The 230,686-nt window shown below is 27.0% G+C and carries 195 protein-coding genes, 3 pseudogenes, 1 riboswitch and 1 other annotated feature (1 of these 200 cut by a window edge); of the genes and pseudogenes, 28 read left to right on the forward strand and 170 right to left on the reverse strand.

Annotation, left to right across the window (positions count from 1 at the left end; translation table 11 throughout):
- Positions 1-304: 304 nt before the first annotated feature.
- On the forward strand, positions 305-1,771 hold the full coding sequence (locus J2Z25_RS03075) for an SPFH domain-containing protein (protein ID WP_209738269.1): 1,467 nt from the start codon (positions 305-307) through the stop codon (positions 1,769-1,771).
- A gap of 147 nt (positions 1,772-1,918) precedes the next feature.
- Here J2Z25_RS03075 and pepT read toward each other — a convergent pair whose 3' ends face one another.
- The 3 genes from pepT to J2Z25_RS03090 all read right to left on the reverse strand — a co-directional run bounded on the left by pepT (position 1,919) and on the right by J2Z25_RS03090 (position 5,567).
- On the reverse strand, positions 1,919-3,151 hold the full coding sequence (gene pepT, locus J2Z25_RS03080; RefSeq protein ID WP_280915508.1) for a peptidase T: 1,233 nt from the start codon (positions 3,149-3,151) through the stop codon (positions 1,919-1,921).
- A gap of 252 nt (positions 3,152-3,403) precedes the next feature.
- Entirely contained in the window at positions 3,404-5,104 is a 1,701-nt protein-coding gene (locus J2Z25_RS03085; protein WP_209738273.1) for an FAD-dependent oxidoreductase, read from the reverse strand.
- A 142-nt stretch (positions 5,105-5,246) separates the two neighbouring features.
- Positions 5,247-5,567, reverse strand: a complete 321-nt coding sequence (locus tag J2Z25_RS03090; protein WP_008679726.1) for a rhodanese-like domain-containing protein — start codon at positions 5,565-5,567, stop codon at positions 5,247-5,249.
- 266 nt (positions 5,568-5,833) lie between these two features.
- Between J2Z25_RS03090 and mnmH the strand changes: the two genes are divergently transcribed.
- Positions 5,834-6,931: a tRNA 2-selenouridine(34) synthase MnmH gene (gene mnmH / locus J2Z25_RS03095; RefSeq protein WP_245173065.1), complete on the forward strand. Its 1,098-nt coding sequence runs from the start codon at positions 5,834-5,836 to the stop codon at positions 6,929-6,931.
- Positions 6,932-7,014: 83 nt separating this feature from the next.
- On the opposite strand, the gene J2Z25_RS03100 is transcribed toward mnmH, so the two are convergent.
- The 6 genes from J2Z25_RS03100 to J2Z25_RS03125 all read right to left on the reverse strand — a co-directional run bounded on the left by J2Z25_RS03100 (position 7,015) and on the right by J2Z25_RS03125 (position 14,540).
- The gene (locus tag J2Z25_RS03100) at positions 7,015-7,884 is read right to left on the reverse strand and encodes a 2-oxoacid:ferredoxin oxidoreductase subunit beta (protein WP_097034144.1); all 870 of its coding nucleotides are present in this window, start codon (positions 7,882-7,884) and stop codon (positions 7,015-7,017) included.
- Positions 7,884-9,563: a 2-oxoacid:acceptor oxidoreductase subunit alpha gene (locus J2Z25_RS03105; protein WP_209738277.1), complete on the reverse strand. Its 1,680-nt coding sequence runs from the start codon at positions 9,561-9,563 to the stop codon at positions 7,884-7,886. The genes J2Z25_RS03100 and J2Z25_RS03105 overlap by 1 nt, the downstream gene beginning before the upstream one ends.
- Positions 9,564-9,636: 73 nt before the next feature.
- Entirely contained in the window at positions 9,637-10,827 is a 1,191-nt protein-coding gene (locus J2Z25_RS03110; protein ID WP_209738279.1) for a hypothetical protein, read from the reverse strand.
- Positions 10,820-12,313: a YncE family protein gene (locus J2Z25_RS18540; RefSeq protein ID WP_342451336.1), complete on the reverse strand. Its 1,494-nt coding sequence runs from the start codon at positions 12,311-12,313 to the stop codon at positions 10,820-10,822. Before J2Z25_RS18540 ends, J2Z25_RS03110 begins: the two co-directional genes overlap by 8 nt.
- A 60-nt stretch (positions 12,314-12,373) precedes the next feature.
- Entirely contained in the window at positions 12,374-12,643 is a 270-nt protein-coding gene (locus J2Z25_RS03120; protein ID WP_097034141.1) for a putative Se/S carrier protein, read from the reverse strand.
- Positions 12,644-12,740: 97 nt separating this feature from the next.
- Positions 12,741-14,540, reverse strand: coding sequence for a synaptonemal complex protein 1 (locus tag J2Z25_RS03125; protein WP_209738281.1), 1,800 nt, complete (start codon positions 14,538-14,540; stop codon positions 12,741-12,743).
- Positions 14,541-14,836: 296 nt separating this feature from the next.
- On the opposite strand from J2Z25_RS03125, the gene J2Z25_RS03130 reads away from it, so the two are divergent.
- A complete protein-coding gene (locus tag J2Z25_RS03130) occupies positions 14,837-15,598 on the forward strand; it encodes a hypothetical protein (RefSeq protein WP_008679739.1) in 762 nt (253 codons plus the stop codon).
- A gap of 260 nt (positions 15,599-15,858) precedes the next feature.
- Here the strand turns inward: J2Z25_RS03130 and J2Z25_RS03135 are convergent, their stop codons facing one another.
- The 10 genes from J2Z25_RS03135 to J2Z25_RS03180 all read right to left on the reverse strand — a co-directional run bounded on the left by J2Z25_RS03135 (position 15,859) and on the right by J2Z25_RS03180 (position 25,230).
- Positions 15,859-17,586 (reverse strand): flavin monoamine oxidase family protein, encoded by a 1,728-nt coding sequence (locus J2Z25_RS03135; RefSeq protein WP_209738283.1) that lies wholly within the window; start codon positions 17,584-17,586, stop codon positions 15,859-15,861.
- A gap of 56 nt (positions 17,587-17,642) precedes the next feature.
- The gene (locus tag J2Z25_RS03140) at positions 17,643-18,782 is read right to left on the reverse strand and encodes an aminotransferase class V-fold PLP-dependent enzyme (protein ID WP_099346423.1); all 1,140 of its coding nucleotides are present in this window, start codon (positions 18,780-18,782) and stop codon (positions 17,643-17,645) included.
- 299 nt (positions 18,783-19,081) lie between these two features.
- Positions 19,082-19,684, reverse strand: a complete 603-nt coding sequence (locus J2Z25_RS03145; RefSeq protein ID WP_209738285.1) for a DUF4489 domain-containing protein — start codon at positions 19,682-19,684, stop codon at positions 19,082-19,084.
- 356 nt (positions 19,685-20,040) lie between these two features.
- Positions 20,041-20,628, reverse strand: a complete 588-nt coding sequence (locus J2Z25_RS03150) for a DUF4489 domain-containing protein (protein WP_209738287.1) — start codon at positions 20,626-20,628, stop codon at positions 20,041-20,043.
- A 225-nt stretch (positions 20,629-20,853) separates the two neighbouring features.
- Positions 20,854-21,609 carry a hypothetical protein gene (locus tag J2Z25_RS03155; protein WP_209738289.1) on the reverse strand — a complete coding sequence of 252 codons (756 nt, stop codon included), beginning with the start codon at positions 21,607-21,609 and terminating at the stop codon, positions 20,854-20,856.
- A gap of 247 nt (positions 21,610-21,856) precedes the next feature.
- Positions 21,857-22,039 (reverse strand): DUF1858 domain-containing protein, encoded by a 183-nt coding sequence (locus J2Z25_RS03160; RefSeq protein ID WP_008679751.1) that lies wholly within the window; start codon positions 22,037-22,039, stop codon positions 21,857-21,859.
- A 63-nt stretch (positions 22,040-22,102) separates the two neighbouring features.
- Entirely contained in the window at positions 22,103-22,654 is a 552-nt protein-coding gene (locus J2Z25_RS03165; protein ID WP_209738291.1) for a hemerythrin domain-containing protein, read from the reverse strand.
- Positions 22,655-22,665: 11 nt separating this feature from the next.
- Positions 22,666-23,301, reverse strand: a complete 636-nt coding sequence (locus J2Z25_RS03170; RefSeq protein ID WP_097034136.1) for a hypothetical protein — start codon at positions 23,299-23,301, stop codon at positions 22,666-22,668.
- Between the two features lie 94 nt (positions 23,302-23,395).
- Positions 23,396-24,169 (reverse strand): histidinol-phosphatase, encoded by a 774-nt coding sequence (locus J2Z25_RS03175; protein ID WP_111927897.1) that lies wholly within the window; start codon positions 24,167-24,169, stop codon positions 23,396-23,398.
- 164 nt (positions 24,170-24,333) lie between these two features.
- Positions 24,334-25,230: a hypothetical protein gene (locus J2Z25_RS03180; protein ID WP_209738293.1), complete on the reverse strand. Its 897-nt coding sequence runs from the start codon at positions 25,228-25,230 to the stop codon at positions 24,334-24,336.
- 126 nt (positions 25,231-25,356) lie between these two features.
- Here J2Z25_RS03180 and ltaE point away from each other — a divergent pair, with 126 nt between their 5' ends.
- Positions 25,357-26,403 (forward strand): low-specificity L-threonine aldolase, encoded by a 1,047-nt coding sequence (gene ltaE, locus J2Z25_RS03185; RefSeq protein WP_209738294.1) that lies wholly within the window; start codon positions 25,357-25,359, stop codon positions 26,401-26,403.
- 219 nt (positions 26,404-26,622) lie between these two features.
- On the opposite strand, the gene J2Z25_RS03190 is transcribed toward ltaE, so the two are convergent.
- The 23 genes from J2Z25_RS03190 to J2Z25_RS03300 all read right to left on the reverse strand — a co-directional run bounded on the left by J2Z25_RS03190 (position 26,623) and on the right by J2Z25_RS03300 (position 55,350).
- Complete coding sequence (locus tag J2Z25_RS03190) at positions 26,623-27,264, reverse strand: hypothetical protein (protein ID WP_209738297.1); 642 nt, start codon at positions 27,262-27,264, stop codon at positions 26,623-26,625.
- 10 nt (positions 27,265-27,274) lie between these two features.
- Entirely contained in the window at positions 27,275-29,422 is a 2,148-nt protein-coding gene (locus J2Z25_RS03195) for a hydantoinase/oxoprolinase family protein (RefSeq protein ID WP_209738299.1), read from the reverse strand.
- An 87-nt stretch (positions 29,423-29,509) separates the two neighbouring features.
- The gene (locus J2Z25_RS03200; RefSeq protein ID WP_008679765.1) at positions 29,510-30,811 is read right to left on the reverse strand and encodes a hypothetical protein; all 1,302 of its coding nucleotides are present in this window, start codon (positions 30,809-30,811) and stop codon (positions 29,510-29,512) included.
- Between the two features lie 166 nt (positions 30,812-30,977).
- Positions 30,978-32,336, reverse strand: coding sequence for an FAD-dependent oxidoreductase (locus J2Z25_RS03205; RefSeq protein ID WP_209738300.1), 1,359 nt, complete (start codon positions 32,334-32,336; stop codon positions 30,978-30,980).
- Positions 32,326-33,888 (reverse strand): DUF4127 family protein, encoded by a 1,563-nt coding sequence (locus J2Z25_RS03210; RefSeq protein WP_209738302.1) that lies wholly within the window; start codon positions 33,886-33,888, stop codon positions 32,326-32,328. The genes J2Z25_RS03205 and J2Z25_RS03210 overlap by 11 nt, the downstream gene beginning before the upstream one ends.
- Complete coding sequence (locus tag J2Z25_RS03215) at positions 33,881-34,594, reverse strand: hypothetical protein (protein ID WP_008679770.1); 714 nt, start codon at positions 34,592-34,594, stop codon at positions 33,881-33,883. Before J2Z25_RS03215 ends, J2Z25_RS03210 begins: the two co-directional genes overlap by 8 nt.
- Before the next feature lie 140 nt (positions 34,595-34,734).
- Positions 34,735-36,633, reverse strand: a complete 1,899-nt coding sequence (locus J2Z25_RS03220; RefSeq protein ID WP_209738304.1) for a leucine-rich repeat domain-containing protein — start codon at positions 36,631-36,633, stop codon at positions 34,735-34,737.
- A gap of 22 nt (positions 36,634-36,655) precedes the next feature.
- A complete protein-coding gene (locus J2Z25_RS03225; RefSeq protein ID WP_209738306.1) occupies positions 36,656-38,110 on the reverse strand; it encodes a hypothetical protein in 1,455 nt (484 codons plus the stop codon).
- 281 nt (positions 38,111-38,391) lie between these two features.
- Positions 38,392-39,246, reverse strand: a complete 855-nt coding sequence (locus J2Z25_RS03230; protein WP_209738314.1) for a MurR/RpiR family transcriptional regulator — start codon at positions 39,244-39,246, stop codon at positions 38,392-38,394.
- Positions 39,247-39,378: 132 nt separating this feature from the next.
- Positions 39,379-40,440, reverse strand: coding sequence for a sensor histidine kinase (locus J2Z25_RS03235; protein ID WP_209738316.1), 1,062 nt, complete (start codon positions 40,438-40,440; stop codon positions 39,379-39,381).
- Complete coding sequence (locus tag J2Z25_RS03240) at positions 40,437-41,111, reverse strand: response regulator transcription factor (protein WP_008679780.1); 675 nt, start codon at positions 41,109-41,111, stop codon at positions 40,437-40,439. Before J2Z25_RS03240 ends, J2Z25_RS03235 begins: the two co-directional genes overlap by 4 nt.
- Before the next feature lie 117 nt (positions 41,112-41,228).
- Positions 41,229-43,580, reverse strand: coding sequence for an ABC transporter ATP-binding protein/permease (locus J2Z25_RS03245; protein ID WP_209738318.1), 2,352 nt, complete (start codon positions 43,578-43,580; stop codon positions 41,229-41,231).
- 449 nt (positions 43,581-44,029) lie between these two features.
- A complete protein-coding gene (locus J2Z25_RS03250; protein ID WP_209738320.1) occupies positions 44,030-44,548 on the reverse strand; it encodes a hypothetical protein in 519 nt (172 codons plus the stop codon).
- A 20-nt stretch (positions 44,549-44,568) separates the two neighbouring features.
- The gene (locus J2Z25_RS03255) at positions 44,569-45,288 is read right to left on the reverse strand and encodes an ABC transporter ATP-binding protein (RefSeq protein ID WP_209738327.1); all 720 of its coding nucleotides are present in this window, start codon (positions 45,286-45,288) and stop codon (positions 44,569-44,571) included.
- A 5-nt stretch (positions 45,289-45,293) separates the two neighbouring features.
- On the reverse strand, positions 45,294-45,668 hold the full coding sequence (locus tag J2Z25_RS03260) for a GntR family transcriptional regulator (protein WP_209738329.1): 375 nt from the start codon (positions 45,666-45,668) through the stop codon (positions 45,294-45,296).
- Positions 45,669-45,670: 2 nt separating this feature from the next.
- The gene (locus J2Z25_RS03265) at positions 45,671-46,444 is read right to left on the reverse strand and encodes a hypothetical protein (protein ID WP_209738331.1); all 774 of its coding nucleotides are present in this window, start codon (positions 46,442-46,444) and stop codon (positions 45,671-45,673) included.
- Positions 46,438-47,298: an ABC transporter ATP-binding protein gene (locus tag J2Z25_RS03270; protein WP_209738333.1), complete on the reverse strand. Its 861-nt coding sequence runs from the start codon at positions 47,296-47,298 to the stop codon at positions 46,438-46,440. The genes J2Z25_RS03265 and J2Z25_RS03270 overlap by 7 nt, the downstream gene beginning before the upstream one ends.
- A 488-nt stretch (positions 47,299-47,786) precedes the next feature.
- Complete coding sequence (gene dpaL, locus J2Z25_RS03275) at positions 47,787-49,001, reverse strand: diaminopropionate ammonia-lyase (RefSeq protein ID WP_209738335.1); 1,215 nt, start codon at positions 48,999-49,001, stop codon at positions 47,787-47,789.
- 14 nt (positions 49,002-49,015) lie between these two features.
- Positions 49,016-49,948, reverse strand: a complete 933-nt coding sequence (gene arcC, locus J2Z25_RS03280) for a carbamate kinase (RefSeq protein ID WP_209738337.1) — start codon at positions 49,946-49,948, stop codon at positions 49,016-49,018.
- Positions 49,949-50,056: 108 nt separating this feature from the next.
- Positions 50,057-51,250 (reverse strand): knotted carbamoyltransferase YgeW, encoded by a 1,194-nt coding sequence (gene ygeW / locus J2Z25_RS03285; RefSeq protein ID WP_209738339.1) that lies wholly within the window; start codon positions 51,248-51,250, stop codon positions 50,057-50,059.
- Between the two features lie 64 nt (positions 51,251-51,314).
- Positions 51,315-52,631, reverse strand: coding sequence for a YgeY family selenium metabolism-linked hydrolase (locus tag J2Z25_RS03290; protein WP_209738341.1), 1,317 nt, complete (start codon positions 52,629-52,631; stop codon positions 51,315-51,317).
- A 318-nt stretch (positions 52,632-52,949) separates the two neighbouring features.
- Positions 52,950-54,284: an FAD-dependent oxidoreductase gene (locus J2Z25_RS03295; protein ID WP_209738343.1), complete on the reverse strand. Its 1,335-nt coding sequence runs from the start codon at positions 54,282-54,284 to the stop codon at positions 52,950-52,952.
- Between the two features lie 85 nt (positions 54,285-54,369).
- Positions 54,370-55,350, reverse strand: a complete 981-nt coding sequence (locus tag J2Z25_RS03300; protein WP_209738345.1) for an alpha/beta hydrolase — start codon at positions 55,348-55,350, stop codon at positions 54,370-54,372.
- Positions 55,351-55,577: 227 nt separating this feature from the next.
- Here J2Z25_RS03300 and J2Z25_RS03305 point away from each other — a divergent pair, with 227 nt between their 5' ends.
- Positions 55,578-56,681 (forward strand): GerMN domain-containing protein, encoded by a 1,104-nt coding sequence (locus tag J2Z25_RS03305; protein WP_209738347.1) that lies wholly within the window; start codon positions 55,578-55,580, stop codon positions 56,679-56,681.
- Positions 56,682-56,944: 263 nt separating this feature from the next.
- Here the strand turns inward: J2Z25_RS03305 and J2Z25_RS03310 are convergent, their stop codons facing one another.
- The 9 genes from J2Z25_RS03310 to gloA all read right to left on the reverse strand — a co-directional run bounded on the left by J2Z25_RS03310 (position 56,945) and on the right by gloA (position 68,460).
- Positions 56,945-60,319, reverse strand: coding sequence for an AAA family ATPase (locus J2Z25_RS03310; protein WP_209738349.1), 3,375 nt, complete (start codon positions 60,317-60,319; stop codon positions 56,945-56,947).
- Between the two features lie 126 nt (positions 60,320-60,445).
- Positions 60,446-61,612, reverse strand: a complete 1,167-nt coding sequence (locus J2Z25_RS03315; RefSeq protein WP_209738351.1) for a class I SAM-dependent methyltransferase — start codon at positions 61,610-61,612, stop codon at positions 60,446-60,448.
- 264 nt (positions 61,613-61,876) lie between these two features.
- Positions 61,877-62,710: a deoxyribonuclease IV gene (locus J2Z25_RS03320; RefSeq protein WP_209738353.1), complete on the reverse strand. Its 834-nt coding sequence runs from the start codon at positions 62,708-62,710 to the stop codon at positions 61,877-61,879.
- A gap of 290 nt (positions 62,711-63,000) precedes the next feature.
- Complete coding sequence (locus tag J2Z25_RS03325) at positions 63,001-63,315, reverse strand: hypothetical protein (RefSeq protein WP_209738355.1); 315 nt, start codon at positions 63,313-63,315, stop codon at positions 63,001-63,003.
- A 96-nt stretch (positions 63,316-63,411) separates the two neighbouring features.
- Positions 63,412-63,783: a hypothetical protein gene (locus tag J2Z25_RS03330; protein WP_008679811.1), complete on the reverse strand. Its 372-nt coding sequence runs from the start codon at positions 63,781-63,783 to the stop codon at positions 63,412-63,414.
- A gap of 82 nt (positions 63,784-63,865) precedes the next feature.
- On the reverse strand, positions 63,866-64,654 hold the full coding sequence (hdhA, locus tag J2Z25_RS03335; protein ID WP_008679813.1) for a 7alpha-hydroxysteroid dehydrogenase: 789 nt from the start codon (positions 64,652-64,654) through the stop codon (positions 63,866-63,868).
- A 527-nt stretch (positions 64,655-65,181) separates the two neighbouring features.
- A complete protein-coding gene (locus J2Z25_RS03340; protein WP_209738358.1) occupies positions 65,182-66,576 on the reverse strand; it encodes a L,D-transpeptidase family protein in 1,395 nt (464 codons plus the stop codon).
- A gap of 285 nt (positions 66,577-66,861) precedes the next feature.
- Positions 66,862-67,800, reverse strand: a complete 939-nt coding sequence (locus J2Z25_RS03345) for an L-lactate dehydrogenase (RefSeq protein ID WP_008679818.1) — start codon at positions 67,798-67,800, stop codon at positions 66,862-66,864.
- Between the two features lie 276 nt (positions 67,801-68,076).
- Complete coding sequence (gloA, locus tag J2Z25_RS03350) at positions 68,077-68,460, reverse strand: lactoylglutathione lyase (protein WP_111927913.1); 384 nt, start codon at positions 68,458-68,460, stop codon at positions 68,077-68,079.
- Positions 68,461-68,669: 209 nt separating this feature from the next.
- Here gloA and J2Z25_RS03355 point away from each other — a divergent pair, with 209 nt between their 5' ends.
- On the forward strand, positions 68,670-69,317 hold the full coding sequence (locus J2Z25_RS03355) for a hypothetical protein (protein WP_209738360.1): 648 nt from the start codon (positions 68,670-68,672) through the stop codon (positions 69,315-69,317).
- Positions 69,318-69,403: 86 nt separating this feature from the next.
- On the opposite strand, the gene J2Z25_RS03360 is transcribed toward J2Z25_RS03355, so the two are convergent.
- Positions 69,404-69,940: a GNAT family N-acetyltransferase gene (locus J2Z25_RS03360; protein ID WP_209738362.1), complete on the reverse strand. Its 537-nt coding sequence runs from the start codon at positions 69,938-69,940 to the stop codon at positions 69,404-69,406.
- Between the two features lie 20 nt (positions 69,941-69,960).
- On the reverse strand, positions 69,961-71,913 hold the full coding sequence (locus J2Z25_RS03365) for an elongation factor G (protein WP_209738364.1): 1,953 nt from the start codon (positions 71,911-71,913) through the stop codon (positions 69,961-69,963).
- A 502-nt stretch (positions 71,914-72,415) separates the two neighbouring features.
- Between J2Z25_RS03365 and cplR the strand changes: the two genes are divergently transcribed.
- Complete coding sequence (gene cplR, locus J2Z25_RS03370; protein WP_209738366.1) at positions 72,416-74,065, forward strand: ABC-F type ribosomal protection protein CplR; 1,650 nt, start codon at positions 72,416-72,418, stop codon at positions 74,063-74,065.
- A 370-nt stretch (positions 74,066-74,435) separates the two neighbouring features.
- On the opposite strand, the gene J2Z25_RS03375 is transcribed toward cplR, so the two are convergent.
- From J2Z25_RS03375 to J2Z25_RS03505, 27 genes are all read right to left on the reverse strand, one after another.
- A complete protein-coding gene (locus tag J2Z25_RS03375; protein WP_008679829.1) occupies positions 74,436-74,933 on the reverse strand; it encodes a hypothetical protein in 498 nt (165 codons plus the stop codon).
- A 240-nt stretch (positions 74,934-75,173) separates the two neighbouring features.
- The gene (locus tag J2Z25_RS03380) at positions 75,174-75,698 is read right to left on the reverse strand and encodes a hypothetical protein (RefSeq protein ID WP_209738368.1); all 525 of its coding nucleotides are present in this window, start codon (positions 75,696-75,698) and stop codon (positions 75,174-75,176) included.
- Positions 75,699-75,720: 22 nt separating this feature from the next.
- A complete protein-coding gene (locus tag J2Z25_RS03385; protein WP_209738370.1) occupies positions 75,721-76,251 on the reverse strand; it encodes a M10 family metallopeptidase domain-containing protein in 531 nt (176 codons plus the stop codon).
- A 273-nt stretch (positions 76,252-76,524) separates the two neighbouring features.
- Positions 76,525-77,106: a hypothetical protein gene (locus J2Z25_RS03390; protein WP_008679835.1), complete on the reverse strand. Its 582-nt coding sequence runs from the start codon at positions 77,104-77,106 to the stop codon at positions 76,525-76,527.
- Positions 77,107-77,129: 23 nt separating this feature from the next.
- On the reverse strand, positions 77,130-77,657 hold the full coding sequence (locus J2Z25_RS03395; protein ID WP_209738371.1) for a GNAT family N-acetyltransferase: 528 nt from the start codon (positions 77,655-77,657) through the stop codon (positions 77,130-77,132).
- A 14-nt stretch (positions 77,658-77,671) separates the two neighbouring features.
- The gene (locus J2Z25_RS03400; RefSeq protein WP_008679838.1) at positions 77,672-78,055 is read right to left on the reverse strand and encodes a VOC family protein; all 384 of its coding nucleotides are present in this window, start codon (positions 78,053-78,055) and stop codon (positions 77,672-77,674) included.
- Positions 78,056-78,081: 26 nt separating this feature from the next.
- A complete protein-coding gene (locus J2Z25_RS03405) occupies positions 78,082-78,270 on the reverse strand; it encodes a hypothetical protein (RefSeq protein ID WP_008679840.1) in 189 nt (62 codons plus the stop codon).
- Between the two features lie 86 nt (positions 78,271-78,356).
- Positions 78,357-79,145: an EcsC family protein gene (locus tag J2Z25_RS03410; protein ID WP_209738373.1), complete on the reverse strand. Its 789-nt coding sequence runs from the start codon at positions 79,143-79,145 to the stop codon at positions 78,357-78,359.
- A 271-nt stretch (positions 79,146-79,416) separates the two neighbouring features.
- Positions 79,417-80,157, reverse strand: a complete 741-nt coding sequence (locus J2Z25_RS03415; RefSeq protein ID WP_209738378.1) for an SIS domain-containing protein — start codon at positions 80,155-80,157, stop codon at positions 79,417-79,419.
- A 56-nt stretch (positions 80,158-80,213) separates the two neighbouring features.
- Entirely contained in the window at positions 80,214-85,403 is a 5,190-nt protein-coding gene (locus J2Z25_RS03420) for an alkaline phosphatase family protein (RefSeq protein WP_209738379.1), read from the reverse strand.
- 97 nt (positions 85,404-85,500) lie between these two features.
- The gene (locus J2Z25_RS03425) at positions 85,501-87,525 is read right to left on the reverse strand and encodes a DUF6259 domain-containing protein (protein ID WP_209738380.1); all 2,025 of its coding nucleotides are present in this window, start codon (positions 87,523-87,525) and stop codon (positions 85,501-85,503) included.
- Between the two features lie 15 nt (positions 87,526-87,540).
- The gene (locus tag J2Z25_RS03430; protein WP_209738382.1) at positions 87,541-88,281 is read right to left on the reverse strand and encodes a sugar isomerase domain-containing protein; all 741 of its coding nucleotides are present in this window, start codon (positions 88,279-88,281) and stop codon (positions 87,541-87,543) included.
- Between the two features lie 4 nt (positions 88,282-88,285).
- The gene (locus J2Z25_RS03435) at positions 88,286-89,242 is read right to left on the reverse strand and encodes a BadF/BadG/BcrA/BcrD ATPase family protein (RefSeq protein WP_209738384.1); all 957 of its coding nucleotides are present in this window, start codon (positions 89,240-89,242) and stop codon (positions 88,286-88,288) included.
- Positions 89,243-89,305: 63 nt separating this feature from the next.
- Positions 89,306-90,583 (reverse strand): ABC transporter substrate-binding protein, encoded by a 1,278-nt coding sequence (locus J2Z25_RS03440; protein WP_209738385.1) that lies wholly within the window; start codon positions 90,581-90,583, stop codon positions 89,306-89,308.
- A gap of 74 nt (positions 90,584-90,657) precedes the next feature.
- Positions 90,658-91,509: a carbohydrate ABC transporter permease gene (locus tag J2Z25_RS03445; protein ID WP_209738386.1), complete on the reverse strand. Its 852-nt coding sequence runs from the start codon at positions 91,507-91,509 to the stop codon at positions 90,658-90,660.
- A gap of 1 nt (position 91,510) precedes the next feature.
- A complete protein-coding gene (locus J2Z25_RS03450) occupies positions 91,511-92,440 on the reverse strand; it encodes a carbohydrate ABC transporter permease (RefSeq protein WP_245173051.1) in 930 nt (309 codons plus the stop codon).
- 60 nt (positions 92,441-92,500) lie between these two features.
- A complete protein-coding gene (locus J2Z25_RS03455; protein ID WP_209738903.1) occupies positions 92,501-92,842 on the reverse strand; it encodes a DUF3307 domain-containing protein in 342 nt (113 codons plus the stop codon).
- Positions 92,843-92,845: 3 nt separating this feature from the next.
- Positions 92,846-93,994, reverse strand: coding sequence for a glycerate kinase family protein (locus J2Z25_RS03460; RefSeq protein ID WP_097034155.1), 1,149 nt, complete (start codon positions 93,992-93,994; stop codon positions 92,846-92,848).
- A 146-nt stretch (positions 93,995-94,140) separates the two neighbouring features.
- Entirely contained in the window at positions 94,141-95,289 is a 1,149-nt protein-coding gene (locus J2Z25_RS18880; protein ID WP_209738388.1) for a CdaR family transcriptional regulator, read from the reverse strand.
- 168 nt (positions 95,290-95,457) lie between these two features.
- Positions 95,458-97,347, reverse strand: coding sequence for an endonuclease MutS2 (locus tag J2Z25_RS03470; RefSeq protein ID WP_209738389.1), 1,890 nt, complete (start codon positions 97,345-97,347; stop codon positions 95,458-95,460).
- A 380-nt stretch (positions 97,348-97,727) separates the two neighbouring features.
- Positions 97,728-98,879 carry an MFS transporter gene (locus J2Z25_RS03475; protein WP_209738390.1) on the reverse strand — a complete coding sequence of 384 codons (1,152 nt, stop codon included), beginning with the start codon at positions 98,877-98,879 and terminating at the stop codon, positions 97,728-97,730.
- Positions 98,880-99,045: 166 nt separating this feature from the next.
- A complete protein-coding gene (locus tag J2Z25_RS03480; RefSeq protein WP_209738392.1) occupies positions 99,046-100,254 on the reverse strand; it encodes an ABC transporter permease in 1,209 nt (402 codons plus the stop codon).
- Entirely contained in the window at positions 100,244-100,924 is a 681-nt protein-coding gene (locus J2Z25_RS03485) for an ABC transporter ATP-binding protein (RefSeq protein WP_035285351.1), read from the reverse strand. The genes J2Z25_RS03480 and J2Z25_RS03485 overlap by 11 nt, the downstream gene beginning before the upstream one ends.
- A 1-nt stretch (position 100,925) precedes the next feature.
- A complete protein-coding gene (locus J2Z25_RS03490; protein WP_209738394.1) occupies positions 100,926-102,005 on the reverse strand; it encodes an efflux RND transporter periplasmic adaptor subunit in 1,080 nt (359 codons plus the stop codon).
- Between the two features lie 72 nt (positions 102,006-102,077).
- Complete coding sequence (locus J2Z25_RS03495) at positions 102,078-102,482, reverse strand: hypothetical protein (protein ID WP_008679871.1); 405 nt, start codon at positions 102,480-102,482, stop codon at positions 102,078-102,080.
- A gap of 281 nt (positions 102,483-102,763) precedes the next feature.
- Positions 102,764-104,035 (reverse strand): sensor histidine kinase, encoded by a 1,272-nt coding sequence (locus tag J2Z25_RS03500; protein WP_209738396.1) that lies wholly within the window; start codon positions 104,033-104,035, stop codon positions 102,764-102,766.
- Positions 104,036-104,156: 121 nt separating this feature from the next.
- Positions 104,157-104,846, reverse strand: coding sequence for a response regulator transcription factor (locus tag J2Z25_RS03505; RefSeq protein ID WP_209738398.1), 690 nt, complete (start codon positions 104,844-104,846; stop codon positions 104,157-104,159).
- A 375-nt stretch (positions 104,847-105,221) separates the two neighbouring features.
- On the opposite strand from J2Z25_RS03505, the gene J2Z25_RS03510 reads away from it, so the two are divergent.
- Positions 105,222-106,424, forward strand: coding sequence for a YibE/F family protein (locus J2Z25_RS03510; protein WP_209738400.1), 1,203 nt, complete (start codon positions 105,222-105,224; stop codon positions 106,422-106,424).
- Between the two features lie 107 nt (positions 106,425-106,531).
- Here J2Z25_RS03510 and J2Z25_RS03515 read toward each other — a convergent pair.
- From J2Z25_RS03515 to J2Z25_RS18740, 5 genes and pseudogenes are all read right to left on the reverse strand, one after another.
- Positions 106,532-107,212, reverse strand: a pseudogene (locus tag J2Z25_RS03515) (DUF5680 domain-containing protein).
- Positions 107,213-107,398: 186 nt separating this feature from the next.
- Positions 107,399-108,727 carry a 6-phospho-alpha-glucosidase gene (locus J2Z25_RS03520; RefSeq protein ID WP_008679880.1) on the reverse strand — a complete coding sequence of 443 codons (1,329 nt, stop codon included), beginning with the start codon at positions 108,725-108,727 and terminating at the stop codon, positions 107,399-107,401.
- A gap of 16 nt (positions 108,728-108,743) precedes the next feature.
- A complete protein-coding gene (locus tag J2Z25_RS03525; protein ID WP_209738402.1) occupies positions 108,744-110,339 on the reverse strand; it encodes a PTS transporter subunit EIIC in 1,596 nt (531 codons plus the stop codon).
- A gap of 192 nt (positions 110,340-110,531) precedes the next feature.
- Positions 110,532-111,257 (reverse strand): MurR/RpiR family transcriptional regulator, encoded by a 726-nt coding sequence (locus J2Z25_RS03530; RefSeq protein WP_142690442.1) that lies wholly within the window; start codon positions 111,255-111,257, stop codon positions 110,532-110,534.
- A gap of 366 nt (positions 111,258-111,623) precedes the next feature.
- The gene (locus J2Z25_RS18740) at positions 111,624-111,752 is read right to left on the reverse strand and encodes a hypothetical protein (protein WP_280915557.1); all 129 of its coding nucleotides are present in this window, start codon (positions 111,750-111,752) and stop codon (positions 111,624-111,626) included.
- A gap of 304 nt (positions 111,753-112,056) precedes the next feature.
- Between J2Z25_RS18740 and J2Z25_RS03535 the strand changes: the two genes are divergently transcribed.
- A complete protein-coding gene (locus tag J2Z25_RS03535) occupies positions 112,057-112,227 on the forward strand; it encodes a hypothetical protein (RefSeq protein ID WP_008679883.1) in 171 nt (56 codons plus the stop codon).
- Positions 112,228-112,384: 157 nt separating this feature from the next.
- Here J2Z25_RS03535 and tyrS read toward each other — a convergent pair whose 3' ends face one another.
- From tyrS to J2Z25_RS03575, 8 genes are all read right to left on the reverse strand, one after another.
- Entirely contained in the window at positions 112,385-113,593 is a 1,209-nt protein-coding gene (gene tyrS / locus J2Z25_RS03540; RefSeq protein WP_209738404.1) for a tyrosine--tRNA ligase, read from the reverse strand.
- 643 nt (positions 113,594-114,236) lie between these two features.
- Positions 114,237-115,625 (reverse strand): DUF4179 domain-containing protein, encoded by a 1,389-nt coding sequence (locus J2Z25_RS03545; protein ID WP_209738406.1) that lies wholly within the window; start codon positions 115,623-115,625, stop codon positions 114,237-114,239.
- A complete protein-coding gene (locus J2Z25_RS03550; protein WP_209738408.1) occupies positions 115,609-116,130 on the reverse strand; it encodes an RNA polymerase sigma factor in 522 nt (173 codons plus the stop codon). Before J2Z25_RS03550 ends, J2Z25_RS03545 begins: the two co-directional genes overlap by 17 nt.
- A gap of 87 nt (positions 116,131-116,217) precedes the next feature.
- On the reverse strand, positions 116,218-116,829 hold the full coding sequence (locus tag J2Z25_RS03555) for a C40 family peptidase (protein ID WP_209738410.1): 612 nt from the start codon (positions 116,827-116,829) through the stop codon (positions 116,218-116,220).
- Between the two features lie 158 nt (positions 116,830-116,987).
- Positions 116,988-117,464: a hypothetical protein gene (locus J2Z25_RS03560; protein WP_209738412.1), complete on the reverse strand. Its 477-nt coding sequence runs from the start codon at positions 117,462-117,464 to the stop codon at positions 116,988-116,990.
- Positions 117,465-117,674: 210 nt separating this feature from the next.
- Positions 117,675-118,193, reverse strand: coding sequence for a hypothetical protein (locus J2Z25_RS03565; protein ID WP_097034162.1), 519 nt, complete (start codon positions 118,191-118,193; stop codon positions 117,675-117,677).
- Between the two features lie 258 nt (positions 118,194-118,451).
- Complete coding sequence (locus tag J2Z25_RS03570) at positions 118,452-119,288, reverse strand: PhzF family phenazine biosynthesis protein (protein ID WP_209738413.1); 837 nt, start codon at positions 119,286-119,288, stop codon at positions 118,452-118,454.
- Between the two features lie 171 nt (positions 119,289-119,459).
- Positions 119,460-119,819, reverse strand: a complete 360-nt coding sequence (locus tag J2Z25_RS03575) for a DUF3221 domain-containing protein (RefSeq protein ID WP_209738415.1) — start codon at positions 119,817-119,819, stop codon at positions 119,460-119,462.
- 177 nt (positions 119,820-119,996) lie between these two features.
- On the opposite strand from J2Z25_RS03575, the gene J2Z25_RS03580 reads away from it, so the two are divergent.
- Positions 119,997-120,743 (forward strand): polyphosphate polymerase domain-containing protein, encoded by a 747-nt coding sequence (locus J2Z25_RS03580; protein WP_209738417.1) that lies wholly within the window; start codon positions 119,997-119,999, stop codon positions 120,741-120,743.
- On the forward strand, positions 120,737-121,426 hold the full coding sequence (locus J2Z25_RS03585; protein WP_209738419.1) for a DUF4956 domain-containing protein: 690 nt from the start codon (positions 120,737-120,739) through the stop codon (positions 121,424-121,426). The genes J2Z25_RS03580 and J2Z25_RS03585 overlap by 7 nt, the downstream gene beginning before the upstream one ends.
- A gap of 135 nt (positions 121,427-121,561) precedes the next feature.
- Here the strand turns inward: J2Z25_RS03585 and J2Z25_RS03590 are convergent, their stop codons facing one another.
- The 22 genes and pseudogenes from J2Z25_RS03590 to J2Z25_RS03690 all read right to left on the reverse strand — a co-directional run bounded on the left by J2Z25_RS03590 (position 121,562) and on the right by J2Z25_RS03690 (position 145,689).
- The gene (locus J2Z25_RS03590; protein WP_209738420.1) at positions 121,562-122,863 is read right to left on the reverse strand and encodes a DUF2812 domain-containing protein; all 1,302 of its coding nucleotides are present in this window, start codon (positions 122,861-122,863) and stop codon (positions 121,562-121,564) included.
- Positions 122,847-123,179 carry a PadR family transcriptional regulator gene (locus tag J2Z25_RS03595; protein WP_008679907.1) on the reverse strand — a complete coding sequence of 111 codons (333 nt, stop codon included), beginning with the start codon at positions 123,177-123,179 and terminating at the stop codon, positions 122,847-122,849. The genes J2Z25_RS03590 and J2Z25_RS03595 overlap by 17 nt, the downstream gene beginning before the upstream one ends.
- A 466-nt stretch (positions 123,180-123,645) precedes the next feature.
- Positions 123,646-124,068: a DUF2871 domain-containing protein gene (locus J2Z25_RS03600; RefSeq protein WP_209738421.1), complete on the reverse strand. Its 423-nt coding sequence runs from the start codon at positions 124,066-124,068 to the stop codon at positions 123,646-123,648.
- Between the two features lie 6 nt (positions 124,069-124,074).
- Positions 124,075-124,737 (reverse strand): hypothetical protein, encoded by a 663-nt coding sequence (locus J2Z25_RS03605; protein WP_209738422.1) that lies wholly within the window; start codon positions 124,735-124,737, stop codon positions 124,075-124,077.
- Positions 124,738-124,751: 14 nt separating this feature from the next.
- On the reverse strand, positions 124,752-125,177 hold the full coding sequence (locus tag J2Z25_RS03610; protein ID WP_097033724.1) for a hypothetical protein: 426 nt from the start codon (positions 125,175-125,177) through the stop codon (positions 124,752-124,754).
- Between the two features lie 416 nt (positions 125,178-125,593).
- Positions 125,594-127,459 carry a carbohydrate-binding domain-containing protein gene (locus tag J2Z25_RS03615; protein ID WP_209738423.1) on the reverse strand — a complete coding sequence of 622 codons (1,866 nt, stop codon included), beginning with the start codon at positions 127,457-127,459 and terminating at the stop codon, positions 125,594-125,596.
- Between the two features lie 271 nt (positions 127,460-127,730).
- Entirely contained in the window at positions 127,731-128,015 is a 285-nt protein-coding gene (locus J2Z25_RS03620) for a hypothetical protein (RefSeq protein ID WP_209738424.1), read from the reverse strand.
- A 52-nt stretch (positions 128,016-128,067) separates the two neighbouring features.
- Positions 128,068-128,625 (reverse strand): hypothetical protein, encoded by a 558-nt coding sequence (locus J2Z25_RS03625; RefSeq protein WP_195624108.1) that lies wholly within the window; start codon positions 128,623-128,625, stop codon positions 128,068-128,070.
- Positions 128,626-129,528 (reverse strand): hypothetical protein, encoded by a 903-nt coding sequence (locus J2Z25_RS03630; protein WP_209738425.1) that lies wholly within the window; start codon positions 129,526-129,528, stop codon positions 128,626-128,628. It lies immediately after the preceding gene.
- A gap of 217 nt (positions 129,529-129,745) precedes the next feature.
- Positions 129,746-131,095, reverse strand: a complete 1,350-nt coding sequence (locus J2Z25_RS03635) for a uracil-xanthine permease family protein (RefSeq protein WP_209738426.1) — start codon at positions 131,093-131,095, stop codon at positions 129,746-129,748.
- Between the two features lie 113 nt (positions 131,096-131,208).
- A riboswitch (purine riboswitch) is annotated at positions 131,209-131,310 on the reverse strand.
- A 62-nt stretch (positions 131,311-131,372) separates the two neighbouring features.
- Positions 131,373-132,116: a YoaK family protein gene (locus tag J2Z25_RS03640; protein WP_245173052.1), complete on the reverse strand. Its 744-nt coding sequence runs from the start codon at positions 132,114-132,116 to the stop codon at positions 131,373-131,375.
- Between the two features lie 70 nt (positions 132,117-132,186).
- Complete coding sequence (locus tag J2Z25_RS03645) at positions 132,187-133,557, reverse strand: MATE family efflux transporter (protein ID WP_097033730.1); 1,371 nt, start codon at positions 133,555-133,557, stop codon at positions 132,187-132,189.
- A 285-nt stretch (positions 133,558-133,842) separates the two neighbouring features.
- Positions 133,843-135,555 carry a methyl-accepting chemotaxis protein gene (locus J2Z25_RS03650; protein WP_008679921.1) on the reverse strand — a complete coding sequence of 571 codons (1,713 nt, stop codon included), beginning with the start codon at positions 135,553-135,555 and terminating at the stop codon, positions 133,843-133,845.
- A 307-nt stretch (positions 135,556-135,862) separates the two neighbouring features.
- On the reverse strand, positions 135,863-137,233 hold the full coding sequence (locus J2Z25_RS03655; protein WP_209738427.1) for a sensor histidine kinase: 1,371 nt from the start codon (positions 137,231-137,233) through the stop codon (positions 135,863-135,865).
- Entirely contained in the window at positions 137,223-137,921 is a 699-nt protein-coding gene (locus tag J2Z25_RS03660) for a response regulator transcription factor (protein ID WP_008679923.1), read from the reverse strand. The genes J2Z25_RS03655 and J2Z25_RS03660 overlap by 11 nt, the downstream gene beginning before the upstream one ends.
- 16 nt (positions 137,922-137,937) lie before the next feature.
- Positions 137,938-139,185: an ArnT family glycosyltransferase gene (locus J2Z25_RS03665; protein WP_209738428.1), complete on the reverse strand. Its 1,248-nt coding sequence runs from the start codon at positions 139,183-139,185 to the stop codon at positions 137,938-137,940.
- A 14-nt stretch (positions 139,186-139,199) separates the two neighbouring features.
- A complete protein-coding gene (locus tag J2Z25_RS03670) occupies positions 139,200-139,547 on the reverse strand; it encodes an EamA family transporter (protein WP_209738430.1) in 348 nt (115 codons plus the stop codon).
- On the reverse strand, positions 139,544-139,678 hold the full coding sequence (locus J2Z25_RS18745; protein ID WP_280915571.1) for a hypothetical protein: 135 nt from the start codon (positions 139,676-139,678) through the stop codon (positions 139,544-139,546). The genes J2Z25_RS03670 and J2Z25_RS18745 overlap by 4 nt, the downstream gene beginning before the upstream one ends.
- On the reverse strand, positions 139,675-140,415 hold the full coding sequence (locus tag J2Z25_RS03675) for a glycosyltransferase family 2 protein (RefSeq protein WP_097033733.1): 741 nt from the start codon (positions 140,413-140,415) through the stop codon (positions 139,675-139,677). Before J2Z25_RS03675 ends, J2Z25_RS18745 begins: the two co-directional genes overlap by 4 nt.
- A gap of 324 nt (positions 140,416-140,739) precedes the next feature.
- Positions 140,740-142,761, reverse strand: a complete 2,022-nt coding sequence (locus J2Z25_RS03680) for a molybdopterin-dependent oxidoreductase (protein WP_209738432.1) — start codon at positions 142,759-142,761, stop codon at positions 140,740-140,742.
- Positions 142,762-143,058: 297 nt separating this feature from the next.
- A pseudogene (locus tag J2Z25_RS03685) lies at positions 143,059-144,483 on the reverse strand (6-phospho-beta-glucosidase).
- Positions 144,484-144,930: 447 nt separating this feature from the next.
- Positions 144,931-145,689 (reverse strand): SDR family oxidoreductase, encoded by a 759-nt coding sequence (locus J2Z25_RS03690; protein ID WP_209738433.1) that lies wholly within the window; start codon positions 145,687-145,689, stop codon positions 144,931-144,933.
- Positions 145,690-146,032: 343 nt separating this feature from the next.
- On the opposite strand from J2Z25_RS03690, the gene J2Z25_RS03695 reads away from it, so the two are divergent.
- On the forward strand, positions 146,033-146,893 hold the full coding sequence (locus tag J2Z25_RS03695; protein ID WP_209738435.1) for a GNAT family N-acetyltransferase: 861 nt from the start codon (positions 146,033-146,035) through the stop codon (positions 146,891-146,893).
- A gap of 84 nt (positions 146,894-146,977) precedes the next feature.
- Positions 146,978-147,256, forward strand: coding sequence for a hypothetical protein (locus tag J2Z25_RS03700; RefSeq protein ID WP_142690469.1), 279 nt, complete (start codon positions 146,978-146,980; stop codon positions 147,254-147,256).
- A gap of 31 nt (positions 147,257-147,287) precedes the next feature.
- Here the strand turns inward: J2Z25_RS03700 and J2Z25_RS03705 are convergent, their stop codons facing one another.
- Positions 147,288-148,118, reverse strand: a complete 831-nt coding sequence (locus tag J2Z25_RS03705; RefSeq protein ID WP_245173053.1) for an MBL fold metallo-hydrolase — start codon at positions 148,116-148,118, stop codon at positions 147,288-147,290.
- A gap of 332 nt (positions 148,119-148,450) precedes the next feature.
- Here J2Z25_RS03705 and dusA point away from each other — a divergent pair, with 332 nt between their 5' ends.
- Together dusA and J2Z25_RS03715 are read left to right on the forward strand one after the other, a co-directional pair.
- Entirely contained in the window at positions 148,451-149,497 is a 1,047-nt protein-coding gene (gene dusA / locus J2Z25_RS03710; RefSeq protein ID WP_245173054.1) for a tRNA dihydrouridine(20/20a) synthase DusA, read from the forward strand.
- A 287-nt stretch (positions 149,498-149,784) separates the two neighbouring features.
- A complete protein-coding gene (locus J2Z25_RS03715; protein ID WP_209738439.1) occupies positions 149,785-150,294 on the forward strand; it encodes a flavin reductase in 510 nt (169 codons plus the stop codon).
- A gap of 115 nt (positions 150,295-150,409) precedes the next feature.
- Here the strand turns inward: J2Z25_RS03715 and J2Z25_RS03720 are convergent, their stop codons facing one another.
- Positions 150,410-151,600, reverse strand: coding sequence for a phosphopentomutase (locus J2Z25_RS03720; RefSeq protein ID WP_008679947.1), 1,191 nt, complete (start codon positions 151,598-151,600; stop codon positions 150,410-150,412).
- Between the two features lie 318 nt (positions 151,601-151,918).
- On the opposite strand from J2Z25_RS03720, the gene J2Z25_RS03725 reads away from it, so the two are divergent.
- Positions 151,919-152,653: a GntR family transcriptional regulator gene (locus J2Z25_RS03725; protein ID WP_209738441.1), complete on the forward strand. Its 735-nt coding sequence runs from the start codon at positions 151,919-151,921 to the stop codon at positions 152,651-152,653.
- A gap of 249 nt (positions 152,654-152,902) precedes the next feature.
- Here J2Z25_RS03725 and J2Z25_RS03730 read toward each other — a convergent pair whose 3' ends face one another.
- From J2Z25_RS03730 to J2Z25_RS03775, 10 genes are all read right to left on the reverse strand, one after another.
- Complete coding sequence (locus J2Z25_RS03730; RefSeq protein WP_008679948.1) at positions 152,903-153,322, reverse strand: flavodoxin; 420 nt, start codon at positions 153,320-153,322, stop codon at positions 152,903-152,905.
- Positions 153,323-153,495: 173 nt separating this feature from the next.
- A complete protein-coding gene (locus J2Z25_RS03735; RefSeq protein ID WP_209738443.1) occupies positions 153,496-154,971 on the reverse strand; it encodes a glycoside hydrolase family 1 protein in 1,476 nt (491 codons plus the stop codon).
- Positions 154,972-154,986: 15 nt separating this feature from the next.
- Positions 154,987-156,393 carry a glycoside hydrolase family 1 protein gene (locus tag J2Z25_RS03740; RefSeq protein ID WP_209738446.1) on the reverse strand — a complete coding sequence of 469 codons (1,407 nt, stop codon included), beginning with the start codon at positions 156,391-156,393 and terminating at the stop codon, positions 154,987-154,989.
- 4 nt (positions 156,394-156,397) lie between these two features.
- Entirely contained in the window at positions 156,398-158,248 is a 1,851-nt protein-coding gene (locus J2Z25_RS03745) for a beta-glucoside-specific PTS transporter subunit IIABC (protein ID WP_209738448.1), read from the reverse strand.
- 160 nt (positions 158,249-158,408) lie between these two features.
- Positions 158,409-159,218: a MurR/RpiR family transcriptional regulator gene (locus J2Z25_RS03750; protein WP_008679952.1), complete on the reverse strand. Its 810-nt coding sequence runs from the start codon at positions 159,216-159,218 to the stop codon at positions 158,409-158,411.
- Between the two features lie 89 nt (positions 159,219-159,307).
- Positions 159,308-159,727, reverse strand: coding sequence for a PPC domain-containing DNA-binding protein (locus J2Z25_RS03755; RefSeq protein WP_209738450.1), 420 nt, complete (start codon positions 159,725-159,727; stop codon positions 159,308-159,310).
- Between the two features lie 418 nt (positions 159,728-160,145).
- Positions 160,146-160,598 carry a GNAT family N-acetyltransferase gene (locus tag J2Z25_RS03760; RefSeq protein ID WP_209738909.1) on the reverse strand — a complete coding sequence of 151 codons (453 nt, stop codon included), beginning with the start codon at positions 160,596-160,598 and terminating at the stop codon, positions 160,146-160,148.
- Between the two features lie 434 nt (positions 160,599-161,032).
- On the reverse strand, positions 161,033-161,287 hold the full coding sequence (locus tag J2Z25_RS03765; protein ID WP_008679954.1) for a small acid-soluble spore protein Tlp: 255 nt from the start codon (positions 161,285-161,287) through the stop codon (positions 161,033-161,035).
- Between the two features lie 171 nt (positions 161,288-161,458).
- Entirely contained in the window at positions 161,459-162,805 is a 1,347-nt protein-coding gene (gene brnQ, locus J2Z25_RS03770) for a branched-chain amino acid transport system II carrier protein (RefSeq protein ID WP_209738452.1), read from the reverse strand.
- 112 nt (positions 162,806-162,917) lie between these two features.
- Positions 162,918-163,178: a binding site (T-box leader), on the reverse strand.
- A gap of 56 nt (positions 163,179-163,234) precedes the next feature.
- Positions 163,235-163,576: a zinc ribbon domain-containing protein YjdM gene (locus tag J2Z25_RS03775; protein ID WP_008679957.1), complete on the reverse strand. Its 342-nt coding sequence runs from the start codon at positions 163,574-163,576 to the stop codon at positions 163,235-163,237.
- A 454-nt stretch (positions 163,577-164,030) separates the two neighbouring features.
- Between J2Z25_RS03775 and J2Z25_RS03780 the strand changes: the two genes are divergently transcribed.
- A complete protein-coding gene (locus J2Z25_RS03780; RefSeq protein WP_209738454.1) occupies positions 164,031-164,681 on the forward strand; it encodes a glycosyltransferase in 651 nt (216 codons plus the stop codon).
- Positions 164,682-164,789: 108 nt separating this feature from the next.
- Here the strand turns inward: J2Z25_RS03780 and J2Z25_RS03785 are convergent, their stop codons facing one another.
- Both J2Z25_RS03785 and J2Z25_RS03790 read right to left on the reverse strand, forming a co-directional pair.
- Complete coding sequence (locus J2Z25_RS03785) at positions 164,790-169,436, reverse strand: phosphodiester glycosidase family protein (RefSeq protein WP_209738456.1); 4,647 nt, start codon at positions 169,434-169,436, stop codon at positions 164,790-164,792.
- A gap of 298 nt (positions 169,437-169,734) precedes the next feature.
- Entirely contained in the window at positions 169,735-172,617 is a 2,883-nt protein-coding gene (locus tag J2Z25_RS03790; RefSeq protein ID WP_209738458.1) for an ABC transporter substrate binding protein, read from the reverse strand.
- 258 nt (positions 172,618-172,875) lie between these two features.
- Here J2Z25_RS03790 and J2Z25_RS03795 point away from each other — a divergent pair, with 258 nt between their 5' ends.
- Positions 172,876-173,517 (forward strand): undecaprenyl diphosphate synthase family protein, encoded by a 642-nt coding sequence (locus tag J2Z25_RS03795; RefSeq protein ID WP_209738460.1) that lies wholly within the window; start codon positions 172,876-172,878, stop codon positions 173,515-173,517.
- Between the two features lie 104 nt (positions 173,518-173,621).
- Here the strand turns inward: J2Z25_RS03795 and J2Z25_RS03800 are convergent, their stop codons facing one another.
- The 10 genes from J2Z25_RS03800 to J2Z25_RS03845 form a co-directional block, all read right to left on the reverse strand.
- Complete coding sequence (locus tag J2Z25_RS03800; RefSeq protein ID WP_008679970.1) at positions 173,622-174,056, reverse strand: hypothetical protein; 435 nt, start codon at positions 174,054-174,056, stop codon at positions 173,622-173,624.
- Positions 174,057-174,257: 201 nt separating this feature from the next.
- On the reverse strand, positions 174,258-175,706 hold the full coding sequence (locus J2Z25_RS03805; RefSeq protein WP_209738462.1) for a TrkH family potassium uptake protein: 1,449 nt from the start codon (positions 175,704-175,706) through the stop codon (positions 174,258-174,260).
- Entirely contained in the window at positions 175,696-177,072 is a 1,377-nt protein-coding gene (gene trkA / locus J2Z25_RS03810; RefSeq protein WP_097033750.1) for a Trk system potassium transporter TrkA, read from the reverse strand. Before trkA ends, J2Z25_RS03805 begins: the two co-directional genes overlap by 11 nt.
- A 347-nt stretch (positions 177,073-177,419) precedes the next feature.
- The gene (locus tag J2Z25_RS03815) at positions 177,420-178,217 is read right to left on the reverse strand and encodes a Tim44 domain-containing protein (protein WP_209738464.1); all 798 of its coding nucleotides are present in this window, start codon (positions 178,215-178,217) and stop codon (positions 177,420-177,422) included.
- Between the two features lie 188 nt (positions 178,218-178,405).
- On the reverse strand, positions 178,406-179,515 hold the full coding sequence (locus J2Z25_RS03820) for a sensor histidine kinase (RefSeq protein ID WP_209738466.1): 1,110 nt from the start codon (positions 179,513-179,515) through the stop codon (positions 178,406-178,408).
- Positions 179,505-180,197: a response regulator transcription factor gene (locus tag J2Z25_RS03825; protein ID WP_209738468.1), complete on the reverse strand. Its 693-nt coding sequence runs from the start codon at positions 180,195-180,197 to the stop codon at positions 179,505-179,507. Before J2Z25_RS03825 ends, J2Z25_RS03820 begins: the two co-directional genes overlap by 11 nt.
- A gap of 19 nt (positions 180,198-180,216) precedes the next feature.
- Positions 180,217-180,945, reverse strand: a complete 729-nt coding sequence (locus tag J2Z25_RS03830; RefSeq protein ID WP_209738469.1) for a M15 family metallopeptidase — start codon at positions 180,943-180,945, stop codon at positions 180,217-180,219.
- Between the two features lie 149 nt (positions 180,946-181,094).
- Positions 181,095-181,733 carry a membrane protein insertase YidC gene (gene yidC / locus J2Z25_RS03835; RefSeq protein ID WP_209738471.1) on the reverse strand — a complete coding sequence of 213 codons (639 nt, stop codon included), beginning with the start codon at positions 181,731-181,733 and terminating at the stop codon, positions 181,095-181,097.
- A 563-nt stretch (positions 181,734-182,296) separates the two neighbouring features.
- Positions 182,297-182,668 (reverse strand): hypothetical protein, encoded by a 372-nt coding sequence (locus tag J2Z25_RS03840; RefSeq protein ID WP_316136668.1) that lies wholly within the window; start codon positions 182,666-182,668, stop codon positions 182,297-182,299.
- 58 nt (positions 182,669-182,726) lie between these two features.
- On the reverse strand, positions 182,727-183,275 hold the full coding sequence (locus tag J2Z25_RS03845) for a cysteine hydrolase family protein (protein ID WP_209738473.1): 549 nt from the start codon (positions 183,273-183,275) through the stop codon (positions 182,727-182,729).
- 233 nt (positions 183,276-183,508) lie between these two features.
- Here J2Z25_RS03845 and J2Z25_RS03850 point away from each other — a divergent pair, with 233 nt between their 5' ends.
- The gene (locus J2Z25_RS03850; RefSeq protein WP_209738475.1) at positions 183,509-183,832 is read left to right on the forward strand and encodes a hypothetical protein; all 324 of its coding nucleotides are present in this window, start codon (positions 183,509-183,511) and stop codon (positions 183,830-183,832) included.
- A gap of 70 nt (positions 183,833-183,902) precedes the next feature.
- On the opposite strand, the gene J2Z25_RS03855 is transcribed toward J2Z25_RS03850, so the two are convergent.
- Together J2Z25_RS03855 and J2Z25_RS03860 are read right to left on the reverse strand one after the other, a co-directional pair.
- Positions 183,903-184,670: an SDR family NAD(P)-dependent oxidoreductase gene (locus J2Z25_RS03855; RefSeq protein WP_209738477.1), complete on the reverse strand. Its 768-nt coding sequence runs from the start codon at positions 184,668-184,670 to the stop codon at positions 183,903-183,905.
- A gap of 156 nt (positions 184,671-184,826) precedes the next feature.
- Entirely contained in the window at positions 184,827-185,537 is a 711-nt protein-coding gene (locus J2Z25_RS03860) for a hypothetical protein (protein ID WP_209738479.1), read from the reverse strand.
- Positions 185,538-185,659: 122 nt separating this feature from the next.
- On the opposite strand from J2Z25_RS03860, the gene J2Z25_RS03865 reads away from it, so the two are divergent.
- Positions 185,660-186,124, forward strand: coding sequence for a GreA/GreB family elongation factor (locus tag J2Z25_RS03865; RefSeq protein WP_008679997.1), 465 nt, complete (start codon positions 185,660-185,662; stop codon positions 186,122-186,124).
- Between the two features lie 382 nt (positions 186,125-186,506).
- Here J2Z25_RS03865 and J2Z25_RS03870 read toward each other — a convergent pair whose 3' ends face one another.
- The 5 genes from J2Z25_RS03870 to J2Z25_RS03890 form a co-directional block, all read right to left on the reverse strand.
- A complete protein-coding gene (locus tag J2Z25_RS03870; protein ID WP_209738481.1) occupies positions 186,507-187,217 on the reverse strand; it encodes an SDR family oxidoreductase in 711 nt (236 codons plus the stop codon).
- Between the two features lie 148 nt (positions 187,218-187,365).
- Positions 187,366-188,382 carry an oxidoreductase gene (locus tag J2Z25_RS03875; RefSeq protein ID WP_209738483.1) on the reverse strand — a complete coding sequence of 339 codons (1,017 nt, stop codon included), beginning with the start codon at positions 188,380-188,382 and terminating at the stop codon, positions 187,366-187,368.
- Between the two features lie 74 nt (positions 188,383-188,456).
- Complete coding sequence (locus J2Z25_RS03880) at positions 188,457-189,989, reverse strand: WD40/YVTN/BNR-like repeat-containing protein (RefSeq protein ID WP_209738485.1); 1,533 nt, start codon at positions 189,987-189,989, stop codon at positions 188,457-188,459.
- Between the two features lie 304 nt (positions 189,990-190,293).
- Positions 190,294-190,464 (reverse strand): SHOCT domain-containing protein, encoded by a 171-nt coding sequence (locus J2Z25_RS03885; protein WP_245173055.1) that lies wholly within the window; start codon positions 190,462-190,464, stop codon positions 190,294-190,296.
- Between the two features lie 120 nt (positions 190,465-190,584).
- The gene (locus J2Z25_RS03890) at positions 190,585-190,926 is read right to left on the reverse strand and encodes a PH domain-containing protein (RefSeq protein ID WP_209738487.1); all 342 of its coding nucleotides are present in this window, start codon (positions 190,924-190,926) and stop codon (positions 190,585-190,587) included.
- A 289-nt stretch (positions 190,927-191,215) separates the two neighbouring features.
- On the opposite strand from J2Z25_RS03890, the gene J2Z25_RS03895 reads away from it, so the two are divergent.
- Complete coding sequence (locus J2Z25_RS03895; protein ID WP_209738489.1) at positions 191,216-191,869, forward strand: pentapeptide repeat-containing protein; 654 nt, start codon at positions 191,216-191,218, stop codon at positions 191,867-191,869.
- A 164-nt stretch (positions 191,870-192,033) separates the two neighbouring features.
- Here J2Z25_RS03895 and J2Z25_RS03900 read toward each other — a convergent pair whose 3' ends face one another.
- From J2Z25_RS03900 to J2Z25_RS03915, 4 genes are all read right to left on the reverse strand, one after another.
- Complete coding sequence (locus J2Z25_RS03900) at positions 192,034-193,029, reverse strand: ornithine cyclodeaminase family protein (RefSeq protein WP_245173056.1); 996 nt, start codon at positions 193,027-193,029, stop codon at positions 192,034-192,036.
- A 47-nt stretch (positions 193,030-193,076) separates the two neighbouring features.
- The gene (locus J2Z25_RS03905; RefSeq protein WP_209738491.1) at positions 193,077-193,970 is read right to left on the reverse strand and encodes a sulfite exporter TauE/SafE family protein; all 894 of its coding nucleotides are present in this window, start codon (positions 193,968-193,970) and stop codon (positions 193,077-193,079) included.
- Between the two features lie 5 nt (positions 193,971-193,975).
- Positions 193,976-194,791 carry a TrmB family transcriptional regulator gene (locus J2Z25_RS03910; protein WP_209738493.1) on the reverse strand — a complete coding sequence of 272 codons (816 nt, stop codon included), beginning with the start codon at positions 194,789-194,791 and terminating at the stop codon, positions 193,976-193,978.
- 311 nt (positions 194,792-195,102) lie between these two features.
- Positions 195,103-195,741 (reverse strand): nitroreductase family protein, encoded by a 639-nt coding sequence (locus J2Z25_RS03915; protein WP_209738495.1) that lies wholly within the window; start codon positions 195,739-195,741, stop codon positions 195,103-195,105.
- A gap of 497 nt (positions 195,742-196,238) precedes the next feature.
- Between J2Z25_RS03915 and J2Z25_RS03920 the strand changes: the two genes are divergently transcribed.
- Complete coding sequence (locus J2Z25_RS03920) at positions 196,239-196,688, forward strand: DUF2975 domain-containing protein (RefSeq protein ID WP_209738497.1); 450 nt, start codon at positions 196,239-196,241, stop codon at positions 196,686-196,688.
- A gap of 238 nt (positions 196,689-196,926) precedes the next feature.
- Here J2Z25_RS03920 and J2Z25_RS03925 read toward each other — a convergent pair whose 3' ends face one another.
- The 4 genes from J2Z25_RS03925 to J2Z25_RS03940 form a co-directional block, all read right to left on the reverse strand.
- On the reverse strand, positions 196,927-198,789 hold the full coding sequence (locus J2Z25_RS03925) for an ATP-binding cassette domain-containing protein (RefSeq protein ID WP_245173057.1): 1,863 nt from the start codon (positions 198,787-198,789) through the stop codon (positions 196,927-196,929).
- Between the two features lie 529 nt (positions 198,790-199,318).
- Entirely contained in the window at positions 199,319-200,338 is a 1,020-nt protein-coding gene (locus J2Z25_RS03930) for a glycoside hydrolase family 130 protein (RefSeq protein ID WP_209738499.1), read from the reverse strand.
- A gap of 200 nt (positions 200,339-200,538) precedes the next feature.
- Positions 200,539-201,621 carry an SGNH/GDSL hydrolase family protein gene (locus tag J2Z25_RS03935; protein ID WP_245173058.1) on the reverse strand — a complete coding sequence of 361 codons (1,083 nt, stop codon included), beginning with the start codon at positions 201,619-201,621 and terminating at the stop codon, positions 200,539-200,541.
- A 13-nt stretch (positions 201,622-201,634) separates the two neighbouring features.
- On the reverse strand, positions 201,635-202,756 hold the full coding sequence (locus J2Z25_RS03940; RefSeq protein ID WP_209738501.1) for an SGNH/GDSL hydrolase family protein: 1,122 nt from the start codon (positions 202,754-202,756) through the stop codon (positions 201,635-201,637).
- Between the two features lie 229 nt (positions 202,757-202,985).
- On the opposite strand from J2Z25_RS03940, the gene J2Z25_RS03945 reads away from it, so the two are divergent.
- Positions 202,986-203,612, forward strand: coding sequence for a hypothetical protein (locus tag J2Z25_RS03945; protein ID WP_209738502.1), 627 nt, complete (start codon positions 202,986-202,988; stop codon positions 203,610-203,612).
- Positions 203,613-204,225: 613 nt separating this feature from the next.
- Here the strand turns inward: J2Z25_RS03945 and J2Z25_RS03950 are convergent.
- The 4 genes from J2Z25_RS03950 to J2Z25_RS03965 form a co-directional block, all read right to left on the reverse strand.
- Complete coding sequence (locus J2Z25_RS03950; protein ID WP_209738504.1) at positions 204,226-204,759, reverse strand: hypothetical protein; 534 nt, start codon at positions 204,757-204,759, stop codon at positions 204,226-204,228.
- A gap of 284 nt (positions 204,760-205,043) precedes the next feature.
- Positions 205,044-206,294 carry a sensor histidine kinase gene (locus J2Z25_RS03955; protein WP_209738506.1) on the reverse strand — a complete coding sequence of 417 codons (1,251 nt, stop codon included), beginning with the start codon at positions 206,292-206,294 and terminating at the stop codon, positions 205,044-205,046.
- Positions 206,287-206,967, reverse strand: coding sequence for a response regulator transcription factor (locus J2Z25_RS03960; protein ID WP_209738508.1), 681 nt, complete (start codon positions 206,965-206,967; stop codon positions 206,287-206,289). The genes J2Z25_RS03955 and J2Z25_RS03960 overlap by 8 nt, the downstream gene beginning before the upstream one ends.
- Entirely contained in the window at positions 206,960-207,499 is a 540-nt protein-coding gene (locus J2Z25_RS03965; RefSeq protein WP_209738510.1) for a UBA domain-containing protein, read from the reverse strand. The genes J2Z25_RS03960 and J2Z25_RS03965 overlap by 8 nt, the downstream gene beginning before the upstream one ends.
- Before the next feature lie 153 nt (positions 207,500-207,652).
- On the opposite strand from J2Z25_RS03965, the pseudogene J2Z25_RS03970 reads away from it, so the two are divergent.
- Together J2Z25_RS03970 and J2Z25_RS03975 are read left to right on the forward strand one after the other, a co-directional pair.
- Positions 207,653-207,978: pseudogene (locus J2Z25_RS03970) on the forward strand (DUF3788 domain-containing protein).
- A gap of 242 nt (positions 207,979-208,220) precedes the next feature.
- Positions 208,221-208,568 carry a hypothetical protein gene (locus J2Z25_RS03975; RefSeq protein ID WP_209738512.1) on the forward strand — a complete coding sequence of 116 codons (348 nt, stop codon included), beginning with the start codon at positions 208,221-208,223 and terminating at the stop codon, positions 208,566-208,568.
- Between the two features lie 81 nt (positions 208,569-208,649).
- On the opposite strand, the gene J2Z25_RS03980 is transcribed toward J2Z25_RS03975, so the two are convergent.
- The 4 genes from J2Z25_RS03980 to J2Z25_RS03995 all read right to left on the reverse strand — a co-directional run bounded on the left by J2Z25_RS03980 (position 208,650) and on the right by J2Z25_RS03995 (position 214,435).
- Positions 208,650-209,192: a UBA domain-containing protein gene (locus J2Z25_RS03980; protein WP_209738514.1), complete on the reverse strand. Its 543-nt coding sequence runs from the start codon at positions 209,190-209,192 to the stop codon at positions 208,650-208,652.
- A gap of 251 nt (positions 209,193-209,443) precedes the next feature.
- Positions 209,444-209,986: a hypothetical protein gene (locus J2Z25_RS03985; protein WP_209738516.1), complete on the reverse strand. Its 543-nt coding sequence runs from the start codon at positions 209,984-209,986 to the stop codon at positions 209,444-209,446.
- A 330-nt stretch (positions 209,987-210,316) separates the two neighbouring features.
- Positions 210,317-213,724: an ABC transporter permease gene (locus J2Z25_RS03990; RefSeq protein ID WP_209738518.1), complete on the reverse strand. Its 3,408-nt coding sequence runs from the start codon at positions 213,722-213,724 to the stop codon at positions 210,317-210,319.
- 9 nt (positions 213,725-213,733) lie between these two features.
- Positions 213,734-214,435, reverse strand: a complete 702-nt coding sequence (locus J2Z25_RS03995; protein WP_008680044.1) for an ABC transporter ATP-binding protein — start codon at positions 214,433-214,435, stop codon at positions 213,734-213,736.
- Between the two features lie 215 nt (positions 214,436-214,650).
- On the opposite strand from J2Z25_RS03995, the gene J2Z25_RS04000 reads away from it, so the two are divergent.
- Positions 214,651-215,202, forward strand: coding sequence for a TetR/AcrR family transcriptional regulator (locus J2Z25_RS04000; protein WP_008680045.1), 552 nt, complete (start codon positions 214,651-214,653; stop codon positions 215,200-215,202).
- Between the two features lie 120 nt (positions 215,203-215,322).
- Here the strand turns inward: J2Z25_RS04000 and J2Z25_RS04005 are convergent, their stop codons facing one another.
- The 5 genes from J2Z25_RS04005 to J2Z25_RS04025 all read right to left on the reverse strand — a co-directional run bounded on the left by J2Z25_RS04005 (position 215,323) and on the right by J2Z25_RS04025 (position 227,156).
- Positions 215,323-217,545 carry a GGDEF domain-containing protein gene (locus J2Z25_RS04005; RefSeq protein ID WP_209738520.1) on the reverse strand — a complete coding sequence of 741 codons (2,223 nt, stop codon included), beginning with the start codon at positions 217,543-217,545 and terminating at the stop codon, positions 215,323-215,325.
- A gap of 336 nt (positions 217,546-217,881) precedes the next feature.
- Positions 217,882-221,175 carry a sensor histidine kinase gene (locus J2Z25_RS04010; RefSeq protein WP_209738522.1) on the reverse strand — a complete coding sequence of 1,098 codons (3,294 nt, stop codon included), beginning with the start codon at positions 221,173-221,175 and terminating at the stop codon, positions 217,882-217,884.
- Positions 221,176-221,624: 449 nt separating this feature from the next.
- Positions 221,625-222,419 (reverse strand): MurR/RpiR family transcriptional regulator, encoded by a 795-nt coding sequence (locus J2Z25_RS04015; RefSeq protein ID WP_209738524.1) that lies wholly within the window; start codon positions 222,417-222,419, stop codon positions 221,625-221,627.
- 61 nt (positions 222,420-222,480) lie between these two features.
- Positions 222,481-225,102 (reverse strand): glycoside hydrolase family 38 N-terminal domain-containing protein, encoded by a 2,622-nt coding sequence (locus J2Z25_RS04020; protein WP_209738525.1) that lies wholly within the window; start codon positions 225,100-225,102, stop codon positions 222,481-222,483.
- A gap of 83 nt (positions 225,103-225,185) precedes the next feature.
- On the reverse strand, positions 225,186-227,156 hold the full coding sequence (locus tag J2Z25_RS04025) for a fructose-specific PTS transporter subunit EIIC (RefSeq protein ID WP_209738527.1): 1,971 nt from the start codon (positions 227,154-227,156) through the stop codon (positions 225,186-225,188).
- A gap of 581 nt (positions 227,157-227,737) precedes the next feature.
- On the opposite strand from J2Z25_RS04025, the gene J2Z25_RS04030 reads away from it, so the two are divergent.
- Together J2Z25_RS04030 and J2Z25_RS04035 are read left to right on the forward strand one after the other, a co-directional pair.
- Positions 227,738-228,013 carry a CD3324 family protein gene (locus J2Z25_RS04030; protein ID WP_209738529.1) on the forward strand — a complete coding sequence of 92 codons (276 nt, stop codon included), beginning with the start codon at positions 227,738-227,740 and terminating at the stop codon, positions 228,011-228,013.
- 96 nt (positions 228,014-228,109) lie between these two features.
- Positions 228,110-228,763: a FusB/FusC family EF-G-binding protein gene (locus tag J2Z25_RS04035; protein WP_209738532.1), complete on the forward strand. Its 654-nt coding sequence runs from the start codon at positions 228,110-228,112 to the stop codon at positions 228,761-228,763.
- Between the two features lie 98 nt (positions 228,764-228,861).
- Here the strand turns inward: J2Z25_RS04035 and J2Z25_RS04040 are convergent, their stop codons facing one another.
- The 3 genes in view from J2Z25_RS04040 to J2Z25_RS04050 are tightly spaced (each overlapping or abutting the next) and all read right to left on the reverse strand, a layout consistent with a single transcriptional unit that may run on beyond the window.
- On the reverse strand, positions 228,862-229,608 hold the full coding sequence (locus J2Z25_RS04040; RefSeq protein WP_209738534.1) for an ABC transporter permease: 747 nt from the start codon (positions 229,606-229,608) through the stop codon (positions 228,862-228,864).
- Positions 229,595-230,323, reverse strand: a complete 729-nt coding sequence (locus J2Z25_RS04045; RefSeq protein WP_209738536.1) for an ABC transporter ATP-binding protein — start codon at positions 230,321-230,323, stop codon at positions 229,595-229,597. The genes J2Z25_RS04040 and J2Z25_RS04045 overlap by 14 nt, the downstream gene beginning before the upstream one ends.
- Positions 230,323-230,686, reverse strand: the final stretch of a protein-coding gene (locus J2Z25_RS04050; RefSeq protein ID WP_097033067.1) for an ABC transporter substrate-binding protein. 557 nt of this gene lie beyond the right edge of the window; the window shows 364 of its 921 coding nt (coding positions 558-921); its start codon lies beyond the right edge, outside the window; its stop codon occupies positions 230,323-230,325. Before J2Z25_RS04050 ends, J2Z25_RS04045 begins: the two co-directional genes overlap by 1 nt.

Consider the following 230,686-nt stretch of genomic DNA (forward strand, 5'->3'; position numbering starts at 1 on the left):
ACCCCAACCAACACACAAAGCAACACTAGCAACAACCAAAACAAAAATTCACATACAACTAAAAAATATCCCCTAACAAATAAAACACTTCAATTTAAATATATAGTCTTTATTACAATTAGAATATTTCATATTTTTTTATTTCACTATATAAATTTCAACATTTTATACATATTATATCATAATAAGTATTCATGCTATAAATAGTTTAACCTTATTTTTCTAAATATCTCATATTTTTTAAATTTTTATGATAAAATATGAGTGTAATATGAATTTAAATTTATAAAAGGGGGAAATAATAATGGATATTTTTCTTGAAAAACTATTAAACGTACTTCCAATAATAATTATTGTAATTATAGTTTTAATAGTATTTCTATCTTTCTGGAGAAGAGTACCTGCTGATAAAGCAATGGTAATTACAGGTCTTCGAAAAAGGGTTTTACTTGGAAGAGGGGGATTAATGATTCCCGTACTAGAAACATCTTCAACTATTTCACTAGAAAATATCTCAATGACAACAGATGTAAATGAAGCACCTGCTAAACAGGGTATATTTGTTAATATAGTTGGTACTGCAGTTGTAAAAGTTAAAAATGATAGCGAAAACGTATTAAAAGCAGTAGAGCAATTTTGTAGTGGTGGAGAGAAAAATACAGTAAATGTCATAAAAACTATAGTTGAGCAAATATTAGAAGGTAAACTAAGAGGTATTATCTCCACATTAACTGTTGAACAAATAAATGAAGATAGGGCTTCATTTGAACAAAGAATTGAAGATGATATAAGAAATGAATTAGGATCAATGGGTTTAGTCCTAATATCTTATACAATTTTAAAAATAAGTACTCAAGGTGGATACTTAGAAAATAGAGCTAAGCCTCAAATAGCTGCTGCTAAATCAGAAGCTGATATAGCTGAAGCTGAAAGAAAAAGAGATACAGAAATTAAAACTGCTAGTGCAACAAGAGAAGGACAAAAAGCAAAACTCGAAGCAGAAGCAGAAATTGCTCAAAGTGAAAGAGATAAAAAAATTAAACTTGAAGCATTTAGAGCTGAACAAGATAAAGCAAAAGCAAATGCCGACGTGGCATATAAATTACAAGAAGTTGAAAATAATTCTATTTTAGCTGAACAACAAGCTGAACTTGCAGAAAAAGAAGCTTTAGTTGTTGAAAAGAAATTAATCGCAGAAGTAAAAAAGCCTGCTGATGCTAAAAAATATGAAGTTGAAGTTGCTGCAGAAGCACATAAAATTCAAGCTATTAGACAGGCGGAGGCGGAAGCTGAAGCTATAAGAGTAAGAGCAATAGCTGAAGCTGATGCTAAAAAAATTCAAGCTCAAGCAGATGCAGAGGCTATAAGAGCTAAAGGTTTAGCTGAAGCTGATGCCATTAAAGCTAAAGGTATTGCAGAAGCTGAAGCAAAAGACAGATTGGCTGAGGCAATGGCTAAATACGGAGAAGCTGCAATAGTTGAAATGGTAGTAAATAGCCTACCAGATGTAATGAAAGAAGTTGCAAGTCCATTACAACAAATAGATAAATTAACTGTTATAGATAATGGTGGATCTCAAGGAGCATCAAAGGTTGCTAAAATTGTAACTGATGTTACTGCTAATGGTTTTGAAGTATTGAAAGATATAACAGGAGTAGATTTAGCTAATGTACTAAATAATTTTGTTAATAAAAAACCTACTAAAACATCTAATTCTTCAAATATTGAGCCAAAAGATACTGAAGAAAATATATCCGATATAATAGAGTAACTTATAAAAAATTACTACAAGAATTAAAAGCTTGTAGTAATTTTCATTTTTATTATAAAGTAATTAATACTATTAATTTATCATTAAAAACTTAATTATTATTTTTACATTTAAATAATAATTAAAAATTCAACTTCTAAATATTAATTATTTGCTATATCTTTTTATTATATTAATTATAACTTCTACAGCTTTTTCCATTGATTCTATTGGAACATACTCATACTTTCCATGGAAGTTTTCGCCACCTGCAAATATATTTGGAGTTGGTAAGCCCATAAATGAAAGTCTTGCCCCATCAGTTCCTCCTCTTATAGGTCTAACATTTGGAACAACATCAGCTTCTATCATTGCTTCTTTTGCATTTTTTACTATATGCATAACAGGCTCAATTTTTTCTTTCATATTTTTATATTGATCCTTTATACTTACAACTACAGTTCCTTCTCCATATTTAACATTTAGTTCTTTTTCTATAGATTTAAACTTTTCTTTTCTAGCTTCAAAAGAATCTTCAAAGAAATCTCTTACAATATAATTTAATGATGTATTTTCAACAGTTCCTTCTATATCTGTAAGATGAGAAAAGCCTTCGTATTTATCAGTTTTTTCTGGAACTTCATCTAAAGGAAGACTATTTATAAACTCATTAGCTACCATAATTGAATTCAACATCTTATTTTTAGCATAACCTGGATGAACATTAACTCCTTTTATTTGAACTTTTACGCCTGCAGCATTGAAGTTTTCATATTCAAGTTCTCCAATTCTTCCACCATCCATTGTATAAGCAAAATCTGCACCAAATTCTTCAACATCAAAGTGATCTGCACCTTCTCCAATTTCCTCATCAGGTGTAAAGCCTACTTTTATAGTTCCATGTTCAATTTCTGGATTATTTACTAAGTATTCCATTGCAGTCATAATTTCTGCAATCCCCGCTTTATCATCGGCACCTAAAAGTGTAGTTCCATCTGTAGTAATTAATGTTTTTCCTACATATTCCTTTAATTCAGGTGAAAACTTAGGAGATAATACTACTGAATCGTTTAGCTTAATGTCTTCACCATCATAGTTTTCTATAATTTTAGGATTTACATTTTCTCCACTATAATCTGGAGCTGTATCCATATGAGCTATAAAACCTATAACTGGTAAATCTTTATTACAATTTTTTTCTAGTGTTGCATAAACATATCCATGCTCACTTATCTTTGCATCCTTTAATCCTATTTCTTTTAACTCATTACATAACTTTTCTGCTAAATTTAATTGTCCCTTTGTACTTGGAGTTACTCTAGTTGTTTCATCTGATTTTGTATTTATTTTTACATATTCTAAAAATCTTTCTTCTACTTTTTTCATAGCTTCACTCTCCATTCTTATATTGTTTTTTTACTTATTTAAATAAAATATACTATTATAAAAGCAAATTGCAATAAATAATTTTTACATATTTTATCTCATACTCTATATTTTAACACATTTAAATAAAAACTTTATACAACTTTTAAATATTATATGTATAAGTTTATATTAAATACATAAAATAAACATGTGATTTATCCCTTTATCTACTAAAACCTACTAATAGAAAAAGACTTCAAGAAAACCTTCCTGAAGTCTTTTGAGCTATTTAAAATTATATTGTGTAACTATACTTTCTCTTTCAGTTGTCTTATCATTAAAATATTCATAAAATGATAGTCCAAGGAAGCTTCCTGTTACATTATAAACATTTCTATAACCTAAATTTTGTAATGCTAATGCTGCATTATAACTTCTTTGACCCGTCCTACAATGTAAGTAAACTGGAATATCCTTTGGTATTTCATTTATTCTTTCTCTAAGTTGACTAAGTGGAATATTCTTAGCACCTTTTATATGCCCATTTTCATACTCTCTAATTTCTCTTACATCTATTATATAAGCTCCACTTTCAACTAGCTTTCTTACCTTATCAACATTAACTTGCCTAAAATCTCCATTTAATAAATTTGATGCTATATAACCAGCATAGTTAACAACATCCTTTGCTGTACTATATGGTGGTGCATAACATAACTCTAGGTCTTTTAAGTCCTCAATAGTTCCACCAAGTTTTATAATAGTTGCTACTATATCAACTCTCTTAGCAACATCACCTTTTCCTATTGCTTGTGCTCCTAATACCTTACCTGTAGGAACTTCATATATAAGTTTAAAATGAACTGGTGATGCGTCAGGCATTATCCCAACTTTGTCATTAGTTATAAGTCTTACAATATCATACTTTATATTCATATTTAAAACTTTAATTAATGATTCATTTAACCCTGTTGCAGCAGCATTATAATCAAATACCTTTATTGCTGAAGATCCAATATAACCATTATTTATTCCTCTTTTACCATTTATGTGATCTGCTACTGATCTAGCTTCCTTTAGAGCTGGACCTGCAAGAGATAATTTTGTCATGGAATGTGTTAATGAATTATATACTTCAATTGCATCTCCTACTGCATAAATATCATCGTCATTAGTTTTATAATTTTTATCAACCTTAATAGCTCCTGTTTCACCAAGTTCTATGCCTGCTTCTTTTGCTAATGATACCTCTGGTGAAACACCTATTGCCATTACCACAGCCTTTGCATTAACCTTTTTACCTGATGATAATACTACTTTATCTTTTTCAAAGCTTGAAACCTTATCTCCAACAACTAAATTAACACCATTATCATAGATTTCCTTATGTAGTATTTGAACCATATCATAATCAAACGGCTTTAATATTTGATCCATAGCTTCTATTAAAGAAACTTCATATCCAGCTTCTTTTAAATTTTCAGCTGCTTCAACTCCTATATATCCACCACCAATTACTGCTACTTCCTTTATATTTAATTCCTTAACGAATTTATTTAATTTATCTATATCTACAACATTTCTTATAGTAAACATATTAACTTTTTCAATACCAGGAATATTAGGTACTATTGGCTTTGCTCCCGGTGATAAAATTAATTTATCATAATTTTCTCTATAAATTTCGCCTGTTTGAGTATTTTTTATTTCAAGCTCTTTATTTTTTCTATCTATTGATATTACTTCACTATTTACTCTAGCTTCTATATTATATTGAGCTTTAAACTTTTCAGGACTCATTAACACAAGCTTATCTGCTTCGTCAATAATTCCACTTAAGTGATATGGTAATGCACAATTTGAAAATGATACATGAGGACCTTTTTCAAACATTATTATTTCATCTTCTTCACTTAATCTTCTTAATCTTGCTGCAGCTGAAGCTCCTCCAGCTACTCCACCAACTATTAATATTTTTTTCTTCATACAGAACCCTCCTGCTAGCTACTACTAAGCCAAATTGATAATTAACAATTAATATTGTAACTTCAAAAACTCCTATAGGAGTTTTATCCATAATTTTTTAATTTTTTCACTCTTTCATTTTTTCACTATATGTTAGCATTTGCTATTTTCTTTTGCTTCCAACATATGACCCAACTCCACCAGCAACATTAACTACATCAAATCCAAGGCCTCTTAGCTTATTACATGCAGTTGAACTTCTTCCTCCTGATTGGCATACTATATGATATTCTTTGTCCTTATTTAAATATTTCTCTGGATCATTTAGAAGATCCCCCATTGGAATATTTTTTGCACTTTTTATGCTTCCAGTTTTATATTCGTATGGTTCTCTTATATCAATTAAATCTATCTTACCAATTAAATTATCAATATCATTTACATTTATAACTTTTCCTGAATTTTTATTAAATAAACCAAACATTCTACATTCACTCCTACCAATAAAATTAACTTTTTAATTATGTGACTATTCTACAATATAAAAAGTATTTTTTATGTGACTATGTCACACAACTTAATTTGTAAAGTAATCATACTATTTATTATTTTCACTTTAAACAATATTTATTAAATTTAAAATCTTTATTGCAACTTATACACATAAAATTTTATAATATTGAATAAAGCGTACAAAAAATAGTAATAATTAATAAATATCAAAAATAGAAGGAAAGAATTGTGATTAATATGAAATACCCAGTAATAAATGACTTAAAAAAAATAGTATTAGAAAATATACCACTTATAGATGTACGAGCACCTATAGAATATGAAAAAGGAGCATTTTTAAATTCTTTCAACTTACCAATTTTAGATAATGAAGAAAGGCATATTATAGGAATTTGTTATAAAGAAAAAGGAAATGAAGAAGCTACAAAGCTTGGATATAAATTAGTATCAGGTAAAGTAAAAGAGGATAGATTAAACTCTTGGATTGAATTTATAAAATCTAATCCCTCTACTATGTTATATTGCTTTAGAGGTGGATCACGTTCAAGGATTGCTCAAGAATGGATTACAGATGCTTTAGGCAGAGAGATTTATAGACTAGAAGGTGGATATAAAGCCTTTCGTAATTATCTTATTAGTTCATTATCTATAGAAAATCAAAATTATAAGCCTATTGTTTTAACAGGCTTCACAGGTTCTGGAAAGACTATAGTTTTGAAAAAAATAGAAAATTCAATAGACTTAGAAGGAATAGCTAATCATAGAGGATCATCATTTGGTGCCCATGCCAATCCTCAACCTACACAAATTAACTTTGAAAATAATTTAGCTTATTCTTTGATTAAGTGTAAAGAAAAGGGATTTAAACATATTATTTTTGAAGATGAAGGCAAAAACATCGGAAAGAATTTTATTCCTCAAGACTTTTTTAACTATTTTCACAGTGGAAACGTAGTGTTTTTAGAATGTTCCCTAGAAGAGCGTGTAGAAAATACATTAAAAGAATATGTTATAGATTCTCAAATAGAGTATATTAATAAATTTGGAGAAGAGCTGGGATTAAGTGAATGGTTTAATTACATATTTTCAAGCATGGATAGAGTTAAGAAAAAGCTTGGTGGAGATAGATTTAAAGTAGTTTTAGATGAACTTAATTTAGCCTATAAAAATCAATTATCTACTAATAGTGTTGATTTCCATAAAGGCTGGATAGAAGTATTCCTTAAAGAGTACTATGATCCTCTTTATAAATACTCTTTAGAAAAAATAGAAGATAAAATTATTTTTCGAGGAAGCTCTAAGGAAGTCACAGATTTTTTTAAAACCTTAAAATAATTTACATAAAAAATAGGCTGTCGAATAATTAAATCTTTTTCTACGACAGCCTATTTTTAAAATTAATTTATAACTCTTATCTTTTAATTATATAAAAATTCATCTATAAGCTTTTCTGTATCTTCAACAGCCCATTTTCTATCTATTAAATTAACTCCACTTTTTAATACTGGATGTACTTCATGATAGCTTTCTTTACTATCATCTTTGTATATTATACCTATTGGAATTCCCTCATCCCCAAATTCCTCTACTTTTTTAAGTGCTTCCATTTTATTAGTTGGGTCATAGCTATCATCTAATTTATATATTCTATCTTTATACCATTTAAAGGTATTTACTTTATTAAATACAACACATGGCTGCATTATATCTACTAATGCATATCCTTTATGATTCATTGCTGCTTTAATCATTGATTTTAAATGTTCCTTATCTGCTGAAAAGCTTCTAGCTACAAATGTTGCTCCAGCACTAATAGCTAACGCTAATGGATTTATTGGTTCTAAATATACTCCTTCAAATTGCATAGAAGTAATCTGACCTTTTGCAGTTGTTGGTGAACCCTGTCCCTTTGTTAATCCATAAATTTGATTATCGTGAACAAGATGTACCATATCTACATTTCTTCTTATATTATGAATAAAATGATTTCCACCTTCACCATATGAGTCCCCATCACCACTATTTATAATAACTTTAAGATTCTTATTTACCATTTTTATAGCTTGTGCTGGTGGTAATGCCCTACCATGAAGTCCATTAAACCCATTTACTTTTAAATAATGAGGAGTTTTAGCTGCTTGCCCAATTCCTGATACTATAACTACATCTTCTGGTTTTAATTCAAGTTCTGCTAAAGTTTCTTTCAAAGATGCTAATATACCAAAGTTTCCGCATCCTGGACACCAAGCAATTTCATCATTACTCTTATACAAATTTAAATCTAACATTAAAACTCCTCCTTTCTTAACCTAGCTACTATATCATTTCCACATATTTGTCTTCCATCATATTTTAGTATGCTATAATTCATTAATATTCCTGTTTCTTGAGTTATTAGCTTACCTAATTGCCCTGTAAAGTTTTGCTCAACATTTATTATTTTTTTAGCTTGCTTTGCATACTTTCTTAAACCTTCTTTTGGTAATGGATATATATCTCCAAAACTTAAAGCACCAACTTTTTCACCTTGATTATTTAATTCTTCAACTGCATCTTTTAATGCTCCATAAGTTGATCCAAATCCTAATAATAGAATTTCTAAATCTTCTTTGCCTATAAATTCTGGCTCTTCTATATCTTTTTTAATAAGCTCTAATTTTTTCATTCTTTTTTCCATTTGAGCATTTCTAACCTCTGCTTCTTCTGTTATATGTGATTCCTCAGTATGTTCATCACTATCCACTAAAACTACTTGATTCTTAGAATTACCTGGAATCATTCTAGGAGAAATTCCACTTTGAGTTACCTTATATCTCTTATATTCCTCATCTTCTTTTAGTTCTTCTCCATTTGAAATATATCTTTCTATTTCAATATTATTTAAATTATATTTCGGAATTGTTATATTTGAATCCGCTAAATATTGATCTGTTAATAAGATTACAACAGTTTGATATTTATCAGCTAAATTTAATGCCTTAACAGTTTTGTAAAATGCATCTTCAGCATTTCTAACGCTTATTAATATTCTTGGAAATTCACCTTGAGATGCTGTTAATAAAAAGCTTAAATCACTTTGTTCTGTTCTTGTTGGAAGTCCTGTTGCTGCTCCTGGCCTTTGTGAATCTACTATAACTATTGGTGTTTCTGTTATACCTGCAAGCCCAAATGCTTCAACCATTAATGAAACTCCACCACCAGAACTTCCTGTCATAGCTCTTGCTCCTGCATATGATGCTCCAATAGCAAAATTTATAGCAGCTATTTCATCTTCTGCTTGATCTACAACCATTCCTGTTTCTACTTGCTTTTTAGCTAAATAGGTCATTATACTAGTTGCTGGTGTCATTGGATATGCAGAATAAAAATCTAATCCTCCTGCAATAGCTCCTAATGCAATAGCATTATTACCATTTATTAATATATGATCACTTAAATCATTTCCTTTCATTTTATGCTTTGATTCAATTAAATCATATCCCAATTTAACTGCTTGTATATTTTTATTCCTTACATCTTCTGAAAGCTTACTACTAAAATATTTATCTATATTTTCTAAGTCTATTGAAAAATATTTTAATATTACTCCTGCTGCTACTGATGTAAATGCCTTTGATAAGCTTAATCCTTTAGCAGTTTCTATAAGAGGTAATTTTATATTTTTTTTATATTCATTCTTTATACTTTTATCTGATATTATAATCCCGTCATCCTTTAATCTATCTTTGTGATATGAAATTGTATTTTCATCTAAAGCAAGTATTAAATCTAATTCATTTTTATGTGAATATATTTCATTTTCTCCAAATCTTATTTGTATAAAGTTATGGCCTCCCCTAACTCTTGACATATAATCTTTATTTGAAAAAACATAGAATCCAAATTTCTTTATTGACCTTTCTAGAAAGTCACTTAATGTATCAAGACCTTGTCCAGCACTTCCACCAATTAAAATATTATATTCCACTTAATTCCCTCCTTTTTTATTTTCTATATTAAGTTATTCAATTTAATACTTTATTCATTAAGTATAAATATTGTTACAATTCCCTACTATTTATTGTCAAAAACCCATTTTTTATTGAGAACTTTTTCTCACTACTTTTATCTTCTATGTCCTTATGATTTATATTTATATTTTCATAAACTATATCTTTAAATTTCATATATTGCTTATTGCTATCTATATCTAAAGCTACCTGAGCTACTAAAAGTTCATGTAAAAATAAGTCTACTTCCATATTATTATTAATAATATATATTTCATTATCTATATATATTTTTTCTTCCTCTATAAACTCTTTATAATGCGCTTTTGTAGGTATTATATTATCAAAAATTTTATATACTATTGGATCACTAAAGTCTTGTCCATTGTTTCTAGAAAAACATCCGTACAACTTTTTATCACTTATCCATAATGCCCATAATACATTATCTAAAGTTAGCATTACACATGAATCAACTTCTTCATCTTCAAATAATATTAAGCTTTTTTGTAATTCTATTTGTTTATCAGTTAATATATCTCTATATTGATAAACTAGTACATTAATATTACTTTCCTCAGTAACAATAAGATAATGACTTCTATTTTCTACTACACAAAAAGAAAAATCTTTGTAAGGCATTCTAGATATATATATAACCATTTCCTTTTCCCAAAGATTTTTAGATATATTGAATGCTCTTGAACTCAATTTATATATACCGTATGCCATAGAATTTATTAGAATTACGCAAGAGTTATAGCTTTGAGAAATATAATAAGACAGACTTGAATAACAGTCTATATTGATAAGAACATCCAATGGCGACCAGTCACTTAATTCCTTATAAGACTGATGGATTATCATTTCTATAGTATTACTTTCATTTATTAGATTATATAAAAGATGTATATTATTTTTAGAACAAAAAATTTTTGCTTCTATAGGCATTATTTCATTATATTTCATATAAAAGAGAGTTTTATACTTCCACTCATATCCATCCAATATACATAATATAATATCTCCACTAACATCTTGGCACAATAAATTTATATTTTTATTAAAATCTTCAATAACATAAAAATTTTCAAAACTCTCTTTATAAATAACTTCTTTTTTTTGCCATTTTCCATTTATAAGCACTTCATAATATATCCCTAGTCTATGATCGTATGAAAATCTTAGTAAATTTTTCATTTTATTTCTTACTAAAAAATAATCGTATTTTTTGTCATTCATACATAATATCCTCCTTAAGTTCCATACACTGCTTACAAAATGGTATAAATACAAGATCCTCTATAATTGCATGGGTTGAAATTATAGAGCTAACATCAAACTTAATAACATTACCTTTATTTATTGGAGAACTTATTAGCTTAGTTAGCGATTTTACTACATATTCTACTCCATTACCTTCCTTATAATCTGAAATATATAATCTAGCTTTTTGTTTTCCTTTAAGTCTTCCTTCAATTATATATTTTTCTTCATTTTGGTTTTTGCATTTTATATAGTATGGAATATCAAAGTTATATTCTAGTATTAAATATTTATCTCTATTCTCAAAAATTTTTCTTCTTTTACTTTCTTCTATAACACTGCAATTTTCAAAAATTACTTCTTCTATACTTAAAATATCATCTTCTTTCAATGATATTTCCACTGACACTTGTGGAAAATTCATCTTTTCTTTATAAGTCGATAAAACTTTTTTTGCTAATATAGTATTTCCCTTTTCTTGCTTCCACTTATCATTTGCACTGGTAGAAATATAATATTTTTCTTCTATTTCTTTATTTTCTATAATAATTCCTATATCATATGGGACTATATTATTATCATCCAAAGTAAAAGTATCTAAAATAACATTATTAGAAACATCTATTCTATCAAGTACTCCTTTTCCTTCATTATCTTTACTTGTTACCAAGAGTACTTTTTTATCAGGAGATAATCTAATTCTCTGTAAGTCTGGCAAAGTAGTACTAATACTTGCTATATATTTTTTATTTATTGTATCTATAACTTCAATTCTATGTAATCCATTATTTGCTGCATATAAAAAATTTTCACTTCCATCTAAATCCGTAATACTTGATCCTTCTTGAAAATCTATATATGAAACACTTCCTGTTTCAAGATCTAATATAGATACATTTCCAGTATAAGTCCCTCTATTTGATCCTTTATTGGAAATATATAAATATCGTTCACTGTCCCCCATAAACATAAAATTTGGAGTATTTCCAACTTCTTTGTAAACCTTAATTAAATTAAACTCTGTAGTATCATAAGCTTTTATTTCATTTTGAAAAATATCAAGTACAAATAATCTTTTTCTACTCTTATTAAGTTCCATGCTATCTGCAGCAATAAATCCTGTTATTCTTCCAAGTATATCTCCATTACCTAGATTATAAATACATACCTCTTCTGTATTACAAACATAAATTTTTTGAGAAATGGAATCCACTTTTATATTTCCATTATTAGGCATATACCAAGTTTTATTAGTGTTATGCAAGTGGTCAATAAGTGTAACCTTACTATTTCTATCTGTTGCAATATAAACATTATTTTTTCCATCAACAACGATATCTTGCGGTCTAGGACCAACTTCAACCTCTTTTATAACACTATAACTATCTCCATCAATTATAGATACCTTGCCAGTACTTAAGTTAGATATATAATAGATAGTTTTTTTTCTTACATTAGCCACGGATTCTCATTCCCCCCTTTTAATTACTTAATACTATAGTTATATAAAGTTAATTTATCTTTATTCAATTAGCTCATAAGTTTCTTTTTTACCTTCTTTTATTATCTTAAATACTGCAGTTGGATATATATTATTTTTAGCCAATTCTTTTTGTATTTCTTCTTTATCTTTTTCTTTAAACTTTAATGCTTGTGTACAGCTAATATTAATCTTATTTGGTGCCGTAACTAATTTCACTTCTATTTTCTTTTGAGTTAATCTATCATACATATATACAGCTCTATAATGAGATGTAAATGCCATTACATAATCATAGTCTTCTGATCTCATAATATTCTCCTCTAAATTCCTAACTCTTAAGCAATTTTCCCCTCTATTGTATGCTCTAAAATACTGCAAGTTACTTTCCATTAATTTACACAATATATTAAAAATTATTTTGACTATTACTAGTTTTTCTTCTTAATAACCTTTCCATAACTGACTGATTTCTCTCTAAATCTAATTCTGCTTTTAATTTATTATTTTCCTCAGCTATTAACCTAACTTCTTCTTTTATTAATAGATTTTCTTCTTGCAGATATTTTGATTGATTTTCTACTTGCAGCTTATATTCTTTTTCTTCTATTAGCTGTTTATTTTTATCAACTAATTCAGAGACTAATTTTTTATTTTCTTCATTTAATAATGTTATTTCTATCATAAGTGAGGCATTTTCCTTTAGAATTTCTTTCATATTATTTTCTACTATTATCTTAGACTCTTTTTCTTCTTTATTCTTTTTATTTGCTTCATCTAACTCAAATGATAATTTACAAACCTTATCACTTGATATATCTAATTGATTTTTAAGTGATATAATTTCATCCCAATAATCTTTCACTCTATCCTCAAGTTTTTCTTTTGATTTTTTAATTTCTAATAATTGACCATTAGTATCCTCAAGGTCCTTTTGAATCTTTTTTTGTAGTTCTAAAAATACATTACAGTTTTCTTCCGCCTTCCTTTTCTGCTCTATTGTTCTAGTGATTTGTTGCTCATATTCATCCATAAACTTTTGATTTTTTTGTAACTTCAAATTTAAATGTGATATTCTATTTACTAAGTTATTATTTTCTACTTTTTCTCTAGATAATTCCGCCTTTAAGCTTTCAACTAATTCATTTTCGGAATAAGAATTTTCTTCATATTTACTTCTATCATATTTTAATGAATCTTTCATAGTAACTAAAAATTCACTTGGATCATATATCTTCATATCTAAGTTATCAGTTCCATAGACCCTTTTTTCTTTAATATAACTATCATTACCTGTACAAATAAAGGCATTATATTTTTCTAACTTATCATTATTTCCTCTATCAAAGTAAACAGGAAATTCCCATTTATCCTTATTGAAAATTGAATAAAAAATCTTATCATTTTCCAACCAACAAGAGCATAATTTATTACTTTCAATAAATAAAATAGTTTCTAATAAATTGTTTTTATTTTCATATATTTTAAAGTGCTTTACATTTCCTATAGAATCTATAAAAACATGATCCAAAGAATGTATTATACCTTCTCTAGATTTATTTAATATATGAATATCCTGCCTATCAATAGCAACTTCAAATTCTATATCCTCTCCTTGAATTCCATAAAGTCTTTTTGATTGTAGCCACCTCTGATTTTCAAAGTTACAATAATTTAAAGATATCTCATCGCCTTCATCTGAAAGGAAAAATACATAAATATCTCCTTTATAATTTACATTTACAGAGTAATATTCCTTTAAATTAGAAATTAAAATAATATCTGCTAATCTATTAATAGTGGTTTCTCGTCCATTCCAAGTACAATGCATTAATACTCCATGATCACTTCCATCATTACCAACTAACAAATAGAAAATATGCATATTAGATCCTATAATTTCAACTTTCAAGTTTTCTATCTCAAAATCTTTATTATCTAATTGATAAATAGGTTTCCCTACCCATAATTTATTCTTCATTGTACAATATCTTAGTTCATATTTAGAATTACTGTATAACAAATGTATTCCTTCATTTTCATCAATATAAGTAGAAAATCCAAGTACTTTTGTATCAATTATAATTTCCTTAGTCCACTTCCCTTCTTTATACATAATTCTGTAGCTCAATTCTTTATTATTATTTAATGAAAATTTCCATAAGTTTTCTTTATAATCTAAATATATCCACGGGCATACATCACTCATATTCACTCTCCCCTTTATAGAATTCTATTATAAAGTTATTTAGCCTATTATTTTCCTATATATTAATAGGCAAAAACCATTAATTATAAGATATAGCTACTCATTTCGTTTATTTTCTCTTTTAAATAAACCATTTATAAAATTATATTTAAAATAAGCAAATATTATGCAATTTTATGGAGTAAAAAATTTATTTTATATATATTTTTTAATATCACCTCTTTTATCTTCCTACATATCATGTAATGTGAGTAAATAAATTTTTGTTTTTTATTATTTTAAAAGGAGGATATTATATGTCCATTAACTTCAAAAAATTCGTACCACGTCCAGGTCTAGTAAATAAGCAAGGACGTCTACCTGATCCTGCGGAGTTAGTTTGTATTGAAGTACCTAAGGTGTTTGATCAATGTTTAATTAAAAGATGCCTAGTATATTGTGGAGGTCCAGACACAAATACAACTGATTGTGAATTAAGAAGCGATCCACTAGTCGATCCTAAGAGATATATTTCTAGTAGAGACTTCAATATAACACTTCTTTCAGTAGAAAAGATACCAATTAAAGGTAAACGCGGATTTAAAAAGGTAGTTCTTAATTACATGATTTCTTTCTATGCTGATTATCTTGATTGTGATGGTAAAACTAAGAGTGAATTTTATGAGATTAATAGAACTGATGTAATTGGAAAATTCTATTGCCCTGATTCAATTTCTCAAATTTCAGCTAGTACTGACCTAGAAGAAGATTCTAACATCATAAGACTTGAAATGGTTGCAGAAGCACTACACGGTGAAATACTTAAAGATAAAAATGGGGATGAAGTTTTAGATATCACTTTAGGATACTACATTGTAGTAAAATGTGAACTTCTTGTACAACTATTAATTCCTGCATATGATTATTGTCCTGTTCCTAAAGTTATTTGTGAGGATGAACCAGATGAAGATCCATGCGAAATCTTTGATAAGGCTCCAATTCCTAAGTTCTATCCAGATCAAAACTTAGAACCTTTATTCCCTGACTGTTATGATGATGACGATGATGATGTTGATTAATAAAATTTATTTTCTTAGCTATAACTAAAAGTGTTTAGTATTTCTACTAAATTTAGTAGTTATAAATGGTGATGACAGTTTAAGTGTTCCTATATATTTAATTGAATTTATCTATCATCACCTTTTAAAATATTTATATACTTTAATGAAAGTACTTAATAAATAAATTTAAATTGGATTTTTTATAATATAAATAATGACCTACAACTTTTGTGCAGGTCATTATTTTTTTATGATAAATATTAATTTCTATATTAAAGTTAAATTTTATTATTTATCATTATTCTTTCTGCAACTTCATTAGCTGCAATCATACCACTTTGAAGAGAACCTTGTTGAGTTCCATGTTTTTGAGATATATGCTCTCCTGCCAAAAACACTCTATTATTCATTTCTGGCATTTTTGCTCCATAAGAAAATAATATCTTATCTTCTGGTTTTGATAATGCCCCTGCCCCCCATATATATTGAACATCCGACCAAATTAATGACTTATAATCAATTAAATTATCATCAATATAATGCAGTGGAAGATTATGAATCTTTTCTATATATCTTATAGCATCACGAATTTGTAATTCTGCATTTTCATTTCCAAGTAACATTGCTTCATTACACCAACTATAACTTACTAGCAATACTCCTGACTCCTTGGGACTTGCACCTGGTTTTAATATATAACTACCTATCTTATCATTTAAAGCTTCTGAATGATCTGAAGGATAATAAATAGATACTAGTGGAATATCAGTAAAGGTTTTTCCCCCTACTATTCCTTTTGATTTGCCTCCCTTTTCCCAAAATCTTTCTTTAAGATAAAGATATATTTTCCCTGATGTCTCATAATTCATTTCATTTATTGCACGTATTTTTCTTGAATTAAAGTTAGGATCTATATCCATTCTTCTTAAACTTTGAAAAGGTATTGTGCATATTACATAATCAAATTTCTCCAGGACTTCTTTCTTCATTTCTCCTTCTGCATACTTAATAGTAATTCTATCCTCTGTTTCTGAACTATATATTCCTTCAACTGGTGTCCCCATTTTTACTTTTACATTTCCTAATTTTTCTTTATCGATGCCATTAAATATTTTCTCATTTTCATCGAATAAAGCTCCATATAATGAAAGAGGTAAATTTATCATTCCATCCTTAATATAATAATTAAATTCTGAATCTACTGTATAATATCTTTGTAGTATTTCCATAAGACCAATTTGATAAAATTGCTTACTTCCATCAAGATATCCCAACATTGATATTGCCTCTTCGCTAAATCCAGCATTTTCATATGCTTTTCTATAACTTAATTTATCTATTTGCTCTATTTTTTCTGAATATTTATCTTTGATCTCTAATAATTCTCTTCTTTCTTCGAGTGTAAGAAATTCTAAATACTTTTTATAAAATTTTTTATCTACTTGTTCTTTTAATTTCTTTTTATCACTATTTGATAAATCAAACTTTGGATGTATATTCTTTACTACTTGTTTTCCCTTTTGATCATTTACTGCCTTTGCCCCTCTAATATAAAGTAAAGAATTATTATTATTATTTACAAAAGGTCTAGTCTCAAGATTGAAAAGATTAATATAATGCCATGTGGTATAATGTGATACTGGTATGCTAATTTCTCCAAGCTCACCATACTTATTATTTTTTCTATCAAAATAATAAGTATAAACTTTTCCTCCTATTCTCTGGCTTGCTTCGAATAATGTAATATCGCATCCTATCTTCCTTAATTCAACTGCTGTAGCTAAACCTGCTTCTCCTGCACCAATTATTGCTACTTTTATATCTTTTGCATAACCACTTTGACATATATTAGTTATATCTGTAGGTGGGCTCATTAATTCAACTATATTATTTATATCATCTACTCTTTTTTGATCCTTTAGTATATATTCAAGCATATTATATCTTTCGTCATCACTAGGATTATCTACTTGATAAACATACTTTGAGTTATTCCAAGATTCCATAACTTTCACATCCTAATGTTTATTACATATATAATCATATATGTATTGGAGATTTTCTATCGTGAATTATATATTTTTCTAATAGATTCTAATAACTCATCTATATCTTGAAGAACATTAAAACACCCAGGACTTACTCTAACTGTACCTGCATATTCAGTTCCTATAATATCATGTATTAATGGAGTACAATGGTAACCTGTTCTAACAGCAATTCCATATTCATTTAATTCTTCACCAACAATAGATGCATCAACTCCATCAATATTAAATGAAACTACAGCACTTCTTTCATTCAAAGAATTATTCCCATATATCTTTATATAAGAAAGTTTTCTTATTTCATCTATAAAATATTTCATTAATTCATCTTCTACTTTTTTGATACTATCTATACCAACTCTTTTTATAAATTTTAATCCTTCACATAATCCTGCAATACCTGGAGTATTTAAAGTTCCACTTTCAAATTTATCTGGCATAAAATCTGGTTGAATCATAAAATGTGAGTTACTACCTGTTCCCCCTTCATTGAAATTACTTAAGTTTATTCCTTCTCTTATAAATAATCCACCTGTCCCTTGAGGGCCAAGCAATCCCTTATGTCCAGGAAATGCCAATAAATCTATATATGAACTTTCAACATCAATTGATATAACTCCAGCACTTTGAGATGCATCAACCATAAATATAATTTCTTTTTCTCTTGCTATCTTTCCTATAGCAGTAATATCTTGAATACTTCCTAATACATTAGAAATATGATTAATAATTATTATTTTAGTATTTTTTTTAATTTCATTTTTAATATCTAAAGGATTTACATATCCAGCTTTATCTATTCCTACTAAAGTTATTTCTACTCCCTGCTTTTCCATTGAATTAAGAGGTCTTAGAACAGAATTATGTTCTATAACTGTACTAATAACATGATCTCCATTTTTCAAAACTCCCTTAATAGCTATATTTAATGCTTCTGTTGCATTACTTGTAAAAACCAAATTAAACGGATTTTTTATATTGAATAGTTCACAGATTAAATTTCTGGTCTCCATAACTTTCATTGCTGATTTAATTGCCATATCATGAGAACCTCTTCCAGGGTTTGCACAATAATTTTTCATACAATTTAATACTTCTTCATAAACTTTAGACGGCTTTGGAAAAGATGTAGCTGCATTATCTAAATAAATCATTTTACCCTCCTTATAAATGTTTATTAATTTTATATATTTTAAAGCTTAATTATAGATATCTCTTTCATAAATAATATCTATTTAGATAACCAATATAGTTATAAAATCCTTACTATTTATTATATTAAAATTTATAAACTTTCGTGAATGTCTATATAAATATTAACTTAATCTAATTACTAAATAAATTATGAGCTATAATCAAATTATTTCAATATATAATTTAGACATAAATAAATCCCGGAATGGGAAATCCATATCCGGGATTTATTTAATTTTAATTAATTTACATTAATTAATTATTCTTTATTACATTTTTTCTTACATCTGTTTGATCTACATGTTGCTATTGCTCCAAGTGTAGCATTATTAATAGCTAAAGTCCCTACTGTATCTGCACCAACAACTGTTGCTACTACTGTATAAGTGCAACAGTCCTTGTCACAAGAATCTGAATCACAAATAAAGAATGAGAAAGTTCTAGCATCAGTTACTTTTATTTCTGGTATTGGTACTGGTGGCTTTTCTTCTTCTGCTACTCTTCCTCCTTGTGTGCCTAATTGTAATGTCCATGTAGCTCCTACAGGAATTGGTGTAACTTGACATTTACATTGCTTAAATACTCTTATACTTAATGTTCCTCTAAACTCTGTAGCAATAGTATTACTAGCAAACTGTAACATAATATCTGGATCGCATAAACAAGAAGTATCTAAAGTAAGTGATGCAAGTGTAAAAGTAGTTTGAGCTTTTGTACCTGCAGGAATTAAAAGTGAACTAGGACATCCACATTTTATAATAGTTGGACATTTTTTTTCTTCTTTTTCTTTGCTATAATTCTCATAATCATCTTTTTTTTCTCTTTTATAAGAATCACTATATTCTTTTGACATTGAATTCATAAATTTAACCTCCCTTTCATTGGCATTTTCAAACGAATTCAATTATTAATTTATTATTAATTAGCTTTTAACTTTTATATTATTTTTCAGTTAAAATTTTCATTATCATAAAATTTTTATATTAATTATCAAATCTTCTTTATTCATAATCTATATTTCTTAATTATATTATCCTTAATTACTCTATGATGATTAAAATTAAACTATAAAATAAATTTCATATAGGAGAATCCCAGATATGAAAACCCACACTCTGGGATTCAATTTATATTATTGGACTACTGTTTTTATTAAAATAATATTATCTAATTTATATTTTTAGCTTATATTTTATCTTAAATTATCTTTTTATTTAATTAGTCACAGTCACAATGACATTTTCTATGACATTTTCTACGACAGTCTTTTTCACATTCATTTGATCTACATGTTGCTATTGCTCCAAGTGTAGCATTGTTTATAGAAATACTTGTTCCTGCAGCAGGTGGATCTACAACTGTTGCAACTACAGTATAAGTGCAGCAATCTTTGTCACAAGAATCTGAATCACAGACAAAGAATGAAAAAGTAGTATTAAAAGGCCCATTTGCTAAGGTATAATTCCATGCAGGCCCAACTGGTACTGGAGTAAATTGATTTCTACATTGTTTAAATACTTGGAAATTTATATCAATTGTACCAATACCTGCAGGAGCAATAATATTGCTTGCAAATTCTAATTTAATACTTGGATCACATAAACAAGAAGTATCTAAAGTTAGTGATGCTACTGTAATATTAGTTCCTGCTGTAACAGCTCCAATTGAAGTTGAACTAGGACATCCACATTTTACAATCGTTGGGCATTTTTCTTTTCTTTCTTCTCTCTCTTCTCTTTCTTTTCTTTCTTCTCTTCTATAATCTTTTCTACATTCATCTTGATATCTTCTAGACATTGAATTCATAAATTGAATCCTCCCTTTTATCTATCTTTTATAAAATATCTTATTTTATTAATTTAGTATCCTTTAGTTTTTAGTTATTCTATTATTTTTCATCACAAATATTATGCTGAATTAATATATTATTACTATTAAAGCTTTATTAATGCTTATTCTATTGATAATATTTATGAAAATTGTTTTTTATACTGCTTTCGTAGTAATCTAAATTTTGTTAACTACTTATCTCTAAGCTTCATCATATTCTGGGAATAGTGGATCTAAATTTTGGTCAGGATAGAACTTAGGAACTGGTGCTCTCTCGAATCTTTCGCATGGATCTTCTTCAGGGTCTTCCTCACAGGCTTCCCTAGGAACTGGACAATAATCATAAGCTGGTATTAATAGTTGTACAATAAGTTCACATTTTACAACTATATAGTAACCTAAAGTTATATCTAGAACTTCGTCACCCTCTTCATCTTCAACTATTTGACCATCTAGTGCCTCTGCTACCATTTCAAGTTTTATAATATTACTATCCTCACCTTCACATTGTTCTGGTTCAGTGCTTGCTGAAATTTGAGCTATAGAATCAGGACAATAGAATTTTCCAATTATATCTGTTCTGTGTATTTCGTAGAATTCACTTCTATTTATACCATTATCATCAATATAATCAGAATAGAAAGAGATAACGTAATTAAGAACTATTTTTTTGAAATTAGAGCTTCCTTTTACAGGTATTTTATCTACTGAAGTTAATGTTACATTAAAGTCCCTACTAGAAATATATCTCTTAGGCTCAATTAGTGGATCACTTCTTAATTCACTATCTGTCGTATTTGTATCTGGACCTTCTCCATATACAAGACATCTTTTTATTAAGCATTGATCAAATACCTTAGGTACTTCTATGCATACTAACTCCGATGGATCTGGTAAACGCCCTTGTTTATTAACAAGACCTGGGCGTGGCTCGAATTTTTTGAAGTTAATGGACATAAATTCTCCTTTCCTTAAAACTACGATACTCTAAATTAATTTAATATTCATTTATAATACATGTTATGTTGAAATATAAAAGTGGTGCTATTAAAAAGTCGTATAATGTACCTTTTTTTTACCTAAAATTGTGTATAAAATAAAAAAAACACTGAATTTACTTAAGTATAAAGACTTATAAAGTCATTCCTTAAATAAATTCAGTGTATATTCATATTAATTCATTTATTATAATTATTTTAGCCATTTATCTATTTAGAGCTTCAAGTAATGCTTCTAGCTCTAATCCATGTACCATTGCTGCATCTTCTATTGTTTCTGCTTGTGATGATGGGCAACCTACACATCCCATTCCAAAGTCCATTAAAATTTGTGGTGCATTTTCCTTTACCTTTATAACTTCTCCAATAGTCATGTCCTTAGTTATCATAATATCACCTATCCTTAATATTTTTTGATTTAATATCATATTAATTTTAATTTATCTTAACTACTAAATGCAATATTTTTCCTTTAAATTTTTAAGTATATCTAGATTTTCATCTTTAACATTATTATTTTCCTCTTCAAAACTTACACATTCTTCATTAATTATATCTACAGTTTCCTTTTTTAATTCTCTTTGTGCAAATTTATAAATTACATTATCTTCTTTGTGAATATGTCTTTCTAGAAGGTTTGTATAAGAAACCGCATTAGCTATTACGTCTAATTTAGCTTCAGCATTTCCATTCTTTAAAGCTTCTAATGCTTCATTTAAATTTGTTACATATAGTCTGCCAAGATCATGCTCTACTAACATTCCATATCTAACTACTTTTTCAGCTGTTTCCCCAATTTCATCAACCATTCTATTAAATAACATTATTTCTTCTTTTTTATGATGATGAGAATCTGCATAGTTTCTTATAAAATGTATCATATTATAAAAATCTTCATAATTAACTTCTTCCCCTTCTAAGACAGAAAAACAAGCTTTTCTAACTACCTTTAGCATTTCTTTTATATTTTTATGCTCATCCATCATTAATTCTATCGCATTCATTTTCTCATCCCCTATACTCTTTCTATTGAAAATTCATCATTTTCATATACATTATATTTAAAATCTTTGTTTACTTCATTAACAAAAGATGTTATCCATAGATTTCTTAAAGTATAAAAATAATTTACATCTCCGTATGCAGCATCCCATATATCTTTATGAACACAAAGCCTTCTCTTCCAAACAACTTTATTTTCATCTTGTGAAATTACTTCATTTACTCTATCACAAGGCATTCCATCTAATATATAGTCATTTACTGCATTAAATATTTCAACAGCGTTGCTTACAGATTTTCCTTCTTCTTTTGCTTCCTTTGCAGCCTTTATACCTTGATTCATATATAACGACTCTAATTTAGAAGATACATTTTCTTTTTCTAACAGCTTTCCTGTCCATGTTGCAAGTCTTCCTTCAGCAGAATGAATCTTGTCTTGTAACCATCCATGAATATTTGATGTATCAATCATTTCTTCAAGAGGAAGATTAGGTAATTTTTCTCCATATTTATTATTTATTTCTTTTGATAAATTTTCTATATTTAATCCTTCATTTTTTGCTAAAGTAATTATTTCTTCTTCAAGTCCTTCAAACCAAACTATTTTATTAAATAACCAATAGTGAATTTTTCCTAAATATAAGCTCATCTTTTTCCCTCCAATATCTATCATTAATCTTATAATGATAGTGTAGCATAGGGTTACATCATTTTCAGTAACATTTGTTACCCCTTGATTTATTTTATATTCTATCTATAATTTCTAAATTCAATTTTTTTGCAAATTCTTCTCCCCTAAATCTAAGTCTTAAATCTTCAGGCTCATGTGCATCTACCCCAAGTATTCTTTTAACATTATATTCTTTTGATAAATTCCAAAATTCTTCAACCGGGTAAAAATATCTTTCACCTAAGTTATATTTAACTTTCCCTCTTTTGAATCCATTTATGTTAATTTCAAGTGGCATATTTAATTTTTCTGCTGCTTCTAAAATTCTTCTTGATGCTTTAATTGAATGTTCATCCCAATTTCTATATGATACAGCAAATAAATCTGGATGAGCTATATATGCAAAATATCCACTTTCCATAGACTCTATTACATAATCTATATAGCACTCTAAAATTTCTGGAGTTAATTTAACTCCACCTACATAAAGCCATTCACCTTTATAAGGGAAAAAATGCACTCCTAATAATAAATAGTCAACTTTATAAATTTTTTTAAATTCATCATATAACCAATGATAATCTTCAAAATATTCACATTCTATTGCTTTCTTTACTGATATCTTATCTCCATACTTTTCTTTAGCATCATCTATTTCCTTAAAATAAACTTTTAAATCCTCATATGCCATTCTATTTCTATTATCTATATTTTTACCTGGATGAGGTAGATGATCTGATATTCCGATTTCATCATAATCTTCTTTTATTGCTTCCTCTATATATTCTTCTACTGTTCCAACAGCATGGTTACATCTATAATTATGTGTATGATAATTAGTTTTCATTTTCTTCACCTATCCTTTTCCCTCATTTGAGTATTTATTACATACCTAATATAATAACATATATCTAAATTAACTTCTATTTTCAGACTTCGAATGAAAAGGCTATCATAAATTAATTTAAAAAAATACTTAATAATTAATTCACGACAGCCTATCTTATTATTTTATAAAAAATTCATTCTTATTCCTTGAATTTCTATTACTCTCTTAGTTATCATACTATGAACTACAACTACTTCATCCCTCTCAGCAATATAACAATAATCTCGTACACTAAATGCTATTTCATATTCATTTTCATAATCAGTAATATATATTTTATAAACTGGTACTTTAGTAGATCCTTTTGTAGCTTCTACTATACCTGTACATATTCCACTAGTTTTTGTGTATAGTCCAAACAATACTTCAAAAAAGTATATAAAATCTGGAATAAATATTATTAAAAATATATAAATTTCTTTATCAAAGTATCCTGATAATAAAAATATTATTAATAATAACTTTATCCACCTGATCCTATCAACTCTATCTTTCCATTTAACTTTTATATGAGGTGAAAACTTAGACTTCATTCTCCAAAATATATTACTTTCTTTGTTATAGCTTCCTGGATATTCATAATCTCTCTTCCACTTTAGTTGCCTATCAGTAACTTGCAATAATCTTATCTTTCTTTCTATTATATATATTAAAATTAAAATTATTTCAATCAGTATTTCTATTCTAACTAATACTAAATCCTTAGATATTAGAGCTACAATTACTGAATATATAGCAAATAATATACATAATATCTTGAAAATAATAGTTTTTCTTTTAACTTCTATAATTATATTCTCATCTATATTTAACCTAATATTGTTTATAGAAAAAATCCCTAATATAACTATAGAAAATATCATCATTATGCTTATAGAATCTATATCTATGCTATCAAGAAATGTAATACTAATTCCTCTATATTTAAAATAATAAGATATATTGCCTATGAATCCCAAAATTAATCCAAAAGCTCCAAAAACCCTCATGTTCTCTAAGCTTCTTCTTTCTGATCCCATAAAAACTACTCCCTTATTAATATAAATAATATACATATTTTTCAGAAATTTCTTTCACTAGTTACTTCTATTATATTATAATAGTGTTAATAATTGTTATAAATTTATGTAAACGAGGTGCTTTAATTGAAAAACTTTATAGATTTAAGAAGTGATACTGTAACTAAACAACCAGATTTTATGAAGGAAGCTATGTTTAATGCTGAAGTCGGTGATGACGTTTATGGAGATGATCCTACAGTTATAAAACTTGAAACTCTTGCTGCAGAAATAGTAGGTAAAGAAGCTGCTCTTTTTGTTCCAAGTGGTACTTTTGGCAATCAACTTGCTTTATTTACTCATTGCAAAAGAGGTAGTGAGGTAATTATAGCTGATTCTAATCATATAGTTGCTCATGAAGTTGGGGCAAGCTCTGTAATTGCTGGTGTACAATTAAGGACTATAGATTCCCCAAATGGTATTATAAGCTCAGATCAAATTGAAAAAAGAATTCGTTTTGAAGATGATGATATACACTTTCCTTCTACATCTTTAATTTGTATTGAAAATGCTCACTCAAGTGGTAATATATTAACTCTTGAAAATATGGAGGAGGTGTTTAATGCAGCCCAAAAATATAATCTTCCTATTCACCTAGATGGTGCAAGAATATTTAATGCATCTACATCCCTTGGAGTTGATGTAAAAGAAGTCACTAAATATTGTGATTCTGTTATGTTTTGCTTATCAAAAGGATTATGTGCCCCTGTTGGTTCAATTTTAGCTGGAAGTAAAGATTTTATAGCTAAAGCTAGAAAAAAGAGAAAGCTTATGGGTGGTGGTCTAAGACAAGCTGGTTTCCTTGCAGCTGCAGGAATTGTTGCACTAAATGATATGTCTAAAAGATTAGAAGAAGACCATGAAAATGCTAAATTGTTAGCTTATGAATTAAATAAAATACCAGAGCTTAATGTTAATTTAGATAATGTTAAGATAAATATGGTATTCTTCAGTTTTAAAGATTCTAATATAGACACTAAAGCGTTAGTAAAATACTTTTTAGATAATAATATTAAGATAAATGATGTTGAAAATGGTCAAATTAGATTTGTAACTCATTACTGGATTACTAAAGAAGACATATTAAAAATAGTTAATACATTAAAAGAATTTTTAAATAAATACAAAAATTAATATTATTATAAATATGACTTTCCTACAATAAAAAATGACAGTAGTTAGTTTTATGTAAATGAAAAACTAACTACTGTTTTTTATATTTACAGATTGTTGTTTTAAAATAGTTGATATTTTAAAATCATTTTTACTAAAGCTATAGTTCGTATATCTAATTTATTAAAAGCGTCCTTAAAATAATTTATTTCAATCTCAACATATTTGTAAAATATTTAATTATTTTATATATTTTAATTCTAATTCTTCTATATAATCTTTAAATTCTTTTAAGTTAATTTTCTTATTTTCTATTAAGTATATATAATCCAATATCTTTGGATGGAAGCTTAAATTTAATAACTCTTTACAAAAAGCATGTGCTGCTATTTCTCTTGTTTTTAGTATCGTCGCTTTTCTTTTAATTGGACCTAAAAAAATTACATCTATCTCATCTAATAAATAATTAGTATTTTCTTCATTTTTGAACTCTAAAAAATGATAGAATTCATGAGCTAAATGAATATTATATACTTCCTGCTTTGATATATTGAATCCATACTTTTTTAATGTTCCTATTATTTGATCCATAGAATTTTTATATATTATTATTTGTTTTTCCTTTTTATCAAAAGTTATTTCTCCTCTAATATCTAAACTTTTAGATTTAGAATTATCCTTTATTAATACATTCACTTTATTACTCTTTAAAAGTGATTCTATCTCTTCATCTTTATATTTACTTGCAATATTTTTTCCTATTCTATTAGCTTCATTAATATAGTACTTTATCTTTTCTTTAGGTATCTTATGAAACAAACTATCTTCTTTAAGTTCTAATAAAGCTAATATTTCATCAGTCAAAAAATATAAGTTTTTCATATAATCACTCCTAAATTTCTTGAGTTGCCAATATTCCAATCTTTGTATCTTCATCTAAAAGTTCTATTTCAAGATTTGTTAATGTCAATAGCTGCTCTTTACTAATAACTCCTGATAGATCAATAAGCTTTTGTTTAAATATTACATATATCTTTGGAAGTTGTGCCCCCGCATCTGTGAATAATGTATTTTCATCTATAAAATTATTGTAAGTTTTATATAGTTCTTTCTTTGTACAAAATAGTAATTTACCTTTATCTTTTTGTAATCTTATGACACCATCTTCATCAAGAATTCTTATTTTTTCTTTTTTGCTACATATTAATCCAAATAGCTTTTTTGTAGTTTCAATACACTTAAATATACTCCATCTTCCTGTTTCTCCAATAAGCTTAACATTTTCTTTAGATACTCCAGTTGAATTGCATACTACATTTATTAGTTCATCCGTTGACTTTTTTTCAGCACCAAGCTCTTTAGTCCTAAGCTCTGTTGCTCCTGTTGCTGATGCTCTTAAAATATTCTTTTTAGCATCAACATCTACAGTAATTTCTACTGTATCAGGGTTTGCCCCAGATTTCACAACTGCTTCAAATACATCCATTCTGATTTTTTTTATATCTTGCTCTGTAGGATTTATAACACTTCTCTCTATTTGCTCCCTAACTAATGCTAAAGCAACTCCTATTGTAGAAATATATGGTGCATTCTTAGCGATATTAAATTTCACACCCATAACTTCTGAAAGATATGGAGTTACTATAGATGCTGACCCTCCACCTCCAACAAGTCTTATTATAGCTTTGTTTAATTTATATTCTAAAATCAGCTCATCAACTACCTTCTTCACTTTTCCTATAGCTATATCCATAACAGTCTTTGCAGTTTCCTCTATAGACATATTAACTTCTTTAGCTAATACTTCCCAAGCTTTTCTTCCTTCTTCTATATTTCCTCTTGCATAGTCATCTTCATTTACATAACCTAAAATATTTGCTGCCCCTGCTAAAGTCAATGCAAAACTTTTCCCTTCATCACAATTAATAGCTACATAATTACATTTATCCTCGGGTCTTGGAGATATATAAATTAATTGTGGATTTGATATTTCATTTATACCTGCAAATATTTCATATTCTTTTTCTGCTATATGTGCACTTCTAGGTCCTACATCTACTATTTTATTATTTTCAACAACAATCATACTTCCACCTGCAACACCAAGTGTTCTAACATCTAAAGATTTCAAATAAAGTTTATGTCCTCCAACTTGAGAATTCTTAATCATTACTTTTCCATCTTTTATTACAGATATATCTGTAGAAGTACCTCCAACTTCAAAAAATATTCCATCTGAAACTTTTTCATACATCAATGCGCCTGCAACACCAGCTGCTAAACCTGATAGCATTGTTAAAATTGGTCTTTTTCTAACTTCATCAATGGTCATAACTCCGCCATCACATCTCATTATCATAAGTGGCTTTTTTATATTCGCATTTTTCACTGAAGTTTCTGTCATATTTGCAGTTTCCATCATTTTAGGAATTAATGCTCCATTTACCACTGCAGTTCTAGTTCTTGCTCTTAATCCATATAGCTGTGATATTTCATATCCCCCAGTAGCATATATACCATTATTTAATGATTGTTCTATAACAATTTTTTCATTTTCTGGATTATCAACTGAATAACTTTCTGATGCCACAATCACCTCTGATCCAGTATCTTTAAGCTGTCTTATAGCTTCTCCTATAGACTTTTGCGATATATTTCCAGAGTCTATATATCTATGTTCTGTATATAAATATTTTCCTGGTGATAGCTCTATATTATTAACTTTAGTTTCATTTTTAGCTCTTTCACCTTCTATTCCTTTTCCCATTCCAATTATACCAACCTTTGCAACATCACCTTCTAATAAGGCATTAGTTGCTTGAGTTGTTCCATGAGCTATAAAAACTACATCATTAGGAGAAATATTATTTTCTTCTAGTACCTTTTTTATAACTTCTATTACCCCTTTTGCAACTCCTTCTTTTTCATGATGAGTTGTAGGTATTTTAGCTTTGCCTATTACTTCATAACTATTATTATCTATTACTACAGCATCTGTGAATGTTCCACCAACATCTATTCCAATCCTTACCTTACCCATTATATTTCCCTCCTGATGCATTTATCATTAAAGGTGCACCTATACGCACCTTTATTTTCTAAAATAGTATTCTTTATTTACATAATATTAAAATATCACTAAAGCTGTATAAATTAATGATAAACATGTTATTATAACAGTATATGGAAGTGTAGATTTCAATACTGAGTTAACATCTACTTTCGCAAAATCTGCAACGATTACATTATGAGTATTCGTTGGATCTGATATTCCTTGTACTACTCCTGTAGCTCTTAAAGCCATACCTATAGCTGCTGGACTTAATGTTCCTGCTGCAACCATAACATTTCCAATACCTGAACCCAATCCATATAAATTAAGAGGTCCTCTATACAATGCAAGTGGTGATGCTATAGTAAATATTATAATATATGGTATTGGAGAAGTAGGTAATATAGCTCCTATAAGTGGTTGCATTAATGCTATTGTTGCATTTGCTGATACACCATTTAATAATATACCAATTCCAATCATCAATCCGATTACTCCTGCTACATCTTGTATACCTTCTACAAGTGAGCTTGTTGCTATTTGTATTATTTGCGATGGTTTAGTAACTAGAATTGTATATACTACTGAAATCAATAATGAAAGTTCCGCACTAAATTTAAAGAAGAATACTAATAATATTGGAAGTAATGGTGATATCAATGCAAATACATTTACATCATCATGAGTCTTTGTTTCAAAATTACTATTTGGCATTGCCCATGTACTTCTCACACTCTTGCTTCTTACATTAATTAATATATAAGCTGCTGTTACTACAATAGATATTAAACCTAAAACTAATGAAGTAGATTTTACAAGCTCCATATCCATCCCTATTACATCAACATAAAATTGATAATTGGCAACATTAAATAAACCTCCAAGTCCTAACCCCATAAGAAATGATCCTGCTGCAACCTTTGGTTTTATTCCTGCTGATAACATAAGCGGTATTACTATAGTTGCAACCATTATTACCGCTCCAGCTCCACCTAAAGCCGAAAACACTATTGCGCAAGCTGTTGTTAAAATAAATGCAATAGCTAAAGGCTTATCCCCTGCAAGCTCTGCTGCTTTTCTAATTATAGTATTCGATATACCTTGTTTTTGTATAACTTTTGCAAACATAGCTCCGAAAATAGCCGCCATCATAGTTCCTGCAAGCCTAGATGATCCTGCTCCTATTACGTGGGCCATCAGAGTTTGTCCACCTTCTTCTGTTGGAGTCATAAATGGAACTCCTGCAATAACCGCTATTATAATTCCTAGCAGTGGTAATGCTAAAAGCGTCGGCAACTTTTTAGCTATCATAAGTCCTGTAAACACAGCAAAAACTAATAATATAAGAATAACTTGAATATTTAAAACTTCTCCCATTTTCATTCCCCTTTTTAATATTATTTTTATAATTGCACTTTAATAATTTAGGTTTAGTAAATTTAAAGTTAAAATTTATGTCATGAGTTCTTATAAATTATTTTATATTAATTCATTTATCACATCCCTACAATTGATAATTTATTAAATAGTTTAGCAAATTATTTTATTCAATAACTTGATTACTTTTTAACAACTCTACTTTAAGCTCCTCATAACTTAATTCTCTAAAATCTTTTTTAAATTTAAAACAAATTTTAGCTGCTATTCCAGCTGCTTGCCCTAAAGCCATGCATATTGGAGAAACTCTCATGGATGCTAATGCTTCATGAGTTGTACTTATTGCTCTGCCTGTAACAATTAAATTGTTAATTTCTTTGGGCAATAATGCTCGATATGGTATTCCGTAATAGTCACCAATTTTCATTTCCATAAGATCTAATTCCTTACCATCTGGATCATGAATATCTATAGGCCAACTTCCAAGCGCTATTGTATCTTCAAACATCTTTTTTGTAACAATATCCTTTTCGGTTAATTGATACTCTCCAACTAATCTTCTTGACTCTCTAACACCAATTTCATCTCCAGATTGAACTAATATTGCTTTTTTAAATCCTGGTATATATTTTTTCAAAAAGTTATATATTTCAATTACCTGTCTTCTACCTTCTATAGTAGCTTCAGATAAATCAAAATCTCTGACTGAAATTTTATCTATAACTCTACTCATATTTATTGCAACTTCGCCTCTTCTATTTAGTTCAAAAAAAAGAACTCTATCTCTATTTACAGTAAAATCACCATTTTTTGCAGCTTCTTTTATCTTTGAAAAAAATCCTGAAATTGCAACTCTTTTTGTATCTAACAGGCTTTTTATATTTTTACCTAATACAAACTCATCCTTATTGTCTTCAACATATTTAACCAATTCATCTATATCTACATTGCTTACTTTAAACATCATAGTCATAGGTTGACACTTACCATCTTTTTCTCTACCTATATTCATTTCATTTCCAGAAAGATATGCTATTTCTCCATCACCGGTAGCATCAATATAGTATTTAGCATTTATCTCATATATCCCTGATCTAGTCTTTGCAAGTATTGAGTTTATATTTTTTTCATTAACTTCCACATCTAAGGCCTCTGTATGATATAAAACTTCTACTCCTGCTTCTAATAAATATTCTTGAGCTATATACTTATAAACTTCTGTTTCTATAGGTGTCACTGTTGCTGCTACGCCAAGTGGATCTTCTATATGCCCTATTGTTCCTCCATTTTGTTTGACTCTCTCAATAAGTTCATTTGCATATCCCATTACTATTTGCTTTTTACCAGCATGGAAAGTCATAAGAGGAATAACTAAGGATTTAGTAGCACACCCACCTAAGTATCCACCTCTTTCTATTAAAATTACTTTATTCCCATTAGCAGCTGCTGCTTTTGCAGCTATAATACCTGAAGGCCCTCCGCCAATAATCAAAATATCGCAACTTTTGCTTCCTTTAATCTTCATATCTTCCCTCCTTAAATTTGATATTAACCTCACATTCTACTTCAAATGTCCTATTCCATGGTAATTTAGCCTTTACTATTACCTCTTCTATTTCTCCTTTAGCTTCTAAATAGCTAACTTTACTTTTATAAAAATAATCATTAGTCATTCTATTTAATGACTTTTCAACAAAAGAATCTATTTTTTCAACTCTTTTATTCATGTTAAAAATACTTAATCCTTCTTTTAATACTTCTTTATTTGTTTCATTTCTAATACTACTTTGATATATATAATCATCGCAATATCTCTCTATTAAAAATTTTAGACTCTCTAATGATTTTTTAAAATTTAGATTATTATTTGAATTTATATTTGAAATAATATTTCCATGAGCTATAGACGTTCCCATTGCATTTCCAGCCGTATTCCAAGCTCCATATGCTATTACTTTTAATAGTAAATTTTCTTCTTTTAATCTTTTTATAAGATATTCATCCCCACCATTTGAAAAGGCTAAATCTGCAATTGATACTTTTTTACCTAAATTTATATAGTTCTTAATTCTACTTATAAAATTATCAATTACTATTTTCTTATTATAGTTTTCTATAGTATCAGAGGCCATATCTATATAAGGAATATTAGGAGTAGTTACAGCCAGTATATAATCACATTCATCATATTTATCCATAATCAAAGCATTAGTACTTTTTAAATGTTCATTTATATTAATTTTAAGTGATCTATCTTCAAACTTTGGAATACTATCTTCTGCTTCCTTGTCATCAAAATCCACATATACCTTAGGTCTAAATCCTCTTATATCGTTTACATAGCGACTAACAAGAATTTGTCCGATCTCATCAGCACCTGGATAAACATATATTCTATCTTCTAATTTATACTTATTTATTTTTTCATGGATTCTTTTGTGCTCTATTAAATGAAGTCCATATTTTGAGCAATCCTCTTGTGATAATATTAAAAAATCAATTATCCCCTCTTTAACAAGCTCTATTGATTCCATATTAACTTTATGATTTCTTTCTCGTGTTCTTAAATAAGTGTTTAAAACATCTTGTGGTATTTCTGATTCTATTTGATTCAACTTATTTTTTAGACTCACTTCATTTAATGATTCTACTCTATATCTTAATTCATTATATTCATTTATTTTGCCCCACCATATTTGACTTTCGTCATTTGAAACTGATATAGATAACCTCATAATATTTGAAAATGCATATATTTTTATTTCTTTATTTTCCTTTTTATAATCTTTTAAAAAGTTTAATATCTTTGTAGATTCTTCTAATGATTTTTTATCTGTTCTAGATGCTATTAGGCCTCCATAAATCAACATATCTAGAGATATTATTAAAGCATCACACTTTTCACTTTTAATCCACTCTTTTATTAATTCTACATTTCCTTCATTAAAAAAGCTCCCTAAGTTTTCTTTTTTGGGCACCTTAATCTCTAATTCTGCTAAATTGGCTAATTGAATAACTACTTCTAAATTAACCGGTCTATCATCTAATGGGATATATAAGATTTTATTATTATTCATTTATAACCCTCTCACTATTAAAGTTGTCTATCATATTTCTATATTTCAATGTACTTTCATAAATTGAATCTTTTGTTTTACCAGTTACTATTGCTCCAATCATTATTGCATTAATACCCATTTCTTGTAATATTAGAACTTGTTCTGGTGTTATATTTCTTTGTGTTGGTATAACCATCGGCTTTGAGGTTGTACTACGAATTGATTGATATTGTAATATTTCTCTTACTGTAAGCTCATCTCCATAAGTTTCTGGATCCATAATAGAGCATTCTAATACATCTATAGGTAATTCATCATAAGCTTTTACATATTCTAATTTATAATTATTATCTATTGCAACCATTCTATATATGTCTTTATTGAATATTAATGGATTCATATGCTTATCGTATAATGATATAAAACTAAACCCTTCATTCATTATACCTTCAATTTCTTTCATTGGTATCTTATCATGACCTCCAGCTACAATTCCTATTGGTTTATCATACTCATTGCAAAGTGATACAATTTTTTTAATTACTTCTAACTCTTCAGTTAAAGATCCAAATCTAGTTTTGCTAGCTCTATGTTCAACATTTATATGAATCTTTAACACATCTGCTCCTGCTAATAATGCTGCTTTTGCTAATTCTACATTATTTTCTGGAAGACTTACTATTAGTGATATTTCTTTTTCGTTCAAAATATTAATTAAATTCATACTATACCTTCCTTTCTAAATTTCCTTAATACAATTCTATCATTATAAAAATACCAATTCAATACTTTTTGAAATATTTTTTCATTTTTTCAGAAAATTTTTTTCAAAAAGAGCTTGATTTTCATCAAGCTCTTTCATTTTTATTTACTTTTAATTCTTACACCTAAGGTTTTACTAGAATTTTCTCCTACAGAATTTCTAATTTTTATTATTACTTTACCATTTCCCTTTTTCTCTCCTACTATGCTAGTAGAATTGCTTCCTGTTTTAAAGAACTCTTTATTAGACATATCTTCAATTTCCATTACTTCTACAGGTAATTCTCTATCCATACCTTTAACTTCTATATAATCTAATAAATTAATTTCTTCTCCTATTTTTAAATCTATTTTTTTATTTGATATATTTTCTAACCTTAATTGTCCTTCCATATTCTCAATAAAATTACCATCTGCTAAAACATTAGCTTTATCACTAAATTCTAACTTAGTTAAATAATTATTACTCAAATCAACTTTCTTTAACTTTTCAATAGTTCCTATTTCTTTTGGTATTATAGTTAATCTGTTATTATCTAAAGAAAGAAATCTTAATGCTGTGATGCTTCCCAATGTATTGGGTATTTCTAATAATTCATTATTACTAAGATATAGACCTTGTAAATTTACCAAGTTTCCAAATTCACTTGGTATTTCTACTAGCTTATTATTACTTAAATTTATTCCTGTTAAAGTTATCATATCTCCTATAGTTTTAGGTAGCGTTTTTATTAAATTTCCATTCAACCCCAAATATGAAATTGAATTCATACTTTTTATCCCTTCTTGAATATTCTCAATTTTATTAAAAGATAAATCTAAGTGTTTTATATTTTCTATTATCGGTACTGAAGTCAATAGATTTCTTGATAAATCTATATATTGTACTGATGTCGGTAAAAAATCTATTTGAAAATTAATTATATTATTGTTTGATATATATATTGTTTTTAAGTCAACTAAATTAGATAAATCCGGGAATATTTTTATATTATTATTATCTAAATTCAATTCTTTTACTGAAGTTAATCTTCCTATATTATCTGGTAATCTTTCTAATTTATTATTTGATAAATTTATTTCTGTTAATTTACTGAGATTTATTATGTTATCTGGAAGATTTATTAATTCATTATTATTTACAGATAAGGTGAATAGTTTTTCCAGTTCACCTATACTTTCTGGTAAAGATGTCAATTTATTTTCTCCTATTCTTAAATACATAAGTTCAGGAAAAGATCCTATATTATCAGGTAATTCCGTAATCATATTATTAAAAAGATTTAGTTCTCTTAAAACTGGTAATCCTACTATATCACTTGGAAAAGTTGTCAACTCATTCTCATAAGCAAGTAGTCTTATAAGTTTTTTTAAATTATTTATCTCAGATGGAATTTCCTTAATTTTATTTTGAGAAATATCTAATCTATCTAATGTTATAATATTACCAATTTCCTTTGGCAAAGATGTTAATGAATTCTTGGATACATCAAGCCAACGAAGCTTTTTCATAGCACCTATATATGTCGGAACTTTATTCAATCTATTTCTTGAAAGAATCAACTTATCCAAGCTTTCTAATTTAACTATCTCTTCTGGAATTTCATTTATGTGATTACCATCTAAGTTCATTTCTAATAAGTTTGGTAAATATGATATCCCTTGTAATGATTCTATTTTTTCTTCCATTGCTAATAAATACTTTATAGACTGAAGCTTTCTTAAAGTAATTTTATTAGATTCTATATCTGGTATCTTTTGAGGATTACTAAAACTAGTATGAGTAGCTGTCCTAACAATTACCTCTCTTAATTTCTTATCTGGAAACATTCCTTTTAGTTCATCATCATTTAGCTCTCTATCCAAATCTTCTTCATTAATATTGATAATTATATTTTCATCTGCATAAACTAATTTATTTGCTGAAAAAAATGATACTAACACAATTGATAATAGTAAAGCAGACACAGCCGCTACTTTAAATTTTAACCTTTTTCTCATATTATTCACCTCATTTAAATAATTAATATTCTAAAAGTATCTTTATGTTTGTCCAACTTGCAACCGGTGATTCTTCAAATGATGCTGAATGATTTTCAAAACCAGTTAACCCCATTATTGTCGGAGTTTCTTTCCAATTTACTCCAAAGTCTTCTGATATAACAAACATAGTACTACTTTCAATATCTCCATCTATATATTTAGGTTTTAAATATTGAGAATAAAGTGGTGCTACTGCTTCTAAAATAGGATCAAATGTAATCTCTCCATTAGGTGCATATTCTGGATTATAAAGATCTTCCTTATTTGATCCGATACTTGCTATTATTCCATAGTGAGGTTGCTGAGAGTAAGCTCCATCTATAAATGATTTTTGATCAACATTATAAGCTAAAAATTTGGCATGGTTAGCTGGTACTAGCTGAATTCCTCCAGAATAATCAATATAAGTTCCCCAATTTGACCTTCCCACCTTTGGAGATGTTGATAAACAAATAACCCCAGGATGACTTGCTCTAAAGGTTCCCACATGTGAATATTCACTTCCACCAAATCTACCTGTTCCTCTTACTCTTTGAATTATATCTGCTATATGTTTACTAGTTCCATCAGCATAATTCAATAATACTCTTCCGTTAGATTCTTTATATTCACCATTTACAGTATCTCCTGCTGCCCAGTTTTCAAATTCAATACTAACAGGTGAACCAATTGATATAGATGGTTTACTAACCACTATCCTTAAATCTTCAGGTATAGGCTTATCATAACTTCCATTATAGTAGTAATCTAGAGATTTCCATTCTTCATCGTTATCTAAAAACTGTACTGGATTCCCAACAAAGGCTCCGCTTTCTCCACCAAATATTTCATTTCCTCCAAGAATATCTGTATAAATTATGCTATCTGTAAATTTTGATGGATTATTTATTTCTGCATAAACATAATCATCCTCTGTTCCAATAGTAAATTGCTTAGGCATCCAAACTCCTGCTGCTTCAATATCAGATGGGGAAAGACTTGGTACTGATGCTTTTGTTATTTCTGCAGCTTTTATAGGATCGTAACTTTCATTAGGACCAACCCTAACATGTACGTTATTTGAAGCTGATGCAGTAATGCAGGAATGAGTTCCGTCATTTGCTGCATCATAGTGTGATGCCCAGAATCCTGCAGATGAATTTGTTGGATATTTACCTGATCTTATTACATTTCCTATACTTCTTTTTGATCCATCTGGAAATTCTTGATAAATACTTCCTCCATCCCTATTTTCAATATAAATCATATACATTAAATCTAAGTTAGGTGTATTTTCTTCTCTTACTTCTTCTGGAATTTTACTATTTATACTGTCTGCTACAATACTTCCCTTATATTTTTCTATGGAATTAGCAAATACATTTCTTGAAAAAACTCCTAATATAACTAATATCCCGACAAAAAAGCATATTATTTTTTTTGTAGACTTTCTCAATTTTCTCTCTCCTTTTTATACCATTTAATAATAATTTTACATCTTTTGTATTATGATGCATTTTATTATGTCTACTAAGAAAATATATAATTTTAGTCTGCAGTACTAAATTAAATAACTTATTTTTACTTAAATGTTAATATAACTATATTATTTATTTAATATTAACATTATAAAACCTTTTCATCAATAGATTTTTGAAATTTTTTTTCTTTTTAATTGAAAATATTTTTCTCAATTATTACTACAAAAAAATAAAAGCAATGAGATTTTTATAATTCTCATCGCTTTATATTTAACTTTTCAATTGCTTTTTCAGTTTTACTCTTAGATACTACTGCTATTTCTTTATTTTTTCTTATAACATTAGTACATATTAAATCTATAAGAAAATTTTGTGATATCCTTATTCCAAAAGACTCCATATCAATTTTTATTTCTTGGTCTGTATAATTTAAAACATAATCACTAACCCTTGCTAATTTAGATAACAAATTTTCTGTAATAGAAATTACTTTTACATTATTTTCTCTAGCTATTTCTGCTGCTATATTAATCTCCTCTGTATTACCACTATTCGAGATAATAAATAGAACATCTCCTTCTTTCATTAACGATGCCATCATTACTAGAGTATGACTATCTCTATAACAATTACAAATTAATCCTATTTTCATAAATTTATAATAAGCATCTTCTGCAATTATACCTGAATGGCCAACACCAGTGAAAGAAACTCTTTTTGCTTTAACTAAAATCTCTGATATTTCTTCAATCATTGAATAATCTATTTTCTTTAAGGTTTCTTCTAAAGAATTTACATTAATCTCATAGAATTTCTTTACAAATTCACCTAAAGAATCATTTTCAGATACTACTTCACTTTCAATAATATCTTCATTATCATATCCACTATTCTTAAACTCTTGAGCCATTGTCATTTTAAATTCTAGAAAACTTCTAAATCCTAATTTTCTACAAAATCTAGTAACCGTTGCTTCTCCTACCCCACAATTATTTGCTATCTCTGTAACTGTCATGTATATACTACTATTCATATACTCTTCTATATAATCACAAATCTTATTTTCTGCTTTAGTTAACTCACTTCTATCTTTTACTAATGAAGATTTCATTTATATCCCTCTTACTTTACTATTTTACTTTTGTAAGATAATTATATTATAAAATTAAATAAATAACTACTTTTAACTAATACAATATCTAATTTATTCTCAGACTACTTTATATTATTAGCAATTCTCCCCTTATCCTCTGCTTAAACTTATAATAAAAGTACTTCCTTTATTTAATTCACTTTTTACATAAATGCTTCCTTTTGAAAGTTCAACTATTCTTTTAACTATTGCAAGTCCTAATCCATATCCTGAAGCACTTCTAGAGTCATCTTTTTGATAAAATTTATCAAATATATGACTTACTACCTCTTCATTCATTCCAATCCCTTTATCTTCTATATAGACTTTTATAAAATCAAAATTTTTTTCTATTCCAATATTAATTTCTCCATTTTCACGTGAAAACTTAACTGCATTTTCTATAATGTTAGTCCAAACCTGTAAAAACAATTCTTCATTACCATAGTAATAAGTAGTTGGTAAATCTAAATTAAATTTAATATTCTTTTCTATCCATTTATTTTGTAATAAAAGTATAGCTCTTCTTATATTTTCGTCTAAGGCAAACTTGCTTTGATTTTCTAATACATCTTGATTTTCTAGTTTAGATATTTTTAATATATTACTTGATAAGTTTTCAAGTCTTTTTGATTCTTCAATTATAATATTTAAATACTCTTTTCTTTCTTCTTCTGTTAAATCTTTATTTTTAAGAACCTTAGCAAAACCTTGAATTGATGCAATTGGAGTCTTTAATTCATGAGATATATTATTTACAAAATCCTTTTGAATATATGCTGTATTTTTTAATTTCTTTGCCATATCATTAAAATGAAAAATCAATTGAGCTATTTCATCTTTTTCCTTTGTTTCTAATTTAACATCAAAATTCCCTTCTGCAACTTCATTTGTTGCCTTAGTTAATTTCTTTATTTGTTTAACAGCTAATGTAGAAATAAAACATAATAATGTTAAAGAAATTATAAAACTTATTCCTAAAATTACAAACTTTAATCCATGAAATTCTTTAAGTATAGGAATTAAATATTGTTCACTACCTGAAATTTTTCTATTTACTATTGGAGATACAATAAAAAATGTAACTATATTACTTAAAAGAACTGTTGTAAAAAAGTATACTATTATTTTTCCTTGCAAAGTGTGTCTAAAGTAATTATATATCTTTTTCATATATTTCTTTCCGCCTTATACCCAAGCCCTCTCACTGTAACAATTTTAAATTCATTAAAATCACTTAGCTTTTCTCTAATTCGTTTAATATGAACATCTACAGTTCTTTCGTCACTTTCAATATCCACACCCCAAATCTCCTCCATAAGCTGATTTCTAGTAAATATTTGTTTAGGATAGCTAAGTAGTTTAAATAGTAAATAAAATTCTTTTTTAGCTAATTCTATTATCTGTTCCCCTTTTGTTATTGTTAATGTATCATAATTTAAAACTGCATCTCCAATTATTAACTTATGTTCATTGGATATTCTAGATCTCCTTAAAAGTGCATTTATTCTAAGAAGCATTTCATCTAAATCAATTGGTTTTACCATATAATCATCTGCACCAACTAAAAATCCTTTTCTCTTATCTTCTATAGTTTCTTTTGCTGTAACCATTAAAATTGGTAGTTCATAATTGGAATTACGTAAATCTTTTACTAATTCATATCCACTTACTTTTGGCATCATAATATCACATATTACTAAATCAATATGCTTATCTTCAAATATTTCAATAGCTTTTTCTCCATCTTCTGCTAAATATACTTCATATCCATTTTGCTTTAAAAATACTTCCATTAATCTTCTTAAGCTTTTGTCATCTTCAACAATTAATATATTTATCATTATATTCTCCTCAAAATTTACCTCTTAACTAAAAAAATCATCTCTTAAATAAATATTATAGTACAGTTAAAAACATAGGCAAATACCTTAATAGATATTTGCCTATAACTTTTGAATTTATTCTGTTCTTAATGCTTCAACTGGATCTTTTTTAGATGCCATCTTAGCTGGTATAGATCCACCTAACATAGTTAAACATACGCTTATAACTATTAATATAATAGCATGAACTGGATCTAAAATTGCCACACCCTTTAAGTCAGTTATTTTATATAATATATTATTTGTTGGGAATGTTAAAAGCCAAGCAATTATTATTCCTAAAATACCAGAACAGCTTCCAACAATAAATGTTTCTGCATTAAATACACGAGTTATATCTTTTTTTCTAGCTCCTAATGCTCTTAAAACTCCTATTTCTTTTGTTCTTTCAAGAACTGAAATATAAGTTATAATTCCAACCATTATTAATGAAACTACTAAAGATATTGCTGCAAATGCTATTAAAACCATTGTTATAGCATCCATTATTCCACCTGATAAACTTACAAATGTACTTGCCATATCATTATATATTACTACATCTTCTTTTTCTTTTCCTTCATTCCAATCATCCAAATAGTCAGTTACAGCTTCTTTTGTTGTAAAATCTTTTGGATATAAAGTAATCATATATGGAGTACCAACTGCCCCTATTGAAGAAAGTATATTCTCCTTAGTATTTTGATTATTGCTATCTGGTCTATCACTTACTTTATCAAATCTTTCTCCTGTAAATACATTATAATCAGCAGCTTCTTGTGCCTTTGCTACTTCTGAATTTTTAGCATCTTCTATAAAGTGCTTACTTAATTCATCTGAATAAGCAAGTCCTGAAGATAAAACAGGAATTGTTACGTCTTTTTTTAATCTTAAGATTCCTGTGATCTTAAGTGGAATTGCTCTTTCATTATTATATATTTCACTCATATCACTAGGATTTCCTGCTAGTGTAAAGTAGTTTCCAACCTTAGTATAGTAATCATTATTTAATATAGCTCTTAATTCATGATTTATAATATCATTAAAGTTAATTTCTTCTTTATTGCTATCAATTCCAAGTGCATCCAAAATTGTTGTATCTATTTTATTATATTCATCTACAACTAAAACTAAATCTGTCATTTCTTTTGGATATTCACCTGAAAGTAAATCATATGATGTTTCTAAATATCCTTCTGTACTATTATCTAGCTTAATTGGATAAGATGATAAATTTAAATCTGAAACACTTACTGGAGTTGCAACCTTACCATCACTCTTTAAAAGATTCATGTTGACTAAGCGAGTATATGATACCCCTGAAAGTAAATTGCTATCAATTTTCTCAACATAATCTATATATTCTTCTGTTAGCTTATTAGTATGCATAAATGTATTTTCTTTCGTATTATATGGATAAATAACATCTGTATCTGGATATTTTCCCTCTGCCTCACTATCTCCAGACATCTCTTTTCTCATTTCTTTGCTATGTTCCATCATGCTATTTATATCAACTTCGGCAGCCTTTTGAGTTATCATAATTGGAAAGCCTGATAAGGTATCTGATTCAAAAATATCTATTTGCTTATCAAATCCATTTGAAAGTGATAAAATTAGAGCTATTCCTATAATACCTATACTTGATGCAAATGCTGTTAAAAAAGTTCTCCATTTTTTAGTTCTTATATTCATTCCTGATAACTTTAATGCTGTTAAAAAACTCATACTTGTCTTTTTAAGACTATATGAAGTATTATTCTTTTCAGACTCTAATGGATTAGTATCTGAAATAACATTACCATCTCTAAACTCAACTATTCTATCTGCATATTCCTTAGCAAGTTCTGGATTGTGAGTTACCATTATAACTAATTTATCTTTTGCTATATCTTTTATAAGGTCCATTATTTGAATACTAGTCTTAGTATCAAGAGCTCCTGTTGGCTCATCTGCCAATATTATATCTGGATCATTTGCAAGCGCTCTTGCAATAGCAACTCTTTGCATTTGTCCACCTGAAAGTTGATTTGGTCTTTTATGAACGTGATCTTTAAGCCCAACTCTTTCTAATGATTCTAATGCCTTCTTATGCTTTTCAGCAGATGAAACTCCACTTAATGTCATTCCCATTTCCACATTGTCTAAAATACTTAAATGGCTTATTAAATTATAACTTTGAAAAATAAATCCTATACTATTATTACGATAAGCATCCCAATCTGAATCCTTAAACTCTCTAGTGGATTTCCCGTTAATAATCAAGTCTCCACTATCATATTTATCTAATCCTCCAATGATATTTAGACAAGTAGTTTTTCCTGAACCACTTGGTCCAAGTATTGCTACAAATTCATTTTGTCTAAAGTTTAAGCTTACCCCACCTAAAGCAACTTGTTTAAATTCGCCTGTTACATATGATTTTTTTATATTTTTTAGCGATAACATACTTTCCCTCCTGCAATAAATTTTACTACGATAATTTAAATATATGTTTCAATTAATTATCTTCATCCCTATATTGTTATATGATTAAAGGTTAATAGGCTTATCTAAGTAAAATATCAAAATTGAAAGCATATATTATTTAAATTTTATATAAGCTGCTAAAATAATGACTTTACTTAAATATTATAAGTTATGAATATAATTAAGATAAACTTAGAATACTTACTATAACTTATATAATATTTTAGTTTTATGAACTAAATATGAACTTAGTAAAACTATTATATATATGATTATAGCTATATTTAATAAAACTTAATTTTAAAAATTTCCTATGAATTATGGTAGATAAAAATTTTTTTCTATCATAATTCATAGGAAATAACATTCTAATATTTTTTATTTTTAATTAATAAAATTATATCTTTATTAATTCATACTTATTTTACTTAAACTTCTCTTTTAGTTTTATTATCTTGGATAAGATTTATTATTAAAAGAAATCCTATTAAAATTACTGATACTAAAAAAACTTGCAATATCTCCACAATATTCATCAAAATATCAATTTCTAAATAAGAATTAAACATCATAGTTCCTATATAAATTATGATATCTCCTAATAAGAAAGTTAGTAAATTATTAATTATTATTTTAAATTTCGAACTATACATTTCCTTTTTACTTAATGGTATAGTATCATATTTCCTTAATATAAAAACTCGTTTTCCTTGTTCCTTTATCCAGAATAAATGATTGTTAAGATAAAGTGTCAATATAATTACTCCAAAAACTAATATAGGATTTATAAAAGAAATAGGTTTAGGATCTAATCCCTTTCCCCATATAACTTTATGAGAAGAAACATCTGATTGAATAACTACAAAGTAGAAAAATAATAATACGCCAATCAATAATTTTTGATAATGATACTTTATTCTTTCTTTTTCATTTTCCAAATAGTTCATTTTATTATACCTCCTTATTTTTAAAGTAAATCACTTATGTGAAATTTTTTATTTAAGGAATCTTCTAATTGCTTTCTTTTAAAATTATCTTCAAGGGCTTCTTTAGTATCATTTATTTTAATTTCACCATTATCAATTAAAATAATATAATCTGCAATCTTATCAAGATCGCTAGTTATATGAGTTGACATAAGAATACCTATATCTTGATTTAATATATCTTGTAGCATATTTAAAAAATCTTTTCTAAAAACAGGATCAAATCCAGCAGTAGGTTCATCTAAGAGAAGAAACTTTGGACTATACGCCATAGCAAAGCTTACTTGAAATTTCATTTTCATACCTTTAGAAAACTGATATAAGGGTTGCCCCTTAGGAATATTCATTTTATCTAGCCATATATAATAATCTTCCATACTCCAATTATTAAAATATTCTCCAAGGAGTACTCCATTTTCATATGCTGTCTTATCCATAAAAAATGAAAGTTTTTCAGAAATTAGACCAATTTCTTGTTTTGCTTCAGAAGTGTTCTTTTTTATATCAATTCCATTTATATTTACTTTTCCTTCAAAGTCAGTATCTAATCCAGATATAATATTAATAAGTGTAGTTTTCCCAGCTCCATTTACTCCAATAAGTCCTGTAAGATATCCTGGTTTAATTGTTAAAGAAACTGATTTAAGTGAAAACTCTTTATATTTTTTTACTATATTTTCACATTGTATACTATTTGTCATAAAGGCTATCTCCCTTCATATAAAGTCTTTAAAATATCTTGCATATCTTCAAGTGTAAGTTCTAATTTTTTACCCTCACTAATTAAACTTTCAAAATTATTTTCAAAATCCTTAAGCTGTTCCTCTCTAAGCTTTTGACGATTTGGCTCCTTTACGTAAAATCCCTTGCCTTGAACTGAATAAATTAATCCTTCCTTTTCTAGTTCTTCATATGCACGTTTTGTGGTGATTACACTTATTTGAAGATCTCTAGCAAGAGATCTAATAGATGGTAACAAATCTCCTGGCATTATCTCTTCTTGTATAATTGAATTTTTTATAGATTTAACTATTTGCTCATAAATTGAAATATTACTCTCTGTATCTAAAATAATATTCATTCTTAACCTTCTTTCGTATCTGGTATTTGTCTATAAACATCTTCATATGAAAGAGATTTCTTTAGAATTGGATTTATACAACGATAAGCAATGTACGCATTTACTATAAGAGCTACACTCCAACCTATTACACCTAAAAAATTCAATTGCACATTAAGAATAGACAATGAATAAAAAACTATAGCCTCCAGCATTAATAAACAAATCCAATAATAATTAACCATTTCTTCCTCTTTAGAATATATTATATATCCTTCTTTGTCTTTCTTTTTTAATCCTTGTTCACCTATACCTATTTTTAAATTAATATCTAATATAATAAAGAACCATAAAATAAGCTCTACTAAACTTAATATTATACCTCTGTTAAGAAAGATTCTTCCTATATAACTATAACTTGCTATAAAAATAAACATAAATCCCAAAATAATTTTTATAGCTAACTGTAAATACATATATTTCATTTTTTCCTTTTCACCTGCTGCACATACAAACATTGCTTTACTAAGCCTTAACGGGATTTTTTTGGTTATATCGAACATAGTAATAAATGCTACTCCGTAAATAGCAGGAATAATCGATTTTAATATATGCTCCTCTAAAAGTAATTTAATTATAGTATCATTTGTTCTCGGCATATCCATAGGTATTTGTGGAACAATTATAATAGTTAATATATAAGTAGTTAAGAAAATAAATAAAATAATGTTAAGTCCAACATTTACCCATGTCTTTTTTAAGTTTACTAATAAATCATTTATAATAATTTTTAGCATTTAGAGTACCCTCCTTTGTCTAAATAATACATGACCTCTTCTATTATTGGCACTTTAACTTCCATATCTAAATAATCTTCTCCTTCTACCTTTTCAATAAAAGCACAATTATGATATTCTCCATATTCTCTATAAATAATATTAGAGAATTTAAGATTTTCAATTTGTTCTTTAGTACCTTTAATGATTAGATATTTCTCCTGAAGCTCTTCTTTACTTAAATAGAAAAATATTTTTCCATTATGAAGTAATGCTATATAATCTCCAACTTGATCAAGATCTTCTGTAATATGAGTAGAAAATAACACGCTTCTAGTTCCATCTTCTACAATTTCCTGCATACAATTTATAAGCTCTTTTCTAAATAAAGGGTTTAATCCTGCTGCTGGTTCATCCATTATAAATAGTTTTGCATCATGAGATAAAGCAAAGGCTAACTGGAATCTAACCTTTAAACCTGCAGATAACTTACCTAATTTCTTCTTAAGAGGTACTTCAAAACGCTGACAAAATTTACGGAATAAATTTTCATCAAACTTACTATAAAGACTTCCATAAATTTTTCCATTACTTATTACACTCATGCTATCCTCAAACATATTTTCATCAAGAACAAAACCAATTTGATCTTTTGCATCTTTTTCATTAGCATCCATAGAAATGCCATTAATTTTTACACTTCCACTATCTTTCTTATATAAATTTAATATAGTATTAATAAGAGTTGTTTTACCTGAGCCATTTACCCCTACTAATCCAACTATATAACCAGGCTCTATTTTCAAATTAATCCCTCTTAAATGTAAGCTTCCTATTTTCTTTCCTAAGTTTTCTATTTCCATCAAAGTAATCATTAAAGTCCCTCCTTATAAACAACAGTATATATACTGTTTATATTTATATATACAGTATATATACTACTGGAAGCAATTTCAAGTATTTTTTCTCTTTTTGTTCTTAATATTTTATTTAAATAATTTTAAATAAAATAGGCCCAGTCTCAAAAATTTATTTAATATAGACTTTATTCAATTTTAGTAAGCTTTATTGCCTTTAAAAAGTTAATCTCTTATTTTATAAATGGCCTCACGAAACGACTCCCTTTTAATCAATTGATTTTACTTGCTTAAAGACCTTTTTAAACTTAAATAGAAATTTTTTCTGTTATTTATATATACGCAAAAAGGGAAGTTCTGATTAGATTCGAACTTCCCTTTTTATCGGCTAATATCAAAATTTATTTTGATACAGCCCCTTTTTACACATTTATACTATCTAAATTTCTAGACCTAAAATTCCTAAAAAGCTGCTTAATTATCAATTATGCACTATCCATTGTCAATTATCTATTATAGCTTCCTTCCCAAACAATTTCTCTATACTTAGCTGGATCGGTATCTCCTTCTGTGCTAAATAAAAGAACTCTTGAATTTTCATCTAAACCAATTGATTCTTTTAAATCCTTATACTCTGGATTTGTCATCAATTCATAAACTAATCCTAAAGTAACTGCTCCTGATTCTCCAGAAACAACTTTCTTATCTCCATTAAGTGGATTTCCAAGAACCCTCATACCATTTGCAGCAACATAATTTGGAGCTGAAACGAAAACTTTTGAATGATTCTTTAAAACTTCAAAGCCTGTTATATTAACTTCACCACATGCAAGTCCAGCCATTATTGTTGGCATATCTCCACCAACAGCTCTTGGTTTTCCATCATTTGCTATAGCTGATTCATAATAACATGCAGCTTCTTTAGCTTCAACTACAACAGTAGTTGGGCAATCTTCACCAAATACTGAAGCAAAGAATCCTTGTATTCCACCAGCTAGTGATCCAACCCCTGCTTGTAAGAAAATATGAGTTGGTCTTTCTACTTTATAATCATTTCTTAATTGCTCTAATGCTTCAAGTCCCATAGTTCCATATCCTTGCATTATCCATGCTGGGATTTCTTCATATCCGTCCCAAGCTGTATCTTGAACTACTACTCCATTATGCTCTTCAGCATATTTAGCTGCAAGTCTTACAGCATCATCATAATTCATATCTGTAATTGAAGCATCTGCTCCTTCTTTTCTGATATTTTCTAGTCTTATTAATGAAGAGCCCTTTGGCATATAAACTACTGATTTTTGTTTTAATCTATTAGCTGTCCATGCAACACCTCTACCATGATTCCCATCTGTTGCAGTTACAAAAGTTATATCTCCAAGCTTTTCTCTAACTTCATCTGAAGTTAACTTTTCATATGGTAATTCTGATATATCCATATTTAATCTTTGTGCCAAGTATTTTCCCATTGAATAAGATCCACCTAAAACTTTAAAAGCATTTAATCCAAATCTATATGATTCATCTTTTAAATAAACTCCGCCAAGTCCTAGTCTTTCACTTAAATTTTCTAAATTAACTAATGGTGTAACACTATATTCTGGAAAACTCTTATGAAAGTTTCTAGCTTTATTTATTTCATCCATATTTAAAAAATCCAAATCACCATCTATTTTGCTTTTTGGCATTGTATTTTCTTTCCATAGTATCTTTTCTCCCATTATTAAGCCTCCTACTATCTAATTATTCTTGTTCCAGTCTTTCCTTGAATTCCATCTTTAGCTTTTTCTAACAATGTAATAAGTGCATGTCTTCCCTCTTTCGATTCTGCAAACTCTATACCTGCCTCTACCTTTGGCTTCATTGATCCTGGAGCAAAGTGTCCTTCTTCAACATATTTCTTCATTTCTTCTACTGTAACTTTATCTAGCCACTCTTCATTTTCCTTACCATAATTTATGGCAGCCTTTTCTACTGCTGTTAATATAATTAAAAAATCAGCATCTAAATCTTTAGCTAATGTAGCACTTGCAAAATCCTTATCTATAACAGCACTTGCTCCTCTTAAATGGTTTCCTTCTTTAATTACTGGAATACCACCACCACCACAAGCAATTACAACACTTCCTGAATCTGCTAAGCTTTTAATAGTTTCAATTTCTACAATACTCTTTGGTTTTGGAGAAGCTACAACCCTTCTATATCCTCTACCAGCATCTTCAACAACATTAATTCCCTTTGAAATTAAAACATCAGCTTCTTCCTTTGTCATAAAGCTTCCTATTGGCTTTGTTGGATTTTCAAATGCTTTATCATTTTTATCTACTTCTACTTGAGTAATAATTGTAGCAACAGATTTATTTATATTTCTGCTTAATAGTTCTTCTCTAAGTGCATTTTGTAAATCATATCCCACATATCCTTGGCTCATTGCAACACATACAGACATTGGAATTGATGAGTATTTATGCTCTGCTTTAGTTAGTGCATCCATAGCAAGATTTATCATACCTACTTGTGGTCCATTTCCATGAGATATTACAACATCATGTCCTTCTTCAATTAAATCTACTATAGCCTTTGCAGTTGATTTAACTGCACCCATTTGTTCTTCTAAATTATTTCCTAACGCATTTCCACCTAATGCTATTACAATTTTCTTTTTCATAATTCTCTCCCTCAAATTCTTAGAATATATGATTAATTTGAATGTTTAGGGCTTTTATCCTTATATTGTCTTTGGATAAAAGCCCATATATTTTATATAGTGTTAAGCTTATTTAACTTGACGATCCTTCTTAGCTTCTTCTAATTTAGCTAAAACTTCTTGTGGATCCTTAACTTTGCTTAAGAAAATCATAGCTGCAATTACATATGGCTTGTAGCTAGCTTCTTTGTAAAGAGGTTTTCTATATCTATCAAATACTGAAGCATCAACTTCCCCAGTTTCACAGCTAACACCTGTAATATCTGCTGGTAAGCAATGTAAATATAATGCTTTTCCATCTTTAGTTGTCTTCATTAATTCTTCAGTACATTGCCAATCTTTATGTTCAGCATTTTGTGCTAATAATTCTTTTTCTAATTCCTTTATTCCATCGAAATCTCCATTTCCATATAAATCTGTTCTCTTTTCCATAGCAACAAATGGAGCCCAGCTCTTTGGATATACGATATCAGCTTCTTTAAATGCTTCTTCCATTGAATTAGTCTTTGTAAATGATCCACCTGAAAGTTTAGCATTTTCTTTAGCAATTTCTTCGACTTCTGGCATTACTTCATATCCTTCTGGGTGAGCTAAAACAACATCCATACCGAATCTTGTTAATAATCCAATTATTCCTTGAGGAACTGATAATGGTTTTCCATAAGATGGAGAATAAGCCCAAGTCATAGCTACTTTTTTACCCTTTAAGTTTTCTATTCCACCAAATTCATTAATTAAATGAAGGGCATCAGCCATAGCTTGTGTTGGATGGTCAATATCACATTGTAAATCAACTAAAGTTGGAATTTGTTCTAAAGTTCCTTCTTCATATCCTTCTCTTACAGCCTTTGATACTTCTCTCATGTAAGTATTTCCTTTTCCGATATACATATCATCTCTGATACCTATAACATCAGCCATAAATGAAACCATGTTTGCTGTTTCTCTAACAGTTTCACCATGTGCTACTTGTGATTTTCCTTCATCTAAATCTTGAACTTCTAAGCCTAAAAGGTTACAAGCTGATGCAAAGCTAAATCTTGTTCTTGTTGAGTTATCTCTAAACAAAGAAATTCCAAGTCCACTATCAAATATTTTTGTAGAAATATTATTTTTTCTTAAATCTCTTAAAGCTTCTGCAACTGTAAATACAGCTTTTAATTCATCGTCGCTTTTTTTCCAAGTCTCCATAAAGTCTTCGTTATGCATTTTTGAGAAATCTAATTGATTAAGTTCATTAATATATTTGTCCATTAAAGCCATTTTTAAATTCCTACCCTTCATTATCTTAATTTTTTTTATACAAATTTAAAATTAAATTATTTTATTATTTTTCTTTGTTAGTACAATAAATTGTTGGTAATGCAGCATATACAGCAGCACATTTAACTAAATCTTCTTTCCAAGTCTTTTCATTTGGAGCATGTGCTTCTGCTTCTGCTCCAGGTCCAAATCCTATTACAGGAATTCCATTACGTCCCATTATAGAAACACCATTTGTTGAGAATGTCCATTTATCTGTAAGTGGACGAGCTTTTCTCATTTCGTCAGTTACTGCAGCCCCACTTCTTGTTGTTCCATAAAGACCTTCATATGACTCTTCCATTGCTTTTGTTACAATATGATCTTCTGGAATTACCCAAGTTGGGAAGTAACATTCAATTGGATATACTAATCCTGTATAGCTTGGCCTATCATAGTTATACATACTTACTGTTGCATTATATTTTTTAACAGCTGGAAGATTACGAATTTCTTCTAAACAACTTTCCCAAGTTTCCCCTGCTGTCATACGACGATCTAAAGAAATTGAGCATGAATCAGCAACAGCACAACGACTTGGAGAAGTATAGAATATTTGAGAAGTTGTAACTGTACCTCTTCCTAAGAAGTTAGCTTCTTTCCATTCTGAGTTATATTTTTCATCTAGCATTTTTACTAAGCCTTTAATTTCTTTATCATCAGCTGCATTATTTTCATTAAGGTCACGAATATTCATTAATATTTCAGCCATTTTGTAAATTGCATTATCTCCTCTTTCTGGAGCTGAGCCATGGCATGAAACTCCTTGAACATCGACACGAATTTCCATACGACCTCTTTGTCCTCTATAGATACCACCATCTGTTGGCTCTGTGGAAACTACAAATTCTGGTCTTATATTATCTTCTTTAATTATATATTCCCAGCAAAGTCCATCACAGTCTTCTTCTTGAACTGAGCCAACAACTAATGCTGTATATTTTTCACTTAAAAGATCTAAGTCTTTCATTATTTTTGCACCATAAACAGCTGAAACTATTCCTCCTAATTGATCAGAAGTACCACGTCCACCTATTTCAGTATCAGTTTCATATCCTTCATATGGGTCAAAGTTCCAGTTAGCTCTATTTCCTATACCAACAGTATCAATATGTGCATCAAATCCTATTAATGTTTCTCCTGTTCCCATATATCCTAGAACATTACCTTGTGGGTCTATTTCAACTTTATTAAAGCCTAATGATCTCATTTCTTCAGCTATACGGTTAATAACACCTTTTTCTTCACAACTTTCTCCAGGAATAGCAACTAAATCTCTTAAAAATTTAGTCATTTGAACTTTATATCCCTCTGCTTGTGATTTAATATTTGTAAAATCCATATTCTTTTCCCCCTTATAGTTTGAATATATTTAATTATTTAATATTATTATTAAAATCATCATTTATATCTATAGCAAAACTCATGCCAACTTTTTTACTAATTATTAATATGATTTATTAGTATTTTTATGATTTCAAGCCATTTTTCACCTCTTATTTTATTAAAAAAATAAAGGATTATCATTTTGATAATCCTTTATCACTTTGGTTAAATCCAGCATTTTATAAGGTTTTCGAGGTTAATTTTACATTTTTATCATTTTGATAATGTAAAATTTTTAATAATTTATCATTATCCATTTTTATTACTTTTCACACTATTTTAATGCTTTTAATGCTACAGAATTTAAGATACTCCAAGGTTTATTAAAATGTGGTTGGAAGAAAAAATCTGTCATTGCAAGTTCTTCAATAGACATTTCATTTTGAATTACCACTGAAAGAGTATTCATAAATTCAGTCATATCTACCTTAGAAGCAATTTGTCCTCCAACAACTCTCTTTGTATCTTTTTCATAAACTAATTTTATCATAACGTCTTCGAAAGTAGGCATAAATTCTGGCCTGTTCTTTTCCTTTAATATTACGCTCTCTACTTCAAAATTAGTAGTAAGTTTCGCAACTTCTTCTGTTAGTCCTGTAGATGCTATACATTCATCATAAATCTTTATGCCAGATGTTCCTTGCGTTCCCATATATCTTAATGTTGGCTCTTTTATATTCCTAGCAATTAACATTCCCATTCTAACTGCGTTAGTTGCAAGAGGTATATATCTACTATCTTTTGCTGGGTTATATCTTACCATACAGCAATCCCCAGCTGCAAAAACATCTTCTTTACTAGTTCTCATATAATCATCTATTATTATGGCTCCATTTTTCAGAGTTTCTAATTTACCTTTTACTAACTTTGTACTTGGAGCAAATCCTATACAAAGTACTACTAAATCACCTTCATATTCGCCTTTATCAGTAATTACTTTTTGAACCTTCCCATTATTGCCATTAAACTTTACTACTTTTTCACCTAAAACTAATTTAATTCCTCTATTAGTAAATTCTTTTTCTGCAATATCAGAAAATTCTTTATCTAAATACTTGGACATGATTCTATCTTCTGCATCAATTAATGTTACTTTTTTCCCTAACACTTCAAATGATTCAGCTAATTCTACTCCTATATACCCAGCTCCAATTATAACTACATTATTTGCTGAGTCTTTCTTTTCATCAATTATCTTAGCATGATTATAATTTTTACATAGTAATATATTTTCAAGGTCTAAGCCTTCTAATTTTGGAACTATTGGCCAAGAACCTAAAGTTAAAATAAGCTTATCATAATCATCTTCAAATTCTTCTGAGTTTACTAAATTCTTAACTTTAATTTTTTTATTATCAAAATCTATATCTAGCACTTCATGCTTCATTTTTGCTATTATCCCACTACAAGATAAGTTTTCAGGAGAATTGTAAAAAAGCTTTTCGGGCTCTGTAACTACTCCTCCAACACTTAAAGCTATTCCACATGATAAAAATGAAATATTATCGTTTTTTTCATATACTACAACTTCTGAATCTGGATATACTTCTTTTAAATTTACAACTGCTGAAGTACCAGCATGAGTGCATCCTATTACAATTACTTTCATAAATTATTCTCCTTTATATAATTAGTTTTACTATTATATAAATAGAGTTTGCTAAAAATTATTTAATATTCATTTATAATGTCTCCTACATATTCTTTGCAATAAACTCTAGCATTTTTATACCAACTGATACAATTTCATCTATGTTTATTTGTGAAAAATCATGACTAGCTCCCTCTAAGGTTATAAGTTCTGCTTTATTTCCTTTTTCTTTAAGTTCATCATATAATATTTCTGCATTTTCATAAGGTACCGTATTATCTTGTTTACTATGAACTATTAAAGTATTTGGCTCATTTTTATCTACATAATTCACTGGACTATAAAGTTTTAAGATATCTTCCCTTTGTTCTCCTACTGAATTTATTATTTGCTCTAAATCCCATTGAACATTACTAGTATCTAATGTTGTTAAATCCGTTGGTCCAAAAAAGTCTATTAAGTACTTTATATTTGATGGATAATCTTTTAATTCCTGTGAATCAATAAACTGATCTTCAGCACTATATGCAGCCATTAATGCTAAATGTGCTCCAGATGATGCTCCTATAACACCTATTCTATCTGCATTAAATCCAAAATCATCTTTATTCTTATGTATCCATCTTATTGTATCCTTCACATCACTAATTTGTTTACTGAAGTTCTCTTCTCCATTCATAAGCTCATAGCTAGTACTTATTATTGTAAAGCCTTCTTCCCTAAATGCATCTAAAAGTGGAGATATAGCTTCTGGTATTTCATTATTTCCATATACCCAACTTCCACCATGTACGTATAATATTACTGGTGAGCCACCCTTAACACTCTTTTTAGGTCCATAAATATCAAGAGTTAACGAAGTTCCATTAGTATTTTTATATATAATATCATCATAATCAATAGAATCTATTGACTTTAATGACAAATCTTCTGTTAAGTTTTGCCCATTTTCTGCAAACTCACTGTATTTCTTTAATACACTTGTGTATAAGGATATTCTATCCCTTATAGAATATATAAAAACTCCACCTGCTATAACTACTACTAAAATTACTATCCCTATAACTTTAAAAAATTTCTTCATTACTTCTCCTTCCATAAATATAATAGATTCTTTACTATTTTAATTTATATTATATTTTAAATATTTATACAATAAATTAAACTTTTATTAAATTTAATAAGAATATAATTTATTTTGTAATGACTAAAATAGTATATATTAATTATTTATTTTAATTTTGTATTTCTGTCAATAATGTTTATGTATAGTAATACACTATATTGATATTAAATTTAGGAAGTGATTTTATGAAAAAAAGATTATTTTTATTAATATTTTCATTAGTATTTTCACTTATTTTAATTGGATGTAATAAAAGTAAAAACGAACCCCTATCTAATCCTTCACAAAATATTGTTGATGAAGAGAAAGATTCAGGTAAGGACAAAGATAAACCAAATGATGATAAAACGCTAGATAATAATTCTAATGAATATAAATCCATTACTAATACTAAAGTTCGTTTGTTTTATTTCGACTCTTCAAAATTGCAGCTTTATTATGTAGATAAAGAGATTCAAGTATCCGACAAGGCTATAGTAAAAGCTTTAACAAAAGAACTTCAAGATTATTCTCCTAACAATAATTTTTTAAATTTAACTAATGAAGTAGAAATTACCTCTGCTAAATTAGATGAAAACAAAAAACTTCTAACTATAGTATTTTCTTCTTCCTACGTAGATAAAATGCTTCTTGGATCTTCAACAGAAAGTGGACTATTGTCTTCATTGATATCTACTTATGCATATAATTTAGATGTTGACAAGGTTGCTATTTATTTTGGAGATAAACTATACACTTCTTTGAAGGGTGATCTCCCTAAGGGCTATTTCGATGTAGATTTTAGTTCTGCTATTCCATATTCTAAGGATTCTTACAATAATCCTAATACTGAAAATAATGAAGAAACTGATACTGTAAAAAAGACTATGAATTCTAGAATATATTACTACAATTGCACTGATGATATATTTTATTATATAAATAAGCCAATTGAAGTAATAGATGGAGCCTTAATAACTGCCTTAACAAATGAATTAAAGAATCCTCCAAGCCAAAATTTATTTAGTTTTAGCAATGACTTAGCTATTCGTTCAGCTAAATTAGATAAAGAAAATAATACACTAACCGTTGATTTATCAAAGTCTTATTATAATTTATTAAGTAAACTTGGCTCTGGAGGTGAATCAGCTGCTTTAAAATCTTTGGCTTTAACTTATGGATATAATTATGGAATTGATAAAGTTATAATATTAGTAAATGGAAAACCTTATTCCGGTAGTCATATAATTTTGGAAGTAAATGAGTGTATTAACATTAATGTAGATAATATTAAACCTTTAAATATTTAATAAAATATTTTCTTATATAATTAAATAATTGAAATACAAAGCCTATCATACTTTTTTATAGAAAAACAGTAGTTAGTTTTATTTTTATACCAAACTAACTACTGCATCTATTAAATCATATTCTAAATTTTGAAGATATGTAGTTACTACAAAGAAATTAATAGTAACTACAAGCAATGAATAAATAAAATATATAAATACCCTATTACCAATATTGCTTTTCTATTTCTCCTTATTTCTTTATAACTTCATATTTAAAACAATTACTCAAAAATATTCTTTAATAAAAATTGATCTTTACTTTTAATAATATCACTTGAAATTATTACACTCATTTCTTTAGGATTTATTTTATGGTCACAAATTCTAATACTTTGTTCTCTAATAAGAATATCTAAATATTGTTTTATCATTAACCCGTTTCTTAAACTCAAATTTCTGTTCTCATCTAATTCAATTATTGCCTTATTTAAAGTTTCTTTAGCTTCATCGTCTAAAATATATTTCTTGCTTTCTAAAATACTTAATGACATATTAAATAATTCATCTTTCTTATAATCTTTAAAGTTTAGCATTGATGGAAATCTATAATTTAATTCTGGATTTACCTGCATAAGTCTTTTAATATCCTTGCTTTTTCCTGATAAAGTTATAACTATTCTATTACTATGCTTATCTATAAATTTAATTAAATCCTTAATTATCCTATTTGATGTATCTTCTAATAAGAATTCAGCATTATCTATATAAACTACTTTACCAACTTGCCTATTTAAAATATCTTCAATAGATATACCATTTTTCATATTATCTATAATTTCCTCTTTGCTTAAATCCACTATACTTTTAGCTTTTACAACTCCCATACTATATAATGTTTCTGATAATATATTTAGTACAGTTTTTTTACCTGTTCCGATATCTCCAGTAAAAATTATGTTCATATATCTATTTATATCAGTGGATAGACCTAGTCTTTTTCGTCTTTCCTTCACTCTCATTAATTTATATTGATTTCTTAAAAACTCTTTAGCTTCCTCATTTCCAATTAAATCTTTTAATCTCACTTCTAAATCAAATTCATTGTCATATTGAGAAGTATTAAGCCTTTCCACATCCTTAGATGTTATTAAATTCATCTCATAAACACTTATATCTTCTTCTGCAATTCTTATACTTTGAATTCTTATTAAATTTTCAACATAATTTCTTACCATTCTACCATTTCCTGATTGTGCATCAGAATTTTCATATATATCAACAAAACTCTTTTTAAGTGCTGCATATCCATTCTTAGATAATTTAAATCCTTTTGACTCAACTAATCTTATAGCCATTTCTAAAAGTTCATTTGGATTATAGTCTTCAAAATTAGTCCATAATGGAAATCTTGACCTTAGTCCAATATTTACATCAAAGAATTCTTCCATTTCTTTCTCATATCCAGCTAAAATAACTATTACTTCTCTTGAATAATCCTCAATTAATTTAAGAAGTGTTTCTATAGCTTCTCTTCCTAAACTATCATTAGCAAGAGTATACGCTTCATCTATAAATAAGACACCGCCTAAAGCTTCTTTAAACTTTTCTTCTGTCTTTTTAGCAGTTTCTCCCGGCACATTAGAAACAAAACTAGATCTATCTGTTTCTACTAACTGACCTATTTTTAGTAATCCCATACTGTTAAGCATTTGTGCAACCAATCTTGCTATGCTAGTTTTTCCTGTACCAGGATTACCTGCAAACACCATATTTAAATTTTGCTCTATTTCTGTATTTACTCCAACTGATTTTCTTTTTTCCTGAGCAATTAAAAGCTTATATTGACTTCTTAAAAGATTTTTAACTTCTTCTAGGCCTATTATATCTTTTAACTTTTCTTCTAAATCAAATTTAGCACTAGCTTTAAAGTTAAAATCTTCTCTTTCTAATAAATCTATTTCACTTTTATTACTGTTTAAATATTTTCTTGATGAATATATAATAGCATTTTCTATTATATTTCTTACAAACCTTGCATTTCCTAAATCATTTTTTCCTGTAAGTTGATTTCTAGTAAACAAGTCTATTAAATCATTTTTTACATTCTTTGCAATTCTATATCCCTTTGCTTTTGCAATTTGTAAAGCAATTCTATACATTTCTTCTGGATTATAATCTTCAAAATGAATTGTATTTGGAAATCTAGATTTAAGTCCCTGATTAAAACTTAAAAACTCTTCCATATCTTTTTCATATCCAGCCAATATAACTGTTAAATTATTTCTATTATCTTCAATTCCTTTTAATAAAGCATCTACTATTTCTTTTCCAACTTTATCATCTTCGCTTTCACACAAAGCATATGCTTCATCAATAAATAGCACTCCTCCTATTGCTGAATTGACTATGTCATTTGTTCTTTTAGCAGTTTCATTGACATTTTCTGTTATAAAATCTGCCTTGCTAACTTCAACAAATACTCCCTTTGATAATAATCCTAAAGCATTTAAATATTCATAAGTTATCCTTGCTGCATTTGTCTTTCCAGTACCTGCATTTCCTGCAAATATCATATTTAAAGATATTCTAGATGTTCTTAGCCCTAGTCTTTCTCTTATCCTCTGTACCTTATAGTTATTTTCTATATTTATTAAAAATTCTTTTAAATCCTTAACACCTATTATAGATTCTAACTTATATCTGACCTCATCTAAAGTAGGAGTAGAATATTTATTTAATCTATATATCTCGCTATTTACATTACAATATAGTTTATTACGATCTACATATATTAGTATTTTTTCTCCATCTTCTATAGCTTCCTTTAATATTAAGTTTCTTAATGGATCACTTACTTTATAATATATATATTCTGTAATCTCAAAGCCACTATTTTTACTGAAGTTTTTTTGAAGATATTCACCAACACCAAATTCTTCTTTTTCATTACTATTATCCTTAAATCCTAATAGAACTTGTATCCCTAAATCATCTTTTATCTTCTCAATTTCATTTGTTAACTTCTTTTTTATAATTATATTTTTTTCTTTTTGGGTAAGCTCTCTAGTATGAAAATTTCTATCGCTATTTTTTAATGATACTTCTAAAAATTCTTCAAATTCATTTTTATCTTCGTAATTATAAATAAATATAAAGAACTTATTATGGCAAACTATTTTATTAATTTTATTTTTATCTTGTTCTTTTGCCTCTACTAAAAATTTATTTTTAATTACATAGTCATTATTTAGCTTAATACAAGTATTAGGATATATACTTGATAATAGCTTCATTATTTCCTTTGATGCTTTTTCGGTATTTTTAAAAATTACCCCTTCAGATTTATCATTGCCTAACTTTTCATATAAATCTGTTAAAAAAGCATTATAGCCCAGATTAAAATTATAGGATGCTAAATCAATTTCATCTAAATTCTTATTTTTTATTAACTTCTTTTTATATAATTCATCAAAAATAGTCCTTATACTTACTTTCTTAAATGTATTTTTATGTCCTGCTACAATTGATATTCCTTTTTCTTCATTTTCTATTTTATTTATAAAATATTCCGATATTTCTTTAAAAAATTCTTTTTGGCCAATAAACTCTTTATTTAGCTTCTTTTCAATATCTAATATTATTTCATTCTTATCCATATATGTCCTTCCATTCATTTGTTAATATACTCTAATTGAACTGTTCTATATTATTTTTATCAAAGTTGTCGAGACTTAGTCATTAATATAGAAAATGCCGTACTTTTGAAAGCACAGCACCATGAATTATATTAAATTATCTTTCTTCAATAAATTTAATAATGTTGGATTGAAATTAAATTCACTTATAAGTGAATCAACTTCTTTTAAAGCTTTTTCCTTTTTCTCCTTGGAAACTTTGGATTTTGAAGCTCTTATTAATATATTTTTAGGTGAATGTGCAATGTCAATGAATTCTAAAAGCTGTGTTTTATATCCAGCTGCTTCTAAAAGATTTCCCCTTACTGCATCTGTCATTAATGCTGCCATTCTTTCTTGTATTATACCATATTTAGTTAATATAGATAATGTATTTGCTTCCATTTGATGATTAAATTCATGTTGGCAACATGGTACTGAAAAAATCATCTTTGCATTCCATTTTATTGCATTATATAATGCATAATCTGTTGCTGTATCACAAGCATGTAATGTTATTACCATATCAACATTATTTTCATACTTGTATCCATTTATATCTCCAAGTTCAAAATGTAAATTATCATATTTATATCTTTTAGCTATTTCATTACATTTTTTAATTACATCAGCCTTAAGATCTAAGCCTATCATTTTAACATTTATATGTTTTATTTCTACAAAATAATAATATAAAACAAAAGTTAAGTATGATTTTCCACATCCAAAATCTAATATAGTAAGTTCTTTATAATCATTTTTCTTTATTTCATCATCTATTATTTCAATAAACCTATTTATTTGCTTATACTTATCATATTTAGAATTTATAACTTTACCTTCTTTAGTGAAAACCCCTAAATCTATTAAAGGCTCTATTATCATTCCCTCTTTTAATATATAATTTTTTTCTTTATTATGGCTCTTATTAGAAAGATTTGAATTATTGCTCTTTTTCTTCCCTAAAAATACTTTCCCTTTTTTTGATATCTTCAAATCAAAAGATGTTTCATTAGACCACGCTGATAATTGTTTGTAATTATCATTTACAATATCAAATAGTGCTTTTTCTAATTGATTAACTTCAATATTTTCATGAAAAACTTGCTTATCAGTAAATTTTTCTATTTGATAATATTTTTTCCCCTTATTATTTTCCTTAAGTAAAAAACTTATTTTATTATATTCAACTTCTTTATTTGCTTTATTACTAATAACTATCTTTATAATTTCTTCTTTTAACATTTCATAAATAGCATTTTTTAAATCTTCCATATATAAACAACCCCTTGTTGTAAATTACGAAGCAATTTATTAATGAAAGAATTAAAAAGTGAAAGAATTAAGGTTGTTTTGCTCCGCAAAACTTAAACTATAGGTGCCAAGCACTTTATATTCAAAATCCTTTAGGATTTTTACCTTAATTTTTTTCATTCCTTCATTTTTTCATTTTTTAATTATTTTGCTTCGCAATTTATAAAAATTCCGTATTGATAAGTAAATATTACACAAGAAATTACTAGATAGCAAGAATTTTTCTTATTCTACGTATTTACTTCTTAATAGTTCTATTTCTTTTGCATAGCCATCAAGTTCATTTGGAGTTTCTAAGAAAAATGGTAAATGTTTTAGCTTTGGATGATTTATTATTCTTGTTATAGCTTCTAATCCTAAAGAACCCTCTCCAATTTTCTCATGTCTATCTTTATGACTTTTAAATGGATTTTTGCTATCATTTAAATGAATTGCCCTTAATCTATTTAATCCTATTACTCTATCAAATTCTTCTAAAACTCCATCTAAATCATTTACTATATCATATCCAGCATCATAAATATGGCAAGTATCAAGACAAACTCCCATTTTTTCTTTTAATTCAACTCTTGAAATTATTTCTGCTATTTCTTCAAATGTTCTTCCAACTTCTGAACCTTTTCCAGCCATAGTTTCTAATAAAACTGTTGTAGTTTGATCTTTACTTAATACAGTATTAAGTAAATCTACTATATAATTAATCCCTATCTCTACCCCTTGTTTTACATGACTTCCTGGATGAAAATTATATAAGTTATTTGGCATAAGTTCCATTCTATTTAAATCATCAACCATCATTTCTCTTGCAAATTCTCTTGTTCTTTCATCTGCTGAACATGCATTTAATGTATATGGAGCATGAGCTAAAATAGTTGAAAAGTTATTTTCCTTAGCAATTTTTAAAAGTCCTTCCATATCCTCCATATTTATTTCTTTTGCTTTACCGCCTCTTGGGTTACGAGTAAAGAACTGAAATGTATTTGCTCCAATTTGTAGTGCTTCTTTTCCCATATTCTCAAAACCTTTTGTAGTTGATAAATGACATCCTATATTTAACATAATTACCTCCAAAGTATAGTCTTATTTCAATATTCTATATAATGTTCTATATTTTATAATCTTTTATAAAATATTTATTACCATATTCATATACAGATTTATAATATATAAACTAATTCTATTAACTGTTAGTTATATAAAATAATACTATAATAGTCTATACTAAATCAAGAACTAATTAATAATTTTTATTACTTAATAAATATATATAAATTTAATATTTAAATTTAATAAATAGAGTTGTTATAATTAAAATAACAACTCTATTTTCAAAAAACACTGTTTTTAATTTACATTATAAAAGTTAATGTAGTAGATAATATTCCACCGATTATTAAAGATAAACTACTAAAAGCAAATGATATATCTATTTCTGTTCTATAGCTTCTACCCCCTCCCATTAGTGAAAGAGCAATTGAATCTGCTGATATTGATGAAAAAATCCCTATAAAAATTAGTAGCAAGCCTTCTATAAATAATATATTTTGAAAGCTATTGTAAGGTGTACTACTAGTTATTATAAATCCCATCATCGTTACTACCCCAAGCCATCCAAAACCATAAATCACAGCTTTTATAAACAAGGATATTCTATTATTTTTCATAAACCTTCCCCTTTTTATAATTATATATTTTTATAAATAATACTAAATAAAAAGCTTTATACTAATTTCTATAACTCCTAATAGCTTTCTATAAAACTATATAATAAAAGTTAAACCTGCACTAAACACTCCACCTAATATTAAAGAAAATGTACTAACTGCTAGTGCTACATCTAACTTTCTATTAGATTTTTCTCTTTCCATTTTAGTAACTTCTAGATTTGCACTAGCTGAATATTGAGCACTATTCTGTCCAAGCCCTTGCATAGAAAGTCCCATTGGATCACCTGATATTGATGCAAAGATTCCTACAAAAACTAATATAATACCTTCTATAAATAAAATATTTTCAAAGTTTTTATAGGCTGTTACTTTAGTTATTATAAATCCTATTAATACTGCTACTCCAAACCAAGCTATACCCCAAAGAAAAGATTTTATAACTAAGCTTATTCTATTATCCTTCATACTAAATACCCCCTTTTTTACTATTATAACATTATTTTCCTTTATGATATATATTACTATATAAAATAATTATAAATTCAATTTACTTAGTGATAGAGTCCCCATATAATGGAGTTGGAAGTCCGAATCCTCCTGCAACTTCAATTAAATCTCCAGTAATAAAAGATGATTCATCACTAGCGTAAAATACTACTGCATTTGCTATATCTTCTGGCTTTCCAACTCTATTTAATGGAACATGTCGTAAAAATCCTTTTATAAATTCCTCTGACATATTGTCCATAGCAGCATCAGTTGCTATAAGACCTGGTAATATCGCATTGCACCTAACCCCTTGCTTCGCATATTGAACTGCTATATTTTGAGTTAGTGAGTTAATAGCTGCTTTTGATACAACATATGCTACACGGGATAAATCAGGAATTACTGAGCCTATAGTCGATATATTAATTATACTTCCACCTCCATTTCTTATCATATGAGGTATTACTTCTTTACAAGGTAAGTATACACTTTGCAAGTTATCTTGTACTATTCTAAAAAAATCTTCTGTATTTCCTGTAACTACATCAAAATCTGCTTTTACATTAGTTCCTCCATAGTTATTTACTAATACATCTAATCTTTTCTCTTTATTAATAACTTCTTCTATCATAGTTTTATACGTGTCCGGCTTACTTGCATCAAAATATACTATATCTGCATTACCACCATTTGCAATAATTTCATCTGCAATTTTTTTACCTGCATCTAATCTTCTTACAGCAAGATAAACTTTCGAACCATTTCCACCTAATTTTTTAGCTATTTCTAATCCTATTCCTCTTGTTGATGAAGTTACTAAAGAAATTTTATTATCTAATCTTTTCATAATGCACCTCCAAAATATACTATTAATATTAATGTCTCAAACTATATTTTATCCATAAGATTAAATTTTTAAATAATTATTTTTTATCAACCTTTTCTACTTTATATCATTCTTTAATTAATTTCTCTAATATACCATTTTCCCCCATCATAAAGTCAGAGGAAATTGATACAAGATAATTTTTATCTTCTTTCATAAAACCTTTTACTTTACTTAAGTAAATTTAATTATATTTGTTGTTTAATTCATCACTATAATTTTTATATACACTATATATCTTTTGATACTCTTCCTTTATTATATTTTTTGAGATAAAATATCGGATATTATTTTATATATAATATCCGATAATACTAAGTTATATTTAATTTTCACTATATTTATATCTTCATAAATATCTTTATGTCCACTAATGCCTTTAATCATTTATATTTTTATAATGATTAAAAAGGATACATATGTAAGTTTATTTATTACGTCACTTGCTTGTAGTTAATGTAAAGTTACATATGTCCTTTTTAATATTTCTATTCTTCATAACAAATAACAGGAGTTCCCTCATCTATATTCTCAAAAATAGTTTTTGCTAAATATGACGGAGAATTTACGCAACCATGAGTCCCATTTCCTTTATATATTTTTCCTCCAAAAGAATATCTCCAACTTGCATCATGAATCCCTATATTACCATTGAAAGGCATCCAATATGTTACTTTTGCTTCGTAATTTGGACCTCTTAAAGTTGCTTCTTTTTGCTTATAATTAAGCATATACGTTCCAAGTTTAGTTGAATATCCTTTCCCAGGATCTCCAGTTACTACATCTCCTTGAGTAATAAGTTTACCATCTTTATAAAACCATAAATGCTGACTTGTTAAATTGATTTCTACATAGGTGTCCCCTATATCATCTTCATCTCTATTTAAACCCTTTTGTGTATATATTGGCTCTTTTTCAAGTATTGCTCCAAGCTTTATATTTTCTAATAACATCCTTGTTTCTGCTACATAATTAATTTTCCAGCCATAGTATCCACCTTTAACCTCAACCATTTTTCCTGTGGAAGATTTAAAGTTTCTTGCTATTCCAACTGTATTATATTTAGCACTTAACTCTAACACATAATCTTTTACTGATTTTTCATTTATTATTACTTCTAAATTATCATCAACACTAAGCCATTCATTTATTCTACTTCCGTCTAATACTTCACTTTTATCTCCAAATAAATATGTTATTTTAGTTGATACATATTTATTTAATATATCTTTTGCTATCATTGCTTTTTCAGAGTTTACTGTATACTCTGGATTTTCATAGCATAATTTCTCATTTAAATCGATCTTCACCTCTCCATTTAAAATGCTATTTTCTATAGCTTCATATAATTTCTCTTTCTTTACTTTATTACCATAAACTTCTTCAATCAATTCATATGAACCATTTGAGTATTTAAATCCTACATTCTTAGGTTCTATAATTTCTTTATTTAGGCAATCTAATTCTTTAATTTTATTATTTAAATTCTCATTATTGTAATCAACTAAATCACCTATATTATAATTTTGTTTTTTTATTAACCCCACAATCCACTTTAATGAAGCTTGTCTATCTTGAACATTAAAAATACTATTCTTTTCGTTATACTGTAATCCTATATCTTTTCCTAATATTTCTTCTATTTTTCCATCTCGCTCTATTATCTGTAGCTTATAATCATTTATTGATTTTTTCAATATATCAGGTGCCTCTTCATATGATTTTAATGATAAATTAATTCCATTTATTTCCGTATTAAAAAAGAAATGATTTGTAAAAAATATTGCTATAAGTAAGTATGTAAATATAATTGCTGTCACTATAATAATTATGTTCCCTGTAATTTTATTTTTAAAAAGCTCTTTTAGATTAATACTTTTCATTGATCCATACCTTTCATTAATAGTATTTTATTCCAACATAATTTCTAATTTATAATATGCTTGTATTTTTCATTTTAAAACTTAATATACGTTACAATAAAGATTTAATATTTAATTAAAATTTAATGATTGAATCATAGATTTTTAGCTATTTAGCAACATGACATATAAAGAATTATATTATTTTTATTTCTAAATATACTTATTTCTTGGAAATTATATGAAATAAAACTACAAAAAGGTATGGAATAAAAATTTCCATACCTTTTGATTTTAATTTCAACTCTAATTATTATTAATTCTATCAATATATTCCTTCATTATCTTAGCAGATGAAACGAACTTGTCTTTTTCCTCTTTTGATAATTCTATATTTAATACTTTCTCTACTCCATTCTTACCTACTATTGTTGGAACACTCAAATATGTGTTGTTAACACCTAAATAATCATTTAATAAAGTAGATACTGATAATACAGTTTTTTCATCCTTTAAAAATGCTTCTACTATTCTTGTTAGAACTGCTGCAACTGAAAAGGCAGTAGCACCCTTTCTATTGATAACTTCATAAGCTGCATTTTTAACATCATCAGCAATAACTTTTTCTGTTGCTTCATCCCATTCTATTTTTAATTGTTCTGAAAAATCTTTTATTGGAATGTTTCCTATTGTTAATGATGACCATGGAACAAACTCACTATCTCCATGTTCTCCTAAAACATATCCTTGAACAATTCTTCCATCAATACCAAAGTACTTTCCAAGTAAGCTCCTTAATCTTGTTGTGTCTAAAACTGTACCTGAACCAATAACCCTTTCTTTAGGAAATCCTGATAATTTATAAGTCATATATGCCAGTATATCCACTGGATTTGATACAACTAGTAATATTGCATTAGGACTTAATTTTGCTATTGTTGGAACAAAACTTTTAAATATTTTATAGTTTTTATCTACTAAATCTAGTCTAGTTTCTCCTGGTTTTTGTGCAACACCAGCAGTTATAATTATTATATCTGAATCTTTAGTATCTTCTAAAGCTCCTAATGTAACATTGCACGGACTATTTAAAGAACTTCCATGCATTAAATCAAGAACTTCACCTAGCGCTTTTTCTTGATTAATATCATTAATAACTATTTCTCTTGCTACTTCCTTTTGTAGTAAGGCAAAGGCAGTAGTTGCTCCAATTGAACCTGCTCCAATTATTGATATTTTACTCATATATAATACTCCTTCATCCTTTTATTTAATTTATTGTTATTTATTTCTATTATATACTAATTATTAATTAATTTATACTTTTTTTAAATAATTTTTATTATATAACTAATATATTTATTTGAACTAATTTGATTGCTATTTATCATAATATTATAACTTGTATCTAACTTAGTGAAATCCATATTTTAGTGTAATTTATATTCCTTTTAGTAGTTTGTGTATTATATAAAAAAATAAGTCTAGTAACTTTTGTAAAGTTACTAGACTTATTAAAATTTATTTAGCTCTTATTACTTCAATTTTATATCCATCTGGATCTGTTACGAAATAATATGAAGGTTTTGTTCCAGGTAGTCCTTTAAATGGAGTTACTTCATATCCTAAAGCTATATGCTTTTCTCTCATTCCTTCTAAGTCTTCAGCTTCAACTGCAATATGGCTAAAACCATTTCCTAAGTCATAAGGCTTTTCAACATCATAATTATAAGTTAATTCTATTTCATATCCGCCTTCTTCATTAGATAGATAAACAAGGCTGAATTTATGTTCTGGGTATTCCTTTCTTCTTGTTTCTATTAAATCTAATGCTTCTTTATAAAACTTTAATGACTTTTCTAAGTCCTTAACTCTTATACAAGTGTGTAACATTTTAACTGACATTTTTTTGTCCTCCTATTTTTAATTTATTTAATATATATTCAATTATATTGGTGAAATTATCTTTAATCAACTAATTGTTTAATTTATAAATATTTTTAAATATTAAATATTATTTAAAGGTTTTCTTTTAATAATTTACTTTTCTTATATTTTATCATAGAATAAATTTACATAAGTATTTTTAAATAATTACCTAGAAAGGAGTTCTTATGACAACAAAGAAAATATTTTTATTATTGATTTCATTATTGATTACTTTTAATTTTACTTCATGCAAAAACTCAAATTCAAAAGATAATACAGCTGATAATAATTCTATTGAAGAAAATATTCAATCAGATGATCCCATAAAAGAAGAACCTAAAGTACCTACTTCTTTTGAAGCATTCGGGAAATCATATACTTCTTCTAAAGACATTAATTCAATAGAAAAAAGTACTAATATTTATGATGATCAAACATCTATTTACTATACTGCTGGTGAATACAAAGAAATAGATTTTATAAATGACCTGCTATATTCATACTTAAATGAAGATAATTCTATATATAACTATTTAATATCATATAGCAATACTAATGAAAAAGGATACGAGCCTATTTCTGAGAGCGATAAAGAAAAACTAAAAAAAGACTTATCTTCATTAAGAAGCCAAATGGATCTTGCTAATGGCGAAGAAATGGTGGTTAGGTTAGATAGAGTAACCTATGAGGGCTTAGACCCTAATACAAATTCTGGACATAGTTTTAAGATAAGAGTTGCAATTTCAAGAGTAGGAGCAACAATAGTTCCTTGGAATTACTTTACTGTCACTGTTTATGAAGATGGCAATAAACTTATGGCACATTTGTTTTAGTGAAAAGTTAATAGTGAAAGAGTGACGAAGTTAAGGTTTTTTTCTCAATTCTTTCACTTTTTTATTTTTTTCACTCTTTCATTATTCTAAATATATAAGTCCATTAATATCTCATCATCATATTCATCATTAACATAAAAGAAATTCTTATGAAATCCTACTTCTTTAAATCCAAACTTGCTATACAAATTTCTTGCTTTTATATTATTTGCCTTTACTCCTAGGCTTATATTCTTTATTTTTTTAGTATCTTTAGCAAAGTCTATTAATATTTTCATTACTTCACTTCCGATACCAAGGTTCCAATATTCTTTTTTTACTGAAATAGCAATTTCTGCATTATGAGATATTCTTTTTCTATTTGATGTGGATACTTGTGCTATACTTACTATTTTTTTATTTATTATCCCTACTAGCATCATAGAAGTTTCTTGGTTAGCCATATTTTCTAAATGTGATTTTTCTTGATCTATACTTAAATGGAACTCATTTTCTCCAAATAGTAAATTATCACTTTCGCCGCCAACTATATTTAAATATTCAATCATCTTTTCAGCATCATTTACTTCTGCTTTTCTTAAAATTAAATTTTCCCCATTTTTTAATTTTATTTCTTTATACATAGCCCTATTCTCCCCATTTTTTATTCTTTTACTTCACAATGAATATATTCTTCAACCTTATCCCATAGAACTACAAATCCTTGTCCCTTTGAGCAGAAAATAGAACTTGATGAATATTCTATATCTTCATTTTTATCATATCCTATTTTCTCAATTACTTCTTCTGTATTATGACATACATCATATCCATCAAATATTAAAATTACACTACCTTTGCCTTTAGTAAATGTAAGTATTTCTGAGCTATAATCCATAAATGTAGCTACTGGTCCTCTTCCTGTTATAGAAACTTTATTTATTTTTGTTTCTGGAGGATCAAAACTCCCATTTAACCTTTGAATATCAGATATAACCTTCCCCATATAATCAAGCTCTACATCTATTTTAAACTTATAGAATGGTTCAAGAAGTATATTATTAGCCTTTTCTAATCCTTGTCTTATTGACCTAAATGTAGCTTCTCTAAAATCTCCACCTTCAGTATGTTTATTATGTGCCCTACCAGTTAATAATGTTATTTTCATGTCTGTAATTGGTGATCCCGTTAAAAGTCCATGATGATTTCTTTCAAAAATATGTGTTTTAATTAAGTTTTGATTTCCTGTAGTTAAATCATCAGCATGACATTTATTTTCAAAAGTTATTCCTTCTCCTCTTTTGTTTGGCTCCATTTTCAAATGAACTTCAGCATAATGCTTTAATGGCTCAAAATGTCCGTATCCATATGTCTTACTATCTATAGTTTCCTTATACATAATTTCACAAGGCCCAAATTCTATCTTTAAATTAAATCTATTTAATGCAACTTCTTTAAGTACTTCAAGTTGAATCTTACCCATAATAGAAACTTGAATTTCCTGATGTGTCTCATTCCATATTATATTTAATGCTGGATCTTCACTTTCTAATATTACAAAATATCCCAAAACCTCTTTTACATTATAAGATTTATCAAAAATAACCTTTGACATTAGTGTTGGGATCATATTAAATTGAATGTTTTCTCTATTTTTTCCTATACCTTCCCCTGGCATTGCCTTAGTAATTCCTGTTACCGCAAAAATATCACCAGCTGATATTTTTTCAACTGTTGTAAACTTGCTACCATTATAAAATCTTATACTACTTACTTTTTCAGCTATTTCTTCATCTAATGTTCCATAAATAACTTCATCCCTTACTTTAAGACTCCCGCTAATAGCTTTTATAAAAGTAATTCTAGTTCCATTATTATCGTATCGTATTTTATGGACTCTTCCTGAAAATTCATCATCTTTATCATAATTTGTATATGTAAGTTCATTGAATATATTTAAAAAATTATCTATTCCTTCATCTTGAAGAGCACTTCCACTTAAGCATGGAAATACTTTATTTTCTTTTATGAGTTTCTTTAATTCAGTAATCCAAATTTCTTCCTCATACTCAGCATTAAAATATCTTTCTAAAAGATCTTCATTTCTCTCAGAAATAAATTCTATTAATTCTTCACTCATTCCATGAATAGAATCTATATGGCATATATCCTTAGTTAAATTCTCATTAATTTCTTCAAGTGTTCTTTCTAAGTCTGCTCCAGTTCTATCCATCTTATTTATAAAAATAAATGTTGGAATATTATATTTTCTAAGTAAATTCCATATTGTCTCTGTGTGTCCTTGGATACCTTCTACTCCACTAATTAATAAAATTGCATAATCTAATATACTTAATGCTCTTTCCATTTCTGTGGAAAAATCAATATGTCCTGGAGTATCTATAAGATAATAAGTGGAACTTCCAATTTGAAATGTAGCTTGTTCTGAAAAAACAGTAATTCCTCTTTCTTTTTCAATGTCATGTGTATCTAAAAATGAATTTTTATGATCTACTCTTCCTCTATTTCTTATGCTCTTTGTATGATAAAGTATTTGCTCTGAAAACGTAGTTTTACCAGCATCTACGTGAGCAAGAATTCCTATTGTCTTTTTCATTAAATCACCTTTTCTTAACTACTATATAAGTTGTAATAAAGTCTACATTTATCTTAATTATATTTATAAATTAAGATTATTTAAGTAAAGCCATTATTTTAGCAACTTATATAAAAATTTTAATAATATATGATTTCAATTTTGCTACTTTATTTATATAAGCCTATTAACTTTTTATAATATAAATCTATATTGATTAAGATAATTAATTGAAATATATATATTTTTTTATTATTAATTATATCATAGAAATATTTGAAATAACTTAAAATAGTGCTATAATGAAAAATGAAAACAATTTTAAGAAAGGGAAAGGTAATTTCAAACATGAGAATGTAATCTACTTTTATAATTTTTAATTCACAATAAAATTTAAGAGCTTTATTAGCCTTTTTTGTTGTGTAAAAATTTACGGAGAGTGGATTACTGGCTTAAGGTTTATTTGTTTTACCCTTCTATAAAGTCGTATACTCTCTCCTACATTTTAAGGAGGGATTTTTTTATGCAATTAGCATTATTAAATAAAATAAAGAAATATTATGGTGATAAATTAATATTGGATATAGACAAATTTGAAATACTAGATGGAGATAAAATAGGATTAGTTGGTGATAATGGTGCAGGAAAAACTACGCTTTTAAAAATTTTAATTGGTGATGAACCTTCTGATGAAGGAACATCTTACTTAACTAAAAGTTACTCCTATATTAATCAATTTGGTAATAGTTCAAATGAATGTTCATTTAGCAAAATCAAAAGTATTTTCAATGCTCCAACTGAATATAAGGATTATCTTTCTGGTGGAGAAAAAGTCAAAATGAAAATTGCTAATGCTTTAAGTGAAAATAAGAAACTTATTATTGCTGATGAACCAACTTCAAATTTAGATAGTAATAGCGTTGAAACCCTTGAAGATATGCTAAAAAATTATTCCGGAGCTCTTCTTCTAGTTTCACATGACAGAAATCTATTAGATTCTTTATGTAATACTATTGTTGAAATTAAAGATGGAAAGATAAATATATACAATGGAAATTATTCTAAGTATATAGAACTTAAGAAAGCAGAAAAAGCAAGGGAAATTACTGAATATAATCAATATATTAATGAAAAAAGAAGACTTGAAGAAGCTATAGTATCAAAAGAAAACATAAGAGATGGTATTAGAAGAACACCTAAAAGAATGGGAAATTCAGAAGCTAGACTTCATAAAATGGGTGGTCAAAAAGGTAAAAAGAAATTAGAAAATAATATAAAAGCTATTCAAAATAGAATCGAGCAATTGGATGTAAAAGAAAAGCCTAAAGAAGATAAAGATATAAAAATCGATGTTATTGAAAATTTAGAGCTTACTTCTAAAAACCCTATTGAAGCAAAAAACTTAACCATTACTATAGGTAATAAAATTCTATTAAATGAATCTAGCTTTAAAATAAAAAAAGGTAAAAAAGTTGCTTTAATTGGGAAAAATGGAAGTGGTAAAAGTACTTTACTAAAAGAAATTATCAATAACAATAATGAAAATATAAAAGTTTCTAAAAATGCTGTTATTGGATATTTGGATCAATCTCAAGATATACTAGATCCAGATAAAACAATATTAGATAATATTAAAATTGACTCTTCTTTCAAAGAAAGTTTTATAAGAACAAATTTAGATGGCTTTGGCTTTAAGGGAGATACTGTATTTAAAAAGCTTTCATATTTAAGTGGTGGTGAAAAAGTAAGAGTTGCTATTTGTAAGCTTTTACTTTCAGATAATAATATAATAATTCTTGATGAACCAACAAACTATTTAGATATTAAATGCATGCAATCTCTTGAAAATGCTTTGAAAAATACTAATAAAACTCTTTTAATAGTGTCACACGATAGGAAATTTATTTCAAATATTTGCGATTATATATTAGAAATAGATAATAATAAAATTATTCAATTTGATGGTAGTTACGATGAATATATTAATTTTAAATCTAATCCCAAATTTGATAAAGATGAAAAGATCCTTAAAGAAAATATATTAATATTAGAAAATAAGCTTTCAGAAGTTATTTCTTTATTATCCTTTGAAAGTGATCCAAATAAAAAGACTTTATTAGATAATCAATATTTAGAATTATTAAAGCAGCTTAAGGAACTAAGAAATCAATAAAAAAGGTAGATAATTAATCTACATCAGACTGTCCCAATAAATCTATCTACTATCCCTAAATTCTTTATAGAAATAATTATTTTGCTAAAAGTATCTTTAGTAAATAAAAAAATCCAATGATTTATGATCATTGGATTTTTAATTAAGCTAAATTCAACTTTAGTGTAATGATGTGCACTACGTATTCAGAACTCTTAACTTATGTCTATTTTTATTTGTTCTATATTTTTATATATTATTAATATAAGATGTGAAATTAAAAAAATAAAACCGGCATCTTCTGGAATAAACCTCCATAAAATCACCGGTTTTTACACAGCTATTGATCACCCTCATTATTTTTTTTAATATCTAATCTCACTAATTAAGTTTATTTTTTATATAAAAATTCTTCTTTATAATTCATATCATTATACATATCACTTAATTCTTTTATAATTTCACTATTTGTATTTTTATATACGCTTTCTACAGTTTCACTATTTCTTTCTTTATTATATTTATAAATAATTATTTGATTTTTACAAAATATTATTGAAGATATAAAATGTTTATCTTTTTCGGTATTATCAATTAATCCAATTGATAACACTGCCTCTTTAGCTTTTTCATTACTTTCTGTAGCTTTTATAGATTTTAGATACTCTCCAAGTTTTTCTATATCACTCTCATCAATAACTATTTTGCTTCTTCCTATTTCATTTTTGCTACTAGATACATCAAAATTTCTAAATTCAATTTTCTTAACAGAATCCATTGAAATATCATTAAAAGGATTTATTACCATTTCATTTTGTGATTTTGTGCAACCAATCAATAGAAGTGTAGTAAAAGTTAGAAAAATAATTAAAAAGTTTAGCTTTTTCAAAATCCCCCCCCCCTTGTACACTCTTTAGATTCAAATACTTTTATATTTTATATAAAAAATACTCATACTATTTTCATCGTAAAGCTCATAACCATAAACCTTTACTTACTGATGCAGTTATTTATTTTTCATTTCTATTTATAACAAGTATATTTTTCAATATACTCTAATTATCCTTTTGTTAGTATTATTAATGTGTTTATTCTTTATAAATATTTCTATATATTAATTTAACTTAAATTATTCCTTATCTTTTTTTAATGAATCTTTTAATAATTTTAAATCATAAGATTCTATTTCATCATTTAGTTTTTTATTTAAATTATTAACACCTTTAATCTTATTATTTTTTATCTTATATTGACCTTGATATAATCCTTTAATAACATATGCTTCATTTTCAATAGGACCAACATATTTCTCTAAAAACAATAATAAATTATCATTTTTGATAATTAACGACTCCTCAGCTATACCAACAGTTTGTATAATCTCAATATAATCCTTATTTAAAAAATCTCCTTTTATAGACTGATCTATCTTAAATTTTGAAATCTGAAACTTTACTCCATTAATATCTACATCTCTACTTTCTTCTACAATTCCAGAGACTATGAATTCCGAGTCCTTAGAAAGTGTTTTTAAGTCTTTTGCTTCATAATCTAACTTTACATGTGCTTTTTGTGTTACATTTATAGTATTATATAGAAATCCAATAGAAAATAAAAATGATACTATTGCAAAACCTAATATAATCTTTTTCATAATATTTATACCTCCATTATATTTACGGATATACAGAATTTACTCCATTAACATCATCTTGAGCTGGAGTTGGATTCCCTTTATATCCAGCTGATAACATTAGCGAAGTACTATCTGAAATATCATCTAATCTAAGAATGTGACCTAATTCATGAGCAATTAATTCAGCTCCATTACCACCAAATGGATAATAAGAATCATTAATTTGTATGTTAGGCGAAACATTCGCAGCCGTATAACAATATGCCATTGCATGCCACTGAGTATTCCCAAAATAAAAATCAGTTACTTTTACATATGGCGCTCTAGTTGGTGTTGAATAAGTATTAAAATATACTCTAGCAGCTGAAGAATTCCAAGCATTTTTACCAATACTTAAATTTGTACTATAATCAATATTATTCAACACAGGATATAATTGAATATCATACTGATTAGGCATATTTTTAGATCCATAAATTATTGAATACGCATATACCACATTACCAAAACTAAATAAAAATAAAAATAAAGATAAAATTGAACTTGTAAAAAATAATTTTCTTTTTTTCATAAAATCGCCTCCTTTTTAATATTATATTACCATAATATTACATTTTTGTATACGTTTTCTTTTTCTGTAGATTGAAACCTTATTTAATTAAAATAAACTGTAATATAACTAAATAATTTCGCTAAATCATATTTTCACGATAAAATAAAAAATAATGATTTTAAGCCGTTTTGAAACTATAAAAATTTAAAAAATTACATATTTCAGTTTACTATAGATAAACTTATATAAAAAAGCTATTATTTCACTCCTGTTAATGCGAAATAATAGCCTTTACTCATTGTTACCTAAATAATATTTATCTAATGCCAAAATCTCTTTTATTGATAAATTAATATCCTCTGATAGATTCTTTTCTAAATTTCTTTGTAATAAATCCTTATGTTTTAATCCATTATGTTTAAAATACTCTTTTATTAAAGGAACTCTTTTCTTTGGGTCATTCATTGCTAAATATGCTACAAACCAATCTTCCAAAGAAGTAAAATTTATTTTACTATCTTCTAATATTAAATTATCGACAATTGATTTATCATCTAAAATAAATTCATATATTTTATTGCCTTGTAAATTTATTTTAAAATTACCCATAAACTCTACCATAACTCCATCTACATTATATCCAAAGAAATTTTCCGTTTTAAATGGATCTTTTGAGTACAATTCTACTTTATTTCCTATTGTATTCATAAATTCAATTACTTTTTCACAGTCTTTTGAATTAATTAAAATATCTATGTCATTTGGTTTTTCTATTAATCCATGATATTTTAATAAGATTGAGCCTCCAATGCCCCAAGCACATCCTATTTTATTTAATCCATCTGAAATTTCACATAATAATTCTGTGTTCATACATATCTCCATTATTTTTTAACTTAAATCAAAAATGCTTTTGAATACTCTACTACACCATTAACTTCATTAAGTGCATTAGGAATTAATTCCAAAACCATATAAGCTTCATCTGGAACATCAAAAGGAGCCTTAATTCCATAATTACTTGCTTTTTTAAATCCGAACTTAGGATAATAATGTTCATGTCCTAATACTACTATTGATTTATACCCTAACTCTTTTGATTTTTCTATAGCTTCATTCACAAGCTTCTTGCCTATACCATTCTTTTGATGATTTGGCAATACTGCTAGAGGTGCAAGTGCAAGAGTTTCTACATCTTTATTTTCACTTTTTATCAAAGCTTTACTTAAAAGAATGTGGCCAACAATTTTATTGTTAATTTCAGCTAATAAAGATAACTCTTTTATAAATTCATCGCTGTTTCTTAGCCTTTTAACTAAGTTATGCTCATCATTATCTGTAAATTCTGCACTTTTAAAGCTTTCTTCAATTACATTTTCTACTTCTTTATAATCTTTATTTACTTCTTGTCTTATAATTATCATAAAAAAATCCTCACTTAGTTAATCTTAAATCCCTCTATCATCTCTATTTCTACTCCATTTGGATCTTCTATAAATATAAATCTTTCTCCACCAGGAGTATTAATAGGCCCTCTAATAATTTTTATATTTTTTTCTTCTAGTTCTTTTATTGTATTATCTAAATCTGTAACCTCAAATCCTATAGACACTTTTGAATGACTAACTTCATCTTTTATAGATTTATTTTCATATTCTATTAATTCTAACATTGCTGAACTTTCTCCTTTAAGGAATGCTATATTAGTTCCTTCCATTGGTGAAAATTCTCGTGCAATTTTCAAATTTAATACATCCTCATAAAATTTTATTGATTCTTTTAAATTTTTCACTGTAATTGTGACAAACTTAATATTCATCATTAATTCATCTCCCTATCATATATTTATTATACTTCTAATTTCATTATTTTCTCACCATTTATATCTAATTCACCATTAAATTGAAATCCAATTTTCTCATACATCTTAATTGCTAAATCATTGGTTTCAATAAAATCTTCTTGACCCTTTTTAACTTTTAATCTTAATGCTTCATTATAATTTTTATCATTGATTTCTTTTATAACTAACTTCATACTCTTACCTCAAATGTTTTGCTATAGTTTTACTATTAAATATTATATTTAATTAAACTAATACTATGTTTAAATACTATTATAGTCTATAGCTTTTTATTTAAATATCTTTTTTTATATCTAATCCTTGCATATTTGCTAACTTTATTAATAACTTGATAATTAGTTATACTTCCTAAGACACCGACAATAGGTAACCCTTGAATAAATTTAGCCATTAACAGACTTTCTGATAGTACTTGTGATGTACTTTTAATTTCTAAATTTATATCTTTATTTATGTCTATATTTGAATCTATTTTATATTCAATTTCATTTAACTTTTCATTAAATATTACTTTTTCTTCACTATTTGTTAAAGCAACATTTATTAAATTTAATATATAAATCTTTTCTTCTTCACTTTCATAATCAAATCCATAACTTAATGCAATCTCGTAAATTGTTTTTAATATCATTGTAATAAATAATGGTATATCAGGTAACCCTATCCCTAATACCCCAAGACCAGCTCCCTCTATTGTAGAGATAGTTGAATTTATAATCTTACTTTTCTTTCCTTGAGAATCCATTACTTTTAGACTTTTTCTAGTAACCTTTTTATCTAATGAATAATTATTTACATCATGTTCTAGTTGAATTTGATCTTTATCATATAGCTTTTCTATATACTTACTACCCTTTTCTAAAACTAATTTAAATCCATTATAAAAAGCACTTTCTAATGTATCTTTAAGCTTTTGTGGTATTTTTTCTTCTATCTTATCTGAAATAGGAACCACTTTACTCTTAATAAATTTATTTTCCTTTTTATTAAGCATTTTATTTTCTTTTTTATTTAGCTTATTTATTTCTCTATTTATTATCTTTTTCATTTATAATCACTACCCTTAAGACATTTTTAATCTTAGTATTATTATATACCTTTTTAGTAGGATTATAGAATATTCATTGCAATAACTTAAATAATAACAAATTATAAATATATAATTTTTTTTTTACTCCATCTCATCTCTTAAAACTAAGTAAAACTTATATATCTAATTTTACACATAAGAAAACTCCCATTTTAAAATTATAATCTTAAAATGAGAGTCATAAAAATACTTGCCAAATAATTTTTGAATACATATTCTATATTTCTAATTAATATTTATAGTGTATAGCTGCTTTATACTCATTATATATTTTTTTATTCAAGTCATCGCCTCCATCAATATTAGCACTATAAAATATAGGAGGTTTATTTATTCCCGCATTAACTAATTGTTGTGTAACTTCTGCTATTATAGAATTCATAATAGTAGCTGCTATTACTGTAGATGTAGGGCTAACCTTTTGTTCTAACCCTTCTAATTCAATACAAGCATCACCTATATCACCATGATTATCTATGACAATATCACTTATCTCATATAAATTTTTCCCACAAGGATGCCTTGATGTAACAGTCTTTGAATACTTTAAGTTTGTTATGCAAATAACTGATACATTTCTTTTTTTTGCTTCTAATGCTATTTCAATTGATACTGGATTTCTTCCTGAAACGGAATGAACTATTAATATATCTCCTTCCTTCATTGGAACTTTTTCTAAAATTGTTTTCCCATATCCAACTAATCTTTCCATACTACTAGTTAAAGAAATTGGAGATGTATCTAACATTAATGATTTAGCAAAAATCGGGTTAATTACAACTAATCCTCCTGCTCTATAATATAGTTCTTCACTAATAATTCCTGCATGTGATGCTCCAAATACAAATATAGATTTTTTATTTAAAATAGCATCAACAAATAAATCTACAGTTTTATTCATTACAACTTTTTCTTCGTTTTCAACTTCATCTATTAGCTCTTTAATTTTCTCGAAATATTTAAATCTCATAAACTCTCCTCCTAAAATAATACGGTAAAATATACCTTTAAACTATCAATTTAACATTAGCTAACTTCTTTTTTCTTCTTCATAACATAATATCCTAATCCTATTAGTACACAACCTAATATTAGAATATTAACATAACTTATAATTGAGCCTGTATTTGGAATTTTTTCTATTTCATTTTCTAAGTTACTATCTTTTTCAGGATCTATTACCTCTGGTTTTCCACTATTGTTTCCATTTTCAGAATTATTCTCTTCATTATTATTTTCTTCATTACCTGTTCCACCTTCAGCCTCTAGTTCCTTTATTTTTATAGCAGCATCTTCTAGCTTCTTATAATTTCTAACTAAAGCTTTATCCTTATCGGATAGGTTATTATATCTCTCCATCAAAGAATTTACTAAAGCTTTATCTCCTAAATTAACTTCTTCTGGTAAATTATCAATATCTTTAATAAGATTCATTACCTCTTCTGTAACAGCTTCTGTATAATGCGAATATGAACGCTCGACAACCGATTTAATAGCAAATTTATATTCGTCTGAATAATCCATATCTAATACTAACTCATTATAATCTTTATTTTCATCTGAATTTACCCTAATTGACCAATTGTTATCAATTTTATTATCTAACTCATATATAACATATTCATTAATATCATTTACTTGATCCCATTTAAGTTTTATCTTCCCATTATCTGTTTTCATAACAATAAAATCTTCTACTGCTTGTGGTGCTATATCGGTTCTTTCTATTTTATAGCTATCATATACTTCTGAGTTATTTAATAAATATGATTCTATTTTTAATTCTTTATTATTAATTGTTATCCCAGTATAAGATTGATCCTTTGGTTGTTCAGTCTTTTCAAATAATTCAAAATTTGCATCTGGATGTTGATCATAATATTTAAATCCTGATGTATTACTAATTAAGTACATTGTACCTTCAGGATTTTTAACTTTTCCATCTGTAACTATATCATCAGTTTTTTCTCCATTATAAATTTGTGCTGTTCTAGCGTATATATGATCATGTCCTTGAAGTACTAAATCTATTCCAAGTTCATCTATAACAGGTTCTAACATTGGTTTGATAACTTCTACAATATCCTTATCCTTTATATGTGATGAAGTACTATAAAGAGGTTTATGAAGAACTATAATTTTCCATTTCTTATCTGTAGCTATCATGTCTCTCTTCAGCCATTCAATTTGTGGCTCAAACATTTCTTTACTATCTGCCATTTCTGTATTTAACATTGCAAAATGAACGTCATTATAGTCAAAAGAATATACAGAATTCAATGGTGTTGCTTTAACATCTTTTCTTATTGGCAAGTTAAAATGATTAGCAAATCCTGTATTATTTCTTCCTTCATGATTTCCCATAACAGGTGCCATAGGTAAATTTAATAGACTCTTTCTTGCTTTTTCGAAGAAATATATCCACTCTTGTTCATTATTAGGTACATTTAATCCTGCATCTACCATATCTCCAGCCATTACCATAAATTTAGATTCAGGAAATTGTGTTAAAGCTTTATCTAGTGTTCTTGCCCATACTTCATAATCACCCTCATTTTTACCTTGTGAATCAGTTAAATACAGAAATGAGAATTCTCCCTCATCAGAGGTTGTAAAGCTTCCAGCTTCACTCCAAGTAACTCCATCTCCAACTCTATAAAAATATTTAGTTCCTGGTTCTAATTTATCTGATATAACTTTATGGCTTTCATATACCTTACTATCACCATTTAACTTAGTTCCAACAGTTTCACATATTCCTGTAAAAACAATACTGTCTGAAAAGTCTACCTCTTGTCCATCATCTTCAATTAATTCCACTTTTGTTCCCTTAACATTTTCATCTGTGTACCAAGCAAATCCCATTGACCTTGTAGTATCCCCATTTGGGCTCATAACAATTGTAAATGGATTACCTGTTTTAATTTCTTCATTTTCTGGTAATTTATCACTATAAAAATCTATCTTATCTATATTAATCTTTGCTGATCCATTAGATGATTCAAAAACAAACTTAACAGTATCTCCTTTTTCTAGATCAATATTAATAACTTTTTCTTCATAGCTGCTTTCTGAATTAGTTTCTGGAAAGTATATATTTCTAACAACTTTCTCATTTTTATACATAACTAATTTCCCATTATTTCCAGCAGAATAATTTACAAGCATCTTGGTTGATTTGGGAACATTTATAAACTCTATATAAGATCCCTCACTATTTAACCCAGTAACAGCCAATTCATCTGAAGCATTCGTATCAAAATACTTACTTGCTGATCCATTTAATGTCGCACATTCAGCTTCTATTTTCTCGATATACTTATCTTCAACTACTTCTTCCTCTAAAGCTTCATACAAAATATTACCTGTAGAGTCTAAAGGTGCATTTACATTTAATAGCTTTGACATTGTAGGCATGAAATCTGTATTATAAATTATATCAGTACACTCATATCCCTTCTTAATTCCATTCCCCCACATGAATGCAGCAATATTTTGTGCTCTATCTTCTAAACTATCGTGCTGTCCTCTTGCAGTAAATGATGATACAATTGATGAATGAAAATGATATGGAGTTTTTGGTGAGATAATTAAATCAGCAAATCCACTTCTTACTCCTCTTTCTTCCATTTCTTCTGGATACATAATTTCTCCAATATAACCCTTTTCCTTTAATGCATCTAGTATTTTCTTATTCTTATCTTCAATAACAGAGCTATCAAACTCATTAACATATGATATTTGAGCCTGTAATCCTACTGTTACAATAGCTATATCAGTTCCCGCTGAAGGAGATTGTATTTGACTTGGATGTAAAAATTCACATTCATATCCATCCCCTAGCCCTTCAATGGTATTAATTAAATCTTCTAATTTACTTTTATAACTATCATCATTAGTAGAATTCTGTAATCCAAAGTTAGCCATTCCATGATCGGCTGTTAAAACAAAACTCATTTTCTCATAAATTCCAGCTTCCTTACAAGCTTCAATAAACTCTCCAAGTTTTTTATCCATTAACTCTAATCTATCTACTACATTCTTAATCCTTTCATCTTCTGTTTTAGCAAGTTTTGATCCATAAGTCTCTACCTCGTTATGTCCTATTCCATCCAAATCATCCATGTATAAAGCTATAAATCTTGGTACAGCATCTAATTTAATATCTCCAGCTCTTAAATTTTTAACTAACTCTATTGCTGTGTCAAAACGTGCAATGGCATCAGAATATCCATTTTCTCCAATATCAGAGTTAACATAAGGGTTTAACTCATCACCTATAACTGTTCCTCTATCTTCAAAAGCAAATTGATTTATTGATATAGCATTAAGACCTTGTCTAACAACACTTTCTGCCATAGTTTCACTTTCATTTTTTCTTGATGGTGTTTCTTGAACAATTACATTTTTTTCCTTATCAAAATACCTATAGCTATTCCCAGTATATTTTGAAGTTGTTCCAGAAGCTATTGCTGCTTGCATAGGATTAGTTATTGATGGTATTCCTGTTTTAGCATTAGAAAAATATACACCTTCATTATTCTTAATATTACTTAAAGTTGGTATTTTCCCTTCTTTTTCTGCTAAATCTATATAGTAATTTGCAAAACCATCCCAGTTAATATATACTGCTATATTTCCATCTGGTATTTCAGGCTTTATCATATATCTTACAGTCACTACTTTGGTAGAAGATTTACCATCACTATTAGTAGCAGTTATGACAATATCATTTTTCCCCTCACTTAAAGTAACATCTGCAGAAAATTTATTATCACTTACATTAACTTCTACTCCATTTACTTTAACTATCGATTCCATATTAATAGTTCCTGTTAATGTAATTACATCTTTATATACTGTCATATTATCTTTTGGATAAATAACTGTAATTATTGGTGCTTCGGACACTTGCTCAAACACCCATGCTTTACCCTCATTATTATTAGGAGGATTTACCCCTAAAATGCTACATATAGTTGCTGCTATATCTTTAATACTTAAACTTCCTTTTACTCCACTTCCATTTTCAATATCTTCTCCAGATACAACACAAAAAACTTCTCTATAATCTAAATTGTCTGTCCTAAAAGTTCCTGACCCTGCCGCTGAAAAACTTTTACCTGATATTGGATTTATTAAGTAATCACAATAATCCCTAGATATCCCTAATTCTTCATAAGAATATATATCTTCTATATTTTCTCCAATATCATTTGTTTTATCTTTTAAATAGCTTAGCACTTTTTCTTTATCTTCTTCAGTAGCATTATTTGTAAAATATATTTGTGCATATGCCATTATATATTGCTTAATTATTACAACCTTAACATCTGATTCAATATTTCCTCCACCACTCTCTACTGCCTTTACGCCTGTTGACGAAGTAATTTTTGAAGCTAAACTTCCTGTAGTTATTTTACTTCCTATAGTATAAACATTAGATAATGAATTTAATATTATAGTTGTGTTTTTATATTTACCAGTATCTTTTAGAGCCTTAACTATTTCTCCCACATTTTTATCTATTAATCTTATAGTTTCATCTAACTTATTATTTATTAATGAATCAGTTCCACCCCATCCTGCCATTTTTATATCATTTGAATATGCCATTATTAACTTTGGAGTGTCATTTGTATTGATAGCTTCAATTATATCTTTAGTAACACTTTCAACGGATATTAATTTATCTCCTCTTTCATATTCTTTTAACTTATAATTTTCATTTCCTTCTTTAAATACCCCTCTACCATCAATTGATTTATCTCCCAAATGCCAACCTGTAGCTAATACTTTTGCTCCATTATTATCCTCTATAAATTTTTCAAATATTGTTTGAGCTTCCATATTAAAAGTCTTTTTAGTATCATTTATACAGGTATTACTTTCCCTATCATAATACCTGTATAAAAACCTATTAGTATCTGTGTCAGCCCCGGTTAAAGCTGTAGCTTGTGAACCTCCATATGATGGAATCACTGTTTCAACTTCTCTTAATCTCGCTCCATTTGAAATTAGTAAATCAATATTAGGTGTATCTACACCCCTAGATTTTATTTCTTCATACATTTTATCTGACAATCCATCAATAACCAAATTAATTACATTTTTTTCAGAATTATTTTCTGCAAGTATTATTTTAGATGGTACTATCGATATTATCAAACATATTGCTACTATCAATGCTAAACCTCTTTTATTATTAACTCTCATCCTAAACATCCCCCTAAAAATAATAATTTTTCACATATTATGTTTAGATACTTTTTGGTTTTAGCTATGATCTTTATCGTATTTATTTCATTTTTGTTTAGCTATTTATAACAAAACATTTTAGTCTACTACTTCCAATAGATAAACTTACTTCATTACTATCTACACTTATTTCTTCTTTATTCCAGTCTATATCATAAACTTCAATATTTTTTATCTTTTTACTAAATTTTAAATTTAATATCGAATTATCAATCTTATTCCAGTTTCCAGCTATAAAAACATATTTGTTTTCTGATAATTTATAACCAGCTGCTTCACACTCTTCACTAATGAATTCGATATATTTATTGTCAATAAAATCAGACTTGCTTACATATTCTTGTATGTTCTTTCTAAAATTTAGTGCTTTTTTAGCATAGTTATGAATTTCTCCAGCCTTTTCTGTTAATCTCGTTGTTATTCCCATCCATAATATATTTCCTAAAACTATAGCTCTTTGCATATCTTTAAAGAAATACTTATATCTTTTCTCATCATCTTGTTCCCATCCTCTAGGATTAACCATATTTACTTGAACAAATTCAGGGAATGTATATTTAAATACATTATAAAATTCATCATACTCAGCACCATTCCATGTTAAATTTCCCCATGTATAACTTCCATAAATATCTCCACAATTTTCTGTCATTATATATGATTTTGGATTATGTTTTCTTAACCTTTTCAACAATTCCTTTAAAACATAAATATATCCATTGTTAAAATCGCCAATATCTTCATGGCTATGATCTTTATTATAACAAGGTAAAGGTTCAGCTGAAGCAAGTTGATCAAGATAAATTCCATCACATCCATAAGCTTTAGCTGTAAATTCAGCAGTATCTAATAGAAAATCTCTCCATAGCTTATCTGCTGGACAGTTTACTGTAAATTTAGCTGGGCCATATGTTTCATAAACCATTTCTCCATTTTCATTTAAAACAGCCATTTTTTTACCAACAGTTTCATGGAAATTTGATTCAACATCAAAAATTCTAGCATTTATATACAATGTAGATTGTCCACCATTGTTTCTTACATATTCAAGTCCTCTTCTAAACTCCATAGCTGATCCTAGTTCCATATCTGGATAATATTCAGGATAATATGAATCAAATCCTGTTCTATTCCAGCTAGCTAAAAACATATGGTTAACTCCAAGTTCCTTACCTTTTTCATATAAATGTGGAATTTTATCAAATGTATTTTCTATTTTTCCATTTCTTTTAAAGTTATAACATTGATTTAAAGCATATTGCTCCTTTAAGTAATCTGGATTATGATCAAAATCTAAATATTTGCCTATATATTGTCTATATATTTTTGAGCCATAATGCCAATCTTTATCTGTAATTGCAATAACATAATCTCCTGTATTATACTTTTGCCCATTAGTTATTCTTTTATATTTTCTAAATCCAAAACCCATCCATGGATTACTTTCTTGTCCACTTGTTTCAGCAATTACTCCTGTTACAGGGAATCTTTCATCATGACTACCTATATATAGTCCATTATTGTCATCATAATAATACATCCAACTCATTGAAGCTAATCCGCAGTAATTTATTTCTCTCCTATAAATATCTTCGAATTTTACGCTACTAGCTCTCCAAAAATCTTTTTTATTTTTTCCGTATCCTATTACAGGATTTATTGTTTTTTCACCTGCATGATGAGGATAAATAATCACATCATCTTCATGACTGTCTCCAAGATATATTCCTGATATACGTGGCATTAAAACTTCAGTTATTTCTATACTTTCATCTAAATTTTCAATATCTGCATTAATAATAATTTTATCCTCAATTGACTTGATATATATATTGCAGATTATGTTTTTATTAGAAAACTTTTTAATTGTTATCACTAATTCATTTTCATTTTCTGATACTTCAATTTTTTCTGGAATTAATTTAATCTTATTTTTATCACTTATCCCATATAATTCTATAATAGATTGTTTTATATCCTTTTTTATATATTCATCTCCAGTAATAGAGTTCTTAATACTAATAAAATTATTAATTTCACTTGAATATTCACAAATAAACGTATTTCCTCTTAGCTTCATAATACACCTCTCATTTTAGTATCCGTACTTTGTATAATTATCAATTGCTTTTCCATTTATTTCTGATGCATTTTCCATGTGATTTGATATATATACACTTGGTTTGAGACCTTTTTCTAAAAGCTTTTCTACTACAGTGCTTTGTATAGCCCACATTATATAACTTGCTGAAATCCCACTTGCTGGACAAATCTTTTGTCCTAACCCATCAACATTTACTAATGTATCCCCATAATTACTACAATTATCTAAATAATATTTACATGCTTCAAATAGTCTTAATCCACTTGGATGATCTGATTTAAGCTTATTAGAATATTCCACTGTAGTTATGGCTATAGTTAAACATCCTAAATCATTTCCCTTAATTGCTAAATCTACAGGAAAATATTTGTATCCTGACACTGAACCTATCATTATAATATCTCCTGCTAATATATTAGATCTTCCAATTACGAAATCTGCAAATCCTGGGATACTATCATATCCTACTGCTCCTTTTGAAACAGATGACCTATATCTTACAGGATTTTCAATTTCACATGTTATCTTTATAGGTTGAAGTGCCATCATACCTCCGGTACGACCTACACCTTCAAACATAAGCATATGACCTGTATCCATTATGTGCCAAGCTGCTCCCTTTTCTAACCTATCTGCTATTTCCTCAGATATTTTTATTATTTTTTCTTTTTGTGTATCTTCTATTTTTACTAATACCTTTTTCATTTCCTCAAAATACTTATCCATTAACATAATTTTAATCCCTCCTGTATTTATCTAAATTATTTAATATATCTTTATCACTATCAATATCTATACTTGCTTCTTTCAATAAAACATATAACATTGCTCCTATTAAAGGATCATATTTAGGATCTTCATAATACAAGTTTTCACATTTCTTTGATAGTTCTTCTTTGAAAAGATTTATAAACAAATCTCCAATATTAGTAACTCCTCCTATTAATGAAACTGGTAACTTTTCATAGTTTAATTTTCTATTTAATGTTATAACTAATTCTACCAATTCCTTTGCTGCTCTTCTTAAAATATCAATTGCATCTTTATCATTTTCCTTTGCTGCTTCAGCCACAATTTTAGAAATCTTAGCCACATCTTCTCTTCCAAAATCACTAGAATATATTATTTCTCTTATTTTATACTCATCTTCAATTTGAAACTTATCTAAAAATATTTTTCTTAATTTGCTATCTTTTATATCGTTATCATAAAAATATGCAAGCTTTTCAAGGCACATAATTCCAATATGGTATCCACTACCCTTATCTCCAATTAACGGACCCCATCCACCACTAACTACTTCTTTATTGTCTTTTGATATTCCTACAGCAAAGGATCCTGTGCCACTTAAAACTACAATTCCATATGATTTTCCCATAGCTCCAAAAAAAGCATTATTAACATCCGATAAACATTTGATATTTTTCATACTAATCTTTTTTTTGATTTTGTGGATACAATTTTCAAAACCTGGTATAAATAAGCATACTAGTTCTAAATCTTTAATTGATAATCTTGCTTTTTCTATACATTTGTTTATTCCTTCAATAACATTATTAATAGCTTTTTCTTCATCTATAAATAAAGCATTAGTTCCTGCATTTTTGTAATAGCTTAATATTTCTGCTTTTTCATTAAATATAAGAAAATCTGTTTTTGTTCCACCACCATCACAAACTAAAAAATTTCTCATATTACTCTCCCTAACCTTAAATATTAAATTTGGGATGCCTATAGGCCTCCCAAATTTTAATTTTTATTCTTTACTCAATATTTCTTTTCCTTGATTATCTACTCTTTGTGCAAATTCATCAGGAGTAATAACTCCTGCCCAAAGAGATTCACATTCTTTCTCAAACATATTTTGAAACTCTGATCCATTTATATTTACTTGATATGGAACAGCAGTTTCTAAAGCATCTACAAAGTATTTATTATAATTGTTTTCTCCTATAAACTTTGTTGTATCAACCTTATTTGATGCTGGCAAACCAAACTTCATATCTAAAGCAATTTGTTGTCCTTCTTTTCCTGATAAAAATTCAACTACACGCCAAGATAATTCTGGATTTTTTGCTCCTTTTGGTATAGTCCATGTATTTACAAAGGAAGAAGATGTACTAACCCCATTAACAGATGGTATTGGTAATACAGTATATTCTGTTTTATTAGCATCTAAAGTTGAAGAAGTTGAAAGTGACCCTATTTGCATTGCTACTTTATTAGCCATAAATGATGAGTATTCATTATCACCAAATTGTGATGCCTGTGCACCAGTTGGACAAACTTTATAAGTATTGGTTAAATCATACATAAATTGTACTGCTTTTTTTGTATTTTCATCTGTTGATAATACACTTGTTTTTCCATCTTCTGAATATAATTTCCCTCCAAATGCAGCTATATGTGCAAATGTTTGGTCACTATAATTCTTCCAATAATATCCCCATTGAGAATCTGCACCTGAACCTTTAGTAAGTTTTTTTGCAATTTCTACAAACTCATCCATTGTCCATGTATCACTTGGAATTTCAATTCCTGCCTCTTTAAACATTTTTGTATTTATATACATAACCTTAGGAGTAACATCACGGCCAGCTGCATACATTTTTCCATCAACAGTTAAAGCATTCTTAACAACTGGATATAAAGAATCCTTATATTCTTGATTTGCTAAATCATCTAATGGCATAATCATATTCTTTTTTGCGTAACGTGGTACTTGATCCATGGCAAGCATCATTACGTCTGGTGTTTCTCCTCCAGCTAATTTAGTGATCATAGTATCTGCATAACCATCACCAGAAACTGTTATAAAATCAAGCTTAATATCTGGATTCTTACTTTCAAAATCCTCTTTCATCTTTTGTAAATGTGCAAATTTAGTTATATCCCACCAAGTATAAACTTTTAATGTCTTCGGTTCACCTGAATTAGCATTCTCCTTTTCATTGTTAGAGCCACAACTTACAAGACCAATAACCATCATTAATGATAATAAAACTCCTAATGATTTTTTTAATATTTTGTTCATAATGATCCCCCTTATTATAAATTTATATATTCAAAGAGTAATATTAATTTCTCTTTGCTTACTAAGTAATATATTTATTTTCCACCAAATCCTGAGTTCATTGTTGAAGCCATAAAGTATTTTTGGAACATTAAGAATATGATTACAATAGGTATTATACTAAGAGTTGCCCCCGCTAATAATACTGCCCAGTTAGGTTCACTTCCCTTAAGATATTTTAACCCTACTGTAAGAGGCAATTTATCATAATCATTTATAACTAACATTGGCCATAAAAATGAATTCCACACATTTCTAAAAGATAAAATTGCTGTTGTTGCTATAGCTGGTTTTGCATTTGGTAGCACTATCTTAAAAAACACACCAATCTTAGAACATCCATCTACTATTGCAGCATTTTCTAAGTCCTTTGGAATACTCAAAAAATATTGCCTAAAAAAGAATATATTAAATGCATTTGAAGCAGTAAACATACTTGATAAGAACAAAGCAGTAAAACTATTATATAAATTCATATCCACAATTATTTTATAATTAGGTATAAGAGTAACATGACTTGGTATCATCATCGTTGCTATAAAAGCAAAGAATAATACATTTCTACCTTTAAACTCTATTCTTGTAACTGCATAAGCTGCTAAAGATGCTACTATTATCATAGCTATTGGTATCGTAATAGATAAAAATATTGAATTAAAAATCATCTTATTAAATGGTAAAACTTCCATTAATCTTTTATAATTTTGTAATGTAAATTCAGTTGGTATTAAGTTTAAAGGATTTCCTGAATATAGCTGTTCAACAGGCTTAAAAGAAGACATAACTGCCCATAAAAATGGATAAATCATTATTATGCTTAATATAATCATAAAAATGTGATATGTTGTATTCCCTATAAATTTACCTTTACTTTTAGATATCTTCACCTTATTCTCCCCCCTGTTCATTTCTAAATCTATATTGAATTAATGTTATTATCATAATAACTACGAAGAAAATCCAAGCTATAGCTGATGCATATCCCATATTATAATTTCCAAACCCTTGCTCATATATATAGTACATAATTGTACTAGTTGAACCTAAAGGTCCTCCATTCGTCATTATAAAAATTGATTCAAACATATTAAATGCTTCAATAACTAGTAAAATAATAACTACAAATGTTGTATTAGATAACATTGGTAATGTTATTTTAAAGAAACTTTGAATCTTATTAGCACCATCTACTTGTGCTGATTCATACAAGCTTTCTGGGATTGTCTGTAAACCAGCTAAAAACATTATCATATAATAACCACTCATCTGCCATACACGCATAATAACTAGCGCCATCTTACTTGTATCTGGACTATTCAACCACATAGGTGGGTTATTAAATCCTATTGCTGTAAGCATATTATTTATTAATCCCATATCAGGATTAAATATCCACAACCAAACCATACTAACAGCAATTGTAGACGTTATACTTGGAAGAAATAATGCCACTCTATATGCCTTAGTAATCTTTCCTGCTTTTTTATTTATAAGCAAAGCAAGAAATAATGATATAGCTAATACTATTGGCACTAAAAACACCACAAAATATAATGTATTTCCAAAAAATTTATAAAAAGATTCATCTTTTGTGAAAGCTCTTATATAATTTTCTAATCCTATAAACTTAGGTTTAGTCATAAGATCATAATCAGTTAATGATAAATATAATGAATATATTATCGATCCAAAAGTAAATATTGAAAATCCTATTAAAGCTGGTGATAAAAATAACCATCCTGTTAAAGCCTCTTTTGTTTTTAAGGACATTCTTTTATCTTTATTTAAATTATATTTCGAACCTAACTCCATCCTCATTTCCTTAACACCCCTTTAAGTTGAACTATTAAAGTTAAACTATTAAATTTTAATTAAAACTTATTTAAATACTATTGCTAAAATAACATAATGAATAACTTGGTCTATATATAAAGCTTTTTTCTCACCAAAATATTTAGGTGTTATTCCTCTTGCCTTAACATAATCTATTGGAAAGTGTGTTATTGAAATTAATGCTAATTGATATAAAGTAGCATTATAATTCATTAAATGCGAAACAACCATTATTCCAAAAGAATATAATATAGAATGTATGAATAAAACATAATTATCTTTGCCTTTACATTCTGCTAAATGTTGAGTTTGAAATAAGTAATCCCCAACTGCATGAGCAACTAAAATAAATAAAATATATTTTATAATAATCTCACCTCTATTTATTAATTAATTTTTATCAAGATATTTATCTCCTTCACATATTAACCTTATTACTCTTTCTGAAATATCATTTATTAATTTTTTTGAATCTTTAATACTCTCTTCTAATGTCATTGGCTTATTCACTATGCTAAAAATACTTGTAAAACCATGATTATAAAGTTCATCATATCCTTCACCAATTTCTCCACAAATAGCTATTACAGGTAGTCCAATTTTTTCAGCTTCTTTTGCTACTCCATAAGGAGCCTTACCAAATTTTGTTTGAAAATCAATTCTTCCTTCACCAGTAAATACTATATCTGAATCTTTTAAAGCTTCTACTAAGTTTGTCTCCCTAATAACTATGTCGACTCCACTTTCTAATTTAGCACCTATTACTAAAAATGCTGCTCCTGTCCCTCCTGCTGCCCCTGATCCTGATACATTTAACACATCTACTCCAAATTCTCTTTTTATAATCTTAGAATACTCTGACAGCCCTTCGTCTAAAATCCTAATATCATCTTCACTAGCTCCTTTTTGTGGACCAAATACATTTGTAGCTCCATTTATTCCACATAAAGTATTGTCAACATCACAAGCCACAATTATCTCACACTTTAAAATTTCAGTATTAAAATTTTTTTTATCTATTTTATATAAATTTTTTAGTACTCCTCCCCCTTCTGGAATATCTCTTCCTTCTTTATTCAAAAATCTAATTCCTAAAGCCCTAAGCATTCCTGCTCCACCATCATTAGTTGCACTTCCTCCAAGTCCTACAATTATCTTTCTACATCCCTTTTCTATTGCATCATTTAAAATCTGACCTGTTCCATATGTTGATGTAATTAATGGATTTAACTCGTTTTTATGTAATAAGTTTAATCCAGATGCTGCAGCCATTTCTATAATAGCTGTTTTGCCATCTCCAAGTATTCCATAAAATGAATCTATTTCTCTTAATAGAGGATCACAAACTTTTAAATTTATTATTTTACCACCAGTTGCATCAACTAAGGCTTGGACAGTTCCTTCTCCCCCATCCGCCATAGGAACTTTTACAACTTCTATATTTTTGTTATACTTAATTATCCCTTCTTCAATGGAATTTGCTACTTCCATAGCTGTTAAACTTCCCTTATATGAATCTGGAGCAATAACTACTTTCATATGTTCACCACCTCATAAGTTCTATAATCTACAACTATATAGTAATTGTTTACAAAGCTACTTTCAATGTGTCATCTGCATAAGAATTAAAAACACTTTTTATCATTTTTTTGTTCACCATGCACAAAAAATTTTAATATAATATTTTATTTATTATTATTAGATTCTATTTTTCTTGTATTTTCTTCATATATCAATATAGCTAAATATATCTTTGTACATTCATATGGCTTAGTTATATCTATTCCATACATTTTTTTAAATTTATTTAGCCTATACATAATTGTATTTCTGTGAACATACATCATTTTAGCCGTTTCACCTATCTTCATATCATTAATAAAATATCCCTTTATAGTCTTTAACATTTCATTGGATGCTTTATTTTTACCTTCGAAAACTTCATAATAATAGTCTTCTATATATCTGTTTCTATACTCACTTGAAATTCCCTTAATAAGCAATTTTAAACTATACTCATTTACATCAATCACTTTCTTAAAGCTATTACCAATTTCAATTGACTCCACTAAGCCAATTTGATAATAAGCTCTTTCATACTCTAAAATTTCTTTACACTCTTTACCTATTATAAAAATATAATTATTTGTTTTGCTTAACTTCATTTTACTAATTAAATCATTTATATAACTTTTTATATCTATATTGTTATTAAACAATAATACTATTTTTTCATTATTCAAATTTAATACAAGTACATTCAAAGAAGATAAATATTTATTAAATAAATCCTCTATTTTTTTATAGTTATTCTTATAATTATTACACATTTTAAAGACAACCATTTTACGTGAAACTTTCATATCTATTTCTAATAATTTTGCTCTAGTTTTATATGACTCTAAATCTTCCTTTTGTATTCCTTGTATTATTTCTTTAAAATACATTTTCTCGTTGTTTTTTTGAGCCTTTTGAGGAGTTTCTACACCAATTTCATTTATAATCATTTGAACTAATTCTTTAATCAAAGGTCCATATGGAATTACCTCTTCTGCTGTTCCTGTTATTCCAACTACACCTATAACTTTATTATTATAAGTAATTGGCATATTTACGCCACACTTGCACCCCCTATACATATGCATATTCTTAGTAGTAATAATTATATTTCTATTACTACTAGCACTTATTCTTGCAGCTTCATGATAAGTATTTTCCCTTTTTTTATTGCTTGATGCAATTATTATTCCGTCTAACCCTATAATATTTACATCTTTGGTAAATATTGGTGTTAATCTATTTATTATCTTTATACATGAATTATAATCTAGCACTTTATATTCCTCCTTAAGCCAATAAATAAACTATCTATTTTGTATATAATTAATATTATAACTACTCTAACCTTATAACTATTATATCATCAACAGTTTCATCCAAAAGTTTATATATTAATAAATAAAAAAAAGCTAGGCATCTATTTTAGATACCTAGCTTTACGATTATTTTATAAAATGTTCTTTTCTTATCTTCTTTAAAGCCTTTTTAGATCCTCTTTCGATATCTCTTTCAAGCTTTCTTTCTTTAAAACTTACAAATAATTGATTTAAATCATATCCTGCTGGATAAAGATCTTCTGCCTTTATTTCTAACTTTAATCTTTTATAATTAACTTCAATAAATTCACCATCGCATAAAACTGTTATATTATTTAGTTCGTTAATTTCCTTATATACTATTGCTTCTTTGTTGTTATCCAAAAGCTTAACCTTATCTCCAATTGAATATAAATTATATTCAATTGTACTATTTTGAATTTTCTTTTTAGAAATCTTACTTTCTTTAACTAGATCATAATTATACTCTTTAGAGTCTATATATTTTCTTGCTTTCTCAATAATATTATCATCTATTCCTATCTTTTTTGAAATATATAAGGCATTACTATCTCCTGATTTCCCAATTGAAAGCTTATATAGTGGTTCAAGTGTATCTTTCTTAAATTCCATTGCTGCGTTTTCAAAATCAGGATGTTCCTTTGAGAAATTTTTTATTTCTCCATAATGTGTAGATGCTACTGTTATGCACCCTTTATGATAACATTCTTCTAATATAGCAATTGCAAGTGCTGCTCCTTCATTTGGTTCTGTTCCACTACCTATTTCATCAAATAATAATAAAGTAGATTTATTACTTTCTTTTAAAATTTGTGCTAGATTCTTAACATGAGATGAAAATGTGCTTAGAGCATTTTCAACACTTTGATCATCTCCAATATCTACAAATATCTTATTAAATAAAGATATTTCAGTTCCTTCCTTTGCTCCTATATGAAATCCTGATTGCGTTGCTAAAGTTAAGAGTCCTACTGTTTTTAACACAACTGTTTTTCCACCAGCATTTGGTCCAGTAATTATTAAACTTCTGTAATCTTCTCCAATTTCAAAGTCTAATGGTACTCCATCCTTAATTAATGGATACTTTCCTTTTATTATTTTTATATATCCATGGTTATTTATTTTAGGTTTAATTCCATTTATTTCACGACTATATTTAGCTTTTGCCCAAATCATATCATACTCTGATATTACTTCAATATTTATCTTCAAATCTCTAATTCTTTCATAAATCATTTCAGTAATTGTAGATAAAATCCTATACTCTTCAATGCTCTCCTCTATCCTTAATGTTGCAAGTTCTGTTGTATATTTTGTTACTATATTCGGTTCTATAAATACAGTTAACCCTTTAGCTGAAGTTTCAATTATAGTTCCTTGAACTTGATTTTTAAATGCTGCCTTTATTGGTATGGTATATCTTCCATTTCTTTGACTTATAAAACTTTCTTGAATATATTCTCTATTAGCACTATTCTTTAAGAACTTTTCAAGTCTTTCCTTTATTTTACCTTCACAAATATCAATATGTCTTCTTATTTTCTTAAGTTCTTTGCTAGCATTGGAATCAACAGTGCTACCTTTAATCGAATTATTTATTTCCTCTTCTATATAGCTTAAATCTGTTATATTTTCTCCATATGAGCTTAATGTTCTAGCATATCCCTCTTTATCTTTTATAAATAATTTAACTTTTCTACATCCTCTTAAAAAGTTAGATATCATTACTAATTCATTTGGATCTAATGATGCCCCTTTATCAATCTTTTCAATAAGTGGTACTACATCAAAAATTCCTTCTAAGGGTATATGATAAGATGCATCTAATAATCTTCGTCCTTCTGATGTTTCCTCTAACCTTTGTTCTACAATCTTCATATTATCAGTAGGTTCAAGCTTATCAATTAAGGCTTTACCTAGCCCACTAACGCAATATCCCTTAATAATTTCTTTTAATTTATAATAATGTAATTTTTCTAGTGTACTTTTATTCATGTTAAAAAACCTTCCTTGTATTATTTACAAGTCTACGAAATCTAGATAGATTTTAAATAATATTTTTTCTTATATTTTTAATAATTCATAATTGAAAACTAAATAATTTTATACAAATAAAAAAGCCATGGATACTTCCACAGCTATAAATTCAACACTAATAAGAGTATTTAAAACACTCAAAAGTATATTCGTGGACTTGTATCTATTATAGTTTTATTAATTCCACAACAAATAAAGGTATAACACCCTATTTTTTAGAATTAATGTTAAATTACTATTTTAGATACTAAACACTCACAAAAATACCTCTCTTTATTTTAAAATCTATCTAAATATAATATATGATACAAATTATTTATGGTCAATACAAAATTAAATTATTTATATTCTTTATCAGTAATTTTTATAAAATATCCCATCAAAATTATTGAAACTAAGCTAATTAAAGCACAAATAATTAATCCATTCCCTAATGATGTGTTTGATGAAAATCCTATAACTGGGTTAATGGCTGCTGATATAATACTTCCTATCATAGAATATATAGATAAGATAGTTACTCTATTTCTAGAAATTATTGATTTATTTTTTATATCAATAATCATTGGTTCCATTACTGCCATACTAATAGCAATTAATGCTATACATAAAAAACTCAATACTGGACTATCTACAATTATTAATATAAATGAATTTACTAATATTAAAATCATTAAAAATACTATTGATTTCTTTTGCCCAAGTATATTACTTAATTTATAAGACTTTACTGATATTAAGTTCATAACTTGAATGGCTACTAATAAAACGCCAAAATATTTAATATCTATTCCACTTTTAATATATTGCCCCTGGTTTAAAAAGACGGTTATACTTTGAACTACTTCGCTAATTAAAGAAGTTCCAACTATAAATATTATTATTGATTTATTACTTATTACAAACTTAAAATTATCTTTTATACTTTCTTTTTTAACAATTTCAGTTTTAACATCAATTAAAAATAAAGATACTAAAAAAGCTAATCCATAAGGAATTATAGTATAATAAGCAGTTAAATCCATAGATATATTAACTATATAAGTTGACATTATTGAACCAATTAAAAAACCTATAGTTGAAAACCATTCATATCTAGCAAATACTCTCTCACTATTTTCTTCATCATTTATTGATAAATATATTAAGCTATAATCACATCCTGATAAGCCAGATATTGATATAGATAGCAATACTCTTTCAAATAAAAACATTACAAATGAATTTGCCTTGAAAAATATAATTTTAGATATAAAAAATATAAAATTTGATATTATTAATGTCTTCTTATACCCAAATTTATCTGCAAAAATTCCCCAGGGCATTTCTAATGCTATTATCAAAAGCATGGAAATAGATTCTATCAAGAAAATTTGTGATAAGGATATACCTCTGTTTTCTCTAAACACTGTCGCTATTGGAGCATAAAATACGAACCCTTGTAAAAATACTATCAGATTCATTAAATATATATTTCTTTTATTATTCAATTTAACTTTCCTCCTAAAAACACAACAAATAAACCTTTCATAAAAAGGCTAAAAATATGAGTTTAGAAATTAAGTTAAATTGGTCTAAACATAAATAATACCTCCAACTATTTATAAATATATTATATAATTTAAACAAAAAAATAGAAAGTGAATTAACCACTTTCTATTTTAGTATGTCTACAGTATTTGCATTTGCTGCCTTTCTGGCTGGAATAAAGCTCGATGCAAGTCCTATAACAATTGATATTCCTATTGCCAGTAAGCTTGTAAATAAATTTGGTGTAATTACTAATTTAAAATACATTGATATTATATTGGCAATCATAATTCCTAATGTATATCCTACGATTCCCCCAACCATAGTAATTACTATTCCTTCAATTAAAAATTCCCGTCTAATATCTTTTTTCCTTGCCCCAAGTGCTCTTTTTATTCCAATTTCTCTAGTTCTTTCTGAGACTGAAGTATACATCATATTCATAAGGCCTATTCCTGCTATAAATAAAGAAATACCTGCAACAGATGCAATGAACATAGTTATAGTATTAAGTACTCCCCCTAATAAATTTACTATTCCACTTGTATCTATTATTTCATATTTCCCCTTAATTCTATTTCCCTCAATTGAATTTAAAGTATTTTCTATTTCTTTTATACTAGCTTTTACATCACTATCATTTTTTAAAGTAATCTTTAATCCTTCCACTTTTTTAATACTAGAAAAGTATTTATCATAAGTTTCTTTTGGAATGCTTACATCTCCTCCCATATTAAAGAAACTTATCTCCTCTTCCTGTGGTGCTTTTTTTATACCTACAATTTCAAAGGATATACCATTTATAGTTGCTATTCCACTTACTAATTTCTCTACATCATCAAAATTACTTTTTAATGTTTGTTCTGAAGCAAATATAACTCTATTTTTAAGAAGGTTATCATTTTTAGTTAAATTTCTTCCAAAAGCATCTTCTGCTATATCAAACTCTTCTACAGGCTTAACTAAAACATTAATCACTTTTCCTCTAACATCCATTTGCATATATTCTCCAAAAGAATTGCTACTATATTGAAATTCAACTGATTCTACCGAATCTAATCCTTCAACTGAATCTTTATGTTTATTATTAAAAAACTCCATACTTGAAACTTCTTCTGTAAAAGTTTCTGGACTAAAGCTTGCCATAAGAACAACAGCTCCATCTGTTTCTCCTGTAAATTCCTTAATGGTCTTATTTTTATACCCTTGTCCTAGTGCCACTATTGTAATGACAGATGCTATACCAATAATTATTCCTATCATTGTAAGAATTGATCTTTTCTTATTTCTATTTAAATTTCTTAAGGCAGTAAAAATTAAAACTCTAAATTTCATTATTATCTACCTCCTTAAGTTGTCCATCAAAAATCTTTACTATTCTTTTTGCTTTTTTTGCAACATTTATATCATGAGTGATTAAAATAATAGTTATTCCTTCTTTATTTAATTTGTTAAATATTTCAATTATCTCTTCTGAAGTTTTACTATCAAGAGCCCCAGTAGGCTCATCAGCAATTATTATATCTGGATTGTTTACTAATGATCTAACTATTGATATTCTTTGTTGCTGTCCTCCTGATAATTGTTTTGGATATTTATCAATCTTATCTAATAATTTTACTTTTTCTAAGAGCTCTTTTACTTTATCTTTAGTTTCTTTAATTCCTCTTCCCATATATAACATAGGAAGCTCTATATTTTCCTTAATAGTTAATCTATCAATTAAATTAAAATCTTGAAATACAAAACCTATTTTTTCATTTCTTAAATTACTAAGTAAATCATCATTTAGAGTTTTCACTTCTTTTTCATCAAGAAAATAACTTCCTTGAAATTCTTTATCTAATAAGCCTAATATTTTTATCATTGTAGATTTACCTGATCCAGAGGGACCCATTATAGCTAGAAATTCACCTTTAGCTACATCTAAATCTACATCTTTTAATGCATGTAATTTTTCTTCTCCTGAAGAATAATACTTATTTATACCCTTCAGTTTTATCATATTATACTTCCTCCTTACTATCTTCGGAAGGATTTAATAGTATCTTATCTCCTACTTTTAAAGTGTCATTTTGAATTATGTAGTTATCATTCTTTAAAGTTGCTGATATTTCTACTTTTTTATTATTTTCACCTTCAATCAATTTAACGTATAGTTTTCCCGCTTCTTCTATAACACAACTTTTTGGGATTGTTATCTCTGCTGGATTTACTGTTAACTCTACGCTAAATCCTATTTTTATACTTTCATCCGGCTTAATATAAAACTTATATACCACAGATTTTTGATCTGCTGACATTGATGGAATTTCTTCAATCTTTGTTATCTTACCTGTAACTTTTTTATTATTACTTATAATTTTTATTTCTACTTTATCATCTATTTTAAGTTCCTCTATATCAAATTCTGACGCTTCTGATTCAATTAAAGAATCCTGAGAAATTATTCTCATATACTCTTTTGTAGGATCTTCATTATTTATATAAACTTTTCCACCTATTTCCGCTTTTACACTTTTCACTACTTTTCCTTTAAGAGAATCCCTTTTAGAAATAACATCATTTAAATTTGCATTTAACTCTTCTAACATACTAGCATTTTCAACTTGCTCTCCTTGTATGTTTACACCTTGATTTAAGTTTTGTTCTCCTTGATTTATTATTTCTGAAGATGCTTGCTCTTCTTTTTTTAGTGATTCTAACTTACTTATTCTTTCTTTTTCTCTATCAATTTTTGAACTCAATGAACTAATTTGTCTATTTAGCTCATCTATTTGCTCTTGAATAACTTCATTATAATAATTAAAAAGCACTTTATCTTTTTCTACAATTTGTCCATCTTCTACAAATACTTCATTTAACTCTCCATTGGAGTTATCTAAAATTATCTTTTGCTCATTACTTATAATACTGCTTCCCTTAAATTTTAATCCGCTAGTGTCTTCTATTTCAAAATAATCAACTTTATTTTCCTTGTTACTATCCAGTGTTGATTTATTCTTAACATATAGTGCTCCACTTACTGTTACAATTAAAGCTATTATAAATATACTAATTCCTATTATAATTTGTTTCTTCTTCATAACATCACCTCTTATATAATGTTCTTAAATGAATAGAGTAAATCTAATAAATAGATTTACTCCCCTTGCACATTATTCCTTAACAAAATATATATCTTTCTTTTTATAAATAAAGAAAATCATTAATCCTGGAAAAATTAGATTTAATGGTGTATATAAATTAACTCCAGAAATTATTGCTGAATAAATGAATGATAATACCTCTATACCTATAAATACAAATGCTCCAATAGGTTTTTTACATAAAATTAATATTACAGCTATAGTTATTATTAATGCTATAGCTAATGTTATTGAAATTTGAGCTATATTTACTTGAGTCCCCATTCCTGCATCAGCTAAAATCTTATTTGTTTCATCTTTAAAAAAGATATTAATTATAGATCCAAATATAACAAATACTTGTCCAATTAAATAAAGCACAGACATTGTAATAATCCCAGCACCTACTCTTTTTCTTTCTACATTATTTTCCATTGCTATTTCCCCCTCCAAAATATTCATTTTTATAGTACTATTTACCTCAAATAAATACAATATTAGTTACCTTAAGTTTATCTTAAGTTTAGTTTAAGCAAAAATAGAATCTACCTCTAAATATCTAATGGACAAAAATAATATCTTATTCTATTTGAAAATTAAATACTTTATAATTATAAAAAAGAACACAAAATAAGAATCATTACATCTCATTTGGTTCTTTTAGTTTAGAAAATCTAAAAATAAAATAGTAAATTATAGTTCTGATACACCTATTTTCATTTTTTTAAAATTATCTTAAATTTACTTCCGCCCCCTTCATCAGAAATCAAAATAATTTTTCCTTTATGTAATTCTATAATCTTTTTAGTAATAGCTAATCCAAGTCCACTTCCACCACTAGACTCTCTAGAAATATCTCCTCTCACAAATTCCTCAAAAACTTTATCTAGTATTTCTTTTTTAATTCCTATTCCATTGTCTCCAATTATTATTTCTATATCTTCTTCATTATTATTTAGTCCAATAAAAATAGTCGTATTTCTTTCATTGTATTTTAAAGAATTAATAATTAAATTACATATAGCTCTTTCTAATTCTTTAGCATCAAATTTATAATAAATTGGATCTTCCGGAATATCTATTTCTAAGTTAAATTCAGCTTCCTCAATTTCTCCATAATAAAGGGCTACTACTTCCCTTAAAAATTCACAAATATCATTTTGTTTAATATTTAATTTATAATCTATACTATCTAATTTAGTAAATATAAAAAGTTCATTTACTAAGTAGTTTAATCTACATGTTTTATTATAGATATAATCTAAATAAATTCTTTTCTCCTCTGAATCTTGTACAGTTCCATCGTTTAAAGCCCGTGAATATCCCATAATAGAAGTTATTGGGGTTTTTATATCATGTGCTATATCTCTTATCATATCTCTTTTACTTTTTTCAAGCTTATCCTTATTTTCATTAACTAATTTAATTTCTTTTACCATATAATTAAAGCTATCTCTTATACTATCTATTTCCTTATATCCTTCAAAGTCTAATCTTACTGATAAGTTTCCTTTACTCATCTTTTCTATACCTAAATTTATTTGATTTAAAGGCTCTCTAATTTTCTTTATATACTTATAATAAACCCCCCATAAGGCTAATACCATAAACACAACTGCTATAACTAATGAATATTTTATAGTTTCTCTAACTCTCTTGCCTAAACTCTTTATTTTTAATTGTTTTGTTAAAAAAAATTCACTATTAGGAATTTTCACTATATATAATTTATCATCTTGCTTATATACTTTTGAATCAAAAAACTTTTCTTCTTTTTTTAATTGATCTTCATAGAAATTTATAACATTTAATAAATTATAGTCATTTATATTATCTTTCTTTTCTCCAATTACACTAATAACTTTATTATTTTCTATGGTTTCTATCCATCCACCAACTTCTAATATTCCATTAATATTAATATCTTCATAGTTTTGAACAAAAAATTCTTCTTCCATAAGCCTTTCTTCTTCTTTTGTCAAATGCATATTAGATATAATTCCCCAAATTAAAATAAAAATAAATAATATTAAAGCTATAATAAATATTATTATTGTATATATATAGTTAACAATAAATATTCTACTTAAACTCTTATTCCTAAAAAGATTATTTTTCTTCAAATCTATACCCTATTCCTCTTATTGTTTTTATATATTTATTTTCTTTGTTATTGTCTTCAATTTTATCTCTTAAATTACTTATATGTACCATTATTACATTATCATCATATAGATATTCCTCTTTCCAAATATTTTCAAATATCCTTTGCTTTGTTAAAACTTTATTTTTATTTTCCATAAATAATTCTAATAATTTAAATTCTTTTAAGGTTAAGAATACTTCCTCTCCTCCCTTAGTTACAATAATTTTATCTTTATCTAATATTAAATCTCTACTTTTAATAATATTCTCATTATTATCCTCTAAATTTAATAAATAACATCTTCTTAATTGAGCATTAACCCTAGCTATTAATTCTAATGGATCAAAAGGTTTTGTTATATAATCATCAGCTCCAATATCCAACCCTATAACCTTATCATGGTTTTCACATTTTGCCGAAATAATTATTATTGGTATATTACTAGTGCTTCTAATTTTCTTTATTAAATCATATCCATCTGTTCCTGGCATCATTAAATCCATAATTGCTAAATTAATTTTTTCTAAATTTAAGATTTCTAATGCTTTATCTGAATCATAAGCTTTAAAAATACAATATCCCTTATTCCTTAAGTAAAGATCAATTAAGTCTACAATTTCTTTCTCATCATCTACTATTAATATATTTATCATACCATTCTCCTTATAGCTTATAAATTTCGATCTTATTACATTATAATACAATATTATCCAACTTAAAGTAATATTTGACGAAATTTCTATATAATTTACAATAAATATCTAATATATATATATCTAACCATAAGTAATTAATAAGATTTGAATAACGGTAATATCTAACAACTAATATAAGAATTAACTATTCTATCTACTTTTAATCTTGTATTTTACTTAAATAATTATATTACTATTTAATATAATTATAGTTTTAACTGTTAATTAAAACATATAGTTAAATTACTTTAAATAATATTTAATACTCTAATTTACCTTTCAATTTTACTGTAATATAATTATTATAGTAAATATATTACTTTGGAGGATAATATGGGTAAAAAGGGTGGGAAAAACAAAAAAATTAACAAAAGAGAAAATTTTGTAAAAATCAAGTCAAATGAAAATCTTATTTTATTGATAGGGGTTATATTTTTTAGCATCATCTTAATTATTATTTCAAAATCTATATTTAGCAGTGGATTTTTACCTGATAAATATAATGGCCATATGAAATACTATAATGCTGTTGTTACAGAAGTTTTAAGTGAAGATTTGATAAAAGATCCTTATATAGAAGATGTTGAAGTAGGATTTCAAAAGATAGTAGTTAAAATTTCATCAAAGCCTTATTCTGGAAATACATTTGAAATAGAAAATCCAATCAGTAGATTATATAATTTAAAAGTTAAAGAAGGCACTAAAGTAATAGTAGGAGTTATTGAAAAAGATGGTTCTACTCAAATGAATTTATATAGTTATGATCGAAGTAATATGATTTATTTATTAATAGCAGTATTTATTTTGTCAGTTGTTGTAATAGGTGGATTTAAAGGTGTTAAATCTTTAGTAGCTCTAATTTTCACTTTAATATGTTGTGTATATCTAATGGTTCCTTTAATGCTTAGAGGTGTAAATCCCATACTGTCAGGAATTCTAATGAGCATATTAAGTATAACTATTACTCTTGTACTAGTTTCTGGATTTAACAAAAAGACCTTAACTGCTATTTTAGGTACAGTTTCAGGGGTTATCATAGCAGGATTAATAGCTTATATTTTCGGATCATTAACCAATCTTTCAGGATTAAATATGAGTGAAGCAGAAAGTTTAGCATATATTGCTGAGGATACTGGATTGAAAATTAAGGGAATAATGTTTACTGGAATATTAGTTGCAACTCTTGGAGCTGTAATGGATATTGCAATGTCAATTGCTTCATCAATATTTGAAATCCATAAAGTAAACGATAAAATAAGCTTTAATGAATTATTTAAAAGTGCTATGAACATAGGTAAAGACACTATTGGAACAATGACTAATACATTGATTTTAGCATTTGCTGGTGGCTCTTTAAGTATTTTGATATTAGTCTTTTCAGCAAATATGCCTTTTAATAAATTAATAAATTTAGACCTTTTAGGCATAGAAATAATTCAAGGCTTATCTGGAAGTATAGGAATAGTACTAGCAGTTCCAATCACTGCATTTATAGGCTGTTATTTATGTAAAAATGAACTTAAATTTAAAAAATAAAGGGAGTCGCGTTTCGCGACCCCCTTTATAAATTTATCTCTCAGCATATAGGTACTCATAAGAAATTATGTAAAATTACTTTTTAAGATAATCCAGCTATTTTTAACTTATAATATAATTCCTCCATGAAATATACATTCATATACTTTAACATCTTTAAAATATATTTCTTCATAACCTTTAAACCATTCAAAATCCCCTTCAACTATACAATGATATTTGTGATTTTGATTTTGATATAGCATAGGTCCCCTATAAGGATATTCTTTTGTAACTTTTGATAATACTTCCTTTAAAAAGCTACCTGAAAATCCTTCCTCAGTAATTCTTCCTTAATAGTTCATAGCCCAAAATGGACTATCATTAATCCAAATTGCTTCTTCACCTATAAACTTTTCACTTCCTAAATAAGTATCAATATATTTAAAATTTTCTTCAATATATTTAAGATCATGGGAATTTGGTCTAGATGATTGACTTTCATTGCCACCACCTGCATAAGTTAATTTCTTTGCTCTACATAAAAAATCTATTATTTTTTCATCTATACCATTAATACTTTTCTTTATTTCTTTATTACAACATTCCTCTTCAATATTCTTTAATAACTTATCAATACTTACTCCAAATACATTACCTAGCTGAACTAATTTATCAACCTCTGGATATGATTTTTTAGATTCCCATTTAGCGACTGATTGTCTCGATACTCCTACTAATTCAGCTAATCCTTCTTGTGATAGACCTTTTTCTTTTCTTAATCCTTGTAGTTTTTCATTAAACCCCATTCCTCTCACCTCATATTAATTTTAATGCTAAATCTCTTAATAATCTATCACCTAAAGATAACAATTTTGTCAACTAACAGTTGCACTATTTAATATTAAAATTAATTTAATATATACTTAATTGATTTTTATTTAAAAATCATAAAAAGATACTCTTCATAAATTTATGAAGAGTATCTTTTTCTCTTACTTTAATTCTGGCCAGTATTCTTTATTAGCTTCAATCATTTCATCTAATATTTGCTTAGCTACAAATGCAGATGGAATTGTTTTATTCATAGTAAATGCCATAAGAGCCTTTTCATATGATCCTTCAATTGCAGCTTCTACAACTAACTTTTCACTAGCTTCTTGTTGTTCTATTAATCCTTTATAGAATGTAGGAATTTCACCAACACGAACTGCTTCTGGGCCATCTTTAGTTATATAAGCTGGAATTTCAACCATAGAGTCATCTGGTAAGTTCTTAATAGCACCATTATTTTCAACCATAACTAAATGTCTTTTTCTTAGGTCAAATGCTAAACTCATAGCCACTTCTACTATAAATTCTCCATGTACTCCAGTAAAGAATTGTGAAAGATCAATTTCCCCTGTAGCAGTATATTGATCTACTGAATCAAATATCTTCTTTTCTCTTCCTTCCATTACTTCATTTGCTCTAGTATGATTTTTGTCAGAATGTCCAACAACCTCATCTCCTAGCAAATAGTATTGCATATATGTGTTAGGAAGATATTTAGGGAACATTTGCATCATATGCTTTGCATTAGTAAATGTATGAAGCCATGATGCATCATTATGTCTTACTTCACTTCTTGAATCTGGAGGTAAATATCCATGCTCTAGAACATAGTTTTTAAGTTCTTCTGTTCTATCTTCGCCATTTACTCTTATGTTTGTAAACCAACCAAAATGATTTAGTCCAAAGTAATCTGCTTCTATATCATGTCTATCACAATCTAAAATGTTTGCCATATTTCTCATAATTGCAACTGGCATATCACATATATTTAAGATCCTTGCATTTGGTCTTAGCTTGTACATAGCTTTTGCTACAATAGCTGCTGGATTTGAATAGTTTACTATCCAATAATTCTTACTTGCATATTTTTCACAGAAATCAATCATTTCAACCATAGGATATATAGTTCTTAAACCATATGCTAATCCTCCTGGTCCACAAGTTTCTTGTCCAACTACATTGTATTTTAGTGGAATCTTCTCATCCATTTCTCTCATCTTGTATAAACCAACACGCATTTGTGCAAAAACAAAGTCTGCATCCTTAAAAGCTTCTTCTGGATTAGTTGTGAATATTAATTTCACTTCTGGATCAAACATTTCAACAACTTTTTTTACTATTACGCCTACTTTATTTTGACGTTCTTCATTTATATCATATAATCTTAATTCATCTATTTTAAATTCTTCCTTTTTAGCTAATAAGCTTTTCACAATACCAGGAGTATAAGTACTTCCCCCACCAACTATAACTAATTTAAATTTTTTCATTTCTAAATATTCCTCCTTATTCTACTATTTCTAATGCGTCGTCTACTATTGTTCTTATTTTACTTATTGAAAGTCCATATACAACTTGTATATTCTTTCCTTTTTTTACTACACCTGATGCACCTGTAGTTTTTAATGTTTGCTCATCTATTACAGTATCGTCAATAACATCTACTCTAAGTCTTGAAAAACAATTTTCTACAGTTATTATATTTTCTTTTCCACCTAATGCTTTAATAATAGTTAAAGCTTTTTCTCTATCATTTTCAGCATTATCAATTTCTTTGTTTGATGACTTCATTTCTTTTTTAACTTTTGCTGCATTTTCCTTTAAATCAATTGCAATATCGCTATCATCATCTTCTCTACCTGGTGTTTTTAAGTTCATTTTTTCAATCATAAATTTGAATACTATAAAAATTACTGCTATTTCAACTAAACCTACTAAAATATATACTGGCCAATGAGTTTTTCCAATACCTGCTGGTAAATTTATTACAAGAAAATCTAAAATACCATTTGTTGCGCAAACTCTTACATTAAGTACATAAACTATCATTTGGAAAAATCCATCTATAACAGAATATACAAACCATAATAATGGAGCTGCAAAAATAAATGTAAATTCTAATGGCTCTGTAATACCAGCTATTACTGCAGTTAATGTTGATGGAATTAATTGTGATTTTAAATTACTACGCTTTACTTTCTTAGCTGTGAAATAAAATGCCAAAGCCACACCAATAACTCCAAATGTTTTAACTAAACCATAATTTAAAAACCTTGCTGAATCTGGCATCATTGTTATTGTAGGATCATTAAGTAATGCTAGGAATACAGGCTTAGCACCTATAACGTTTTCTCCATTAATTATCATTTGATCTCCTACTGCTGAATATAGGAATGGAGACCAAATCAAATGATGTAATCCTGTAGGTACTAAGAATCTATTTAAGAACCCGTAAACAAATACTCCTAAGGCACCTGCTGTACTCATAAAGCCTGTAAGAGCAGTTATTCCATTAGCTATGCTTGGCCAAATATATGTTGCTAATATACTTAATACTGCAACTATTGGAATCATAATTATAAATACAAATTTACTATTACCATAAGATGCCATAGCACCTTTGAATTCCTTACTAACATACTTATTATGAATTACAGCTACTGCTATTCCTAATATCATTCCTAGGAAAACTCCCATATCTGTTACATGAAATCCTAATTGAATAGTTTGTCCAGTTCCATATAATTCACTTGCAGTATTACCAGCTATTAATTTACCTGATAATTCTAACCATTTACTATTTGCTCCTAAAAATAATATATAGGACATAATTGCTACAAAAGCTGCTTCTGCTTTTTTCTTTTTAGCCATACCTATGGCAATTCCAACACAAAATAGGATACTTAAGTTTCCCATAATAGGTGATAACATCCCATTAAAAAATTTTCCTATTGTCCATATAACTCCGCCTTCACTAACAAAAGTTGTATTGGTAAGTATAGCTGTTAGTGCAATTGACATACCTACTATTGGTAAAAATAAGACTGGTCCAATCATAGCTTTAGCAAATTTCTGCATACTATCTAAAATCTTATCCTTCATTCTAATATCCCCTATCTTTTTTAAAATTTCTGCTTGGTAATTACCTTGAAGATAGAATAACATTTTAAACAAACATTGTTAATAGGTTTAACCTTTTCAGGAACATGTTACTCAAAAAGTAAACATGTTTACCTTTACAATAAAACAAAAAAACTATCATAGAATTTCTCCTATAATAGTTTCTTTAAACCTTTATAAACTATTCATTGCCTTATCTAATAAGTATTCCATTACAATCATTACTCTTGCATAGAAGTAATTTGATGTAATATTTCTATCATCTAACTCTTTATCATCTAATATAGAAAAATGTATCGTAGATTGTTTTGCCATATGACTATTAGGTCTGCCAGTAAAGGTTATTATATCTAATTTATTTTTTGCTGCATAATCTATAACTTTTGTTACACTTTCTGTTTCTCCACTTTTGGATATACCTATTACTAAAGCTCCTCCTATCTGGTTATTATCATATACTCCATAAGAATTTGTTTTAATACATTTAAAACCTAATACAAGCATCTTCCTACAAAAAAAATCTACAATTGGTGATGAAAATCCTGTACCTGTAATATAAATTATATCTTGTCTATGCTTTATAAGATTATCAATAAAGGAATCTATTGTACTTTTATCTATTTCATCAATAAAACTAGTTATATCGGATGTACGCTCCTGATTTTTTTCATTATTCTTTATTATAAAATTCAATCTATATAGCATATCAACATATCCAGTGTATCCTAACTTTTTTGATAATTTAATTATTGTTGTTGCAGAAGTATAATTAGCTTGTGCAACTTCCCTTACTCCCTTATCTAAGACATTATCAATATTTTTTAATATATATTCAAGTATTTGTCTTTCTGTTTCTGTTAACTTATAATTATCAGCAATTTTATAAATATCAAACTTCATAAGATACCTCCAATTTAAATGACCATAATATAAGTTAACATAAAGAGAGCGTTTTAATAAAATCCACAAGTAATTGAGATTATATAAATAAAGTTAGTCTCTTAGTAACCTATATAAAAAATCAAATAATTTATACTTTTAATTTGAACTTCTGCTTAAAAACTTATTTAATATGTTATTACTTTTAGGTATTAAAGTATTTAATCAAAGTATCTATAATATATTATCATATTTATTTTCAAAATACATACCATTAACTTTTTCTGATAACTTCTATTTAAATTTAAAAATATGATGATATTTATTTCTTAAATATAATTAAAAGAGGTATCTTAATAAAAATATTGATTGTTTATATAATTGAATTTATTTTATCAATCTATATTTTGATTCTTTTTCTATGTAATCTTTATCTAAAATTGCTGATGATACAACAGCATATTCATCTATGTCATAGTCATAACTTATAAGCCTTCCTAAGCTGACATTATCCATATCAAATAATAAAAGTTAATAATTTTATCATTCAATTGGTATCACGTTTCGTTACACCCTTTATAAATTTATCTCTCATCCATATAGGTACCCCTTGCAAACCATTTAATCTTAACCTCATTTTACTAATTATTTAAATTTATTCATATAATTATCTATTTATATATGTTTAAATTTCAAATTTAAACATACAACTTCTCCCTATAGTAATAATAAATACTATTTCAAGTCATATTTTAATAATATTTTTTAATTATCTTGTGGGAAACTAACATAGACACTTATACTTTAGGAGGTAATTGAAATGGATAATAACAAAAACAGAAGAAAAGATCGTCCTAAATCAAATGCTGAACTTAGAAAAATGTATTCAGAATCTGGTGCAGAAATTGGAATTGAAAATGGTAAAAAGAAAGGTGCTCATTCAAACGGCAAAAAATTTACTAAAAGATCAAAGTTATCTCATAATAAATAATATATGCTTTCATTTAATATTTTGATTAAATAAGCATATAATAATTACTATTTTGCTACTATTAATTATATAATTAATAGTTAAAGAAAGATATAGTAAAAAATTTAAACCTACTAAAATAACCCTGCTTTATATTGCAGGGTTATTTTTATTAGTTTTAAGCATTTATTTTAAGTTTTACAAACTTCTTTTTTCCTATTTTTATTACATCTTGTGTTAATAAATTTATATCTAAACTATTTATTTTTTCTCCATTAATTTGAACTCCACCTTGTTCAACAAGCCTAGTAAATTCTTTTTTACTTGACACATATTTCTCGCTTACTAAATTTGAAACAATATCCCTAAGCTTATTACTTTCTACGGTTAAATTAGGTATATCATCTGGAATTTCCTTTTTAGTAAAAGCTGAATTATAGAACTCCATTGCTGATTTCACTTCATTTTCACAATGGTATAAGTTCGTTATTATCTGTGCAAGTTCTAATTTAATATCCCTAGGATTTTCACCTCTATCTAATCTATTTTTTATTTCATCTATTTTATCTGGATGTTCATCAGTAGCTAATTCAAAGTATTTTATAATTAAGCTATCTGGAACCTCCATCACTTTTTTAAACATAATATTTGCAGGTTCATTTACACCAATGTAATTTCCTAAACTTTTACTCATTTTTTCAATTCCATCTAAGCCTTCTAAAATCGGCATAAACATTGCAACTTGCCCTTCTTCTCCCATTGTCTTTTGAAGTGTTCTTCCCATTAAAATATTAAATGTTTGATCAGTACCACCAAGTTCTATATCAGCCTTAAGAGCTATTGAATCGTAAGCTTGCATTAAAGGATAAAAGAACTCATGAACTCCTATTGGTACATTATTTTTATATCTATTTTGAAAATCATCTCTTTCTAACATACGGGCTACAGTAGTAGTTGCTGCTAATTTTAAAACATCATTAAAATTTAATTTTGAAAGCCATTCGCTATTAAAACGAACTTCTGTCTTACTTTCATCTAAAACTTTGAAAATTTGAGTTTTATAAGTTTCTGCATTTCTTAATACTTCTTCATCAGTTAATGCTTTTCTTCCCTTTGCCTTTCCTGTTGGATCTCCAATTTTTCCTGTAAAATCTCCAATAACAATTACTGCCTTATGACCTAAGTCTTGCATTTGCTTAATTTTACGCAAAACTACAGCATGACCAAGATGTATATCTGGTGCACTTGGATCCAGACCTAATTTAATAATTAATGATTTATTATTTTTTTCAGCTCTTTCTAATTTTTTTCTAAGCTCTTCTTCATTAACTATTGTATCTGCTCCTTTTTTAATAATTTTAATTTGCTCATCAATTGTTTGTTTCATTTTTTTAACACTCCTCTTATATTATTTAAAATACAAGCAAGTTCTATAAGAATAACTTTACGAAAGGCTATTTAATAAAACTATTTGAACTAATAGTGGACATATATAAGTTTACTTATTCCGCGCTTCGCTCCAAGTCAACGCAAACTTACATATAAAAATAAAAAACTCCCGTCCTTTATATCAAAAGGACGAGAGATAAATCTTCGTGCTACCACCTTAAGTTCATAGACAACTCACATTGTCTACCTTTTCAAGTACTCCATAAAATATCTAGGTAATACTCTAGCACTATAACGTGTGCAAGGAATACGTCACAGCCTACTAGGTGCTGTAGTACAATGAAAAATTAATAATGTAAAATTAAAATTTAAGATAAATCTCATTTTTCATATCATTGTATTTAAAACAACTCCATTTGGTGTGAAGCTCAAAGATGTATTCATAATTAGCTTATCTTGTACCTCTCATCAACCGGTTACTTTCTGTAAGCCTTACTAATTACTACTTGTTCTTATCACAGCTTTTCATAATCTTATACTCCGAAATATAATTACTTATAAATCTTCGTTATGCTTATTATTAATATGGATTATAAATCTTATTTTTAATATTGTCAATATTCTTATAACTTTTTAATTAATCAATAATTAATTTTAATTTTTATGCTTCTATCTTTTTTCTTAATATTTAATGCTTTATTATTGGAAACAAATAGCTTCTTACTATCAAATAAATTATCTCCGTCTCCAATGTATAACTGTCTTCTCATAAATACAAATTTTCTATAATCTTCTCCTAAATAATCTTTTATATTACTTTTATTAGAAGATGGTTCAAGAGAAATAATTCCATTATAAGGAATTATTTCGTAAGGTAAATATTTTTCAAACCATATTTTCTTATACTTGCTCCAATAAGCTATATCTACTACTTCCCTACTTTCATCATATTTTAACTCTTCTATAAATAAATTATCATTTATCCAAGTATCTTTAATATTACTCTTAATATCAATATTTAAATCTTCACTAAAATTAGCTCTTTCAACAACTATCTTAGCCTTATTAAATTTATCTATAGCTAAATCCTTTAAAACAAAGTTTTCAACTATTCTAATTCCATTACTTAATATTTCCTTTTCATCATATGCAACTACCCCCATTCTTTCAATATTTCTTCCTTCTATATTAGGACTGAAATTTATGCCTTCATTAAAGAAGTTCCCATCATTTTTTTGAATAGCCTTAATTTTTTCTTCATCATCTGAAACTACTGAATAATCTAAATTTATAGCTAAAGGGCTTATCCTCAAATTATTTACTACAAACCTTACTCCATCTATTTCAATTTCATTATTATCTGGTTTTATATTTTTAATATCAACGATCTTAGATGAGTCTATATCTATAGTTATCTCCTTAGCTTCTCCTTCTTCTGTAATTTCCAAAGTAAACTCATTTTTGCTTTCTCCTATTTTAAATGTCCATACACTTAATGTATCTCCATTTTTATCTTTTTCACTAAATGCACTTGAGCCTGATGCAAAATTTCCATCTAAAATTCTTATATAAGATTTAGATTTAATAGAATCATATTCTTCAGGTGGCTCATCTGTTGGTAAAAATCTATCTGCATAAGCAATACTTCCTCTCATAAAAACAGAAAGATACTTATTATCATAAACAATTGCTTCTATTGTTACTTTTTTACCATTACTAAATTCTACTGATTCATTAACCTCTTGAAGTTCTCCTTTATTATTAAGCTTTTTTACGTAGCTATTATAAGAAAAATAATCATCATATCCAATTAACTTTTTTATCATTGCAGAAACTGTACTTAAATTAAAAATAAATATAAATGCAATAAATATTAAAGCTATTTTTAAATATTTATTATTTAAATTTAGTTTCTTCTTATTTTCTCTTTTTGCATCATTTAATGCTTCTTTCATTAAATTTTCAAATTGTGGTGGAGCTTTTAAATCCTTTTCTTTTAGGTTATTTAACTCTTTATCTAAATCCATCATTTATATCACCACCTATAATTTTTCTTATTTTGTTAATACCTTTATTTATTCTAGATTTTACAGTTCCTAATGGTATTTCCATAATTTCAGAAATTTCTTCATAAGTATAATCTAAATAATATCTAAGCCTAATAACTTCTTTTTGATTATCATTTAAATTTTCTATAAGAGATTTTAAATAAATTTTATTTTCCGATTTATTAAAAGCATTTTCAGCTGTCATATTCTCTAAATTAACTTCTTCATATTTCTTTCTCTTAGATAATTCCTTTTTACATAGATTAACAAGTATTGTCTTGCTCCAACTGTAAAACGAATCAAGCTTTTTAAGCTTTGGAATTTCTTTATATAAAACTACTATCATTTCTTGTAATATATCTAAGGCATCATGCTCATTTTTCATATATACATAAGCTAATTTATAGTAGTTATCTTTTTCACTCATGATCAGTTTTAAAAGAGCTTCTTTATCACCATTTATAGCCTTCTTAACCTCTAGTTCCAAGCTTCTTCCCCCCAAACCTTGTCTCCTTAAATATTAACCTATATACCTAAGAGTTGTATAGTGACTAAAAAGTTCCCTAAGCTTTTATTATTTTAAAGAATTTATATAATCTATTGGTCTATATATTACACTTTCATCATTTAAATAAATCTTGCCTTTTTTTACTCCACCAATTGGATATGGTAATTTATTATATGCATTTATCATTTCACCTTTTCCCTTATATAAAACTACATGTCCTGGTGTAAAAACTAGATCTCCTGGCTGTATATCTTCTTTATCAACTTCATACCCTTGTAATATATCTTCTTGATCAAAAGTTGAATAACCAATCTCAACACCCGTAACTTCTCTATATGCAAAGTAAGTTAATCCTGAACAATCAAAAGCCTGATTTCCTATGTATGTTTCTCTCTTTAATGGATAATAGTCTTCTCCATAATAACCTATAAGTTCATCTAATCTCTCCTTACTCATAATCTCACCTTTTCCACCCCATACATATTCTAATCCTATTTTTTCTTCTGCCAATTCTATAACTTTATTTACAACTGCCTTTTCTTCTTCTGTCATATTTATACCTTCATTTTCATAATTATCTTTCTTATATAAATTATTAAATACTACAATTCCAACTAATAATAAAAATATTAAACCTAATATAAAAACTATATTTTTATTTACCCTTATGATTCTCATCTTAAAACCCCTTTCAAATAATTTCCTTTATATAGTTAATTTTACATTAGAGCTCTCACTTTTCATAATTACTTTTTAATTAAGAAATAATTAATTATAAATTAAAATGAGCTGCTAAATTAAAAACAGCTCATTTCACTTATAAATCTATCATATTTTTATCTATTCCAACATTGGTATGGTACATAATTAAATATAGCTTCAAACCTATAATAATTATCACCATCATATGCAACTAGAGGTAATATATCAATTGCACCAGGTCTTATTCTTTTTTTGGGAACTAATAGTATTCCTGCATTTAATATATAATAATTTCCGATAGCTCCACATATTTCATTGAACCTTTCATTATAATTAGGTCCCATATATTTTACGTTAACATTATCATAGCATTTTAATGATGATAGCAGAAAATATTGAGCTCTACATTGACGTACATATATTACTTTGTTTTCAGATTCGATATGCATTTCTAATCTACAATTTGCTTGTAGTGGAGTTTGTTTTATATCTGGTATTATTTTTTCACTTTTTTCTTTAATCTCATATGTTTCTTTATTTATATTTTCAAATAAATATCCATTTATTTCTTCTCTATATTTATTAAGATCATTATAATCTAATCTTTCCACACTCATATCCTCCTAATATAGATTTAATTTAATAACATACATTTGAACCTTAAATTAAACACATTATAATATGTTTGAAATTTAAAACATTCATATAGTAAACTATTAAGAAAGTTTTATTTATTGATTTAAGCATAATTTCTATATAAAACAGACATCTTAAACGCCCATTAAGATGTCTGTTTAGCCCCTATCTTTTATAGCTGCAATTTATTTTTTGCAGCACTTACATGGATCAAATGTAAAAACCACATCAAATTTAAATTTATTACATCCATCAAATGCTTCAAAAGGCAATACATCAATTTCCCCTGGCCTTAAGCGTTCATTCGGAATAAATAATATTCCTGAATTTAAGATAAAATAAGTTCCTAGGTCTCCATTAACCTTCTTAAACTTTTGATTAAATCCATGACCGATATATTTTACATTAATTGGACCACAACATTTTGATGAAGATGCTAAAAAATATTGAGCTGTTTTTGGACATACATATATTATTTTATTTTCTGGATTAATATGAATTTCAGATTTGCAATTTGATTCAAGTGGTGTGTAGTTTTGATTTGAAATTTCTTCAAAACAATCTTCTTCTTCCTCTTCAATTTTATCATCTTTTTTAAATATTCCCATTTCTTTTTTTAGATCCTCTTCCAACTCTAAATGCATTTTTATAAATTCTCCGTCATCAACTGTATCTAATTCAGATTCATCATAAAAAGTTCTCATTAATTATATCCTCCTGCTAATTAAAGAATTATTTTCTTGTATATCATCGATATTCTATTAGATACAATAGTATATTCATATATATTTAAATTGACATATAAAAAACATATTTAAAATTTAGTTTTGCTTTTAATACGTCTTCTTTTTCCTCTCGCTATTACTAAAAATAATCTCCACTATATAATTAAATTACCTTTAGCATATTCATTCTAATTAATTCTATAAAAATAAAAGGATATCACATTAGATATCCTGAAATTATAAATATAACTCTCCTCTTAGTACTATAACAGCTTCTCCGCTTAATCTTACTCTATCATTTTCTAATAATTTTAATGAAATTTCTCCACTCCTATTTGAAGCTTGATAAGCATTCATATCCATTTTATTTAATTTATTACTCCAATAATTTGCTAGTAAAGTATGAACTGAGCCTGTAACCAGATCTTCATTTATACCAGCCCATGGATTAAAATATCTTGAAATAAAATCATATTTTTCATTTCCTCTACAAGTAACACCTATTCCTTTTACATCACTTTTAAACTTTAGTGATTTTAATATTTCAAAATTTGGTTTTAAATTTATTATATTCTCTTTGTCTTTTACTTCTATAACAAGCTTTCTTGTTTTTTTACCTATTATAGCTTTTGAGTAACTTCTTATTCCCATAGCATCTAATATATCTTGTGTTAAATTAAAATCTAAAGCCTTATCTATTGGAAAATCTAAACTTATCTTTTCATCTTTCTTTTTAGCTGTAAGTAGTCCACTTTTAGTTTCATATTTAATATATTGCTCTTTTATATTAAACTCATCAAATAAAACTTTAGATGTTGCTATAGTTGCATGACCACATAAATCAACTTCAACTTCTGGAGTAAACCATCTTAAAGAAAATAAATTACCCTTACCTATATTAGAATTTTTTAAATGCTTAACAAATGCTGTTTCTGATAAATTCATTTCCTGGGCAATATTTTTCATTAATTCATCACTTATGTCATCTTCTAAAATACAAACTGCTGCTGGATTTCCTTTAAATGATTCACTAGTAAATGCATCTACTTGATATATTTTAATTTTATTTCTCACTGTCTTTCTCCCTACATTTTTGTAATATTACTTACTTATCTTGAAATAATATTTAATTATAATTATATATTTAAAAATTATATTTTACTTAAATAATATATTAACTATCATATTATAATAAATAAAAACTCATACATGCTTATAATTAAATTTTATGATTATATTTATATTTTACTTTATTCTTATAATCTTACCATCAACTTGAACTGGATAAATTTCTCTTACTGGACCAGTTATTATTACCTCTACCATATCCCCTACTTTAATATCTAATAATTTTAATTTTTTATTACTCTTTTCATTTATTATCTTCGTCTTTTTGTTTATTGAAACACTTGCTTTATCAAACTCTGTATCTTCTTCAATATCTCCTTCTACTAAGATATAACCGATTTTATCCTCTTGACTTTTTTCTGTTACTAATCCCCTTATAGCTACTTTATTATTATTTTCTTTAGTTAAAGCCCAGCCTGAAATCATAAATATAATAAATATTAATAAAATCAAATATACCTTTTTACCACTTATCATAATCATCCCCTTTAAATATATATTTATCTTTCCAGTTTTATACTTAATATCATTTTACTATTTTTACATATTCAATTATATCTTAATCTAACAAAAGTAATTACTAATTTAAGATTTCTTTAAGGTTATCTTTATATAATTACCTCATAAGATATCAATTCTATGGGAGGTATTTATATGGCAATAAAATCATTTCAACGATATGAAAAAAAATTTATATTAGATGAAAATCAATATAACGCACTTATTCCAATTTTATCAAAATATATGAATCCAGATAAATTCTGTAAGTTTGGACAGAACTACAGTATTTACAATATATATTATGATACTGATGATAATCAAATAATTAGACATTCTATTAATAAACCTTACTATAAAGAAAAACTTAGATTAAGAAGTTACAGTATACCTACTAGTAAAGATGATAAAGTTTTTCTTGAATTAAAGAAAAAAATTAATGGAATTGTAAATAAACGTAGAGCTACTTTAACTCTAAATGAAGCTTATAAATTTTTAGAGTTAGGGGAAAGACCTGAGACTTCTGATTATTTAAATAATCAAGTTCTCAATGAAATAGAATATCACATAAGTAATCATGATATTCATCCAACTGTATATATAAGCTATAGTAGGAAAGCTTTCTTTGCAAAGAATGATAATGATTTCAGAATAACTTTTGATTCTAATATAATAACTAGACGTGATAACCTCTTTCTTGAAGCTGGTAGTTTTGGTGATAGACTATTAGATAAAAAACACTACCTTATGGAAGTAAAAATATTAGGTGCTATTCCAGTTTGGTTTACTAAAATTCTTTCAGATTTAGAGATATACAATACTCACTTTTCTAAATATGGAAATGAATATATGAGATATTGTTTAAATAAAAATTATGATACAGGGAGGAAAGATGTATGTTAGAAACTATAATTACATCAACGAATGGAGAATCATTCACACTATTTAACGCACTATTTATTATAATATCTTCAATTGTTCTTGGCTTAATTATAAGCCTTGCATATATGAAGACACATAAAAAAGAAGGATATGCAACAGGATTTACAATAACTCTTATAATGTTACCTGTTATAATTGCAATTATCATACTTCTAGTTGGAAATAATGTTGCTAGAGCATTTAGCTTAGCTGGAGCTTTTTCAATTATTCGTTTTAGAAGCGCACCTGGAGATCCAAAGGATATAACTTATGTATTCTTTACTTTAGCTGTTGGTCTAACTTGTGGCATGGGTTATATAGGATATGCTTTTATATTTACATTAATACTATGTGCTTTAACCTTAATATTAGATGCAACAAAATTTGCTATGCCAAAAACAAAAACATCTAAGCTTAAAATCACAATTCCTGAAGACTTAAATTATGATGGTATTTTTGATGATATCCTTAATAAATACACAAATTCATGGCATATTGAAACTATTAAAACTAGAGATTTTGGATCACTATTTGAAATTCATTATATAATCCATATGAAACTTGACGCTAATCAAAAGAAATTTATAGATGAATTAAGATGCAAAAACGGTAATTTAAACATTTCATTAAATTTTGCTGGTTTTGAAGAAAAAGTTTATAGCTAAATTACTATAAAAGCAAAGATAAATAAAGTATGTTTCATAAGTTAAATAGCTGTACAAAGAAGTACTAGGCTCGATATATACTTATTTCACATATTTTATTTATCTTCTTTTATCTATATTTTATTACTGATGTTACTAATTACTAAATAATTTTTCATAAGCCATATTAATTAATTCATCTTCACTTATTCCTTCAATTGTTGATATCTCTACCATCTTATTAGGTGAAATAATTATATATTGATGTCCACGTTCATTAATATAAACTTTTATGTCATTTGGTAAACTAGTTTGCTTTTCAATATATTCTATACCAGCTTTATTATCAAAATCTATTGTTTTATTCAAATTATATCTAACTGCCCATTTATATTTACTTTCAAAAACATGATAACTTAAATAATCATTTTCTCCTTCACAGCTATAAAATAAATATGATGCTATTGGAGATTTTTCTAATCTGTAGTATAGTGAATCATCTTTACTAATATCATTAAAATCCTCTAATCTTAAAGTAGCTACTTTTTCTAACATTTCATCATCAAGTTTATAATCTCTTGTATATATATTTCTAAAAATTATATTTGTCATAATAAAAAATATCACTAATGTTAATAATATATATACACTTGAAATTATAGTTTTTTTATTTTTATAATTCTTATTTTTAACAAATCTAACTATATAATTTAATAAAGCTATTAATAAGATAAACGTAACACATATCTTAATAAAATCTATATCAGATTTCATACCATAAAATATAAAAGCTATAACAGTTACGATAAATAGCGCCTTATAAATAGTTCTCTTAATCAAAGCAATAACTTTAAAATTATAAGATATTTTTTTTCCTTTACTTATTAATAATTTACCTCTAATATTGAATATTAAAAATGTTATTAATCCTATAATCTCATGTATTGAGAAAGTACTAACAAATAAAAGACTTCCTAAACTTAATGGACTTGCTAAAAAATGCCCATCTGAGCTTCCTATTGTTATAATATATTGTGAGTATAAAAGAAATACTAAAGTTATAAAATTTAAGCTAACATATTTTAATGATGCTTTACGAATAGTATTAAACTTTTCAACTTCATCTGTATGAATATCTATTCTTTCTTGATCTATTTCACTACAATAAACTTGTATTTTTTCTCTTCCGCAAATAAATTCCCATCCAGCTTCTTTACAATACTCTCTGTACTCTAATAAACTTTCGCTATCTTTTCCATCAAAGAACGATACACTATCCATTATATCAACTGAATATTTCAAATTTTTAGGCTCACTTCTTTTAAATTTTAGGAATAATCCCATCATATTCTCTAATACCCATCCCTTTAATGCCATTTTTTCTAGATATTCTTCTAAACTTTTATACTCATAAGGTAAAAAACTAAATATAACCCACTTCTTATTTACCAATACCATTATTATATCCTCCTAAAAAAGATTTCCCATCTTCAACTAACAGAATTAAACGATTATATTCATCTTTTAATATTTCTAATCCTTTATTTGTTATTATGTAGCTTCTTTTCCTCCCTACAACTTCAGTTTCTCTAATAATTCCTTCTTTCTCAAATCTACCAAGTAAAGCATATAATGTTCCTGGTCCGACCTTAACTCTTCCCTTTGATATTTCTTCAACTGATGCCATTATATCTACACCACATCGCTCTTCTATTAAAGATATTAATATATAGTACATTGGCTCAGTTAAATTTTGAAACTGTTCTCTTGGCATCTTTAATCGCCTCCAAACATTGATACTCGATATTAAAAATATAAAAAAAAATTTTTTATCTTATATAACAAGTTTAATATCGAGTATCAATATTGTCAATAAAACTTTTAAAATATTCCTTCTTCCAATACCAAACAAAGGGACTCACGAAATGAGACCCTTTAATTTATAACTAAACCATATATTTAAACTTTAAACTTTATTCTTATTTTAGAATACTTTTTTAATTGCTCCAATATTTTAATAAAATCATTCTCTTATCCTTGATTTTAATTCATTAATGAAATTATCTCTTTCGCTATTATCTTCTAATATTGAAATTGGTATTATAATCTTTCTTTCTATCCCCTATTTTTTCAAGAACTATATAAGCAGTGCGTGGCTAACCCCTCACTGCTTAACAATAATATACACATTCTTTTACAAATTGCTATTAACTATAATTTTTAATTATAATTTATAATCTCTACTTTTCCTCATTAACTAATACTTTCTTCAATGATGTAAATAGCATCCATAAAGCTATCATTAAAAGTATGTGAGATACTCCTGCAATTCCTGAAATCATTCCATTCACTCCACTAGTTACTTGTAATTCTAATGCTTGTATAATTCCACGAATTAGCATCATACATACCATAAGTGGAAGTCCAATATTATATATAACCATGAATTTCTTAAAAGTTTTGTTATATAATAGTTCTGTATCTCTACAAAATAGAGCTATAATTAAAAATAGTATTGAACCTAATACTATTAAATGTACGTGTATATATCCCAATGTTGTTTGGCCTGTGAATCCTAAAACTTTCGTAAATTCTCTGTAAAAAACTCCACCTACCATTGCTAGTAAAAAATATATAAATGAAATGTTCAATATCTTTTTCATACAAAACTACCTCCTTGAATTCATACTATTAAATCCTATTAATACAGTCCAAACATATGCACAAGTTTTTGGAATCATCAACATTCCTACTAATGGAATAGTATCTGCAAATAATACTACAGGTATATAAAATGCAAAACTTAATACAATAGTTAACCACATAAAACGAAAACTTTTATCATTATTTTCTTTTGCACTTTTATAAAATAGAATAATTATCAATATTCCTAACAAAGCAAAAGGTATATTTCGATAAATTCCCCATCTTAAAGATGCATTTATGCTTGTCCAACCATTTTGCGGAAATAAACATAAGATTATACGTGTAATTGATAATAAATATATAGCTAATGTTATTCCATTTTTCCCTTCAATTTTGTAACGTAAACGCCATACATAATAAAGTAGTATATAAAATATAGTCATTGTTATTGAAGTTATAAACTTACCAATTCCTAATGCAAATGTATAATTTTCAAGTCCTGTAGTACATAATGCAATTGCTCTTGGAACTAAGTGAAATGAGTCTCCTACCCCTAATGTTACTGCCATAACCCCAAATAAAAAATATTGTTTTTTCCCATTGTTTTTCATAATCATTATGATTCCTAAAGTAACTACTGTAATTAGATATACAACATCAAATGTTGTTTCCATAATTGCTTGCATTTTAATTTTCCTCCTTATACTTTATATATTTTTCTTTCAAGCTTAAAATAGTTATAACCAAATAGAATTCCAGCACCAAATAATGCACAACCTAAACCAGAATAGAAAACAGCAATAAATACTTCTGGAACAAGGCTAAAAACTCTTATCCCAATACCAAATGTCATCATGAAAGCCATTATACAAAATGATTTTATATCAAAAAATTTCAAAACAAACTGCATCTCTTCTTTATAGTTTTGAATTCTATTTGTATGCTTTGTAACGAGTTTATTAAAAATTATGAACCAAAAAAACACAAACACCAATGTTGAAAGAATTAAGTTCAAGAAAGTGATATGGCTAACATAACTTATAAATCCTATTCGCAATATATTGAATCCTGCAATAAGCCATACTGCACTCGCTAACATTAATAGCTTTTCCTTTCTTATTTTCATAAAAATTCCTCCTTTGTAATATGAATCTTGTTCATATTGAATTATATTTTTATAGAAACCATTTGTATTAAAAGCCTCTATACAATATATTTATCTATTATATTTATTATAAAAAACATATCTTTAAAATATACTAATAACTTATTTTAAAAACTTCTATTTTTAAATTTTGACTATATTTTATATATTGAGTTTAAATTGAACCATGTTCATATAAAGAATATTATACTCTATCATTTATTTTGTCAATAGTATTCTTTATAGAATAAAATTCATAATTATTTGTACTATGTAGTTACTACATTTTTTACTTAAGTAACTACTTCCTTATACGCTTTCCCTGTTAGCATAAATAAAAAGATATTACCTACAGATCTTATAATCTATATAGGTAATATCTTTTTATAAACTTTATATTAAGGCATTACAGGCATTTCTCCTTGTGGCATTCCTTCTTGCCCCCTCATACCACCGCCTTGACCTGGCATTCTTCCTCCACCTGGTTCTCCAAAGCCTCCTGTTGATTGCCCTACAGTTGTAACTGTACTTGAAGCTGTGAAGCTTTCTAATTCAGTTCCTCCTGAGTAAGATCCTTCTGAATACAATCCATCACTTGACGTTCCAGTTGATTCTCCTCCTGTATAAACTTTATAAGATTCATTTGTTTTAATATTTGGTGAAGATATAACAACTGATTGTGCATTTTTACTTGGTGCAAATGTTATAACTTCATTTCCACTTTCGTCTTCAATACGAATTAATGTATTTGCTGATAAGCTTGTAAATATATTAACTGAATTTTGTGTTGATGTTGTACTTGGTAATTGAGCCATACCTGCTCCTCCTGCTGCTATTAGAAGTCCACCTGAAATTTCGAACTTTCCATCATAGTCTAAAGCTCCATTACCATTATCTTCAGGTCCATTTACTATAACAGTTCCTTCCTTCATATATATTGATCCATTAGCATCAATACCATCTCCACTTGCATCTACAATAATCTTTCCACCATTAAGATTGATTGTTCCATTACCTGATGAAGCAAAACTATTTTGTCCTGGTCTTCCATTCATTGAAGATCCATCATTTCCACCTGCAGCATTAATACCATCATCACTTGCAACTAATTTTATGTTCCCATAATTGATATTTATTGTTTCAGCTTCTATTCCTTCATAGGATTTTGATATATTAATATCTCCGTCATTTATATCTATTACTGAATCTGCATGAATACCGTCATCACCTGATGAAGCATTAATACTACCTCCGTTAATTTCTACATTGCCATTAGAATGTATTGAATCATCAGATGAATCAATTTTTATATTTCCAGAATCAATTTTTATTCCTACTACAGCTTTTATTCCCTTAGCACTTGCTGTTTCAGTTTCTTCTAGTGTTGTTTCTTGAGGTCCAAAGTCTTTAGGATTTCCCCATGCTCCCCATGAGCTACTAGCTTTACTGCTATTTTCACTTCCTCCACCTGATTTAATAGTTATATCTCCTCCAGTGATTGTAGTATTTGTTTCAGCTTGTATTCCATCTTCACCTGATGTTATATTAATAGTTCCACCTTGAATTAATACATATCCTCTTTCTTCATCTTCTGAATTGTTAGATTTCATTCCATCACCTTGTGATTTTATAGTTATATTTCCACTTGCTATTGTAATAGAATCTTTTCCTCTAATACCATCATGTACAGAAGTTACTGATATATTAGCATCTCCTATTTCTAAATCATCTTTACTTGTTATTCCATTATTATAATTAGCATTTACTATAAGAGACCCTGTACCATTAATAAACAAGTCAGATTTACTAAAAATTGCAGCATTTGGTTCATCAGTGGCTTCATCCTCAAACACGTAATTTTCTCCATCTGTTACTTGATTTTCTGTTCCATCAGCTAAAATTATATATGTATTTTTAGAATTCTTAACATATATTGCTGAACTATTAGAGCAACTTATATTAGAACCATTTAATATAAGTTCTACATTATCTTCATCTCCAGCATTTACTACTATTTGCCCATCACTTAAAGTTCCTGAAACGCTATAAGTTCCTGCTGAATTTATTATAACCTTGTTTCCTTCTACATCTGCTCCATTTCCTTCTATAGAAATGTTATCTCCTAAAGTTATAGTAGCATTTACATTTTCAATTCTTTCACTGCTTATGGAAGTTTTATTGGTATTCGCTTGTTTATTTGTGCATCCAGTAACTCCTATGCATAAAGAAATTACTGATAATATAGCAATAAGTTTTTTACTCATAAATTTTCCTCCTACAATTTCATTGAGTAAATAATATCATTATTACCTTAAATTAATCTTAAAAGATTTTTAAATTCCACCTTACAAAAATTAAACATATATGAGTTTACTTATTCAGTTATTTTATTCCCATCCAAAGCAATCTTGTATGTACTAACTAAAATAATAAAAAAACTCCCTCTATAGTATTAGTTTTTAGTATTTAAACTGTATACTATAAAGAGAGCTTATCATTTCATAGACGTTCTATCTAAATTTTATTCTAAATATATTATTCTTTATTTAAAGTTAATGAATTTAAATCAACCTTATTTTTATTATCTTTTGAAATTTCATATTTGTCCTTATTTTCTACAACGTCCTTAAGTTCTACATAAGCATTGGTTATTTTTGATGAATATTCATCAACTATTATATCTTCATTAGAAATATCATCATTTATTTTTAATTTATCCAAATCTCTATTCATTCCTAATACTGTATTTCTCTCAAAATTATGTTGAGATAGATTTTCTGAATTTTTAAGTATCAATTCATTTAATATATCTTTAATCATTAATAACACCTCCATATTTCTATAAAAGTATTATTAGTAAATTTTCATAAATTTATTTAGCTATTTGTAAATCATCTTTATATAGTTTTTTAAATGATAACATTATCCATATTTTTATTATTAATGCATATATAGCTGTTACTAGTGCTACAGCCTCTGAAATAAATATAAAATTAAAATTACTTACTATTACTACTACTGAATATAACCAAAGATACTTTATTACTTTCTTTTCATATTCTCTTCCTAAGTCACTATTATATTTTTCATATAAAATTTGTGATGTTCCTTCTAAAAGCTTTACTATAATTATAATTTCTAAAATACTTCCTAAATTAAACCATATAGTATTAAAAATTATATTACTCTCTAAGTTTTCAATCCCCATAAATGGTAATACAAATGTAATAAATGAAATAAAGGCGCTTATATTATTTAACTTTAGTGACATGTTAAGTGAGTCATTTTCATTATCAATCAATATTTCTCTTATTCCAGATGACATAATCAATATTGCAATAAAGTTTGGTAAAATCTTAATAGGTCCAAAATTAAAGTGAAAAGCTGTAAAAAATATTCCCCAAAAGACTTTTTTATAACCACGAATCATTTATATTTCCCCCTTTACTTTTAAATATTTATAAATATCACTAAAACTAAAGTAAGGTTTATAAGTTAAATTATTTATTCTCTGTTCATGATCATTTCCACTTCCATCTTTAAAATAAATAACAGGCTTTATATTGTAACTATAAAGTTTTCTTTCTTTATCATCTATATTATAAAATTTAGAAGTAAAATATAAATTCTCATTTTTATTATAAATCAACTCTTTCTTATTCATACTTCCCAACTTGTCTATATTAAAATCAAATAAGTCCTTAGTATCCTCAAATAATGGTGAATAAACATTTGATATTCTTATGTAATCATTAACTAAAAATCCCACTTTACTAATGCCATCATTTGAGCTTTGTACACTATGCCATTTCAATATCTTTTTATCATAATCATATTTATCCATATGGTACTTATATAGTATTACCTTTCCTAAATCAACCTCCATAGTAAGCCCATCATCAAAAGTTACAGTTGCCTCACTTAATGCAACTTCTTTATCAAATCCATAATCATACTTTTGAGAGTTTAAACTTAAAAAAACTGTATGTACTCCATATCTACCATGACTTTCAATATTATCATTACTGTAATCATAAGAACTCATTAATCCCATAGAATTATTTTCACTTGCATAAAAATTTAATTCTGGTGCTTCTTTAAAAGTTACAGATGATACTTTTCTTTTATCTTTTATATTTGCTATGTATTTCAATTCAATATCAAAACCTGAAATTGAATAGGCTTCCTCATTTTCCATAATCTCAACTTCTTTATAATTTTTCAAAAATACAGGCTTATCTAATTTCAGTTTGCTTAATACTAAAAGTGTTATTATTAAAGATAACCCTATTAAGGCAATAGAAATTTTTAAAGCTTTATTAATATTTTTCATTTTCTCCCCCTAAATATCTAAATTGAACATAATTTCATTATATAATAGATACAATAAAATTTCATTATAATAACTGATTATACTTAAATATACAATAGTTATGTTTTGCATAGCAAAACTTCTTCAACTTTTCACTTTTTCACTCTTAACTTTTCACTTATAAATTAAAACCCCCAACAATTTCATTTGTTGAGGGTTTTATTATTTCATTTATTTATTATGCTGCTTCTATATCACTTTCATCTGCTACTTCTATTTCTTCTTTGTCTTCTTTTAAAACTACATTTAATATTAATGCTGTTATTGTCCCAGTTGATATTCCTGATGCAAAAATCATTTTTAATCCTTCTGGTAGTTGTGCAATAAACTCTGGTCTAAATGTTACTCCAAGTCCTAATCCAATAGATGTAGCTATTATTAAAAGATTACGTTCATTTATTTTTACTTTACTTAATGTTTTTATTCCTGCTGCTGCAACAGTTCCAAACATAACTATTCCAACTCCCCCCAAAACTGGTTGAGGAATGCTATTAACTATTGCTGCAAGTTTAGGTAAAAATCCTAATATAACTAATATAATCCCTGCCATAACTGCTACATAACGGCTAGCTACTTTTGTTAAAGGTATTAATCCAACATTTTGACTAAATGTAGTATTCGGTAATGTACCAACGACACCACCTATCATACTTCCAATACCATCTGATAATACGCCAGATCCTATACGTTTGTCAGTCATATCTACTTCTGAAACTTCTCCCACTGCTTTTAAGCATCCAACTGTTTCAATTGCAGTAACGAAATATGCTGGAATAAATGCTATAAGTGCTTTTAAATCAAAGGTAACTCCATATTCAAATATCTTAGGGAATGAAATCCAACTTGCTTCTTTAACTGCTGTAAAATCTACTAATCCGAGTGGAATGCACACAACATATCCAACAATCATTCCTATAAGTATTGATGCGCTACTAAGCATACCTTTTCCATAACGATTTAGTAATAATGTTCCAATAAGTACAAGCATTGAAATTGATATATTTTTTATACTACCATAATCTGCAGCTCCACTTCCCCCTGCAGCCCAATCTATTGATACAGGTAATAATGTTAACCCAATTAAACATACAACTGTTCCTGTAACTAGTGGTGGAAATAGCTTCATTAATGGTCTTATAAAATAACTAAGTACTACTTCAAAAACTGCACCCAAAATAGTAGCTCCAATTATTCCCGGTAATCCTAAAACTGATCCAACTGTAATAGATGGTGATACAAAAGTAAAGTCTGTCCCCATTATGCATGCTACTTTTGAACCTACTGGGCCTATACCCTTAGCTTGTATTATTGTTGCAAGACCAGCTGCAAGTATTGATGCACTTATTAATGCTGTCCCTGTTTTAACATCAAAACCTAATGCACTAGATATAACTAATGGAACAACTATTATTCCACCAAATGCAGCAAATATATGCTGAATTCCAAACAATATTTTTTCTGATATTGATGGATTATCATCAACTCCATATGTTAGGTTAATTCCATCTGTTGCTTTTGCTTTATCCATGACTTCATCCTCCATTGTTTAAGTAATAAAAAAACACCTCGTAATCGAGGTGTTGTCTTAAAATAGAAATAAAATCATAAATTTATATTACAAATCTATTTATAATAATTTCTTTTTCAAATCCAATACCTCGTAGTCTGCCTATTTACGGTTAGCAGGTAGAAACTTTCGGTCCATATCACCGATGATATACGAGCATTTCTTAATTTATATTCGTATTATACACAAACATTAATATAATTTCAACAATTAATTCTATGGAAATTTCTTTCCATTTTTATATATCTCTTTTGATTAATCTGTATTCATCTATGCTAAATAAAATTTTTGAGATAAATAATATAATAGAGCATGTCCATATTGATTTGACACCAAAATTTACAGTTAATATCCCGCCTAAAGATGCACCAAATAAAAACGAAGCAATTACTATTATATATCTTATTGATCTTGCATATGCAGCCTCATCCTTTTTAGTTATTGCTAAATATGCAGCTTGTGAAGCTGTTCTTAAATTTCCTGTACACATAGTTGTGCTATATGGTGAATCAACTAATCTCCTAAAAGATGAAATTTGCACTGATGAAACAAAAGATATAGTTGTAGTTACAAATATATCTGGTACAGTGTCTGGTATGAATCCAATAATAAAAAGTACAATTGCTTCAATAATTAAAATAAACTTTTCAGCCCTTGCTGATTCTGAATAATTCTTTATTGATTTTTCTCTTATTATTTCTGTCACTATAACACCGACTACAAATGCAAAAATAGGAAGTGCAGCCATAAATACATTTTTATAATTCCTATTTGTAATTCCAAGTGCAACTAATACAATATTTCCTGTTTCAGCATTGGCAAATACACCACCTCTACATATGAATGTATATGCATCTAAAAACCCTCCAACTATTGCTAATAGTATTCCTAACCTTAATGATTCAGATGTTATTTCATGACTAGGTATCTTTTCTCTTATGCGCCTAATAATGCCTTTTATCTTTACTTTTTTTGCATTCAACTAAAAGCCCCCTTGATACTTTCATTATTACGATTAAAGTATATTTTTAAGTAAAAACTGCTTTTAATATCTAAGCTCCAACTATATTTTTAAGCCACTTCTTTTGTTTATACCTTCTAAATCCTAATATAAACTTATAAACCTCTTCAAGTGTTATCATTGCATAAACGTAATAAATAGGTAATCCTAAAATAATTCCTCCAAAGAAAGCCATTGGTATTCCAACACACCATACTCCTGTAATATCTAAAAGTAAAGATGCCTTTGTATCTCCACCACTTCTAAGAACACCTACTATATTAACTAGGTTAAACATTCTAAATGGTAAATAACATATAAATACAGTTAAACATTTAGTTATATCTAATGCTATATTATCTGGAACAGAAAATAACTTAATTAATGGAGTTCTTATCATAAAGCATACTAACCCCATAACTATTGTTAATAGTAGCTGTAATACAAAGAAGCTCCTAGCATGTTTATCTGCCTCCTTTAGCTTATTAGCACCTAATTCATTTCCTAAAATAACAGCAGTAGCTGAACTTAATCCTTGGAATAAAACAACACATATTTGTTCAACATTTTGAGTTATTGTAATTGATGCAACAGCTTCATCTCCCATTCTTCCATAAACTAATGAATACATAGTAACTCCAAGCCCCCACATAAATTCGTTAGCAATAACAGGTGATACTGTGACTAAATACTTTTTAATGAACTCCTTATCAAAACTAATAAGTTCTTTTATCTTAGCAGCTGCTGGACCCTTGCTTATATAAACAATAGCCAAAATAGATAAACATTCAACTAATCTAGCAATAACAGTTGCTATTGCAGCCCCTTGAACCCCTAGTCTTGGTGCTCCAAAATTACCAAATATAAATGTATAGTTTAATATTACATTAACTCCAATAGCTACTACACTTATAAAAACTGGAGCCTTAACTCTATTGGTTGCCCTTAAAAGTGATATGTAGCAATTTGTAATTGCAGTTAAAGGATAACTTAAAGCTACTATAACTAGATAAGAGGCTCCAACAGCTATTGTATTTTCACTTGGAGTAAAAATTCTCATGACAAGCTTTGGTATTAAAAGTCCTGATAACATAAAAATAATAGAACCTAAAAGTCCTATAATAAGTGATATCCCAAGAACTCTTCTTATATTCTTTACATCTCTCTTCCCCCAATATTGAGCAGTTAGTATTGAAGATCCACTTACAACACCAAATAATAATAAAGTAAAAACAAAAAACACCTTATTAGCTAATCCAACTGCTGCAATAGCACTTTGTCCTAAAGTTCCTATCATCATAGTATCAACAAGGTTTAAAGTTGTATTAAGAAGTGCCTGTATTGCTATAGGAATTCCAATAGCTACAGTTTTCTTTAGAAATTTTTTATCATCAAATAAGTCTTTAAAATATGATATAACCATAGTTCATCTCCTCCCTATCATATCTTTCATATTATAAAAAGCGTACCTTTCGATACACTTTTATAAAAATTAATAATAATTCTATTGCTAGAATAAAAAATCCAATATATATAAATCTAATTATTCAGTAACTTGTCTTCAAATCTGAGTAAACTTATATATTTTTTATACATTAAAACATATGCAAAAGTACTTATAAATGCTAATTTTATACTTCAATTCAATAACTTTATATAATATATCTTATTAATTATAACATAGTTTAACATATATACTAATATAATTTTAGACCTTAAACTTTTGAATCATTTCATTTAAATCTTGTGCAAGCTCCGCTTGAGATTGAGCTGTATCTGCTATTTGTTCCATAGCCTTAGTAGATTCATCAACACTTTCATTTATTCCATCTAAGTTACCTGATGACTTTTGAGCCATATCTGCCATACCTTGAACTGCTTCATTAACTTGATTCATTGTCGCTAAAACTTCTTCTGTCATTGCTGCTAGCTCTTCTGACATATTATTTACAAATATTCCATCACCTTGATACTGTTCTCCAATCTCTACAAATGTTTCAAATTCAGGAACAATATTATCATTCATAAACTTTAATAGCTTATTACTATTGCCCGATAAACTTTTAAATGCTTCTTGCACCTTTTCTATAGTAAATTTAACATTACCTACAGCTTCTGAAGATTGTTCTGCTAATTTTCTTACCTCTTCAGCGACTATAGCAAATCCTTTTCCTTGCTCACCTGCTCTTGCTGCCTCTATAGCTGCATTAAGTGCTAAAAGATTTGTTTGCTCTGCTATGTCTGCAATAGTTTCTGCCATTACTTTAATATCTGATACAACTTTTCCTTTTTCTATATCATTTAAAACTTGTTTTTCCATTTCACTGTAAACTTCTTTTGTATTTTCGGTTGCTACTTTACTAGCCTTTTCAATTTTTGTTGCTCTATTTCTTATTTCAACTGCATTATTACTACCTTCCATTGCTTTATTTGACAGTATATTAACACTTGCATCTACTTCTTGTACTGCTGCAGATATTTCCTCAGCTGTTGCACTATTTTCTTGTACACCTAAATTAACTTCACTTGTTAAAGCATTTATACTTTCAAATTTTGCAGTCATTTCCTCCACTGTAGCTGATAACTCTTCACTTGAAGCACTCATATCTTGAGAAGTATCCATAATATTTTTTATTAATCCACTAATATTTTCTTGCGCCTTATTTAAATTATTTCCTATTTCCCCAAACTCATCATTTGATTCTATTATAATTGGATCTGCTAAATCATAATTAGATAATCTATTAGCTAATCCTCTTATTTTATTTAAAGATTTCTTTATTGAACTTTGCATTAAAAATGCAAATAAACTTGCAAATATCGATAATACTACTATAATAAAAATAATTAGATTTAGTGAATTACTAAAGGTTTCATTACCTTCAACTTTAATTTCATTTGCCCATTGTTCGTTTAACTCTAATAATTTATTTAGCTCATATCTCATATTTTCTCTTGCCTGGTTCATAGTTGAAAGTTGCATTTCTGCTTCTTTTTTATTCCCATTATATATAAAATTTATATACTTTTTAACAGACTCGTTAAATACTTTCAAATTAACTTTAAATTCATTAAAAATGTTTCTTTCATCTTCATCATCTATTGTAGTTTCGTAAATTGCAATTTGCTTTTCACTTTCTTCTGAAGCATCAGTAATTTCTTTTATTAATTCATCTAAATTAGTCTTACTACTCGAATTTTCCATTAACTGTATATCTTTATAAATATTCAATTGATTTTTATCTATCTTATTAATTGAATCAATTGATTTTATAGTAATATTATTTAAATAATCTACAGATTTATCAATACTATACATATTGTATATACCTATTATTCCAATTACCCCCATTGAAAAAATAGTACTTAAGAAATAAATTAATAATCGTGTAGATAGTTTTAAGTTATTATAAAATTTCATATGTCTCCCCCTACCTGTTAAACTTTTGTTCATATTTATTATTAAACATTTATTTATTAAATGTCAAATTTATCTTTTATATCCTTATTATAATAAATACAATGAATTTCAATTAAATATATATTTCTTTAATTTCGTATAATTTAAATTATTATTTACTTACTCTAGATATATTAATTATTATCAATACTATTTGAAAATGAAAAAATCAGATATAATTTTTTAGTATTCTATCTAGTAGATTGAATACTATTAATTTAAAACTAAATGAGAGCATTAATGAATTTATACCATTAATGCTCTCATCTTAAACAACTGATAGCTTAATATATAATTTAAATGTATTATTGTTACATTCTGCGTAAATATCTCCACTGTGAAGATCTATAATATTTTTGGCTATTGCTAAGCCAAGCCCAGAACCTGGAATATCTGAATTCCTAGATTCATTACATCTATAAAACCTATTGAAAATTTTATCTATGTCCTTCAATGATTCGTGTTCTATTTCATTTTCAAAAGATATTATGATATTATTCTTATCTTTTAAAATATTAATTGAAATATCACTATTTCTCTTACTATATTTTACAGAGTTTGATAAAACATTTTGAAAAACTCTACCTATTTTACTGGAATCAACATTCAAATTTATGTTTGAATACTCATATTTCTTAATAAATACTATATTTTTCTCTACAGCTTCAATATATAACTCTCCTATACTCTGCTCTATTATTTCAATTATATTTGCATTACTTTTATTTAAAGTAACTGAATTAGATTGAAGCTTAGAATACTCAAATAAATCTCCAATTAACTCTCTTAATTTATAAGATTTTTCTATTGCACTTTTAGTATATCTTTTTTTATTTTCCTCCGAAGTTTTTTCATTATCAATAAGTTGTAAGTATCCTATTATTGATGTTAGTGGAGTTCTTAAATCATGAGAAACATTTGTAATTAATTCAGATTTAAATTTTTCTTGGCTTCGCTCTGAAGTTATACTGTTTTTTAAATTCTTAGCCATTAAGTTCATTCCTTTTGCTAAGGATCTTAATTCATCTTTTCCTTTTTCTGATATTATATAATCTAAATTACCTAATGAAAACTCATTTATTCCTTTGGTTAATTCTCTTATATATCTAGCTTTTCTAATTGTATAAATATATATTATTATTATTGCTAGTAGAAAACTTAATGAAATAGATGAAATTACTTTTATAATTACCTCATTTCCTCCCTGTTCTCTCCATATTAAAAGATTGTAATCTTTATTATCTAAGCTAATGTCATATCTTTGATAAATATTCTCGTCAGAATATTTATTTTGAAATATATTTTGAATTTTATTGACATCAATTATATTTGAATATACATTTTTTGATTTCATATAAATATTTCCCTGTGTATCTATAATAGCTGCATTAACTTTATTCAATTCGCATACTTCATTTAAATATTCCTTACTGTTATCATCAAGTCTATTAACATACCTTTGTATATCTATATAAGTTTTATTAAAAATATTAATTAAACTTTCATTGGAATTGTATTTAACAATATTAATACTATGAATAATCCCACTAATAGCTATTATAAATGTAACTATACTTAATAATAAAAACTCTTTTTTTAAACTCCATACAAATAATTTTTTTTGTCCTTTATTTCTCAATTTTATATCCAACTCCCCATACAAGTTTTATATACTTAGGATCTTTAGGATTAATCTCAATTTTTTCTCTTATATTTCTAATATGGACAGCCACTGTATTTTCAGAATTATAAAATGGCTCGTTCCATACTTTTTCATATATTTGTTCTGTACTTAATACTCTACCTCTATTTATCGCTAAAACTTCTAATATATCAAATTCCCTAGGCGTCAATTTTATATTTCTATCCTCTACCAAAACTTCTCTATTTGCTTTATTGATTCTAAGGCCATCTATATATATTTCTTCATCATTAATTTCTTTAGCTTCACTAAAACTAGTAACTCTTCTTAACTGCGATTTCACCCTTGCTACTAGCTCAAGTGGATTAAAAGGCTTTATAATATAATCATCCGCCCCTATGTTTAGTCCTAATATTTTATCACTATCTTCACTTTTAGCTGAAAGCATTATAATAGGCATCTTTTTATCTTCCCTTATTTTAATACAAGTTCTAATACCATCAAGTTTAGGCATCATTATATCTAAAATTATCAAATCTATTTTTTCTTTTTTTAATTTTTCTAAAGCTTCTATCCCATCACTAGCTAAAACAATATTATATCCCTCATTAATTAAATAAATTTCTATTATTTCTCTAATATCTTTTTCATCATCAACTACTAATATTGTTTTATTATCATCCATAAAAAACATCCTTCTTTCAATAAATCTTTTTTACTCTCTTCTTTTTTATCAAATTATCAATTATATATCCTGAAAAAATTGTAAGCAATGAAATTAATGGATAAGAATATCTTTCAAATGTGAAATAAGGTAAATAAACAAGATTAAATAGTATTACCGTTCCTAATATAATAAGTATATCAAAATTCCAAGTTGACTTTTTCTTACACATTACTATTCCCGCTATTGCTGAAATTAAAATAAAATAATGTTGAATCAGAGCTAATATAAAACCTATTACACCATTCCAATAAAATGGTGATTTCCAAAAATAAAATGTTTTACCTAGAGTGTACCAGTATATATATTTAATGGGTTTTTCCCTACCATAAATTTTTAATCTTTCTATTCCTGCTTTAATTTCATTTTTATTGCTTTCAATATAATTTTCGCCTTTTTCGTATGGAACTCCAAAACCACCACTTTGATCATAGTTTACAAATGTTCCTTGTAAAAATGGATTTCCACTAGATGCTGTAAAAGGTATGAAAGTATTAAATTGCTTATAATTTCTTATCCACCAAGGTGTCATAATTAAGCAAAATATTACTAAAACAATACTAGCATACTTAAACATATCCTTCAATTTGTATTCCTTTTTCATTATCCAAGCTAATAGTATTACTCCTGGAAATGCTGCGATTGTAGGCCTAAATAAACATGCTGTACCCCATACTATTCCTGCTATTATATATAACCTTGTATTTTTTCTTTCAATTGCATACATGCTTAAATATACTAATAAAAGTAATAAAAATTTAAAAATAGTTTCCATAAGAATTAAACTTGTAACATAAAACTCTACTACATACAACGAATTAATTAAACATGCAATTATTCCAATCCTACTATTAAATAATTTTCTTCCTATAAGGAAAATTATATATAAGGAACCACATTGAATAAATATCTGAAATATTCTAAATGCTACTATTGCATTAAACTTACCCAATAATGCAACAAAACCTGATAGTATAAAAGTTAATCCCGGCATAATATATACAGTTGGCTCAGTTATATTTTCATAGGATAATATTTTATTCTCTACTAAATTCCAAGCACTTCTTATATATTTAACATCATCATTATCAAAACTTTCCATGCTTCCTAGAAGCGTTGAATCTCCAAACTTTAATATATAAAGTAAAGCTATTAAAGCAAAAATTACTTCTATTAAAATAAGAGCTACTTTTATATTCTTTTCTTCTTTCTTTATTGAAAACATCTATTTCTCTCTCCCTAACTTAAACTTATTATAAATGCTCCACAAAATATTAGAAATAATCCTAGTATTCTAAGAACACTTATATTCTCATTAAATATAAATACTCCAATAATTGCACCAAACACATAACAAAGACTTTGTAATGGATATACCTTACTCAAATCTTCTTTTGATAGTATATAAATCCAGACTATACTTGCAATTACGTATATAATTCCTCCTCCTAAAACATAGGGATTAAGAATAAAATTAAATATACCTTTTAAATTCATTTCAAAATTTATTGTTTTTGTACCTAGTTTCCATATAACTTGTCCTAAAAGTAATAAAACAATATTTATGCTTATTAATAAATACATCATTTATTTTCTTTCTCCTTTAATAGCTGTAAAAGAATTGCATTTTCTTGTGTTAATCTTATAACTCTTTTTTTCAAATTAAAGATTTCATAAATAATATAGACTACAAAAATCGTAGTTATTAATGATTTCATCTAATCACTTCACTCTCCTTCTTATTTAGACATCTAACATTACTATAACTACAATAAAGTGCAACATTTATAGTTGATACTGTTACTTTTATCATATAATATATCGCCATAATAGGAGTGATAGATGATTTTCCTGCTTTTCTATCATTCATTTCAACTTTAATCTCTTTTATATTTAATCCATTCTTACATGCATATACTATTGTTTCAACTTCTGGATAATCTTTTGGATAGTAATTTGAAAAAAGTTCTATTCCTTTTCTTTTTACTACCCTATATCCGGATGTTGTATCATAATAATTTCTTCCACATAATATTGAAACTAACATAGAAAAATATTTAATCCCAACTTTTCTAAAAAAACTCGGTTTATATTCAGTTCTTTCAACAAATCTAGATCCTATTACAATATCAGTATTCCCGTCTTCTATTTCATTAATAAGATTCTTTAAATCCCTTGGATTGTGCTGTCCATCTCCATCTACCTGTATAGCAATGTCATATCCTTCGATATATGCATAAATATATCCGCTTTGAACTGCCCCTCCTATCCCTAAATTATTGGTTAAGTTTATAATCTTAGCTCCTGCTCTTCTAGCCTCACCATAGGTGTTATCGCATGAGCCGTCATTTACAACCAGAACATCTGCGAATGGAATATTTAATTTAACAGATGAAACTACATTATATATACTTTTCTCTTCATTATAAGCAGGAATAATAACTAATATTTTCATTTTTATTACCTCCATTTACAACTCATCTTCCATATACTAAATTCTAAATATCAAATTTAAATATTTTTAATTAAATTTCGCAATAAATATTAAAGAATTTATGAAGAATTTATGAAGCTCAAATTTATATACTTTAAGATAAAAAAAGAATATTAATTTTACTTAATTACAAGTAAAACTAATATCCTTTTCTTATAAAATAATTAACATAACTTATAGTTTAAAATAAATATGTCATTATACTGTTTTTTAATAAGTTCAATAATTCAAACTTGAATTACCTTTTCCAAACTATCTATAATTATTTCTCTACAATATTTTTATTTAAATAGCAAAATCTATCTCTACTTCTGTTTCATTATAAGTTACTTGTCCACCTATATCAGATACTCCTGAGTCTGTTAAATAATTAGGATTTCCATGTTTTGTCCACCATCCAACATACATTAAAACTATAAAATCAGCTACACTATTATCAATTTTTAAATTTACTCTTATTTCTCCATTATGATTTCTTAAAGTAACTATTTTTTCTTCATTAAATGATAGCTTCCTTGCCATTTCTTCATTTATATAAGCAACAGAAATTCCATCTTCATCCATCATATGTTGGCTTGATAAAGTATCTCTACTATGGTTAGTAAGTAATTTAAAAATTAATTTATTATCTTTTTTATTATCATTTTCTAAATATAAGCTTTCGTTAAAGAATATTTCAAATTTCCCTGAAGCTGTTTTAAATTTTTTATCTTCCCAAGCTACAGGTTTATGAATTGTAAAATAGTTATTTTTTAAATATTCTATATCTACTTCATCATTAAACTTCTTTAATGGTTCTATAACTTTTGATAAATATTCTTGTTTATCAACATATGGATAATTATCTAACTTAACTCTTTTTGCAAGCTCTTTAAAAAATTCATATTCATCCATTAATTCATTTTTAGGTTCAACAGCCTTTTCATTATAAATTATATATGGACTTGTCATAGAACTATATATTAAATCTTCACTTTCTAATGTACTTGTAGTTGGAATAAACAAATCACATTCCTTAGCTGTATCAGTCATAAACATATCAAAACATACTTTAAATTCTACTTTTGAAAATGCATCATTTAAATTATTTAAATTAGCCAGTTGATTTAATAAATTACTTTTTGTAATTACAGACATCTTTATTGGTGTATTATATTTTTTACTTTCTTTGTCTAAACTAGCATCTTTCAAATAAACTTTATCATCATCATAAAAGTCTCTTCCTAATAATGAATCATTTATAAAATCGGCCATATGACTTACATAAAAAAATCTATTTTCACAAGATTTCTCGCTATTATAAGGGTCAGAATCAATTACATTTGGATAAACTTTATTAGCATAATTAATACCACCGCCAGCAAATCCAATTTGACCTGTGATAGCTCCTAAAATATCTACTAAGCTTATGGTATTTCCACCATTTTTGTATTTTTGCATACCATATCCAAGCAATATAGTAGAATACTTATTTGTATATAGCATAACTAATTCTTCTATATCGTCTTTGCTTACACCACAAATTTCTATTAAATCTTCAAGATTTAGGCTTTCTACATAATTCTTATAATCTTCAAAACCATTAACATAGCTTTTTATATAATTTCTATCATATAAATTTTTATCAATTATTATTTTTCCCATTGCAAGCGCAAGAGCTCCATCGCCATTAGGTTTGATTCTCACATATTTATCTGCCATTTCTGCAGTCTTTGTGTATATTGGATCAATTACTACGATCTTACTTCCATTACTCTTAGCTTTTTTTATACTTTGCATTGTATGTATAGTTGTAAAAGCAGGGTTTTTCCCCCATACAAATATTGTTTTACTATTTATCATATCATCTAATGAATGGCTTTTCACATCTCCAAAATTATATGTTTGTGCCTTAATTCCAGCACTCCAGCATGGTCCACCTTTAGATTTACTCACTCCCCCATAAAAATTAAAGAATAAATCTCCCATACTTTTAAGTAATGCACCATTTCCATATTGCTCATAGTATAATATCGACTTTGAAGAATATTTATTTTTGTAATACTCAAGCTTTTGAGCCATAATATTTAAAGCTTCATCAAAAGATATTTCCTTCCATTCACCATTTATCTTTATCATTGGAGAATATATTCTTTCCCTGTGCTTTAATCTATCTAAATGTGCTAATCCCTTCTTACATATAAATCCTTTAGTATAAGGATGCTCTTTATCTCCTTGAATTTTTACTATTTCATTTTTATCAACGTAAATATTAAACTTACAACAATCAAAACAATCTAACGTGCAACCATGACTTAACTTTTTCATAATATACTCCCCATTTACTCTATATATTTTACTTATTTTATAATATTTTAGGTTGTATCACTTTCTCTTTATAGAATATCAAATTTTGTAATTACTTACTAGATAAATGTCTTTACTATTTATCTCATAATTTTTTTATAAATATTAAGAGGCTATATCAAAATAAATTTGATATAGCCTTGTACCATTAAGATATACATTCATTAAAAACTTATCTATAAATAAATTCTATAACTTAATTTTTTATTTATTAGATTTCTTATTTTATATCTATAACTAAATTTTTTATGCTAATAACTAAAGTTCTTCTCCATTTGAAGCAATAACTTTTTTATACCAATCAAAGCTCTTTTTCTTACTTCTCTTTAAAGTTCCTTTACCATCATTATCACGATCTACGTAAATAAATCCATAACGTTTTTTCATTTCACCAGTTCCTGCACTTACTAAGTCAATACATCCCCAAGTTGTATATCCAAGTAAGTCAACACCATCGATATCAACCGCATCCTTCATAGCTTTAATATGCTCTCTTAAATAAGCAATTCTATAATCATCTTCAACATACCCATTTTCATCTGGAGTATCTACTGCTCCAAGTCCATTTTCTACAATAAATAAAGGTTTTTGATATCTATCATATAATGAATTTAAAGTTATTCTAAGTCCAAGTGGATCAATTTGCCATCCCCATTCACTTTCATCTAAGTTAGGATTTTTAAGTGATGCAAATATATTTCCTTCTGTTAGCTTATTAACTTCTGGATCTGAACTTGCACATCTTGAAGAATAATAAGAAAATGATATAAAGTCTACAGTATATTTCTTTAAGATTTCTGAATCTCCATCTTCCATCTTAATATTAATACCTTTTCTCTCCATTTCCTTTAAAGCATATGCCGGATAAGCTCCTCTTGATTGAACATCTATAAAGAAGTAATTTTCTCTATTTTTATTCATTGCTTCAAGAACATCGCCTGGTTTACAAGTATAAGGATATGTGTCACCAGCTGCTAGCATGCATCCAACCATATTGTTTGGATCTACTTCATGAGCAATCTTTGTAGCTAATGCACTTGCTATTAACTCATGGTGTGCTGCTTGATACTTAACTTGCTCTTTATTTTCGCCTTCTTCAAATCATATACCCGCTCCCATAAATGGTGCATGTAGTATCATATTAATTTCATTGAATGTTAGCCAATACTTAACAAGGCCCTTATATCTATTAAATATAACTGTGCAAAGACGTTCATAGAATTCTACCATTTTTCTATTTCTCCAAGCACCGTATTTTTCAATTAAATTAATAGGGCAATCAAAATGAGTAATTGTAACTAATGGCTCAATACCATATTTATGACACTCTTTAAATAAATCTTCATAGAATTTTAATCCTTCTTCATTTGGAGTTTCATCATCACCATTTGGAAAAATTCTACTCCAAGCAATTGAACATATATAAGTCTTAAAACCCATTTTTCCAAATAGTTTTATATCTTCTTTATAATTATGATACATATCTATAGCTTCTTTTGCTGGATAAAAATGCTCATTATCAAAATCAAACATTTTCATTTCTCCAGCTATAATAGGAAATCTATCCTTGCCTATAGTAACTACATCTACATTTGCAAGGCCTCTTCCTCCTTCATTATATCCACCTTCACATTGGTTTGCAGCAGTAGCTCCACCCCATAAGAAATCTTCTCTAAATCCCATCTTTCATCTTCCTTTCTTTTATACAATAACTTATTACTACTCTTGTTCTGGCTTTTTAATTAAGAACTGTTAATAATTCATCATTTTGTTTTACTGACTTTTTGTCAGTTTCTATAAAATCAAGATAATCTGAGCTATTAGTAACTATGATAGGAGTTTCTAAACTATATCCTTCTTTTTTAATAGCTTCAATATCAAAAGTAACTAATGTTAGTCTGATTATTATATTTACTCTACAATACCCTATTTATTAAAAAAGCCCATTTACATGCAAAATAAAACCAACCTTGAAGTTGAATATTTCCCATGTAAATAGGTTTAGTTTTCACTTAAACAATCACTATCCAATTTACTATATTTGAATTATAAGGTATGCCCACCTTTCGTCAACGATTTCATTGGAATTTTCACGAAATAAAGTTTTTATAAATTACTTAACTTTTTGTATTAAAATGCTGTCCATCCTGCATCTGCAACTATCTCTGCTCCATTGATCAAACTAGAATCATCACTTGCAAGGAATAAAGCTATTGTTGCAATTTCTTCTGGAGATCCTGATCTAGGCACGCTTTCCATCCCAAGTTTAACTCTTGAAAATCCAAATTGACTAGGATGACTTATCCCTACTCCAATTTCTGAATCTACTCCTCCAGGACAAATAACATTACATCTTATACCCTTATCAGCATACATAAATCCAATATTTTTAGTTAATCCTAATAACGCATATTTAGAAGCTGTATATGAAACCCCAGCTCTACAACCATTTAAACCGCCTATAGATCCAACATTAATTATATTTCCTCCACCTTGTTGTATCATTAAATTTACTGCCTTTCTACAAGCATAAAATGGGCCATTTAAATTAACATTCATTACACTTGCCCATAATTCATCTTCAACTTCACCAACTGGCATCATTTCATCCATTATGCCTGCATTATTAACTAAAATATCAATTTTACCAAACTTCTCAATTGCAAAATCTATCATCTTTTCATTATCTTCTTTTTTTGAAACATCACCTTGCATAGCTATTATCGTACCATTGTAATCCTTTGATATCTCAACTATTTCATCTAATTTTTCTTTTCTTCTAGCAACTACAATAACAGAAGCTCCTTCCTTTGCATAAAGAAGAGCAATAGATCTTCCCATCCCTGAACTAGCACCTGTAACCACAGCAACTTTACCATTAAGTTTCATATATAATACCTCCCAAATATAATTATTTTTATTTTAAATCAAACGTTTACTTTATAACGAAGATATAATTTGTTAATTTTTAAACTATATTTCCTATGTTATTTCATTTTTTATCGGTATGTATATGAACTAATTTATATTTTGTTATAAGTTTTAGTATGTAGTCAATAAAGACACAATACTAAAAACTCTCCTTTTCTATTATATTACTTTAAGTGTATTTTATTGTTACTTTTTTGTCAATTATTATTGTAAATATTTATTTTATATACTACAATTTATTTTCTATAATAGACTAATATAAACAGTAAAAATATGGTTATTACATTAAGGAGGATTTAAAATGTATAGCTACAATACTTTAGAAAATACGCCTATTGATATTTTGCATAAAGCATTTATATTGGCTTTTTCAGATTATCAAGTAGAGATTGATATCTCCATTTCTAAATTTGAAAACATGCTTTTAAGAAGAGGTTATAATCCTAAAATTTCAATTGGCACATTTAAAGAAGATGATTTGATTGGATTTATTTATAACGGATTAAGAATTTGGAATAATAAAAAAACTATATATGATACAGGAACAGGGGTTATTAAAGAATATAGAAAGCACGGAATTACTACAACAATGTTTAACAATCTAAAAAAAGAGCTAATTAAAAATAATGTAGAATATTATTTGCTTGAAGTATTAAAAACTAATACTGTAGCTTTTGAACTATATAAAAAACAAGGATTTAAAGTTGTAAGAGAATTTGACTGCTTTAAATTAGATAAATCCTCCTATACTCCTATTAAAATGTATAATACTGAAAATAAATCTACATTAACAGAAGAAGAATGGAATGATGTAATAAACTTTTGGGATATTGAGCCTTCATGGCAAAATTCTATTGATTCAGTAAAATCCACTATAGATAGCTTCATATTCTCACTAGTAAAAGAAAATAATAAAATTATTGGTTACGGTATTATTGATAAAAATACAGGAGATATTCCACAACTTGCAGTTCATAATGACTATAGAAATAAAGGCGTTGGAAAAAGCATTATTACGAATTTAATTGAAAATACAAAAGCAAATATAGTATCTGTTATTAATGTAGATAATATCTATGCGCCTATGAAAGAAATGCTCTCCTCTATTGGATGTCAAAATTTTATTGGTCAATACGAAATGTTATTAGAGTTAGAAAACTAATTATTATAAATTCAAAATAAAGTTACACTTAGCCTTCATAATAAATGTTATAATATTACTATAAATTTGAAAGGAGCTAATGATTTGGCTAATATATTAACACTTGTATTATCATTTATTATAGCTAGTGTAATTTTTAATTACTTATCAAAATATTTAATAAGCAGTGGAAAAATTCCATTTAAAGCTGCAAAAACAACTAAGGGTAAAATAATTTGGACAATCATCTGCTGTGCTATTTACATAGTTGGTTACGTTCTAATAGATTTTTTAACTTTAGGAGTAATAGGTTTTAATATCGCTAGAGGAATATTACTAGCTATATTTGTAACTATGCTATTATTTGATTCTAATAAAAAATAAAATCGTACCACCTTACGGTACGATTTTTTTATTAAAGTTCTATAACTTGTCCTGTGGATAAATACATTATTTTATCCTTAAGATTTTCTTTTAATATATTAAATGCCTTATTCCCAGTACAATGGCAAGTATAAAAAATAGTATTCTTATTATTTAAATTTTTAGCTATATCACTAATAAATTCTAAGCTTTCACTTTTTTTATTTACTGGATTAAATAAATGAAAACCACCAATAACAGTTGATAGATTAAAATCCATTATTTCTTCCGCTTTATCTATTATATTAACTATTCCCTTATGGGCACATCCTGCAATTAATATATATTTATCATTTTCCCTTATCAATAGGCTTTGCTCATGAGTAAAGTCATCTTTATAATATTTCCCATCAATTTTAATAAACAATGAGTCATTTAGATTCGATGTCTCATATTTCTTTGGGACGTTTGAAAAAATACATATATCTTCATCAATTTCAAATATATTTTCAGTGAATATAATTCTTTCATTAAATTGAAGTCTATCATCTAATCCTACATAAAACTTAAGTGCTCCTAAAACTGAAGTATAATACTTATTAAATGCATCTTTATGAATATATATTTTTGCTTTGCTATTGTATTGTAAAAATAACTTTAAAGCTCCTCCATGATCCTTATGTCCATGAGATATAACAAGAATATCCACATCTGATATATCAATTTTAAGTTTTATAGCATTTTCAATAAACAATCCATTAGAGCCCAAATCAAACAATATATTATGCTTATTCGTTTTAATATGTAAAGATAACCCATGCTTACATTTAAACTCTTTCGATAATGAAGTATTTTCAACTAAAGTAGTTATTACCATGACCATCACCAACCATTCCCATATTAATTCCAATTACTATTTTATCACATTTTACTTTTATTACAGTACTATTTTATTAACTCTATATGCTATAATAATAAAAAATAACTTGTGAATATTTGTATTATTTTGCGAAGCAAAATAGTGAAGAGTGAAATAGTTAATAGGGAAAAAGTTAAGGAGAAAATCCTTACAGGATTTTTTTGAATAAAAGATGTTTTGCACTTATAGATTAAATTTTGCGTAGCAAAATATCCTAAGCTTTTCACTCTTTCACTCCTAACTTTTCACTAATAAATTGCTTCGCAATTTAATACAACTACGAAAGGAAACGAATGATGGAAAAATATATTTCAAATATAAAAACTCCTAAGATTAGTATTGCCCCTATGGTAGACAAATCCCATAGGCATTTTAGATATTTTTCAAGACTTTTAACTAAAGATGCTCTACTTTATACAGAAATGGTTACAGCTCAAGCAATTATCAATGGTGATAGAGATAAGATACTTTACTTTAGGGAAGAAGAAGGCCCTGTTGCACTGCAAATTGCAGCTTCTAATCCTGAAGATGCTTATAAAGCTGTTAAATTAGCCAATGATTATAATTATAACGAAGTCAATTTAAATTGTGGTTGTCCGTCTGATAGAGTTTCTGGTAATTTAATGGGAGCAGCTCTAATGTCTTCTAAAGAATTAGTTTATGAAATCCTATGTGCTATGAAAGAAGCAACTACTAAACCTATTACTATAAAGCATAGAATAGGAATAGATGGAACTGGTGTTATAGAAGATGAAAAAAGTAAAATTATAATGATCGGATATGAAGATTTATTAGAGTTTTTAGATGTTGTATCTAAAGCTAAGCCTGATAGATATACAATTCATGCACGTTCTGCTATATTAAAGGGCTTAAGCCCAAAAGATAATAGAGAAATTCCACCACTTGATTATGATATGGTTTATAGATTGAAACAAGAATTTAGTCATTTAAATATAGAAATTAACGGTGGCTTTAAAACATTAGATTCAATTAGGGACGCTCTTACTAAGGTAGATGGAGTAATGATAGGAAGAGCTTCATATGAAGATTGTTATCTTTTGGCTAACTTCCATAAACTTTATGAAAATAATCAAAATACAAAAGCTATTTCAAGAGGAGAAATTATAAAGTCTTATACTCCATATGTTATAGAAGAAATTGAAAAAGGCAATAGTATTCATTCTTTAATTGCCCCACTTCAAAGCCTATTCCAAGGACAAAGGGGAAGTAAAAAGTATAAGCAACTTTTATCTTCTTCTAATGTAAAAAAAGAAAATATTATAGAAATACTTAATACTATCCTTGAAGTAATGCCTCAAGATGTCTTATGGGAAAATAATTAAATTAATTTTTCTTATTAAAAGTCCACATTACATATTTCATATTCAATAGATGGAGAGTAAAATTTATATATTACTCTCTTTTCTATTACTTCTAATATTACTAATCCAACTTTTTCTTCATAACAATAACATTTTGTTAAGCACTAGTATAGGTCACACTATCCTTTCAATAAATAGTATTATATCTCTTAATATTTTAATTTATAGTACATACAATTTCTATGTATATATGTATAATAATGTATATAATATATTTTTTTAATAAGTTTAATACGGGGGAACATATTATGAGTAATTTTAGAGAAATTAAACCTGAAGATTTAAATGAAAGTGCATTTAAATTAATTGGTCATGACTGGATGCTTATTACAGCAGAAAAAGAAAATAAAATTAATACAATGACTGCTTCATGGGGTAACTTTGGTATTATGTGGGGAAAAAATGTAGTTTCTATAGTTGTAAGACCTCAAAGATTTACTAAAGAATTTATAGATGCTTCTTCTACATTTTCACTTACATTCTTTGATAAAAGTTACAAAAAGGATTTAAGCTATTTAGGAACAGTTTCTGGAAGAAATGAAGATAAGCTTTCTAAAACTAATTTAACAGTTACTTATATCGATACTACTCCTGCTTTTGAAGAATCAAAGCTTACAATTATCTGTAAAAAGTTATATGCTCAAGAACTAGATCCTCAATGCTTTATAGACAAAAATATTAATAAACAATTTTATCCTGAAAAAGATTATCATACTTTATATATTGCAGAAGTAGAAAAAATTTTAATAAGAGAATAATTTAATAAAAACAAACTACTACTATAAAATCTTAATAGTAATAGTTTGTTTTTAATAAATGTGTTTAATAATTATAAAACTTTTATATAAAAAAATCTTATTAACTTTATTTAAACTAGTTTAACTTTGATAAAACAGATTCTCCAATAGTACCTTCAGACATTTCAACATCAAAATTATCAGCTATTGTTGCCCCTATTGCTGCAAAACTATCACAAGTTTCTAATACTCCATTTCCTTTCATTGAAGGTGAGTAAGCTAAGAATGGTACATGTTCTCTTGTATGGTCTGATCCAATATATGTTGGGTCATTTCCATGGTCTGCAGTTATAATTAATAAATCATCTTCTTTAAGTTTTTCTAAAACTTTACCTAGACTAACATCAAACTTTTCTAACTCTTCTGCATATCCTTGTGGATTTCTTCTGTGTCCCCATAGTGAATCAAAATCAACTAGGTTTACAAAGCATAATCCTTCAAAATCCTTATCCATTATTTCTAATGTTTGTTCCATTCCATGAACTGAGCTTTTTGATTTATGTGATTCTGTAATTCCTTCACCATCAAATATATCATTTATTTTTCCTACGGAAATAACATCATAATTACTGTCTTTTAACTCATTTAATACTGTTCTTCCATATGGCTTTAATGCGTAGTCATGTCTATTGCTTGTTCTCTTAAACTCGCCTTTTCTTTCTCCAACATATGGTCTTGCAATTATTCTACCAACTTTCCATTCATCTTTTAAGGTAATTTCTCTTGCAATTTCACAACATCTGTATAACTCTTCTAATCCAAATGTTTCTTCATGTCCACATATTTGTAATACTGAATCCGCTGAAGTATATACAATCATATCTCCAGTTTTCATTTGATGTTCACCAAACTCATCTAATATTTCTGTTCCACTAGCACTTTTATTTCCTACTATATTATGACCTGTTCTTTTAATTAACTCATCTAATAACTCCTTAGGAAATCCTGTATCAGTAAAAGTTTGGAATGGCTTAGTAATGTGTAAGCCAGCGATTTCCCAGTGTCCTGTCATAGTATCTTTGCCTGTACTAGCTTCTCTCATTTTCATTTGATATCCTAATGGCTTTTCTTGAGCTTTTAAATGCTTTACTGGACGTAAATTTGCAATTCCCATTTTTTCAAGATTAGGCACTTTAAATGATTCTACTGATTCTGCAATATGACCAAGAGTATCAACATTTACATCTCCATACTCTTTTGCATCCTCCATTTCTCCAACACCTAATGAATCTATTACAATAGTAAAAATTCTTTTATATTTCTTCATGTTATTACTCCTTTCCAATCTTCTTTTTAAGACTATAAAGAATATATTATTTATTATTTGTTATAATTTAATTATTTAATCTTAATTAAATAAATTATAGCATATTTAAATATATAATACATTATTAAACTTGTCTTAAACTTGTCTATTATATATATTTATAATACTACAATACACTTGCATTGGTCAACGTTTTCACCAGTGTATTTTATTGATATTTTATTAGAAAAATTTGATAATTTATTCTATAATTATATTATAATAGATAAAGATAAACTTGTATTTAACTTGTTTATTTTTATAAAGAGAGGTTTTATTATGATTAATACTGATATTATGAAAAAGTCTAAAAAGTTAAGATATGTTGAAGTGTACAATACATTATTTAAAATGATAAAGGAAGAAGATCTTCCAGATAATTATAGACTCCCTTCTGAACCAGATTTAGCTAAGGAACTAGGAGTAAGTAGAACAACTTTACGTCAAGCCTTATCATTATTACAAGATGATGGCTTAATAAAAAACATTCGAGGAAAAGGCAACTTTATAATAAGAAATCAAAAAAATAAAAAGATTGGGCTTGAAAAACTAGGCCATATTATATATAAATCATTAGAAGATAAAATTGATCATGTAGAAATGGATTTTCATATAGAACCTCCATCTGATTACTTTGTAGAAGTCTTAGGTAAAAAGACTGTTGCTGCAGTGAATATTGATAGATGGTATATGAGTAATGGAAATGCAGTTGCATATACATATACAATTATCCCCATAGAAACTATATCCTCTTTTGATATAAATTTAAATGATACTAATAGTCTTCTTAAATTTATTGAAAATGATATTTACAATAAATGTAGTCACAGCTCTCTAGATATTAAGTTTTCATCATCAGGAAAGTTTGCAACTAAAAGGCATTTAATTTCCTCTGAAAAGCAATATTACTTAATTGAAGAATCTATATATAAAAATACTGAATATCCTATAGCCCTTAATAAACACTATTTACCAATATTAAATACATCCATTAAAATTCATACTTCAAAGTAAAAATTATATCAACAATTTTAATGCTTTATAAAAATATAATAATAGTTAATAATTAATTTAAAAGATAAAAATTATTAATATAGAATAATATAATAAAATCTATATATTTATTAGCCATTTATAAAAATAAAGAATCCTAGTTATACTTGGATTCTTTATTTTGGGGTTATTGAAATTAATTTAATTGATGAGAAAAATGTTTATATATTAGTTTTAAATATATACAATTATTTTTAATTATAGCTTATCTTATAATGCAGCTATTTGCCTTCCATACTCTCTGCATCTCTCTTCATCTTCACCTTCTGGAGTATAATTGACTATTAACGACTCTAATGGTAAACTAGCTCCTAAATCTTTTATCTTCTCTTCGAAATTTTCCATCCATTCGCCAGATCCCCATCCATATGAGCCAAATAAAGCTACCTTTTTACCATTTAAATCTCCTTCTATTGACTCTAAGAAAGGTAAAAATTCTCCATCTTCTAATTCTTCGTCTCCCATGCAAGGACAACCTAAAACAACTACTTCTTCATTAGCTATTGAATCAACATCAGTAGTTGAAATATTTATTAATTCTCCTACTGCTCCAGCTTCTTTAACACCTTCTAAAATTAAATTTGCCATTGCTTCTGTATTTCCTGTACCACTCCAATAAATAATTTTCATATATATCCTCCCTCCACATTTGAGAATGATTATCATTACTATTATGTTTTTATAATACACTCATGTTAAAATAAAGTCAATATATTTTTCCAATAATTCATAAATTTATATACTTTAATATAGAAAAAACATCGCAATTAAATTAAACTACGATGTTTTTTCTATATTAAAAATTACTCTTCTATTTCTATATTATTATTCTTTATAATATTTTTGTACCATTCAAAGCTTTTCTTTTTGCTTCTTTTATATGTTCCATTTCCTAAATCATCTGCATCAACATAAATAAATCCATATCTTTTTGTCATTTGTGAAGTTGATGCACTTACAATATCTATACAAGCCCAAGATGTATATCCCATGCATTCTACACCTTCATCTATAGCTATAGCAATTTGCTCAAAATGTTTTTTGAAGTATTCTATTCTATAATCATCATTAATTGAGCCATCTTCTTCAACTGTATCATAAGCACCAATTCCATTTTCAACTATCCATAGTGGTTTTTGATATCTATCATATAAATCTATTAAAGAAACCCTTAATCCCTTTGGATCTACTTGCCATCCCCATTCACTTGTTGGTAGGTATGGGTTTTTAACTCCAGTAACTAAATTTCCACCAACTTTTTCTCTTTGTGCTGCATTTATACTTTGAACCATAGACATATAATAACTAAAGGAAATAAAATCTACTGTATATTGTTGTAGTATAGCTTCATCACCCTCAATCATTTTCAAATTAATATTATTCTTTTTGAAGTAATTTAGAAGATGTCTAGGATATTTACCTAATACTTGTACATCAGTATAAACAAAGTTATTTCTATTATCTCTTTGAGCTAAAATTATATCGTCAGGATTACAAGTTTCAGGATATGTTAAAGTTTTAGTTACCATACATCCTACTTGTGAACCTGGTATCATTTCATGACAATACTTAGTTGCTAGTGCACTTGCTACAAATTGATTGTGCAGCGCTTGATAAATTGCTTCTTCTGCTTCTTTTTTACTTGCATACTTTTCTTCAACTACTCCAACTGTAGTAAATGGGTGACGGAAAACACTATCTATTTCATTAAATGTAAGCCAATATTTTACTAAATCTTTATATCTTTCAAAACATACTTTTGCATATTTTACAAACATATCTACAACTTCTCTAGATACCCATCCATCATAGTTATTAACTAAATAAATTGGCATTTCATAATGTGATAAAGTTACTAAAGGTTCTATATCATTTTTTCTTAGTTCTTTAAAAAGGTCCTCGTAAAACGATAGCCCCTTTTCATTTGGCTTGTCTTCATTTCCATTTGGGAAAATACGAGTCCATGCTATAGATACACGTAAAGTTTTAAATCCCATTTCTTTAAATAAAGCTATATCTTCTTTATAATGATGATAAAAATCTATTCCCCTACGTTTTGGATAGTAAGTATCCTCTGTAGCTTCCATTGCATTTTTTATATCTTCTAGCCCAACATGCCATTGTTTTACATAATCTTTTATATCGATATCAGGCTTGTACATAGCTACATCTGCTACAGACATACCCTTACCATCAACATTCCATGCTCCTTCTGCTTGATTTGCTGCTATAGCTCCTCCCCATAAAAATCCTTCAGGAAAAGATAATATTTTTTTCATATAATACTGCCTCCATTATCTTTCTAAATTTTCTCCATTTGTAGCTATAATTTGCTTATAATAATTATAACTATCCTTCTTTATACGTTTTAAAGTTCCATTTCCGTTATTATCTTTATCTACATAAACAAAACCATATCTCTTTTTCATTTCTCCAGTACCTGCTGAAACAATATCTATTGGGCCCCACCAAGTATATCCTATTATATCTGCTCCATCTTCTATTGCTTCATTCATCATTATTACATGCTTCTTTAAATATTCCATTCTTTCTTCATCATGTATCTTGCCATCTTCTGTTACTTCATCTATAGCACCTAAGCCATTTTCAACTATAAATAAAGGCTTATGATATCTGTCTGTTAACTCATTACATACATATCTTAATCCCAATGGATCTATTGGCCATCCCCACTTTGTTTCACTTAAGTAAGGATTCTTCTTTCCTAATAATCCACCTGTATTACCTAGTATCTTCATCCCTGCTTCATGTAAAGATGATCTATAATAGCTAAATCCTAAGTAATCGCAAGCACCCTTTTTAAGAATTTCTATATCTTCATCTTCCATTTCTATGTTTATATTGTTTTCTTTAGTAATACGCTTAAAATATGAAGGATATTCTCCAAGCATTTGTATATCACTATAAAATAATGATCTTCTTCTTAGTTCATAGGATTCAAACACGTCTTCAGGCTTACAAGAAGCTGGATATATAGGAGATAGAGATAACATACATCCTATTTTGAAGTCTTTATTAATTTCATGTCCCATAATTACAGCTTTCGCACTTGCTACAAGCATATTATGGCTTGCTTGATATATGTCTTGAAGCTTATTTTCATCTTCTTTAACTACTATTGCTGCAGCTATAAGTGGTAATGTATGAGCATGATTAATTTCATTAAAAGTCATCCAATATTTAACTTTATTCTTATATCTATTAAATATCACAGTACAATAATTAACATAAAAATCTATAAGTTTTCTATTTTTCCATCCACCATATTTAGTTATTAAATTAAGAGGTGTTTCAAAATGTGAAATTGTTATAACTGGCTCCATTCCATTCTTTAATAATTCATCAAATAAATTATCATAAAATTCTAATCCCTTTTCATTAGGCTCTTTATCATCTCCATTAGGGAATATACGACTCCAAGCTATAGAAGTCCTAAAGCACTTCATACCTAGCTCGGATAATTCCCTAATATCCTCCTTATAGGTGTGGTAAAAGTCTATAGCTTCATGACTAGGATAATATTTATTTTCATTAATTTCTAATTCTACATTTTTAAATCTATCTGCTCCAACTGGTAGTATGTCTGCAACGCTTAAGCCTTTGCCATCTTCATTATAAGCACCTTCAGCTTGATTAGCTGCAATTGCTCCTCCCCATAAAAAGTTTTTAGGAAATGTCATTTTATTATGCCCCCTCACCTACTAGTTCTAAAACTTTATCTTCATTTTCTACATTACGATAATTTTCTTTTTTTAATGTTTTATTATTTGATTCTGTAATTAAAAGCATAGTTGTAGTATCATAACCTTTTTCTTTAATCTTATTTAAATCAAATTCTATTAATTTTTGTCCTCTTGTTACTCTTTCTCCTTGCTTAACTAAAAGCTTAAAACACTCTCCATTTAACTCTACTGTATTAATACCAACATGGATTAAAATTTCATCATTATTATCACTTTTTAACCCTATCGCATGTCCTGTTGGAAATGCCACTTCTATTGTTCCATCAACTGGTGATGTCACTTCTCCTTTTTCTGGTATAAAGGCTATTCCATCTCCCATTGTTTTATTTGCAAAAACAGGATCTTTTACATCTTCTAATGGAATCATTTCCCCCTTAACACAAGCTGCTATTTCTGATGGTTTTAATGTACTCTTTTTAGACTTTGCTCCGCTTTCCTCAAATCCTAAAATATATGTTAAAATTGCTGATAATCCAAATGCCATTGCTATACCAATTAAATAAATTACAAATGTATCTCCAAAGAATGCTGGTAAAGTTGTTAATGCTGGGAATACATATACTATAGCTTTAGTTTGGAACATTCCCATAAATGCTCCTGCTATACCACCTGCTATTGTTTGAGCAATTAAAGGTTTCTTATATTTTACTGATAAACCATATACTATTGGCTCTGTTATACCACCTAATAAAGCTGGAATCATAGTTGATGCTGCAAAAGCTTTTGTTTCTTTTTTCTTAGAACGAAGTAATACACCTAAAGCTACACCAGCGCTTGCAAAAGTAGCAGCTGCAATCATTGGTCTTATTACATCATAACCTTGATTTGCAATATTATTTATCATTATAGGCACAACTCCCCAGTGAATACCCATCATTACAAGGAATGTCCAACCTGCTCCAACTACTAAACCTGCTATTAATCCACTCTTGTCACTTAAGAAATTAATTAAATCTCCCATTCCATTACCTAAAGTAACTCCAATTGGTCCTATAACCATAACTGCTAACGGTACCATAACTAATAAAGCAACTGCTGATAAAGTAAATATTTCTATACTCTTAGGAATAAATTTCTTTAAGAACTTTTCAACGTATGAATATACCCAAATAGTTAATATTGCTGGAATAACTGTACCTGAATATCCCATAAGCACAACAGGAATCCCAAAGAAATCAACTACATCTCCTGTCGCCTTCATAAGTCCAGCAAAATTAGGCTCCATTAATGCTCCTACAATAGCAACTGCAATAAATTGATTTACTTTAAATGTTTTTGCAGTACTAAATGCTAAAAATAATGGTAAGAAATAGAACACACTATTTCCAGCAGCACTTAAAATTTTATAAGTACTTCCTGTATTATCCATGAACCCATAAGTTGTTAAAATAACAAGTAATGCTTTTATCATACCTGCACCTGCAAGTGCTATTATGATTGGATTAAATATAGAAGACATCGTATTAAACATACGAGTTAATATATTTCCTGAAGGCTTTTCTTCTACATCGTTAGTATTCATTGCTTCACTCTTAATTTCCGGGAATAATTTCAAAACCGTATCAAAAACATCTGTAACATGATTTCCTATAACTACTTGAAATTGTCCATTTCCTTCTACTACAGATAAAACACCTTGTATATCTTTGATTGCTTCTCTATCAGCTTTTGATGAATCTTTTAACTTAAATCTTAATCTTGTTACACAATGGAATAAACTATTTATATTTTCTACTCCACCAACTTTTTTAACTACTTCTTTTGCTAGTGAATCATAGTTTTTCTTTGCCATTATAATCCCTCCTATATAGTTTGTTCTTTGATGACACCGGTTACACCTTATATTGAAATTATAGCATTGAAAAGTTTTACATTATAAAATTTCGATTTTTGGAAACTTTAGAAAAATAAAAAAAAGCATGGTATAATTAATAAATTACCCATGCTAAAGTTTATATATTAATTCTTTCCTTTAACTTTTTGTATTTAAAGGTTATAAAATCTGTAATAACTTGATACAATATAGCATGTGTTTGAACTTCAGAACTATGCTGAAAGTCTATACACAAATCTACATAAGGATGATTCTCCATATTCCTATTTGCAGTTATCACTACTATTTTAGCTTTTGTCTGCTTAAATACATTTTTATTTATATTTCCTTGCATCATTTGATACTTCTTTATATAATTACCAGAATTAGTGAATATAATAATTAATGTATCTTCTTTAGCATTTTTAATAAATTCATCTTGTTTAATATCATGCATATGAGAAATAATATATTTACCATTATATGCAAGCTTTGTTTGAAAATCCATAGCTGCTGATTCTGAATATAAAAGTCCAAAAGCTGCTACTTTATCATATTTAATTAAATCTTTTGCTAGTTCTTCGATTTTATTCATATCTATATTTGATTTAATAAGTTCCAAATCATTAATAATTGTATCTACATATTCTTCCTTTGTATGATTTTCCATAAATCCAATTATATTATCATTATAGTTTAAATAATTAGAAGACTTGTTACTTCTATAGGACGCTGCTGCCTTCAGTTCAAGGAAATCATCAAATCCTATATGTCTTGTAAATTTTGAAATTGTAGATTTTGATACAAAACATAAATCTGCTACTTCTGATATAGTCATATTTTGTATAGAATCATAATTACAAAGTAATATATTAGCTATATGATAATAAGTGGAACTTTCTTTCCCATCATTTAAAATAATTAATAATCTATTTAATAATGTCCCCATCAAGAATTCTCCCTTTAGTTTAGTTACTAATTCATTTATCATTTGATTTTTAATTTGTCTAGTCTAATATTTTAAATAATCTATTATAGTTAAAATTCTATAAGATTTAATCCTATATTTTCATCAAATTTTCTTCCTATAGATCCATTGATTCTATATATTATGATTTCTGCCGTTGCACTAATTATTGCTTTATTTAAATGTCCACCTATACATCTTCCTTCTAAATTAGCAAATGTTCCATGTATATGTAAATATACCTCATCATTCATTTCTGATATATTTCCTGTAATATTTGTGATTTCGAAATCATCTTCATGAATAGTTGAATAATACTTCTTTTCATTTGGCTTAAATAAACCTACAACTACATGATTAGTAGCTCCTAACCCTGATATTGAACCTGCTATTATTTTTTGCTCTTCACAAACTTTTTTAATAGATTCAATAACTTCCTCACCTTTTTCTAATCTTAAAACAATTTTATCACCAAATACTCTATAATTCATTTTTCATTCTCCATTTCTTAAATATGCTTTTTCTAAATCTGCACTAACTTTACTCTTATTTTGATTTTACCATAGAAATAAGAATCAGGAATATCAATTGTTATATTCTTGATTCTTAAAATAAGAGTATTTTATCGTTGTAATACTGAAAATTTAACATTATCTATATATACACTATTTATTAAATCATCCTCTGCTAGTTTTAAAAAATTATCTACATCACTATATAATAAAATAAATTTAAAGGGTATGCAATCCACCTATAAATCCCACTAGTAGTGATTACTATAATTAATATTATATATTTATCTCTCTTTATTTTACTGTTAAGAAATCTATTAAATAATCTATTATTTTTATATATTTCTTAACAGCAAAAAAGTTCCCTAGAGAAACTCTAAGGAACTTTATCTATATATTAAAAGCATTTCGCCATTTTTATTATTCTTTCACCTAAAAGTACTTTATCAAATACTTTATCGTAATCTAATTTTTCGTAGAATTTACTTACTTTTTCATCTTTTGCAAGTAATGATATACCTTCATACTTTTCTTTTTTAGCAACTTGCTCTGCATATTTCATTAGTTTTTTACCTATTCCAAGGCCTCTTGCTTTTTCGTCAGTAGCAATATTAGCTATATATAAATTTCCTCTTCTACATTCTCTAAATAACATATATTTAACTCTTGTAATTAAGTAATAAAACTTTTCACTAAAGCCATCCATTTTTTTAATTTGCTTAAAGTCAGTTTTTATACTTAATCTATCTAGTTCATCATAGGGTATTAATATCATTGCACCTAATACTTTGCTATCTTTTACTGCTACTGTTATATATTCAGTGCTATATCTGGATCCTTTTGTTTTTATTAATGTTTTTAAATTATCTAAACTCTCCTGCTTAGATTCTCCCCCTCAAACATAATCAGGATGAACTTCTGTACAATAAATCAGATTAGCTATTGCATCAACATCTTGATTTGTTCCTTTTCTAATTATAATTTTATTCTTTTCCATATTTTTATTCCTCCCACACAGATTTTAAATTACTGTATAGTCTTATTATATATAAACACAGCTTATTTATCATTGATATTTGTACTGCATTAATTGTACTAATATGCTTAAAGTACTTTTACTCTAAATCAATAAAACATATAAAAATACAACAAAAGCCATACTAAAAAATTAAATATAAATTTTATCTTAAGTATTAACATTAAATAAAATTTATATTTCATTTTTGTATGGCTTTTTAATTTTTTATAGTTATGATGATTTAAATTCTTATAAATATAAGCTGGTTATTTATAAGAATTTTCATTTGATAACAATTCTGATTTAATTTCATTTGCTATTTTTTCATCTCTAATTTCCTTACGAAGTCCTTTTAGAGCTCTTTCTCTATTTTCATTTCTTTCTTCTAAAGTCTCAACTGTTTTAGTATCATCTGTTTTGTCAATCATTTCATTAGCTAAATCAATATTTTTTAAAACATTATCGATATTTTCTTGTATTCTTTCTACATTATTACTTCTATCATCAGGCTTATTTTTCATTGTAATACCTCCTATAAATTAAACTACATTAATATGATGTTCAATATATATTAGTTTATACTTTATTAAATATGAGGTTGTTATTCCAAAAAAGGAACTTATAAAGCTCCTTTTCTATTTTTTATATTTTATTTTTCAAATTAAATATCATATCACTTTTTATACATTATACTAATCACTTATTTTTTCTGAAAAAATCTTATTTTCTTTTAAAAATTCTTTAGCAAATTTAATACATAGCCCTATAACAATTCCTGTTATAGCTGGAATTATCCATGCCAATCCTTCATTATAAAGAGGTAAAAAAGTAATAGATTTTGTAATAAACCCTATTTTAATTCCAACTTGTCCCAACACATCAATTATACTAACAATACCTGTAAATAAAATTGTTAAACTATAAATTAAATGATCTTCTTTAAATATAAAATCTAACATTGAAAGTACTATAAGCATTATAGCTATTGGATAAATTGCATTTAATACAGGTACTGATATACTAAGAATTTTTGTTAATCCCATATTAGCAAGTAGCATACTCGATACAGTTAATATTCTAACCCAATTTTTATATGATATTTTCTTAGTTAGAGTAGAAAAATATTGGCTACATGAAGTAATAAGTCCAACACTTGTTGTTAAACAAGCTAAAGTAAATATTAAAGCTAATAATACTGCACCTGGTTTTCCAAATATATGATTAGTTACATTTGTTAATGTTTGAGCTCCATTTTCAGTTAATCCAAATTTTCCCCCACTTGCTGCACCTAAATGTGCAAGTAAAGCATAAATAACTGATAATAAACCACCTGCAATTAATCCTGCTCTTATAGATAAAGAAACTATAGTTTTTTCATCATTAATACCTTTAGATTTTATTGCTAAAGCAATCACTATTCCAAAATTTAAAGCTGCTATTGTATCCATAGTTAAATAACCATCTAAAAATCCTTTAAAAAATGGTGATATTTCATAACCATTTGTTGCAGCTCCATATTCACCCAATGGCTTTATAAATGATCCCACTACCATAACTATAATTAAAAGTAATAAAGTTGGAGTTAATACCTTCCCCATACGATCTACTAATTTATTTGGTGATAGTGAAAGCCAATATGCAACTGTAAAAAATAAAAATGTATATATAAATAAAGATATCTTAATTGACATACTTTCTGGTAAATATGGCGCTACTGCCATTTCAAAAGGTAAACTACCTGCCCTTGGAATTCCAAGTCCTGGTCCAATTGATAAATATATTAACACAGTAAATATGCTTGCAAATACTGGATTTACTCTCTTTGCTAAATTAGTCAATCCTCCAGATTTTGCTACTGCTATCACTCCTAGTACTGGAAATCCCACTGCTGTTATAAAAAATGCACTCATAGCTATCCAAGTTTTTTCCCCAGCTGCCTGAGCCATAAATGGAGGAAAGATTAAATTTCCTGCCCCAAAAAATAAAGAAAAAAGCATAAGTCCTATAAATAATAAATCTCTTTTTGATAAATTTTTCATATTAATGTTCCCCCTAATTAACTGTCTCTATACTTTTAATTTAATAATCTCACCTTCGATATCCATAAAAATCCCCCTCTTTTTAGGAAATAAAAAAACCGTCCCTTGAAAAACAAGGGACGGAAATATCCGCGTTACCACCCTAATTCTATAAAATTAGTTTATAAATATAATAAACCTTTTATAGCACTTAGCTACGTATCTAACAATACGCCTATCTTTTAACGGTGAAAGACTCCGGCAATACCTACTAACCGTTCAGCACTGCTTCTCAGAGATGATTTTCAGCTAATTTTTGAACATTGGCTTTCAGCATATGCCAACTCTCTGTTGAACAAAATAATAACTTACTTTTTCTCTTCATAGAATTTTTATTTCCATATATTTGTTAATATAATATATCTAATTTTATTTTCTGTCAATACTTTATTAAATCTTTTTAACAAATTCTGACTTTAACTTCATAGCACCAAATCCGTCAATTTTACAGTCAATGTTATGGTCTCCATCAACTAAACGTATATTTTTTACTTTTGTACCTTGTTTTAATGCTGATGAGCTTCCTTTTACTTTTAAATCCTTTATTATAGTAACAGAGTCTCCATCATTCAAAATATTTCCATTTGCATCTTTTACAACTTTTTCATCTTCATGCTCATTATTTGCTGAGTCTAAAGTCCATTCATGTGCACATTCTGGACATATTAAAAGACTTCCATCTTCATAAGTATATTCTGAATTACATTTTGGGCAATTTGGTAAACTTAGCATTAATTCATTTCCTCCATTAGTTAAATATTTAAAGTTATACAATATATTAATTAAAATATTGTTCTTTACCAAAAAATATATAAGGAAATTCTTATATATTTTTATACTATCATACCAACACCATATTTACAATTATTATACTAATTTATTCTTATAAAATTAATTTTTATATACATATTTATTACTATTTTTCTTTATAACATAACTATATAAATATTAAGAATTATCAAATTCATACCATAATTATTAGATATAAACCCTATTTCTTTACAAATGCTAAAATATGACTATCTATATCAGTTCAAGTTGTATGAAACCCTAGCTTTAAAATAACTGAATAATTATATTTAGCTTAAATGTCCTTTCCAATAAGCCCCAAATTACTATGAGTATATATCAGTATATATTTGAAAAAACTAACATTGAATTCTATAAACAAAAGGAGAATATACAAATGATGAAAGTTTTAAAAAAATCATTATTACTACTATTTCTATTAAATTTATTTTTCATTCCTTTAAAAGCTAAAGCCATAGAAACCACATGTTTCAATGAAGATTCTCTAAACAAATCAAAATGTGATTTAAAAATGAATGAAAGAAAACTCTGGATTGATCATGTTCTATGGACTAGAAATTATATTATAGCTGATATAGATTCTCTTGAAGATAGGGAAGCAGTTTTAGAAAGACTTCTTAAAAATCAAGATGATATTGGAAACTCTATAAAGCCATATTATGGTGAAGAAGCAGGAAATAAACTCTCTTCTTTATTAAGAGAACATATAAAACTTGCTGGGCAAGTTCTTGATGCATCTAAAAGTGGGAACAAGAATGATTTTGAAAAATATAATAAATTATGGTATCAAAATGTAAACGAAATAGCCGACTTCTTAAGTTCTGCTAATCCTAAATATTCAAACAAGATTTTAAAGAATATGCTACATAAACATTTAGACTTAATTCTAGAAGCAGTCAATGCTAGATTAAATAAAGATTGGAAAGCAGATATTGATGCATATGATAGAGGAGAAGATCATATGATTAACTTTGCTGATGTTCTTACTGATGGTATAATTAAACAATTTCCAGAAAAGTTCAAATAATATCTGATATAATAATTATTTTAAAATCATTTCAAAGTAATTTAAATAAATTTGTTTTCCCTAAAAGAGTACCTCTAACCTTATATTAAAAGATTAGAGGTATAATTTTTAGATTAAATTCTTTTTATACTTTTTATTTAGTGTGACTCCAATTAATATTAGTGCCAATGAAATAATAATTATTAACTTAGAGCTATATAAATCTCCAGTTTGAACAAGCTCTCCTTTCGAGTTTTCTCCTAGCGAATTATTTTCATTTATAGATCCATTATTATTTTCATTGTTACCTACCTGCTCGCCACTACCAACATTATTTTCATTATTACCATTATTATTTTCATTATTGCCATTATTGTTTTCATTATTACTTCCACCATTTTCTGAACTATTTTCACCACTCTCATCTGATTCTTTAATAATGAAATTAATGGTTTTAGTAGATTTGTTTCCTGATTTATCAGTAGCTTCTACAGCAAACTCATATTTTCCTGCCTTTGCTATTTCCTCTCCATTATAAGGGCTTCCGTTTAATGTTGTTATTATTTCTGCTTCTTCATCAACGGATGCTTCAATTTTAATTTTAGAGTCTATATAAACTCCATTATCTTCTACTCCATTTATGGTTATTTCTGGAGCCTTTTTATCCAAGTTAAAATCATCTACTATAGTTCCATCAGGCTTTTTAGAAATAACTCTAATATCACCCTTATTAAACTCTAAAGTAGTATATATGGCTGTATTTTCATCATTATACACTTCAAAACTTCCATCATTAACAGCTTGATAATGTTTTGGTCCAGTAGTTCCACCAACTATATATATTGTTCCGCTCTTATCCTCTATTCCATTTTTTAATCTCTTTGTTCTGCCATAAGCATGGTCATGTCCTGAAAATACTAAATCTATCCCTAATTCTTCAGCTACAGGTGGTAACATTTCTTTTATTAATTCATTTCCTCCGTCCGGATTAGTATAATATGGAGGTTGATGAGTTAATAATATTTTTAACTTCTTATCTGAATTGTTTATATCTTCTTTTAACCATTCTAATTCCTTTTTAAGTAATTCTTTATTAGATGTAAAGCTAATTACACTAAAATGAATATCGTTATAATCTACTGAATAAACTCCTCCAATATTTTCTTTAATTCCATTAGTAGGAGTATTAAATATTTTTTTTGCTTTGTCCGCACTCGGATCTCCCATATATTCATGATTTCCTAAAACATTTATCATGTCAATTGAGTTAGCTCTATTATACTTTCCCAAAAGTGAAGTTATAAAATTCCACTGATTAAACAATGATGAATCATCTATAAAATCTCCAAGGTGTATTATAGCATCAGAATCACTATGCTCATTTTCAATTATATTCAATATTTTATCTAATTCTGATAAACCCTGTTCTGATGGAGACTGTGTATCACCCAAAATAATAAATTTCATATTTTCTTTATCCTCTAGTGTTGTAAACTCCATAAATTCGGACCAATTTTCACCATCACCAACCCTACACATATAGGTTGTTCCTGGCTCTAATCCTGTTATCTTTATCTGGTTTGATCTTACTACTCCATTCAAATTTATATCACTATTACCACTAAAAGTAAGATTTGTATATTCTCCTTCCACTTCCTTTGTATTTATTTTATTTCGTAATAATCCTTTTGAATTATATTTAGATTTCATTATATATTGAACTACTACTTTATCTTTAGATGTTAATGGATTAGACATCCAAGATATTGATTTTTGTGTCTTAGCATCTTCCGTAGTTCCAAATAGTATGTTTGAAGGAATCTTATCTTTTAATGGTGCATAAGATTGAATCTTAATTTTTATTGAGGATAATCCTTCCTTTTCAGCATATATAAAAAACTTTTGTACTTTATTAGTCAATTTATCGCTAGAAAGTATACCTTTTGAATTAGTCTTGCCTAAATCAAGTTTATTTCCATCTTCATTTTCCATAATTATATTTACATCTTTAACCGCATTACCAAGAACATCAGTAACCTTAATTACACCTGGCTTACCTACTAATATTTCTTCTATAGATATGTTATATGCACTAACTACTGGCACTTTTCCTATTCTAGAAGATGAAGTTGCTATAAAGTTATCTTCTTTTTCAAGAGTATACTCCATCAATGAATTAATAATCTCAAAATTAACATCTGAGTCAAGTTTAGCTGTATTAGGTATTTTAACTTTTATATTAGCTAATATATTTTCTCCATTTGTTAAGCCTTCATTTTCGCAATATATATCTAGCTCTCCTGAATCGCTATTGTAGTTCCATATACCATTTTTAGATAAATTAGAAAAATCTACACTTTCTACTAAAAATCCATTATCTATATTTATTTTTGTCTTTAAATTTTTTATCTCATTCCCTGAAATAGACTTTAAAGCTAAATCTAAATATCCTCCTAATACTGCTTCATTATTAATAGAATCAATAGTAATCTTTGATGAATTAGTATCTATATTAAAATACTCAGTTTTAGTAGTTTCATTTCCAAAATTATCTTGAGCAACTACTTCTACTCTATGAGTTCCATCAGCCCACTTATATCCTGACAAAGAAACAGTTCCATCTTTATCATAAGAAAAATGGCCTTCTTTTCCCGTATAATCAATTCCATCGACTAATATTCTTACTCTGTCCCAATTAATTCCTGTTTTATATTGATCATCTTCATAATCATATAACCTAGCCGTAATATTCACGTCATTTCTATTATAATCATTATCAGCTATATTAATAGATTCAATTACAGGTGCATATAAATCGTCTACTTTATTTCCATATACAGCTCTAATATTATCTACATAAATGCTTCCTTTAGTCATAGGACCATCTCCTGGAAGCCCTGACTTTAATGACATTAGTCTTATTGCTTGAGTTGGATGTATAGAAAACGGTCCTATAAAAGTATCAGGTATTTCCGCCTCTATATACTTCCACCCCTCCCAATCAATTCCCGGATTTTGATTTGATAAATCAATGGTTTTACTTTTTCCATCTCCGGCTATTAAATTCATTCTAAGCCAGTATCCCTTTGCCTCTTTGGTAGCATAAATCCACATACCAATTGATTTTGGACTTCCTTGAATTGCTATATTTTCTCCTGGACCAGCATATACACCAAGAGTAGTCCCTACTTGTGCATTTGTGAAATCATAATTTATCTTTAAAGAATGAACATCAAATCTTGTATGTTCCTCCGGATATTTTGTAAGTTCTAAAGAACCACTTTCACCTCTATTAGCTGTAGAAAATCCCCATTTTTCTAATCCATTTTCAAAGTCTTCTAATATTATTGGTAATTGACCTACTGTTACATTTATACTTGAAGATATATTTGTCCCTTTTAAAGTAGCTTTAATTTCTCCAGAAGAATTTTTATCAAATGAGTATAAAATTCCATCCTTATCTACTGTTCCCATGCCTTCTGGTACTTCCCAAATTATATCTTCTTCATTACATTTAACATTTCTTTTATTAAATAAAGTATTTAACCCTAAATCTTTACTTTGATTTTTATCTAAGCTTACCTCTTTATTATAGAAATAAATCTCATCTGGTTTTGCTATTTCAAAATTAGCCTCTCCTACAACATTTTCTTTATATCTTAATAATACTTTCGCTTGTCCTTCTTTACCTGTAGACGAAAATAGTCCAGTGCTACTGTCTATTTCACCAAAAGAATTATCAGAAATACTCCACTCTAAACTTTCTTTCGGTAAACTAGCAGAAGCTCCAGATACATCCATTCCTTTTGCGATAAACTGTATATCCGAATATGGTGTAAAGCTTCTTTCATTTGGTTCAATATATGCTGAATTAAATTCATGGGTAATAGGCTCCTTAGATATTATCATCCATGAATTAGCAACACTTCTTTCTGAGTTATCTGATGGTCTATTTTTAACCTCTAAATTATCTGTTCCAGGTATTCTAGATAAATGTGTAGTTGATCCACCTCCATCTAAATTAAGTGCCTGAATAGCACCCATAGAAATCATTAACTGCGCCAAATCATCCATTGATAATCCTGCTGAATATGGCTCCTGCCTTCCATCTACAGTTATAAAGAATACGTTTCCATTACTTTTTATACCAACTGCAGTTCTAGGTTCTTTATCGGCTCCAGTTTGAGGAGTTTCAAAAACTTGTCCTTCTTTAACTAATATAGCATTTCCGCCTAAAGCTTCCTCCACATTATCTTTTACTTCATTGAATTTATTATAATCTCCAATTACTGCTGAACCATCTTTTAATATTCCAAAAAACTTCCTTGATTCTGGATGATTTTTAATTATTACTCCATCTTTTACTAAAACACCATTTGGCTCTCCTGTTGCCATATTATAAAAATCAGCATTTACACCAGCAACTACATTCTCTCCTTTTGCTAAAAGTGCTTCTGCTTGCTTTCTTACTGATTGTAATCCATATGCACTTTCATCATTAGGAGTCGAAGCTTCTATACTTACATTTTTATTTTTAGTATCTATTTCTATTACGAAGCTTTCCATTCTCTTACCTGTACTATCTTCAAATGTATAACCTTTTTCAATAACACCTGGTGCTAAATTAAAATTATAGTTATTTATTGCTTTAGATATAATTGGTGATGAAATACCAAAGTCCCCCAAAGCCTTTACATTAAGTGGTGGAATAAAGTTAATTAAAATAGAAATAGCAATTAATAAACTAGCAATTCTCATTTTTACTTTTTTACTCATAAAACATCCCCCTATTAAAATATTTTATAAATATATTTTAACCCCTGAAATTAATATATCAGAGTTTAATTGCAGTATTTCACGTTATTACAAACCTTTATAGATTTTATTTCATCATTATAAATTTAAAACGAAATATCATTACATAAAGTCTATCACACCTAATCTTTAATGTAAATATTTTACATATTATATTTTTAATTTATTTTATTATTAAATTAAATAAATTACTTACTTTTAAAAGTATTGTTATTTTTCTATTTTAATATAAAAAATGAAGAGCATTATTTAATACTCTTCATTTCATAATCAACTCAAATTTATCTGGTGAAATAGGTTTGCTAAAATAGTATCCTTGTATTCTATCACAACCCATTTTATATAAAATATCAAACTGTTCTTTTATTTCCACACCTTCTGCAACAACAAGTATATTCATTTCATGTGCAAGCTTTATTATACATTCAACTATTACCCTATCATTTTCACTTATGTGTATGTTATCTATAAATGATTTATCTAATTTAAGCTTATCAATTGGAAGTAATCTTAAATAACTAAGAGATGAATATCCAGTTCCAAAATCATCTAATGCTATTTTAACGCCTAAGTCTTTTATGTCATTAAGTACCTTTAAATTTTCTTCTATGTTATTCATAACTATACTTTCTGTTATTTCAATTTCCAAATATTCTGCTGGTAATCCACTTTCATCTAATATATCTCTTACTGTATTTAAAAAATTACTTTGATACAGTTGGATAACTGAAACATTAACAGCTATAGTCATTGGAGTAATTCCTTTATCAATCCATTCCTTATTCTTTATACAAGCATTCTTCAAAACCCATTTCCCAATTGATATTATTAATTCACTTTGTTCTGCAAGTGGTATAAATTCTATTGGCGAAACATTTCCAAAAGAATTGCTTCTCCATCTCAATAAAGCTTCTGCACCTATAACTTTGGAGTCATTCATGTTTATTTGAGGTTGATATAGCAATTCAAATTCTGATTTACAAATAGCATTTCTAAGTCCATCTAGTAATTGAGATTTCCTAACTATATCTTTAGCCATACTCTCACGATAAAACAAATACCTATTTTTACCATTTTCTTTAGCTTTATACATAGCTATATCTGAATTTTTAAGAAGCTCTGATTTATTTCTAGCATCATTTGGAATAATACTTATACCAATACTTACACTTGTAAAAATATTTTTTTCTTTAACTTTAAATGGATTTTTAAATAATTCTAAAATTTTATTTGCCATCTCTTCTGCTTCTGCTTTTCCATTAACATCAAGCATTAATATTAGAAACTCATCTCCATCTAATTTACATATAAATTCATCATTATCTAGAAGTTTTATAAATTCTTTTGCTATGCATTTTAAAAATTCATCTCCATAATCATGCCCTAGCGTATCATTTATATTTTTAAAATTATCAATATCGATTAAAAATGCTACACCAATATATTCATTTTTTAAACCTCTTAATAATTCATCATCAATTTTATCTAAAAACATATGCTTATTAGGTAAACCTGTTAGCTGATCATAAAAAGCTAAAGTTTCAATTTTTTCCTCTGCCTTTTTTCTCTCAGTAATATCTGAAATGGATCCAGAAATCTTTACAGGATTATTTTCGCTATCAATTAGTGCTTTACCTCTTATAAATACCCATTTAATATTATTAAATATGTCAACTACTCTACATTCAACATAAAAATAAGAAGATTTTCTATTTAAATGTTCCTCAAACAATAATAATACTTTTCCCAAATCTTCCTTTAATATTATTTTTTTAAATGTATCTATTAAATTTTCTGAATTATAAATTGTATATCCAAGTAATCCTTCAAATTTATTTGATAAATAATGTTCTTTATTTCTAAAATCATATTCCCAAATTATATCATTTGCTCCATCAACAGCAAGTTTATATCTTTCCTCACTAGCTTGTACTTCATTATATTGCATTTCTAAAGACTCTTCTGTAGCCGCAAGCTCTTCATAAACAACATTTAGTTCATCATAATTTCTATTTAATTCTTTTTCAGTTATAATTCTTTTCCTTATATTAACAATTAATATTACTATAAAAATTACTAATGACAAAATTATTATAGAAACTATATATATTTGAAGTTTATATGTATTATAAAATGAAAAAGGCTTATTTATAATATTATAGTTACTTGGAATCTTATCTATAGATATATTATATTTTCTTAATTCATTATAATTAAATACAAATTTGCCAGGTGATTCTCTTTGAATAGGTACATTTTGTACATTTTCCCCATTTAAAATATTTAAGGCCATCTCTGCTGAAATTTTTCCTTGACTATATCCATCTATTACTTTTCCGCCAACAATATTATTCGATAATAAAAAATCCCAACATACATAGATGGGTATATTCAATTCTTTTAGAGAGACGTTAATTTCATCATAAGGAACATAGTTACCATTTTCTGATTTTAGTTGTCCTACTATTAAAATCGCTATTTCTTTATTTAAAGTATTTCTTTTATCTAAAATTTTCGAAACATCAACATCTCTATAAAAATTAAAATTAATATCATAGCTATATTTAGATATTGATTTTCTAACTAATTCTTCATTAAAATTTCCAGAAGGCATAGAATCTGATATAATAATGATATCTTTTACATTTTCTTGAAAAAATAATATACTATCTATTGTTGACTCTACATCTATAGCTTCTACTACTCCTGTATAATTTGACTTTCCTTGAAGCATTTCATCATTAAAATTATTTATTCCACAAAACACAACTGGAATATCTCCAAAAATATCCTCTCCATAGTTAATCATAAAATTTAGTGCATCATTATCTGAACATATAATTATATCAAATTTAGTATTCTTATATTTCTCAGTATAAAGTTTATTTAATATACCTATATATGCCTCACCGCTATTATTTTTTAAGTCCATATATTCATAATATACTAATAAATTATCATTTACTTCTATAGTTTTTTCTATACCTTCTTGAATATCTCTAGTCCATTGTAATTCTTCACTATATGAATTCAAAATTAATATCTTTTTACCTGATTCAGCCTTTATAGGGACTTGAAAATTTAAGATAATAAATAAAAATATTATGAATGAAAACATCACTTTTTTCAATTTTCCACCCATTGCATCCCCCTAACCATAAAATAAATTATTCATTCTGTATTTATTTGTATTCTTTTTATTACGATTCCTTTTAGTTACACTATAATTTAACATAGGGTTTCATAAAACAATTATACTCAATGATATTGCTTTTTTCTACAGTAAAAAACAAAAAGCACTATTAATTATTTAAATTTTACTAATATATATAAATTTATGACTAATTTATATTCTTCTGGATAAAATACTATTATTAATTTTTACTTTTATGGAGGATATATGAGAATACCAGAACATATTGGAATAATTCCTGATGGAAATAGACGTTGGGCACTTTCAAATAATTTAAGTAAAGATAAAGGATATTCACATGGAATTAATCCAGGACTTGAAGTATTTAAACTTTGTCAGAAGGAAAATATTAAAGAAATAACATTTTATGGCTTTACCATAGATAATACTAAACGTCCTTCTGAACAAAAAAAAGCATTTATAAGAGCTTGCATTGATTCTGTTATGCTTTTAACCAAAGAAGATTGTGAAATATTAGTAATTGGAAATACTGAATCTGATGTCTTTCCACAGGAGTTACTTCCTTTTATAACAAGACAAAAATTTGGAGATGGAGGTATCAAAGTAAATTTTTTAATTCATTATGGATGGGAATGGGATTTAAATTTATTAAAAGAATCAGACTCATCTAAAAAACATATTTTACCTTGTATTCATTCAGAAGATATTTCTAGAATTGATCTTATAATAAGATGGGGAGGAAGAAGACGCCTTAGCGGATTTTTGCCAGTACAATCTGTTTATTCAGATTTTTACGTAATAGATACATATTGGCCTGATTTTAATTCTCAAGACTTCTATAGTGCCTTAAATTGGTATAATGATCAAGATATTACTCTTGGTGGTTAAAGTTAAACTAGTAAATAATAATTAATTCATATTTAAGAGAGTGTAAAATTCATAAACAGATATTATAAATGTTTAATACTATTTTACACTCTTAACTGTACTCCTTAATAATATCTTGCACTAACTTCTCTTGTGAAACCATAATCAATAATGACTGGTTCCCCATTAACTATTCCCCAACTACTAGTCCTGCATAGATCATTTGCTAATAAATTATATCTATATACAATATTCTGAAATTCCCTCAAACTAAAGAGTTCGTCAATACTTCTAACATTAAAATAGTAAAGAATATCAGTAATACTGTTTATTTTATCTGCTTTTTGCATTACTAGATAATTAAAATTTGAAGAGACCTGCATAACCTTAGCAAACAAATCCGAGGAATCCATTGACGAAATTTGATATTCCACCCTATTTTGCGCTATTCCTGCTAAATTTTTTGCTACTTTCATCACATATCCATTTCCCAAGTCAAATACATTTCTTGATGAACCTGAACCAATGTATTTACAAAACATTCTTCTCTCGTTAAACATAATTTACCACTCATTTCAATTATTCATTTGATAAAAATCTAAATAGAAATATTAAGGAATATTCTTCGTATTATTCTATTCAGTTTACAGTAAACTAGTTCACATTTTAAATTTCCTTCTTCCTTTTTAAACTTAAGTTAATAAAAAAAGGATATCTAAAGCTATTTACTTTAGATATCCTTAATTTATATCGAATTTTATTTAATAAGTCTTTTTCCAAATTGATGTACTAAACATAATTAGCATCGGATATATTTCTAATCTACCAGCAAGCATACAAAAAGATAGTATTATTTTACTTAATGGTGAAAATGCTGAAAAGTTACCTATTGGTCCAACCATTTCAAAACCAGGACCTACATTACTTATAGCAGTTAGTACAGATGTTGATGTTGTAATTAAATCAAATCCATCAAATGAAACAATAAACATAGCAATTAATGCAATTACAATATATGCTCCTATAAATAAAAATACTCCAGATATAGTTTCTTCATCTACTACTTTTCCATCTATCTTAACACTTTGTATTCTTTTAGGATGTAATATTTTATCTATACCACGTCTTATAGCTTTTAGCATTATTACTATTCTTATTGTTTTTACTCCACCACCAGTAGAACCTGCCATTGCTCCAGCTATCATAAGCATCATAATTATCATTTTACTAAGCGTTGGCCACAAATTAAAATCTACAGTTGCATATCCTGTCGTTGTAATTATTGATGCAACTTGAAATGATGACTGTCTTATTGATTCATTTAAATTTCCATTATTAAAATCCAAAATATTTACTGTTATAAATATTATAGATATAAAAATCATTAATAAATAATATTTTAGTTCTTCACTTTTAAAGAAGTTTTTAATATTTCCTCTTATTACTTGAAAATATAATGCAAAATTAATTCCAAATAATATCATAAATATTGTTATTATCCATTCAACAGAAGGACTAGCAAAAGCAGCAACACTTGTATTCATATTAGAAAAACCACCTGTTCCTGCAGTTCCTAATGCATGTATTATAGCATCATATGCTGAAAGTCCTGATGCCATTAATAAAATCGTCTGTATTATAGTTAAAATAAAATATATTATGTATAAAATTTTAGCAGTTTCACTTATTTTAGGAACTATTTTACCTGGATTTGGCCCAGGACTTTCTGCTCTTAATAAATATATTGTATTAGACCCTAATGATGGTGCTAATGCTAATATAAAAATTAAGAATCCCATTCCACCTATCCAATGAGTAAAGCTTCTCCAAAATAATATTCCTTTTGGTAATAATTCAATTTCTGTTAAAATTGTAGCACCTGTTGTTGTAAAGCCTGAGACTGTTTCAAAAAATGCATCTATAAAAGATGGCATTGCTCCGCTTATAACAAATGGTAAGGCTCCAAAGGCTGCTATTACAATCCATGTTAAACCTACAGTCAAAAATCCTTCTTTAGCATATATGCCTTTTTCTTTAACTTCTATTCTTCTTAACAATAAAGCTATTGGCATCATCAAAATAATGGTTATTAAAAATGAAAAACTATCTCCATCTCCATATGCTAGTGCTATTCCCAAAGGAATTAGTAAAAGAATTGACTCGAATAACAATACATTTCCTAAAACCTTTAGAACCATTTTATAGTTCATAGTATCTGCCACCTCCAGAGAAGATGTCATCAATACTTAAAAGTTTCATATTCTTAGTTATAATAATTACTCTATCATTTGCTTTTAGATAATCATCTCCTGTTGGAATGATTATCTTATTATTTCTAACAATTGTAGCTACTAAAATATCCTGATTAAACTCTACATTTTTAAATTTTATATTTATATTCTTTGTATCATTGCCAACTACAAACTCTACTGCTTCTGCTTTATCATTACAAATCCTATATATATTTTCTATAGAGCATTTTTTCTTACTTCTTAAAGTTCTTACATATCTTAATATCTTATATGCAGTAACTAACTTTGGATTTACTATAGAATTTATTCCTACAGTTTTTCCTATTTCTCTATAATTATCTCTTGTTATTTTAGTTATTACGTTATCTACAGACTTACTACTAGCTAAAAGAGAAGCTATTATATTATCTTCATCTCTTCCTGTCAATGTAATAAAACTATCAACTTCAAGTAAACTTTCAGATAATAATAACTCTTCATCCATACCATCTCCGTTAATTATTATAGAGTTTGGTAAAAGATTATTAAGCTCTTCACAAATATTCAGATCCTTTTCTATTATCTTACAATTAACTCCAACTTCACCAATAATTTTAGCAAGGTAATATCCTATTTTACCCCCACCTATAACCATGGCTCTCTTTACCTTTTTCTTATATTTACCTAATTTATTGAATAAATTTTGAATGTCTTTATGTTCACCTATAACATATACTCTGTCATCTTTATGAAAAATATAGTCTCCTTTAGGCATTATAAATTCATCATTTCTCTCAATACCGCAAAAAAGTACATTTCCTCTAATAAAGGTAATATCACTTATTTTTTTACCTTCAAGAGCTGTATCATCAGATACCTTAAATCCAACTAAATTTACTTTACCATCGGAAAAATTATCTATACTACATACTGATGGATATTTAATTAACTTAGCTATTTCTATTGCTGCAGCTTTTTCTGGATTTATTACTAAATCTATTCCTACAGCTTCAGTTAGTAAAGTTATATCTTCATCATAATCTGGGGTTCTAACTCTGGCTACAGTATGCTTAACTCCTAACTTCTTAGATGCTAAAGAGCAAAGCATATTTAATTCGTCACTATCAGTTACTGAAATTAATAAATCAGCACCTCTTATTCCTGCTTCATCAAGAACCTTTAAACTAGTACAATTTCCTTTAACACACATTACATCTAAATTGTTATTAATATGTTCTAAAGCTGCATCTTTATTATCTATAATAGTTATATTATCTCCATCTGTAGATAGATATTTGGCTAAGGTATATCCTACTTTACCTGCACCGACTATAATAATGTTCATTTTCCTTCTCCTTGCTACTAATGTTACTCATATATGTAATACTTCATATTATACATTACAAATAATATTAATCATAGTCATTAAATTTATAAAAATATTAATAATATAAGTTTTTATTTGTTACTAAAGTTAAGACTTTTTAATTAATATATACTTTTTAATTAATATATATTTTAAATTTCTATTTTTTCAAAAAATTTTATAACTTTTGTAGTTACTAAAAAGAGATTTAAAGTAACTACTTTAAATACATAATACTTCTACTAAAGCTTCAGTGAACTAAAAAAATCCACCTACAATAAAAATATTATAGGTGGATTCTTTTTAATGAGATAAAATATTTAATGTTACTTAGATTCTTTATCTTTGATATTTATATCAAAGATATCCAAATTATTAATATCATCAATTTGCCTTATTTCATCTAATACCCATCTTTTTTCATTTTTTATAAATTTCCAATACTCTTCAAAATGAGTAATTCTATACTTATTGCCTTCTATTATTTCATTTGTTTCCTCTTTTATTGTATAATCAATTGATTTTGCCTTTATATGAACCCATAAGGAATCTTCATTAGTTCCATCCTTATCCTGTAATGCAATAGGAATAGCACTTACTAGTTTCATTTTTTCTAGTATATTTTTTTCTTTTCTTACTTTCATCCATTCTGTTTTTGATCTATGCCTTATGTATAGTTTTTCACTCATATATTCTTTAGCTAAATCTTGATTTCTTTCCATCCAAGCAACTTGAACTTTATAAAATGCTTCTTCAATATCATTCTTTATATTATCATAATCCCAATTGTAATCCCTCTTAGATAAATTTTTTATAGCAGAAATACTTTTTGCTTTCTTTTTGCTAAGTCTTACCTTTAAAACAATTGTTCCTGCTGATCCAATGATAGCAAACATGCTAAGATTAATTATTGAAGCTATTGGATTACTTCTTCCTCTATAACTTCCACCGGCTGAACCCCCGTGAGATGAACTACTACTTCCGCCGCCACCTCCACCACCTCCGCCGCCGCCTCCACCACCTCCGGCTCTAGCATAAGCAACTAGTGGTCCATTCACAATCAAAATTACCAGTATTATTACTGAAACTCTTTTTAGAAAATCACTAACCTTAAATTCATTCATTACTCTCATCCCTTTAAAAGTCTAAACTTTATTGTTTACCTAAATATTTTTTAATGCTAACCATACTTAAGCACTATTAATTAGATACATTCTTTAGTTACATATAATCTATTCATTAAACTTATATATATTTTAACACATACTATTTTTTTACAAAACAGATTATTTACATAATAATTATTTATTATTTAAATTAGTTTTATTGGTAATCTTACTTCGAATATAGTCTTATAATCATCACTATATGCAGATATATTTCCATTATGAAGATCTATAATATTTTTTGTTATAGATAAACCTAATCCCGAGCCACCTATATTGCTATTTCTTGATTTTTCTATCCTATAAAATCTATCAAATATATATGGTAAATCCACTGATGGTATAGACTGCCCATAATTTATAATTTGAACTACAGCATTTTCTTCCTCAGCCTTTGTAACTATATCAACATAATGACCGTCTTCACCATATTTAATTGCATTAGATAATAAATTTTCAAATGCTCGAACTAATTTTCCTCCATCTGCATTAACAATCAACTTATCATCTGAAAAGTTAACCCTTGATTCCATATTTGAATTTTTAAATTGTACTTCAAAATAAGCAACCACTTGACCTAATAACTCAACTAAATTAATATCATTTTTATCTAATTTTATAGTGTTATTTTGCATTTTAGTAAGTTCGAATAAATCATTTATAAGTAAGTTTAAACTTTTTGATTTTTCATATGCTATATTAGCATAATATCTAAGAGTTACTTCATCATAATATTTATCACTATCAATAATTTCTAAATACCCCATTATTGAAGTTAATGGAGTTCTTAAATCATGTGATACATTTGTTATTAAATCATTTTTAGTTTTTTGAGCCTTTCTTTCCTCTATCGTTCTATTTTTAAGTTGATTTGAAATACTATTTATATTTTCTGCTAAGACTTTCATATCCCCTTTAAAATTAACTTGTATTGATCTATCTAAATCCCCTTTAGCTATAATTTCGGTCTCATTTATTATAGCTACTAAACTCTTAGCTTTTTTATAAGTTACCAATAAATAAAATATTGTAAATATTGCTATTCCTATAATTATAGCTATAAATCCATCTAAAAATTCATACTTTATAAACCGCCAAAGCCTCCAAATATGCCATACAAATTCATATTCATTGTTTACGTATAAATAATTTAATATAATTTTTACAATAAAAAAAGTCAAGGCAGTTAATATTAAAGAAATTACTATATCAGTTACTGAATATAGCCATACTCTATATATCCTTTTATTTTTCAATTTTATAACCAACTCCCCATACAGTATGAATTATTTTATTTCCCTCCATATATTGCTCTAATTTGTCTCTAAGTCTACTCATATGTACCATTACAGTATTATTAGATTGGTAGTATCTCTCCTTCCAAACTTTTTCAAATATTTCTTCTGTACTAAAAACTCTTCCTCTATTTGACGCTAACAAATATAAAATTTCAAATTCCCTTGCCGTTAATGACACCTCATTATCATCTATTGTTACCTTATGTTTACTTTTATCTATAATCATCGATTCAATTCTTATTATATTATCTAAAGTTTGAATTTTAGTATTTAAAAAGTATGCTCGTCTAAGTAATGCTCTTATCCTAACTGTAAGTTCTAAGTGGTTAAATGGCTTACATACATAATCATCAGCACCTGTCATAATTCCTTGTATTTTATCCATATCTTCTGTTTTAGCACTTAACATAAGTATTGGTATATTATATTTTTCCCTCACCCTCCTACAAACTTCTAATCCATCCATACCCGGCATCATTATATCTAAAACCATTAAATGAATTTCTTCTTTATCTAATATTTCTAATGCTTTTTCGCCATTACTTGCCTTAAAAACATTATATCCTTCATTTTTAAGATTTATTTCTAGTAAATCCCTTATTTCCTTTTCATCATCTATCACCAATATATTATTATTCATTTGCCCTCCATCTAAATAACTATCTTCCTAAATATTCCTCCAAGGTAATTCCATTTTCATATATATATTTAGCAGCTTCTTCACCTACATACCTTATATGCCAAGGCTCATACTCAATTCCTGTTATATCTTCCTTTCCTAATGGATATCTTATAATAAACCCAAACCTATAAGAATTTTCTGCAAGCCAATCTCCTTCTCTTGTTCCTTGAATCAAAAAATTTTCCTCATTAGTGATATCAATACATAACCCTGTTTGATGTTCACTAAATCCAGGCTTAGCAACATATGCATTAGCATTTTCTATTCCTTGAGATTTTACTCTATCATTAAATGTATTTTTTTGTGACTTATAGGATCTATAACCTGAATTTCCTATTAATATTATACCTTCATATTTAGCTTCATTAATTAAATTTTCTAATGGCTTAGCAATAACTCCTGCAACGTATTTTTCTTCATTATTTACTGAATCAGTAAATGGAATATCAGGAATAATTAAATTTTTAGGTTTATAATTTTTACTTAATTCATGATCTTTATTTACTAATAGTAAATAGTCATTTAAATCAACATCATTATTTATATTAATATTATTTCCATTTGATAGCTTATCACTCTTATTTAAATTACTCTTATTTTCATTATAAATTAAACCCTTTGTAAATAAAATATCACTTTTTGATAAGTACAATACTCCAAAACCTACTAAAATAAATATTAAAAATCTTTTTAATCCTCTTTTCATGTTTTACACTCCTCTTCTAACCTTATAGTGCTAATTTTAAATTACACACCTTACGACTCTTATAAAAATTTCTTACGAAACCTTAAGTTTTATAAAAGCTGGTTAAAATAATAAAAGGATTTAAAGCAAAACTTTAACTCCTTTTTAATTTAAGCGAAAACTTTGTTTTTACTATATATTTTAAAACCAATATCCTCTAATAATGTGAATATACTTGAAGTTATAAAGTAAATTCCAAGTCCTATAGGTGCTTTTACTGTTATAACTAATCCAAATATTAACATTGGAATAATAGATTTTATACTTATAGGTTCTTCATTACTATTAAAAATCTTCAAGTATGAAATTATACTTGGTAATATGGAAACTATAGTATATATTAATGGAACAATAAACTTATCATCTGTACTACCTATATTTATAGCCCAAGGAATCAGCATTGTCATAGCTTCAACTGGAAGCCTTGATATAGACATATATAATCCCGATATTATTGGCAATTGTAATAATGAAAGAAAACATCCAAACATTCCTTTAGAGTTATTTAAGTAAAGCTTATTTAACTCCTCATCTTGCCTTTTTTTATTATTTTTATACTTTTTCTTAACAGCCTCTATTTCCTTAGAAAAAACTATCTGCTTTTTCATAGCAATTCTTTGTTTTATAGAAAAAGGTAGCATTAATAGCTTTACAGTTATTGTTAGCAATACTATAGCTATCCCCCAATCCCCTGTTATTTGAAAGGCAAACTCTATCATAGTTTTAAATATATTTATAATGATGTCCATAAAAATCCTCCTAATTATTTAAACAATTTAAAATTAATTTATAAGACATCATTTTAAAATAAAGTACAATATCGCCATATATCTATTTTCTCATAGGTTTTATATTTATCAGAATTTAAATTTTTAGAAAAATCCAATTTTTCTTTGTTAATCAAATTATTAAAAATGACTTTATTAAATTTCCCCTTATTCTTATAAACATAGCCTTTAAAGCATATATATATGTAAGTTGCAATACTAAAAATAGAAACTAATTGAATTAGATACAGCATATCAAATTTCATATATGCTTCGCCTCCTATGAGTTATATTATAACTCATTATATGTTGTTGAATACAAAATGTCAATATGTGGAATCAATTTAAATAACTTTTATATAAACTTTTTAAATAAAATATTCTAGATATAAAATAATAACTGAAAACAATTTTTAAATAAAAAATCGCTTCCAGTTATTATTAGAAAATCTGTTGTCCGTGCATAACAACAATACTTATGTTCTTCTATTTCTAATTATATTTCTAATTAAGTCTTTTTTAATTAAGTGTTTTCTCTAATAAATCTAGAAAGTATAGAAAAATGGGAATGGTGGAATAAAATAAGGATAGCCTAATAAAGCCACTGCAGCTAAATTACCTAGTGGAAAACCTCTCCTCCTAAAGCGTCTAAATCTTCTTCTTTGACGGCCTCCTCCAGGGAATTGGCGTTGTTGCTCAGGTTCATTTTCATTTTCTGATTCCATTACATCTTCTCCAACCAATATTATAATACGCTCTCTATCTACATCCTCAATAATTCCGTCAAGTGTACTTCCATCTGACAATGTAATAATAACATGAAAAGATATAAGCCTTTTGCATTTATCATGTAATGGTTGTAAGTCTCTGTAATAATCAATTCTTTCCAAAGACATTTTTTTATCAACTCCTTTCATGACTATGATATTCACTTCCAGAGCCAACTGTACCATGGTAATAAACAAAAAGATTAAATTATTTTTGTCTGTTTATTACCTTACCTTGTAATCCTTCTATTACATCTAAAGCCTTTTCATGTAATGATTCATCAAAGCTAGCGCAAAGGCTTCCATCAACTACTACCTCTGCATTTCTAAATTGTGACTGAAACATTACCACATTACTTATTACACATATATTAGTAACTACTCCAACTATCTCTATCTCATTGATATCATCACCTATTTCACTTGCAAGCTTAATCATATCAATTGGTGCCATTCCAAATCCATATTTTTCATAATGAATTGTATTTTCTTTATATGAAAACTCTTTTAACTTTCCATATAGTCCATGACCCTCAGTCCCCCTTAGGCAATGAACAACAGGTAAGTTTTTTCCTTCTCTAGTATCTAAATAATTATCTAAGTGCGTATCATAAGTGAATAATACCTTATTATTCTCCTTTAGATATTTATTTACCTTATCATAAATTCCATTTTCTAAAGATATAGCCTTTTCAAATCCCAATGTTCCATTAACAAAGTCCTTTTGATAATCAATAACTACTAATAATTTTTTCAATTTAAATTCCTCCCCAATTTATATCTCTATTATCATTTTCAAATATCGTAATATGTATCCTTGCTATTAATTTAATAATATTATTCTACCATAATAACTTTATAATAAATATATTTCTCTATTTATATCATAATTAAAATAATTATATAAAATCCTAAGAAACCCTCACTTTAAATGAGTATTTTACATATTATAAATTATAATAAAACAACTTCATTTAAGAGGTGTTTGATATGAAAAACAAAAATTTATTCTATAATGTAAATGAAATTATCGTCAGACCTGGACTTGAATCTTCTTATATAGATTTTAGCAAAGAACTAAATAGTTATCTTCTAAAAGAATATTCAAGATATTATGCTGGCTTACAACTTTATCAAGATAATTCTATCAGTAATATATTTCATGTTATCGCATCTTACTACGATGTGCCTGGAGTCTATAAAGTTGCACCTTTAATTGGTGATAATATAAGCTGTATCTATGATAAAGTATGGGGTTCTTCTGTTGAACGTAATTCTCTATTTTCATTCCTCAACTCAAAGAGAATCTTTTAAATTATAAAAAATAAAGGGCGATTATTTCGCCCTTGTTATAAATTGCTCTTTAAAATTATTTCTATCTACTTTAAACTATTGATAATCCGCCATCTACTACAATATGCTGTCCTGTTACATAACTTGATGCATCAGATGAGAAGTATAAAATAGTCCCATTTAACTCACCTTTTTTAGCAGGTCTAGAAGCTGGACAAAGCGTATTATAGCTCTTTAAAAATTCTTGAGATTTAAATAATGTATCTTCAGTCATTTCAGATTCAAATAACCCTGGACAAACAGAATTTACGGTGATACCAAATTGAGCATAGGATGCCGCCATACCTCTTGACAATCCTAAAACTGCTGCTTTAGATGCATTATAAGAGTGTCTAATAAATATATCAGCTTTATCTGCTAATAATGCATTAATAGAACTAACATTAACTACTTTCCCATAATTTTGCTTCTTCATAACTGGAATCACATATTTACTAACTAAATAAATGCCCTTCACATTAGTATCCATACTCTTATCCCATTCTTCTTCACTAAGTGTCTCCACTCCACCACGCACTGCTATTCCTGCATTATTTAATAAAATATCCACTCTTCCAAATTTATTAACAATAGTTTCTACTGCTACTTTAACTGCCTCTTCATTAGTAACATCACATTTAATAGCAATGGACTCTACTCCTAAAGCTTCTATTTCCTTTGCTAAGCTTTCTATTTTCTCAATTCTTCTTGCTAATACACAAACATTTGCACCTTCTTTTGCATATGCTAATGCTGCATCTCTTCCAAGTCCACTTGATGCACCTGTAACAACTGCTATTTTCCCCTTTAAGTCAAACATATTTATACCTCCCATAATTTTAATGTACGAATTTATTTATACATTATATTATATACTTCTTTTTTAAAAAGTCTTAGTTATAGTTTATGTAAATTTTATTTTTTTATTTGGCATTCATTATTAGTATTATAGAAATTAACTTTAAAATACTATATCTTAATTTTTATTAATTAACTTTGAATCATTAATAACATATTTTAAATCTATAATAGCATTTATTTTAAGTCCAGCTTCTTCTAATAAAACTGATTGTAAATTAACTCCCTTAAAATTATCCTTATATACTATTACATCTCCTTTATTGAATTTTACATTTATTTTTCCGTCTTCAGGAAACCAATCTTTTACGAAACTCTTTAAAGCTAAATTAACTATCCAATCTGCTATTTTTAAATCTAAAAACCTTACTTCATCTATTGTTATTACTAAATCCTCGTCATCATTAATGCTTGGCTTAACTTTTACTTCAACAGGTGTTTTTATGTTATTTAATACTTCATAATTTACATAAATACTTATATCTCCTTCTTCTATATTTATTTTTACATCTTTCATTTTTTCATTATTAGTTTTTTCTAAAAAATAATCTACTCCATTTAATATAGTTTCTTCTGGGGCAAATAACTCACCCTTAATTCCTATTGGATCATTTATTACTTCTATATTACTTGCTTGAAGACCAGCTATTGAACTTATAAAGTTAATTATTTCACTTTGATTTTCTGTCGTTTCTATATTATTTGCTTCATATTTATTCTCATTTACATTTTCATCTTTACTTCTATTAATCATATTGAATAGTATAACTCCAAATATAATTAATACAGAAACTATGGAAACTATTATTATTGCTAATTTCTTATTCATTTTTTCTCCTCCTTAAAATTATTTACATAATATATTATATTGCTTTTATCTAAATAATCTTTTATTTTTTTCTATATATTATATAATATTAGCATGATATCTTTTGAGAGGGGTTTAGTTTTATGAATAATACGCTAACTGAAGAAAATATAAAAAAATTAAGAGAAGAATTAGAATATAGAATGACAGTAAAAAGAGCTGAAATTGCAAAAGAAAAAGCAATAGCAGCTGCACATGGTGATAGATCTGAAAATGCAGAATACAAGGAAGCTTGTGCAAACTATAGAGAAAATGATAATAGAATTCAATACTTATTAAATATGATTTCAACAGCAACTATTATAGATGACGAAGAAATCGATAAATCTACTTTAGGAATAAATAGTAAGGCCAAAATCAAATTCATTGAAGATGATTTTGAAGACGTTGTTACTTTAGTTACTGTTATGGATTCAGACCCTGAAAATATGTGTATAAGCATAGAATCAGACCTTGGATTGGCTTTAAAAGGTAAAAAAGTTGGAGATATTGTTGAAGTTGATGCTCCTGAAGATAAATACTCTGTTGAGATATTAGAAATCTTATAATAGCAAAAATGCCTGTAGCACAAATATAAAGGCTACGATAACTAGATATGTTCTATAAGCTAAATAGCTACGCAAAGAAGTACTAGGCTTATTTCACATATTCTATTTATCTTAGCCAACTTATATTTCGCCACTTTAAATTATCAAATGAAGAATTAACCTCATTAATGATATGTATTAAATTGGAGATTTTATTATAATGAGAAACTACAATTCTTATTTAAGATAGCTAGGATTGTGTTAAAAGTTTTTATTGTTTGAGCATAGCGAGTTATAAAAATTTAGCCATCTTAGCTATCTTAAATTTAGAATTGTATTCGATATTATATGAAAATCGGAAAATTAATACATATTATTATGATTAATTTACATTTTATAAAAATTATTCTTCATAAATCATCTTTTTTGTCATTCCACCATCTATAATGATATTTGCTCCATTTATAAAATCATTATCTTCTTCACATAAAAACAAGCATGTTTTTAATATATCACTCGGCTTTCCTACTCTTCCAGATGGATGTTGCTTATGGTCTATTTCTCTAAGTTCTTCATATTTATCTACTTGTATCCATCCAGGACTTATAGCATTTACAGTTATCGGTGTCTTTGATAAAGATATAACTAAACTGTTAGTTAAGGAAACTATTCCACCTTTCGAAGCTCCGTAGGCCTCCCAATCTGCTTCATTTTGATTATATCTAGTTGAAGATATATTTATAATCCTTCCAAAACTTTCTCCTTTATTTGCTTTTACAAACTCTTTGCAACAAATAAAGCTACCTCTCAAATTTGTATTTAGAACATTATCAAATTCTTCTACATTTATATCAAATATAGATTTACTATATGAACTTATTGCTCCATTATTTATCAATATATGAATAGCTCCATACCTTTCAATAACCTCAGAAAAAACTTCTTTTATTTCACTTTCACTTTTCAAATCAGCCTTATAAAAATCAATATTTTCATTATTGTATTTAGCATCTAAAATATCAATTGCAATCACTTTATAGCCTTTATCAACAAAGCCTTTTGCCAAGTGGTATCCTATTCCTTTTGCTGCTCCTGTAATTAATGCAACTTTCATATAACCATCCCCTTCCCTACTAACTTATAAATTCACAACTTCAGAGCCATATATTCACATACTATCTGAATGTATCCTATAATACTATAAAATTTAAAGTAAAAGATATCTTTAATCTACTACGTTTAAAGATATCTACAATATTATCTTACTTTAAATTCTTAATTCCCTCTTCTAATATTTTTAGTTGCAGTAAAGTTTGCTCATCTGTTATAGTTTTATCTTTATTATTTACTATTGCTTCATATAAATCATCATACACTCTTCCATAATCACCATTAACAGATTTAACTTTTTCCTCATGAATTGTTCCTTCATCATCCATGTATGTTAATGTTCCATAATGATTAAAGGTATCAACTCCAAAGTCCTTATTTGTTGGCATATAAAACATCTTTAAATGCTCTTCTTGTCTATCTTTAGTTTCTTTTACAAAGCATCCTTTTTTGCCATATAAAACAAAGCTAGGTCTTTCTTTTATTCTAAAGTAACTAGATTTAACAGATACTTTTAATACTCCATAATATAAATCCAAATCAAAATAGTCATTCATTCTGCCTGTTCCTAGTAATTGTCTAACATCATAATTAATTTTATCTGGTTCTCCAAAATAACTTATAACTTGATCTAATGTATGACAAGCATGACCATATAAATATGAATCATAAGGTGAAAAACTGTGAGTTGATTCTGGTACCTCTGGACGATAATAATCAAAATGCATCTCAAGCTCTAGCAAATCTCCAAGCTTACCTTCTTCTATTACCTTTTGAACTGTTAAAAAGTCACTATCAAACCTTCTATTTTGATATGCTTGAACTATTAGCCCTTTTTCCTTTGCTAAGTCAAATATTTCTTTTGCTTCTTCATAAGTTTTCATAAATGGCTTTTCAACTAAACAATGCTTATTATGCTCCAATACTAATTTTGCGTAATTATAGTGACTATCTTGCTTTGTACAAACTACGATTAATTGTATATCCTTATCATTTAATAATTCATCTAAGTTAGATGTATAGTTTACTCCTTCTATTCTATCCCAAGCTTCATTTTTAGGATTTCTTTGATATATTGTTTTAACCTTTATATTTTTTCTTTGTAAAACAAATGGTAAATGATATCTATTAGTACTTTTTCCATTTCCAATATAACCAATTGTAAGCATATTTATCCTCCATAATATTTATATTTTATTGAAATTATACCATTATATTTATCAGCTTCTATATTTTTTATTATTTATTCTCTTGCCTTCTTAACTTCTTCAATATATTCCCATGTACTTCCATTATCTTTTGATTGATATAATGCACTAGAATTTCCATTATAGTCTCCATCAGAACCTTGACCAACTAATACATTTAAAACTCCATTTTCTTCATAAGGCATTTCCGGAAAATCAAATGGAGAAATAACACTTCCATTATTAATAGTTACATCTATTTTAGGAATATCTATTATCTCAAAAGATAATCCTCCATCTTCAGTACGATATAGTTCACCATAACTACCACCACTATGAGATAAAGCTATAAATCCAAGCTTATCATTTATAAAGGCTACACCTGATGCTCCGCCACCTCTTCCCATAAATGGATCTTTATTTATAATATCCCATGTAGCTCCCCCATCCTTAGTTCCTTCTAAAGAATAAAACCTACTACCTGCTGCTGCTCCAACAACTCTTAATTTATATCCAATACTATCAGATAAATAAAATTCTTTATCTTCACTATTTGCTGTACTCACAGGTTTTCTATTTTCATTTTTATTTAGCTTATCGCCTTTTATATTATTTAAATCTTCTACTAAGTTATATCTAACAGGAGTATATATATCCTCTTTTCCTGGAACATATACTGAAACTGTATATCCTATTATTTCAGAACGTATTTCACTTGGTGACTTTGTATTTCCTTCAGAGTCTATATAAACAATTCCTTCTTTGTTAAAACCAAAGCTTCTTTTCCCATAATAAAGAATACCATATTGATTTTCATTCCAATTACTTACCGTTTCCTTAAGGGGAATAGTTTTCATTGTATCAATTAATGGTTTTAAAAGCTTATCCTCATTAAAATCTGCATTAACATAGCCATTTAAAGATATAATAATCTTTTTAGATTTGTTACTATCATAAGAAATTAAATAACTTTCTAATTCATCTTTATCATTTTTTCCATAAAGAAAACCATAAATTGACTGAATTGTTCCATCAGAATCAAACTCAAGGCTAAAGTCGTCAGAAACATATAAAGTTTCAGGCATATGAACTTTGTCATTAATATCATTAAATAATCCTTCTATACCATCTTCATATATATTATTATGTTCAAGTTTTATTTCTTTTTTATGACCTAAATCATGTAAAACCCACGAAAGCTTTCCCCTAAAGTTTGTTGCACTATGATATATTTTTGCTCCATAAAATACTGTTATAATAACCATAATAATTATAGCTATATATGTCCCAATAGTTTTTAATGAAAATTTACTCCACTTCCTTTTACTGTTCTCATCAAAAGTATAATCATCTGTAGGATATTGTGGAGAAATCATATTTTTCTTTCTAACAGCAACTATTAAATAAATAATGCAAGCCAAAAAGAATAACATACATATAAATAAAATTGTAATATTATGATCAACTCTTCCAAACCTACACAGAGTATATAATTCATAAAATGATATCCAATATACAAGTATAAATATTGGATTAATTATTATAGATAATAGTTTACTAAAAATCGTGATTTGTTTACTTTTTTTCATTCCAATCCTCTTCCTCCTTGTAAACAATTAATATAAATAAATTATACACCATTTCCCAATTTACAGAATAAAACTTTTTATTACTCTTATCTTATATTTTTTCTATTCTCTATTTAACTGAAATAACTTAGATTTTACTAAAATTAATAATTATAGTTCTAATAAAATATTATCAAAATAATGAGTTTAACCCATGAAAATCTACTATTGATATTCTCATGGGCTTATTTTATATCTGCAATATAAAATTATACTTATACCTAATAAACCATTCTTATATATGGCTGATAGTTTTACAGGTAAATTAAATACCGAGGATTTGTTTTTTCTTAATATTAAACTCTTCTTCTGTGATAACACCCATATCAAACAATTCTTTAAATTTTAAAATCTCATCTACTGAACTGTAGGTCTGCTCCACTCTTATTTTCTGTTCTGCTGAATTTACTTTAGACTCCTGTATATCTAAAATCAATTCATGTATTTTATCATTAATGTTTCTTGCTCACTTTTATTTATTGCAACATTAAAAGTTTCCTTTACAGTATCTATAGTAATAATACCAGTTATTGCACCTGTGGTCATAGTAATATCATTAATATTTTTTTAATGATACGGTTTGAATTATTTCTCCTAGCATCTTCTTTTGTGCCATTATAATTCTTTTATTAATAACAGCATAAGCAAAATTGGAATCATGTTTACTACTGCTAATATAATTATGAAGACCAATAAAACACATTAGTATTTCTTCATCTGAACCTAAAGATTTTTCTATTAATTGAAAATGCTTTAGTGCCCAACTTTTATCTGTTCCCATTCCATAATTATTATCTATACAGTATTTATACATATCATTTGCATTTCTAGAAACCCCATGATTTTTATCCTTATAATTAAAGTAACTTGTAAAGTCATTGCTCTTTATTTCCGCCATACCCCTTATACTCCTTCACTTTAAATCCTCTCCTATTCTAAGTATATCTTTTAATATAACTTATATTTACACTATAATTTATACTATCATCAAATCACCATTGAGTAAACATTATCATGCTTGAAACCTATATTAGATTCTACAATTGAATGAAGTGTAATATTTCTAACTTTCTAATCAGTTCTTATTATTTATTAGTAATAATCTTAACAGTATGATAATATTAACTAGACTGAATATGTCCAAAATAAAACTTATTATATCCAAATGGATTAAGATGGAGGCACTAATGGCTGTAAATAAAAATGTAAAAAGAAATTTTCATTATAATAATATAGAAAAGAAAGATAAAAACTTCATGTATCAAAATCTTGAGAAAAGTAATTGTTATAACTGTAACTTTGCAGGCTCAAATTTTGATTATGTAAATTTTAGAGGAGCACATTTTAAATCATCTAGCTTTTTAAAATGTAGTTTTAAATGGTCTGAATTTATAGGAACAAATTTTAGAAAAAGTAATTTTAAAAATGCAACCTTTGAAAACACTATATTTGACTCAGCTAAGTTACAAGACGTTGACTTTAAAGATGCTAAATTTGTAAATACTATATTTGTATCAACAGACATAAGTCAAGCAAAAAATTTAGATATTGATAATCCAGGAATAAGAATCTTTGATGAAATGCCTAAAATAGAAATAAGCGAAGAACTTAAAAATGCAGCTTTTAATACTTTCAATAATAAATACATAAAAGCTTCAAGAATTCTAGACACAAAAGATGGGGATCTTAATTACTTAAACATTATGATTCTTTTAGAAAACTTTGATGAAGAAACATTAATTAAAGGATTGAATTTTATTACTAATGAATTAAATAGAGAATTTTATACACTAAGTTATATAATAAAGCTTATTAAAAATATTCCAGTATCTGAAAAATAATAACTCTTTAATAGTAATATTTTTAATAAGGGATTAAAGTTTTGCTATCCCCTTGAAATTAATCAAAAAACTTCTTCTAAGATGATTTTTTAGTCTTAGAAGAAGTTTATCTCTATTATCTATTAATATCTTTATATAATTTTTAATGATCACTCTTTTAATTTCTATAATTTAACTATCTCGCCAACCTTATTCTCTAAAGCTTTTTCATAGATTCTACGAGCAGTAACAACATCTAATACACTACTTCCTACAGTTTTAAAGAATGTGATTTCATCTTCATTCTCACGACCTTGTACTTTACTTAAGATAACTTCACCTAATTCTCCAACAACTTTATCAAAAGAATAGATACCTTTATTTACTGGTACTATTAAATCTCCACTTTCATTAAAAACACCATCTTTTGTATCTACATATACCTTTGCAGTACATACTAAATTTTCATCTATTTCTTGCATATCTGGTGTATATGAACCAACTCCATTTACATGAGCGCCCTTCTTAACTAACTTACCATTAAATACTGGTTTCTTTGATGTTGTTACAACAGTTATTATATCAGCATCGTATATAGCATCATCTGATGATTTCGCCGCTACTATCTTAACCGAGAATTTTTCTTCAAATTTTTCACTCATATTTTTTACAAAGCTATTTGTTCTTTCTTCTGAAATATCATATACTTTAATCAATTCTATATCTCTTACATTTAATACAGCTTCGAGTTGTGTTTCAGCTTGTCCTCCAGTACCAAAAAGAGCAAATACCTTTGAATCTTTTCTAGACAAAATATCTGTAGCTGCTCCTGATACTGCTCCTGTTCTTATCCTAGTTAAAAACGTTCCATCCATCAATGAACAAACTTCCCCTGTTTGATTATTCACAAGAACCATAGTTGCTGGTACAGATGTTAGCCCCTTTTCTATATTCTTAGGATATACAGAAACAATTTTTACTCCTAAAGCATTTGTATCAGCAGCATACCCTGGCATATATAAACTCTGTCCTTCGCTCTCTGGTACATTTATATTTACTCTTAGTGGAATATCTGCTCCATTTTTTGAATATATCTCAAGTGCGTCTTTATCCGCTTGAATTGCATCTGACATTGTAAAAATTTTTTTTATATCATCTTCTCTTAGTATTACTATATCCATTATTTTCTCCTTTACACTGTTCTAAAACTTTTAATAAAATTTATATATTATACACTCTCTTTTAATTCTTTTATTGCTTTATTCTTTAGTATTTCTGAAATCATATTGTATGCACTATATAATAGCACAATAACCACTACCCATTGTAACATACTAACATTTAAACTTTTAACAACATATGCAGCTACAATAACTCCTAAGACTCCAAAAGTTGAAGTAAAGAATGTAATTTTACGTGAATATGAATCTAATTTAATAAATTGCATACTTCCTATTGGTACTGAAAATGTGCAAGCACCCATCATTATAGGAAATGCTACAGCCGGATTTAATCCTAAGGCATATACTGTTGCCATTGTTAAAGCATATGAACCTATGCCAACATTATTAAATGCACCAAAAAGTAGAGATAAAAATCCTAACATTACTAGTTTCCAACCAGTAAGCCCTACCTCAGCTCCACCTGATGGATATACTCCAAACTTACCCATTAATATTAATATTGCTGCTATTATTAGTCCAACTGAAATAAATTTCTTTATTGACGTAACATTCATTTTAACAACAAATCTTGGTCCAATATATGCTCCTATAACTTGAGCTATTATACAAACTAATAAAGTTGTTATTTCGACATCTATTGATGATATATATATAAGTGCCATTGCTGCAACTGGTAAAACACATTGTGTATTAAGAGTACCTGGCAATTTTTTATCATTAACAAATTTCATTTTTCTATAAAAAACAGTACTTACAGCAAAATCAGAAATCCCAAAAGTTGATAACACAAATATAATGAATGAAGAAATGGCTATTATAATTGGATTACCATCTTCCTTCATAAATTCACCTTTATTTTTTATTAAATCTCTTATGAATGTAATTGCAAATAAACCATTGATGATAATAACGAATAATAATACTACTTTTAATATCATTAACTTCACTCCCTTTGAATATTAAACAAATCTCTCACTCCAAGCATTTTACTACCAAAACTTCTTTTTTCCTCATCACTCATTCGTTCAATTAATCTGATACAATATGCATCATGTTTTATGTATTCATTAGCAAAGAAAACCATACTATCATTACTTGTATAGATTCCTTCTGCAACTTTATCATTTTTAATTGTTGCATAAAACATTTCTTTTGAATCAATAGTAACAGTTATCCATCTTCCACCTATATCATTAATCTTATTTACTTCAAATCCATGTCTATAGAAATAAGGGATGCTCGTACTGTATTCTTCTTTAGAATCATACAGAACCACTAATACTTTTCCTAATTCTTCTTGCTTTCTACGTAAAATCTCCTCAAGTTCTTTTGACAAATCTTCTTTCCAAACCTGAATTAGCACTTGTTCTTGTGAATTTCTTATCATACTAAAGCATTTTGCAAGCAAGTTACTATATCCTTTAACTTGCCAAATTTGTTCATTATCAACTTTTTCATCAAAATGCTTTAGCTCAGATTCTAATTCTAAAAGTATATTTTTATTTTGATTTTTAAGATTATTTATAACGCATTCAACGGATTCAGCCTTATATAAAGAAGACTTCTCTACATGAGTTACCATTACAGCACCTTTTTGAATTAAAATTTCTAATATATTATATACTTTAGATCTAGGTACTCCTGATATTTTACTTACTTCATATCCACTTCTTGGACCATTTTGTAATAATGCAATATAGATTTTCGATTCTGATTCAGTAAAATTAAAATGCTTTAATAAATTTATAATTTTTTCCATATTTACCTCCAAATAATTCATAAAATATTAAATATTAATTATTATAACATATAACTTTATTATCAAATTATTTATCGGAATTTAAACATAGTAGCTACCTATAGTAACTACTATATAACTTTGTTTAAAAATTGTCAATATATATCTACATTAATTTTTAATAAAAAAATAGTACCCAAACTGAAATAAATTTAAATTATCCTAATTCGGGTACTGTTTTCTCAAAATCACAGTATACTATTCAGTTTTAATATTTAAACTATACTAATTTTATACACTTTATTTATTATAGCTTAAATATATTTTTATTGTTAATCTATAAATGTTACAACTTCTTCTAATGGTTTACGTGGTGGCTGTTCTGGAGTATTTTCTTCAGGTAAACCTAAAGCAACCATAGACATAAGTTCATACCCCTCTTTTTTAAAGTCAATCAAACTTTCAATCTCACTTTTTGCATGAGTAGGTCCTGTCATATAACAAGTTCCATATCCCATTTCTGTTGCCGCCAATAATATATTTTCCACTGCTGCTCCTATTCCTTGGGCAGCTGATTGTGGTGATAATAATACATCTAAAACTTCTTTTGGTGCATTATTTTCTTTTAATATCTTATACTCTATCATTTTGTATTCACTGCCATATACCAATATCACAACAGGTGCGTTTTTAAAACATGTATAATAATTTATTACACTCATATGTCTTTTAAAATCTTTTTCATTTTTTGCAAGTTGTCCGATTCTTTCATGGCTTTTAGTAACTATGTTAGCTACTTCATCTATCACTTCTTTATTTTGTAACACAACAAAATGCCAGTTTTGTTGATGCTTTGGAGATGGTGCATAAGTTCCAGCTTTTATTATCTCTAATATATCATCTCTTTTCACTAGTATATCCTTAAACTGTCTTATGCTTTTACGGTTATAAATAAAATCCAAATTTGTCATTAGCTATTCTCCTTATAAAGTTTAATTCTAAAGAAATTATAAATAAAAAGGTATTCTGCGTCAACTTTTAATCATTTATTCTATTTTATTGGTGCTTTGGAATTTATTATAATCATCTTTTACTTTAGTGAAAATTTTTATTAAGGTTTATCCACTAATGCTTAAAGTTTCTTTAACTAATTAATTTAATTCCTATATCATTTTTGACTATCTAATGCAACCTTCCATCTACATTTGCCAACCTTCCTTGTTGTCAAACTAAATACTGTAAATATTATCATACTTATAATCGCTAATTTAAAATCATTTATAATACTACTACCATAATAATATTTATCTACTTAATTATCTTAATTAGTAACATTCTTACTTCTTAATCAATAAAGAGAATATTACTAATTAAGATAAATATATATTGTTTAATGATATTTTTATATTGATTAATAATAAATATTGTATTATTATATAATTTATTAATAAATGATTGAGGTGCTATTATGAAACAAAGAACAACAGTTTTTTTAAAATTAGCTATTATTGTTATTAGTATAACAGTTTTTGCTTTATGTGTATTTGGTTTTTATTTTTTAGCTAATAATTCAGCAAATCCAAATTATGCCTATATACTATATCCAATTTTAATAGGTATATATACATCAATAATACCGTTTTATATTGCATTGTATAAATCTTTTAAACTTTTAAACTATATTTCCGAAAACAAAATTTCCTCACAAGCTTCTGTTAAAGCTTTAATTAGTATAAAATATTGTGCGCTTACAATCAGCACCTTGTATTTATTAGTTATGCCATTCATTATTCTATTGGCAGATAAAGATGATGCACCAGGAGCGATACTGATAGGAGCCTTACCTATCTTGATTTCAATAATAATTGCAGTATTCGCTAATGGTCTTAAAAAGAAGTTACAGAAAAGTATAGAATAGACAGGTGACTATTGGCTATCTCATTATATTAAATTCGAATATAATGAGAAGATAAATAGTATATGTCCATAAACTATTTATCTTCTCCATCTTATACCTTGCCACTTAAGATTATCCAATGAAGATTTAGCCTCATTAATGATATGCATTAACTTCATAATTGTATTCGATATTATATTAAATTCGAAAAGTTACTACATATCATTAAGTTTAATTGGTAATTTATAATCTATAAAAGCTAACTTATATATTTTGCTGTTAATGATTCTTTACAGTTACATAGCTCCTTTGGTGTTCCCTCAAATATTATTTCTCCACCTCTTGTTCCACCCTCAGGTCCCATATCAATAATCCAATCTGCTCTTTTTATTACATCTATATTATGTTCAATTATTATAACTGTATTTCCTCTATCTACAATGCCTTCTATTATATTAACAAACTTTTCTATATCAGACATATGAAGACCTGTTGTAGGTTCATCTAAAATATATATTGAACTCTTATTATGTAACTCACTAGCAAGCTTTAACCTTTGACACTCACCTCCAGATAGTGTATCAAGTGTTTGACCTAAAGTTAAATATCCAATTCCCATATCTTCAATAGATTGTAGCTTTGTCTTTATTGGTTTTATATCAAAAAATTCAATTGCTTCTGTAACTGACATTTCAAGAACTTCTATTACGTTCTTTCCTTGGAATCTATAATCTAAAACTTCTTTTTTAAATTTTTTACCTTCACAGACATCACAAGTACTCTTTATATTTTCCATAAATGCAAGATTTGTCTCTATAACTCCAGTTCCATTACAGTTTTCACAAGCTCCTTCTGAATTCGAACTAAACAATGATACATTAACATTATTTACTTTTGAAAAGGCTTTTCTTATATTGTCCATAATTCCACTATATGTTGCTAAACTAGATCTGGAATTAGCTGATACAGGGCTTTGATCTATAAGTACAGCATCTTTATTTTGTTTTAAAAATTCATATTTAATTAATGTACTTTTCCCTGAACCTGCAACACCTGTTACTAAGGTTAATATTCCTTTAGGTATTGTCACCGATACATTTTTCAAATTGTTCCTATTACCATTTACAACTTCTAAGTATCCCTTATGTTCTCTTACGTTTTCCTTAATAGTTAAAGCTTTATTTAATGTATTTCCAGTTAAAGTCCGTGATGTAAGAAGATTTTCATAGCTTCCTTCATATACAATTTCTCCACCATATCTTCCTGCTCTTGGTCCTACATCAATAATATGATCTGCAATTTTTATAACATCTGGATCATGCTCAACAACTATTACTGTATTACCTTTATCACGTAATTTTATCAAAAGATCATTTAATTTATGTACATCTCTTGGATGAAGCCCTACACTTGGCTCATCAAATATATACATTAAATCTATAAGGTTACTATTTAAGTACTTTACCATTTTTATACGTTGAGATTCCCCACCAGATAATGTTGATGTTTCTCTATCTAAAGTTAAGTACCCAAGTCCTATATCAATTATGTTATTCAATTTTTCTACTATTCCTTTTATCAAAAGCTCCGCTTCTGGCTCATTTATTTCCTTTATCACTTTAACTAATTCATCAATTTGCATACTAGTTAAATCTGCAATATTATATCCATTAATTAAGCAATCATAAACTCTTTGATGAAGTCTTCTTCCATGACAAAGAGGACATTTGTCTTCTATAAGTAACTTACTTAACTTTTTCTTTGTTGCTTCAGATGTATCACCTTGCTTACCTAAATATAATCTATTAAACTTATTCATTAATCCTTCATAGGTTATATTTGTTGTACCTGTTTCATCTATTTGAATCTTATGTGACTCTCCATATAAAAATTTTTCTAATTCTTCCTTTGTATAATCCTTTATTTTCTTATCATTATCAAAATAACCCGATTGAGCAAATATCTTCCAGTGCCAAGAACCTACTCCAAAGCCTGAAAGTAAAATAGCTCCTTCATTTAATGACTTATTCATATCAAGTATTTCATCCATATTAGGAACTAACTTCTTCCCAAGTCCTTCACATTCTGGGCACATTCCATTAATATCATTAAAAGAAAACATATTGGCTTTTCCTATATAAGTACTTCCAAATCTTGAATATAAAGCTCTTAAATATGAATTTATATCTGTAATAGTACCTAAAGTTAATCTTGAATTACCTCCAAGTCTACTTTGATCAATAATAATTGGCGTTGATAAATTTTCTATATGATCCGCCTTAGCTTCTCAATACTTAGGTAAAAAATTTCTAAGTCCTTCTTCTAAATCACACGAGAAATTATATCATATAAAATAAACTCTGGTGCACAAGTGTAAGGTTTGTATTCATTACTATATCTAATTTTATATATTCTTATGAGATTATAACATATAAATACTTATCTGATACTATAATATAAAGTTTCCTAATATTAAATTAAATCATTACATGAGATCTTTTATATTTTTTAATGAAATATTATTTAAATTTAATAGATTCTAATATTTATTAATTTGCTTTATATAAAAAATAAGAGCCGTTATAATATATAACGGCCCCTAATAAAAGTATAGCAAAATTTATAAATATATTTTATCTATTAACTAATGATTATTTAAATTCTATTTCATCTCCATATACTAACTCAGAATTTTCTTTTATATATTGAACTAACTCATCAACTTGTGTATATGCTACTGCTACATAAGTATCTGCTGCTCCATAATAAATAGCCATCCTTCCAGTTTCAGCATCTTGTAATGTTGCACAAGGGAATGCTACATTTGGAACAAACCCTGTTGTTTCATAATCCTTTTCTGGAGTTAATAGGTAGTCTCTTGTTCTATATAAAACTTTTGAAGGATTTTCTTTATCTAAAATTGCAGCTCCCATACTATAAACAAATCCATTACAAGTTCCAGATACACCATGATAAATCATTAACCATCCTTCTGATGTTTCTATTGGAGTTGTTCCTCCACCAATTTTAGTTCCTTGCCACCAGCCTGAGCCACCTTTACTCATAACTCTTCTATGTCTTCCCCAGTGAACTAAATCTGGACTTTCACTTATAAATATATCTCCAAAAAGAGTATGCCCACTATCACTCGGTCTGCTTAAAAGCATGTATTTTCCATTAACTTTTCTTGGGAATAAAACTCCATTTCTGTTAAATGGAATAAATGGATTTTCAAGCCTAACAAATTCTTTAAAGTCTTTTGTTGTTCCAAGCCCAAGTGCAGCTCCGCCAAATTCAGCACACCAAACAATATAATAAGTATCTTCAATTTTAACTAATCTTGGATCATAAGAATAGTTTGGTTGATAATCATTTCCATCTTCATCTTTCCAATGAATTTCTTCATCTTCAATATCCCAATCTAGTCCATCTTTACTTCTACCAACATGTAGTTGTGGCTTACCATTTTTATGATCTGCTCTAAATATTCCTATAAATCCATCTTCATAAGGTAATACTGCGCTATTAAATATTCTTGCTGATTTCTTTGTAGGATTCCAGTTTATAATTGGATTACCATCATGTCTCCATATAACTCCATCAAAGCCTTCTGGCTTATCTTGCCAAGGCATATTACTTAATTTTTCTCCAAATATCTTTACTTTTTCCATAAAAATCCTCCCAATCTTACTGTTTTCAAATTAAATATTCCTATATTGAATATAAATTAATAATTTTACTAGCTAAACAAACTTGTTAACAATTACATATTAAATTTACTATCTATTAACTTTAATTTCTATATTTAAGCTGTTTATACTTTATTATTGTTTATATTTCTGTAATAATGTTATATTTTTTAATAACAAACTTACTTCCATATACATTCTCCAAAAGATTCTATATAGCTAGTTAATTCATTTGCCATTTCCTCTGCTTCCGGAATTCTTATGTGACCTGGAGTTCCACATCCATTTCTCTTAAACTTATATCTAACTATCTTTTCATCATTTAACTTATCAACCATTTCATCAAGAGCATCATCCCACCCCTTACTATGATCTAAAATAGTTGTTATAACTATAAATAAAGCATCTGGATATTTGCTTCTTAAATCTGTTATTATCTCGGCATATTTAGATTTCCATATTTCCCTTTTTTCTCTATTCTTATCTATATAATTTTCAGGATGAGCATCATTTTGTCCTAGTGCCATAATTACTACATGTGGTGTATATCTTGAAAAATCCCAATCATTACAATATCCAAGCTCTGGGTTATATCTAAGCTTATCGTAAGTAGATTCTGCACCTAAATACCCTCTATCTGGATTAAAATAACCAGTTCCATCCATTACTGCAATTCCACCTTGAGCATTATTATTAATTTCTGCTCCTAAGTTTTTTGCTGTTATCATTGAATATGAATACCATGAATTAGAGTAAATTCCTTCATGCCCTTCTGGATCTACTTTACCAACATAATCAAGTGCTTCAGATACTTCTCCTGCTGAAACTGAATCACCAAAGCACTCAATTCTTCTATTATATTTTTGCTTTGTTTCTTCAGTATAAGAATCTTTATCTATTATGATTCCGTAAAAGTCAAAATAATGAGCTGAATCAGATCTTTTATACAAAATTAACTCATGTAATTTATCCTCTAAATCTTCTGCAATATCTATTACTATATCTTTATAATGCTCTTTTATTACAACTTTGCCCTCTATTTCATTATCAATAATAAATCCAATAGCATTTTCATAATGATTATGGTAATTCTTTAAAGCAACTTTTAAACTTGTCCCGCTAAATTTAATTTTTATCATGCTACCAGCGTAAATAATTGTTGGTGTCTTCGAATTTTCAAAATCAATTCTTCCCATATATTTATAATGAGAATTATCAGCTTCTATAAATTTATAATCTTTCATATTAAATTCTTCTAAGTACATAAATCCTTGCCTCCTAAGATACTAAAAATCCCATTATATATGTTTCTGTTAATTTTTCTTCATCAACTACACTTATTTGAATCTTATGATTAGATGTATTTTCAGATTCAACTAATAACTCTGTTGCCGAATAATCTCCCCATCCATCTTCGAAGTAAGTATCAATTATAATCGGATCATTTTCATCTACTATTACTTCTATTTCACCTGCTGTTTCTTTAATTGATTTTTTATATAATAAAAATATATTTTTTCCTTCAATATTAACTGATAAGGATGCTGTCTTTCCTTTTTCTAAATTGCATTTCCATCCATCCTGGAATACTTGGAAGCCTTCATTATCTTTAATAAATCCTTCTATTTTACTAACTTCTAAACACTTATTATTTTCTATAAATCCATTCTTATATTTTTCTCCAAAGACTGTGCTTTCAAAATCGATTTCTTTTTTATCAATCTTAGTATTATCAGTTTTATTAATATCATCTAATACGTTTTTTATAAAATCAATTAATAGCTCTGATATTATGAAATGACCATAATCATTTGGATGAACTTCATCAGTAGCCACGTCTCTCCATTTAAAATTTCCTTTTTCTATTTCTGAGTGTACAGTATCTCTGAAGCTTATCATTGGAATATTATATTTTTTCCCAATTTCTATTTGCTGAGCTTGTACATTACTTCCATCGAAATTACTCATAAATACTTCCACTATAGCTGGAGGATTTTCTATTGATAATATACTTCTTATTAAGCTTTCATAAGCTACCTTGTCATAAATAGTACTTTTATCGTTTACAGCAAAGTCAATAAATATTATATCTGGATTTTTATCTAATACTTGTCTTTGAACTCTATGAACTCCTATAATTGATCCAGTTGCTCCAACACCTGCATTTATAAAATTGACATTTGTATTGCTAAACGTATCTTTAAACCATAAATATGCTCTACTTGCATAGCAATTTTCCTGTCTAGTTGCATTACATCCTTGAGTTATAGACCCGCCTAAAAAAGCTACTGTTATATCTTGTCCACTTTGTGCTTTCTTTAAAACCTCAGTAAGTCTTGATATATCCCCTTTACTAACTAATGAGTTCTTTATCATTTCTTTAGTAATTACATACTCCATATTAAACCTCCATAAAAACGTCAATATAACTTGTTAAAATCTTACATACAATTGTATATCTTTTATCAAAAAAAATATATATTTTCTTATTATTTCTATATAAATCTGAATATTTGCTTATAATGATCTCATAAATTACTCAATTTAATTAACATTTCATTTATACATTTTATATACTGTAATATGAATCAAAAGATAAAATAATAATTATTATGGAGATGAGATAACTATGTTAAATAAATTAAATCCTGAAAATCCTTTTATGCCATCGGGCAATAATGTAATACAAGAATGTTCAAGTCTTTTATATAGAATACCAGTTTTTCTTAGCCATCCAAGTAGATTAAATTCAATTCAACAAGAATTTGTAAGCACTATCATTATGGAAATCAAAAAAGCCCTACTACTTCCTAGAACCCTTCCAGTTTCTGAACAATATCCTGAACCACCACTAACTAATATAAGAAGAATGATATTATCAAGCTACGGCTTTATAGCTCTTAACCTCGCTCAAAGAGAAGTTAGAGCATTAGAAAACAATTTAGGAGAAGAACTAAATTTCACAACTTGGGAGGGTAGTCCTTTTGCTCAAATTGAACCTGCTATGGCTTTTCAATTTGGTCTTCCTATGCTTTTAATTAGAGAATCAACGGTTGAACAAACTGGAATTTGGTCCTTTGGAATAGGACCTTTCTTATTGCTAGAATGGAATCCGAATTTACCTTTAGAGGATTTTTTTAATAGTACTGCTTGGTTACAAATTTTTCAAAATTGGATTTCTCAAGTTAGAAATGGATTTTATCTTCAAACTCAACCACCTTTTAAATATACTTGTACTAGAGATGGCGTGAATTAATGTAAATATGTAAAAATTTAATAATATTAAAATATATAAGTCTAGGACTGTATAAACTTTATTTTATACAGTCCCATACTATTTCTCACTTCAAAATTATCTAGTATAGTACCTAGTTCCGGGCAACTAATTATCCTGCAAAATAATATTTATAAGAAAATTATTCATTCCATTGTATTTAATTAATTATACAAAAATTAATAACACTTATACTAAAAACCACTACTATTCTAATTTCACACCCACTAAAATAAACAAACTATATATTACTAATTTGCTTTAATTTACACTTGCTTTTAGGTGAATATCAAAAACTCTTTACGCAAATAATAAGTATTGAATTAAGGTGGTGATATATATGGGAAGTTCTCAATATAACAAGAATAAAAATAACAAGAGTAACTTTGGCCAAAATAGGGACAACAATAATAAAGATAAGGGAAATAATCAAGTAAAATAATGTTATATCAAATTTTGTAATTGATAAAAAACATTTGAATTTTTATTAATATTAAAATGACAACAAATATACTATATTAGTATATTTGTTGTCATTATTTTTATAGAAGCATTTATAAAGAAATTTAATAGTCATTAAAATTAAAAAACAAATTTAAGTTATCCTAAAATATGTTTCAATATAAGCTATCATATTATCTCCTAAAGTAAGGTAATAATATACTGGTATTAAATATGATGAATAAAATAGTTTTTTTGCTTCTTCTCTATTAATTCCTAATTCTCTTATTAAATTTTGTTGTTGTCTTATGCTTATAACAAAACTTTCAGCTACAAATAAAATTTGCTCTGAAAAAAATACATCTGAAAAAGAATCTTTATATGAAACTTTATGGTTTTGTAAATTTTTTTCAATAACCTCAAATTGTTGTATATAATATTCTAAATCTTTATTAATAGCCTCCAAATCGTCAGGGGTTGAATCAGCACTTATATTTACAGCACTTAAATTTTTTCTTATTCTTTCAATATCTCGTAAATTTCTTACAAGTTCTTCCTTATTTTTCAAATCCTCAACTTTTGGTCCATATGGTGCTGGTGGCTCTATTGGTTGCGCATATGGAATATTAGTAATAGTGAATGTTAAAATTATTACAGATATTATGAAGCGACCTATTTTTTTCTGCATCGTTATTTACACTCCTTTTAACAACATCATCTTTAATTATTGATTAATTTTAATCCAATAAACTGAATACATATATTTTTAGTTTGTTTTAAGTATTTTATTCTCTTACAAATTAAAATAAATTTTTTAATAGAACTTTGTTAAAAGGTTCATTTTACTGCAGAAAACTATCACATTGATTTCTATCTTATTAATTTTCAGCCTATGTATAATTTAAATCTATTTTAAGATTCAAATTAATAACTATCTAATAACCACATAAAATCATCAAATAATAAATTTTATTATCTTATGGGTAGAAAAACAGTTATTCTCGTACCTATTTCTTTCCTACTCAATACGCTAAAATATCCATTGTGACTATCAATAATCCATTTAGCAATAGATAGTCCAAGTCCTGTACCACCATTTTTTCTAACCCTTGCAGTATCTGCTCTAAAAAAACGTTCAAATATATGAACTACGTCATTTTCATCCATTCCTATTCCATTATCTTGAATTGAAAAATAAGGCTCATTATTATCATTTTTTCCGCATTTTAATATTATCTCTTCACGTTTATCTGTGTACTTTGCTGCATTTTCTATTAATATTCTAGCTGTTTGTTTAAGTAATGATATATCACCATAAACATTTATATTTTCTGAATCTATATATGTGTATATGTGATATCTATCTATCATTTTAGACTCTTCCAATACTTCTTTCATCATATCATTAAGTGAAAATTCTACAATTTTAAGTTGAGTTTTGCCATTAATGCCTCTAGCTAAAAATAATAATTGTTCTACTAAGTTTTTCATATTTTCTGATTCACTTTTTATAGCTGCAATAGACTCTTCTAATACTTCTTCATCATTTTTTCCCCAACGATCTAGCATATTTGCATAACCTTGAATTACAGAAATAGGAGTTCTAAGCTCATGTGATGCATCTGAAACAAATCTTGCTTGTTGCCTATAAGATTCCCTCATCCTATCTAATAAATTATTAATTGCTTCCTCTAACCCTTGAAGCTCATTATCTCCAATATGAATTCTTTCATCTGATGTAACAGGACTAATCTTAGCTATAGCATCTTCAAGACTTTGAAATTTCTGCTCATCAAATGCTATATCACTAAGCCTACTTGCTGTTTCTGCTATTTCATTAAGTGGTTTTAAAACTCTTCTATTCTTTGAAGTACCAAATATCATTTCATTTAATAGCATTATTAATTCTATAATTCCAATAACAGCAATTACTCTTATAAGAAGATTTAAAAAAGTACTGGCTTCTTTTATCATCACGCTTCCATTATCAAAAATAACTTTATATGTTGCTGTTTCTATAGGATAAAAGTTAAATGACCTTTTAGCATTTTTTACAAACTCCCCATAAAAGCTTAATTCACTTTCAATACACCAAACTCCAATAAACCCAATAACTATAAATATATCAATTAAAAGAAATTTAAAAAATAAATCTCTTACAAAAATAGAATTTAGCTTTATTGCAATAGATGTAACATTTTTATTTTTAATTTTTCTACTCATCTTTAATTACGTACCCCACTCCACGAACTGTAGTTATTATTTTAACCTTAAAAACATCATCTATTTTTATTCTTAAATATCTTACATAAACATCTATAACATTAGTTTCTCCAATATAATCATATCCACATACTTTTTCCATAAGTGTATTTCTAGTTAAAACTATATTCTTATTTTCCATTAATATTTGCAACAAATTAAATTCTCTATTAGTAAGCTCTATTTCTGTGCTATCATACATTACTTTATGTTTCATTTTATCTAAGGATAATAAACCACATCTTATTGTATCTTCATTCTTTTTTACTGTAACTATTCTCTTTTTAAGTGATGTTCTTATCCTTGCAAGTAATTCTTCAATTGCAAAAGGCTTAGTTATATAATCATCTGCCCCTGCATCAAGTCCTGATACCTTATCCATAACTGCATCTCTTGCAGTAAGCATTATAACTGGAATATCTGAGCTTCTTCTAAGCCTTCTTAATACTTCAAGACCATTAATTTCTGGAAGCATTATGTCAAGAAGAACTAAATCCACCTCACCTTTTTCTGCAATTTCAAGACCTGTTCTACCATTATTAGCTTTTAATATTTCATACCCTTCATGTTTTAACTCAAGCTCAATAAATCTTGCTAATTTTTCTTCATCTTCAACTATTAAAATCTTAATCATTCTTAACATCCTTTTTAAACTTCTCTTTTATATCTTTTACATGCTCTGAAACTTCCCTTAATATTTTATTAACCTTATTTGTATTAATACTATTTGCATATACATAAAACTCTATATCAAAAAATAATCCAACAATAATTAAAGGTATAATAATCCAAAACATAAAGAATGAAAGTATAGCAACAACTGTAAGTGGAATTTTCAAAAATACTTTATCTACCTTTTTTATCTCTAGAAAAATATTATTACATGTATCTATAAACTTACATATAGCTTCAAAAATTCCTTGATAGCCACTTTGAGCTTTATACTTATATTCATCATTATTTTTTATTACTTGAATTTCACCACTATATCTTGATTCATTTGTATAAAAAATGCTAACAGAAGGTTTTTCTAACTTTCCGCTCTCTTCTAAATATAATAAAGCATCTAATATATTCCAATTATTATTTTCTAAAACTATTTTAGCTTCTTCATAACTTATATTTGATTTTTCTCTTAGTTTATCTATTAATTTAAGCTTATCCATAAATAAACCTCCTTATCTATAGCATAAAAAATAACATATACTATTTTAATTTTACTATTTAAATTGTGCTAAGTATATTGATTTTTAATAAATTGTATTATAATTTTATAAATAAAACCTAATATATAATTTGAATTTAGAAGGAACTATACTATGATAGATATAAAAAAATATAATTATTGCCCAGATATAGATGAGATAAGTATATATATTAGAAATTCATTATTTGATGATTTCTGTGCAGAAATAATTAAACTATACAATGTGAAACCTAATCTTGAGTTTAGTAAATGTTCATGGGGATCAGGATGGAATATTAAATTCAAGAAATCCAGAAAACGTTATGTACAGTATATCCTAGGGAAAATTATTTTACTGTGCTAGTGGTAATTGGAAAAAAAGAAAAAGAAACAACTGAAGAGTTATTAATAAATTTATCTCCATTAATCCAGAGTATCTATCATGAAACTAAAGAATGAATGTGTCAACGTTGATTAATGATAGATTTGGAAGATAAAGATAAAACATTTAGAGATGTACTACAACTTATTGATATTCGTGCTAAATGCAAATAATGTAAAGATTTTAGTGGAAATTCAAATAAAATATTTAATTTGAATTATACAATAATCTATATATATTAATTATAAAAAGTTTATATAAAACATAAAAGAATATTTTTATGGAATACTAATATTAAAAGCAAAAAAAGAGAATTTATATGATTAAAAAAATATATTCATTAACATTACTTATGCTTTTAATAACATTACCTAACAATATTAGTGCAAGCACAATTTCTAGTAACACTAATATACCTCCTGTTTCAAATGTTTATAAAGAAGGGTTTTATAGGTTTGATAATACAACTAATATTGATATGATAGTAATGTTGAATACCGATGTTCCAACTAAACTTATTATATTTGATGATGAAATGAATATTAAATTTTTAAGTGATCTTCCATATAAAAATAAACTCTACATTCGCGGTTTTCATATAAATCAAATAGTAGGAATAGTAGGCGAAGGCGACGTGGCTATATCATTTGAGCCAATTAATCAATAAGATAAAAAAATACCGTATTGTTTAAAAAGAATATACGGTATTTTTTATTTTCCTCTAATTTTTCATTCTTTCACTTTTTCATTACTTTTCGTAGCCATCTTTAAAGTCTTTTTTAATAGTGTCTGCTGATTCAGACACTTTTTCAAAAACATTATTTACTTCATCATAATTGATATTAGAACCAACTAATGAATATTTATATCCACAGAATAATCCAATTACTAATAATACCATAGTTGGTACAAATAAAAATATTAATAAAAGTATTGATATAGTTACTGATACTCTTATTGGCTTTTCATTTTCCTTTTTAATCTCAAAATAGTTCTCATTTCCCTTTTTTATAAACTTACCGATAAACTTAAATATTCTACCTATTATTTCACCAATTCCACAATATCTTTCTTCATTCTTTTTACTTTTTTCATTTTTTTCTTGCTTTTGATCTTCTTCTTTAACCTCAATTATTGTAGTACTCTCATTATTTTCTATTTTTCCACTTCTCTCTAAATATATAATAGAATCTACAACATCCCAGTTGCACTTTTCCAATACTTCTATTGCCTCTTCACGAGTTACATTAGCCTTTGCAATTATAATTTCAATCATTTCACTTCTTTCCATTTGATTTACCTCCATATATTTGTTAATCATTTATCATGTTTATATAATACTTTTAGAAGATTAATCTAAAATATAAGAAAGATTAAAATTAGATTAAAAAATTAAAATTTAATAACAAAGGCTATCACAAACAGCCGTTTAATGTAAAACTTAAAATGAAATTAGTGTTTCATAATGAAAAACTTAAATTCATTATACATTCTACATTTTTAACTGTGTGACAGCCCAATTATTTTTAATTAACTTTTTTCTTAATTGCTTAAATATCTAAATTCTATACTTGTTAAAAGTAATGCACCAGCATAGTCATTATTGGATGCAATACGTGCAACACTTAAAAGAGCAAAATCTTCAGCTCTAATAACATTATTTAGTTCAAACTCTAATACATAATGATTATATTGAAAATTTCCTGGTGAGTTTTGTATTGGAATATTAACTCTATTAATAGTCCTTAAATTTGCTATATTTACTACTCCATTAGCTCTAGTAAATAATGATGAAAGTCTGATTGCAAACCTATTTCCAGTTGGAGTATTTGAATTATCAGTTAATAAATGAACAAACACCCTAGCTCTTGAAGATCTAATAGCATCCCTTGGGACACTAAAAGTTAGTGAATACTCGTTTGTATCCCCTTGAGGAAGAAGCCATCCTAATATCCTAATGCTAGAATTAGCACTTCCAAGAGGTACAGTATCAGGTGATGTCTCTTCAGCATCATTAATATTACCAGAATTGAATATTAATGACTTAAATTCTAATTCATTATTAAAGCAATAATCATTTAACATATTGAATCACCTCAAAATTATTGAAAAACCTTATGTTATAGTATACTACACAGTTATAATTATGTTACTAAAATTTTTAATATTAAGTTCCATATTATTATTTTATTATTTCAACAAATTAATTTTTCTTCATATTGTTAATAAAAGCTATGTTAGAATAAATTGATAATATATTTGTCAAACAGAGCTATGTCAAACGGAGCCTTTTTTTCTGCTAATAACACAAAACCTTGTATTAATTTTCAGTAAAGTATTTTTCAAAAACAAAATGGACAGTACAAAATAAAAAATAAAGGAAGTCGCGAAACGCGTCTCCCTTTAATATAACTTTTATTCTATGGATTTCAATGCATCTACCATATTTACTTTTTTTAGTTTTAAATGCATCATTATCATAACTAGCATAGCAAAAAACATTGTAATTAAGCCAGAAATTACATAACCAATTATGTCTACAGTTGGTATCATCATCATATTATCCATTTCTGCTGTGCTTACTAAAAATACATACAATATTTTTCCAAGGAATGACCCTGCAAGTATTCCTAGTATAGTTAGTATTATATTTTCTCTAAATATATACATTGCTACTTCACTATCATAAAAACCTAATACCTTTATTGTAGATATTTCCCTTATACGTTCAGATACATTTATATTTATCAGATTGTATAATACAACAAAAGCTAAACTTCCTGAAGCAACTATTATTACTATCATAACTAATCCTAAATCAGCAGATTCACTTAAACTTCTCATCTTTGAAGCAAGTGTAACATTTATTACTTTATCATTATCCATAAGAGTGGTAGACAATTTATTATCATCTTCTCTATCTGTATTTAATTTTAGTAACTGTGCATTATATATTGGATCATTATTAAATATTTCTTTATAATATGATGGTGATAAATATATATAATGTCCAGCGTAATTTTCTACTATATTATCAACTTTAACTTCATGATCATTATTATCCGAATCTGTTACAATTATATTATCACCTACAGATACATTTAAAATTTTTGCAAGTTTTTCATTTATAATCACACCATTATTTGATAGTTTATACTGTGTACCATTTTCTCTATCATTTAATAATATATAATCATTTAAGTCATCTGTATTTTCAGGTACATACATAGTGGCAGTTTGCTTGCTTATACATTCTTTACTAAAAGTAACTGAATCTTGGTAAATGTTTAAGCTACTTTCATATCCTTTTAAACTTTTTAAAGCTTCATTGTATTCTTCATTTTCTTTTTCAATATTCTTATCATTAAATACAACCATAGCATCATATTTTATTAATTTACCAAATTGAATATCCATAACTGAAGAAGTAGACTTTTCAAGAGCTAATCCTGCAACAAGCATAGCCATACATCCTGATATACCAAGTATTGTCATTAACATTCTTTGCTTATATCTAAAAAGATTTCTAAATGTAACTTTTTGATTAAAGTTTAATCTTTCCCATAATGGTGTAATTCTTTCTAGTAATATCTTCTTACCAATCTTTGGAGCTTTTGTTCTCATTAGATTAGAAGGATTTTCTAATAATTCTCCCTTTAATACAATTAATGCTGCTCCTACTGTGCAAACTATTGAAGCTACTAAAGATTGAATTACATATGATGGATAAAAATATATATTTACATCTGGTAAAGTAAATGAAGATGAATATGCTTGCTTAATTATATATGGAAGGGCACTACTTCCAATTACTATTCCAAGAATACTTCCTACAATACTAGCTAATGCTGCATAAACTATAAATTTTCTAGCTATTTCTAAATCTCTATATCCTAATGCTTTTAGCGTTCCTATTTCTACTCTATTTTCTTCCACCATTCTAGTCATTGTAGTTAAGCATATAAGTGCTGCAACTAAAAAGAAAAATACAGGAAATACTGAGGCTATTTTATCTAAACTGTCAATTGAACCTTTATAAGTTGAATAACCAGGATTATCCTCTCTGTCAAAGAAATAATATTTACTATCGTCTAAATCATTTAACTTCTCTTTTTCTTCATCTATTTCTTTGCGTCCATCTATTAATTTTTCTCTATTTTCTTTGATTTCCTTTTCTCCATCAAGAAGTTTTTGTTCTAAATCTTCAAGTTCTTTTTCAGCCTTATCAAGTTCTACCTGCCCTTGTTTTTTACCTTCTTCAAAATCTGCTTTTCCTTTTATAATTTCTTCTTGAGCCTTATCTAATTGCTTTTCGGCCTCTTCAAGTTGTACTTTTCCATCATTAAAGATACGGGCTTGCTCTTCATAAGCAGTTACTCCTTGCTGATACTTAATTATTCCAGATACTAAAATTTCTAACTTAGATTTATTTTCACTTAAAGTTTTGTTAGCACCTTCTACTGCCTTTGAAATATTAAGTGCTAAAGAAATATTTGCTGGATTTTGTTCTAATCCATTTACTAAATCACTTAAACCATTTAGCCCTAAACTAGGATTAGATATAACCCCTTTCCAATATTGAATTTTCTCATTTGGAATTTTCTCACCTTCTTTAAGATTACTTGCTGTTTCTTTTATATCCTTAGAAAGTGCATCATATGTTCTAATCAAAGTATTTAATCCTTCTATTTGATTTTCATACTCTTTTGTACTTTGAGTTGGATCAATTCCTTGATTTAAAAATTCTTGTTTCGCTTTATCAAGTTCAACTTTAGCTGATTGAAGCTTTATTTCACCACTTAAAAATTGTTCTTTTTGCTTATCTAGTTCATTTTGCCCATCAACTAATTGCTTTTCACCTTCAATTAGTTTCAATTCACCATTTTCAATTTCTTGATTGTACTTTTCTATAGCTTCTTCATATTGATTTTTACCGTCACTAAGTTGAATCTTACCATCATCTATTTCTTTTTGAGCATCTTCAAGCTTTTTTTCTGCATCTTCTATTTCTTTATAAGCTTTAGCAAGTTCTTTTTGTGCTTCTAATTTTATTTCTTCAATTCTTTCTACAACTCTATTTGAGTATAAACCTTCAAGATATTTATTATTTTCTTCCATCTTTTCTTTATACTCATCACTATATGATCCGATATCTTCTACATTTTTAAATCTTACATATATCTCAGTATATACATCCATGGATATATCACTGCTATTTAAAATTGCAAAATAATCTATACTTCCTTTTCCAACATTAGTTGTCCCTCTAGATATATTTTCTATATACATAGGACTTTGTACAAATCCAACAACCTTAAAAGTTTTCTTATTAAAGTATTCATCTAAGTCTACATCAGATTCTATTGTATAATCATCACCTATTTTTAGATTTTTATTTTCCTTTAAGGAATTTTCATCTAAAGCTATTTCTCCACTATTTTCAGGTAATCTACCCTCTGTAACAATAGGCTTATTCATATTAGTAGAATCACTTGAATCATATGCCATAAATCTAACAACATTATTTGTATTAGTTAAATTCACATCTACACTATGTGTTGCATAGTAATCTAGAATTTTATCGTTATTTTCAAGTAACTTTAAATCATTATCATTAAGCCCTATACTAGATACTATCTTGCTATCCATTAAATTTTGTTCACTAAAAAATTCATTTATAGACTCTTTTAAGTCTGGTCCACTAGATTTTATTCCAGCGTAAAAGGCTACCCCTAAAAATATTATGGCTAATATAGAAATAAACCTTGCTTTTGAAGATAATATTTCTCTTGTTATTGATTTTTTATATGCTATATTTTTCATCTTTATCCTCTACCACTCTATAGAATCAACTGAAACAGGATTTTCATTTACTTCAATACTTCTAACCTTTGCATCTTTAATTTTTATAACTCTATCTGCAATTGGTGCAAGCGCTGAATTATGTGTTATAACAATTACTGTTGTTCCTGTGTTTTTACATGTATCTTGTAAAGTCTTTAAAATCTGCTTACCTGTTTTATAATCAAGGGCTCCAGTTGGCTCATCACATAAAAGTAATTTAGGATTTTTAGCTATGGCTCTTGCTATAGCTACTCTTTGCTGTTCCCCTCCTGATAATTGAGATGGAAAATTACCTTTTCTATGGCCAAGTCCAACTAATTCAAGAGTTTTATCAACATCTAGAGCATTTTTTGTAATTTGTGTAGCAAGTTCAACATTTTCCTTTGCAGTTAAATTTTGAACTAAGTTGTAAAATTGAAATACAAATCCTACATCATATCTTCTGTAATTTGTAAGCTGTTTATTATTAAATTTTGATATATCAACATCATCAATAATTACCTTACCTTCATCACAAGTATCCATTCCTCCAAGTATATTTAATACAGTTGTTTTACCAGCTCCACTAGGCCCTAAAATAATAACAAATTCTCCTTTTTCTATTGAAAAATCAATACCGTTATTTGCTATAATAGTGTTTTCTCCAATTTTGTATCTTTTATATTCATCTCTTATTTCTATATATGACATCTCTCTCTCCCTTATCTTTATCTACTCAAAATACTCAATGTTATTAAATAGACACTTTGTTTGGTTAATGCTATAATTAAGTATAAATAATCTAAACTCCAATTACAATAATCATATATTTTCTTAATGTTATTAAATATACATTTTAGTTATTTTTGTTTACTTATTAACATATAATTAAAATTTTTAAATAAATACATAAAAGGATGAGTAAAATGGCAGGAATTAAAGGCAATAGAAGAACTTTATATACTAAAAAAATAATAAAAGAAAGCTTAATTGATTTACTTCAAGATAAAAGAATTCACGAAATTACTGTTACTGATATATGTAAAAAATCAGATATTAATAGAGGAACTTTTTATTCTCATTATAAAGATGCTTATGATTTACTTAAATCCATACAAGATGAACTATTTAATCAAATATCTATATATATTGAGGAGACCCCTGTAGAAGATTACAAAGACGTTTTATTACTTAAAGCCCTTGAACTAATTTATGATAATAAAGATTTATGTAAAATATTATTTAGTAAACAAATGGAAACTAGCCTTATGGATCGTATTATTTACGTAGCAAGTAAATCTGAAATTGATAAGATGCTTGGAACTTCAAATGTTAATAATATTTTTTTAGATTATTTTATAAAATATACTGTAGGTGGAGTTGTTTCAGTTATTCAAACATGGCTAGAAAAAGATTTAAAGGAATCACCTGAAGAAATAGCTAAAATTATAAATAATATTATTTCTTTCCATCCTTAATGTTTTAATATAAAAGTCAGAAATAAAATATTTTCTTAATAAAAATAAAAAACTCCCTCTTTCAAAAATGGAGTTTTTTAGCATTTAGAAAACTATATAATTAAATATTGAATAAACAACTTATTTTGATAATAATGCAAAATAATCATTTTTGGAGATTGGCTTAGAAAAATAATATCCTTGTGCAATAAAACAATTATTTGCTACCAGAAATTCAACTTGATCTTGAGTTTCAATTCCTTCAGCAATAATTTTCATATTTAATTTCTTTGCCATATCTATTGTAGATTTTATAATAATATCCATCTTGAGATTTCCTATATTATCTATAAATGATTTATCAAGTTTTAAAGTATCAAAGCTTGATTCTGATATTGAACTAAGTGCAGAAATTCCTGTTCCATAATCATCCATTTCTACTTTAAAGCCTAATCTATGCAATTCATCAACAATATTATTTAATTTATCATTATTATTAAGAAATACGCTTTCTGTCATTTCAAAAGCAATTTTAGATGAATCTATATCATATTCTTTTAATAAAGCTTCAATTCTTTTTACTATTCCCTGATATTCAAGATGAAGCCTTGATAAATTAATAGAAATTGGATGAATTTTATATCCTAAATAACCCATTTCTTTAATATCCTTACATACTTTTTTTATGACTTCCTCATCTAGTTGAATAATTTGTCCATTATTTTCAAATACAGGTATAAACTTATCAGGAGGTATTAATGATCCATCTTGTTTTCTCCATCTTATTAATGCTTCTGCTCCACAAATTTTCTTATTTCTCATATCATATTTTGGCTGATACCAAACTTCAAATTCATCATTTTTCAACGCTTCTAGAAACTCAGATTCGATTTTTTGATTATCTATTATAGTTTTTTTATTTCTCTCATCAAAAAACTTATAAATTTGATTCATTTTGTCTTTTATCTCTCTTTTTGCTATAAGAGCGTTACTATAAATTCTATGCAGACTTTCAGAGTTATCTAATGAACATATACCCATAGATATTTTTATAGGTATTACTTTATTTCTTTCAATATCTTTTTTAATTCTATAATCAAGCATATTTAATTTTTTAACTATTTCTTCTTTATCATCATGATATATAATCCCTATAAATCCATCTGCATTATCTTTATACAACTCATCATTAGGCAGCACTTCCTTAAATATTCTAACAATATATTTTAAAACATCATCACCTATATTAGTTCCATACATTATATTTATAACATTAAACTTATCTATATCAAAAACTACTAATGATTTATTTTTTCTATCATACTGCTTCATATTTTCAAAATTTAATCTCAAATATTGATAATTTTTTTCTTTTGTCAATTCATCTATAAAAATAAGATAAGAAATCTTTTTTTGATATTTATTATAAGCTAAAATAAATATTCCAGCAGCTGCAATAAACGTAATATACAATAATACACTTTCTAGATGAATACCTCTAAATATTATACTAGCATTTTGATATACACACCTACTAGGTACATAAGATACTAAATACCAATCATTTATATTAAGAGGCTCATAATATGCCAAATAATCTTCATTTAAATTACTATAATTAATATATCCACTCCCTCCCCTAGAAATATTCTCACTGACTGTTTTATATAACTCAGGATTCCCTTCTTTCAAATTATAAAATATATTAAAGTCGCTATTATAAAATTTGTTTGAATTAGAAACAAAATTTCCTGATTTATCAATTACAATACTTTCTCCTTCTCCATTAAAAGAACTAATATTTAAAATCTTAGAAAAATCATCTGATCTATATGTTGCTGTTAATATCATATCTACATTATTTCCCTTATAAATCGGAAAAGTAAATATATTAAGCATAAGCTGTTTATCTTCACTAATGTAACTTTCAGATATGCTAGCAATTCCTTTCATTCCATTTTTGTAATAATCATATTGACTTAAATCTAATACTTCTCCTAAAGTATTATAACATATACCATTTTTATCAATTATACCCATATTATAAAACCCATAAGATTCACTATAAACCTTTAAGTCTTCAACTATACTCAAGATTTCAAAATTATTACGTGTTTCTATGTTTTTAGCTAGAGATTCTAATAACTTCTTCTTTGCTTCAACTCCTGTATGCATGGTAATAACATTTTGTGATGAAACATTTTTAAGTGTTGCTCTTGCTTCTTTATCAATCAAAGATATTAAACGCTCATTGTGGTATCTAAATAAAAATATCCCTATAAAAAGAAATAAAATAAACAAGATACTTATTGATATACATAATTTTTTTTTATATTTATCATTAAACTTTGCTACACTTATCATAAAATTTTATACTCTCCATCCTCAAACTTTTACTCCTTAGAATTAAATCTTATTTCCAAAATAATTTTCTCACTTAATTTATTTATTTTTTAATCATTTTACAACTTTTATTAATACTTTTTTCATACTCATTATATACTTTTTTCCATTAATGATAAATATATTTTTAATATTATAAATCTCTTTTTTGACATTTTATGACTTAATATTTATTAAAAATAGGCTAGATGAATTATTAATTACTCATCTAGCCTTATTCAGTAAATCTTCAATTAGATTTTGACTTTACTTTAAAACTTATTTACAACTACTAAGCAATATAAATATATAATGTAATTAAAGTTTCATAATATTGTAATCTTCATAATTACCTACATTATTTTCCAATGTACTTGGAAGTACTAAAGTAAATTTACTTCCCTTATTTAGTTCACTTTCAAGTTTAACATATCCACCATGAAGTTCTACTACATACTTAACAAGAGTAAGTCCAATTCCACTACTACTTACTTTTGTAACATTTGCTCCTTCAACTTGTGAAAAACGCTTAAATATAAACTCTTGATCTTCTTTTGATATTCCTATACCTGTATCTTCTACAATAATTTCAATATTATTTTCAATTTCTTTAATAAATACTCGTATTTCTCCACCTTCAGAAGTAAACTTAACTGCATTTGCTAATAAATTAACTACACATCTCTCTATTTCGGTACTGTCACAAGAAATAATTTTTTCTTCCATCTCAGGATCAACTATAAGTGATAGCCCTTTTTCTTCAATAAACTTACTCATATTAAGTGCAGTTTCTTCAACTATATACACTATATCATTATTTTTTTTATTAATTTTATAATTGCCTGTCTCTATTTTAGAACTATCTATAATATCATTTATTATTTTCAATAGATTATCACAGTTTTTACTTATAATATTCATATATTTATTAGATTTTTCTTGTGTTATAGATTTATCCTGGCTAAGTTTATTTATTAACTGTACAGTTGATGCTATAACATTTATTGGAGTTCTAAGTTCATGAGATAGATTCACAAAATAACTATTTTTAAACTTTTCTTTATCTATTATTTCTTTACTTAATCTTTCATTTTCTTCTAGTTGATTATTTAGTTTCATTGTTTTTCTATCTATTAATTTTCTTAGTATCTTAACATAACTTAATATAGAAATAATTAATGCTATTATTATAAATATATAGATAAAATACGCTAAAGGTGTTTTCCAAATAGGCTGTTTTACTATTATTTTAATCATCGCTTCTTCACTTAATTCACCATTACCATCTCTAGCTCTTATTTTTAAAATATATTTACCTGGATCTAATGATTTAAAGTCTAATTCACTTTTAGAGTCTATAAATATCCAGTCTGAATCTACTCCTTCAATAATATATTCATAAGTTGTACTATTTAAACTTTCATAATTAGGTAAGAAATAATTAACAGATAAATTTCTATCTTCATATTCTAAAACTAATTCTTTTCCATCATAAATAGCCTTATTTTCTCCAATAAAAATGTCCCCAATTACAACTTTATTTTTATTTTCTTTCTGAACAACTACATCATCTGGATGAAAATATGTGCAACCGCTTGTGCTGCCAAATATCATTGCTCCACTTTTTAGCTTTATACCTGAATTGGAATTAAATTGATATCCATATATCCCATCCTTTTTTGTAAAGTTTATAAAATCTTCTTTTTCTACATCAAATTTATTTAACCCTTTATTAGTACTTATCCAAAGGTTATCATTGTCATCAAATAAAATTGAATTTATAAAATTATTAGTTAATCCGTCTGCTATAGTATAAGAATTAAATTGCTTTTCTTTTGTATCAAATTTACCAAGTCCTATATTTGTTCCTATCCACAGATTTCCTGTATTATCAAATGCCATAGAATTTATAGAGCTATAACCTAAAGAGTTATCATATAAATAATTATTTATATAGTTTTCCACAACACCTTTTTCCTTATGATATTTTACTATTCCTGTATCAATCCCACCCAACCAAAGAATATTTTCATCTTTATAATCTGGTAATATATATTTAATATTACTAGGATTTATATTAGACTTTATTAATTCCTCATTATAATATATAACTTTATTAGTATTTATATTATAGCTATAAAAATTAGATGTAGTTGCTATCCAAACAAGCTTTTCGTCACTATATATATAGTTTAATTCTGGAAAATATCCATCGTCAGTTAGATGATAATCACATGTACCCTCTTTTATATCAATTTCTACTAAGCCTTTATTAGTTACAATAAGAATACACTCATCATTTATTTTTACTAAACTATTTATATATTCATTATTTGAAATTGCGATACTATCCTTATGATATATATGCTTAATTAAATTGCTTGTTTTTATATCATATATATATACTCCGTGAAATTTAGTTGCTATCCACAAGTATTCATTATGTACCATTATAGATACTACATTTTTATCCTGTATATCCCATACTTCCTTATAATAACCAAATTTTTTATTGTTATTTAATATATTTACACCTTTTTCTGTTCCAATCCATATTGTACCATTAAAATCTTCATAAAAGCACGTTATAACATTACTACTAAGAGAATTTGGAATGTTAGTATCTTTCCTCAATATGTCAAGTTCATCTTTACTTCTTGAATATTTTAATATGCCATTACTACTAGATACCCATACATTATTTTTACTATCAACCATAATAAAACTGTTATTATTAAGAATCCCCGATTCTTTAATTTCTTCAGTATGGAAAGACTTAAAGTTTTTTTCCTTAACCTCATATTTTTTTTTACTATTATTATCAGTTGTACATTCAGCAACCTTTCCTATATCGTAAACAAAAATACCTTCTTTAGTGGAAATTATTAAGTTACCTAAATTATCCTTTTCTATATTATAAATAAATAGTCTTCCATCATCTTCTTTTATTTCCTTCCGAATTATTCTATAGTCCTTATCTATAAAATTCACTCCATAGTTTGTCCCAACAAATATTGAACCATCTTCAGCTTCTTCTAAACATGTTATAAATGAACTAGTTAATGAGTTTATATCATCTTTATTATTATAAAAATATTTGATACTATTATTTTTAATATTTATTTTCATTAATCCATTTTCAGTACCAACCCACATAACATCTTCTTCATACTTACTCTTTAATAAAGAAGTAATTTTTAAGCGCCCCAAATTATATTTATCTATTGGCAAGTCTTTCATTCTAACAATGGTATCTGTATCTCTAATTAAAAAATCCAGTCCATAATCAGTCGCTATCCATATATTCCCACAAAAATCTTCTTCTACATCATTTATATATGGCGAGCTCAAAGTATTTTTATTTTTGCTACTAGAATTATAAATCTTTACCCTTTCACCATCATATCTATTAAGGCCATCTACTGTACCTATCCACATATATCCTTTACTATCTTGCATGATTGTTGTTACATATTCATTAGAAAGTCCATCATCAATAGATAAATTTTCAAACTGTTCTTTTTTTAATGGTTCTGCTGACACCTTTATAGACATTAAAATATTTGTTATAAAAGATGTTAATAATACAAATATTAGTAATTTGAATTTCATGCATTTACTACCTCTCATTCTTACTCTTGCATATCTTTGGTACTATCGCTTTTATATTAATATAATTATAATTCTATTTAGTAAAAACGTTAGTTATATCAATATTACATATAATAATAACATTTTTTTTATATTTTTTCATCTAAATTTATACGCAATATCCATATTGTATATTTTCAATTATCTTTTCATAATAAATATTATTAATTTCAATAAAAAAGATAATATATTAACTTAGTACAAAGTTTATTTAAATAATTTAACAATTTATTGCAATTCTTCAAATATAGAAAACTTTCATAAAAACATCTTATTCATATAATATAAATGGTCTATTGTATAATTAAAAAGAGATATCTCAAACTGAATTAAAAATCATTTTGAGATATCTCCTATCTTTGTTACATTCTAAAAGGAATTAATTAAATAATATTATCCTTTTAAATCTATTATTTATTAAAGACCTTTTCTGTTGAAACCCATTCATCAAGAACTTCACTATACTTTCTAACATAATAATAGTGAATAAGATCAATTTGAATTAATATAGGTATTTGTGCAGATATCATTCCAGTGGATTCCTCTCCTGAAAGATTATCTGTTATTACACTAATGTCTGAGTATTCAACTATCTTACTATTTCTATTTCCAGTAATGAGAATAATATTCGCACCTTTTTCTCTTAAGAGTTTAGCACACTTTTGAAGATGCTTATTTCCTCTTAATGTAAAGATAAATACAAGATCCCCTTCTTTTATTAGAGTTGATGCCATTTCTATTGCCTCTTTATCATATATTACTTCTACAAGCTTACCCATTCTTGAAAATCTAAACTTAAAATCTTGAGCTGCCGTAGCACTAAGCCCTAATGCAAATATATGCATAAATCTATTATTATGTATAGATTCACAAATTTTCTCTATTTTATCCCTATCAAAATTTGTATCAATATTATTGAAAATTTTAAAATAGGAATTTTGTAAATCTGAGGATATTTTATTTGATCTTATGCCATTATTTTCTTTTAAGTGTTCACTATATAAATACATTAGTTCTTTATAATTATTTAATCCTATTTTTTTACAAAATCTAGTTATAGAAGCAGGAGAGACACATAACAATTTAGATAATTCATTTATTGATCTTGGTTCTCTATTACTCAAAAAATACTCTGCTATTTGCTCCTCTACATAAGTGAATTTTACCTTTGCATGAGTTATTCTAAGTATAATTTCTTTTTCCATAGTATCCTCCAAAAACAATTATTATACCTTAAATGTTATATGTCTCTTGTTAATTAATCAACTAAATATTTATTTTTAAAGTTTTAATTTCTCCACTTTTAAATTTACCAATATTAATAGAGCTATCTATATTTTCTTTATTAGATATTTCTTTATTATTCATATTTACCCATTCATAGCTTTTGCCTTTTGAAACTTTGATATTTCCACCATCTATAACTTTATCTGTGTAATTTACAAATCTTACAGTAAATGAATTTTTATCTACTGGTATTATTGAAGTTACTACAATATCATTTAAGTCATTACAATCTACTATATCTTTTACTTCTTCTAGCTTATCTTTTAATGGATGCATAACAAAATATTTTAAAGTATTAGTAAACCTATTTATTTCTTGAATTTGATAATTTGGAATTGTAATACTATAGTTTTTCCAAATCTTATTTATCTTTGTTATATTAACTTCATTATTTATTGTGATAGCAAATTTGAATTTAAGCTTTTCTTTTAATTGACTATCTGGTGTTTCTATATATCTAAACTCATTTCCTGAAGCAATACCAGGTCTTCTAATTAAATCAGGTTTACCAAGGAATCCAACACCTCTAAATAAAGTTAATGCAATATTTGAATTTTCTAGAATTTCATATTCTTTTATTCCTTTTGCTAACGTAAATACAGACTTATTTTCTTCTTCAATGCCAACAAAATGTAACATTGGATATATTGGCGATGGTTCTTCCTTCCAACCAAGCTCTCTCCAATCATTAATATGAGCTGGAACATTATCTCTTCTAATTGTACCAAATGAAGTATCACTTATGCTTTCTTTAGAAGTAATATCTGTTTTTAAAACAGCTCTCATTCTATGGTCACAAGCTTTATTATCTATCTCTAAATGGCATTCTACTATTTCTTTGTTAGATAGCATTAATATAAGTTCATATGGTATTTCTGTATTTCTTATATTTTCCTCTCTATATTTAAGATTCATAGGAACTTTAAATTCTCCTGAAATCTTTATTTCCTTATAAAGTTTCCCATTATTAATGTCTACTTTTGCATTTTTGAAATCTAAGTTATATCTAAAATCATATTTTTCTTCTGGTGGTGAATAGTCATAAGTATCTCCATCATCACCTGATTCTTCAATATATAAGCAATCTTTTAATTCTCTATTGCTTATTTTATCTATTATATTAATTTTACCATCTACAACTTCAACTTTATAGAAATTATCTTCTATAAAATTACTAGAAGCTTTTTCTTTTATATTTATTTCTTCTTCTAATTGAATTACTTTCAATACTTCTATACTTAATGGCTTTAAAGAACATTTTATAGCAACTTTGGAAACATAATAATATAAACTATCATCATATTGAGATTCATCCTTTTTAATGCTTCCTGCATATTCTCTCTTTCTCTCAAGCAACTGATGTTCAATAATATTTCCATCTTTATCTTTAATTATAAAGTTTTTAGTCTTTGTAGTTACTATAATCTTGCTTACTTCTTCTCTATTGTGTGGTAATGTATTAAATAAAATTATATTGTCCTCTTCACTGCAATTAAGAGACTCGCTAATCTTTCTTATAATATAATCGCAAGCTGAATATGACAGTTGATCTGCCTCTATAAGTCTTGCTAAAATACTTCTATTAGTTTTATCACTATTACATCCACATGCACTATCATGAGCATGATTCATTAATAATTTCTTCCAAATCTCTTCAATCATTTCTATCTTTGGATCAATACCTAAGTTTTGAGCAATAACCATAAGTGGCTCTAAATGATAAATTAACTTTCTTTCTACCTTATCATTTAAATATTTATGATCATATCTTGATGAATAAATTGATCTATGTATTTTAGAATTAGATGGATTTACAAATTCACCTTTTACTTCTATTAAATCTTTAGATTTCTCTAGCTCATCAAAGAATTTATTACAGTCACTTTCTACATAGTCAAAATTATTTTTACTTCTTTCATTATAGTAAGCAATTCTTTCTTTTAAGTTAAAATCAACATACCTCTGGTCTCCCCCAACAGGTAATAGAATATTTTCAGTTTGAGATCCATCTAAAATAGTTTTCTCAAGCTTTTTTACATCATCACTATAAATTAAATTTCCACCATAAAAATACCCATTCTTTATGTTATAAACTAAAAGTGAACTATCATCTTCACCTTTCCATATAAATTCTCTATTAGGGCAAACATCATTTGCTACCCCTCTCCAAAAAATACTTCTATTAATATCAAATCCATTTAAAATCTTTGGTAAATCTTTAGTTTGACCAAATGAATCTGGTAAATATCCTATTTTTAAATAATCACCATACTTTGATGCACTTTTAATTCCATAGAATAAATTTCTTACTATTGATTCCCCATCTATAATTAATTCATCTGTCTGTGTATACCAAGGTCCTATTAATAACTTGCCAGATTCAACAAGATTTTTTACTCTTTCAAAATTACTTGGTATAAATTTTATATATTCCTCTAATATACTTAACTGCCCATCAAGAAGATAAGTTTCTAACTCACCATTTTCTAATGCTTCCATTACTTCATCCATATGATAAATTAATTGTATAATTGATTCATTTGAAGTAAAGTACCATTCGTAATCCCAATGGGTATGTGGATAAACGTGTATTTTTTTCATTATCGGTCTCCTTTATTTAATATAGTTCTATATTAAATATCCACTAGGGATTATTAATAATCTCCAGTGGATTTACTTATTTATTAAAATTTTATTTCTTTTACTAAGTCATATAGACATTTAGTATCAGTTTCAGTAGTGATATTGTTTCTAAAATCATCATTTAATAATTCTTTAGCAATAGTGCTTAATACCTTAAGATGATTTTCTGCTCCGTCCTCTGGAATTGTTAGAGCAAAGGCTGTTGTTATTCCTTGTCCATCTAGAGAATCCCATTCTATTTTATTTTTGAACTTTATTAAAAATACTCCTGGTGCAATAACTGTTTTATTTTTGCTATGAGGTATAGCTATTCCATCATTAAATCCTGTTGTTGCTTCTTTTTCTCTTTCATGTAATCCATTATAAAAAGCTTCTTCATCTTTTACATATCCATGTTTTTTAGCTATTGAAGCAATAAACCTAAATGCTTCATCTTGTGTAGTTGAATTTTCATCAACATATATATGATTTTGCGCAAATAACTCTTTATCTGAATTTATATTTCTTTCAATAATTTCTTTTGTATCAACTTCTATTTCTTCTATTTCTTCATCTTCAACTGGCTTTCTCCAGAAACCAATAATTAATGCTGTTACTAAAATACCTGCTGATATACTTAAAATCCAAGTTATAAATGGAATTGGTTGTTCTATGTATCCAATTATTGCTCCTAAAGGTGAGCCAATTCCACCATAGAACTTAACTCCGAATATTGAAACAAGTCCACCAGCTAATGCTGATCCTGCAACTGATGCAGTAATCATTTGAACTGGATTAGAAGCTGCAAATGGAATAGCTCCTTCAGTAACACCAACCATTCCCATTCCAAATGCTGAACTTGCTGATATTTTTTCATCCTTAGTAAATTTATTCTTAAACAATACTGATGCTAACCAGATTCCTAATGGTGCAACTGAAATTGCTGCTTGTGATGCTGTTTGTGGCACAAAATTTGCATTTGCTATGCCAAATTTAGCAACTGTATCTGTATAAACTGCTGTACCAAATATAAGTGCTGTTTTATTTACAGGGCCACCAAAGTCAAATCCAATCATCGCTCCAATTATTGCTCCAATTATAAATGGCGCCCCAGCAAATGTTTCATTTAATGTAGTTAATCCACTATATAATCCATCCATTAAATTGGCTATTGGATTTCCAATTAAATAAGTTACTATAATCATAATTATTAATGTAGCTATTAATGGAATTATCATTATTGCTAATAATGGTTGTAGTACCTTAGGCCATTTAATTTTCTTTAATCCTTTTACTAAATAACCAACAATAAATGCAACTAAAATTGCTCCTAAGAAACCTCCACCTGTTTGAGTTCCTAAATATGTTGCATCATTAACTAGATATGCTCCAATCATAGCTGGTGCAATTGCAGGTTTGTCTGCTATAGAATTAGCAACAAATGCTGCAAATAATGGTATCATTAATTTAAATCCAACTTGTCCAACTTCGAAAAGCTTAGACATAAAGAATCCAATTTGAGTTGATTTATCAAATCCCCAATTTACTATTTGGCCAAGTTCATTTTCTTGGAATGCAAATATATTTGCAATTGCAAGTAATATACCTGATGCAATAACCATTGGTGTCATATATGATATTCCACTCATTATATGCTTAACAAAACTACTTTCTGTTTTTCCTAATGTAACTTTACCTACTTTAGTTCCCTTAGCTCCAAAAACTGTTGCTTCTTTATATGCTCTATCAATTAAACCCTCTGGATTTTTAATTGCATCTATTGACTTTACTGATAAAAGTCTTTTTCCTGAAAATCTCATTAAATCAATATTTATATCTGCTGCTATGATTACTAAGTCAGCTTCTTCTATATCTTTTTCAGTTAATACATTTTCTGCTCCAATTGATCCTTGAGTTTCGACTTTTAAATTATACCCCTTTTTCTTTCCAGCTTTAATTAAGCTTTCTGCTGCCATATATGTATGTGCAATACCTGCTGCACATGCTGTAACTGCTATAATTTTTCTATTCATAAATCATTACCTCCTCATCACAGTTCCAATTATGCCATCACTAACTCCCTATGTAAACCTTTTGAACTTCTTTAGTATAAGTTTTCTTTTTTTATTTTTTTATTGAAAATATTTTCATATTTTTATTAATTTTTATTATCTTTTAATCAAAACATAATAATATTTTCATTCATAAATTACTTCTATAATTTTTCAAAATAGATAAGACTCTATTATATTATAATTTAAATTGATTAATTTCTTAATCGCCGTAATTTTATAATTAACTTTTTTTATCTGTTCTTTCAAAATATATTCTAGTTTTATATTTTAAATAATAAAAGCTTTTATTATTATTTGTTAACTATGCTATAATATTTTTAAGTTTTTTATATTAGGGGGTGTTTTTTAATGAAGGGTTATAATACGTTCAACCTTAAATCAGTTTGCTCTTTGCAAGGACTACAAAAGTCAGCTATGCTTTGTTTAGAGCTTAAACTGTTTAATTAGCTGAAAGCTTTATACTTTTTAAGTTCTGTAACACATAGTTTTATTGTATTCTTTGCCTTAATTCTTTACTAAAAAATTAAGGAGTAAGAAAAATGAAATATGCAAAAGCAAATGATGTGTTACCAGATGAAATAATTGAATTAATACAAAAATATGTAGATGGAAAATATCTTTATATCCCTAAAAAGAATACTACGCATAAATCTTGGGGAGAAGAAAGTGGCATAAAAGCCTCATTAAAAATTAGAAACGATGAAATTTATGAAAAGTATCTTAAAGGTTATAGTATTCATGAATTATGTGAAGAATACTTCTTATCTGAAAAAAGTATAAGAAGAATAATTTATATGCAAAAAAATTGCTCTTAATTATTGCAGAATCGTTTAATAGCTTGAATATATCTTATAACCACTATATTCTTATCTTGTAAAACATAAAATAAGTTTGATAAGTGAGGAAAATTAATGGAAACTTTTGTTAAAAACCATAAATTTAATTATATAAAAAGGTGTATGAAGGATTTAAGTAATTCTTTGGTATCCTGTGTAGATAAAGATATTATTCAAGCTAATAAATTATATATAAATCAAAAAGTCTTAGATAAATTCTCAAATTTATCTAAGGAGCAAAAGAATCTACTTGATATTTCAAAAATAACAGAACAATATCAAATTGATTTTTATTTAGAAAAATTGCTAAATTACGTATATGAATCACCTAATATAACAAATGCACAAATCAATAGGTTATTTAAAAAAGAAAAAAAATTCAAATTACCTAGTGAAGATATTTTCAACATCAAAACCACTTACTTAGGATGGATTGATAATCAAATAAGAAAATTATTTATTGCTTATAATTTAGATGGAAATCTTGTTGGTATGGCTTGTAGGATATCTAATCCTGAACCTAAAAGCTCTCATAGATGTGTACTTTGTAATCATATTGGCAAAGAAAATGAAGTGGCATTTGTTTCACCAATATGTAAACAATCATCTAAAGATGCTTATAAATCTATAGGATTTGATATCTGTTTAAACAGTAAAGATTGTAACGAAAGAATAGTTTCTATTGATAAGCTTAAAGATCTTTTAAAAACTGTTAATAATATAAAATAAATGGATATCTCAAAATAATTTTAAAACTATTTTAAAATTATTTTGAGATATCCTCCTTTGTATTTTATTTGAAACATAAAAATTTATAAGTAACTTTTTTATTTCGATTCCCATTTACAAATTCTATTTTGTAAAATATCTATTATCTTAAACATGGTTATCCCTAAAAGGCTTATTAGGATAATTCCAGCATACATACCTTCATAGTCTACCTTAATCCAAGAATTCATAATATAATATCCAATTCCATACTTAGTAGCATAGTTTTCAGCAAAAAATAACGCTGCTATACTTGAACCTAATGCTATTCTAAGAGATGTAAATAATCTTGGCAAAGTTGCTGGAATATATATGTGCTTTATCATTTGAGCTTTTGATAATTTTAAAGACTTTGCTGATAATATTAACTCTTTTGAAATTTCTTTAGCACCATCTCTAACTGATATTATTATTTGAAAAATAGCAATAGCTATTATAAGTACTATTTTTGAAGTATTACCAAGTCCAAAAAGAATCATAAACACTGGTAAAAACGCTATTCTAGGCACTGGGAAAAATAAATATACTATTGGACTAACCAAGTTGTCTATTTTATTATTTATTCCAATTAATAATCCTATTAAATATCCTAAAGTTATAGTTATTATCACAGCTACAAATAATCTAAATAAGCTTGTTACAAGATGAGTAGACATAACTTTAAATCCTACTTGATATAACTTTTTTAATACATCAATTGGATTAGGAACAACAAATGAATTTAATATTATGTGGAGTAAATACCAAAATACTAATACTACTGATACAGCATAGATATATTTATATGCCTTTTTAAATCTTGTCATAAGTCCCATCTCCAAGCCTTTCTAAAATAGTTCTTATTTCATTACACTTATCAAAGAAATTATAACTTTTCCTTGCTTCTCCTTGCCCATAGTATGGATTATTAATAATTTCTTTTATTTCTCCATCTATCATAATAGCTATTTTTTTACCTAGTATTACAGCCTCTTCTATATTATGAGTAACTATAATATATGACATGTTATATTCCTTTTGTATTTTACATAATAAATTTTGAAAATTTTCTTTATTAATTGAATCTAGTGCTGATGATGGTTCATCCATTAATAATAATTCTGAATTTAAAACTAATGCTCTTGCAACTGCTGCCCTTTGTTTTTCTCCACCACTAACTTCAGAAGGATATTTATCTAAAATATGTTCTATATTTAATTCTTTAACTATCTTTTTTGTATATTTTTCTATATCCTCTTTAGATGCATTTCTTATTAAAAGACCTAATTGTATATTTTCTTTAATTGTCTTCCAAGGAAAAAGACCATTACTTTGTAATATGAGACTAGTATCATTAAATTTATTTAAAATATTTCCTGATTTATTATTCTTTAAATCTGCAATAGATAATAAAAGCGTACTTTTCCCACATCCTGATGGACCTATTATTGAAAGTGTTTCACCTTTAGCTAAAGAAAAAGAGATGTTTTTTAAAATATCTCTTTTCTCATAACTAACATATAAATTATTTATTTCTAACATTACTTAGATACATAATCCTTTGTTACTATATCATTGTAATCTAAGTTTAATTCACTTCCTTGTAATTTTTCAGTCCAATCTTCAATTTCTTTTATGTAAGCTTCATCTGGTACTCTTGTTTTATGATATGTTGGTAATACAATTAAATCTTTTATTTGTGGGTTTAACTCTAATTTTGAAATTAAAATATCCTTTGCTTCATTTGGATTATTTACTATATCTTCAATAGCTTTGTTATAAGCATTATGAAATCCCTTAACAGTATTAGGATTATTCTTTATAAATTCATCTGTAAATATAATTGCATTTGGAGTGTAATCATCTGGATCTCCATATACTCTCTTTTCTAATCCCTTAAGCTCC

This window comes from Clostridium tertium, from assembly GCF_017873245.1.
GTDB classification, from domain to species: Bacteria; Bacillota; Clostridia; order Clostridiales; family Clostridiaceae; genus Clostridium; species Clostridium tertium.

What these genes read in the sequence shown, in the direction of transcription:
- J2Z25_RS03075 (WP_209738269.1), top strand. Translation starts at nt 305, where the DNA reads ATGGATATTTTTCTTGAAAAACTATTAAACGTACTTCCAATAATAATT.
- pepT (WP_280915508.1), bottom strand. Translation starts at nt 3,151, where the DNA reads ATGGAGAGTGAAGCTATGAAAAAAGTAGAAGAAAGATTTTTAGAATAT.
- J2Z25_RS03085 (WP_209738273.1), bottom strand. Translation starts at nt 5,104, where the DNA reads ATGAAGAAAAAAATATTAATAGTTGGTGGAGTAGCTGGAGGAGCTTCA.
- J2Z25_RS03090 (WP_008679726.1), bottom strand. Translation starts at nt 5,567, where the DNA reads ATGTTTGGTTTATTTAATAAAAATTCAGGAAAAGTTATAAATGTAAAT.
- mnmH (WP_245173065.1), top strand. Translation starts at nt 5,834, where the DNA reads ATGAAATACCCAGTAATAAATGACTTAAAAAAAATAGTATTAGAAAAT.
- J2Z25_RS03100 (WP_097034144.1), bottom strand. Translation starts at nt 7,884, where the DNA reads ATGTTAGATTTAAATTTGTATAAGAGTAATGATGAAATTGCTTGGTGT.
- J2Z25_RS03110 (WP_209738279.1), bottom strand. Translation starts at nt 10,827, where the DNA reads ATGAATGACAAAAAATACGATTATTTTTTAGTAAGAAATAAAATGAAA.
- J2Z25_RS03120 (WP_097034141.1), bottom strand. Translation starts at nt 12,643, where the DNA reads ATGAGATCAGAAGACTATGATTATGTAATGGCATTTACATCTCATTAT.
- J2Z25_RS03125 (WP_209738281.1), bottom strand. Translation starts at nt 14,540, where the DNA reads ATGAGTGATGTATGCCCGTGGATATATTTAGATTATAAAGAAAACTTA.
- J2Z25_RS03130 (WP_008679739.1), top strand. Translation starts at nt 14,837, where the DNA reads ATGTCCATTAACTTCAAAAAATTCGTACCACGTCCAGGTCTAGTAAAT.
- J2Z25_RS03135 (WP_209738283.1), bottom strand. Translation starts at nt 17,586, where the DNA reads ATGGAATCTTGGAATAACTCAAAGTATGTTTATCAAGTAGATAATCCT.
- J2Z25_RS03140 (WP_099346423.1), bottom strand. Translation starts at nt 18,782, where the DNA reads ATGATTTATTTAGATAATGCAGCTACATCTTTTCCAAAGCCGTCTAAA.
- J2Z25_RS03145 (WP_209738285.1), bottom strand. Translation starts at nt 19,684, where the DNA reads ATGAATTCAATGTCAAAAGAATATAGTGATTCTTATAAAAGAGAAAAA.
- J2Z25_RS03150 (WP_209738287.1), bottom strand. Translation starts at nt 20,628, where the DNA reads ATGAATTCAATGTCTAGAAGATATCAAGATGAATGTAGAAAAGATTAT.
- J2Z25_RS03155 (WP_209738289.1), bottom strand. Translation starts at nt 21,609, where the DNA reads ATGTCCATTAACTTCAAAAAATTCGAGCCACGCCCAGGTCTTGTTAAT.
- J2Z25_RS03160 (WP_008679751.1), bottom strand. Translation starts at nt 22,039, where the DNA reads ATGATAACTAAGGACATGACTATTGGAGAAGTTATAAAGGTAAAGGAA.
- J2Z25_RS03165 (WP_209738291.1), bottom strand. Translation starts at nt 22,654, where the DNA reads ATGAATGCGATAGAATTAATGATGGATGAGCATAAAAATATAAAAGAA.
- J2Z25_RS03170 (WP_097034136.1), bottom strand. Translation starts at nt 23,301, where the DNA reads ATGAGCTTATATTTAGGAAAAATTCACTATTGGTTATTTAATAAAATA.
- J2Z25_RS03175 (WP_111927897.1), bottom strand. Translation starts at nt 24,169, where the DNA reads ATGAAAACTAATTATCATACACATAATTATAGATGTAACCATGCTGTT.
- J2Z25_RS03180 (WP_209738293.1), bottom strand. Translation starts at nt 25,230, where the DNA reads ATGGGATCAGAAAGAAGAAGCTTAGAGAACATGAGGGTTTTTGGAGCT.
- J2Z25_RS03190 (WP_209738297.1), bottom strand. Translation starts at nt 27,264, where the DNA reads ATGAAAAACTTATATTTTTTGACTGATGAAATATTAGCTTTATTAGAA.
- J2Z25_RS03195 (WP_209738299.1), bottom strand. Translation starts at nt 29,422, where the DNA reads ATGGGTAAGGTAAGGATTGGAATAGATGTTGGTGGAACATTCACAGAT.
- J2Z25_RS03200 (WP_008679765.1), bottom strand. Translation starts at nt 30,811, where the DNA reads ATGGGAGAAGTTTTAAATATTCAAGTTATTCTTATATTATTAGTTTTT.
- J2Z25_RS03205 (WP_209738300.1), bottom strand. Translation starts at nt 32,336, where the DNA reads ATGAAGATTAAAGGAAGCAAAAGTTGCGATATTTTGATTATTGGCGGA.
- J2Z25_RS03210 (WP_209738302.1), bottom strand. Translation starts at nt 33,888, where the DNA reads ATGAATAATAATAAAATCTTATATATCCCATTAGATGATAGACCGGTT.
- J2Z25_RS03215 (WP_008679770.1), bottom strand. Translation starts at nt 34,594, where the DNA reads ATGAATTTAATTAATATTTTGAACGAAAAAGAAATATCACTAATAGTA.
- J2Z25_RS03220 (WP_209738304.1), bottom strand. Translation starts at nt 36,633, where the DNA reads ATGAGAAAAAGGTTAAAATTTAAAGTAGCGGCTGTGTCTGCTTTACTA.
- J2Z25_RS03230 (WP_209738314.1), bottom strand. Translation starts at nt 39,246, where the DNA reads ATGAAATCTTCATTAGTAAAAGATAGAAGTGAGTTAACTAAAGCAGAA.
- J2Z25_RS03235 (WP_209738316.1), bottom strand. Translation starts at nt 40,440, where the DNA reads ATGAAAAAGATATATAATTACTTTAGACACACTTTGCAAGGAAAAATA.
- J2Z25_RS03240 (WP_008679780.1), bottom strand. Translation starts at nt 41,111, where the DNA reads ATGATAAATATATTAATTGTTGAAGATGACAAAAGCTTAAGAAGATTA.
- J2Z25_RS03245 (WP_209738318.1), bottom strand. Translation starts at nt 43,580, where the DNA reads ATGTTATCGCTAAAAAATATAAAAAAATCATATGTAACAGGCGAATTT.
- J2Z25_RS03250 (WP_209738320.1), bottom strand. Translation starts at nt 44,548, where the DNA reads ATGAACTATTTGGAAAATGAAAAAGAAAGAATAAAGTATCATTATCAA.
- J2Z25_RS03255 (WP_209738327.1), bottom strand. Translation starts at nt 45,288, where the DNA reads ATGACAAATAGTATACAATGTGAAAATATAGTAAAAAAATATAAAGAG.
- J2Z25_RS03260 (WP_209738329.1), bottom strand. Translation starts at nt 45,668, where the DNA reads ATGAATATTATTTTAGATACAGAGAGTAATATTTCAATTTATGAGCAA.
- J2Z25_RS03265 (WP_209738331.1), bottom strand. Translation starts at nt 46,444, where the DNA reads ATGCTAAAAATTATTATAAATGATTTATTAGTAAACTTAAAAAAGACA.
- J2Z25_RS03270 (WP_209738333.1), bottom strand. Translation starts at nt 47,298, where the DNA reads ATGATTACTTTGATGGAAATAGAAAACTTAGGAAAGAAAATAGGAAGC.
- dpaL (WP_209738335.1), bottom strand. Translation starts at nt 49,001, where the DNA reads ATGGGAGAAAAGATACTATGGAAAGAAAATACAATGCCAAAAAGCAAA.
- arcC (WP_209738337.1), bottom strand. Translation starts at nt 49,948, where the DNA reads ATGAAAAAGAAAATTGTAATAGCATTAGGTGGAAATGCGTTAGGAAAT.
- ygeW (WP_209738339.1), bottom strand. Translation starts at nt 51,250, where the DNA reads ATGGCTTTAATGGACAAATATATTAATGAACTTAATCAATTAGATTTC.
- J2Z25_RS03290 (WP_209738341.1), bottom strand. Translation starts at nt 52,631, where the DNA reads ATGGATTTTACAAATATTAAATCACAAGCAGAGGGATATAAAGTTCAA.
- J2Z25_RS03295 (WP_209738343.1), bottom strand. Translation starts at nt 54,284, where the DNA reads ATGAAAGTAATTGTAATAGGATGCACTCATGCTGGTACTTCAGCAGTT.
- J2Z25_RS03300 (WP_209738345.1), bottom strand. Translation starts at nt 55,350, where the DNA reads ATGAAGAAATTTTTTAAAGTTATAGGGATAGTAATTTTAGTAGTAGTT.
- J2Z25_RS03305 (WP_209738347.1), top strand. Translation starts at nt 55,578, where the DNA reads ATGAAAAAAAGATTATTTTTATTAATATTTTCATTAGTATTTTCACTT.
- J2Z25_RS03310 (WP_209738349.1), bottom strand. Translation starts at nt 60,319, where the DNA reads ATGGATAAGAATGAAATAATATTAGATATTGAAAAGAAGCTAAATAAA.
- J2Z25_RS03315 (WP_209738351.1), bottom strand. Translation starts at nt 61,612, where the DNA reads ATGGAAGATTTAAAAAATGCTATTTATGAAATGTTAAAAGAAGAAATT.
- J2Z25_RS03320 (WP_209738353.1), bottom strand. Translation starts at nt 62,710, where the DNA reads ATGTTAAATATAGGATGTCATTTATCAACTACAAAAGGTTTTGAGAAT.
- J2Z25_RS03325 (WP_209738355.1), bottom strand. Translation starts at nt 63,315, where the DNA reads ATGAAAAATAATAGAATATCCTTGTTTATAAAAGCTGTGATTTATGGT.
- J2Z25_RS03330 (WP_008679811.1), bottom strand. Translation starts at nt 63,783, where the DNA reads ATGAAGGATAATAGAATAAGCTTAGTTATAAAATCTTTTCTTTGGGGT.
- hdhA (WP_008679813.1), bottom strand. Translation starts at nt 64,654, where the DNA reads ATGAAAAGATTAGATAATAAAATTTCTTTAGTAACTTCATCAACAAGA.
- J2Z25_RS03340 (WP_209738358.1), bottom strand. Translation starts at nt 66,576, where the DNA reads ATGAAAAGTATTAATCTAAAAGAGCTTTTTAAAAATAAAATTACAGGG.
- J2Z25_RS03345 (WP_008679818.1), bottom strand. Translation starts at nt 67,800, where the DNA reads ATGAGTAAAATATCAATAATTGGAGCAGGTTCAATTGGAGCAACTACT.
- gloA (WP_111927913.1), bottom strand. Translation starts at nt 68,460, where the DNA reads ATGTCAGTTAAAATGTTACACACTTGTATAAGAGTTAAGGACTTAGAA.
- J2Z25_RS03355 (WP_209738360.1), top strand. Translation starts at nt 68,670, where the DNA reads ATGACAACAAAGAAAATATTTTTATTATTGATTTCATTATTGATTACT.
- J2Z25_RS03360 (WP_209738362.1), bottom strand. Translation starts at nt 69,940, where the DNA reads ATGTATAAAGAAATAAAATTAAAAAATGGGGAAAATTTAATTTTAAGA.
- J2Z25_RS03365 (WP_209738364.1), bottom strand. Translation starts at nt 71,913, where the DNA reads ATGAAAAAGACAATAGGAATTCTTGCTCACGTAGATGCTGGTAAAACT.
- cplR (WP_209738366.1), top strand. Translation starts at nt 72,416, where the DNA reads ATGCAATTAGCATTATTAAATAAAATAAAGAAATATTATGGTGATAAA.
- J2Z25_RS03380 (WP_209738368.1), bottom strand. Translation starts at nt 75,698, where the DNA reads ATGAAAAAGATTATATTAGGTTTTGCAATAGTATCATTTTTATTTTCT.
- J2Z25_RS03385 (WP_209738370.1), bottom strand. Translation starts at nt 76,251, where the DNA reads ATGAAAAAAAGAAAATTATTTTTTACAAGTTCAATTTTATCTTTATTT.
- J2Z25_RS03390 (WP_008679835.1), bottom strand. Translation starts at nt 77,106, where the DNA reads ATGAACACAGAATTATTATGTGAAATTTCAGATGGATTAAATAAAATA.
- J2Z25_RS03395 (WP_209738371.1), bottom strand. Translation starts at nt 77,657, where the DNA reads ATGATAATTATAAGACAAGAAGTAAATAAAGATTATAAAGAAGTAGAA.
- J2Z25_RS03400 (WP_008679838.1), bottom strand. Translation starts at nt 78,055, where the DNA reads ATGATGAATATTAAGTTTGTCACAATTACAGTGAAAAATTTAAAAGAA.
- J2Z25_RS03405 (WP_008679840.1), bottom strand. Translation starts at nt 78,270, where the DNA reads ATGAAGTTAGTTATAAAAGAAATCAATGATAAAAATTATAATGAAGCA.
- J2Z25_RS03410 (WP_209738373.1), bottom strand. Translation starts at nt 79,145, where the DNA reads ATGAAAAAGATAATAAATAGAGAAATAAATAAGCTAAATAAAAAAGAA.
- J2Z25_RS03415 (WP_209738378.1), bottom strand. Translation starts at nt 80,157, where the DNA reads ATGAGATTTAAATATTTCGAGAAAATTAAAGAGCTAATAGATGAAGTT.
- J2Z25_RS03420 (WP_209738379.1), bottom strand. Translation starts at nt 85,403, where the DNA reads ATGAGAGTTAATAATAAAAGAGGTTTAGCATTGATAGTAGCAATATGT.
- J2Z25_RS03425 (WP_209738380.1), bottom strand. Translation starts at nt 87,525, where the DNA reads ATGAAGCTAAGAGGAAATACGTTTATTTGTGAATATTCAAGTGAAATT.
- J2Z25_RS03430 (WP_209738382.1), bottom strand. Translation starts at nt 88,281, where the DNA reads ATGTTAATGGATAAGTATTTTGAGGAAATGAAAAAGGTATTAGTAAAA.
- J2Z25_RS03435 (WP_209738384.1), bottom strand. Translation starts at nt 89,242, where the DNA reads ATGAGAAATTTTTTAGTTTGTGATGGTGGTGGAACAAAAACAGATTTT.
- J2Z25_RS03440 (WP_209738385.1), bottom strand. Translation starts at nt 90,583, where the DNA reads ATGAACAAAATATTAAAAAAATCATTAGGAGTTTTATTATCATTAATG.
- J2Z25_RS03450 (WP_245173051.1), bottom strand. Translation starts at nt 92,440, where the DNA reads ATGAGGATGGAGTTAGGTTCGAAATATAATTTAAATAAAGATAAAAGA.
- J2Z25_RS03460 (WP_097034155.1), bottom strand. Translation starts at nt 93,994, where the DNA reads ATGAAAGTAGTTATTGCTCCAGATTCATATAAGGGAAGTTTAACAGCT.
- J2Z25_RS03470 (WP_209738389.1), bottom strand. Translation starts at nt 97,347, where the DNA reads ATGAATAAAAGTACACTAGAAAAATTACATTATTATAAATTAAAAGAA.
- J2Z25_RS03480 (WP_209738392.1), bottom strand. Translation starts at nt 100,254, where the DNA reads ATGAAATTTAGAGTTTTAATTTTTACTGCCTTAAGAAATTTAAATAGA.
- J2Z25_RS03485 (WP_035285351.1), bottom strand. Translation starts at nt 100,924, where the DNA reads ATGATAAAACTGAAGGGTATAAATAAGTATTATTCTTCAGGAGAAGAA.
- J2Z25_RS03490 (WP_209738394.1), bottom strand. Translation starts at nt 102,005, where the DNA reads ATGAAGAAGAAACAAATTATAATAGGAATTAGTATATTTATAATAGCT.
- J2Z25_RS03495 (WP_008679871.1), bottom strand. Translation starts at nt 102,482, where the DNA reads ATGGAAAATAATGTAGAAAGAAAAAGAGTAGGTGCTGGGATTATTACA.
- J2Z25_RS03500 (WP_209738396.1), bottom strand. Translation starts at nt 104,035, where the DNA reads ATGCATTTGACAAAAGAAGAAGAAAGGCTTATGGAAGAAGAATTTTTT.
- J2Z25_RS03505 (WP_209738398.1), bottom strand. Translation starts at nt 104,846, where the DNA reads ATGATAAATATATTAATAGTAGATGATGAGAAAGAAATTGTAGACTTA.
- J2Z25_RS03510 (WP_209738400.1), top strand. Translation starts at nt 105,222, where the DNA reads ATGGGTAAAAAGGGTGGGAAAAACAAAAAAATTAACAAAAGAGAAAAT.
- J2Z25_RS03520 (WP_008679880.1), bottom strand. Translation starts at nt 108,727, where the DNA reads ATGAAAAAATTTAAATTAGTTATAGTTGGTGGGGGAAGTACTTATACT.
- J2Z25_RS03525 (WP_209738402.1), bottom strand. Translation starts at nt 110,339, where the DNA reads ATGAAGGATAAGATTTTAGATAGTATGCAGAAATTTGCTAAAGCTATG.
- J2Z25_RS03530 (WP_142690442.1), bottom strand. Translation starts at nt 111,257, where the DNA reads ATGAAGTTTGATATTTATAAAATTGCTGATAATTATAAGTTAACAGAA.
- J2Z25_RS18740 (WP_280915557.1), bottom strand. Translation starts at nt 111,752, where the DNA reads ATGGATAATGTCAGCTTAGGAAGGCTTATAAGTTATGACTATGACATA.
- J2Z25_RS03535 (WP_008679883.1), top strand. Translation starts at nt 112,057, where the DNA reads ATGGATAATAACAAAAACAGAAGAAAAGATCGTCCTAAATCAAATGCT.
- tyrS (WP_209738404.1), bottom strand. Translation starts at nt 113,593, where the DNA reads ATGAAACAAACAATTGATGAGCAAATTAAAATTATTAAAAAAGGAGCA.
- J2Z25_RS03545 (WP_209738406.1), bottom strand. Translation starts at nt 115,625, where the DNA reads ATGATGGATTTAGATAAAGAGTTAAATAACCTAAAAGAAAAGGATTTA.
- J2Z25_RS03555 (WP_209738410.1), bottom strand. Translation starts at nt 116,829, where the DNA reads ATGAGAATCATAAGGGTAAATAAAAATATAGTTTTTATATTAGGTTTA.
- J2Z25_RS03565 (WP_097034162.1), bottom strand. Translation starts at nt 118,193, where the DNA reads ATGAGAACTTTTTATGATGAATCTGAATTAGATACAGTTGATGACGGA.
- J2Z25_RS03575 (WP_209738415.1), bottom strand. Translation starts at nt 119,819, where the DNA reads ATGATAAGTGGTAAAAAGGTATATTTGATTTTATTAATATTTATTATA.
- J2Z25_RS03580 (WP_209738417.1), top strand. Translation starts at nt 119,997, where the DNA reads ATGGCAATAAAATCATTTCAACGATATGAAAAAAAATTTATATTAGAT.
- J2Z25_RS03585 (WP_209738419.1), top strand. Translation starts at nt 120,737, where the DNA reads ATGTTAGAAACTATAATTACATCAACGAATGGAGAATCATTCACACTA.
- J2Z25_RS03590 (WP_209738420.1), bottom strand. Translation starts at nt 122,863, where the DNA reads ATGGTATTGGTAAATAAGAAGTGGGTTATATTTAGTTTTTTACCTTAT.
- J2Z25_RS03595 (WP_008679907.1), bottom strand. Translation starts at nt 123,179, where the DNA reads ATGCCAAGAGAACAGTTTCAAAATTTAACTGAGCCAATGTACTATATA.
- J2Z25_RS03600 (WP_209738421.1), bottom strand. Translation starts at nt 124,068, where the DNA reads ATGAAAAAGATATTGAACATTTCATTTATATATTTTTTACTAGCAATG.
- J2Z25_RS03605 (WP_209738422.1), bottom strand. Translation starts at nt 124,737, where the DNA reads ATGCAAGCAATTATGGAAACAACATTTGATGTTGTATATCTAATTACA.
- J2Z25_RS03610 (WP_097033724.1), bottom strand. Translation starts at nt 125,177, where the DNA reads ATGAAAATAAGAAAGGAAAAGCTATTAATGTTAGCGAGTGCAGTATGG.
- J2Z25_RS03615 (WP_209738423.1), bottom strand. Translation starts at nt 127,459, where the DNA reads ATGAGTAAAAAACTTATTGCTATATTATCAGTAATTTCTTTATGCATA.
- J2Z25_RS03620 (WP_209738424.1), bottom strand. Translation starts at nt 128,015, where the DNA reads ATGATTAAAGATATATTAAATGAATTGATACTTAAAAATTCAGAAAAT.
- J2Z25_RS03625 (WP_195624108.1), bottom strand. Translation starts at nt 128,625, where the DNA reads ATGATTCGTGGTTATAAAAAAGTCTTTTGGGGAATATTTTTTACAGCT.
- J2Z25_RS03630 (WP_209738425.1), bottom strand. Translation starts at nt 129,528, where the DNA reads ATGAAAAATATTAATAAAGCTTTAAAAATTTCTATTGCCTTAATAGGG.
- J2Z25_RS03635 (WP_209738426.1), bottom strand. Translation starts at nt 131,095, where the DNA reads ATGGATAAAGCAAAAGCAACAGATGGAATTAACCTAACATATGGAGTT.
- J2Z25_RS03645 (WP_097033730.1), bottom strand. Translation starts at nt 133,557, where the DNA reads ATGGTTATATCATATTTTAAAGACTTATTTGATGATAAAAAATTTCTA.
- J2Z25_RS03650 (WP_008679921.1), bottom strand. Translation starts at nt 135,555, where the DNA reads ATGAAATTTTATAATAACTTAAAACTATCTACACGATTATTAATTTAT.
- J2Z25_RS03660 (WP_008679923.1), bottom strand. Translation starts at nt 137,921, where the DNA reads ATGGATGATAATAAAACAATATTAGTAGTTGATGATGAAAAAGATATT.
- J2Z25_RS03665 (WP_209738428.1), bottom strand. Translation starts at nt 139,185, where the DNA reads ATGTTTTCAATAAAGAAAGAAGAAAAGAATATAAAAGTAGCTCTTATT.
- J2Z25_RS03670 (WP_209738430.1), bottom strand. Translation starts at nt 139,547, where the DNA reads ATGATGTATTTATTAATAAGCATAAATATTGTTTTATTACTTTTAGGA.
- J2Z25_RS18745 (WP_280915571.1), bottom strand. Translation starts at nt 139,678, where the DNA reads ATGAAATCATTAATAACTACGATTTTTGTAGTCTATATTATTTATGAA.
- J2Z25_RS03675 (WP_097033733.1), bottom strand. Translation starts at nt 140,415, where the DNA reads ATGAAAATATTAGTTATTATTCCTGCTTATAATGAAGAGAAAAGTATA.
- J2Z25_RS03680 (WP_209738432.1), bottom strand. Translation starts at nt 142,761, where the DNA reads ATGAAAAAGTTAAGTCATGGTTGCACGTTAGATTGTTTTGATTGTTGT.
- J2Z25_RS03690 (WP_209738433.1), bottom strand. Translation starts at nt 145,689, where the DNA reads ATGAAACTTAATGGTAAAGTTGCTGTGGTTACAGGTGCTAGTTCAGGG.
- J2Z25_RS03695 (WP_209738435.1), top strand. Translation starts at nt 146,033, where the DNA reads ATGTATAGCTACAATACTTTAGAAAATACGCCTATTGATATTTTGCAT.
- J2Z25_RS03705 (WP_245173053.1), bottom strand. Translation starts at nt 148,118, where the DNA reads ATGGTCATGGTAATAACTACTTTAGTTGAAAATACTTCATTATCGAAA.
- dusA (WP_245173054.1), top strand. Translation starts at nt 148,451, where the DNA reads ATGGAAAAATATATTTCAAATATAAAAACTCCTAAGATTAGTATTGCC.
- J2Z25_RS03715 (WP_209738439.1), top strand. Translation starts at nt 149,785, where the DNA reads ATGAGTAATTTTAGAGAAATTAAACCTGAAGATTTAAATGAAAGTGCA.
- J2Z25_RS03720 (WP_008679947.1), bottom strand. Translation starts at nt 151,600, where the DNA reads ATGAAGAAATATAAAAGAATTTTTACTATTGTAATAGATTCATTAGGT.
- J2Z25_RS03725 (WP_209738441.1), top strand. Translation starts at nt 151,919, where the DNA reads ATGATTAATACTGATATTATGAAAAAGTCTAAAAAGTTAAGATATGTT.
- J2Z25_RS03730 (WP_008679948.1), bottom strand. Translation starts at nt 153,322, where the DNA reads ATGAAAATTATTTATTGGAGTGGTACAGGAAATACAGAAGCAATGGCA.
- J2Z25_RS03735 (WP_209738443.1), bottom strand. Translation starts at nt 154,971, where the DNA reads ATGAAAAAAATATTATCTTTTCCTGAAGGATTTTTATGGGGAGGAGCT.
- J2Z25_RS03740 (WP_209738446.1), bottom strand. Translation starts at nt 156,393, where the DNA reads ATGACATTTCCTAAAAACTTTTTATGGGGAGGAGCAATTGCAGCTAAT.
- J2Z25_RS03745 (WP_209738448.1), bottom strand. Translation starts at nt 158,248, where the DNA reads ATGGCAAAGAAAAACTATGATTCACTAGCAAAAGAAGTAGTTAAAAAA.
- J2Z25_RS03750 (WP_008679952.1), bottom strand. Translation starts at nt 159,218, where the DNA reads ATGGGGACATTATTAAATAGATTATTAATTATTTTAAATGATGGGAAA.
- J2Z25_RS03755 (WP_209738450.1), bottom strand. Translation starts at nt 159,727, where the DNA reads ATGAATTATAGAGTATTTGGTGATAAAATTGTTTTAAGATTAGAAAAA.
- J2Z25_RS03765 (WP_008679954.1), bottom strand. Translation starts at nt 161,287, where the DNA reads ATGAAAAATAAGCCTGATGATAGAAGTAATAATGTAGAAAGAATACAA.
- brnQ (WP_209738452.1), bottom strand. Translation starts at nt 162,805, where the DNA reads ATGAAAAATTTATCAAAAAGAGATTTATTATTTATAGGACTTATGCTT.
- J2Z25_RS03775 (WP_008679957.1), bottom strand. Translation starts at nt 163,576, where the DNA reads ATGCTAAGTTTACCAAATTGCCCAAAATGTAATTCAGAATATACTTAT.
- J2Z25_RS03780 (WP_209738454.1), top strand. Translation starts at nt 164,031, where the DNA reads ATGATGAAAGTTTTAAAAAAATCATTATTACTACTATTTCTATTAAAT.
- J2Z25_RS03785 (WP_209738456.1), bottom strand. Translation starts at nt 169,436, where the DNA reads ATGAGTAAAAAAGTAAAAATGAGAATTGCTAGTTTATTAATTGCTATT.
- J2Z25_RS03790 (WP_209738458.1), bottom strand. Translation starts at nt 172,617, where the DNA reads ATGGGTGGAAAATTGAAAAAAGTGATGTTTTCATTCATAATATTTTTA.
- J2Z25_RS03795 (WP_209738460.1), top strand. Translation starts at nt 172,876, where the DNA reads ATGAGAATACCAGAACATATTGGAATAATTCCTGATGGAAATAGACGT.
- J2Z25_RS03800 (WP_008679970.1), bottom strand. Translation starts at nt 174,056, where the DNA reads ATGTTTAACGAGAGAAGAATGTTTTGTAAATACATTGGTTCAGGTTCA.
- J2Z25_RS03805 (WP_209738462.1), bottom strand. Translation starts at nt 175,706, where the DNA reads ATGAACTATAAAATGGTTCTAAAGGTTTTAGGAAATGTATTGTTATTC.
- trkA (WP_097033750.1), bottom strand. Translation starts at nt 177,072, where the DNA reads ATGAACATTATTATAGTCGGTGCAGGTAAAGTAGGATATACCTTAGCC.
- J2Z25_RS03815 (WP_209738464.1), bottom strand. Translation starts at nt 178,217, where the DNA reads ATGAATGAATTTAAGGTTAGTGATTTTCTAAAAAGAGTTTCAGTAATA.
- J2Z25_RS03825 (WP_209738468.1), bottom strand. Translation starts at nt 180,197, where the DNA reads ATGAATAATAATATATTGGTGATAGATGATGAAAAGGAAATAAGGGAT.
- J2Z25_RS03830 (WP_209738469.1), bottom strand. Translation starts at nt 180,945, where the DNA reads ATGAAAAGAGGATTAAAAAGATTTTTAATATTTATTTTAGTAGGTTTT.
- yidC (WP_209738471.1), bottom strand. Translation starts at nt 181,733, where the DNA reads ATGGACATCATTATAAATATATTTAAAACTATGATAGAGTTTGCCTTT.
- J2Z25_RS03840 (WP_316136668.1), bottom strand. Translation starts at nt 182,668, where the DNA reads ATGAAAGGAGTTGATAAAAAAATGTCTTTGGAAAGAATTGATTATTAC.
- J2Z25_RS03850 (WP_209738475.1), top strand. Translation starts at nt 183,509, where the DNA reads ATGAAAAACAAAAATTTATTCTATAATGTAAATGAAATTATCGTCAGA.
- J2Z25_RS03855 (WP_209738477.1), bottom strand. Translation starts at nt 184,670, where the DNA reads ATGTTTGACTTAAAGGGGAAAATAGCAGTTGTTACAGGTGCATCAAGT.
- J2Z25_RS03860 (WP_209738479.1), bottom strand. Translation starts at nt 185,537, where the DNA reads ATGAATAAGAAATTAGCAATAATAATAGTTTCCATAGTTTCTGTATTA.
- J2Z25_RS03865 (WP_008679997.1), top strand. Translation starts at nt 185,660, where the DNA reads ATGAATAATACGCTAACTGAAGAAAATATAAAAAAATTAAGAGAAGAA.
- J2Z25_RS03870 (WP_209738481.1), bottom strand. Translation starts at nt 187,217, where the DNA reads ATGAAAGTTGCATTAATTACAGGAGCAGCAAAAGGAATAGGATACCAC.
- J2Z25_RS03875 (WP_209738483.1), bottom strand. Translation starts at nt 188,382, where the DNA reads ATGCTTACAATTGGTTATATTGGAAATGGAAAAAGTACTAATAGATAT.
- J2Z25_RS03880 (WP_209738485.1), bottom strand. Translation starts at nt 189,989, where the DNA reads ATGAAAAAAAGTAAACAAATCACGATTTTTAGTAAACTATTATCTATA.
- J2Z25_RS03890 (WP_209738487.1), bottom strand. Translation starts at nt 190,926, where the DNA reads ATGGCGGAAATAAAGAGCAATGACTTTACAAGTTACTTTAATTATAAG.
- J2Z25_RS03895 (WP_209738489.1), top strand. Translation starts at nt 191,216, where the DNA reads ATGGCTGTAAATAAAAATGTAAAAAGAAATTTTCATTATAATAATATA.
- J2Z25_RS03900 (WP_245173056.1), bottom strand. Translation starts at nt 193,029, where the DNA reads ATGGATATAGTAATACTAAGAGAAGATGATATAAAAAAAATTTTTACA.
- J2Z25_RS03905 (WP_209738491.1), bottom strand. Translation starts at nt 193,970, where the DNA reads ATGATATTAAAAGTAGTATTATTATTCGTTATTATCATCAATGGTTTA.
- J2Z25_RS03910 (WP_209738493.1), bottom strand. Translation starts at nt 194,791, where the DNA reads ATGGAAAAAATTATAAATTTATTAAAGCATTTTAATTTTACTGAATCA.
- J2Z25_RS03915 (WP_209738495.1), bottom strand. Translation starts at nt 195,741, where the DNA reads ATGACAAATTTGGATTTTATTTATAACCGTAAAAGCATAAGACAGTTT.
- J2Z25_RS03920 (WP_209738497.1), top strand. Translation starts at nt 196,239, where the DNA reads ATGAAACAAAGAACAACAGTTTTTTTAAAATTAGCTATTATTGTTATT.
- J2Z25_RS03925 (WP_245173057.1), bottom strand. Translation starts at nt 198,789, where the DNA reads ATGTTTTCTTTTAATGATATTAATGGAATGTGCCCAGAATGTGAAGGA.
- J2Z25_RS03930 (WP_209738499.1), bottom strand. Translation starts at nt 200,338, where the DNA reads ATGGAAAAAGTAAAGATATTTGGAGAAAAATTAAGTAATATGCCTTGG.
- J2Z25_RS03935 (WP_245173058.1), bottom strand. Translation starts at nt 201,621, where the DNA reads ATGTACTTAGAAGAATTTAATATGAAAGATTATAAATTTATAGAAGCT.
- J2Z25_RS03940 (WP_209738501.1), bottom strand. Translation starts at nt 202,756, where the DNA reads ATGGAGTATGTAATTACTAAAGAAATGATAAAGAACTCATTAGTTAGT.
- J2Z25_RS03945 (WP_209738502.1), top strand. Translation starts at nt 202,986, where the DNA reads ATGTTAAATAAATTAAATCCTGAAAATCCTTTTATGCCATCGGGCAAT.
- J2Z25_RS03950 (WP_209738504.1), bottom strand. Translation starts at nt 204,759, where the DNA reads ATGCAGAAAAAAATAGGTCGCTTCATAATATCTGTAATAATTTTAACA.
- J2Z25_RS03955 (WP_209738506.1), bottom strand. Translation starts at nt 206,294, where the DNA reads ATGAGTAGAAAAATTAAAAATAAAAATGTTACATCTATTGCAATAAAG.
- J2Z25_RS03960 (WP_209738508.1), bottom strand. Translation starts at nt 206,967, where the DNA reads ATGATTAAGATTTTAATAGTTGAAGATGAAGAAAAATTAGCAAGATTT.
- J2Z25_RS03965 (WP_209738510.1), bottom strand. Translation starts at nt 207,499, where the DNA reads ATGGATAAGCTTAAATTAATAGATAAACTAAGAGAAAAATCAAATATA.
- J2Z25_RS03975 (WP_209738512.1), top strand. Translation starts at nt 208,221, where the DNA reads ATGATTAAAAAAATATATTCATTAACATTACTTATGCTTTTAATAACA.
- J2Z25_RS03980 (WP_209738514.1), bottom strand. Translation starts at nt 209,192, where the DNA reads ATGGAAAGAAGTGAAATGATTGAAATTATAATTGCAAAGGCTAATGTA.
- J2Z25_RS03985 (WP_209738516.1), bottom strand. Translation starts at nt 209,986, where the DNA reads ATGTTAAATGATTATTGCTTTAATAATGAATTAGAATTTAAGTCATTA.
- J2Z25_RS03990 (WP_209738518.1), bottom strand. Translation starts at nt 213,724, where the DNA reads ATGAAAAATATAGCATATAAAAAATCAATAACAAGAGAAATATTATCT.
- J2Z25_RS03995 (WP_008680044.1), bottom strand. Translation starts at nt 214,435, where the DNA reads ATGTCATATATAGAAATAAGAGATGAATATAAAAGATACAAAATTGGA.
- J2Z25_RS04000 (WP_008680045.1), top strand. Translation starts at nt 214,651, where the DNA reads ATGGCAGGAATTAAAGGCAATAGAAGAACTTTATATACTAAAAAAATA.
- J2Z25_RS04005 (WP_209738520.1), bottom strand. Translation starts at nt 217,545, where the DNA reads ATGATAAGTGTAGCAAAGTTTAATGATAAATATAAAAAAAAATTATGT.
- J2Z25_RS04010 (WP_209738522.1), bottom strand. Translation starts at nt 221,175, where the DNA reads ATGAAATTCAAATTACTAATATTTGTATTATTAACATCTTTTATAACA.
- J2Z25_RS04015 (WP_209738524.1), bottom strand. Translation starts at nt 222,419, where the DNA reads ATGGAAAAAGAAATTATACTTAGAATAACTCATGCAAAGGTAAAATTC.
- J2Z25_RS04020 (WP_209738525.1), bottom strand. Translation starts at nt 225,102, where the DNA reads ATGAAAAAAATACACGTTTATCCACATACCCATTGGGATTACGAATGG.
- J2Z25_RS04025 (WP_209738527.1), bottom strand. Translation starts at nt 227,156, where the DNA reads ATGAATAGAAAAATTATAGCAGTTACAGCATGTGCAGCAGGTATTGCA.
- J2Z25_RS04030 (WP_209738529.1), top strand. Translation starts at nt 227,738, where the DNA reads ATGAAATATGCAAAAGCAAATGATGTGTTACCAGATGAAATAATTGAA.
- J2Z25_RS04035 (WP_209738532.1), top strand. Translation starts at nt 228,110, where the DNA reads ATGGAAACTTTTGTTAAAAACCATAAATTTAATTATATAAAAAGGTGT.
- J2Z25_RS04040 (WP_209738534.1), bottom strand. Translation starts at nt 229,608, where the DNA reads ATGACAAGATTTAAAAAGGCATATAAATATATCTATGCTGTATCAGTA.
- J2Z25_RS04045 (WP_209738536.1), bottom strand. Translation starts at nt 230,323, where the DNA reads ATGTTAGAAATAAATAATTTATATGTTAGTTATGAGAAAAGAGATATT.